General features: G+C 63.6%; 199 protein-coding genes, 9 tRNA genes, 1 other RNA gene and 1 pseudogene (1 of these 210 cut by a window edge). 110 read left to right on the top strand and 100 right to left on the bottom strand.

Annotated elements, in window-relative coordinates; genetic code table 11:
* On the top strand, window positions 1-782 hold the 3' portion of the coding sequence (locus MRBLSP13_RS10240; RefSeq protein WP_363754278.1) for a LysR family transcriptional regulator. The gene continues 115 nt to the left of window position 1, outside the view; 782 of the gene's 897 nt are visible here — the last part of the coding sequence; the start codon falls outside the window, past its left edge; its stop codon occupies window positions 780-782.
* A gap of 53 nt (window positions 783-835) precedes the next feature.
* On the opposite strand, the gene MRBLSP13_RS10235 is transcribed toward MRBLSP13_RS10240, so the two are convergent.
* On the bottom strand, window positions 836-2,251 hold the full coding sequence (locus tag MRBLSP13_RS10235; RefSeq protein ID WP_363734794.1) for a helix-turn-helix domain-containing protein: 1,416 nt from the start codon (window positions 2,249-2,251) through the stop codon (window positions 836-838).
* 121 nt (window positions 2,252-2,372) lie between these two features.
* Between MRBLSP13_RS10235 and MRBLSP13_RS10230 the strand changes: the two genes are divergently transcribed.
* From MRBLSP13_RS10230 to alr, 8 genes are all read left to right on the top strand, one after another.
* The gene (locus tag MRBLSP13_RS10230) at window positions 2,373-3,905 is read left to right on the top strand and encodes an acyl-CoA carboxylase subunit beta (RefSeq protein ID WP_133652036.1); all 1,533 of its coding nucleotides are present in this window, start codon (window positions 2,373-2,375) and stop codon (window positions 3,903-3,905) included.
* A 13-nt stretch (window positions 3,906-3,918) separates the two neighbouring features.
* Window positions 3,919-4,359 carry a methylmalonyl-CoA epimerase gene (gene mce, locus MRBLSP13_RS10225; RefSeq protein ID WP_363734795.1) on the top strand — a complete coding sequence of 147 codons (441 nt, stop codon included), beginning with the start codon at window positions 3,919-3,921 and terminating at the stop codon, window positions 4,357-4,359.
* Between the two features lies 1 nt (window position 4,360).
* Window positions 4,361-6,514 (top strand): methylmalonyl-CoA mutase, encoded by a 2,154-nt coding sequence (gene scpA / locus MRBLSP13_RS10220; protein WP_363754276.1) that lies wholly within the window; start codon window positions 4,361-4,363, stop codon window positions 6,512-6,514.
* Window positions 6,514-7,524 (top strand): biotin synthase BioB, encoded by a 1,011-nt coding sequence (gene bioB / locus MRBLSP13_RS10215; RefSeq protein ID WP_363754273.1) that lies wholly within the window; start codon window positions 6,514-6,516, stop codon window positions 7,522-7,524. The genes scpA and bioB overlap by 1 nt, the downstream gene beginning before the upstream one ends.
* Before the next feature lie 117 nt (window positions 7,525-7,641).
* A complete protein-coding gene (locus MRBLSP13_RS10210) occupies window positions 7,642-9,642 on the top strand; it encodes an acetyl/propionyl/methylcrotonyl-CoA carboxylase subunit alpha (RefSeq protein ID WP_363754271.1) in 2,001 nt (666 codons plus the stop codon).
* Between the two features lie 168 nt (window positions 9,643-9,810).
* Window positions 9,811-10,182: a tRNA-binding protein gene (locus tag MRBLSP13_RS10205; protein WP_133652031.1), complete on the top strand. Its 372-nt coding sequence runs from the start codon at window positions 9,811-9,813 to the stop codon at window positions 10,180-10,182.
* Between the two features lie 115 nt (window positions 10,183-10,297).
* The gene (locus MRBLSP13_RS10200; protein ID WP_363754268.1) at window positions 10,298-11,890 is read left to right on the top strand and encodes an MFS transporter; all 1,593 of its coding nucleotides are present in this window, start codon (window positions 10,298-10,300) and stop codon (window positions 11,888-11,890) included.
* A gap of 40 nt (window positions 11,891-11,930) precedes the next feature.
* A complete protein-coding gene (gene alr, locus MRBLSP13_RS10195) occupies window positions 11,931-12,977 on the top strand; it encodes an alanine racemase (protein ID WP_363754361.1) in 1,047 nt (348 codons plus the stop codon).
* Between the two features lie 61 nt (window positions 12,978-13,038).
* On the opposite strand, the gene MRBLSP13_RS10190 is transcribed toward alr, so the two are convergent.
* Complete coding sequence (locus MRBLSP13_RS10190; protein WP_363754266.1) at window positions 13,039-14,214, bottom strand: acetyl-CoA C-acetyltransferase; 1,176 nt, start codon at window positions 14,212-14,214, stop codon at window positions 13,039-13,041.
* Window positions 14,215-14,264: 50 nt separating this feature from the next.
* Window positions 14,265-15,353, bottom strand: a complete 1,089-nt coding sequence (locus tag MRBLSP13_RS10185) for an alpha/beta hydrolase (RefSeq protein WP_363734801.1) — start codon at window positions 15,351-15,353, stop codon at window positions 14,265-14,267.
* Between MRBLSP13_RS10185 and phaR the strand changes: the two genes are divergently transcribed.
* From phaR to proS, 3 genes are all read left to right on the top strand, one after another.
* Window positions 15,352-15,939 (top strand): polyhydroxyalkanoate synthesis repressor PhaR, encoded by a 588-nt coding sequence (phaR, locus tag MRBLSP13_RS10180; protein ID WP_363734802.1) that lies wholly within the window; start codon window positions 15,352-15,354, stop codon window positions 15,937-15,939. The two genes, MRBLSP13_RS10185 and phaR, sit on opposite strands and share 2 nt — an antisense overlap.
* Window positions 15,940-15,943: 4 nt before the next feature.
* The gene (locus tag MRBLSP13_RS10175) at window positions 15,944-16,285 is read left to right on the top strand and encodes a hypothetical protein (RefSeq protein ID WP_363734803.1); all 342 of its coding nucleotides are present in this window, start codon (window positions 15,944-15,946) and stop codon (window positions 16,283-16,285) included.
* Between the two features lie 123 nt (window positions 16,286-16,408).
* Complete coding sequence (gene proS / locus MRBLSP13_RS10170; protein ID WP_363754358.1) at window positions 16,409-17,935, top strand: proline--tRNA ligase; 1,527 nt, start codon at window positions 16,409-16,411, stop codon at window positions 17,933-17,935.
* A 96-nt stretch (window positions 17,936-18,031) separates the two neighbouring features.
* Here the strand turns inward: proS and hslU are convergent, their stop codons facing one another.
* Together hslU and hslV are read right to left on the bottom strand one after the other, a co-directional pair.
* Window positions 18,032-19,333 (bottom strand): ATP-dependent protease ATPase subunit HslU, encoded by a 1,302-nt coding sequence (hslU, locus tag MRBLSP13_RS10165; RefSeq protein ID WP_363735382.1) that lies wholly within the window; start codon window positions 19,331-19,333, stop codon window positions 18,032-18,034.
* Between the two features lie 120 nt (window positions 19,334-19,453).
* Complete coding sequence (gene hslV / locus MRBLSP13_RS10160; protein WP_414714615.1) at window positions 19,454-20,032, bottom strand: ATP-dependent protease subunit HslV; 579 nt, start codon at window positions 20,030-20,032, stop codon at window positions 19,454-19,456.
* Between the two features lie 171 nt (window positions 20,033-20,203).
* Between hslV and MRBLSP13_RS10155 the strand changes: the two genes are divergently transcribed.
* Window positions 20,204-20,392, top strand: a complete 189-nt coding sequence (locus MRBLSP13_RS10155) for a hypothetical protein (protein WP_363734806.1) — start codon at window positions 20,204-20,206, stop codon at window positions 20,390-20,392.
* 35 nt (window positions 20,393-20,427) lie between these two features.
* Here the strand turns inward: MRBLSP13_RS10155 and MRBLSP13_RS10150 are convergent, their stop codons facing one another.
* Entirely contained in the window at window positions 20,428-20,556 is a 129-nt protein-coding gene (locus tag MRBLSP13_RS10150) for an entericidin A/B family lipoprotein (RefSeq protein ID WP_007685859.1), read from the bottom strand.
* 134 nt (window positions 20,557-20,690) lie between these two features.
* On the opposite strand from MRBLSP13_RS10150, the gene MRBLSP13_RS10145 reads away from it, so the two are divergent.
* The 5 genes from MRBLSP13_RS10145 (at window position 20,691) to MRBLSP13_RS10125 (ending at window position 25,814) form a co-directional block, all read left to right on the top strand.
* A tRNA-Val gene (locus tag MRBLSP13_RS10145) sits at window positions 20,691-20,765 on the top strand.
* 129 nt (window positions 20,766-20,894) lie between these two features.
* Window positions 20,895-23,132 carry a S9 family peptidase gene (locus MRBLSP13_RS10140; protein ID WP_363754263.1) on the top strand — a complete coding sequence of 746 codons (2,238 nt, stop codon included), beginning with the start codon at window positions 20,895-20,897 and terminating at the stop codon, window positions 23,130-23,132.
* Between the two features lie 162 nt (window positions 23,133-23,294).
* Window positions 23,295-24,320 carry an aspartate-semialdehyde dehydrogenase gene (locus MRBLSP13_RS10135; RefSeq protein WP_133652022.1) on the top strand — a complete coding sequence of 342 codons (1,026 nt, stop codon included), beginning with the start codon at window positions 23,295-23,297 and terminating at the stop codon, window positions 24,318-24,320.
* An 8-nt stretch (window positions 24,321-24,328) separates the two neighbouring features.
* Window positions 24,329-25,048, top strand: coding sequence for a DUF2238 domain-containing protein (locus MRBLSP13_RS10130; RefSeq protein WP_363754260.1), 720 nt, complete (start codon window positions 24,329-24,331; stop codon window positions 25,046-25,048).
* A gap of 4 nt (window positions 25,049-25,052) precedes the next feature.
* Window positions 25,053-25,814, top strand: coding sequence for an alpha/beta fold hydrolase (locus MRBLSP13_RS10125; protein WP_363754258.1), 762 nt, complete (start codon window positions 25,053-25,055; stop codon window positions 25,812-25,814).
* Between the two features lie 17 nt (window positions 25,815-25,831).
* Here MRBLSP13_RS10125 and MRBLSP13_RS10120 read toward each other — a convergent pair whose 3' ends face one another.
* Complete coding sequence (locus tag MRBLSP13_RS10120) at window positions 25,832-27,286, bottom strand: AMP nucleosidase (protein ID WP_363734810.1); 1,455 nt, start codon at window positions 27,284-27,286, stop codon at window positions 25,832-25,834.
* Between the two features lie 72 nt (window positions 27,287-27,358).
* Window positions 27,359-27,841 carry a peroxiredoxin gene (locus MRBLSP13_RS10115; protein ID WP_133652018.1) on the bottom strand — a complete coding sequence of 161 codons (483 nt, stop codon included), beginning with the start codon at window positions 27,839-27,841 and terminating at the stop codon, window positions 27,359-27,361.
* 145 nt (window positions 27,842-27,986) lie between these two features.
* On the opposite strand from MRBLSP13_RS10115, the gene MRBLSP13_RS10110 reads away from it, so the two are divergent.
* Together MRBLSP13_RS10110 and ahcY are read left to right on the top strand one after the other, a co-directional pair.
* On the top strand, window positions 27,987-28,547 hold the full coding sequence (locus tag MRBLSP13_RS10110; RefSeq protein WP_363754255.1) for a YqgE/AlgH family protein: 561 nt from the start codon (window positions 27,987-27,989) through the stop codon (window positions 28,545-28,547).
* A 377-nt stretch (window positions 28,548-28,924) separates the two neighbouring features.
* Window positions 28,925-30,334, top strand: coding sequence for an adenosylhomocysteinase (gene ahcY, locus MRBLSP13_RS10105; protein WP_363734812.1), 1,410 nt, complete (start codon window positions 28,925-28,927; stop codon window positions 30,332-30,334).
* Window positions 30,335-30,536: 202 nt separating this feature from the next.
* On the opposite strand, the gene MRBLSP13_RS10100 is transcribed toward ahcY, so the two are convergent.
* The 3 genes from MRBLSP13_RS10100 to MRBLSP13_RS10090 are packed head-to-tail and all read right to left on the bottom strand — an operon-like array spanning window position 30,537 to window position 32,202.
* A complete protein-coding gene (locus MRBLSP13_RS10100) occupies window positions 30,537-30,818 on the bottom strand; it encodes an acylphosphatase (RefSeq protein ID WP_363754252.1) in 282 nt (93 codons plus the stop codon).
* Entirely contained in the window at window positions 30,818-31,552 is a 735-nt protein-coding gene (locus MRBLSP13_RS10095) for an NYN domain-containing protein (protein WP_363754250.1), read from the bottom strand. The genes MRBLSP13_RS10100 and MRBLSP13_RS10095 overlap by 1 nt, the downstream gene beginning before the upstream one ends.
* Window positions 31,552-32,202, bottom strand: a complete 651-nt coding sequence (locus MRBLSP13_RS10090) for a carbonic anhydrase (RefSeq protein WP_363734815.1) — start codon at window positions 32,200-32,202, stop codon at window positions 31,552-31,554. The genes MRBLSP13_RS10095 and MRBLSP13_RS10090 overlap by 1 nt, the downstream gene beginning before the upstream one ends.
* A 20-nt stretch (window positions 32,203-32,222) precedes the next feature.
* Between MRBLSP13_RS10090 and lipA the strand changes: the two genes are divergently transcribed.
* Window positions 32,223-33,206, top strand: coding sequence for a lipoyl synthase (lipA, locus tag MRBLSP13_RS10085; RefSeq protein ID WP_363754247.1), 984 nt, complete (start codon window positions 32,223-32,225; stop codon window positions 33,204-33,206).
* Between the two features lie 4 nt (window positions 33,207-33,210).
* Window positions 33,211-33,687, top strand: a complete 477-nt coding sequence (locus tag MRBLSP13_RS10080; RefSeq protein ID WP_363734816.1) for a type II toxin-antitoxin system RatA family toxin — start codon at window positions 33,211-33,213, stop codon at window positions 33,685-33,687.
* Here the strand turns inward: MRBLSP13_RS10080 and MRBLSP13_RS10075 are convergent.
* On the bottom strand, window positions 33,633-34,151 hold the full coding sequence (locus MRBLSP13_RS10075; RefSeq protein ID WP_363734817.1) for a CinA family protein: 519 nt from the start codon (window positions 34,149-34,151) through the stop codon (window positions 33,633-33,635). The genes MRBLSP13_RS10080 and MRBLSP13_RS10075 overlap by 55 nt on opposite strands.
* 4 nt (window positions 34,152-34,155) lie before the next feature.
* Entirely contained in the window at window positions 34,156-35,322 is a 1,167-nt protein-coding gene (locus MRBLSP13_RS10070; protein ID WP_363754244.1) for a bifunctional 2-C-methyl-D-erythritol 4-phosphate cytidylyltransferase/2-C-methyl-D-erythritol 2,4-cyclodiphosphate synthase, read from the bottom strand.
* A 106-nt stretch (window positions 35,323-35,428) separates the two neighbouring features.
* Here MRBLSP13_RS10070 and dusB point away from each other — a divergent pair, with 106 nt between their 5' ends.
* The 7 genes from dusB to hflX all read left to right on the top strand — a co-directional run bounded on the left by dusB (window position 35,429) and on the right by hflX (window position 44,793).
* Window positions 35,429-36,448: a tRNA dihydrouridine synthase DusB gene (dusB, locus tag MRBLSP13_RS10065; RefSeq protein WP_363734820.1), complete on the top strand. Its 1,020-nt coding sequence runs from the start codon at window positions 35,429-35,431 to the stop codon at window positions 36,446-36,448.
* Entirely contained in the window at window positions 36,445-37,554 is a 1,110-nt protein-coding gene (locus MRBLSP13_RS10060; RefSeq protein ID WP_363734821.1) for a two-component system sensor histidine kinase NtrB, read from the top strand. The genes dusB and MRBLSP13_RS10060 overlap by 4 nt, the downstream gene beginning before the upstream one ends.
* Window positions 37,555-37,567: 13 nt before the next feature.
* Window positions 37,568-39,013, top strand: coding sequence for a nitrogen regulation protein NR(I) (gene ntrC / locus MRBLSP13_RS10055; RefSeq protein WP_363734823.1), 1,446 nt, complete (start codon window positions 37,568-37,570; stop codon window positions 39,011-39,013).
* Window positions 39,014-39,130: 117 nt separating this feature from the next.
* On the top strand, window positions 39,131-41,395 hold the full coding sequence (locus MRBLSP13_RS10050; protein WP_363734825.1) for a sensor histidine kinase: 2,265 nt from the start codon (window positions 39,131-39,133) through the stop codon (window positions 41,393-41,395).
* The gene (locus MRBLSP13_RS10045; protein WP_133652005.1) at window positions 41,385-42,758 is read left to right on the top strand and encodes a sigma-54-dependent transcriptional regulator; all 1,374 of its coding nucleotides are present in this window, start codon (window positions 41,385-41,387) and stop codon (window positions 42,756-42,758) included. The genes MRBLSP13_RS10050 and MRBLSP13_RS10045 overlap by 11 nt, the downstream gene beginning before the upstream one ends.
* A 155-nt stretch (window positions 42,759-42,913) precedes the next feature.
* Window positions 42,914-43,396: an RNA chaperone Hfq gene (hfq, locus tag MRBLSP13_RS10040; RefSeq protein WP_133652004.1), complete on the top strand. Its 483-nt coding sequence runs from the start codon at window positions 42,914-42,916 to the stop codon at window positions 43,394-43,396.
* A 65-nt stretch (window positions 43,397-43,461) separates the two neighbouring features.
* The gene (gene hflX / locus MRBLSP13_RS10035) at window positions 43,462-44,793 is read left to right on the top strand and encodes a GTPase HflX (RefSeq protein WP_363734827.1); all 1,332 of its coding nucleotides are present in this window, start codon (window positions 43,462-43,464) and stop codon (window positions 44,791-44,793) included.
* 36 nt (window positions 44,794-44,829) lie between these two features.
* On the opposite strand, the gene mazG is transcribed toward hflX, so the two are convergent.
* From mazG to MRBLSP13_RS09985, 10 genes are all read right to left on the bottom strand, one after another.
* On the bottom strand, window positions 44,830-45,621 hold the full coding sequence (mazG, locus tag MRBLSP13_RS10030) for a nucleoside triphosphate pyrophosphohydrolase (RefSeq protein ID WP_133652002.1): 792 nt from the start codon (window positions 45,619-45,621) through the stop codon (window positions 44,830-44,832).
* 123 nt (window positions 45,622-45,744) lie between these two features.
* The gene (locus tag MRBLSP13_RS10025) at window positions 45,745-47,040 is read right to left on the bottom strand and encodes an MFS transporter (protein ID WP_363734828.1); all 1,296 of its coding nucleotides are present in this window, start codon (window positions 47,038-47,040) and stop codon (window positions 45,745-45,747) included.
* The gene (locus MRBLSP13_RS10020; RefSeq protein ID WP_363754355.1) at window positions 47,037-47,672 is read right to left on the bottom strand and encodes a retropepsin-like aspartic protease family protein; all 636 of its coding nucleotides are present in this window, start codon (window positions 47,670-47,672) and stop codon (window positions 47,037-47,039) included. The genes MRBLSP13_RS10025 and MRBLSP13_RS10020 overlap by 4 nt, the downstream gene beginning before the upstream one ends.
* 16 nt (window positions 47,673-47,688) lie before the next feature.
* Window positions 47,689-48,468, bottom strand: coding sequence for an MBL fold metallo-hydrolase (locus tag MRBLSP13_RS10015; protein ID WP_363734831.1), 780 nt, complete (start codon window positions 48,466-48,468; stop codon window positions 47,689-47,691).
* Window positions 48,465-49,238, bottom strand: coding sequence for a TatD family hydrolase (locus tag MRBLSP13_RS10010; RefSeq protein WP_363754241.1), 774 nt, complete (start codon window positions 49,236-49,238; stop codon window positions 48,465-48,467). Before MRBLSP13_RS10010 ends, MRBLSP13_RS10015 begins: the two co-directional genes overlap by 4 nt.
* A 4-nt stretch (window positions 49,239-49,242) precedes the next feature.
* Complete coding sequence (gene metG / locus MRBLSP13_RS10005) at window positions 49,243-50,805, bottom strand: methionine--tRNA ligase (protein ID WP_363754238.1); 1,563 nt, start codon at window positions 50,803-50,805, stop codon at window positions 49,243-49,245.
* A gap of 43 nt (window positions 50,806-50,848) precedes the next feature.
* Window positions 50,849-51,811, bottom strand: a complete 963-nt coding sequence (locus MRBLSP13_RS10000; RefSeq protein ID WP_363754235.1) for an AAA family ATPase — start codon at window positions 51,809-51,811, stop codon at window positions 50,849-50,851.
* Window positions 51,808-52,449 (bottom strand): dTMP kinase, encoded by a 642-nt coding sequence (gene tmk, locus MRBLSP13_RS09995; RefSeq protein ID WP_363734836.1) that lies wholly within the window; start codon window positions 52,447-52,449, stop codon window positions 51,808-51,810. Before tmk ends, MRBLSP13_RS10000 begins: the two co-directional genes overlap by 4 nt.
* Window positions 52,446-53,609, bottom strand: coding sequence for a D-alanyl-D-alanine carboxypeptidase family protein (locus tag MRBLSP13_RS09990; RefSeq protein ID WP_363734838.1), 1,164 nt, complete (start codon window positions 53,607-53,609; stop codon window positions 52,446-52,448). The genes tmk and MRBLSP13_RS09990 overlap by 4 nt, the downstream gene beginning before the upstream one ends.
* A gap of 79 nt (window positions 53,610-53,688) precedes the next feature.
* Complete coding sequence (locus MRBLSP13_RS09985) at window positions 53,689-54,726, bottom strand: lytic murein transglycosylase (RefSeq protein ID WP_363754232.1); 1,038 nt, start codon at window positions 54,724-54,726, stop codon at window positions 53,689-53,691.
* 148 nt (window positions 54,727-54,874) lie between these two features.
* Here MRBLSP13_RS09985 and MRBLSP13_RS09980 point away from each other — a divergent pair.
* Window positions 54,875-54,964, top strand: a tRNA-Ser gene (locus tag MRBLSP13_RS09980).
* 73 nt (window positions 54,965-55,037) lie between these two features.
* The gene (locus MRBLSP13_RS09975; protein WP_133654158.1) at window positions 55,038-55,238 is read left to right on the top strand and encodes a hypothetical protein; all 201 of its coding nucleotides are present in this window, start codon (window positions 55,038-55,040) and stop codon (window positions 55,236-55,238) included.
* Window positions 55,239-55,700: 462 nt separating this feature from the next.
* On the opposite strand, the gene secA is transcribed toward MRBLSP13_RS09975, so the two are convergent.
* Window positions 55,701-58,430 carry a preprotein translocase subunit SecA gene (gene secA, locus MRBLSP13_RS09970; protein WP_363754229.1) on the bottom strand — a complete coding sequence of 910 codons (2,730 nt, stop codon included), beginning with the start codon at window positions 58,428-58,430 and terminating at the stop codon, window positions 55,701-55,703.
* Between the two features lie 181 nt (window positions 58,431-58,611).
* Here secA and argJ point away from each other — a divergent pair, with 181 nt between their 5' ends.
* A complete protein-coding gene (gene argJ / locus MRBLSP13_RS09965; RefSeq protein WP_363734868.1) occupies window positions 58,612-59,838 on the top strand; it encodes a bifunctional glutamate N-acetyltransferase/amino-acid acetyltransferase ArgJ in 1,227 nt (408 codons plus the stop codon).
* A gap of 15 nt (window positions 59,839-59,853) precedes the next feature.
* Window positions 59,854-60,651 carry an inositol monophosphatase family protein gene (locus MRBLSP13_RS09960; protein WP_363754226.1) on the top strand — a complete coding sequence of 266 codons (798 nt, stop codon included), beginning with the start codon at window positions 59,854-59,856 and terminating at the stop codon, window positions 60,649-60,651.
* Between the two features lie 114 nt (window positions 60,652-60,765).
* Here the strand turns inward: MRBLSP13_RS09960 and trxA are convergent, their stop codons facing one another.
* The 8 genes from trxA to ettA all read right to left on the bottom strand — a co-directional run bounded on the left by trxA (window position 60,766) and on the right by ettA (window position 74,068).
* Window positions 60,766-61,086 carry a thioredoxin TrxA gene (trxA, locus tag MRBLSP13_RS09955; RefSeq protein WP_363754223.1) on the bottom strand — a complete coding sequence of 107 codons (321 nt, stop codon included), beginning with the start codon at window positions 61,084-61,086 and terminating at the stop codon, window positions 60,766-60,768.
* Between the two features lie 28 nt (window positions 61,087-61,114).
* A complete protein-coding gene (gene addA / locus MRBLSP13_RS09950; protein ID WP_363754220.1) occupies window positions 61,115-64,558 on the bottom strand; it encodes a double-strand break repair helicase AddA in 3,444 nt (1,147 codons plus the stop codon).
* Window positions 64,539-67,538 (bottom strand): double-strand break repair protein AddB, encoded by a 3,000-nt coding sequence (gene addB, locus MRBLSP13_RS09945; protein WP_363754217.1) that lies wholly within the window; start codon window positions 67,536-67,538, stop codon window positions 64,539-64,541. Before addB ends, addA begins: the two co-directional genes overlap by 20 nt.
* The gene (locus tag MRBLSP13_RS09940) at window positions 67,531-68,241 is read right to left on the bottom strand and encodes a nucleotidyltransferase family protein (protein WP_363734874.1); all 711 of its coding nucleotides are present in this window, start codon (window positions 68,239-68,241) and stop codon (window positions 67,531-67,533) included. The genes addB and MRBLSP13_RS09940 overlap by 8 nt, the downstream gene beginning before the upstream one ends.
* A complete protein-coding gene (locus MRBLSP13_RS09935; protein WP_363754353.1) occupies window positions 68,238-69,224 on the bottom strand; it encodes an aminoglycoside phosphotransferase family protein in 987 nt (328 codons plus the stop codon). The genes MRBLSP13_RS09940 and MRBLSP13_RS09935 overlap by 4 nt, the downstream gene beginning before the upstream one ends.
* Window positions 69,221-69,679 (bottom strand): tRNA (adenosine(37)-N6)-threonylcarbamoyltransferase complex ATPase subunit type 1 TsaE, encoded by a 459-nt coding sequence (gene tsaE, locus MRBLSP13_RS09930; protein ID WP_363734876.1) that lies wholly within the window; start codon window positions 69,677-69,679, stop codon window positions 69,221-69,223. Before tsaE ends, MRBLSP13_RS09935 begins: the two co-directional genes overlap by 4 nt.
* The gene (locus MRBLSP13_RS09925) at window positions 69,672-72,017 is read right to left on the bottom strand and encodes a sensor histidine kinase (protein WP_363734878.1); all 2,346 of its coding nucleotides are present in this window, start codon (window positions 72,015-72,017) and stop codon (window positions 69,672-69,674) included. The genes tsaE and MRBLSP13_RS09925 overlap by 8 nt, the downstream gene beginning before the upstream one ends.
* Window positions 72,018-72,382: 365 nt before the next feature.
* Window positions 72,383-74,068 (bottom strand): energy-dependent translational throttle protein EttA, encoded by a 1,686-nt coding sequence (gene ettA, locus MRBLSP13_RS09920; RefSeq protein WP_363734879.1) that lies wholly within the window; start codon window positions 74,066-74,068, stop codon window positions 72,383-72,385.
* Window positions 74,069-74,168: 100 nt separating this feature from the next.
* On the opposite strand from ettA, the gene MRBLSP13_RS09915 reads away from it, so the two are divergent.
* From MRBLSP13_RS09915 to MRBLSP13_RS09905, 3 genes are all read left to right on the top strand, one after another.
* Window positions 74,169-75,539, top strand: coding sequence for a M28 family peptidase (locus tag MRBLSP13_RS09915; RefSeq protein ID WP_363754214.1), 1,371 nt, complete (start codon window positions 74,169-74,171; stop codon window positions 75,537-75,539).
* Between the two features lie 156 nt (window positions 75,540-75,695).
* Window positions 75,696-75,908, top strand: coding sequence for a hypothetical protein (locus MRBLSP13_RS09910; RefSeq protein WP_133654171.1), 213 nt, complete (start codon window positions 75,696-75,698; stop codon window positions 75,906-75,908).
* Window positions 75,909-76,037: 129 nt separating this feature from the next.
* Window positions 76,038-76,114: transfer RNA gene (locus MRBLSP13_RS09905), tRNA-Pro, on the top strand.
* 350 nt (window positions 76,115-76,464) lie between these two features.
* On the opposite strand, the gene MRBLSP13_RS09900 is transcribed toward MRBLSP13_RS09905, so the two are convergent.
* The 5 genes from MRBLSP13_RS09900 to MRBLSP13_RS09880 form a co-directional block, all read right to left on the bottom strand.
* Window positions 76,465-77,742 carry an alginate export family protein gene (locus MRBLSP13_RS09900; protein ID WP_363734881.1) on the bottom strand — a complete coding sequence of 426 codons (1,278 nt, stop codon included), beginning with the start codon at window positions 77,740-77,742 and terminating at the stop codon, window positions 76,465-76,467.
* Between the two features lie 80 nt (window positions 77,743-77,822).
* Complete coding sequence (locus MRBLSP13_RS09895; RefSeq protein WP_363734882.1) at window positions 77,823-78,626, bottom strand: ABC transporter ATP-binding protein; 804 nt, start codon at window positions 78,624-78,626, stop codon at window positions 77,823-77,825.
* Window positions 78,627-78,640: 14 nt separating this feature from the next.
* A complete protein-coding gene (ntrB, locus tag MRBLSP13_RS09890; protein WP_363734883.1) occupies window positions 78,641-79,597 on the bottom strand; it encodes a nitrate ABC transporter permease in 957 nt (318 codons plus the stop codon).
* A 14-nt stretch (window positions 79,598-79,611) separates the two neighbouring features.
* A complete protein-coding gene (locus MRBLSP13_RS09885) occupies window positions 79,612-80,892 on the bottom strand; it encodes a CmpA/NrtA family ABC transporter substrate-binding protein (protein WP_363754211.1) in 1,281 nt (426 codons plus the stop codon).
* A 569-nt stretch (window positions 80,893-81,461) separates the two neighbouring features.
* A complete protein-coding gene (locus tag MRBLSP13_RS09880) occupies window positions 81,462-83,024 on the bottom strand; it encodes a DUF389 domain-containing protein (protein WP_363754208.1) in 1,563 nt (520 codons plus the stop codon).
* 150 nt (window positions 83,025-83,174) lie between these two features.
* Between MRBLSP13_RS09880 and nhaA the strand changes: the two genes are divergently transcribed.
* The 4 genes from nhaA (at window position 83,175) to MRBLSP13_RS09860 (ending at window position 89,295) form a co-directional block, all read left to right on the top strand.
* On the top strand, window positions 83,175-84,377 hold the full coding sequence (gene nhaA / locus MRBLSP13_RS09875; protein WP_414714703.1) for a Na+/H+ antiporter NhaA: 1,203 nt from the start codon (window positions 83,175-83,177) through the stop codon (window positions 84,375-84,377).
* Window positions 84,370-85,668, top strand: coding sequence for a chloride channel protein (locus MRBLSP13_RS09870; RefSeq protein ID WP_363754205.1), 1,299 nt, complete (start codon window positions 84,370-84,372; stop codon window positions 85,666-85,668). The genes nhaA and MRBLSP13_RS09870 overlap by 8 nt, the downstream gene beginning before the upstream one ends.
* 579 nt (window positions 85,669-86,247) lie before the next feature.
* Complete coding sequence (locus MRBLSP13_RS09865; protein ID WP_363754202.1) at window positions 86,248-88,002, top strand: chloride channel protein; 1,755 nt, start codon at window positions 86,248-86,250, stop codon at window positions 88,000-88,002.
* 45 nt (window positions 88,003-88,047) lie between these two features.
* Window positions 88,048-89,295 carry an MgtC/SapB family protein gene (locus MRBLSP13_RS09860; protein ID WP_363754199.1) on the top strand — a complete coding sequence of 416 codons (1,248 nt, stop codon included), beginning with the start codon at window positions 88,048-88,050 and terminating at the stop codon, window positions 89,293-89,295.
* Window positions 89,296-89,389: 94 nt separating this feature from the next.
* Here MRBLSP13_RS09860 and MRBLSP13_RS09855 read toward each other — a convergent pair whose 3' ends face one another.
* Window positions 89,390-89,833 carry a potassium channel family protein gene (locus MRBLSP13_RS09855; RefSeq protein WP_363734894.1) on the bottom strand — a complete coding sequence of 148 codons (444 nt, stop codon included), beginning with the start codon at window positions 89,831-89,833 and terminating at the stop codon, window positions 89,390-89,392.
* Window position 89,834: 1 nt separating this feature from the next.
* On the bottom strand, window positions 89,835-90,344 hold the full coding sequence (locus tag MRBLSP13_RS09850) for an NUDIX domain-containing protein (protein WP_363754196.1): 510 nt from the start codon (window positions 90,342-90,344) through the stop codon (window positions 89,835-89,837).
* Between MRBLSP13_RS09850 and MRBLSP13_RS09845 the strand changes: the two genes are divergently transcribed.
* Window positions 90,270-90,998, top strand: coding sequence for a host attachment family protein (locus tag MRBLSP13_RS09845; protein WP_363754194.1), 729 nt, complete (start codon window positions 90,270-90,272; stop codon window positions 90,996-90,998). The two genes, MRBLSP13_RS09850 and MRBLSP13_RS09845, sit on opposite strands and share 75 nt — an antisense overlap.
* A 113-nt stretch (window positions 90,999-91,111) precedes the next feature.
* Here the strand turns inward: MRBLSP13_RS09845 and MRBLSP13_RS09840 are convergent, their stop codons facing one another.
* The 4 genes from MRBLSP13_RS09840 to MRBLSP13_RS09825 all read right to left on the bottom strand — a co-directional run bounded on the left by MRBLSP13_RS09840 (window position 91,112) and on the right by MRBLSP13_RS09825 (window position 94,322).
* Complete coding sequence (locus MRBLSP13_RS09840; protein ID WP_363754191.1) at window positions 91,112-91,312, bottom strand: hypothetical protein; 201 nt, start codon at window positions 91,310-91,312, stop codon at window positions 91,112-91,114.
* A 127-nt stretch (window positions 91,313-91,439) separates the two neighbouring features.
* A tRNA-Ile gene (locus tag MRBLSP13_RS09835) sits at window positions 91,440-91,515 on the bottom strand.
* A gap of 25 nt (window positions 91,516-91,540) precedes the next feature.
* Window positions 91,541-92,578 (bottom strand): polysaccharide deacetylase family protein, encoded by a 1,038-nt coding sequence (locus MRBLSP13_RS09830; protein WP_363754188.1) that lies wholly within the window; start codon window positions 92,576-92,578, stop codon window positions 91,541-91,543.
* A 52-nt stretch (window positions 92,579-92,630) separates the two neighbouring features.
* Window positions 92,631-94,322 carry a sensor histidine kinase gene (locus MRBLSP13_RS09825; RefSeq protein ID WP_363754186.1) on the bottom strand — a complete coding sequence of 564 codons (1,692 nt, stop codon included), beginning with the start codon at window positions 94,320-94,322 and terminating at the stop codon, window positions 92,631-92,633.
* A gap of 222 nt (window positions 94,323-94,544) precedes the next feature.
* On the opposite strand from MRBLSP13_RS09825, the gene MRBLSP13_RS09820 reads away from it, so the two are divergent.
* Complete coding sequence (locus MRBLSP13_RS09820; protein ID WP_133654704.1) at window positions 94,545-95,018, top strand: Lrp/AsnC family transcriptional regulator; 474 nt, start codon at window positions 94,545-94,547, stop codon at window positions 95,016-95,018.
* Window positions 95,019-95,154: 136 nt separating this feature from the next.
* On the opposite strand, the gene MRBLSP13_RS09815 is transcribed toward MRBLSP13_RS09820, so the two are convergent.
* Window positions 95,155-96,426 carry a hypothetical protein gene (locus MRBLSP13_RS09815; protein ID WP_363754183.1) on the bottom strand — a complete coding sequence of 424 codons (1,272 nt, stop codon included), beginning with the start codon at window positions 96,424-96,426 and terminating at the stop codon, window positions 95,155-95,157.
* Window positions 96,427-96,529: 103 nt separating this feature from the next.
* Window positions 96,530-97,810 (bottom strand): hypothetical protein, encoded by a 1,281-nt coding sequence (locus MRBLSP13_RS09810; RefSeq protein ID WP_363734904.1) that lies wholly within the window; start codon window positions 97,808-97,810, stop codon window positions 96,530-96,532.
* 241 nt (window positions 97,811-98,051) lie between these two features.
* Here MRBLSP13_RS09810 and gyrA point away from each other — a divergent pair, with 241 nt between their 5' ends.
* The 9 genes from gyrA to MRBLSP13_RS09765 all read left to right on the top strand — a co-directional run bounded on the left by gyrA (window position 98,052) and on the right by MRBLSP13_RS09765 (window position 108,026).
* Window positions 98,052-100,787: a DNA gyrase subunit A gene (gene gyrA / locus MRBLSP13_RS09805; protein WP_363734906.1), complete on the top strand. Its 2,736-nt coding sequence runs from the start codon at window positions 98,052-98,054 to the stop codon at window positions 100,785-100,787.
* On the top strand, window positions 100,784-101,131 hold the full coding sequence (locus MRBLSP13_RS09800; protein WP_363754181.1) for a DUF952 domain-containing protein: 348 nt from the start codon (window positions 100,784-100,786) through the stop codon (window positions 101,129-101,131). The genes gyrA and MRBLSP13_RS09800 overlap by 4 nt, the downstream gene beginning before the upstream one ends.
* A gap of 354 nt (window positions 101,132-101,485) precedes the next feature.
* Complete coding sequence (locus tag MRBLSP13_RS09795; RefSeq protein ID WP_363754179.1) at window positions 101,486-102,325, top strand: GGDEF domain-containing protein; 840 nt, start codon at window positions 101,486-101,488, stop codon at window positions 102,323-102,325.
* A 197-nt stretch (window positions 102,326-102,522) separates the two neighbouring features.
* Entirely contained in the window at window positions 102,523-103,167 is a 645-nt protein-coding gene (locus MRBLSP13_RS09790; protein ID WP_363754176.1) for a phosphoribosylanthranilate isomerase, read from the top strand.
* A gap of 89 nt (window positions 103,168-103,256) precedes the next feature.
* Window positions 103,257-104,498 (top strand): tryptophan synthase subunit beta, encoded by a 1,242-nt coding sequence (gene trpB, locus MRBLSP13_RS09785; RefSeq protein ID WP_363735385.1) that lies wholly within the window; start codon window positions 103,257-103,259, stop codon window positions 104,496-104,498.
* Entirely contained in the window at window positions 104,495-105,325 is an 831-nt protein-coding gene (gene trpA, locus MRBLSP13_RS09780) for a tryptophan synthase subunit alpha (RefSeq protein WP_363754174.1), read from the top strand. The genes trpB and trpA overlap by 4 nt, the downstream gene beginning before the upstream one ends.
* Window positions 105,322-106,173 (top strand): acetyl-CoA carboxylase, carboxyltransferase subunit beta, encoded by an 852-nt coding sequence (gene accD / locus MRBLSP13_RS09775; protein ID WP_363734912.1) that lies wholly within the window; start codon window positions 105,322-105,324, stop codon window positions 106,171-106,173. The genes trpA and accD overlap by 4 nt, the downstream gene beginning before the upstream one ends.
* A gap of 21 nt (window positions 106,174-106,194) precedes the next feature.
* The gene (locus MRBLSP13_RS09770) at window positions 106,195-107,517 is read left to right on the top strand and encodes a bifunctional folylpolyglutamate synthase/dihydrofolate synthase (RefSeq protein ID WP_363754172.1); all 1,323 of its coding nucleotides are present in this window, start codon (window positions 106,195-106,197) and stop codon (window positions 107,515-107,517) included.
* Between the two features lie 68 nt (window positions 107,518-107,585).
* Window positions 107,586-108,026: a DUF6628 family protein gene (locus MRBLSP13_RS09765; RefSeq protein WP_363734914.1), complete on the top strand. Its 441-nt coding sequence runs from the start codon at window positions 107,586-107,588 to the stop codon at window positions 108,024-108,026.
* A 58-nt stretch (window positions 108,027-108,084) separates the two neighbouring features.
* On the opposite strand, the gene MRBLSP13_RS09760 is transcribed toward MRBLSP13_RS09765, so the two are convergent.
* Window positions 108,085-109,395, bottom strand: coding sequence for an AmpG family muropeptide MFS transporter (locus tag MRBLSP13_RS09760; RefSeq protein WP_363734916.1), 1,311 nt, complete (start codon window positions 109,393-109,395; stop codon window positions 108,085-108,087).
* Between the two features lie 95 nt (window positions 109,396-109,490).
* The gene (locus MRBLSP13_RS09755) at window positions 109,491-109,949 is read right to left on the bottom strand and encodes a response regulator (RefSeq protein WP_363734917.1); all 459 of its coding nucleotides are present in this window, start codon (window positions 109,947-109,949) and stop codon (window positions 109,491-109,493) included.
* A gap of 161 nt (window positions 109,950-110,110) precedes the next feature.
* Between MRBLSP13_RS09755 and MRBLSP13_RS09750 the strand changes: the two genes are divergently transcribed.
* Both MRBLSP13_RS09750 and rsmD read left to right on the top strand, forming a co-directional pair.
* Window positions 110,111-111,025: a pseudouridine synthase gene (locus MRBLSP13_RS09750; protein WP_363734918.1), complete on the top strand. Its 915-nt coding sequence runs from the start codon at window positions 110,111-110,113 to the stop codon at window positions 111,023-111,025.
* Entirely contained in the window at window positions 111,022-111,570 is a 549-nt protein-coding gene (rsmD, locus tag MRBLSP13_RS09745; RefSeq protein WP_363734919.1) for a 16S rRNA (guanine(966)-N(2))-methyltransferase RsmD, read from the top strand. Before MRBLSP13_RS09750 ends, rsmD begins: the two co-directional genes overlap by 4 nt.
* Window positions 111,571-111,619: 49 nt before the next feature.
* On the opposite strand, the gene MRBLSP13_RS09740 is transcribed toward rsmD, so the two are convergent.
* Complete coding sequence (locus MRBLSP13_RS09740; RefSeq protein WP_363734921.1) at window positions 111,620-112,069, bottom strand: globin domain-containing protein; 450 nt, start codon at window positions 112,067-112,069, stop codon at window positions 111,620-111,622.
* Between the two features lie 109 nt (window positions 112,070-112,178).
* Here MRBLSP13_RS09740 and MRBLSP13_RS09735 point away from each other — a divergent pair, with 109 nt between their 5' ends.
* Window positions 112,179-112,631 carry an RrF2 family transcriptional regulator gene (locus MRBLSP13_RS09735; protein WP_363734922.1) on the top strand — a complete coding sequence of 151 codons (453 nt, stop codon included), beginning with the start codon at window positions 112,179-112,181 and terminating at the stop codon, window positions 112,629-112,631.
* On the opposite strand, the gene MRBLSP13_RS09730 is transcribed toward MRBLSP13_RS09735, so the two are convergent.
* Both MRBLSP13_RS09730 and MRBLSP13_RS09725 read right to left on the bottom strand, forming a co-directional pair.
* Window positions 112,612-113,076, bottom strand: coding sequence for a Fe-S oxidoreductase (locus MRBLSP13_RS09730; RefSeq protein WP_363734924.1), 465 nt, complete (start codon window positions 113,074-113,076; stop codon window positions 112,612-112,614). The genes MRBLSP13_RS09735 and MRBLSP13_RS09730 overlap by 20 nt on opposite strands.
* A gap of 147 nt (window positions 113,077-113,223) precedes the next feature.
* The gene (locus MRBLSP13_RS09725; protein WP_363734925.1) at window positions 113,224-113,619 is read right to left on the bottom strand and encodes a GFA family protein; all 396 of its coding nucleotides are present in this window, start codon (window positions 113,617-113,619) and stop codon (window positions 113,224-113,226) included.
* A gap of 103 nt (window positions 113,620-113,722) precedes the next feature.
* Between MRBLSP13_RS09725 and MRBLSP13_RS09720 the strand changes: the two genes are divergently transcribed.
* The gene (locus MRBLSP13_RS09720) at window positions 113,723-115,999 is read left to right on the top strand and encodes an ATP-dependent helicase (protein ID WP_363734926.1); all 2,277 of its coding nucleotides are present in this window, start codon (window positions 113,723-113,725) and stop codon (window positions 115,997-115,999) included.
* A 3-nt stretch (window positions 116,000-116,002) separates the two neighbouring features.
* On the opposite strand, the gene MRBLSP13_RS09715 is transcribed toward MRBLSP13_RS09720, so the two are convergent.
* The 5 genes from MRBLSP13_RS09715 to MRBLSP13_RS09695 all read right to left on the bottom strand — a co-directional run bounded on the left by MRBLSP13_RS09715 (window position 116,003) and on the right by MRBLSP13_RS09695 (window position 118,469).
* Window positions 116,003-116,581 carry a hypothetical protein gene (locus MRBLSP13_RS09715; protein WP_363734928.1) on the bottom strand — a complete coding sequence of 193 codons (579 nt, stop codon included), beginning with the start codon at window positions 116,579-116,581 and terminating at the stop codon, window positions 116,003-116,005.
* Window positions 116,578-117,135, bottom strand: a complete 558-nt coding sequence (locus MRBLSP13_RS09710) for a hypothetical protein (protein WP_363734929.1) — start codon at window positions 117,133-117,135, stop codon at window positions 116,578-116,580. Before MRBLSP13_RS09710 ends, MRBLSP13_RS09715 begins: the two co-directional genes overlap by 4 nt.
* 559 nt (window positions 117,136-117,694) lie before the next feature.
* Window positions 117,695-117,770: transfer RNA gene (locus tag MRBLSP13_RS09705), tRNA-Ala, on the bottom strand.
* Between the two features lie 198 nt (window positions 117,771-117,968).
* Window positions 117,969-118,044 (bottom strand) — tRNA-Ala (locus MRBLSP13_RS09700).
* Window positions 118,045-118,133: 89 nt separating this feature from the next.
* Window positions 118,134-118,469: a TIGR02300 family protein gene (locus MRBLSP13_RS09695; protein ID WP_133654682.1), complete on the bottom strand. Its 336-nt coding sequence runs from the start codon at window positions 118,467-118,469 to the stop codon at window positions 118,134-118,136.
* A 149-nt stretch (window positions 118,470-118,618) separates the two neighbouring features.
* On the opposite strand from MRBLSP13_RS09695, the gene aroA reads away from it, so the two are divergent.
* The 7 genes from aroA (at window position 118,619) to MRBLSP13_RS09660 (ending at window position 125,486) form a co-directional block, all read left to right on the top strand.
* Entirely contained in the window at window positions 118,619-119,959 is a 1,341-nt protein-coding gene (gene aroA / locus MRBLSP13_RS09690) for a 3-phosphoshikimate 1-carboxyvinyltransferase (protein ID WP_363734930.1), read from the top strand.
* Window positions 119,956-120,207, top strand: coding sequence for a CBU_0592 family membrane protein (locus tag MRBLSP13_RS09685; protein WP_133654680.1), 252 nt, complete (start codon window positions 119,956-119,958; stop codon window positions 120,205-120,207). The genes aroA and MRBLSP13_RS09685 overlap by 4 nt, the downstream gene beginning before the upstream one ends.
* On the top strand, window positions 120,204-120,839 hold the full coding sequence (gene cmk / locus MRBLSP13_RS09680) for a (d)CMP kinase (RefSeq protein ID WP_363734932.1): 636 nt from the start codon (window positions 120,204-120,206) through the stop codon (window positions 120,837-120,839). The genes MRBLSP13_RS09685 and cmk overlap by 4 nt, the downstream gene beginning before the upstream one ends.
* A 171-nt stretch (window positions 120,840-121,010) precedes the next feature.
* Complete coding sequence (gene rpsA, locus MRBLSP13_RS09675; protein ID WP_133654678.1) at window positions 121,011-122,723, top strand: 30S ribosomal protein S1; 1,713 nt, start codon at window positions 121,011-121,013, stop codon at window positions 122,721-122,723.
* A 168-nt stretch (window positions 122,724-122,891) separates the two neighbouring features.
* Window positions 122,892-123,182 carry an integration host factor subunit beta gene (locus MRBLSP13_RS09670; protein ID WP_133654677.1) on the top strand — a complete coding sequence of 97 codons (291 nt, stop codon included), beginning with the start codon at window positions 122,892-122,894 and terminating at the stop codon, window positions 123,180-123,182.
* Window positions 123,183-123,236: 54 nt separating this feature from the next.
* Window positions 123,237-123,322: transfer RNA gene (locus MRBLSP13_RS09665), tRNA-Leu, on the top strand.
* 379 nt (window positions 123,323-123,701) lie between these two features.
* Window positions 123,702-125,486, top strand: a complete 1,785-nt coding sequence (locus MRBLSP13_RS09660) for a cation:proton antiporter (RefSeq protein WP_363734933.1) — start codon at window positions 123,702-123,704, stop codon at window positions 125,484-125,486.
* Here MRBLSP13_RS09660 and MRBLSP13_RS09655 read toward each other — a convergent pair.
* From MRBLSP13_RS09655 to MRBLSP13_RS09645, 3 genes are all read right to left on the bottom strand, one after another.
* Complete coding sequence (locus tag MRBLSP13_RS09655; RefSeq protein ID WP_363734935.1) at window positions 125,483-126,421, bottom strand: glutaminase; 939 nt, start codon at window positions 126,419-126,421, stop codon at window positions 125,483-125,485. The two genes, MRBLSP13_RS09660 and MRBLSP13_RS09655, sit on opposite strands and share 4 nt — an antisense overlap.
* Window positions 126,422-126,639: 218 nt before the next feature.
* The gene (alaS, locus tag MRBLSP13_RS09650; protein ID WP_363754169.1) at window positions 126,640-129,306 is read right to left on the bottom strand and encodes an alanine--tRNA ligase; all 2,667 of its coding nucleotides are present in this window, start codon (window positions 129,304-129,306) and stop codon (window positions 126,640-126,642) included.
* Between the two features lie 221 nt (window positions 129,307-129,527).
* Entirely contained in the window at window positions 129,528-131,621 is a 2,094-nt protein-coding gene (locus tag MRBLSP13_RS09645) for a malate synthase G (RefSeq protein ID WP_363754167.1), read from the bottom strand.
* Between the two features lie 94 nt (window positions 131,622-131,715).
* Here MRBLSP13_RS09645 and MRBLSP13_RS09640 point away from each other — a divergent pair, with 94 nt between their 5' ends.
* From MRBLSP13_RS09640 to MRBLSP13_RS09625, 4 genes are all read left to right on the top strand, one after another.
* A complete protein-coding gene (locus tag MRBLSP13_RS09640) occupies window positions 131,716-132,639 on the top strand; it encodes a LysR family transcriptional regulator (protein ID WP_363754165.1) in 924 nt (307 codons plus the stop codon).
* A gap of 10 nt (window positions 132,640-132,649) precedes the next feature.
* A complete protein-coding gene (locus MRBLSP13_RS09635; RefSeq protein ID WP_363734942.1) occupies window positions 132,650-134,917 on the top strand; it encodes an NADP-dependent malic enzyme in 2,268 nt (755 codons plus the stop codon).
* A 148-nt stretch (window positions 134,918-135,065) separates the two neighbouring features.
* Window positions 135,066-135,740, top strand: a complete 675-nt coding sequence (locus MRBLSP13_RS09630) for a L,D-transpeptidase family protein (RefSeq protein WP_363734943.1) — start codon at window positions 135,066-135,068, stop codon at window positions 135,738-135,740.
* 117 nt (window positions 135,741-135,857) lie between these two features.
* Window positions 135,858-137,069, top strand: a complete 1,212-nt coding sequence (locus tag MRBLSP13_RS09625) for an MFS transporter (RefSeq protein WP_363734944.1) — start codon at window positions 135,858-135,860, stop codon at window positions 137,067-137,069.
* Between the two features lie 32 nt (window positions 137,070-137,101).
* On the opposite strand, the gene MRBLSP13_RS09620 is transcribed toward MRBLSP13_RS09625, so the two are convergent.
* The 12 genes from MRBLSP13_RS09620 to MRBLSP13_RS09565 form a co-directional block, all read right to left on the bottom strand.
* Window positions 137,102-137,635 (bottom strand): hypothetical protein, encoded by a 534-nt coding sequence (locus MRBLSP13_RS09620; RefSeq protein ID WP_363734945.1) that lies wholly within the window; start codon window positions 137,633-137,635, stop codon window positions 137,102-137,104.
* Complete coding sequence (hisI, locus tag MRBLSP13_RS09615; RefSeq protein ID WP_363734947.1) at window positions 137,622-137,993, bottom strand: phosphoribosyl-AMP cyclohydrolase; 372 nt, start codon at window positions 137,991-137,993, stop codon at window positions 137,622-137,624. The genes MRBLSP13_RS09620 and hisI overlap by 14 nt, the downstream gene beginning before the upstream one ends.
* 134 nt (window positions 137,994-138,127) lie before the next feature.
* A tRNA-His gene (locus tag MRBLSP13_RS09610) sits at window positions 138,128-138,204 on the bottom strand.
* Window positions 138,205-138,484: 280 nt separating this feature from the next.
* Window positions 138,485-138,757, bottom strand: coding sequence for an HU family DNA-binding protein (locus tag MRBLSP13_RS09605; protein WP_007688799.1), 273 nt, complete (start codon window positions 138,755-138,757; stop codon window positions 138,485-138,487).
* Between the two features lie 176 nt (window positions 138,758-138,933).
* Window positions 138,934-141,330, bottom strand: coding sequence for an endopeptidase La (gene lon, locus MRBLSP13_RS09600; protein WP_363734948.1), 2,397 nt, complete (start codon window positions 141,328-141,330; stop codon window positions 138,934-138,936).
* Window positions 141,331-141,460: 130 nt separating this feature from the next.
* On the bottom strand, window positions 141,461-141,784 hold the full coding sequence (locus MRBLSP13_RS09595; RefSeq protein ID WP_363734949.1) for a YbaB/EbfC family nucleoid-associated protein: 324 nt from the start codon (window positions 141,782-141,784) through the stop codon (window positions 141,461-141,463).
* Entirely contained in the window at window positions 141,781-143,391 is a 1,611-nt protein-coding gene (locus MRBLSP13_RS09590) for a DNA polymerase III subunit gamma/tau (RefSeq protein WP_363734951.1), read from the bottom strand. The genes MRBLSP13_RS09595 and MRBLSP13_RS09590 overlap by 4 nt, the downstream gene beginning before the upstream one ends.
* Window positions 143,392-143,496: 105 nt before the next feature.
* Window positions 143,497-143,594, bottom strand: an RNA gene (gene ffs, locus MRBLSP13_RS09585) — signal recognition particle sRNA small type.
* A gap of 132 nt (window positions 143,595-143,726) precedes the next feature.
* On the bottom strand, window positions 143,727-144,644 hold the full coding sequence (gene blaSGM, locus MRBLSP13_RS09580) for an SGM family class A beta-lactamase (RefSeq protein ID WP_363735386.1): 918 nt from the start codon (window positions 144,642-144,644) through the stop codon (window positions 143,727-143,729).
* Between the two features lie 14 nt (window positions 144,645-144,658).
* Window positions 144,659-144,994, bottom strand: coding sequence for a 2Fe-2S iron-sulfur cluster-binding protein (locus MRBLSP13_RS09575; RefSeq protein ID WP_133654664.1), 336 nt, complete (start codon window positions 144,992-144,994; stop codon window positions 144,659-144,661).
* 68 nt (window positions 144,995-145,062) lie between these two features.
* On the bottom strand, window positions 145,063-146,151 hold the full coding sequence (locus MRBLSP13_RS09570; protein ID WP_363754162.1) for a cysteine desulfurase family protein: 1,089 nt from the start codon (window positions 146,149-146,151) through the stop codon (window positions 145,063-145,065).
* Window positions 146,148-147,191: a cysteine desulfurase family protein gene (locus MRBLSP13_RS09565; RefSeq protein ID WP_363754160.1), complete on the bottom strand. Its 1,044-nt coding sequence runs from the start codon at window positions 147,189-147,191 to the stop codon at window positions 146,148-146,150. Before MRBLSP13_RS09565 ends, MRBLSP13_RS09570 begins: the two co-directional genes overlap by 4 nt.
* A gap of 147 nt (window positions 147,192-147,338) precedes the next feature.
* Here MRBLSP13_RS09565 and MRBLSP13_RS09560 point away from each other — a divergent pair, with 147 nt between their 5' ends.
* Complete coding sequence (locus MRBLSP13_RS09560; RefSeq protein ID WP_133654661.1) at window positions 147,339-147,995, top strand: alpha/beta hydrolase; 657 nt, start codon at window positions 147,339-147,341, stop codon at window positions 147,993-147,995.
* Window positions 147,996-148,178: 183 nt separating this feature from the next.
* Window positions 148,179-149,264: an HPP family protein gene (locus tag MRBLSP13_RS09555; protein WP_363754158.1), complete on the top strand. Its 1,086-nt coding sequence runs from the start codon at window positions 148,179-148,181 to the stop codon at window positions 149,262-149,264.
* Here the strand turns inward: MRBLSP13_RS09555 and MRBLSP13_RS09550 are convergent.
* Complete coding sequence (locus MRBLSP13_RS09550) at window positions 149,261-149,455, bottom strand: hypothetical protein (RefSeq protein WP_363754156.1); 195 nt, start codon at window positions 149,453-149,455, stop codon at window positions 149,261-149,263. The genes MRBLSP13_RS09555 and MRBLSP13_RS09550 overlap by 4 nt on opposite strands.
* Window positions 149,456-149,557: 102 nt before the next feature.
* Between MRBLSP13_RS09550 and rpiB the strand changes: the two genes are divergently transcribed.
* The 4 genes and pseudogenes from rpiB to MRBLSP13_RS09530 all read left to right on the top strand — a co-directional run.
* Window positions 149,558-149,995 (top strand): ribose 5-phosphate isomerase B, encoded by a 438-nt coding sequence (rpiB, locus tag MRBLSP13_RS09545; protein WP_363734958.1) that lies wholly within the window; start codon window positions 149,558-149,560, stop codon window positions 149,993-149,995.
* Between the two features lie 12 nt (window positions 149,996-150,007).
* Entirely contained in the window at window positions 150,008-151,327 is a 1,320-nt protein-coding gene (glyA, locus tag MRBLSP13_RS09540) for a serine hydroxymethyltransferase (RefSeq protein ID WP_363754154.1), read from the top strand.
* Window positions 151,328-151,333: 6 nt separating this feature from the next.
* A complete protein-coding gene (gene nrdR / locus MRBLSP13_RS09535) occupies window positions 151,334-151,795 on the top strand; it encodes a transcriptional regulator NrdR (protein WP_133654656.1) in 462 nt (153 codons plus the stop codon).
* 16 nt (window positions 151,796-151,811) lie between these two features.
* Window positions 151,812-152,525: pseudogene (locus MRBLSP13_RS09530) on the top strand (RNA methyltransferase); the annotation flags it as partial.
* A 14-nt stretch (window positions 152,526-152,539) separates the two neighbouring features.
* Here MRBLSP13_RS09530 and MRBLSP13_RS09525 read toward each other — a convergent pair.
* The gene (locus tag MRBLSP13_RS09525; RefSeq protein WP_363734960.1) at window positions 152,540-152,836 is read right to left on the bottom strand and encodes a chorismate mutase; all 297 of its coding nucleotides are present in this window, start codon (window positions 152,834-152,836) and stop codon (window positions 152,540-152,542) included.
* 180 nt (window positions 152,837-153,016) lie between these two features.
* Here MRBLSP13_RS09525 and rpsD point away from each other — a divergent pair, with 180 nt between their 5' ends.
* The 6 genes from rpsD to aguB all read left to right on the top strand — a co-directional run bounded on the left by rpsD (window position 153,017) and on the right by aguB (window position 158,926).
* Complete coding sequence (gene rpsD, locus MRBLSP13_RS09520) at window positions 153,017-153,631, top strand: 30S ribosomal protein S4 (protein ID WP_363734962.1); 615 nt, start codon at window positions 153,017-153,019, stop codon at window positions 153,629-153,631.
* Window positions 153,632-153,817: 186 nt separating this feature from the next.
* Complete coding sequence (locus MRBLSP13_RS09515; RefSeq protein WP_363754152.1) at window positions 153,818-155,464, top strand: M28 family peptidase; 1,647 nt, start codon at window positions 153,818-153,820, stop codon at window positions 155,462-155,464.
* Between the two features lie 562 nt (window positions 155,465-156,026).
* Window positions 156,027-156,434 carry a DoxX family protein gene (locus MRBLSP13_RS09510; protein ID WP_363754150.1) on the top strand — a complete coding sequence of 136 codons (408 nt, stop codon included), beginning with the start codon at window positions 156,027-156,029 and terminating at the stop codon, window positions 156,432-156,434.
* Between the two features lie 295 nt (window positions 156,435-156,729).
* Window positions 156,730-157,713, top strand: a complete 984-nt coding sequence (locus MRBLSP13_RS09505; RefSeq protein ID WP_363754148.1) for an agmatine deiminase family protein — start codon at window positions 156,730-156,732, stop codon at window positions 157,711-157,713.
* On the top strand, window positions 157,714-158,067 hold the full coding sequence (locus MRBLSP13_RS09500; protein WP_363734966.1) for a DUF3147 family protein: 354 nt from the start codon (window positions 157,714-157,716) through the stop codon (window positions 158,065-158,067).
* Between the two features lie 10 nt (window positions 158,068-158,077).
* A complete protein-coding gene (aguB, locus tag MRBLSP13_RS09495; protein ID WP_363754146.1) occupies window positions 158,078-158,926 on the top strand; it encodes an N-carbamoylputrescine amidase in 849 nt (282 codons plus the stop codon).
* Between the two features lie 60 nt (window positions 158,927-158,986).
* On the opposite strand, the gene MRBLSP13_RS09490 is transcribed toward aguB, so the two are convergent.
* Window positions 158,987-159,643, bottom strand: a complete 657-nt coding sequence (locus tag MRBLSP13_RS09490; RefSeq protein ID WP_363735387.1) for a uracil-DNA glycosylase — start codon at window positions 159,641-159,643, stop codon at window positions 158,987-158,989.
* A 23-nt stretch (window positions 159,644-159,666) separates the two neighbouring features.
* Here MRBLSP13_RS09490 and folK point away from each other — a divergent pair, with 23 nt between their 5' ends.
* Window positions 159,667-160,167, top strand: a complete 501-nt coding sequence (gene folK, locus MRBLSP13_RS09485) for a 2-amino-4-hydroxy-6-hydroxymethyldihydropteridine diphosphokinase (RefSeq protein ID WP_363734968.1) — start codon at window positions 159,667-159,669, stop codon at window positions 160,165-160,167.
* A gap of 45 nt (window positions 160,168-160,212) precedes the next feature.
* Window positions 160,213-160,288: transfer RNA gene (locus MRBLSP13_RS09480), tRNA-Lys, on the top strand.
* 248 nt (window positions 160,289-160,536) lie between these two features.
* Here MRBLSP13_RS09480 and glgX read toward each other — a convergent pair.
* From glgX to MRBLSP13_RS09450, 6 genes are all read right to left on the bottom strand, one after another.
* A complete protein-coding gene (glgX, locus tag MRBLSP13_RS09475) occupies window positions 160,537-162,444 on the bottom strand; it encodes a glycogen debranching protein GlgX (protein ID WP_363754144.1) in 1,908 nt (635 codons plus the stop codon).
* On the bottom strand, window positions 162,441-163,883 hold the full coding sequence (glgA, locus tag MRBLSP13_RS09470; RefSeq protein WP_363754141.1) for a glycogen synthase GlgA: 1,443 nt from the start codon (window positions 163,881-163,883) through the stop codon (window positions 162,441-162,443). Before glgA ends, glgX begins: the two co-directional genes overlap by 4 nt.
* 35 nt (window positions 163,884-163,918) lie before the next feature.
* Window positions 163,919-165,178, bottom strand: coding sequence for a glucose-1-phosphate adenylyltransferase (glgC, locus tag MRBLSP13_RS09465; protein WP_363734971.1), 1,260 nt, complete (start codon window positions 165,176-165,178; stop codon window positions 163,919-163,921).
* Window positions 165,179-165,228: 50 nt separating this feature from the next.
* Window positions 165,229-167,391 carry a 1,4-alpha-glucan branching protein GlgB gene (gene glgB, locus MRBLSP13_RS09460; RefSeq protein ID WP_363754139.1) on the bottom strand — a complete coding sequence of 721 codons (2,163 nt, stop codon included), beginning with the start codon at window positions 167,389-167,391 and terminating at the stop codon, window positions 165,229-165,231.
* Window positions 167,392-167,409: 18 nt separating this feature from the next.
* Window positions 167,410-169,896 carry a glycogen/starch/alpha-glucan phosphorylase gene (locus MRBLSP13_RS09455; protein ID WP_363734973.1) on the bottom strand — a complete coding sequence of 829 codons (2,487 nt, stop codon included), beginning with the start codon at window positions 169,894-169,896 and terminating at the stop codon, window positions 167,410-167,412.
* Between the two features lie 87 nt (window positions 169,897-169,983).
* The gene (locus tag MRBLSP13_RS09450; protein WP_363754137.1) at window positions 169,984-171,189 is read right to left on the bottom strand and encodes a serine hydrolase domain-containing protein; all 1,206 of its coding nucleotides are present in this window, start codon (window positions 171,187-171,189) and stop codon (window positions 169,984-169,986) included.
* A gap of 283 nt (window positions 171,190-171,472) precedes the next feature.
* Here MRBLSP13_RS09450 and MRBLSP13_RS09445 point away from each other — a divergent pair, with 283 nt between their 5' ends.
* The 4 genes from MRBLSP13_RS09445 to MRBLSP13_RS09430 all read left to right on the top strand — a co-directional run bounded on the left by MRBLSP13_RS09445 (window position 171,473) and on the right by MRBLSP13_RS09430 (window position 178,713).
* Window positions 171,473-171,985, top strand: a complete 513-nt coding sequence (locus MRBLSP13_RS09445) for an RNA polymerase sigma factor (protein ID WP_133651998.1) — start codon at window positions 171,473-171,475, stop codon at window positions 171,983-171,985.
* A 55-nt stretch (window positions 171,986-172,040) separates the two neighbouring features.
* Window positions 172,041-172,973 (top strand): FecR family protein, encoded by a 933-nt coding sequence (locus MRBLSP13_RS09440; RefSeq protein ID WP_363754350.1) that lies wholly within the window; start codon window positions 172,041-172,043, stop codon window positions 172,971-172,973.
* Window positions 172,957-175,401 carry a TonB-dependent receptor domain-containing protein gene (locus MRBLSP13_RS09435; RefSeq protein ID WP_363754135.1) on the top strand — a complete coding sequence of 815 codons (2,445 nt, stop codon included), beginning with the start codon at window positions 172,957-172,959 and terminating at the stop codon, window positions 175,399-175,401. The genes MRBLSP13_RS09440 and MRBLSP13_RS09435 overlap by 17 nt, the downstream gene beginning before the upstream one ends.
* Window positions 175,402-175,503: 102 nt before the next feature.
* Window positions 175,504-178,713 carry an autotransporter domain-containing protein gene (locus MRBLSP13_RS09430; protein WP_363754133.1) on the top strand — a complete coding sequence of 1,070 codons (3,210 nt, stop codon included), beginning with the start codon at window positions 175,504-175,506 and terminating at the stop codon, window positions 178,711-178,713.
* A gap of 149 nt (window positions 178,714-178,862) precedes the next feature.
* On the opposite strand, the gene MRBLSP13_RS09425 is transcribed toward MRBLSP13_RS09430, so the two are convergent.
* The 4 genes from MRBLSP13_RS09425 to gatC all read right to left on the bottom strand — a co-directional run bounded on the left by MRBLSP13_RS09425 (window position 178,863) and on the right by gatC (window position 183,318).
* On the bottom strand, window positions 178,863-179,747 hold the full coding sequence (locus MRBLSP13_RS09425) for a hypothetical protein (RefSeq protein ID WP_363754131.1): 885 nt from the start codon (window positions 179,745-179,747) through the stop codon (window positions 178,863-178,865).
* A 50-nt stretch (window positions 179,748-179,797) separates the two neighbouring features.
* Window positions 179,798-181,300, bottom strand: coding sequence for an Asp-tRNA(Asn)/Glu-tRNA(Gln) amidotransferase subunit GatB (gatB, locus tag MRBLSP13_RS09420; RefSeq protein WP_363734978.1), 1,503 nt, complete (start codon window positions 181,298-181,300; stop codon window positions 179,798-179,800).
* Between the two features lie 228 nt (window positions 181,301-181,528).
* Complete coding sequence (gene gatA / locus MRBLSP13_RS09415; protein ID WP_363734980.1) at window positions 181,529-183,031, bottom strand: Asp-tRNA(Asn)/Glu-tRNA(Gln) amidotransferase subunit GatA; 1,503 nt, start codon at window positions 183,029-183,031, stop codon at window positions 181,529-181,531.
* Window positions 183,031-183,318 (bottom strand): Asp-tRNA(Asn)/Glu-tRNA(Gln) amidotransferase subunit GatC, encoded by a 288-nt coding sequence (gene gatC, locus MRBLSP13_RS09410; RefSeq protein ID WP_133651941.1) that lies wholly within the window; start codon window positions 183,316-183,318, stop codon window positions 183,031-183,033. The genes gatA and gatC overlap by 1 nt, the downstream gene beginning before the upstream one ends.
* A 106-nt stretch (window positions 183,319-183,424) precedes the next feature.
* Here gatC and MRBLSP13_RS09405 point away from each other — a divergent pair, with 106 nt between their 5' ends.
* Window positions 183,425-184,543 carry a DUF3089 domain-containing protein gene (locus tag MRBLSP13_RS09405; protein WP_363754129.1) on the top strand — a complete coding sequence of 373 codons (1,119 nt, stop codon included), beginning with the start codon at window positions 183,425-183,427 and terminating at the stop codon, window positions 184,541-184,543.
* Window positions 184,544-184,545: 2 nt separating this feature from the next.
* Window positions 184,546-185,016, top strand: a complete 471-nt coding sequence (gene ruvX / locus MRBLSP13_RS09400; protein WP_133651939.1) for a Holliday junction resolvase RuvX — start codon at window positions 184,546-184,548, stop codon at window positions 185,014-185,016.
* Between the two features lie 24 nt (window positions 185,017-185,040).
* On the opposite strand, the gene MRBLSP13_RS09395 is transcribed toward ruvX, so the two are convergent.
* Window positions 185,041-185,442 carry a MerR family transcriptional regulator gene (locus MRBLSP13_RS09395; RefSeq protein ID WP_363734984.1) on the bottom strand — a complete coding sequence of 134 codons (402 nt, stop codon included), beginning with the start codon at window positions 185,440-185,442 and terminating at the stop codon, window positions 185,041-185,043.
* A 70-nt stretch (window positions 185,443-185,512) separates the two neighbouring features.
* Here MRBLSP13_RS09395 and MRBLSP13_RS09390 point away from each other — a divergent pair, with 70 nt between their 5' ends.
* Entirely contained in the window at window positions 185,513-186,268 is a 756-nt protein-coding gene (locus MRBLSP13_RS09390; protein ID WP_363754126.1) for a glutaredoxin, read from the top strand.
* 208 nt (window positions 186,269-186,476) lie between these two features.
* On the opposite strand, the gene serB is transcribed toward MRBLSP13_RS09390, so the two are convergent.
* Complete coding sequence (gene serB / locus MRBLSP13_RS09385; RefSeq protein WP_363754124.1) at window positions 186,477-187,355, bottom strand: phosphoserine phosphatase SerB; 879 nt, start codon at window positions 187,353-187,355, stop codon at window positions 186,477-186,479.
* On the opposite strand from serB, the gene miaA reads away from it, so the two are divergent.
* From miaA to leuA, 7 genes are all read left to right on the top strand, one after another.
* Window positions 187,354-188,298 carry a tRNA (adenosine(37)-N6)-dimethylallyltransferase MiaA gene (miaA, locus tag MRBLSP13_RS09380; RefSeq protein WP_363754122.1) on the top strand — a complete coding sequence of 315 codons (945 nt, stop codon included), beginning with the start codon at window positions 187,354-187,356 and terminating at the stop codon, window positions 188,296-188,298. The genes serB and miaA overlap by 2 nt on opposite strands.
* Before the next feature lie 100 nt (window positions 188,299-188,398).
* Window positions 188,399-190,147: an acetolactate synthase 3 large subunit gene (locus tag MRBLSP13_RS09375; protein ID WP_363754120.1), complete on the top strand. Its 1,749-nt coding sequence runs from the start codon at window positions 188,399-188,401 to the stop codon at window positions 190,145-190,147.
* Between the two features lie 10 nt (window positions 190,148-190,157).
* Window positions 190,158-190,502, top strand: coding sequence for a hypothetical protein (locus MRBLSP13_RS09370; RefSeq protein ID WP_133651933.1), 345 nt, complete (start codon window positions 190,158-190,160; stop codon window positions 190,500-190,502).
* Entirely contained in the window at window positions 190,502-191,017 is a 516-nt protein-coding gene (ilvN, locus tag MRBLSP13_RS09365; RefSeq protein ID WP_133651932.1) for an acetolactate synthase small subunit, read from the top strand. Before MRBLSP13_RS09370 ends, ilvN begins: the two co-directional genes overlap by 1 nt.
* Window positions 191,018-191,268: 251 nt before the next feature.
* Window positions 191,269-192,288 (top strand): ketol-acid reductoisomerase, encoded by a 1,020-nt coding sequence (ilvC, locus tag MRBLSP13_RS09360; protein WP_133651931.1) that lies wholly within the window; start codon window positions 191,269-191,271, stop codon window positions 192,286-192,288.
* Between the two features lie 241 nt (window positions 192,289-192,529).
* Window positions 192,530-193,153 (top strand): YceI family protein, encoded by a 624-nt coding sequence (locus MRBLSP13_RS09355; protein WP_363734991.1) that lies wholly within the window; start codon window positions 192,530-192,532, stop codon window positions 193,151-193,153.
* Between the two features lie 292 nt (window positions 193,154-193,445).
* Window positions 193,446-195,119: a 2-isopropylmalate synthase gene (gene leuA / locus MRBLSP13_RS09350; protein ID WP_363734992.1), complete on the top strand. Its 1,674-nt coding sequence runs from the start codon at window positions 193,446-193,448 to the stop codon at window positions 195,117-195,119.
* Window positions 195,120-195,273: 154 nt separating this feature from the next.
* On the opposite strand, the gene MRBLSP13_RS09345 is transcribed toward leuA, so the two are convergent.
* Window positions 195,274-196,650, bottom strand: a complete 1,377-nt coding sequence (locus tag MRBLSP13_RS09345; protein WP_414714702.1) for a M20/M25/M40 family metallo-hydrolase — start codon at window positions 196,648-196,650, stop codon at window positions 195,274-195,276.
* Between the two features lie 185 nt (window positions 196,651-196,835).
* On the opposite strand from MRBLSP13_RS09345, the gene MRBLSP13_RS09340 reads away from it, so the two are divergent.
* Together MRBLSP13_RS09340 and trmFO are read left to right on the top strand one after the other, a co-directional pair.
* Complete coding sequence (locus MRBLSP13_RS09340) at window positions 196,836-198,155, top strand: dicarboxylate/amino acid:cation symporter (RefSeq protein ID WP_363754117.1); 1,320 nt, start codon at window positions 196,836-196,838, stop codon at window positions 198,153-198,155.
* 91 nt (window positions 198,156-198,246) lie between these two features.
* Window positions 198,247-199,590: a methylenetetrahydrofolate--tRNA-(uracil(54)-C(5))-methyltransferase (FADH(2)-oxidizing) TrmFO gene (gene trmFO, locus MRBLSP13_RS09335; protein ID WP_363754114.1), complete on the top strand. Its 1,344-nt coding sequence runs from the start codon at window positions 198,247-198,249 to the stop codon at window positions 199,588-199,590.
* Between the two features lie 22 nt (window positions 199,591-199,612).
* Here the strand turns inward: trmFO and MRBLSP13_RS09330 are convergent, their stop codons facing one another.
* The 6 genes from MRBLSP13_RS09330 to eno all read right to left on the bottom strand — a co-directional run bounded on the left by MRBLSP13_RS09330 (window position 199,613) and on the right by eno (window position 205,089).
* Complete coding sequence (locus MRBLSP13_RS09330; protein WP_133651925.1) at window positions 199,613-200,077, bottom strand: EF-hand domain-containing protein; 465 nt, start codon at window positions 200,075-200,077, stop codon at window positions 199,613-199,615.
* Between the two features lie 9 nt (window positions 200,078-200,086).
* Entirely contained in the window at window positions 200,087-200,728 is a 642-nt protein-coding gene (locus tag MRBLSP13_RS09325; protein WP_363754112.1) for a hypothetical protein, read from the bottom strand.
* A 145-nt stretch (window positions 200,729-200,873) separates the two neighbouring features.
* Entirely contained in the window at window positions 200,874-202,226 is a 1,353-nt protein-coding gene (locus MRBLSP13_RS09320) for a pyruvate dehydrogenase complex E1 component subunit beta (RefSeq protein ID WP_363734999.1), read from the bottom strand.
* Window positions 202,226-203,302, bottom strand: a complete 1,077-nt coding sequence (gene pdhA, locus MRBLSP13_RS09315; protein WP_133651922.1) for a pyruvate dehydrogenase (acetyl-transferring) E1 component subunit alpha — start codon at window positions 203,300-203,302, stop codon at window positions 202,226-202,228. Before pdhA ends, MRBLSP13_RS09320 begins: the two co-directional genes overlap by 1 nt.
* Before the next feature lie 124 nt (window positions 203,303-203,426).
* Window positions 203,427-203,738 carry an FtsB family cell division protein gene (locus MRBLSP13_RS09310; RefSeq protein ID WP_133651921.1) on the bottom strand — a complete coding sequence of 104 codons (312 nt, stop codon included), beginning with the start codon at window positions 203,736-203,738 and terminating at the stop codon, window positions 203,427-203,429.
* 76 nt (window positions 203,739-203,814) lie between these two features.
* The gene (gene eno, locus MRBLSP13_RS09305) at window positions 203,815-205,089 is read right to left on the bottom strand and encodes a phosphopyruvate hydratase (protein WP_363735002.1); all 1,275 of its coding nucleotides are present in this window, start codon (window positions 205,087-205,089) and stop codon (window positions 203,815-203,817) included.
* A 223-nt stretch (window positions 205,090-205,312) separates the two neighbouring features.
* Between eno and MRBLSP13_RS09300 the strand changes: the two genes are divergently transcribed.
* The 5 genes from MRBLSP13_RS09300 (at window position 205,313) to MRBLSP13_RS09280 (ending at window position 207,573) form a co-directional block, all read left to right on the top strand.
* Window positions 205,313-205,930, top strand: coding sequence for a hypothetical protein (locus MRBLSP13_RS09300; protein ID WP_363735003.1), 618 nt, complete (start codon window positions 205,313-205,315; stop codon window positions 205,928-205,930).
* 53 nt (window positions 205,931-205,983) lie between these two features.
* On the top strand, window positions 205,984-206,343 hold the full coding sequence (locus MRBLSP13_RS09295; RefSeq protein WP_363735004.1) for a phage holin family protein: 360 nt from the start codon (window positions 205,984-205,986) through the stop codon (window positions 206,341-206,343).
* Window positions 206,340-206,663 carry a hypothetical protein gene (locus tag MRBLSP13_RS09290; protein WP_363735006.1) on the top strand — a complete coding sequence of 108 codons (324 nt, stop codon included), beginning with the start codon at window positions 206,340-206,342 and terminating at the stop codon, window positions 206,661-206,663. The genes MRBLSP13_RS09295 and MRBLSP13_RS09290 overlap by 4 nt, the downstream gene beginning before the upstream one ends.
* Window positions 206,656-207,243: a hypothetical protein gene (locus MRBLSP13_RS09285; protein ID WP_363735007.1), complete on the top strand. Its 588-nt coding sequence runs from the start codon at window positions 206,656-206,658 to the stop codon at window positions 207,241-207,243. The genes MRBLSP13_RS09290 and MRBLSP13_RS09285 overlap by 8 nt, the downstream gene beginning before the upstream one ends.
* A gap of 108 nt (window positions 207,244-207,351) precedes the next feature.
* Window positions 207,352-207,573, top strand: a complete 222-nt coding sequence (locus tag MRBLSP13_RS09280) for a DUF4170 domain-containing protein (RefSeq protein WP_133651916.1) — start codon at window positions 207,352-207,354, stop codon at window positions 207,571-207,573.
* 3 nt (window positions 207,574-207,576) lie between these two features.
* Here MRBLSP13_RS09280 and MRBLSP13_RS09275 read toward each other — a convergent pair whose 3' ends face one another.
* From MRBLSP13_RS09275 to carA, 6 genes are all read right to left on the bottom strand, one after another.
* Window positions 207,577-208,215, bottom strand: coding sequence for a rhomboid family intramembrane serine protease (locus MRBLSP13_RS09275; RefSeq protein ID WP_363735391.1), 639 nt, complete (start codon window positions 208,213-208,215; stop codon window positions 207,577-207,579).
* A 28-nt stretch (window positions 208,216-208,243) separates the two neighbouring features.
* The gene (greA, locus tag MRBLSP13_RS09270) at window positions 208,244-208,720 is read right to left on the bottom strand and encodes a transcription elongation factor GreA (RefSeq protein ID WP_133651914.1); all 477 of its coding nucleotides are present in this window, start codon (window positions 208,718-208,720) and stop codon (window positions 208,244-208,246) included.
* An 81-nt stretch (window positions 208,721-208,801) separates the two neighbouring features.
* A complete protein-coding gene (gene carB, locus MRBLSP13_RS09265; protein WP_363754110.1) occupies window positions 208,802-212,149 on the bottom strand; it encodes a carbamoyl-phosphate synthase large subunit in 3,348 nt (1,115 codons plus the stop codon).
* A 5-nt stretch (window positions 212,150-212,154) separates the two neighbouring features.
* The gene (locus MRBLSP13_RS09260; RefSeq protein ID WP_363754108.1) at window positions 212,155-212,772 is read right to left on the bottom strand and encodes a hypothetical protein; all 618 of its coding nucleotides are present in this window, start codon (window positions 212,770-212,772) and stop codon (window positions 212,155-212,157) included.
* Window positions 212,769-213,137, bottom strand: a complete 369-nt coding sequence (locus MRBLSP13_RS09255) for a ribonuclease E inhibitor RraB (protein ID WP_363754105.1) — start codon at window positions 213,135-213,137, stop codon at window positions 212,769-212,771. Before MRBLSP13_RS09255 ends, MRBLSP13_RS09260 begins: the two co-directional genes overlap by 4 nt.
* A complete protein-coding gene (gene carA, locus MRBLSP13_RS09250; protein ID WP_363754102.1) occupies window positions 213,134-214,297 on the bottom strand; it encodes a glutamine-hydrolyzing carbamoyl-phosphate synthase small subunit in 1,164 nt (387 codons plus the stop codon). The genes MRBLSP13_RS09255 and carA overlap by 4 nt, the downstream gene beginning before the upstream one ends.
* A 154-nt stretch (window positions 214,298-214,451) precedes the next feature.
* On the opposite strand from carA, the gene MRBLSP13_RS09245 reads away from it, so the two are divergent.
* From MRBLSP13_RS09245 to MRBLSP13_RS09215, 7 genes are all read left to right on the top strand, one after another.
* Window positions 214,452-214,904: a GatB/YqeY domain-containing protein gene (locus MRBLSP13_RS09245; RefSeq protein WP_363735015.1), complete on the top strand. Its 453-nt coding sequence runs from the start codon at window positions 214,452-214,454 to the stop codon at window positions 214,902-214,904.
* Window positions 214,905-214,989: 85 nt separating this feature from the next.
* Window positions 214,990-216,888: a DNA primase gene (gene dnaG / locus MRBLSP13_RS09240; protein WP_363754100.1), complete on the top strand. Its 1,899-nt coding sequence runs from the start codon at window positions 214,990-214,992 to the stop codon at window positions 216,886-216,888.
* A gap of 45 nt (window positions 216,889-216,933) precedes the next feature.
* On the top strand, window positions 216,934-218,979 hold the full coding sequence (gene rpoD, locus MRBLSP13_RS09235) for an RNA polymerase sigma factor RpoD (protein WP_363735019.1): 2,046 nt from the start codon (window positions 216,934-216,936) through the stop codon (window positions 218,977-218,979).
* A 159-nt stretch (window positions 218,980-219,138) separates the two neighbouring features.
* Complete coding sequence (locus MRBLSP13_RS09230) at window positions 219,139-219,837, top strand: DUF6975 family protein (protein WP_363735392.1); 699 nt, start codon at window positions 219,139-219,141, stop codon at window positions 219,835-219,837.
* Between the two features lie 66 nt (window positions 219,838-219,903).
* Entirely contained in the window at window positions 219,904-220,749 is an 846-nt protein-coding gene (locus MRBLSP13_RS09225; RefSeq protein ID WP_363754097.1) for an AAA family ATPase, read from the top strand.
* Window positions 220,750-220,781: 32 nt separating this feature from the next.
* Entirely contained in the window at window positions 220,782-221,195 is a 414-nt protein-coding gene (locus MRBLSP13_RS09220) for a GFA family protein (protein ID WP_363735022.1), read from the top strand.
* A 92-nt stretch (window positions 221,196-221,287) separates the two neighbouring features.
* On the top strand, window positions 221,288-222,316 hold the full coding sequence (locus MRBLSP13_RS09215) for a hypothetical protein (RefSeq protein WP_363735023.1): 1,029 nt from the start codon (window positions 221,288-221,290) through the stop codon (window positions 222,314-222,316).
* Between the two features lie 50 nt (window positions 222,317-222,366).
* On the opposite strand, the gene MRBLSP13_RS09210 is transcribed toward MRBLSP13_RS09215, so the two are convergent.
* Entirely contained in the window at window positions 222,367-223,731 is a 1,365-nt protein-coding gene (locus tag MRBLSP13_RS09210; protein ID WP_363754095.1) for a methyl-accepting chemotaxis protein, read from the bottom strand.
* Window positions 223,732-223,869: 138 nt separating this feature from the next.
* On the opposite strand from MRBLSP13_RS09210, the gene MRBLSP13_RS09205 reads away from it, so the two are divergent.
* Complete coding sequence (locus tag MRBLSP13_RS09205; RefSeq protein ID WP_363735025.1) at window positions 223,870-225,045, top strand: vWA domain-containing protein; 1,176 nt, start codon at window positions 223,870-223,872, stop codon at window positions 225,043-225,045.
* A gap of 57 nt (window positions 225,046-225,102) precedes the next feature.
* Here the strand turns inward: MRBLSP13_RS09205 and MRBLSP13_RS09200 are convergent, their stop codons facing one another.
* Window positions 225,103-226,191 carry an anhydro-N-acetylmuramic acid kinase gene (locus MRBLSP13_RS09200; protein WP_363754093.1) on the bottom strand — a complete coding sequence of 363 codons (1,089 nt, stop codon included), beginning with the start codon at window positions 226,189-226,191 and terminating at the stop codon, window positions 225,103-225,105.
* Between the two features lie 52 nt (window positions 226,192-226,243).
* On the opposite strand from MRBLSP13_RS09200, the gene tyrS reads away from it, so the two are divergent.
* A complete protein-coding gene (gene tyrS, locus MRBLSP13_RS09195) occupies window positions 226,244-227,461 on the top strand; it encodes a tyrosine--tRNA ligase (protein WP_363735027.1) in 1,218 nt (405 codons plus the stop codon).
* Window positions 227,462-227,481 lie beyond the last annotated feature (20 nt).

Genomic DNA, 227,481 nt, shown 5'->3' with positions numbered 1-227,481 from the left:
CGCGGCTGGAGCAGCGTCTTGGCGTCACCTTGCTGCGGCGGACAACGCGATCCCTGGCGCTGACCATGGAAGGCGCGGCCTATCGGGACCGGATGACCGCCCTGATGGCGGAAATGACCGATGTCGAAAGCAGGCTGGGGCAGGAGGACCAGGGACCGCGAGGGCTGTTGCGGGTGAATGCCTCCGTATCCTTCGGCATCCACTGCCTCTTGCCGATCCTGCCCCGGTTTCTGGCGCGGCATCCGGCGGTGACGGTCGATCTGGCGCTATCCGACGCGGTGGTGGACCTGGTGGAGGAGAGGGCCGACATCGCCATCCGGATCGGACCGTTGCGCGACACGCGGTTGCGGGCGAAGAAGCTGGGGCACAGCCGCATGGTGCTGGTCGCCAGTCCCGCCTATCTGGCTGAGCGGGGCACGCCGCGCACGCCCGACGATCTTGAAGGGCATGACTGCCTGCAATTCAGCTTTCGCAGGTCGGTGGACAGCTGGGCGTTCCGGATCGGGGGGCGCACGGTGATGCGGCCGGTACAGGGGCGCTTCTTCGGCAATTCCGGCGAGGTCGTTCGGCAGATGGCGATCGCGGGCGGCGGCATAGCGCGGCACGGGCGGTTCCACGTCGCCGCCGACCTGCGGGAAGGTCGGCTGGTCGAGGTGCTGGGCGATTTCAGCACGGGCGACGGCGAGGATATTCACGCCCTCTATTCCGCTCAGGACCGGCTGGCGGCGCGGCTGAGGGCCTTTCTGGACTTTCTGGAGGAAGAGCTGGAACTGCCGGTTTAGGGCGGGTTTCGATCGGGATTCCCTTTCTTAAGCAGCGATGCCTGGAAATCGCTCTAGCCAATCCAGTAGGGCACGATCTGGCGGTTGTCGGGATCTACGCGGATTGGTCGGTCGGCCGGTGGGAAGGCACGCTGGTCGCAGCTTTGGCGGGGGCAGAGGCGGCAGGTAACGCCTATGGGGGTCGCCGCGCCCTCCACCTCCAGCTGCAGGCCGTCGGCATAGACGAAATTGGCGGCGTGCGCGATTTCGCAGCCCAGCACGACGGCGAAGCGGCGCGGCGTGCGGCTGTAGCTGCCGGAGGGTTTCACCAGCCCCTTCGCCATGGACACATAGCGCACCCCGTCGGGCGTTTCGCCGAGCTGCACGTTGATCCGGTCGGGGACCGCCACCGCTTCATGGACGTTCCAGAGCGGACAGGCGCCGCCGAAGCGGGCGAACTGCAACCGGGTGGCGCTATGGCGCTTGGTGATATTGCCGGCCATGTCGACACGGCAGAAGAAGAAGGGGATGCCCCGCAGGCCGGGCCGTTGCAGCGTCGAGAGGCGATGGCAGGCCTGTTCGAAGCTGACGCCGAAGCGGCGGGCGAGGCGGTCTATGTCATGGCGCACTTCGCGAGCGGCTTCGCGGAAGGGCGCATAGGGCATCAGCAGCGCCCCCGCGGCATAGTTGGCAAGGCCGATGGCGAGCAGGCGGTCCGCGCCGGGGACGGGCAATGCCGCCTTGTTGACGACGTCGGCGATCACGGCCTGCCCCTCCAGCATCGTCAATTGATGGGCGAGCATGAACTTGCGGCTCTCGGTCGGGAGGGCGGCGTTCACGAACAGCCGCTTTTCGCTGCTGGTATAGGAGCGGAGAGCGGAATCCGGCGTTTCCGCGATCAGCGTTTCAATGCCGTGGCGACGGGCGAGCGCCTCCACCAGCATGCCTTCGTCGAGCGTCTGGCCGGCGGTGAAGCTGGCAGCCATGTCCTCCGCCAGGCAGTCCAGGACATGGACGTAATTGCCCGCTTCGTGGAACCAGTCGCGCGCCGCCTCCCAGGGGAGGCGGGCCTGCACCGCATGGTCGTTGGCGATCGCCTCCTCGATCATGTTGATGCGTTCATTGGCGCGCATATGGGCATTGTACAGGTCGACATAGCGCGCCGCGAATTCGGGGAATTGCAGGTGCAGCTTCTCGATCCGTTCAGGCTCCATTGGGACGCCGGGCAGTTCGGGATGGGCAAGGGCGAAGGTGAAGGCGCCAAGAAGCTGCTCCTCCTCCCGGCTGTCGAAGCTGGCCCAGTCAGTGGGAAAGGCGCTGGCGACGGCCGCCTTGACCTTCGCCGTCAGGGGGCGGTCGTCATTCTCAAGCTGACTGAGATAGGATACCGATATGCCGAGCGCATGCGCCATGGTCGACTGGTCCATGCGATGGTCCAGGCGGAGCTGGCGCAGGCGCGGACCTGCGAAGATTCGATTGCCACGAGCCATGGATCGTCCATAATTTGCAAAATCGCGATTTGCAAATTGGCAAAATTGCATTTGCGAAAATGCGGAAAGATTGAAATGGGGCGGACATAGACGTCCGCGACACGCCGGAGAAAAGCCAGATATGTCGAAGCTCGCCATTATCGAACAGCTCGAAGCCAAGCGGGAGGCCGCCCGTCTGGGTGGCGGACAGCGCCGCATCGACGCGCAACATGCCAAGGGCAAGCTGACCGCGCGAGAACGGCTGGACGTGCTGCTGGACGAGGACAGCTTCGAAGAGCTGGACATGTATGTCGAGCATAACTGCATCGACTTCGGCATGGATGGGCAGCATATCCCCGGCGATGGCGTCGTCACCGGATCGGGCACGATCAACGGCCGGCTGGTTTACGTCTTTTCGCAGGATTTCACCGTCTATGGCGGCGCGGTGTCGGAACGGCACGCGATGAAGATCTGCAAGATCATGGACATGGCGCTGAAGGTCGGTGCCCCTGTCATTGGCCTGAATGACTCGGGCGGCGCGCGCATCCAGGAAGGCGTGGCATCGCTGGCGGGCTATGCGGAGATTTTCCAGCGCAACGTGCTGGCTTCGGGCGTAGTGCCGCAGATCAGCGTGATCATGGGGCCGTGCGCGGGCGGTGCGGTCTATTCGCCTGCCATGACGGACTTCATCTTCATGGTGAAAGACAGCAGCTTCATGTTCGTGACTGGCCCGGACGTGGTCAAGACCGTCACCAACGAGGTGGTGACGCAGGAGGAACTGGGCGGCGCGGTGACGCATACGACCAAGTCCGGCGTGGCGGACGTGGCGTTCGAAAATGACATCGAGGCGTTGCTGGCGGTGCGCGACTTCGTCGATTTCCTGCCGGCGTCCAACAAGGAACCCGTGCCGGAACGGCCGAGTGCGGACCCGTGGGACCGGATCGAGGAAAGCCTGGACACGCTGATCCCGGCCAATGCGAACCAGCCCTATGACATGCATGAGCTGATCCGCAAGGTGGTGGACGAGGGCGATTTCTTCGAGGTGCAGCCAGCGCATGCAGGCAACATCCTCTGCGGCTTCGGGCGGATCGAGGGCAAGACGGTCGGCATCATCGCCAACCAACCGATGGTGCTGGCGGGTGTGCTGGACATCAACTCGTCCAAGAAGGCCGGGCGGTTCGTGCGCTTCTGCGACGCGTTCGAGATTCCGATCGTCACCTTTGTCGATGTGCCGGGCTTCCTGCCGGGAACGGCGCAGGAGCATAGCGGCATCATCAAGCATGGCGCGAAGCTGCTGTTCGCCTATGCCGAGGCGACCGTGCCGAAGATCACCGTCATCACGCGCAAGGCCTATGGTGGCGCCTATGACGTCATGTCCTCCAAGCATCTGCGCGGCGACCTCAACTATGCCTGGCCGACCGCCGAGATCGCGGTGATGGGCGCGAAGGGCGCGGTGGAGATCATCTTCCGCGGCAAGACGCCGGAAGAGATTGCCGAGAAGACGAAGGAATATGAGGACCGCTTCGCCAATCCCTTCGTGGCGGCGAGCAAGGGCTTCATCGACGAGGTGATCCAGCCGCACTCCACCCGCAAGCGGATCGCTCTGGGCCTGCGCAAGCTGCGCAACAAGAGCCTCGAAAACCCGTGGAAGAAGCACGACAATATTCCGCTCTGAGGAGAGGGCAGTCATGAAACTCGGTCGCTTGAACCATATCGGCGTTGCCACCCCCTCGCTGGAAGCGTCGCTGGCCTATTATCGCGACGTCATGGGCGCGACGCTGACGCACGAGCCGTTCGACCTGCCCGCCCAGGGCGTGAAGGTGTGCTTCGTCGATACGCCGGGCGAAAATGGCACGGCGGGCACGCAGATCGAGCTGATCGAGCCTTTGGGCGAGAACAGCCCGATCCACGGCTTCATCGCCAAGAACCCGGCCGGTGGGCAGCATCATATGTGCTATGAAGTGCCCGACATTCATGAAGCCAAGGCCTGGTTCGAAAAGCTGGGCAAGAAGGTGCTCGGCGAGCCGCGCATCGGCGCGCATGGGACGCTGATCTTCTTCGTCCACCCCAAGGATATGAACGGGGTGCTCACTGAAATCATGGAAACGCCGAAAGAGGGCGCGCATTGATATGACCGAGAAGCCGACGCTGGACCAGTGGGCCGCCGCCGCCGCCAAGGAGGTGAAGGGCAAGGATCTGAACTGGCATACCCCGGAAGGTATCACGGTGAAGCCGCTCTACACGGCCGAGGACGTGACCGTCGATCCGGGCCTGCCCGGCTTCGCACCGTTCACGCGCGGGGTGCGCGCGTCCATGTATGCGGGGCGCCCCTGGACCATCCGGCAATATGCGGGCTTCTCGACGGCAGAGGAATCCAATGCCTTCTATCGCCGCAATCTGGCGGCGGGGCAGAAGGGGCTCAGCGTCGCCTTCGACCTTGCCACCCATCGCGGTTATGACAGCGACCATCCCCGCGTCGTCGGCGACGTCGGCAAGGCTGGCGTGGCGATCGACACGATCGAGGACATGAAGATCCTGTTCGACGGCATTCCGCTCGACCAGATGTCGGTTTCCATGACGATGAACGGCGCGGTGATCCCGATCCTCGCCTTCTTCATCGTCGCGGGCGAGGAGCAGGGGGTCGAGCGCAAGTTGCTCGACGGGACCATCCAGAACGACATCCTCAAGGAGTTCATGGTCCGCAACACCTATATCTACCCGCCTGAACCGAGCATGCGTATCATTTCGGACATTTTCGGCTATACCAGCCGCGAGATGCCCAAGTTCAACAGCATCTCCATCTCCGGCTATCATATGCAGGAAGCTGGGGCGACGCAGGTGCAGGAACTGGCCTTCACCATCGCGGATGGTGCGGAATATGTGCGCTATGGCGTGGCTTCGGGCCTCGATATCGACAAGTTCGCGGGGCGGCTGAGCTTCTTCTTCGCCATCGGCATGAACTTCTTCATGGAGATCGCCAAGCTGCGCGCTGCCCGCGTGCTGTGGCATCGGGTCATGACGAAGCTGGGCGCGAAGGACGAGCGCAGCAAGATGCTGCGCACCCATTGCCAGACGTCGGGCGTGTCGCTGACCGAGCAGGACCCCTATAACAACGTCATGCGCACCACCATCGAGGCGATGGCGGCGATGCTGGGCGGCACCCAGTCGCTGCATACCAATGCGCTGGACGAGGCGATCGCGCTGCCGACCGACTTTTCGGCCCGCATCGCGCGCAACACGCAGATCGTGATCCAGGAAGAGACCGGCATGTGCAATGTCGTCGATCCGCTGGGCGGCAGCTATTATATCGAGAGCCTGACCCAGCAACTGGTCGACGCGGCGCAGGAGATCATCGACCGCGTCGAGGCCGAGGGCGGCATGGCGAAGGCCGTGGGCGCCGGCTGGCCCAAGGCGATGATCGAGACCGCCGCCGCCGCCCGTCAGGCGCGGGTCGACCGGGGTGAGGACGTCATCGTCGGCGTCAACAAATATCGCCTGGCGAACGAGGACCTGCTGGAAACGCTGGAGGTCGACAATACCAAGGTTCGCGAGGCGCAGATCGCCCGCATCAACCGGGTGAAGGCAGAGCGCGACGAGGCTGCGTGTCAGGCCGCGCTGGATGCGCTGCGTGCAGCGGCGGCGGGGCCGCAGTCGATCGAGAACAACCTCCTTGCCCATGCGGTCGAAGCGGCGCGGGCGCGGGCCACGCTGGGCGAAATCTCCTCCGCCATGGAGGACAGCTTCAACCGTTACGGCACGGTGCCGACGCCGGTGAAGGGCGTCTATGCCGAGCCTTATGCGCAGGACAGCCGCTGGAAACAGGTACTTGACGGGGTGCAGGCCGTCGAGCGGCGCCTCGGTCGCAAGCCGAAGATCCTTATCGCCAAGATGGGGCAGGACGGCCATGACCGGGGCGCCAACGTGATCGCGTCCGCCTTTGGGGACATGGGTTTCGACATCGTGTCGGGTCCGCTGTTCCAGACGCCGGAGGAAACGGTGGTGCTGGCGCTCGACAGCGGCGTCGATGTGGTGGGGGCTTCGTCGCTGGCCGCGGGGCACAAGACGCTGATCCCCGAACTCATCCGGCAGCTTCGGGAAAAGGGCCGGAACGACATCAAAGTGATCGCGGGCGGGGTCATTCCGCCGCAGGATTATGACTTCCTCCGTGACGCGGGCGTTCAGGGGATTTATGGACCGGGCTCCAACGTCGTGGAATGCGCCGCAGATGTGCTGCGCCTCCTCGGCCACAACATGCCCCCGGCGGGGCTGGAGGAAGCCGCATAATGACACCCACTGCCAAAGTCCTTGGCCGCACTGACTGGACCCGCGACGAGATCGCCGCGCTGTTCGACCTGCCCTTCAACGACCTGATGTTCGAGGCGCAGTCGATCCACCGGGCGAATTTTCCGCGCAATGAAGTGCAGTTGTCGACCCTGCTGTCGATCAAGACGGGCGGCTGCCCGGAGGATTGCGGCTATTGCAGCCAGTCGACCGAGGCGGAAAGCGGCCTCAAGGCCACCAAGCTGATGGACGTGCAGGCCGTGCTCCAGGCGGCGGCGCAGGCCAAGGACCATGGTTCGGGCCGTTTCTGCATGGGCGCTGCGTGGCGCAATCCCAAGGAACGGGACATGCCCAAGCTCATCGAAATGGTGAAGGGCGTTCGCCAGATGGGCATGGAAACCTGCATGACGCTGGGCATGCTGTCGTCGACCCAGGCGAAGCAGCTCGCGGATGCGGGGCTGGATTATTATAATCACAATATTGACACTTCGCCGGAAAATTACGCCAACGTCATCACCACCCGGACCTTCGAGGATCGGATCGAGACGCTGGAAAATGTGCGCGATGCAGGCATCAATGTGTGCTGCGGCGGGATCGTCGGCATGGGCGAGACGCGGAGCGACCGGATCGGCTTCCTGCATGCCCTGGCCACCATGCCCCACCCTGAGAGCGTGCCGATCAATGCGCTGGTTCCCGTCGAGGGTACGGTGTTGGGCGACATGCTGAAGGACACGCCGCTCGCGAAGATCGACGAGGTGGAGTTCGTCCGCACCGTCGCCGTGGCGCGTATCGTCATGCCGCAGTCGATGGTGCGGCTCTCGGCAGGTCGCGAAAGCATGAGCGAGGCGTGTCAGGCGCTGTGCTTCATGGCGGGCGCGAACAGCATCTTCACCGGCGACAAGCTGCTGACGGCGGCGAACGCTGGCGACGACAAGGATAGTGCGCTGCTTTCCAAGCTTGGGCTGACACCGATGATGGCGCAGCCGCATGGGCATTTGGAAGCGGCGGAGTGAGAAAGGGGCTGCCGCTGTTAATCGGCGGCTTCTTCATCTTCATCCTTGTCCTTTGGACTATCCAGACAATCGTTTTCCTTAGAGATCATACATAAAGAGCGGAAGCCGAGGACATAGATGGCAATCACCAAGATCCTGATCGCGAACCGTGGCGAAATTGCGTGCCGCGTCATCCGCACGGCGCGGAAGATGGGCATCAAGACCGTGGCGGTCTATTCGGATGCGGACGCGCGCAGTCCCCATGTGCTGATGGCGGATGAGGCGGTGCATCTCGGCCCGCCGCCTGCTGCCCAGTCCTATCTGCTGGCCGACAAGATTATCGAAGCCTGCAAGGCGACCGGCGCGGACGCGGTGCATCCGGGCTATGGCTTCCTTTCCGAGCGTGAGAGCTTCCGCAAGGCGCTCGACGCTGAGGGCATCATCTTCGTGGGGCCGCCCGCCAATGCCATCGCCGCCATGGGCGACAAGATCGAGTCCAAGAAACTCGCCAAGGCCGCGGGCGTCAATGTGGTTCCGGGCTATGTCGGCGTGATCGAGGATACGGAGCATGCCGTCCGCATCTCCAACGAGATCGGCTATCCGGTGATGATGAAGGCTTCGGCCGGCGGCGGCGGCAAGGGCATGCGCCTTGCCTATAGCGAGCAGGACGTGCGCGAGGGCTTTGAGGCGACCAAGCGTGAAGGTCTCAACAGCTTTGGCGACGACCGCGTCTTCATCGAGAAGTTCATCGAAAGCCCGCGCCATATCGAAATCCAGATACTGGGCGATCAGCACGGCAACATCGTCTACCTCAACGAACGCGAATGTTCGATCCAGCGTCGCCACCAGAAGGTGGTGGAGGAAGCGCCTTCGCCCTTCGTATCCCCTGAAATGCGCAGGAAGATGGGCGAGCAGTGCGTCGCCCTGGCCGGCGCGGTCGGCTATTTCAGCGCGGGTACGGTCGAACTGATCGTGTCAGGCGCGGACAAGACCGGCGACGGATTCTACTTCCTGGAGATGAACACCCGCCTGCAGGTGGAGCATCCGGTCACGGAAGAAATCACCGGCCTTGACCTGGTCGAGCAGATGATCCGCGTCGCCAATGGCGAGGAACTGTCCTTCCGCCAGGAGGATGTGAAGATCAACGGCTGGGCGATCGAGAACCGCGTCTATGCGGAGGATCCCTATCGTGGCTTCCTGCCTTCGACCGGCCGCCTGATCCGCTACAATCCGCCTGAAACGGGTGCGGACGAAACGGGCGCGCTGGTGCGCGTGGATGACGGCGTGGTCGAAGGCGGCGAGGTCAGCATGTTCTACGACCCGATGATCGCCAAGCTGATCACCTGGGCGCCGACCCGTCTGGAGGCCATCGACAAGCAGATCGCGGCGCTGGACCTGTTCGAGATCGAGGGGCCGGGGCACAATATCGACTTCGTCTCCGCGCTGATGCAGCATGAACGCTTCCGTTCGGGCAACATCACCACCGGCTTCATCGCGGAGGAATATCCGGAGGGGTTCACCGGCGCGCCGGCTTCCGAAACGCTGCTGAAGCGCCTGTCGGCCATCGGCGCCTTCGCCGCCATGGCGCAGGCGGACCGGGCGCGGCGGATCGACGGGCAGTTGGGCAAGCGCCTGTCTCCGCCGACCGATTGGCAGGTGAAGATCGGTGACGCGATCCACGATGTCGTGATCAACGGCGATGACGTCACGGTCGACGGCGAAGCCATGGAACTGGCGCTGGAATATACGCCCGGCGACCGGCTGATCGAGGCGGAGTTCGGCGAGGAGCAACTGGCGGTGAAGATCGCGCCGGTGCGGTCGGGCTTTGTGCTGACCGTCCATGGCGCCAGCCACAAGCTGCGCATCCTGCCCGCCCATGCGGCGGTGCATGCCCGGCACATGATCGAGAAGATCCCGCCAGACCTGTCGCGTTTCCTGATCTGTCCGATGCCCGGCCTTCTGGTCGCGCTGAACGTCCGGGAAGGGGACAAGGTCGAGGCTGGCCAGCCGCTTGCCGTGATCGAGGCGATGAAGATGGAGAATATCCTGCGCGCGCAGAAGGCGGGCGTGATCAAGAGCGTGTCCGCCGCGCAGGGCGAAAGCCTGCCGGTGGATGCGATCATCCTGGAACTGGAATAATCGGGCGGCGCCAAGGGAAAGTCGGGATGCGCCTCTCGACTTTTCCGCCGCCGGCATTGCGAGCGATCGGTTCCGATCGCCTGGAAATCGCTCTGGATTTCTTGCTTTCCGCGATTTCTTAACCAGCGATCGGTTCCGATCGCTTGGAAATCGCTCTAGCATGACCGCATGCATGTGAACCACGATTCCGGGGCGGTCGCCGCCGACCCCATCGGCTTCGACGATTTCCTGAAGGTGGACATCCGCGTCGGCACCATCGTTTCGGCAGAAGCTTATCCGGAGGCGCGCAAGCCCGCCTACAAGCTGCTGATAGATTTCGGGGCTGCCATCGGGCTGAAGAAATCAAGCGCGCAGATTACCGAAAATTATGCGGTCGAGGAACTGGCGGGCCGGCAGGTCGCGGCGGTCGTCAATTTTCCGCCGCGGCAGATCGGGAAATTCATGTCCGAGGTGCTGACTTTGGGTTTCGCGGATGAGGCGGGAGCGGTGATGCTGTTCGCGCCCGACCGGGTGGTGCCGAACGGGTCTCGCCTGTTCTGATCGGTAGGGCATAACCGGCCGGGGCAGATGCGCTGCCGATGCCGATCGCGCTTGCAGGGGTTCGGTGCGGCGGTAGAACGGGCTCAGGGAAATCGTGCAGTCGAACGGGGGTGGAATGAGGGACGATGCGGCCGACGCTGACTATGTGATGGACGCAAGGCGCGACCGGCTGGTAATCACCGCGTCGGCGCTCGGCACATTATTCGAATGGTATGATTTCTACATCTACGGCGTGTTGGCTCCGATCATCGGCAGGACATTCTTCCCGACCGACAATCCGACCGTCGAACTGCTCTATTCTCTCGCGGGGTTCGCCGTCGGCTTCGGCTTCAGGCCGCTGGGCGCCGTGTTGTTCGGCTATCTGGGCGACAGACTGGGGCGGAAATATACCTTCCTGGCGACGATCATGCTGATGGGGGCAGCAACGGCGGGGGTCGGGCTGACGCCTTCGGCCGCAAGCATCGGCATTGCCGCGCCGATCATCCTCATCACGCTGCGCATTGCGCAGGGACTGGCGCTTGGCGGCGAATATGGCGGCGCCGCCATCTATGTCGCCGAACATGCGCCCCCGCGCCGGCGCGGCTTTTACACCAGCTTCATCCAGGCCGGCGTGATCGGCGGCTTCATCCTTTCCCTGATCGTCGTGATCGGCACGCAATGGATCGTCGGCAAGGCGGTATGGGACGATTGGGGATGGCGGCTGCCCTTCATCTTCTCGCTGGCGTTGCTGGCGATTTCGCTCTGGATGCGGCTGATGCTGCGCGAAAGCCCGGTGTTCGTGGCGATGAAGGCGGGGGGCGCGCAATCCCGCAACCCGCTGAAGGAAGCCTTCACCTATCCCGGCAACAAGCGGCGGATGCTGGTGGCGATGATCGGGATCGCGGCGGGCTTTACCGTCATCGCCTATACGGTGATGTTCCAGGCGCTCTATTTTCTTCAGAACGGGCTGCATGTTGCGCCTGGCATGGCGCAGCTCCTCGTTGGCGGCAGTGCTTTTGCGGGCGTGGCGGCCTTCATCTTCTTCGGCTGGCTGTCCGACCGGGTGGGCCGGAAAAAGCCCATCGTCATCGGCTATGCGCTGGTCCTGCTGCTGCTGATGCCGCTTTATCAATTCATGGGCAGCATGGCCAATCCCGCCCTCTATCAGGCGGCGCAGCGCGCGCCGGTGGTCGTGAGCGGGCCTGATTGCCGCTTCGACCCCTTCGCCAAGGTTCAGCCAACCGCCTGCGGCAAGTTGCTCGATCATTTTTCCAAGCGCGGCATTCCTTATGAAAAGCGCGAGGCCGCGGTGTCCTCCGTCAGCATTGGTGCGGCGAGCGTCGCCGATATCAGCGCGCAAGGGCTGGATGCCGCGCTGCATGACGCGGGCTATGCCTCCGCGCCCGTGACGCCGGACTGGCCCCGCGCCATGCTGCTTTTCATGGCCCTGTTGCTGCTCTGGACGCTGTCGGGGGCGACCTATGGGCCGGTGGCGGCGTTGCTGTCGGAATATTTTCCGGCGCGGATACGCTATAGCTCGCTGTCGATCCCCTATCATATCGGGACCGGCTATTTCGGCGGGTTCCTGCCGCTGGTCAGCCAGTATATCGTGGCGCGGACGGGGGATCCCTATGCCGGGCTGTGGTATACGATGGCTGTGGTGGCGGCGGCGCTGCTGACCTGCATCATCGCCCTGCCGGAAACGCGCGGGGCACGGATGGATGCCTGATCCCTCGACGCTGGCGTCGTGCAGCGCTATCGGACAGGCGATGGCTGATTTTTCCGCACCGCTGCGCCTGCGCCTGGATGGCGACGCCCTGCTTGCCAATTGGCGCTGGTTGAAGCGGCTGGGCGGTGCGGCGGCATGCGGGGCCGCGATCAAGGCCAATGGATATGGGCTGGGCAGCACGGCGGTCATGCGGCGCCTGCTGGAAGTGGGGTGCCGGGATTTCTTCGTATCCAACTGGGCCGAGGCGGCCGTGCTGGAGCCGTTGGTCGGCGAGGGCGTGTCGCTTTCCGTGCTGCATGGCGTGCGGGAGGAGGACATGACCGTTGCGCTGGCCTCCCGCGCCAGGCCGGTGCTGTGCACGGAAGGGCAGATTGCCCGATGGAGAGCGGCGGACGGCGGGCCGTGCGACGTCATGGTCGACACGGGCATGAACCGGCTGGGGCTGGATTGGCGGGGCGATGTGTCAGCGCTAGTTGCGCGGTTGGACATTGTGACGCTGCACAGCCATCTGGCCTCCGCCGACGAGGATACGCCGCTCAGCCAGGACCAGCTCGAACGGTTTTCAGCGCTGCGGAGCCAGGTGAGGGCGGCGCGCTACAGCCTGGCGAACAGCGCGGGGATCTGCCTGGGCGCGGCCTATGCCTTTGATATGACGCGGCCGGGAATAGCGCTCTATGGCGGAGTGCCGCGCGAGGAGGTCGCCGGACATATCAGGCAGGTGGTCTTTCCCGAGGCCCAGGTGCTGCAACGCCGCCGCGTCCGGGCTGGCGATACGATCGGCTATAATGCGACCCATCGGGCAGCGGCGGAGATGGAGATCGCGGTGGTGAACCTGGGCTATGCGGACGGATATCTGCGCGGATTTTCCGGGCGGGGTTCCATGACCGTGGGCGACAAAAGCCTGCCGGTGGTGGGGCGGGTGTCGATGGACTTGACCGCTGTCGACGTGTCGGCATTGTCCGACATTACGGAGGGGGATTGGCTGGGCGTCGATTATGCGCTGGTGGAGGCGGCGGCGGTTTCCGGCTTGTCGCAATATGAGTTGCTGACCGGTCTTGGCGCGCGCTTCGATCGGATCTGGCGCTGACATGAAAAGGGCCGCCGATCCGCAAGGGGGTCGGCGGCCCAGCCATTATTCCATCACTGGCTCAGGGCCGTTCGACGCACATGGCGACGCCCATGCCGCCGCCGATGCAGAGGGTCGCAAGGCCCTTCTTCGCGTCGCGCTTCTGCATCTCGTAGAGCAGGGTGGTGAGGACGCGGGCGCCGGACGCGCCGATCGGGTGGCCGATGGCGATCGCACCGCCGTTCACATTGACCTTTTCCGGGTCCCAGCCCAGTTCCTGGCCGACGGCCAGCGCCTGCGCGGCGAAGGCTTCGTTGGCTTCGATGAGGTCGAGATCCGCGAGCGACCAGCCAGCCTTGGCCAGCGCCTGGCGGCTTGCCGGGGCCGGGCCGATGCCCATGATCGAGGGATCGACGCCGCAGGTCGCGAAACCGGCGATGCGCGCCAGAACCTGCGCGTTGCGCCGGGACGCTTCGTCGGCGCTCATCAGCACGAGGGCGGCGGCGCCGTCGTTGATGCCGCTGGCATTGGCGGCGGTGACGGTGCCGTCCTTCTTGAATGCGGGGCGCAGGGCCTGCATCGCATCCAGCGTGGCACCGGCGCGGATATATTCGTCGGCGTCGACGATGGTGTCGCCCTTGCGTCCCTTGACGGTCACTGCGGCAATCTCATCCCGGAAGCGGCCCGATGCGCGGGCGGCCTCCGCCTTGTTCTGGCTGCTGACGGCGAATGCGTCCTGCGCTTCGCGGCTGATCTGATATTTTTCGGCCAGGTTTTCGGCCGTGATGCCCATATGATAATTGTTGAAGGCGTCGGTCAGGCCGTCATGCGTCATCGTGTCGATGAAGGAGATCGGTCCCATTTTCGCGCCGGCGCGCAGATATTGGGCGTGCGGCGCGAGGGACATGCTTTCCTGGCCGCCCGCGACCATGATGCGCGCATCGCCCGCCCGGATCGCCTGTGCCGCCAGGGCAACGGCGCGCAGGCCCGAACCGCAAAGCTGGTTGAGGCCGATGGCGGTCCGCTCGACCGGGATGCCGGCGTTGACGGCGGCCTGACGGGCGGGGTTCTGGCCCTGGCCGGCGGTCAGCACCTGGCCCAGGATGACTTCGTCCACTTCCTCCGGCGCGACGCCGGCCTGTGCAAGTGCCGCGACGATGGCGGTGCGGCCCAGTTCATGCGCAGGAGTCGATCCGAACGCGCCCATGAAGCTGCCGACGGCGGTACGCTTGGCAGCGGTGATGACGATGTCTGACAAAGTCTGATCCTCAATTCCAGGGGGTGATGTTTTCGCGGCTGCACATATCATCATCCGCCATGGCTGGAAAGCCATTGGGACAGCGGCTCCCACAGCATTGCCCGGGCCGCGCCGCCCACGATCATGCCGACATGGCCAAGCATCAAGCTTATGTTCTCTGCCATCTGTGGCGCGGCGGCGGCGGGGACGATGCGGTCGGTTGTGGAACGGATCGAAAGCGTGGGACAGGAGAGCCGGCCGGGATCGATCGCCAGTCCGTCGACATGCCATTCGCCCCGCCCGCTCGCATTCGCAGCGTAGAACCCCTCGAAAAGATCACGACCCGCAGCAAAGCTGAGCGGCGGGCCGCCATTGGCCCAGTCCTCCACCGCGAGAAAGGCCTGTTCTTCATGAGAATGGGGCGCCATGTCGGCGAAGGCGGCATATTTGCGAATCGTCCGGCCAGGATCCATCGCCCAGAAGCCGGATTGCAGCACCTCCATCGGTACATAGCCCAGTCGCTCGCACATCGGCCTGGAGCCTTGCCAGAGCGACCCGATCTCCTGAAGGTCGGCGGCCGGGAAGCCGTCGAAATTCCAGGGGGCCGCGATCGTCGCCAGCGCCCGTGCCGGTTGCAATGCCGCCGCCGCGATCGCCAGATTTCCGCCAAGGCAATATCCGACGATGATCGGTGTCCGCTGCAGGCTGCCCAGCATCGGCAGCAGGCGCTCCGTCACGTGCCGGTCGAGGCCCAGCGCGCCATCGTCCGCGGCCGGCGTGCCCCAGTCGACCAGATAGGCATCATGTCCTGCTGCACCCATGTGGCGCAGCATGGAGCGGCTGGCCGAGAGGTCCAGCACCTGCGGCGGGTTGATCAGCGAAGGCACGAACACCACCGGATGGCGCCCGTTTTCCGTCCCATATCGAAGCAGCCTGGCGCTGCCCGCGCGGGCGACGACGGGGACCGGAGCGGGCGGGGCAGGGCGGTCAGCCTCCTGATATCTCCGCAAGCCCTGGAAAGCCCGTTTGCGCAGTTCGGCATCGCTCTCCGTTTCGCGCCATAAAATATTGAGAAAAAGGGGTAAGGGCCGCGGTCCATGTTGCGGCGCGGCATTCGCTTGTGCTATTGCGGAAAATACAGGTGTGGGAGAGGTATCCATGGCCAAATCTAAGACCGCGAACGAATCCGAACCGGTCGTTATCAAGAAGTACGCTAACAGGCGGCTCTATAACACAGAAACGTCGAGCTACATCACGCTGGATCTTTTGTCGCAGATGACTCGTGAGGGGCGCGAGTTCGTTGTCGTCGATGCGAAGACCGGAGAGGACATCACGCATAATGTCCTGACGCAGATCATCATGGAGGAGGAGCAGAGGGGCAAGAACATGCTGCCCGTCAACTTCCTGCGCCAGTTGATCGCCATGTACGGCGATTCCATGCAATCCATGGTGCCGCAATATCTGGAAGCGTCGATGGACGCGTTCCGCAAGAACCAGCAGCAATTTCAGGAAGCCATGAAGGGCGCCTTCGGAGGAGGCCCGCTGGCCGAGATCGCCAAGCGCAACATGCAGATGTTCGAAGCGGCGGCGAGCGCCTTTGGCACCGGCATGCCGGGGATGCCCGGAATGCCGGGCATGACGGCGCCTGCGCCGGCAACGGCTGCCGATGAGAGCAAGGATGACGAGATTGCCCAGCTCAAGGCGCAACTGGCGGCGCTGAATGCGAAGATCGACAAGCTGAGTTGAGATCTTGGCAAAGGCCGACAGACTTGAGCGACTGGACGTCCGTCGCGAGGAAATGGAAGCGGAGTATCGTGACGCGCTGATCGCGGCGCTCCGCGAGACGGCAAGCGGCCGCTGGGGCTTGTTCGGCCATAATGACGATCGCTGGGCGCGGGCAAATGCCCAGCCGGCGATCGATCGCCTGGAAGAGCTGGCCGACGACATCGACCGGCTTCGCAGCCAATTGAGCCTCGACGTCTTCGCACTGCACCGGGAATTTCTGGCTGCTCGGGGCAAGCCCGCTGCCGATGCCGTCGGCGAACCCAAACAAGCGAAGGCCTGGCTGGAACAATTGGGCGCGGGCGCCTGATCCGGCATTGCTTGCTCGCCTGACGTCCGCCTCTTCTGCGGGTCGCCCTGCTCTTCTGGGGGTCGACATTGGCGGCGCGGTTCGCCTATGGCGCGCCATCCACTCGAATTTAAGGTCGATCCCGTGAAGCACGCCCTTTCCGTTACCCGCGATCAGGATTTCGCCGCCTGGTATCAGGCCGTCATTTCCGAAGCCGACATGGCCGAGGAAAGCGGCGTGCGCGGGTGCATGGTCATCCGGCCATGGGGTTATGGCATATGGGAACGGATGCAGAAGCTGCTGGACGAGCGCATCAAGGCGACCGGCCACGAAAACTGCTATTTTCCGCTGTTCATCCCGCTTTCCTATTTCGAGAAGGAGGCGGAGCATGTCGACGGCTTTGCCAAGGAAATGGCGGTCGTCACGCATCACCGGCTGATCCAGAAGGACGGGAAGATGATCCCGGACCCCGAAGCCAGGCTGGAGGAGCCGCTGGTGGTTCGCCCGACTTCGGAGACGGTGATCGGCGCGGCATTTTCCCGCTGGGTGCAGAGCTGGCGCGATTTGCCGGTGCTGATCAACCAATGGGCCAATGTCGTCCGCTGGGAAATGCGCACCCGCATGTTCCTGCGCACCGCCGAATTCCTCTGGCAGGAGGGGCATACGGCGCATGCCACCGTCGATGAGGCGATGGAAGAGACGCTCAAGATGCTGGAAGTCTATCGCAGCTTTGCCGAAGAATGCGTCGCCTTGCCGGTGATCGCGGGCGAGAAGCCCGAAAATGAGCGCTTTCCCGGTGCCGTGGCGACCTATTCCATCGAGGCGATGATGCAGGACGGCAAGGCGTTGCAGGCGGGAACGTCGCATTTCCTGGGTACGACCTTCTCATGGGCGCAGAACATCAAGTTCCAGAATGCCGAGGGGCAGCAGGAACTGGCGCAGACGACAAGCTGGGGCGTTTCCACGCGGATGATCGGCGGGCTGATCATGGTGCATGGCGACGATGACGGGCTGCGCGTGCCGCCGCGGGTGGCGCCCTATCAGATCGTCGTCGTGCCCATGCTGCGCGATACGGACGAGGATGCGGCGATCCTGGAATATTGCGGCAATCTGGTGACGGAACTCAACAAGCAGGATGTGTTCCGCGAGCCGGTGCGCGCGCTGCTGGACCGGCGGCCCGCCAAGGCCGCGAACAAGCGTTGGAGCTGGGTCAAGAAGGGCGCGCCGATCGTGATCGAGGTCGGCGGGCGTGACATGGCGGGTGGCAATGTGTCCGTCATTCGGCGTGATCGGCTCTATCGTGAGGATGGGAAGCTCGATAGCCAGGTCGTGGCCAAGGATGATTTCCTGGGCAGTGTGGCCGGGATGATCGAGGAGATCCAGCAGGCGCTGTTCGCGGACGCGCAGGCGCGGCTGCTGGGGAATATCGACAAGTCGGTGACGTCGCTCGATGGGCTCAAGGCCTATTTCGGGGCGAGCAAGAAGCCGGGTTGGGCGCTGGTGCAGTGGGCCAAGCCGACCGGGGCTGCGCTCGACAAGGTGGTTGAGTGGTTGAAGGGCGAGAAGCTGACGCTGCGCAATATTCCCTCTGATGCGGAAGCGGCCGACGGCGTTTGCGTGTTTACCGGCGAGAAGGCGGTGGAGCGGGTGCTGGTGGGGCGCAGCTACTGACTTTTAATCGGTAGGTGAAGTCGGGACCGGTCCCGACTTCACGTGATTGACAGAGGCGTCTGAATAACATGGTGTCAGTAAGGGGCAGGTTCGCCCTTACAGCACATATTTGCTGAGGTCGGTGTTGCGCGCGATCGCGCGCAACTGCTTTTCCACATAGGCGGCGTCGACCAGCAGCGTTTCGCCCTGGCGGTCCTCCGCGTCGAAGCTCACATCCTCCAGCAGTTTTTCCATCACCGTCTGGAGGCGGCGGGCGCCGATATTCTCTACCTCGCTGTTCACTTCGGCGGCGATTTTCGCCACGGCGCGGATGCCGTCGGGCGTCAGGTCGATGGTGACGCCTTCGGTTGCCAGCAATGCGCGATATTGCGCAACAAGGCTGGCCTTGGTGTCGGACAGGATCGACACGAAATCATCCTCGGTCAGGCCCTTCAACTCCACCCGGATCGGCAGGCGGCCCTGCAGTTCCGGCAGCAGGTCGCTGGGCTTTGCGACATGGAAGGCGCCGCTGGCGATGAACAATATATGGTCAGTCTTGAGCGGACCATATTTGGTCGAGACCGTCGTGCCCTCGATCAGCGGGAGCAGGTCGCGCTGCACGCCCTCGCGGCTGACGGAGCCGCCGCGCACGTCGCTGACGGCGATCTTGTCGATCTCGTCGATGAAGACGATGCCGTTCTGCTCCGCGCTGGTGATGGCGACGCGGGCGACATCGTCCTGGTCCAGGCGCTTGTCCTGCTCCTCCTCGACCAGCTTGTCCCAGGCGTCCACCACGCGCAGCTTGCGCCGCTTCTTCTGCTGCTGCCCGAAGGCCTTGGACATCATGTCGCTGAGGTTGATCATGCCGATCTGGCCGCCCATGCCGGGGATTTCCATGGGCATGGAGGGGCTGTCGGCGACTTCCACCTCGACCTCGACATCGTTCATCTGGTTGTTCTCGATCCGCTGGCGAAAGGAGAGGCGCGTGGCCTCGCTCGCTTCCTTGCCGGTGAGCGCGTCGAGCAGGCGAGACATGGCGGCTTCGGACGCGGCTTCGCGCACCGCTTCGCGACGGCGATCCTTTTCCAGACGCACGGCTTCCTCGACCAGGTCGCGCACGATCTGTTCGACGTCGCGGCCGACATAACCCACTTCGGTGAACTTGGTGGCCTCCACCTTGACGAAGGGCGCGTCGGCGAGCTTGGCGAGGCGCCGGCTGATCTCCGTCTTGCCGCAGCCGGTGGGCCCGATCATCAGGATGTTCTTGGGCGTCACCTCTTCGCGCAGGTCGGCGGGAAGGCGCTGGCGACGCCAACGGTTGCGCAGCGCGACCGCAACGGCGCGCTTGGCGTCGGCCTGGCCGATGATATGCGCGTCGAGGGCGGAAACAATGGCTTTGGGGGTCAGGTTGTCGTTCATCTTCATCTCACTCCCCTTCCGCATGCGGGAGGGGCCGGGGGTGGGGGCGACTGCCTCAGCAATCGCGTGCAGCGGTTCGGGACAGGCTGGAGGCTCGTCTTGCCCGCGGGAGGCGCGCCATTATGTGGCAGATGCCAGTTCTTCGACCACAAGCTGGTCGTTGGTGTAGACGCAGATTTCCGCCGCCACCTGCATCGCCTTGCGCGCAAGTGTTTCGGCGTCTTCCTCATATTCCACCAGCGCACGCGCTGCCGCGAGAGCGAAATTGCCGCCCGAACCGATGGCTGCCACGGTGCCCTTGGGATGGGACACCGGTTCCAGCACATCGCCATTGCCCGTCAGGATCAGCGTCACGTCCTTGTCAGCGACGATCATCATCGCCTCCAGGTTGCGGAGATATTTGTCGGTTCGCCAATCCTTCGCCAGTTCGACGGCGGCGCGCATCAACTGTCCGTTGTGACGCTCCAGCTTGGCCTCTAGCCGCTCGAACAGGGTGAAGGCGTCCGCCGTGGCACCGGCGAACCCGCCGATCACCGAGCCGTCGTGAAGACGACGGACCTTGCGGGCATTGGGCTTCATCACCGTCTGGCCCATGGAAACCTGGCCGTCGCCGGCCACGATCACCTTTCCGTTCTTGCGTACCGACATGATCGTCGTGCCATGCCAGACCGGCATGGATTGGGAGCGTTGGTCGTTCATGGCCGGCATATGGGAGCGATGGCGACGACGCGCAAGCATCGCCTGCACAAGCGCTGAATCGTGTCATTTTCTGGACAGATTTATTTCAATTCGTTCAGGAACCAACCTGGCGCAATTGACATTGTGCAACGCAGCAACAATCATTCAGCCATGTTGCAGAGAGGCAAGACCATGACCCTCCGGGCCAGAGCGCAGGAAAAGGTCGAGCGGGCGGGAATATCCAACTATTCCTTCGATCAGGATGTGCTGGTGATGTGCGGCGTGCGCTACACCATCGCGGCCTGCGACTGCGGTGAGCCGGAATGCGACGGCGTCCGGCTGGAGAAGGATGCGGCCGTCGCCAGCCGCATCCTCCAGTAAATGGGCCGGCTTCGGTAAACGAGCCGGTTGCCCGATCAATTAATGGCTTTTTCCCCGGCGCGACCGACGGATTCGATGTCGCGACCCGCACCCTTGACGGTGTTGCAAGCGGCCAGCGAGGTAAGAAGCAGCCCGGCAATGACGAGGGCGACGGTTTGACGCATGAACATGCACTCCTTTTGAAAGCGTATCGACTATAACGCGGATGGCGTGAATAAGTCCATTTTCGGAAAATTGCTTGTTGCACTGCTTGACAGGCGGCGCGGTGGATGCCAATGGCCGCCTCCTCCTTGAAAGGGGGCGCGTAGCTCAGCGGTAGAGCACACCCTTCACACGGGTGGGGTCACAGGTTCAATCCCTGTCGCGCCCACCATGACCTGCCTGGGAGCGGTCATGGTTTTTCCAGGAAATATTATTTCCCAACATTGATCTTTTCATCCGCTTGACGCTAATTTCGCGCCCATGTGCTGCTGCTTCGTCGCGGCTCAAGCAAGGGATGAAAATGTCGCCATATCTGAAATGCGGCGCGACTGTCGGCGTGCTGCTGCTCTCCGTGATATCCGCCCAGGCGCAGGAAAAGCTGACGCTGGAGCGGGTGTTTGCCAGTCCCGACCTGTCCGGTCCACAGCCTAGAGCGCTGAAGCTGTCCCCTGACGGCAGGCTGGTGACGCTGTTGAAACCCCGGCCCGATGAAAAGGAGCGGCTTGATCTCTGGGCGGTGGACAGCTCCACGGGTGCGGAGCGGATGCTGGTCGATTCCAGGAAGACCGGCAGCGGCGCGGAGCTTTCGGAGGCGGAGAAGATGCAGCGGGAGCGGGATCGCTCCGTCGCGGGCAGCACCGGCATCGTCAGCTATGACTGGTCGCCGGACAGCAAGTCCATCCTCGTGCCGGTCGACGGGGACCTCTATCTGGCGGCGCTGGACGGGAAGGTGACCCGGCTCACCGACACGCCGGATGGCGAGTTGAACGCGGTGGTCAGTCCAAAGGGCGGCTATGTCTCCTTCGTGCGTGGCGGCAATTTCTTCGTCCAGCCGATGGGCGGGACGGAAAGGCAGTTGACGCAGGGCGCCAGCGGCGCGGTAAGCTGGGGCGTGGCCGAGTTTGTCGCGCAGGAGGAAATGGACCGGCGCACAGGCTATTGGTGGTCGCCGGACGACAGGTTGATCGCGGTCGCGCGCGTGGATGAAGGGCCCGTCGGCGTGGTCACCCGTACCGCCATCGGCGGCGAGGGCACCAAAGTATATGAGCAGCGCTATCCGGCAGCCGGAACGCCCAATGCATTGGTCGACCTCTATGTGATGAAGCCGGAGGGCGGCACGCCGGTGAAGGTCGATCTCGGCGCGGAAAAGGACATTTATCTCGCCCGCGTCGATTGGTCGAAGGACGGCAAGACGCTTTACGTCCAGCGCGAGAGCCGGGACCAGAAGACGCTGGACCTGCTGGCGGTCGATCCGGCGACGGGAAAGGCGCGGGTGATCCTGACCGAAAGGGCGAAGAGCTGGGTCAACCTCAGCAATAATTTCACGCCGCTGCGGGACGGCAGCTTCCTGTGGTGGTCGGAAAAGACCGGCCACGGGCATCTCTACCATGTGCGGGGCAGCCAGTGGACGGCGCTCACCAGCGGCAATTGGGAGGTGCGCGACGTGGTGAGCGTGGATGAGGGCGCGAAGGGGGGCGGGGGCACCGTCTATTTCACCGGCAACAGAGAGACGCCGCTGGAACAGCAGCTCTATGCCGCGCCGATCGCCAAGGCGGGACCGTTGCGGCAATTGACCTCGGCCGGGTGGTGGAACGACGCCGTGATGGATGGCGCGGCCAGCCGGATCGTGGTTTCCCGAAGCAATACCGATCAACCGCGCCAGGTCTATCTCGCCGATAATTCGGGCAAGAGGCTGCAATGGCTGTCGGAAAATGCGATCAAGGGCGACCATCCCTATGCGCCCTATCTTGCCAGCCATGTGAAGACGAAATTCGGGACCATCAGGGCTGCCGACGGATCGACGCTCTACACCCGGATCATGACGCCGCCCCTGGAGGCCGGAAAGCGCTATCCGGTCTTCATGCTGCATTATGGCGGGCCTGGCACCGGGCGGCAGGTCACCAATTCCTGGGGTTCGCCCATCTACCAATATCTGGTGGACCAGGGCTGGATCGTCTTCGTTCTGGACAATCGCGGCACGCCCGACCGCGGCAAGGCGTTCGAGGACCAGATCTACCACGCCATGGGAACGGTCGAGGTGGAGGACCAGCTTGCGGGCGTGAACTGGCTCAAGAGCCAGCCCTATGTCGATCCCAGGCGGATCGCGACCTATGGCTGGTCCTATGGCGGCTATATGTCGCTCAAGCTGCTGGAAAAGGCGCCTGGGGTCTTCTCGGCGGCGGTGGCGGGCGCGCCGGTCACGAAATGGGAGCTGTACGACACCCATTATACCGAGCGCTATCTCGGCCAGCCGCAGGAGAAGCCCAGCGCCTATCCCGGCTCCGGCGCGGTGGAGGAGGCGGTCAAGATCAGCGATCCACTATTGCTGATCCACGGCATGTCGGACGATAATGTGGCGTTCGACAATTCGACCGCCTTGATGGCCAGGATGCAGGGGGCGGCCGTGCCGTTCGAGATGATGGTCTATCCGGGCCAGACACATCGTGTGGGCGGGCCGGGGATCAGCGTCCATCTGTGGCGGACGATCGAGAATTTTCTCGCCCGGCATGGGGTGGGGCCGGAAACGCCTGGCAAATAACTGTTTCCTGTTCCTGCCTTTGCAGGAGCACGGAACCTCAATAGGATGCGTAGTGCCAAGAAGCCCGGCTTTGACGCAATAAACGGCTTGTCACTGGACAAATGGTGCAATGCCGCTATGGCGCGCACTCCGCAATGCAAGCATCGAGTGGAGTGTCAAGTCATGGGTTACAAGGTCGTCGTCGTGGGAGCCACCGGAAATGTGGGCCGCGAGATGCTGACCATTCTCGCCGAGCGCGAGTTCCCGATTGACGAGATCGCGGCGGTAGCCTCGCCCCGGTCGCAGGGCGCCGAAATTGATTTCGGTGACACCGGCAAGACGCTCAAATGCAAGAATATCGAGCATTTCGATTTCACCGGCTGGGATATCGCCCTGTTCGCCGCGGGTTCCGGCCCGACGGCCGAATATGCGCCCAAGGCGGCGGCCGCAGGATGCGTGGTGATCGACAATTCGTCGCTCTACCGCATGGACCCGGACGTGCCGCTGATCGTGCCCGAGGTGAATCCGGATGCGATCGATGGCTATAAGCGTAAGAACATCATCGCGAACCCGAACTGCTCGACCGCGCAGATGGTCGTGGCATTGAAGCCCCTGCATGACGCCGCGACGATCAAGCGCGTGGTCGTCGCCACCTACCAGTCGGTTTCCGGCGCGGGCAAGGCGGGCATGGACGAACTGTTCGAACAGTCGCGCAACATCTTCGTGGGCGATCCGGCCGAGCCGAAGAAGTTCACCAAGCAGATCGCCTTCAACGTGATCCCGCACATCGACGTCTTCCTGGACGATGGTTCGACCAAGGAAGAATGGAAGATGGTCGCGGAGACGAAGAAGATCCTTGATCCCAAGGTGAAGGTCACGGCGACCTGCGTGCGCGTGCCCGTGTTCGTCGGCCATAGCGAGGCGCTGAACATCGAGTTCGAGAAGGAAATCTCGGCCAAGGAAGCGCAGGACATCCTGCGCGAGGCGCCCGGCGTGATGCTCGTCGACAAGCGCGAGGATGGCGGTTACGTCACCCCTGTCGAATGCGTGGGCGACTATGCAACCTTCATCAGCCGCGTGCGCGAGGATTCGACCATCGAAAACGGTCTGAACCTCTGGTGCGTCAGCGACAATCTGCGCAAGGGCGCCGCGCTCAACGCGGTGCAGATTGCGGAACTGCTGGGCCGCCGGCACCTGAAGAAGGGCTGAGGCGCCCGATGATCTCCGGCGCTGTGGGGGTCTGGAAATCCGTTCCAGTCCAGCAGCGCCGGATGATCATGGTGCTGGTCGCGGCCATTCTGGCCGCGAATGTCGACCAGCCCTATCCCGAACTCGCGCCGCTCCAGCATGGCCCGACCATGTTGCTGGCTCTCGCCGCGCCATGGCTGCTGCATCGCTGGCCCCTGTCGAACGGGTCGGCGGGATGCGTCCTGCTGTTCCTGCTGCTGCACACGCTGGGCGGACGCTATATCTATTCCTATGTGCCCTATGATGCCTGGGCGCGGGCGATCAGCGGGCATGATGTTTCAGACACATTCGGGTTGGCGCGCAACGGTTATGACCGGCTGGTCCATTTCGCATTCGGCGCCCTGCTGACCGTGCCTTTCGCGGAGCTGGCGCGGCGTCATGGCGCGATGCGGCCGGGTTGGAGCCTGGTATTCGCCTTTGCCTTTGTGGGGTTCGTAGGCGCCATTTACGAGATTTTCGAATGGTTGCTGAGCGTGTTCGCTGCCGGGCAGACCGCGGACTGGTATAATGGCCAGCAAGGCGACATATGGGACCCGCAGAAGGACATGGGAGCCGCGCAGATCGGCAGCGCGTTGGCGCTTCTCTGGCTTTGCGCCACTCGACAAGGGTGGGGCGAGGCCATATCGCCGGACCCGCATTCATCCCCGGACCCGCATTCATCCCCGGACCCGCATTCATCCAAGGAGTAGCCCAGTGTCCGACCTGCCCGTCGAAAAGTTGGAAATCAAAGGCCTGGGTGGGCTTCCCCTTGCCGTGCACATGGTGGGGGCGGGCCGTGACCTGATGCTTATCCACGGCTATTTCTCCAATGCCTACACCAACTGGATACGCTACGGCCATGCCGCGAAGCTGGTGGAAGCGGGCTTTCGCCTCATCATGCCCGACCTGCGCGGCCATGGCGAAAGCGGCAAGCCGCATGATCCCGCCGCCTATCCGCCGGACGCATTGACGGAGGACGGGCTGGCGCTGATCGAGCAACTCGGGCTGACCGACTATGATCTGGGCGGCTATTCGCTGGGCGCCCGGACGACGGTGCGGATGCTGGCGCGGGGGGCGACGCCGCGCAAGGTGATCCTGGCCGGCATGGGGCTGCGTGGCCTGGTGCAGACGCTGGACAATGGCGGCTATTATCGCAACGTCCTGACCAATTTGGGTAGCTTTGAGCGCGGCACGTCGGAATGGATGACGGAGGCCTTCCTCAAGACCACCAAGGGCGATCCGGTCGCGATGCTGAACATCCTCAACACCTTCGTCGATACGCCGAGGGAGGTCATCGCCGGGTTCCAGCAGCCCGTCGAGGTGATTTGCGGGGCCGACGACCGAGACAATGGCGTCGCGCAGGAACTGGCGAAACTGCTGCCCAACGGGCGCTATGTCGAGGTTCCGGGGAACCACATGAATGCGGTGACCCGGAAGGAACTGGGGCAGGCGATGGTGGATTTCCTGACGGCCTGAAGCGCAGGAGCCGGTGCTTACCGAAAGGGCGGCTCGTTGAAGGCGCGCAGCTTGCGGCTGTGCAGCTTCGGCCCCTCCTGCCGCAGCAGTTCGCAGGTCATCAGGCCCACCCGCAAATGGCCCGCAATGGCTTCCTCATAGAAGCGGTTGGCCTGCCCCGGCAATTTCAGTTCGCCATGGATCGGCTTGTCCGAAACGCAGAGCAGCGTTCCATAGGGCACTCGAAACCGATAGCCCTGCGCGGCGATCGTCGCCGACTCCATGTCTATGCCGACCGCACGCGACAGGCTGAAGCGCAGCGCCGAACTGGAGTAGCGCAGTTCCCAGTTGCGGTCGTCGGTCGTGACGACCGTGCCCGTGCGCAGGCGACGCTTGAAATCCTCCCGGTCGTCACCGCCCAGCACGGCTTCGGCCGCCTTCGCCAGCGCCACCTGGACCTCCGCAATGGCGGGAACAGGGATTTCCGGCGGCAGCATCTCATCCAGCACATGATCATCGCGCAGATAGGCGTGCGCCAGCACATAGTCGCCGATCCGCTGGCTGGGGCGCAGGCCGCCGCAATGGCCGATCATCAGCCAGGCTTCCGGACGCACCACGGCCAGATGATCGCAGATGGTCTTTGCATTGGACGGGCCGACGCCGATATTGACCAGCGTGATCCCGCTGCGATCGGGCGCGATCAGGTGATAGGCGGGCATCTGGTGCCGGCGCCATGCGCTGTCCGCGATCATCCGGGCGGGATCGGCGGTTTCCGGCGTCACATAGACTCCGCCCGCCCCGGACAGCGCGGTGTAGCGGTTTCCCTCCCGCTGCAATTCGGCACAGGCCCAGGCCACGAATTCGTCCACATAGCGATGATAGTTGGTGAACAGGATGTAGCGCTGCACATGCTCCGCCGGCGTGCCGGTATAATGTTTGAGCCGCGCCAGCGAGAAATCAGTGCGCAGTCCATCGAACAGGGCAAGCGGCCTTTCGCCCGCGCTGTCCTGCATGAACAGGCCGTCGGCGATCTCATCCCCGATTTCCGCCAGTTCGGTGGCCGGGAAGTGGCGCGCGAGTTCGGTCGGCGGCGTGCCATCCAGCGCGCTCATGTCCAGGCCGTCCAGGACATAGGGAAAGGGAATCTGCTGCTCGCTGATCCCCGTTTCGACCGTCACGCCATAATCGCGGACGAGAAGGTCGATCTGTTCGGCCAGATAATCGCCGAACATGGCGGGACGGGTGACGGTCGTCACATAGCGGCCAGGCCTGGACAGCCGCGCGAAGGAACGGCCGGGGGGCGGCGCGTCCGACTCGCCATGATGGGTGATCCGCAATTCCGGATAGCAGAAACGTCCATCCGTCCGGGCTTCGGGAACCGGAACGCTGCCGTCGCTGGCGTAGGCACGCATGGCCTGGCGGAGATTTTCGATGGAATTCCGATAGATTTCGTCGAGCTCAGCGACGATCGCACTGCCGATGCTTTTTGTCATCGAACCTTGGTAACGCACTAATGTGACCGAAGAAAGATGCGCGCCCGATCAGAGGCGCGCATCCTGCAAGATTCAGATCTGATCGAGCATATATTCGGCCGACGAGACCTTGTAGTCGCCCGGCGCCTCGACATTCAGTTCCGCAACGACGCCGTCCTTGACGATCATGGAGAAACGCTGACCGCGCGTGCCCATGCCGAACTTGCTGCCGTCCATGGTAAGGCCGACTGCCTGTGCGAAATCCGCATTGCCGTCCGCCAGCATCGTCACCTTGCCATCGGCGTTGGCGGACTTGCCCCAGGCGCCCATGACGAAAGCGTCGTTGACGGCGGTGCAGGCGATCTCATCGACGCCCTTGCCCTTCAGTTCTTCCGCCTTCTCTACGAAGCCGGGCAGATGCCGCGCGGAACAGGTGGGCGTGAAGGCTCCCGGCACGGAAAAAAGCGCGACGGTGCGGCCGGCGAAGAAATCGTCCGAAGCGACCTGCTCGGGGCCGTTTTCGGTCATCTTGACGAAAGTGGTGCTGGGGACGCGTTCGCCCTTCGAAATGGTCATCGTCTGCCTCCTGGCCTTGTTTGGGTCGGCGGCACGTTGGGCTTGGAGGCCGGTCTGTCAAGGGGTTGCGCGGAATATGGCGCACTGCCCCTTCCAAGCGATGGCTCGCCATTGGCAAAGGCGGCAAGGCGCGTATATTTGACGGATGACCCCAACACGCTCCTATGCCGGTCAATTCCTGCTCGCCCTGCCGGGGATGGAGGACATGCGGTTCGATCATTCCGTCATCGCCATGTGCGTGCATGACGAGGGCGGATCGCTGGGCATTGCCGTCAGCGACGAGATTGACGGCGTCAGCCTGCATGACCTGCTGGAGAGCTTTGACATCGAGCCGCGCAATGTCCCGGATGTACCCGTGCTGCGCGGCGGGCCAGTGGAACCCCGGCGCGGCTTCGTCCTGCATTCGCTCGACTGGGGTGGGCATGACATGGTGGCCGTGGGCGAGGGATGGGGCCTGTCCGGCTCGCTCGAAATCCTGAAGGCGATTGCGGAAGGGAAGGGGCCGAGTCGCTATCTGGTCGCCCTGGGCTATGCTGGCTGGGGCGCGGGACAACTGGACGAGGAAATGAACGGCGAAAGCTGGTTTCCGACCAGCTGCACCGCCGAGCTTCTGTTCGACGTCCCTGCGGCGCGGAAATGGTCCGCCGCCTATGCCTCTGCCGGAGTCGACGCCTCCCATCTGGTCAGCGGTGCGGGATCGGCCTGACCCGCAGGTCGGATCGCGGCCGTAAGCATGGCGGCTGCGATGGCTTGTTTCTCCATCGTAGCTGAACCCTTTGTGGTGAAATTCAGCTAAGCTTCGTCGTTGATGGTCCGTCAAGGACGGGTGCAGCCTTGTCCTCTGCCGCTACGATCGGCCCGCATCGGTCGGACATGCCTTGGGACATCGCCACCGCATTGGCGGCAGATGATTCTTTGTCGAAGGAGCCGGTGAAGGTCGCGTTGCGCGGCCCGGCGGAATAGACATAAAGAAAACTTTATATTGAGTTGCCATGGAGGGCGGCGATTGGTAAAGCCCAGCCCATCGCCGCCGTTCGTTCATTCGGGCGGCGGCCTCAATCTTAACGATATGGAGACAGGCTCGTGGCCACCGCACCCGCCACCCAGGCGCAGGATTATGTGATCCGCGACATCAGCCTTGCCGCTTTCGGCCGCAAGGAAATCGAAATCGCGGAAACCGAAATGCCGGGCCTGATGGCCCTGCGCGCCGAATTCGGCGCCGCCAAGCCGCTGAAGGGCGCGCGCATCACGGGGTCGCTGCACATGACGATCCAGACCGCCGTGCTGATCGAGACGCTGGCGGAACTGGGCGCTGAAATCCGCTGGGCATCGTGCAACATCTTCTCCACCCAGGATCATGCCGCCGCCGCCATCGCGGCGCGGGGCATCCCGGTGTTCGCCGTGAAGGGCGAGACGTTGGAGGAATATTGGGACTATGTCATCCGCATCTTCGATTGGGGTGACACGGTCTGCAACATGATCCTGGACGATGGCGGGGACGCCACCATGTTCGCGCTGTGGGGCGCCCGCGTCGAGGCCGGGGAAGAGCTGTTCACCCCCGGCAACGAAGAAGAGGAAATTTTCGTCGCCACGCTGAAGCGCTTCCTGGCGGAGCGTCCGGGTTATCTGACGGAGACGGTCAAGGCCATCAAGGGCGTGTCGGAAGAGACCACCACGGGCGTCCACCGCCTTTATGAGCTGGCGAAGAAGGGCAAGCTGCCTTTCCCGGCGATCAACGTCAACGACAGCGTCACCAAGTCGAAGTTCGACAATCTCTATGGTTGCAAGGAATCGCTGGTCGACGCGATCCGCCGCGCCACCGACGTCATGCTGGCCGGCAAGGTTGCCGTGGTCGCCGGTTTCGGCGACGTGGGCAAGGGTTCCGCCGCTTCGCTCCGCAACGGCGGCGCGCGCGTGCTGGTCACCGAAATCGATCCGATCTGCGCATTGCAGGCGGCGATGGAGGGCTATGAAGTCGTCACGATGGAAGAGGCGGCCAGCCGCGCGGACATTTTCGTCACCGCGACCGGCAATGAGGACGTCATCACCGTCGATCACATGCGCGCGATGAAGAACATGGCGATCGTCTGCAACATCGGCCATTTCGACAGCGAGATCCAGATCGCGGGCCTCAACAACATGAAGTGGACCGAGATCAAGCCGCAGGTCGACGAGGTGGAGTTTGCCGACGGGAAGAAGATCATCGTCCTGGCCAAGGGACGGCTGGTGAACCTGGGCTGCGCCACCGGCCATCCGAGCTTCGTCATGTCCTCTTCCTTCACCAACCAGGTGTTGGCGCAGATCGAGCTTTGGACCAAGTCGGGCGAATATAAGAACGAAGTCTATGTGCTGCCCAAGCATCTGGACGAAAAGGTCGCGGCGCTTCACCTGGAGAAGCTGGGCGTGAAGCTGTCGAAGCTGACGCCCAAGCAGGCCGCCTATATCGGCGTGACGCAGGAAGGTCCGTTCAAGCCGGATCATTACCGCTACTGATCCAGAGCATTTTTCAACTTGGCCGTTTTCGGCCAGTTCGAAAGCGCTTTGCGGGGACGGGAAGGGGAGGCGTTGACCTCCCCTTTTTTGCGAGCGGTCTCGGCCTCAGTACAGCGACGAAGGGGACGAAAAATGCCTTTCTGTCGTACCGCTGTCGTCCTTCGGTTTGTGGATCAGCGGCATTCCGCCTGATGCAGATCGCTCAAGCGGTTGGATGTTGCTCGAATTTCAGATGTCCTTCCGCCGCCACTTCGGTCGCATCTATCCGCGCGACACGGGCTGCCGGCGGACCTTGGCCGGCCAGGGCAATGAACCGCTCGACCGCATCATCCTGCCCTTCGATCAACGCCTCGACGCTGCCGTCGATACGATTGCGGACCCATCCCGCAAGGCCGAGCCGACGGGCGGCCTCGACCGCCCAACCGCGGTAGAATACGCCCTGCACCTTTCCATGGATCGTCAGGTGCCGGGCGACGGTTCCCATCAATGCACCCGCTTGATCCAGGTCTGGCCGTCGCGGCTTTCGACCTTGAAATTCTTGATCGAGCGGACGAGGTCGGACAGCCGCTTGAACCCATAGTTGCGGGTGTCGAAGCTGGAGCGGTTGCCCGCAAGCTGGCCGACTTCGCTGAGGCGGGCAAAACCCTGATCGTCGCGTTTGACGGCGTTATAGGCATCGATCAGCAGCTTGACGAGATCGGGCGCGACCTCGGTGGCGTCGGGGGAGGCGGGTTCCTCCATCGATTCCTCCAGCTCAACGGGCGTTTCTCTTGTGCTGGTAAGCGCGCCGACATCGATGAAGCGGGTGCAGGCGCTGCGGAACGCCTGCGGCGTCTTGTCAGTGCCGAAGCCGTAGACCGGCAGGCCTTCCTGCCGGATGCGCGTGACCAGCGGCGTGAAATCGCTGTCGCTCGACATCAGGCCGAAGCCCGTGACGCGACCCGACGCAATGAGATCCATGGCGTCGATCGTCATCTTCATGTCCGTCGCATTCTTGCCCCTGGTCAGGTCGAACTGCTGCTGCGTTTCGATCGCCTGCGTCACGGCCTGCTGCGCCCAACCCTTCAGCGCGGGTTTGCTCCAGTTGCCGTAGGCGCGCCTTATGTTGACCGTGCCCAGTTCCGCCAGAACGGTCAGCACCGGATCGAAATGATCGGCAGAGACATTGTCTGCATCGATCAGCAGGGCGATATTGCCGCTGGGGATCGATGCGACCATCAGCCTTCCAGCGCCGCCGGGCTGAACTGTCCGCTCGCTTCGTCCAGCAGGTGAAGCTGGCCGTCGGCAATGGCGAAGAAGGCACCGACCAGCCTGATCTCGCCGGTCCGTTCCTTGGCGCGGACGCAGGGAAAGCTGCGCAGGTTGGCCAGGCTGACCTTGACGCCTTCCTGTTCCATGGCCCGTTCCGCGTCGCGGCTGCGGTCATCGCCGAAGCGTTCCACCACCTTCTCCCGCGCTTCGTCGAGCAGTTCGATCCAATTGTGGATGAAGCCGCCCTCGCCGGGGGGCGCATCTTTCAGCGAATGGCTGAGAGCCGCCTTGCAACCGCCGCATTTGCCATGGCCCATGACGACGATCTCTCCGACCTTCAGCACCTGAACGGCGAATTCCAGCGCCGCGGACACGCCGTGGCGGCCGGGGTTGGTTTCGAAGGGCGGGACCAGCGCAGCCACGTTGCGGACCACGAAAATCTCTCCAGGGCTGGTGTCGAATATCTGCGCGGGATCGACTCGGCTGTCGGAACAGGCGATCACCATGACGCGCGGGCTTTGTCCTTCGTTGAGTTCGTCCCATCGTCCCCGCTGCATCGTCCAGCCCGTATTCCGGAAACGGCGATAGCCGGCGAGCATATCAGCAAAATCGGTCATGCGCCGGTCTGTGCCGAACAATGATGGGGCTGGCAAGAGCGCTCTCGCATCGCTATCTGGGGCGCATGACCGATATCGTCCCGATCCCCGCGCCCGCCGCGCGGCCCGAACGCACCCGCAAGCCCGACTGGATTCGCGTCAAGGCGCCGACCAGCCCCGGCTATAACGAGACGCGCAAGCTGATGCGGGAAAAGGGACTTGCGACGGTGTGCGAGGAAGCAGCCTGCCCGAACATCGGGGAATGCTGGACCAAGAAGCATGCGACCGTGATGATCCTGGGCGATGTGTGCACGCGGGCCTGCGCCTTCTGCAACGTCAAGACCGGCATGCCGCGCAAGGTGGATCCCAACGAGCCGCAGAACCTGGCCGACGCCTGCGCGGAAATGGGGCTGGAACATATCGTCATCACCTCCGTCGATCGCGACGACCTGCCCGATGGCGGCGCGTCGCAGTTCGTGAAGGTGATCGAGGCGTTGCGCCGCACGACGCCGGACACGACCATTGAAATCCTCACCCCTGATTTCCGCAACAAGCATGAACGCGCGGTCGAGATGATCGTGGCTGCGCGGCCCGACGTCTACAACCATAATCTGGAGACTGTGCCGCGTTTGTACCCCACCATCCGGCCCGGCGCGCGCTATTATGCGTCCTTGCGGTTGCTGGAGACGGTGAAGAAGCTCGATCCGTCAATCTTCACCAAATCCGGCATCATGCTGGGGCTGGGGGAGGAACGGCTGGAAGTCCACCAGGTGATGGACGACATGCGATCGGCCGATATCGATTTCCTCACCATGGGCCAGTATCTCCAGCCCACGCCCAAGCATGCCAAGGTGATGGAGTTCGTCACCCCCGCGGCGTTCAACGCCTATGCGGCGATTGCGCGGGCCAAGGGCTTCCTGCAGGTGGCATCCAGCCCGCTTACGCGATCCAGCTATCATGCGGGCAAGGATTTTGCCGAGATGCGCGCGGCCAGAGAGGCCCAACTGGCGAAGGCAGCCCGATAAGCCGATGCCCAAGCATAACGAAACGAGGCCGCTTCCCTATACGCCTGAACAGATGTTCGACCTGGTGGCGAATGTCGAGGCCTATCCCGAATTCCTGCCCTGGGTCAGCGCGATCCGGGTCCGGTCCGATAGCGATTCGGAAATGGTCGCGGACATGATCGTCGGCTTCAAGGGGATCAAGGAAAGCTTCACGTCCCGCGTGCACAAGCACCGGCCAGACCATGTGCGGGTCGATTATCTCGACGGGCCGCTCAAGCATCTCCACAATGAATGGAACTTCCGCGATGACGGCAAGGGCGGGGTGCTGGTGGATTTCGAGGTCGAGTTCGAATTCAAGAACAGGCTGTTCGAGATGCTGGCAGGGCAGATGTTCGACAAGGCGCTGCGCAAGATGATCGGTGCGTTCGAGACCCGCGCGGCGGAGCTTTACGGCGCCGGCGAGTCGGGCAGCAATAGTTCGAGCGCGCAGAGCGCCGCCTGAAGGCGGACGCCGCCCCGGCCCGTATCCCCGAAATAATGCATGTCGGCGACGATCTTGTCGGGGCTGGCGCCGCGCTCGGCGCGGGCGAAAACGACGGTACCGACGGGTTTCTGTTCCGATCCGCCGCCGGGACCCGCTATGCCCGTGATCGCGACGGCGACATTGGCGTGGCTCTTGTTGAGCGCGCCCTGAGCCATCGCCCAGGCAGTGGCGATGGAAACGGCGCCGAAAGTTTCAATGACATCTTGAGAAACCTTGAGCAGTTCGCTTTTCATATCATTGGAATAAGTGATAAATCCAGCTTCGAACACTTCTGACGAGCCGGCTATCTCGGTCAGCGCGGCGGACACCAGTCCGCCCGTGCAGCTTTCCGCCACGGCAATGGTACGACCGGCGCGCCGGTTGGCGCTGATGACGCGCTCGGCCAGGTCGACCAGCTGCGCGGGAAGGATGTTATCGGGCATGGAGTCAGATTAGCGCGGGGAGGGAGAGGGTGGCAACAGCCTGTGCGGCGATACCTTCCCGGCGTCCGGCAAAGCCCAGCCGTTCCGTGGTGGTCGCCTTCACGCTGACCCGATCCAGGGTAATGCCCAGGATTTCGGCGATCCGGTTGCGCATGGCGTCACGGTGGGGGCCGATTTTCGGCGCCTCGCAGATCAGCGTCAGGTCGACATGCTCGATAAAGCCGTCCCGTTTTGCGACGCGTCCCGCCGCATATTCCAGGAAGCGGGACGAGGCCGCGCCGCGCCATTGAGGGTCGGAAGGCGGAAAATGGCTGCCTATGTCGCCCTCCGCCAGGGCGCCGAGCAGGGCATCGACAAGGGCGTGGATCGCCACATCCGCGTCGCTGTGCCCCGCCAGGCCGCGATCGTGCGGAATGCGTATGCCGCACAGCCAAAGCTCCTCTTCGGGCGCAAGTCGGTGGACGTCATAGCCCATGCCCGTCCGCACGCTTCGAGCAGCGCCCAGTCGGGCTTCGGCGCGCGCAAAATCTTCAGCATAGGTCAATTTTTCCAGCCTTTCATCGCCCGCGACCAGCATGACGTCATGACCCGATTGCTGCACCATCTGGGCATCATCGGTTGCTTCCTGTGTACTGTCCCATAGCCGGTGCGCAGCCAGCAAGGCGTCGAAGCGAAAGGCCTGGGGCGTCTGGACACGGAACAGGCCATTGCGGTCGACGACCTCAGCGGCATTGTCCTGCTCGCTCCTGACCAATGTGTCTGCGACCGGCAAAACAGGGATCGCACCGATTGCCCCTTCCAAAGCGGCAAGCAGCCGATCGATCACCGGCGCAGGAAGAAAGGGGCGGGCCGCGTCATGAACGAATATGCGCGCCGCGCCGCCGGCGGAGGCGATATGCTCCAGGCCGGCACGCACCGACCCACGACGGCTGTCGGCGCCCTGAACGATTGCGGCGACGGGGCGATTTCCCAGCATGGCCCGCACATCGTCTTCCTGCCCCGCACCCACGACCAGCACGATGGAATCGATAGCCGGATGGCGTGCCAGCGCGTCGACGGCATGGATGAAAACCGGCTTGCCGCCGATGGGCCGGAATTGCTTGGGGATGTCGCCGCCCGCGCGGCTGCCCTGTCCTGCTGCGACCAGCAGGGCGACGGTTCGGTCTGTCATGGTCGCGCCTGTACCGCAGTGCCCGAGCGACCGCCAGCCCCGCTTCGCTTGCCGAGGATGCGGATTTCCGCTAAGGGCTGCCTGTTTTTTAGGCAGTGACGGAACGATGCAGAGGCTTTCCCCGATTTCCATAGGTCCGGTGACGATTGACATGCCGGTCGTGCTGGCGCCCATGACGGGCGTGACGGACATGCCGTTCCGCACGCTGGTGCGCCGCTATGGCTCCGGCCTGAACGTGACGGAGATGATCGCCACGGCCGCCATGATCCGCGAGACCCGCCAGTCGCTGCAGAAGGCGGCATGGCATCCGCTGGAGGAACCCGTTTCCATGCAGCTTGCCGGCTGCTCGCCCACGGAAATGGCGGAAGCGGCGAAGCTCAACGCCGATCGCGGCGCCGCGATCATCGATATCAACATGGGCTGCCCGGTGAAAAAGGTGGTGAACGGCGATGCCGGCAGCGCCCTGATGCGTGATCTGCCGCTCGCCGCTTCGCTGATCGACGCCACCGTCAAGGCTGTCGACGTGCCCGTCACGGTCAAGATGCGCATGGGTTGGGACCATGTCAGCCTCAACGCGCCCGAACTGGCCCGGATCGCAGAGGATCTGGGTGCGAAGCTGATCACGGTCCACGGCCGTACGCGCTGCCAGATGTACAAGGGGTCGGCGGACTGGGCCTTTGTCCGCAGCGTGAAGGAAGCGGTGTCGCTGCCCGTCATCGTCAATGGGGACATCTGCTCCATCGACGATGCCGAGACAGCGCTGGAGCAGAGCGGCGCCGATGGCGTGATGATCGGGCGGGGCGCCTATGGCCGACCCTGGCTGATCGGTCAGGTGATGCATTGGTTCCGCACGGGCGAGCGCTTGGCCGATCCCTTGCTGGACGAGCAATATCGCGTGATTACGGAACATTATCGCGCGATGTTGGAGCATTATGACAGTCACACTGGCGTGAACATGGCCCGCAAGCATATCGGCTGGTACACCAAGGGGCTGCCGGGCTCTGCCGAGTTCCGCAACGCAGTGAACCAGGAGCCGGACGGTGATGTCGTGCTGGACATGCTTGCGCGCTTCTACGAACCGCTGATTGCCGACGAGGGTCTGGTAGAGACACGCAAGGCGGCATGACGGCGGACATGACCACCATCCCATCGCTTCGACCGCAGCGGGATGGGCCATCGCTTTCCGAACTCATGACTGCGCTGCCGGTCGCAACTTTGGTGGTGCGGCCGGACAACAGCATCGCCGACGCCAATGTCCGCGCCGAAACGCTGCTCAACATGGCGCGTTCAGCCATAGTCGGAAGCGATATAGCGCGGACCATCCGCATGGCGGAGATGGGGGCGCGCTTCGACATCTGGCATAGCAACAAGCCGATCGCGGCCTATGACATTCGCGTGCATGCCGGACGCACGGCGGAGATGGAAGTCGACCTGATGATCGCGCCTATTGTCGATCATGAAGGCTGGCGCGTGGTATCGGTCCACACCCAGAGCCAGGCGCGCAAGATCGGCCATCGCGGCACGGCGGGAGGCGCGCGCTCGGCCATCGGCGCAGCGGCGATCCTGGCCCATGAGATCAAGAATCCCCTGTCGGGCATAAGGGGCGCGGCTCAATTGCTGGAATCGGGCAATGGCGGGCGCGACGCCGCTTTGACGCAACTCATCTGCAATGAGGTGGATCGGATAGCCGCGTTGATCGACCGGATGCAGGATTTCACCACCGACCGGACCCTGGAATGCCGCAGCGGCAACATCTACCCGCTGATCGACCGGGCGGCGAATATCGCCGCCGCCGGATTTGCAAGAAATATAAAGATCATAAAGAGTTATGATCCATCCCTGCCATTTGCCAATATCAACGAGGACGCGCTGGTGCAGGTGATGATCAACCTGCTCAAAAATGCTGCGGAAGCGCTGGAGCATTGCAAGAAGCCGCGCATTCGCGTGGAAACGGCGTTTCGCCACGGTGTGTCGGTGGTTGTCGGCAAGGGGAAGGGCAGCGCGGTGCTGCCCATCGAAATCCTGGTCGTCGACAATGGTCCCGGGGTGCCGGAGCATATATTGGACCACCTGTTCAATCCCTTCATCACCGGCAGGCGGGACGGGACGGGACTGGGGCTGGCGCTGGTGGACAAGCTGGTGCGCGACATGAGCGGGTTCGTGCAATATTCGCGCGATCATCAGGCAGGGGAATCGACCTTCCGAATCCTGCTGCCGATGGGGACTGGATGAAGACGGCAGGGTGATGGCGGTGACAGGCTCGATCTTGATGGTGGATGACGATCCGGCGATCTGCCTCGTCGTCGGTGAGGCCCTGCGGCGGCAGGGATACAGGGTGAAGACGGCGGCATCGATCCGAGAGCGCAGCGTCCTGCTGGAAAGCTTTTCGCCTGATGTCCTGATCACGGACGTCATGTTGCCGGACGGTGACGGGCTGGACGGCATTGCGGACATATTGGAGCGGCGCCCCGCGCTGAGCATCATCATCCTGTCGGCGCAGAACACGCTGAACACGGCGATCCGCGCCACGGAAAAGGGCGCGTTCGAATATCTGCCCAAGCCCTTCGATCTGAACGAGCTCACGCGCGCGGTGTCCGATGCGATCGGATCGGGCAAGGGAGCTGCCGAGGAAGCGACCGATAGCGGGTTGCCGCATGACGGACTGCCGCTGGTGGGGCGCTCCCCGGCGATGCAGGAGGTCTATCGGACCATCGCCCGAGTCCTGTCGAACGACCTCAGCATATTGGTGCTGGGGGAATCCGGCACGGGCAAGGAACTGGTGGCCGAGGCGATCCACAGCCTGGGTCAGCGGCGGACACGACCCTTTGTGGCGATCAACATGGCCGCCATTCCGCGCGAATTGATCGAGGCGGAACTGTTTGGTTATGAAAAGGGCGCCTTCACCGGAGCCCATGCCCGCACCGCCGGCAAATTCGAGCAGGCGCAGGGCGGCACGCTGTTCCTGGACGAGATCGGCGACATGCCGATGGAGGCGCAGACGCGGCTGCTACGCGTTTTGCAGTCGGGCGAAGTCACGACCGTGGGCGGCTCCAAACCGGTGAAGGTGAATGTTCGCATCATCGCAGCCACCAACAAGGACCTGCCCAGGCTGATCGAGGAGAATCGCTTCCGGCAGGATCTCTATTATCGGCTGAACGTGGTTCCCATCGCGTTGCCGGCACTGCGCGAGCGGCGGGAAGATGTGATCCTGCTTGCTCGCCACTTCCTTGATCGCGCGGCGCAGGAGGGGCTGCCGCGCAAGGCGCTGTCCGACGATGCCGCGCAATTGCTGATGGCCTATCATTGGCCCGGAAATGTGCGGGAGCTGCAGAATATCATGCAGCGGCTGGCGGTGTTGAGCCGCGAGAATGTGATCACGGCCGACCTGCTGCGCAACAGCCTGCCGCTGGATGCCGTTCCGGCCGATTATGCCGCGCCCGGCGATCTGCTGGGCCAGGCGGTGCGGGAATGGGCAAAGCGGCAACTGGGCATCGGCCTCACCCAGCCGAACCGAAGCCTGCATGATGACCTGCTGGCCGTGGTGGAGCCAATCCTGTTCCAGGAAACGCTGGCCAGCGTCGATGGAAACCAGATCCGCGCCGCCGGGCTGCTCGGCATCAACCGGAACACGCTGCGCAAGAAGCTGACCGATTATGGCCTCGATCCCTTGCAGCTTCGGATCGCCGATTAAGGCATCGGCCGACGGTCCGGTCGCCGGCGACGAAGCGAAAGCGCTTTTCGACCGGAAGCCATATGTTCATCAATTACTGTGTTTGATCGGGCACATTAATGTTGTAACCAAGCCACTATGGAAGGCGCAGTAACTCTTCCGGCGCGGGGCCGGGCATGGAAAAGGCGTTTTCCGCTTTTCCTGCGCCGTCGGCTTGCCGCGGTGGTGGAGGCTGTGACGCTCGTCCTGTTTCTGGGCATGGCGGGGATCACCTATTTCCTGCTGAGCGGGCAGGGGCAGTCATACACATTGCTGACGCCGCCCATAGTGGCGCTGCTGCTGGTGGCGAACCTGGTGCCAGCCATTGCGCTGCTCGTGCTGCTGGGGCGGCGGGTGGCGAAGCGGCGCGCGGCTCAGTCAGCGATCGGCAGCGACGGTCAGTTGCACGTTCGGCTGGTGGCGATCTTCTCCATCGTCGCCAGCGTGCCGATGCTGCTGGTCGTGATCTTCGCCTCCCTGCTCTTTCAATATGGCGTGCAATTCTGGTTTTCCGACAGTGCACGGGGCATGTTGCAGAACGCCAGCGATCTGGCGCGGGGCTATTATGAGCAGAACCTGCGCGACGTGCGCGACGAAACCGTCACCATGGCGAGCGACCTGCGCGATTATCTGGCTCAGTCGAAGGTTTCCAGTCCACGCTTTGCGGAAGGCTATATCTACCAGGTAGTCACGCGGAAGCTGAACCGCTCGGCGATCATCGAGATCGGGAAGGATGGCGTGGCGCGCACGGCGGCTACGGTCGATCCGGAAAGCCGGCCGGTTTCGGAAATGCTGACCCCCGATGTGGTGAAGCGGCTGGCCTCCGGCGAGGATGTGGTGGTTGCGGCGAAACCCAACCAGATCGAAGCGGTGACGCTGCTCTACCCCAATGCGAAAATCTATCTCTACGCCACCCGCGATTCCGGATCGACGGCCTTCAGCAATGTGGAACGGGCGCAGAAGGTGTTGTCGGATTACGACATATTTGCCGCACAGTCCCGCGCGCTGCAGTTGCGGTTCAACATATTGCTGTTCGTGGGGTCGCTGCTGCTGGTCGGCGTGGCTGTGTATATCGCGCTCAAGGTCGCAGACTGGATGGTGCGGCCGGTGAACGAACTGGTGATGGCGGCACGGCGAATCACGGCGGGCGACCTGTCGGCCCGCGTGACCAGTCCCCAGAGCCGGGACGAGATCGGCACGCTGGCCGCGGCCTTCAACCGCATGACCCAGCGCCTGGAGGCGCAGACCGGGGCGCTGGTGGCGGCGAACAGCCAGCTTGACGAGCGGCGCGCCTTTATCGAGGCGATCCTGTCGGGCGTGTCGGCCGGCGTGTTGTCGGTGGATCGCGAAGGTATCATCCTGCTGCTCAACAGCTCGGCGGCGGCCCTGCTGGTGAGGGAGGGGGACGATCCGGTAGGGCGGCCGCTGACCGAAATTTCCCCCGAACTGGCCTCGCTCATCACGTCCGAGGACGGCGCCGGCATCGTTCAGATCCGCGCCCATGGCGATGTACGGACGCTGGCGGTCAAGGTGTCGGAGGACGCATCGCGCCACATTCTGACATTCGACGATATCACCCAGCAGCTTTCCGATCAGCGCCGCGCCGCCTGGTCCGACGTGGCGCGGCGCATCGCGCATGAGATCAAGAATCCGCTCACCCCGATCCAGCTCGCCGCTGAACGGTTGCAGCGCCGCTATGCCGAGGAAGTGACGAGCGACAGGGCCACCTTCACCCGCCTGACCGGCACGATCGTGCGCCAGGTCGGTGACCTGCGCCGTATCGTGGATGAATTCTCCTCCTTCGCGCGCATGCCAAAGCCGGTGTTCCGGCGCGAGCGGATCGACGATATCGCTCGCCATGCGCTGTTCCTGCATGAAGTCGCCCATCCCGACATTCGCTTCCAATATCATTCGACGGACAGCGATGCGGAATTGGTATGCGATCGCCGGCAACTGGGGCAGGCGCTCACCAATATCGTCAAAAATGCCGTTGAGGCGATCGAGCCCAAGACCGTCTCGGACGGCGATGACTGGCGTGGCCAGGTCTCCATGAGTGTGGAGTATGATGGCGGCAATCTGCTGATTGCGGTGCAGGATAATGGCATTGGCCTGCCCCCGGAACGCGAACGCATTTTAGAGCCATATATGACGACCCGGACCAAGGGCACGGGCCTGGGCCTGGCGATCGTGAAGAAGATTGTCGAGGAACATATGGGTGAAATCCGCTTCGACGATGCCGACGGTGGGGGCGCTCGTGTGGCCCTGCGCTTTCCGGTGGCGGCGCTCGAAAAATTGGAAGAGGGGCAGGTCATTGCCTTGTCCCATGGCAAAACGACTGGAAAAGTGACGGCCAATGGCGCTTGATATTCTGATAGTCGACGATGAAGAGGACATTCGCGATCTGGTGGCGGGTGTCCTGGAGGATGAGGGTTTCGCCACGCGCACGGCCGCGAACAGCGACAGCGCGATCGAGGCGCTGGATGCGCGGCGCCCTTCGCTGGTGCTGCTGGACGTCTGGTTGCAGGGTTCCAGGCTCGATGGCCTGGAACTGCTGGACGAGATAAAGCGGCGGGATGCGACCATTCCGGTGCTGATGATCTCCGGCCACGGCAATATCGACACCGCCGTCGCCGCCATTCGCAAGGGGGCAGCGGATTTCATCGAAAAGCCTTTCGAGGCGGACCGGCTTCTGCATCTCGTATCGCGGGCAACCGAAACCGAACGGCTGCGGCGCGAGAACCAGGTGCTGCGGGCGCGCTTCGGGCAGGATGATGAGCTTACCGGCACATCGGCGGCGATCAATGCCGTTCGCGCCACCATCAAGAAAGTCGCGGGTACGGGCAGCAGGGTGCTGATTTCCGGACCCGCCGGGGTGGGCAAGGAAGTCGCCGCACGCATGCTGCACAGCTGGAGCGGACGGGCCGATGCCCCCTTCATCATCGTCGCCGCGGCGCGGATGGACCCGGATCGCGTCGAGGAAGAACTGTTCGGCGTCGAAGATCCGAGCGGACTGGTGCGTCCGGGCTATCTGGAGCAGGCGCATGGCGGTACGCTCTACCTGGACGAGATCGCGGACATGCCGCTCACGACGCAGGCGAAGATCCTGCGCGTGCTGACCGACCAGAGCTTCACCCGCGTCAGCGGCCAGCGGCAGGTCAAGGTGGACGTGCGCGTCATTTCCTCGACCGCGCTCAACCTGGCGAGCGAGATCGAGGAGCGGCGTTTCCGCGAGGACCTCTTCTATCGGCTCAACGTCGTGCCGCTGGTCATTCCGCCTCTGGCCGAGCGGCGGGACGATATTCCTCCGCTGGTCGAACATTATCTCGCGCGTTTCGCGGCGGAACGCCGGGTTCCGTCGCCGGAAATCGCCAGCGACGCCATGGCCGCGCTCCAGGCCAATGAATGGCCCGGCAATGTCCGCCAGCTTCGCAATGTCATCGAACGCACCATGATCCTGGCTCCGGGCGAGCGGATCGGACGGATCGAACTGGACATGCTGCCACCCGAACTCACCAGCAATGGTGGTTCGGAAGGCATGGGTCAGTCCGCGATCATGGGCGCGCCCCTTCGGGAGGCGCGGGAAAGTTTCGAGCGCGAATATCTGCGCATCCAGATCCGGCGCTTTTCGGGCAATATTTCCCGCACCGCAACCTTCATCGGCATGGAACGTTCGGCGCTTCACCGGAAGTTGAAGCTGCTGGGTATTACGGATGGGAAGGACGGTTGAGGCAAAGAGAGGCCTCTTCAGCCAAACTGGGCATGGACGGCTCTTCGCAATTGCGGTAGACTTGCCTCGCTTCCGACAGGCGGGGGCGAGCAAGACATCCTGCTTAAGGGTGCGAGCGCGGGTAACGTCCCGCCAATAAAGGACTGGTGAAGACCATGGCCGACAAAGTGAACAACCTTCAAGACATCTTCCTGAACAGCCTGCGCAAGAGCAAGACGCCGGTGACCATGTTCCTGGTCAAGGGCGTTAAATTGCAGGGCATCATTACCTGGTTCGACAATTTTTCCGTCCTGCTGCGGCGCGACGGGCAGTCGCAACTGGTATACAAGCATGCGATATCGACCGTCATGCCTGCCCAATCCATGGACCTTACCGATCTGCGCAAGGCGAGTGACGGCAACGGCAAGTCGAAGCTGCTACAGGAAATCTTCCTGAGCGCGGTGCGCAAGTCGGGCAGCCCGGTGACCATGTTCCTGGTGAACGGCGTCATGTTGCAGGGCGAAATCGCCGCCTTCGATCTTTTCTGCATGCTGCTGGAACGGGACGGCATGGTCCAGCTCGTTTACAAGCATGCCATTTCCACCGTGCAGCCGCTGCACGCGCTCGACCTCACCGGCGAGGGTGAGGGCGAGGATTGAACGCTTTTTCTTGTCTCTGCCGGGTTTCCCGTGAAGCCGGCAGAGGCGGGAAGCGTTAAGCCGTCATGGCCGTTTTCAACCGAGATTCAGCTGACGAAGTATCGCGTGGTGCACGCGCCATTGTTGTGCGCGCCGATGTCCATGGTCCGGAACGGCGTGACAGCGATGCGCGGCTGGACGAGGCGAGGGGGCTTGCCCTGGCTATCGGCATCGACGTGCGCGCAGCGCAGGCCTTCCGTGTGCGCGATCGAAAGCCGGCGACCCTGTTTGGTAGCGGACAGGTGGATCAGATCGCGACGCTGGCGCGGGCGGAAGATGCCGAACTGGTCATTGTCGACAATGCGCTCAGCCCCGTGCAGCAGAGCAATCTGGAAAAGGCGACCGAAACGAAGGTCATCGACCGGACCGGCCTGATCCTGGAAATTTTCGGTGAGCGTGCGGCGACCAATGAGGGGCGTCTGCAGGTCGAACTGGCGCATCTGGACTATCAGGCAGGACGGCTGGTGCGCAGTTGGACCCACCTGGAGCGGCAGCGGGGCGGTTTCGGCTTTCTTGGCGGTCCCGGTGAAACGCAGATCGAAGCGGACCGTCGGATGATCCGCGATCGCATGGCGAAGATCAGGCGCGAACTGGATCAGGTGACGAAGACGCGCGGCCTGCATCGGGCACGGCGGCAACGTGCGCCCTGGCCCGTGATCGCGCTGGTGGGTTATACCAATGCGGGCAAGTCAACGCTGTTCAACCGCCTGACCGGGGCTGACGTCATGGCGGAGGATTTGCTGTTCGCGACGCTTGACCCCACCATGCGTCAGATTGCCCTGCCGGGACTGGACAAGGCCATTCTTTCCGACACTGTGGGGTTCGTTTCTGACCTGCCGACGCAGTTGATCGCCGCATTTCGCGCCACGCTGGAAGAGGTGCTGTCGGCCGATCTGATCATCCATGTCCGCGATATTGCACATCCCGACAGCGAAGCGCAGCGCGACGACGTGATGGACGTACTGGCCGAGCTTGGCGTCGCGGGGGAAGGGGCGCTTGACGCGAGCGAGGGTGGTGATCCGCCGCCCATTATCGAAGCGTGGAACAAGCTGGACCTGCTGGACGAAGAGGCTGCGCTACTGGCGCGCGAGACCGCTGCGCGGCGGGACGATGTGGTGATCCTGTCCGCTTTGACCGGGGAGGGGGTCGACGACCTTCAGCGGGCCATCAGCAGCCGGCTGACCGCCGGTGCGCGAGTGCACCAGTTGCATGTGCCTCTTTCTGACGGCGCGGCCATGGCGTGGTTGCACGAACATGGCGAAGTGATTGGAAGCAAGGCCGATGGCGCGGACATGCTGGTGGATGTCCGCCTGTCCGATTCCGCATTGGCGCGGTTCCTCAAGCGTCTTGGGAAATAGCCTTTCGGGTTACCGGCCTGTCGCCGGGAAACCACTCTATTTCGCCTGTCGTAACCGCTCCTTTGCCTGCAGCCACAAGCCTTCCTTCTCATCGAGGGAAAGGGCGACGAAATCGTCGCCGGCCAAGGCTTCCATGATGCGGAAGCGCTTGTCGAACTTGCCGCTCGCCGCGCGCAGGGCAACCTCCGGATCAACCTTCAGATGGCGGGCGAGGTTGACCACGGCAAAGAGAAGATCGCCCACTTCCTCCTCTCGTTCGGATTGGGAAGTCGCCTCCCGCACTTCGTCCAGTTCTTCCTCGATCTTGGCCATGACACCGCCAAGATCGGGCCAGTCGAACCCTGTTCGAGCGGCGCGGTTCTGGAGCTTTTCAGCGCGGAGCAGGGCTGGAAGGGCTGTGGCGACGCCCGCCAGCGCGCTCGGATCAGATTCCTTTTCGGCACGCTCGGCCGCCTTGATGGCTTCCCATTGGGCGTGGCCGTCCTTCCTGTCTGTTCCTTCGCCGAAGACATGGGGATGGCGGCGGATCATCTTTTCCGTGATACCGTCGATGACCTCCTGCAATGTGAAATGACCCGCCTGTTCCGCCATGCGGCTGTGGAACGCCACCTGCAGCAGCAGATCGCCAAGTTCATCGCGCAGGGCCGCCATGTCGTCACGTTCTATGGCGTCGGCGACTTCGTAAGCTTCCTCGATCGTATAGGGCGCGATGCTGGCAAAATCCTGTTCGATATCCCAGGGGCAACCCGTTTCCGGATCGCGCAAACGCGCCATGACATTGGCGAGCGGCATGATGTCGGCGGGATTCGCCTTGCTGTTGGATGACATGCGGTACTCTGGATTGAGGAGATCTATGGCAGGGATAGATTGTCGGGACGCAGAAGGCCAGCTTGTCGAGCAGCTATCAAAGTCCGATAATAAGGATTATGTTAAATTTAACAGGCTGGACACTCAGTCTTCCAATATCAGGCTGTGCCGCTGCGTGTCGCGCATGCGTATGTAAACGATCAGCGAAATACCGATCATCACCGTCACATAGATGTAGAAGGCCTGCTCCACACCGAGCTTCTTGAACCAGAGCGCGACTAATTCCGCCGTGCCGCCGAACATGGTATTGGCCAGCGCATAAGGCAGCGCCACGCCCAGTGCCCGGATATGCGCTGGAAACAGTTCCGCCTTCACGACGGCGTTGATCGAGGTGTAGCCGGTTACGATCACCAGCCCGGCCATCACCAGCAGCCCGGCCATCCATGGGTCCTTGGTCACGGCCAGCGTCGCGAAGATGGGATAAGTGCAGGTGACGCCCAGCAGACCAAAGCCGATCATGAGCGGCTTGCGCCCGATGCGGTCGGAAAGAGCGCCGCCGAGAGGCTGGATCAGCATGAAAACAAAGAGCGTTATCCCATTGATCTGGGATGCTGCTTCACGGCTGATGCCGCTGGTGTTGACGAGGAATTTCTGCATGTAGATGGAATAGGCGTAGAAGGCGATCGTGCCGCCCGCGGTCAGCAACATGACTGTCAGCGTCTCTTTCGGATGCCGGGTTACCAGTTCCACGAAACCCGATCTGGGCGCACCCTCTGCCTGGGCTTTGGCGAAGCTCTGCGTTTCGGCCAGGCCGCGCCGCAGCCAGAAGACGATGATCGCCAACGCCCCGCCAATCAGGAAAGGAATGCGCCAGCCCCACGCATCCAGTTCAGCCTCGGTCAGCATGGCCTGGAGCGCCAACAGGACGCAGATGGCGACAAGCTGGCCGGCTATCAGCGTGACATATTGAAAGCTGGAGAAAAAGCCGCGGTGATTGCGCCCCGCCATTTCGGACAAATAGGTCGCGCTGGCGCCATATTCACCGCCGATCGACAATCCCTGCATCAGACGCGCCAGCACAAGCAGTAGCGGCGCGCCAACCCCGATACTGTCATAGGATGGCGTGACCGCGATCAGCAGCGAACCGGCGCACATCAGCGCCACGGACAAGGTCAGGCCGCTCTTGCGACCATGGCGATCGGCATAGACGCCCATCAGCCAGGCGCCGATGGGGCGCATCAGGAAGCCGACCGCGAAAATGCCGGCGGCGCTCAGCAACTGCGCGGTGCGGTCTTCGCTGGGGAAGAAATGCTGGGCGAAATAGAGGGTGAAGGCCGAATAGGCATACCAGTCATACCATTCCACCAGATTGCCCGTGGAACCGCCGATCACGGCTTTCAGGCGCTGTCGCTGATCGGGCGCGGCCATGTATGACGTCATGGTGTCAGCACCATCTCTCCATTCTGGACGGACCAGCTTTTCAGCCGTGACAGCATGTTCATCCCGATCACATTGACATCGCCAAAAGCCGAGGAAACGACAATGTCGAGATCGCTGGCGCGGATTGGGCCGACGACCAGCGTGGCGATTGTCGAGCGCTTGGCGTCGATCTTGCCGTTGGCGGTCATCATGCTGACGCCGGACGCATTCAGGTCGAAATTGAGGCCGGCGGCGCGCGCCGCCTCCACTGACAATGCGGTCACGCTGGCCCCGCTGTCGATCAGAAAGCGTGTCGGGTTCCCGTTGACCATTCCCTCGACCCAATAATGGCCGTCGGGCGCAACGGGTATTCGCAGTGCCTGCCCCTCCATGCGCGCGGTGGGCAAGGCTGTCGGCATATCATTGGTCGCCAGTGCGGGAGATCCGCCCCCTTCCCCCTTGATACGGCTGGCAAACAGGCCGTATTTCTCGCCAGCCTTGAACAGTCCAAGCAGCGCCGCGAAGATGACGATCCATAGCATGGCCATACGCAAGAGGCCGCCCATCGGCGCCCGCCGCGCGAGCAAGGCTGATCCGACCAGGACCAACGCCAGCACGTACCAGAGACTGGACATTGCCTGATCGCCACCCATTTCCCTGCCCTGCCCCTTATGATGCGCCCAGTTCGGCCACCAGCCCGTCATAACCCGGTTCGACGCCCGCCGGGAGTGTTCGGCAAAGCGACGCATAATCCATGCTCTGGTCCATATGGATCAATATGGCGCGGCGCGGTCGCACGGCCTGTACGGCATCCAGGGTAAGCGCCAGATGCGCGTGGGTTGGATGCGGCCGTTCCCGCAAGGCGTCGACCACCCATATGTCCAGCGCATCGTACAGTGCCATCATATCAGTCGTTATATCATGAAAATCAGTAGCATAGCCAATGGAATGGCCATCATACGTGAAACGGAATCCGGTGGAGAATATCTCGCCATGGGGCTGGTCGGTGCAGGCGATGCTGATGTCCCCGATGCGCAGGCCATCCGGCAGCGGATGCGGTTCGATCGTCGGATGATAGCCATGACGCCCTTCGAAGGCATAACCGAAGCGCTCCCGGAGCAAGCGAAGCGTCTGCGGACGCGCATAGCCGGGGACAGGCGTGCCGCGATGGTGGTAAAGCTGACGGACATCGTCCAGGCCGTGGCTGTGGTCGGCATGGTCGTGCGTCCACAGGATGGCGTCGATATGGATCACGTCGGCCGCGAGCAACTGCGCACGCATGTCCGGTGATGTGTCGATCAACAACCGGGTCGTGGGGCTTTCGATCAGGATCGATGCCCGGGTGCGGCGGTTCCTGGGCTCCTGCGGATCACAGGCGCCCCAATCATTGCCGATGCGGGGCACGCCCGAGGAGGTGCCGCTTCCCAGGATGGTGAGCTTGAGGCTCATGCCGCCTTGCTGAAAAGTGTACGGAAATTGGCTGCTGTTGCCTCAGCCAGTTGCTCGACGCTTTCGCCCCGTAAATTCGCCAGAAAACGGGCAGTGTCGGCCACGAAGGCGGGTTCGCACGGCTTGCCGCGATGGGGCACGGGCGCGAGGAAAGGAGCGTCGGTTTCGATCAGCAGCCTTTCGAGCGGCAGACGGGCAGCCGTTTCCTGAAGATCCCTGGCGTTCTTGAAGGTCACGATACCCGAAATGCTGATGTAGAAACCCAGTTCCATCGCTGCATCGGCAAAGGCGCCGCTGGCGGTAAAACAATGGATGACCCCGCCATAGGTCCCCTTCCCCATTTCATCGCGCATGATGGCCAGCGTGTCCTCCTCCGCATCGCGGGTGTGGACGATCAGCGGCAGGCCCGTTTCGCGAGAGGCGGCGATATGGGACCGGAAGCTGCGTTGCTGCCGCTCGCGATCGCTATGGTCGTAATAATAATCCAGGCCGGTCTCGCCTATGCCGACGATGCGTGGATGGGCTGCCCGTTCGACCAGCTTCGCGGTGTCGACATGGGGATGCTCGTCCGCTTCATGGGGGTGAATGCCGACGGTCGCCCACACATCCGTTTCGCGCAAGGCCGTTGCCAGCACATCGTCCCATTCGCTTTCGCGCGTGGCAATGTTGAGCATCAGGTCGACTCCAGCGCCCCTCGCCCGTTCGAGCACATTATGCTGATCGTCGATCAACCCCTTGTAATTCAAGTGACAATGGCTGTCTATGAACATGACGTCACGCCTCTTCAGCGGGCAGTTCGAGGCGCGGGAAGAGCGGCTTGGGCGTGCTCAGGGTAAAGCCGGACGCACGAAGCTGCGTATACCAGTCGCTGCCGATGGCAGAATAGTTCCTGCCATTCTCGGCTGTCCCCATCTGATCGAGCAGGGCGGAGGCGCTTGCGGGAATGATCGGCTGGACGATGATGGCAAGGTCGGCGATCGCTTCGTAAAGGGTGGCGAGCACCGCCTCCATCCTGGCAGGATCGGTCTTGCGGAGCGTCCAGGGCGCCTGGGCATCGATATAGGCGTTGCAGGCAAACACCGCGCGCATCCACGCTTCGATGGCTGTCGAGGGCCCAAGGTCTGCCATAGCGGCCTGGAAGGTCCGGGCCGCTTCCCCGACCGTTGCAAGAAGATCGCGATCGACCTCCTGCGCTGCGGGTTCGGGCAGGCGGCCCTCCAGATTCTTGGCAATGAAGCTCAGCGTTCGCTGGGCGAGATTGCCGAAGCTGTTGGCGAGGTCGCTGTTCGAACGGGCGACGATCGCCTCCGCACTGTAGCTGCCGTCATTGCCGAAGGTGACTTCCGACAGCAGGAAATAGCGGAGCTGATCCACGCCGAAGCGTTCGGCCAATTCCATCGGATCGGCCACATTGCCGAGCGACTTCGACATCTTCTCTCCCCGGTTGAGGAGGAAGCCGTGACCGAAGACCTGCCTGGGCAAGGGCAGCCGCGCACTCATCAGGAAGGCTGGCCAGTAAACGGTATGAAAACGCACGATATCCTTGCCGATGACATGCGTGATATCGCCACCTTCCGACCAGTAGTGGGCCATGCGGTCCGCATCATCGGGATAGCCGCAGCCCGTAAGATAGTTGGTGAGTGCGTCCACCCACACATACATGACATGGCCGTCGCTGCCGGGCACCTTGACACCCCAGTCGAAGCTGGTGCGCGACACGCTGAGGTCGGACAGGCCGCCCTCCACGAAGCGCATTATCTCATTGCGGCGGCTGTCAGGCTGGATGAAATCCGGCCGGCTGGTGTAAAGGTCCAGCAATTTCTGCTGATAGGCGGACAGGCGGAAGAACCAGCTTTCCTCCACCGTCCATTCGACAGGCGTGCCCTGGGGCGAGAGCTTCTGCCCGCCCTCTCCTTCGACCAGTTCCTTTTCGTCGTAAAAGGCTTCATCGCGGACGGAATACCAGCCTTCATAGCGGCCAAGATAGAGATCGCCGTTGGCCTCCATCGCCTGCCAGATCGCCTGGCTTGCGCGGTGATGATCCGGCTCGCTGGTGCGAATGAAACGATCATAGCTGATGTTGAGACCATCATTCATAGCCTTGAAATGTCCTGACATTTCGTCAGCAAGCGCGCGCGGCTCCATGTCCCTGTTGCGCGCGGTCTGGGCCATTTTCAGGCCATGTTCGTCCGTTCCGGTCTGAAAGAAGACGTCGCGGCCCATCATACGCTGGAAACGGGCGATCGCATCCGTTGCGATCACTTCATAGGCATGGCCGATATGCGGGCGGCCATTGGGGTAGCTGATGGCTGTCGTGATGGTATAGGGCTTGGACATGCGCTCTCCCTAGCGGGTGTTAGTCCCGGCGCAAAGCCGCTTTTCAGCGGGCAAGGGCGGCGACATGACCGGCAAGTTCGAAAACCACGGCCCCCGGTTCGAGCGACAGGATGACGGCTCCCCCGGCAAGCTGGCGTGCTGCTTCCCAATGGTCCAGCGCCTTGCCGAGATCGCTCCCCTTGCGTTGGCGCGCCGCCGCCGCGATGAAGGCCGGCGCCCGCTCAAGAAACGCCTCATAACGGGGCCGGGCGCTCTTTGACGCCAGCATCCGGGCCAGGATCAGTCGCTGGCGGTTGCCAGGGTCGCCGTCAGCGGCAATGGCGGCCAACGAATTTTCGATGTCCGCTATGTTGAGGCCCGCATAGCGTAGCGCCTTGCCGGGAGACCCCTCACCTGCCTGGATCAGCGCGGTCAGTTCATCCGGAGAAAGACTGTCGTCCGTCGCGCGCAAAATGCTGCGCATGGCCTCTTCGTTCAACATGTCGAAGCGCAGGGTACGGCAGCGGGAGCGGATAGTCGGAAGCAGCCGGCCGGGCGCATGACTGACCAGCAGGAACAACATATCGGCCGGCGGCTCTTCCAGATTCTTGAGCAGCGCATTTGCCGCGCCGCGCTCCAGATCGTCGGCACTGTCGATGACCACGATCCGCCGTGACGACATGGAGGGCGCCGACTGGATCAGGCGCTGGAGGCTCCGGATCTGATCGACCGTGATGTTGCGGGCGGTGCCGCTTTCCTTTTCCAGGCAGAAGAGCTCGGCATAGTCGGGATGGGCATCCGCCTCGAACAGGCGGCGGGTCGGATGATCCTGCGGCACGTCCAGCCCATCAGCCGTGATGGGCGGCCCTGCCGCCTCCGCCAGCAGGCGCAGCGCCATGGCGCGGGCGAAGCTTGCCTTGCCAATGCCCCACGGGCCAGCAAGGATCCAGCCGTGGTGCAGACGACCGCTCCGCGCGGCATCGAGCAGCGTGCGGGCCTGCGCGTCATGGCCGATGAGTGACGTCATGGCAGCAGGTCCTGCAACGCCTGAAGCAGCCGTGCCGTCACTGCCCCAGCGTCTCCCGAAGCGTCGACGGCAAGGAAGCGCGCCGGTTCCTGTTGGGCGAACCGATGAAAGGCTGTTGCCACGGCGAGATGAAAATCCCGGTCGCGTCCCCCGATCCTGTCGGCCGCATCTCCATCGCGAGAACGGGCACGCGCGCTCGCTTCCTCCTCCGGCAAGGTGAGGAAGAGGGTCCGGTCGGGCAGGAAACCGTTGCTGCCAATCCGGTGAAGCGCCAATATATCCGCATCCGTCAGCTCGCTTGCGCCCTGATAGGCGCGGCTGCTGTCCAGAAAGCGGTCGGAAAGCACCCATGCGCCCCGCTCCAGCGCCGGACGGATCGTCTTTTCCACATGATCGGCACGGGCAGCAGCGAACAACAGCGCTTCGGCGCGGGGGCTCCAGCGGTCGGCTCCCCCGGTCAGCAACAGGGCGCGAATGGCCTCCGCCCCTTCGCTGCCGCCCGGCTCGCGCGTTTCCACGACTTCCACGCCGCGCGCGCGCAGGGCGGCGGCAAGCGCCCGCAACTGGGTCGACTTGCCTGCACCTTCCCCGCCTTCCAGCGAGATGAAGCGGCCCCGCGTCGTCCCTGCGGCCGTCACCCGAAGAAGGACTTCAGCCCGTTCCACAGTCGACCGAAAATGCCGGCTTCAGCGACATCCTCACCCGCGACCAGTGGCAGGATCTGGGGCGGCGTGTCAGGCGTGGAGACGATCAGCTGCGCAATCCTCTGCCCCTTGGTGATGGGCGCCTTGATCGGGCCGGTATAGGCGACCTTGACCGAGATGTTGGACGAAGCGGCGCGCGGCAATGTCACCGCCATATCCTGCGCCGCGACCAATGGAACGCTGGTTGCGCTGCCGAGCTGCACCTCGGCGGTTTCGACGGTCTGCCCCTTCTTGAACAGCGGCTGCGCCTTCCATGCGCGGAAGCCCCAGTCCATGAAGCGCACCGACTCCTCGATCCGCTGGTTGTAGGTGCCCAGCCCTGCCACGACCATGACCAGGCGGCGTCCCTCCTGTTCCGCCGATCCAGTGAAGCCGAAGCCGGCTTCTTCGGTGTGTCCGGTCTTGAGACCATCAGCTCCGGCAACCTTGCCCAATATGGGATTGCGATTGCCCTGCTCGATATCCGCGCCGTCCATCGTCTTGCCCCAGGTGAAGCTGCGCGTGGCGTAGAATTTCTTGTAGAGGTTGGGCGTTTCCTCGATCGTCGCTTCGGCCAGCGCCGCAAGGTCGGCCGCGGTCACATAAGTCACACCTTCGTCCGGCCAGCCATTGCTCGTGCCGAAATTGCTGTTCTTGAGGCCGAGGCGCTTGGCTTCCTGGTTCATCAGGGCGACGAAGGCCTGCTCTGTCCCGGCAATGCCCTCCGCCAGCACGACGCAGGCATCATTGCCCGAAAGCGTGACGATGCCGTGGAGAAGATTTTCCACCGACACCTGCTCGCCCGGCGACAGGAACATGGTCGATCCCGCCTGCGGGCCATGCCATCGCTGCCAGGTTTCCGGACGGACGGTGAATTTCTGGTCGAGTTTCAGATCGCCCTTCTGGATCAGGCGAAAAGCGACATGGGCCGTCATCATCTTCGCCATGGAGGCGGGCGGCATCCGCGTCTCGCCCCCCTTGTCGTAAAGCACGGCGCCCGACGAGAGATCCTTCATATAGGCGATCGGCGCCTCGCTGCTATAGGGTGGCGCGGCGGCGGTCAGCGGCGTGGACAGCAACCCGACGAACAGGAGGGCGGCGATGGACTTCTTCATGCGGGATGCCTTTGGACTGGTGGATTCTTCGAATGCCTAGCGCATTCAATAGCCATGGCAGAACCAATATCAAGGCGCTCTATTGCTTCACCGCATCGGCCAGCAGGCCAACGGACAAGGCATAGAAATTCGAACAGTTATAGTCGAGGATCGCCCGGTAGTTGCTGGTCAGAAGATAGGCGGTCTTGCCCGGACCATCGGGCTCCAGCAATGTCGCCATCACCCGGTCGGCGGGCCAGCCGGCGCCGCTGGGCACGATTCCCATGCGCCGCCATTCGGCCATGCTGAGCCAGCGGCTATGGCGGCTGAAGACGCGGGGGCAACGGACCGCCGTGGTGCGCGCGGCGAGGCCGGAACGGTCCAATCCGACCGGAACGGACACGGCAATGCCCCAAGGCTCGCCGCGTCGCCATCCGGCGTGGACGAAATAATTGGCGATGGATGCCAGGGCGTCGGCTTCGCTGTTCCAGATATCGACCCGGCCATCACCATCGCCATCCTTGCCCAGCCGCAGATAGACGCTCGGCAGGAATTGGGGATAGCCGGTCGCGCCAGCCCAACTGCCCACCAGGCGGCTGCGCGGCACGCCATCATCGAGCATCTTCAGCGTCGCCAGCAGTTCCGGTTCAAACAATGTCCGGCGACGCCCCTCATAGGACAGGGTCGCAAGCGAGCGGATCAGATCGAAATCGCCGGTATAGGCGCCGTAATTGGTTTCGTGGCCGTAGATGGCGACCATGATCTCTTCCGGCACACCGGTTTCCGCTTCTATCCGGGCAAGGCGGGCGCGATTGGCCAGATATGCGGTCCGGCCCCGGCTGATGCGTGCCGCATCGACATGCTGGCGGCGATAGGGCTCGAAATTCGGGATCGGGGCATAGGTGCCGCCGCCGGGTTGATTTTGGTCGAGCTGGACTACGCGCGGATTGGGCGTCAGCCCCGGAAAGACACTGTCCAGGGTTGAGTCCCGGATGCCCATCGCTCGGGTCTTGGGGCGCAGGGATTCAAGATAGGCGCGAAAGCCGACATCCTCCTGCGCGCTGACGCTGTCCGCCGTCAGACCGCCCGCCACGACGGCAGAAAGTCCCAGCAACAGCGACAGGATCGACGAACGCATTGAAGAATCTCCTTAAGCTCTTTTGTTGCACAGGGATGACGCGGCGTGAATCCCCTTATTGGCACTTGACGACATCGGCAGGATCAAACCGCCTTCACGCCATTTTACGCTTGGCAAGGCTGTCGGGTTCGCTAGGAAGCGTGACGACGGACAGGTGGCCGAGTGGTTTAAGGCAGCGGTCTTGAAAACCGCCGTGGGTTTACGCTCACCGTGGGTTCGAATCCCACCCTGTCCGCCATCCAGTTTGATCCGCGTTAAGGCGACGCGATTTTCTTCATGCTAGAAGCGGCCGATAATCATCGGAGGTGACAATGTCTGCCGATACCGACGCACGTTATCTGTTTCGGCGTGCAAGAGAGGAAGCCGCGAAAGCCGATGCCGCTGCAAAGCGGAGTGCGGCATCGCAGGAAATTGCCGCCCATCGTGAACTCGCGCTGCGCTATCGGGTACGGGCGCTTGCCATGTCCTGTGCCGATCAGGTTCTCCATGATGCGCTGGGGCGGGAACCCTGATCATCGGTTTTTGCTGGTTGATGACGGTCAGCTTGCGGCTGCCTGATCCTCCGGACGTTTCGCGTTCCGGGATGCGGAATAAAAATGCGCCCCCGGGCAAGGGAATGCCGGGAGCGCGATCTGTTTGCTGTCGGGCATCCAAATCCATTTCCGCTTAGCAAGAATGGACGTTCATCGCAATCTATCCAAAGGTAGATCGTCACCTTTCCGTAACGTCAATCGGCGGTCACGGGTGGGCAATCCTTCGAGCCGAAAGGCGGCCTGAACCATGCAAATGGCGATAGCACCGCACCTTCGTCATCAGGCTGAAAATGTGCGCGAGCCAATGTGATGACCCGGCGCGGGACGCTGCCAAGGCGCGCGTGGAACCATTCACCAGCGATCGGGACCGATCGCGGCAGGTGATTCCCGAAAAACCATAAGGCCAGGAGGGTGACCTGACCCAGTCAGGTCAGAACCCTTCTAGTTGAGCGCACCGTGGCAATGCTTGTATTTCTGGCCCGATCCGCAGGGGCATGGCGCGTTGCGGCTGATGTCCAGATTGGCGAACTCGCCAGCCGGTCCTCCTGCGGCGGGACGAGAGAGGGTCGTCGTGATGCCGCTGATCTGACCGCCGTCGAAGTCTCCGCTATTATCCTCGCCCGAAAACGGGTCGATATGCGTCGTGATGAAGTCGGGCAGTATCGGCAGGTCGAATTCCGGCAGCGCCTCCTCCATGCGGAACTGGACGCGGGCGATGGAGCCGGTCACATCCTCGCGGATATTGCCGAGCATGCGTTCAAACAGGGCGAAGGCTTCCTGCTTATATTCATTGATCGGCGTTTTCTGGGCATAAGCGCGCAAATGGACAACCTGGCGCAGCGCGTCGAGGGTCGACAGATGCTCCTTCCAATGATGGTCCAGACTTTGCAGCAGGATCGACTTTTCGATCATATGCCAGCTCTCGGGATCAAGTTCCCTGACCTTCTCGGCCACGGCCGCGTCGGCCAACGTCCTGAGCCGTTCCTCGATCATCTCCGGATCGACATGGTCCTCGGCCAGCCAGGCGTCGAAATCGGGTTCGAGGTTCAGCACCTCGGCCGATCGAACCTTCAGCCGATCGATATCCCATTGTTCGGGATAGGTACCCTGCGGGCATGATGCGCCGACAAGATCATTGACCGTTTCATGCCGCATGTCGGCAACGACATCATCAACCGTATCCGCATCCATGATGTCGCTGCGCTGTTCGTAAATGACCTTGCGCTGATCGTTCATCACATCGTCATATTCGACGACCTGCTTGCGGATGTCGTAGTTGCGGGCTTCCACCTTCTTCTGGGCAGTCTCGATCGCCTTGCTGAGCCATTTGGACGGGGGCAGCGCCTCGCCATCCTCCAGGTTGGAGCGGATCATCTTGGCGAACATCGTGTCCGGGCCGAAGATGCGCATCAGGTCGTCGTCGAGGCTCAGATAGAAGCGCGAAAGGCCGGGGTCACCCTGACGGCCCGAACGGCCGCGAAGCTGGTTGTCGATGCGGCGGCTTTCATGCCGTTCCGTGCCCAGCACGAAAAGGCCGCCAGCCGCGAGAACTTCCTGCTTTTCGGCCTCGATCTCTGCATCGATCCGCGCGATGGCGGCTTCCCGCTCCGGCCCTTCGGGCATGTCGCGCAGTTCGTCCTCGACGCGGAATTCAAGGTTGCCGCCCAATTTGATGTCGGTACCGCGACCGGCCATGTTGGTGGCGATGGTGACGGCGCCCTTGCGGCCTGCCTGCGCCACGATATGCGCTTCGCTTTCATGGAAGCGGGCGTTGAGGACGGCGTGCTTCACGCCTTCCTGCGTCAGGAATTCGGAGAGCATTTCCGATTTTTCGATCGAAACCGTGCCGACAAGGACAGGCTGGCCCTGCTCCGCATGGACCTTGATGGTCTTGGCGATTCCGCGGAACTTGTCTTCCAGATTCTTGTAGAAGCTGTCTTCCTCGTCGACACGTTGCACCGGCCGGTTGGTCGGGATGGTGACGACGTTCATCTTGTAGATTTCGTAGAATTCGGTGGCTTCGGTCGCGGCCGTGCCGGTCATGCCGCCCAGTTTCGGGTACATGCGGAAATAATTCTGGAAGGTGATGGAGGCGAGTGTCTGGTTTTCCGGCTCGATATTCACCGCTTCCTTGGCTTCCACCGCCTGGTGCAGACCGTCCGACCAGCGGCGGCCATCCATCATGCGGCCGGTGAACTCGTCGATGATGATGACCTTGCCATCCTTGACGATGTAATCGATGTCGCGGCGGAACATCACGTTCGCACGCAGCGCCTGATTGACATGGTGGACGACGGCGGTGTTTTCGAAATCATAGAGGTTGGCACCTTGCAGCAGCCCAGCCCCTTCCAGCATGCGCTCGATCTTCTCGGTCCCGTCCTCGGTCAGCGTGACGGTGCGCTGCTTCTCGTCCTTCTCATAATCGCTCTCGTCCAGCTGCTTCACGATGGCATCGACGGAGACATAGAGCTCCGACTTGTCATCGGTCGGGCCGGATATGATCAGCGGCGTGCGCGCTTCGTCGATGAGGATCGAGTCCACCTCGTCGACGATGGCGAAGTTGAAAGGCCGCTGCACCATCGACGCGCGGTCATATTTCATGTTGTCGCGCAGGTAATCGAAGCCGAGCTCGTTATTCGTCGCATAGGTAATGTCGGCACTGTACGCCTCGCGGCGCTGGTCCTCCGACAGGTTCGGCACGATGACGCCGGTGGTAAGGCCCAGGAAGCGATAGACCTGTCCCATCCATTCGCAGTCGCGGCTGGCCAGATAGTCGTTCACGGTGACGACGTGGACGCCCTTCCCTTCCAGCGCGTTCAGATAGGTGGCGAGCGTCGCGACCAGCGTCTTGCCCTCGCCCGTGCGCATTTCGGCGATCTCGCCGCGATGAAGCACGATTCCGCCCACCATCTGCACGTCATAATGGCGCTGGCCCAAGGTCCGCTTGGCGGCTTCCCGCACCGTGGCGAAGGCTTCGGGCAGCAGGCCGTCAAGCGTTTCACCCTGTGCCAGCCGCTCCCGGAACCGCACGGTCTGCGCCGCCAGTTCCTCGTCACTCATGGCCGAAATGGTGGGTTCGAAAGAGGCGATCTGTTCGACGGTCTTGCCCAGCGACTTCACATAGCGGTCGTTGGAGGAGCCGAAAATAGACTTGGCGAGTGCGCCGAACATGCAAATTCCTGACAAAAGGGGACGCGCACGCCTTTTGGGGCGATGCACGCGGACATGCGCGGCGATTTAGGACGCGCACAGGCGTTAGTCAATCAGAGCGGGCATGCCGGATAGCATCGGAAAGCTCCATGTCCGCCCATCTCTCCGTTGACGGACGGGCATATTGCGCTAAGCGACGGGCATGACAGAACGTTCGCCCCTTGCCCCCGCTGCCTTTCCTGAACTTCCGCCCATTGCGGGCGTCACCGCGCGCGTCGCCAGGGCGCGATACAAGAATTGGGACAGGTGCGACCTCACCTATGTAGAGCTGAGCGAAGGCACGGCCGTGGCGGGCGTCACGACGCAGAGCAAATGCCCCTCTCCTGAAGTCGAATGGTGCCGGGACGCCATTCCACTGGGTTCCGCGCGAGCCCTGGTGGTGAATGCGGGCAATGCCAATGCCTTTACCGGCCACCGGGGCCGTGCAGCGGTGGAGGCGATCGCCGCCAAGGTCGCGAACCATCTGGATTGCCAGCCTTCCAGCGTCTTCATCTCCTCGACCGGGGTAATCGGTGTTCCTTTGCCGGTGGACAAGGCGGAGGCAGGGCTGGAGGCCGCCTTTGTCGCCGCGCCCTGCGGCTGGGAAGAGGCAGCGACCACCATCGGCACGACCGACACCTATGCCAAGGGCGCCCGCGCCTCTGCCATGATTGGCGGCACGCGGGTCGAACTGGTCGGGATTATCAAGGGTTCGGGGATGATCGCTCCCGACATGGCGACGATGCTGGGCTATATCTTCACGGACGCCGCCATCGACGCCAAATTGCTGCAGCAGATTCTGTCCGCCGCCAACCGGAAGAGCTTTTCCTGCATCACGGTCGACAGCGACACGTCCACCAGCGATACGGTGCTGGCCTTCGCAACGGGCAAGGCGGGCAACCCGCCGCTCCTCTCGATGGAGGATGGCGGGGCGGACGCCTTTGCCGCGGCGCTCGACGATCTTTGCCGCCAACTTGCGCATCTGGTGGTGCGCGACGGCGAAGGCGCGACGAAATTCGTTCAGATCACCGTCGAGGGCGCGGAAAGCGACGCGAGCGCCCACCGCATCGCGCTTTCCATCGCCAACTCGCCGCTCGTGAAGACCGCCATCGCGGGCGAGGACGCCAATTGGGGTCGCGTGGTCATGGCGATCGGCAAGGCGGGCGAGCCGGCCGATCGGGACAAGCTCTCCATCCGCTTCGGCGCGACGCAGGTCGCATCGGGCGGACTGGCGGTGGAGGGCTATGACGAGGCGCCGGTGACGGCCCATCTGAAGGGGCAGGACATAGTGATCGGCGTCGACCTGGGGCTGGGCGATGGTCGGGCCACGGTTTGGACCTGTGACCTGACTCACGGCTATATCTCGATCAATGCGGATTATCGCAGTTGAAAAAGGACGGGCCTGATGCCCACGGAATTGCATGAACCCGTCGTCGCGCTGATGCGCGAGGTGGCTCGTGACGTGGTGATGCCGCGCTACCAGAATCTCGCCAGCCACGAAGTGGCCGAGAAAGCGGCCGATGACTTCGTCACCATCGCCGACAAGGAAAGCGAACTCCGGCTGGCGGAGGGGCTTTCCGCCATCCTGCCCGAAGCAGGCGTCATCGGGGAAGAAGCATGCGCCGCCGATCCCGCCATGCTGGACCGCGCGGGCGAAGGGCTCAACTGGATCATAGACCCCATTGACGGGACCGGGAACTTCGCCGCGGGAAAGCCGCCCTTCGGCATCATGGTCGCACTGGCGGATGCAGGCACGATTTTGGCGGGTTGGATATTGGACCCGCTGACCGGACGCATGTGCCACGCCATATTGGGCGCTGGCAGCCATATCGACGGTCAGCAGGTCCATGCACGCGAAAGCGGCGAAGCGCTGCCGATTGCTGCGCTTGCCGTCTATTTCATGACGGAGGAGGAGCGCGCCGACGTCAGGCGCCGGTCGGAAGCGATCTTCCAGCTGGTGGACATTCCCCGTTGCGCTGCCGAGCAATATCCGCGCCTTGTGCTGGGGCAGAATGACGTATCGGTCTTTGCCCGCACCTTGCCCTGGGATCATGCGGCCGGGACGCTGTTCGTGAATGAAGCGGGCGGGCTGTGCCAGCGGCTGGACGGTTCACCCTATGTCGTGGGTGATCTGCGACGCGGGCTGCTTGGGGCTTCATCCCCTCGCCTCTGGGATCTGGCGGCAGACCGGCTGTTCCGTTGATGGAGTGAGGCGCGGGGAGCGCGATCGCGGAACGCCAGCTTCCAGAACGAAAAATGCTCCCGCAAATGCGGGAGCACCAAAGGGAAAGGCCGTTTCAGGCCTTTCCGGACATCATCAAAGGACGCTTTCGATCCAGCCCTTGAGCGCGCTCTTGGGCGCCGCGCCCACCTTGGTGGCGGCGGCTTCGCCATTTTTGAAGAGGATCATCGTCGGAATGCCCCGCACGCCATAGCGGCCGGGTGCATCGGGGTTTTCGTCGATATTGATCTTCGCGATGGTGACCTTGTCAGACAGTTCGTCCGAAATTTCTTCCAGCGCCGGGCCGATCATCTTGCACGGGCCGCACCATTCCGCCCAGAAATCGACAAGCACGGGCTTGTCCGCATTGATGACGTCCTCCTGGAAGCTGAGGTCGGTGACTGCCTTGGTAGCCATTTAGATATCTCCTTCGATTGCGGAATATTTAGGATGATGACGCATCCGTCTCAACGGTCGGAAGCGGCAAATTCTCCTGCGTGGGCGGAAAGCCCGGCTTGTGCCGTTCCAGGAGCTCAGGCGGCAGCGTGATGAGCCTTGGCGCAGAAGTGTATAGCAGGCCGGCCTCTATCCTGCGGCCGGGAAATATCACCTGAAGCGCAGCGGAATAGGCCGCCATCTGCCGGATATGGGCCAATGGCACCTCTTCGATCCCCAGGGGTGATATGCGGCCGGTCTTGAAATCGACCAGCTGCACGACATCGTCACTGATGCGCAGCCTGTCCACGGTCCCGGCGATCACCGCTTCCCCCACCACGGCGGCGATCGGGGCCTCAGCCAGCGCATCGGCATGGAACAGCGGCGCGAATCGCGGATCTTCAATGATCCGCATGGCCTGTTCGATGACGTCATGCCGCTGCGCCGGATCGCCAAGGCCCTGCTGCGCCAGCCAGTTGCCGGCACGTGCACGGCGGCTGTCCGGCGGCACGTCGGCCAGCCGTTCGAACAGCCGGTGCAGCCAGCGCCCTCGTTCGGCTGCGTCCCGCATGGCCGGGGTCGGCGGCGGATAGGGCACATCATCCTCGATGGCGGCGGAGGGCGCCAAGGGACGTGGCGGCCGGGCCTCCACAGGCGCGCGGCGGCGAAGCCAGTCCGGTTCGACATGCGCTGTCCGGCTTTCGGGAACGCGTTGCTCCGCCGCCTTTGGAGGGAGCATTTCCCTGCCACGCCAGCGGCGGCGCGCGCCCCACAGCGGATCGGCCTCCCACTCCGCCTCCAGCGAAATCAGCGCGCCTTCGACGGCGGCGTACCAGCTTTCGGGCTTGACCTCGCCCTTGGCGCGCGGACCGAGCGAACCGGCGACCACCAGCTTTTCCTCCGCCCGTGTGAGGGCAACGTAGAGCAGACGCCAATGTTCGGCGCGCTCGACGGCACTGGCTTCCTCGGCCAGTTGGCCGATCGCTCCCTGCCGCTCCCCCTTCCGCGGGGCGATGATGGGCAGGCCGTTCCACTCCAGCGAATCGGCCCGGTTGCCCGCGTCCGGATCAAGGCAGGCGTCGGCAAGAATGACGATGGGCGCCTGCAATCCCTTCGCCCCATGAACCGTGAGCAGGCGGAGCGAATCCCCCTGCGCGGCCGCGTCGCGCACGATCTCCACCTCTCCCCTGTCGAACCAGTCGATGAAGCGCTGAAGCGAGGGGTGATCATCATTCTCGAAGGCGAGCGCGGCGTTCAGCAATTCCTCTATCGGATCGGCCGCCTCCGAACCCAGTCTTTCGATCAGGCGACGACGGCCATCCATCGGGCCGGACAAGACCTCCTCCAGATAGCGATAAGGGGTGGTGAAGTCCGCCTGCGCCAGCAACTGCCGCAAGGGGTGCAGCAGTGTGTCGTCCAGCGTTCCCGTCAGATGCTGCCACAGTCCGACGCGGCGGCCGACAAGGCGACCCATCAGTTCGTCCTGCGTCCAGCCGACCAGCGGCGATACCAGCAGCGCCGCGAGGTTCAGGTCATCCTCCGGCTGAACCGCGAAGCGCAACGCGGCGAGCAGGTCACGCACGGCAAGCGGCTGGTTCAGGCGAAGGCGGTCAATGCCTGCAACCGCCACCTTCTCTTCATAGAGCCGCGCCACGATCAACCGCGCCAGTTCGGAGCGGCGGCGGACCAGGATCATGATGTCGCCCGCCGTTACCGGGCGGCCCCGGCTCTCCAGCATCAGCCCGTCATCGATCCACTGCCTGATCTGGCGGGCGATGCTCTGGGCCAGCACCCGTTCCTGGTCGGCGGCCCAATCCTCCTCCCCCTCCGCCTCGTCGGACAGCCCGGCGATGACAGGTTTCCAGAGCAGTACTTCGCCGGGAAAGCGGTTGGCGCTGATGTGCTGGACCTCGCCCGGCTCCAGGCCGAAGCGCTCGGCCCGCAGGGTCGCTATGGTGCGGTCGACCACATCCAATATAGCGGGTGTCGAGCGGAAGCTGTGCTGAAGCGAGAGGTCGTGGAACATCTGGCTTGCATCTTCCGCATGGCGTTGGAAGACGATCTGCGCGGCGCGGAAGGCTTCGGGACTGGTGCCTTGAAATCCGAAGATCGCCTGCTTGAAATCACCCACCGTGAAGAGGGTGCGAACCCTGTCGCCCTTCGCGCCTTCGCCCGCGAAAAATTCCGCCGCCAATGCGCCGACAATCTGCCATTGGCTGATATTGGTATCCTGCGCCTCGTCCACCAATATGTGATCGATCCGCTGGTCCAGCTTGTAGCGAATCCAGTCGGCGATGCCGGGCTGGGACAGAAGGCGGGCCGCATTGGCGATCAGGTCGTCGAAATCGACGGCGCCGGCAAGGCGCTTGGCTTCGGCATAGGCTCTTGCGTAGACGCGCCCCGCATGCAACGCCCTGGAGAGCAGCGCGGCATAGGCCGCCCGAACGCGCAGGCCCAGCAGTTCGGAACAGCATTCATGCATCCGCGCAATCGCATCGCCATAACCATCCACTGACGGCGCCCAACCCTTGGCGGTTGAAAGCAGATCGCCATCGGCCTTCGCCCAGACCGCGTGGAGATCGACCAGCCCGGTGGCGCGCGCCGTCGGATCGAGAGCCCGCCAGCGCGCTATCCTGTCGCAGCGTTCGAGCGCGCGTCCCGTGCCCCAATCCGCATTGGCCTGAGCGATCCAGCCGAGCGTCCGCATGTCGAACAGATCGTCCGCGCATCGTTCGGCAATGTGGGCTTCAATGTCTCCTTCAGGCAGGTTCAGTTCCCGCAGCAGCCATGGCGCGATATATTCCGGTAGGGCTTCGAGCGCATCCAGCCGGGCCGCGCAGCGCAGCAGGAAATTTTCCGCGCCGCCCTCCCCCATGCGTAGGCTCAGCGCCTGCAACGCTTCCATCAGGATGTCGTCGCCCTGCTCCTGCGCCACCACCACCATATCGGCCAGGGTCTGGCGCGCCAGCATCGCCTGCTCGCGCTGGTCGAGCGGGCGGAAACCGGGGGGCAGGTCGGCCTCCAGCGGGAAGGTGGTGAGCAATTGTTGGCAGAAGCCGTGGATCGTCTGGATGCGGAGGCCGCCGCCGGTCGATTCCAATACTTCGGCGAACAGGCGGCGGGCGCGGTCGCGGGCTTCCGGTCCCGACTCTTCGCCCAGCGCCTCCAGGTCATGAAAAAGGTCGGCCTCGTCCATGAGCACCCAGGCGGCGAGGCGATCATGGATGCGATCCGCCATTTCCGCGGCACCCGCCTTGGTGAAGGTGAGGCACAGGATATTTTCCGGCCGCACGCCCTGGAGCAGCAGACGGAAAACGCGGGCGGTCAGCACATGGGTCTTGCCCGTGCCGGCCGAAGCGGACAACCACACATGCGCATCAGGTGCGGCGGCCTGCGCCTGCGCACCAGCCAGCGGTTGCAGTGCCCCAGGCTTTCTAGCCATCGTCCCGGCCATACCATTCCTCCAGCCGCATGAGCTGGTCATAATCACCATAGCTGGCGACTTCCGGATTTACCTGGGCGTCGAAGGGCGCCGATCCGTTGAGCCAGGCGGCGGCGATGCCCTCGAACTGGGCATGCACCCCGGACGTGAAGTCGGCGGTGATGATCTTGTCCCGCTTGCCCAGCGGATCGACCGGGCTTTCCCGATAGCCGAAGGCCTCTCCCTTCCTGGCCAGCGACCAATATTCGAAACTCCCGACGACAGGCGCGGCGTCGGTGCCGGGAAAGCCGCCATGTTCCGCGATCAGGCCCAGCAGGCCGAGTTGCAGCGCATAGCCCGCCTTCACCTGCCGCGCGCTGGGCGGCTTGCCGGTCTTGTAGTCCACAATGCCCAGCTTGCCGTCCGGCAGCAGGTCGATCCGGTCGGCCTTGCCGGTCAGCATCACGCCGGCAATCTCCGCCCGGCCTTCCGTCTCGACCGAGAGGATCCTGCGCCCGGCGGCAAGGTCGCTCGCGACTTCAGCGGCGATCCATCTTATGGCTTCGATAAGGCGCGGTTGCCAGAGAGCCCTGAGCAAGGGATGGACATCGGGCCGGTCGAACATCGCCCGGGCCCGCGCCTCCAGATCGGACAGCTTGCCGTTGCCCTCCTCCGCCCATCGCTGAAGGATCTCATGGACGGCTGTCCCGCGCCAGGCGGGGCCGGCATCGGCATCCACCGGGTCGAGCCGCGCCAGGCGCAGGATGCGCTTGGCATAGAAGGCGTAGGGATCAGCCTTCAACCGATCGACATCGGTGACGGGAATGACCTTCGGTCGCACGGACAAAGGCGGCACAGGCGCGGGGCGCGCGGCGGGCCTGTGTTCCTCTGCCCGGTCGATCGCCTGCGCCAATGCGGCATAGCGGCCGGTATTCTTCCATTGCGGCCCGGCCATGGCCTTCAGCCGCAGCCAGAAGCGGGAGGCGACCGCCGGACCGCCCGCCCCGCGACGGGCGCGCGTGATCAGCACCTGCGGCGCGCCCAGGGCGCTGGCGAAGTCATGGGCGGCTAGGCCGATGCGGTTTTCGAGGCCCGGCAGTCCTATTTCCCGACGGATGCGCGGCGCGAGCCATGGATCGGGCGCGGGCAGGCCCGGCCAGGTACCCTCGTTGAGACCGGCCAATATCATGAGGTCGGTCTGCACCAGCCGCGCTTCGATGAGACCGAGGATGCTGATCCGGGGATGGCCACCCTGCGGCGGGCGAACCGACAGGCCGCCCAGAAGATGGTCGAACAGGGCAGGCAGCCCCCGTATGTCGGCCTGACGCGGCCCTTCGCTCGCCGCCTCCTCCATTTCCGCAAAGAGATCGGCGGCGGTGTGCCCCTGATGCCCGGCCCAGACCGTATCATGGGAGAGACGACCGGCATGCTCGCGAATTGCCGCCAATTGGCCCGCAAGGTCCGGCGCGGCCATGAAGGCCTGCTCCAGCGGTTCGAGCAGTTCTCGGGCTTCTGCCCACCATAGCCGCGTACGGTCGCGCAAGGCCCGCTGCCGGTCTTCGCCCTCCCGTTCGGCCAGCAACAGGTCGAGCCCATGAATGCCCGCCTGCGGCCTTGGCCCGCGCAGCAACAGGTCAAGCCCGCGCACGCCCTCCAGCCAGGCAAGCCGCCCCTCCCCCCGCATGACGAGCGGATGTTTGAGCAGGGTCAGCAGCGCAACAGGAGCAAAGCGCTCCGCCAGCGCCTCCGCCATCGCGATCAGCAGTGTTCCGGGCGGCAGGCGCGCGAGCGGCTGCCCGGCGGAATCGTCCGCCTCTATGCCCCAGCGGCGCAAATGGGCGGACACGCGGGTCGCCAATTGCCGGTCGGGCGTCACCAGCGCCGCCGTGCGTCGCGGCGTCTCGACCGCCTCGCGCAAGGCAATGGCGATGGCCTGCGCCTCTTCGCCCGGCGTTGCGACCTCCAGCGTCTCGACGCCGGCGAGCAGGCGGTCAGCGGTCCTGAGGTCTCGCCAGCGGCTGGTCAGCCGGGGCGGCAGCATGGCGTTTGAGATGTTGCGTCCCCGGACAGCGCGGGCGTCATGCTCGCTGCCCCAGCGCCAGAGCGCCACGTCATCGCGCGTGGCACTCATCCGGTCGAGCAGGCGTTTCAGCGCATATTGCGGATGGCTCTCAAGCCCACCAGGCCCGATACCGGTTGCGCTGCCGGCCGTGCTGCCGGTCGGGGTATCGGCATCCGATGGACCAATGGCGTTCCAGGCGTCGGCGTCCATCTCCTGATCCAGCCCGGCAAAGACAACCGCCCCCTTGGGCAGCATGGCAATCCGCCGGAGCAGCATGGCCACTGCAGGCGCCGTGGTGGACATTCCCGCCGCAATGACGAAGCCATCGGGCGGCGCCTTGGCCCAGCGCGCCGTCATGCGGTCCAGCAGGCGATTGCGTCGATCCGCGAGGTCGATGCACCCCAATCGCGCCAGTTCCTGCGGCCATTGCGCCAGCAATATGCCGAACAACCTGAGCGATGTCTGCCAATGCTGCGACAGGTCGTCCGACAGGCCAAGCTCTGCCAGCGCGCGCACGGGGACGCGCTCCACCTGCATCTGGTCGAGGACCGCGCCAAGCGCCTGGGCCAGCTTCAATGCCTGCCCCGCATCGATCGGGTGTGCCGATGCCTGCTGCACCATGCGCGCCAGGATCATCTGGCGGCGCATCGGCGCTATGGCGGGAGGGATCGGGTCATCCTCCCCCAACGGATCGAGCGCGCCACCCACCTGCTCGCCCAGATCGGGATCGCCCAGCGCGACGAGACGCGGCAACAACAGCCCGCCCCCCGATTTACGGACAAAGGCATCGCTCACCGACCGGATGGCGCGATTGTTGGGCAGCAGGATCATCCCCTGCGCCAACCGCACCAGATCATTGCCGTGCCGGGCCAGGATGCCCGTGACCAACGCGTCGGAAAAGGCGCGATGCGCGGGGATATTGAACAATGCGGGGCGGGTGCGTTCACCCATGGGCCAGCATCGACTCCACGATGGGAATGGCCTGCGGCGTGCCGACGTCGAACCAGAGCCCCTGGTGCGAGACACCGTAGAGGCGGCCCGACTCTATCGCCCGGTTCCAGAAGACATTGGTGGAAAAGACATCGGACGGCGGATCTACCAGCAGCGTGGGAGACATGATCTGGACGCCGGTGAAGACAAAGGGCGCGACATGGGCAGTCTTGCGCCGCGTCAGTCGCCCGTTCGCGTCCATGTGAAAATCGCCCGGTCCCCGATGGCAATGGGCGCGGGCGAGCGGCACCAGCAGCAGCAGCGCGTCCATTCGATCCGGGTTCCAGATCCTGCGCATCATGCCCAGCGTTTCCTGCGGCCCATCGATCCACAGATTGTCGCTGTTGGCACAGAAAAATGGCGCGTCGCCCAACTGCGCCTTCGCGTGGATCAGCCCGCCGCCCGTCTCCAGCAGCTTCCCGCGTTCGTCCGAAATGGCGATCTGCATGCCTTCATTATGCGCCGCCAGATGCGCTTCGACCGTATCGGCCAGATAATGGACATTGACTACGAGCTTCCGGATGCCGCCAGCCGCCAGCCGGTCCAGTGCATGGTCCATCAGCGGCTTGCCGGCCACCCTGACCAGCGGCTTGGGGCGGGTCGCCGTCAACGGCCGCATGCGCTTGCCCAGTCCGGCCGCCATCAGCATCGCGGTGTCGATCATGCCGGGACATGGTCCTCTAGCGCATGGTGGCGCTTGTCGGGGGGGACGTTCGCGGCGAACCATTCCGCCACGGGCGCCAGCGCCGGATGGGCAAGGTCGCGTTCCAGCAAGTCCCACATGCGCGGCAGATAGGACAGGTAACGCGGCTTCCCATCGCGCTTCCACAGCCGGGTGAATATGCCGATGATCTTCGCGTTGCGCTGCGCGCCCAGCACGGCATAGGCGGTGTCAAAGTCAGCCGGCGGATTGGCGATGGCGCGATAATGGTCCAGCATCGCCGCCTCCAGTGTGGGCGGCACGTCGCGCCGCGCATCCTGCAGCAGCGAGACGAGATCATAGGCCGGGTGCCCCGCAAGGGCATCCTGAAAGTCGAGCAGGCCCAACCCGTGCGATGCCGTCCCGTCGATCAGCATGATATTTTCGGCATGGTAATCACGCAGCACCGTGACCACCGGGCTGGACGATTGCTCGACGATCGGAAGGACCATGTCCCATGCCCGGACATAGCCCTCCTCATCCACCGGCAGGCCGACGGCGGGACAATAATATTGGGTGAGCAACCCGGCCTCCCGTTGATAGACGGCACGGTCATAGGGCGGCACGTCAGCGGCAGGCAGTCGATGAAGCGCGGCGAGCAGGTCCACGGCCCGGCGATACACATCCCGTTCCGCCTCCGGCTGATCCTCGACATGTTCCTTCACGCGCAGATCGCCGAAATCCTCGATCAGGACCAGACCTTCCTCCAGGTCGCGCGCCAGTATCCGGGGCGCTGCGAAGCCATTTTCCGTCAGATGTTCGGCTATCGCGATGAAGGGGCGCGGATCCTCATGCGGCGGCGGCGCATCCATCAGCACGGCGCGGCGCGCGCCGTCGATCACCCGAAAATACCGCCGGAAGGAGGCATCGCCGGCGAGGGGAACGACGGCGGCCTGACCCCACCCCACCTGCGCGAGGAAGGCGGGAGCGGCAACGGGCGGGATCATATCTGTGACCATCGCTCCGTCCAAGCGTCCGGCACGTCCGCTGTCAAGCGCCGAGCGCCGTCGGGTTCCGTGCCGATGTGGAAACGCAGCGCGCCGGGCCAGGCCCCGATGCCCATCCGTTCCGGCCATTCGACGATCAGCAGGCTGTCCATCAGATAGTCGTCAAGCGCCAGTTCCTGCGCCTCCTCCGGCCCGTCCAGCCGGTAGAGATCGACATGGGCGACAGGCAGCCTCACATCGGGAATATCATAGGGCTGGACAATGGCGAAGCTGGGGCTCGGCGCTTCCTCTTCCAACCCCAGTCCTTCCAAAATCCCGCGGGCGAGCGTTGTCTTGCCCGCGCCCAATCCGCCTTCCAGCGCAATGACATCCCCAATGCGGACCAGCGCTGCCAGCCGATGCCCGAACGCCAGCATGTCGGCCTCCGTGGCCAGCAGGATACCGGCTTCAGCCACGGGGCAGCTCGATCACGACCATCGTTCCCTGCCCCGGCTCCGACACCAGTTGCAACGTGCCGCCATGGGCCTCTGCCAATTGTTTGGCGAGCGGAAGGCCGATCCCCGCCTTGCCGCCGTTGCGCGCCTGTTCGGTCCGGGAAGACGCGTCGAAGATCGTTGCCTGCCGCTTGATGCTGATGCCCGGACCATTGTCGGATACGACAAGGCGCGCCTTGTCATTGCCGCCATCGCCGTGCAGCAGCACGCGCCCCCCCCGGGCGCAATAACGCACTGCATTTTCCAGAAGATGATCCAGCACCTGGCCGATCCTTCGCTTGTCGCCCTGCACGGTGCCCAGGCTGGACTGGAGCGACGTGGCAAGGTCGATCCCCTTGGCCGTCGCATCGCCCTTGATCCGCGCGACAGCGTCGCGCGCTTCCGCCGCAAGATCCACCGTCGCCTTTTCGATGGGCAGCATCCCCGCCTCGCCCTGCGTCAGGTCAAGCACATTGTCGATCAGCATGGAGAGGCGACTGGTGCTTTGCAGGATGCCATCGACATAGTCCTTGGCGGAATCGCTCAGTTCGCCCGCATAGCCCGCACTCATCATCTCCGCGAAACCAGCGATGGTGGTGAGCGGCGTGCGCAATTCATAGCTCATATTGGTGACGAAGGCTGTCTTTACCTTGTCCGCCTGCTCCAGCGCGTCATTGCGGTCGCGGAGCACCTGTTCCACCCGGCGGCTGTCGGTGACGTCGAGCATGGTGAACAGGGCATTGCCGTCGGGCAGCGGGATCGCCGCGAATTCGAAGATGCGCCCATCCGCAAAACCGACATGGCCGACGCGCTGCTTGCGCTCCACCGTGGCGGCGCGCACCAGTTCGCGGACGAGGTTCGCCTGCTGCGGCTTGGCTAGGCGCGACTGGACGGCGCGCATCAGTTCGTCGATCCGGGGATGTTTGGCCAGCAAATCCTCCGGCACCTCCCAGATCGACCGGAAACGACTGTTCCAAAGGTGCAGTCGTCCGTCCGAGGAAAAGACCCCGATCGATTCGAACAGATTGTCGAAAGTCGCTGTACGGACGCGCAGCAGGGTGTCGCGGGCGCTCGACAACTGAACCTGCTCTGTCCGATCCTCGAATATCAGCAGCAGACCGCCATCGGGCAAAGGCTGCCCATAGACGCGCAAATGGGTGCCGTCCGCCAGCAGCCAGTTTTCCTCTCGCGGATCGGGGGAGAGGAACCAGTCGCGCCGTTCCGCGCGCCAGGCCGGAAAATCCCTGTTCTCGGGCAGCCGCCGTGCTTCCCGCATCTGGTCCAGTACCCGCTCGAACGGCGGATTGTCGGCCAGCCGTTCCTGATCCAGTCCGAACAGACTCATGAAGGGCTGGTTCCAGAAGCGCAGCGCACGATCGGACCCGAAGCGCGCCACCCCTGCGGACAGCCGGTCCAGCAGGTCGCGCTGCGCCGCCTCCAGCCGCCGATGTTCGACGCGGGCCTGCTCCAGCTCATTCTGGTCCATGGCAAAGCCCGCGACGCCCGCCGCGCCGAGCGGAACGTCGACCACCCGCATCGTCCGCCTTTCGCCGTCGATAGTCGCGGGGACCAGACGTTCGACCGGCGCGCCGTCGGCCAGGGTCTGCGCCGCGGCAGCCTGCGGCGTGACGCCGCCCACCGTCTCCACCAGTTCAGTGCCATTGGCGATGACCTCCCGCGCGCTTTCACCGTCCACTGCCCGGACATAGGCCGTGTTGACCAGGCTGAGCCGCATGTCGGCGGCGCGATGCCACATGGGAAAGGGCGCCGCCTCGACCAGCCCCGCCAGCGCCTCCAGCGCCTCGCGAAGCTGCTCCACCTTGCCCTTCAGCGCCTGGATCTCCGCCTGGCTATCGGTCGCGTCGAAGATCCACAGGACGACGCCGCCGCTCTCGGCCAGCACCGGCCCTGCAGGCGCACCACGGACCAGCAGCAGGCGCGACGAATCGGCGCCCTTCACCGGCAGTGCAAAGCTGCGCCCGGCACGCTGGGCCGCAGCGATCTCCTGCGCCAGGGCGGCCGCATCACCCGGTTCCAGGCCGCCGTCCGGCGCGGTGAATTCGGAAACGAAAGTGGGCACCCTGTCCTTGCCCAGCCATTTGGCGAGCCGGTCGGCCGCCTCCAGCCGCCCATCCGGGTGGATGACGATGGGCGCGGCCGGCGCCGAAGCGAGCAGGACAGACAGCCTGTCGAGCTTTCCCTGCGCCTGCATGCCTTCGCGGCGCCGACGCTGACCACTGGACAGAGCCCAGACCGCAGCACCCAGCCACAAGGCCAGCACGACGCCCAGGATCACGCCGGAAAGAGGGGTCAACGCCATTAGACCTGCTTCACCCTCATTGCCTGATATCTGCCCTGTCCATTGTTCTGAGGGGACTAACCCAAGTCCGATGCAGCGTGAAGCACCGAGATGGAAAGAATCGCGCTTTGCAACGCGCCGCGACCACAAGCCCGACGGAAGCGCCGGCACCCGGCCCGCAACACGCCGCCCAACGCTGCTGAAGCACGTCGCCGGGCACGAAAAAAAGGCCGATCCAAAAAGGACCGGCCGGAAAGTTTTAGGAGAGGATGCCTGAAAGGCCTTTCCTATGTGCAGTGCAGCACATTATTTTGCAAGTGCGAAAATGAAGCCCGTCATTGCAATGATTGCAATCCCTTGATCATCTCCGCACCGCATGGCGAAAATCAGCGCGTCAGCTTCTTATATGCGAGGCGCGTGGGACGATCCGCCGCATCGCCCAGACGGCGGCGCTTGTCCTCTTCATACATTTCGAAATTGCCCTCGAACCATTCAACATGGCTGTCGCCTTCGAAGGCCAGGATATGAGTCGCCAGGCGGTCCAGGAAGAAGCGATCGTGGCTGATCACTACGGCGCATCCCGCGAAATTCTCGATGGCTTCCTCCAGCGCCGCCAGCGTTTCCACGTCAAGGTCGTTGGTCGGTTCGTCGAGCAGCAGCACGTTGCCGCCCTTTTTCAGCATCTTGGCGATGTGCACGCGATTGCGCTCACCGCCGGATAGCTTGCCGACATTCTTTTGCTGGTCCTGCCCCTTGAAGTTGAAGGCGCCGACATAGGCGCGCGTCGACATGTCGTGGCCGTTCACCTTCACATAATCGAGCCCGTCCGACACTTCCTCCCAGACATTTTTCGACGCATCGAGGTGATCGCGGCTCTGGTCGACATAGCCCAGGCGCACGGTCGAACCGATGTCGATTTCGCCCGAATCGGGCTGTTCCTGTCCGGTAATCAGCTTGAACAGGGTCGACTTGCCCGCACCGTTCGGCCCGATCACGCCGACAATGCCGCCCGGCGGCAGCATGAAGGAGAGGTTTTCGAACAGCAGCTTGTCGCCATAAGCCTTGCTGATGTTCTTCGCCTCGATCACCTTGCCGCCCAGGCGCTCCGGCACCTGGATGACGATCTGGGCCTTGCCGGGGGTACGGTTCTCCTGGCTGGCGACCAGTTCCTCGAACTTCTTGATACGCGCCTTGGACTTGGTCTGGCGCCCCTTGGTGCCGGCCCTGATCCATTCCAGTTCGTCGTTGATCGCCTTCTGGCGACCTGTCGCTTCCCGGTCTTCCTGTTCCAGACGCTTGGACTTCTTCTCCAGATAGGTGGAGTAGTTGCCTTCGTAGGGGAAATATTTGCCGCGATCGAGCTCGAGGATCCAGCCGACCACATTGTCCAGGAAGTAGCGGTCGTGGGTGATCATCAGCACCGCGCCGGCATATTCCTTCAGGTGATTTTCCAGCCATTCGACGCTCTCGGCATCAAGGTGGTTGGTCGGTTCGTCGAGCAGCAGGATGTCCGGCTTCTGGATCAGCAGGCGGGTCAGCGCGATGCGGCGCTTTTCACCGCCCGACAGGCTGTCGACCGGCCAGTCCGAAGGCGGGCAGCGCAGCGCTTCCATCGCGATCTCCAACTGGTTGTCGAGCGTCCAGCCGTCGACCGCGTCGATCTGTTCCTGCAACGTGCCCATTTCCTCCATCAGCGCGTCGAAATCGACGTCCTCCGGCGGATCGGCCATGATCATGCTGATCTCGTTGAAACGGTCCAGCTTGTCGGCGACTTCCCGCGCGCCGTCCTTGACGTTTTCCAGCACCGTCTTGCTGGGGTCGAGCTGCGGCTCCTGCGGCAGGTAACCGACAGTGATATTCTCGCCAGGCCAAGCCTCGCCGCTGAAATCAGTGTCGATGCCGGCCATGATCTTCATCAGCGTCGACTTGCCCGCGCCGTTGGGGCCGACGATGCCGATCTTCGCCCCGCGATAGAATTGCAGGTTGATCTGGTTGAGCACCGGCTTGGCGGCGCCGGGAAAGCTCTTGGTCATGCTCTTCATGACGAAGGCGTATTGGGAGGAGGCAGACATGGCTTGAAGCAGCTCCGAAGGAATTATGTGAAAATTTGCGGCGGAGTTAGCGGAGGCAGAACGCGTTGGCAAATGGGGGATGCCTCGCTAAGCCTGATCCATGCATAAAATCCGATCGGGCACGCTGGCCGCCCTTATCCTGGGCGGCATCCTTACACCCTCCCCGCTCCTTGCCGCCTCCGGTGCCGATGCGATTCGAACCGCTGCCCTGGCGGACGAGATCGCGATGGACTTCACCGAAGGCCTGACCACGGAGGTCGGCCCCCGCCCCGCCGGTACGCCCCAGGAGGCGCGGGCGCGCGATTGGGCCGTGGCGAAGCTTAAAAGCCTGGGCTTCTCGAACGTCCGCGCAGAGCCCTACACCATGCCGGTATGGCTGCGTGGACATGACGAAGCCCGCGTGATCGCGCCCTTCCCCCAAGCCCTGGTCCTCGCCGCCCTGGGCAACAGCGCGTCGACCCCGGACAAGGGGATTGAGGGCGACATCGCCTATTTCCCGACGCTCGCCGATCTGGAGGCGGTTCCTGACGGCAGCCTCAAAGGCAAGATCGCCTTTGTCAGTCATGCGATGCATGCGACGCAGGACGGCAGTTCCTATGGCTATTTCGGTGCAACCCGTCGGCAGGGCCCCAGCGTCGCCTCCAAAAAGGGCGCCATCGCCATCCTGATCCGATCGATCGGCACCGACAATCACCGCCAGCCGCATAGCGGCGTCCAGATGTGGGCGGACGGCGTAAAGCCCATCCCCGCCGCCGCGCTAAGCGTGCCGGATGCGGACCAACTCGTCCGGATCGTCTCGCGGGGACAGGCCGTGCGGCTTCATCTCACGCTCACCTCGAAGATGCTCAAGGACCAGCCCTCGGGCAATGTCCTCGCTGAAATTCCCGGCAGCGAGCCAAAGGCCGGCATCGTCGTCGCCGCATGTCATCTCGACAGCTGGGACCAGGGAACGGGGGCAATCGACGATGGCGCGGGCTGCGGCATCGTCGCGGCCGCCGCGCTCCAGGCGCGCAATACAGGACCGCTCCGCCGCACCATCCGCGTGCTGATGGCCGGCGCAGAGGAAGTGGGCGGAAATGGCGGGCGCGCCTATTTCGACGCGCATGGCAAGGAAGCGCATGCCATGGCGATGGAATCGGATTTCGGCGCGGATCGCGTGTGGCGCGTGGATTTCAAGCTGCCGCAGGGTCAGGACGCTCTTGCCCGCCGTGTCATCGCCGGACTGGCTCCGCTCGGCATCGGCGCCAGCCGGTTGCCCGCTGGCGGCGGCTCCGACATCGAACCGCTGGTGAAGGCGGGCGTTCCCGTGATCGACCTCCAGCAGGACGGCACCCGCTATTTCGACATCCATCACACACCGGACGACACGTTGGACAAGATCGACCCGGCGCAGCTTCGGCAGAATGTCGCGGCATGGGCAGTTGCACTTTTCGAAATCGCAAATGCGCCGGAATCGCTAGGAAGTAACTGAACTTTTATTGTAGACAACACCCTGTCGCGTGATTCTGTCGCTTCACCGACGCAGAAAAGCATTGATTTGTGCAGCGCACACGTTAATGCGGGTCGCTCGCGTAGGTCACGTTTTTTGGCGTGACGACGCGGCAAAATGCTATGGGAGCCGTACACAATGAAGAAGATCGCTGTTGTTTTCGCTTCGGCCGGCCTGATGGCCCTCGCCGCTTGCGGTGAGAAGCCGGCCAACGAGACCGCGAACGCTTCGAACGCTGTTGTTGAGAACGTTGTCGAAAACGCCACCAACGCTGCTGACAACGCCGCGAATGCCGCTGACAACGCCGCCAACGCTGCGAACGTCGCTGGCAACGCCGCCAACGCCAAATAATCTTCGCTTCCGCGAGATTTTCGAAAGGGCGGATCGTCTTGGCGATCCGCCCTTTTTCTATGCCAACGGAAATGAAGACAAAAGCGCGATTGACGGGCGGCCTGCTTCACCGCTAAGGCCCGCGGGCGCCGGGGAGTAGCGCAGTCTGGTAGCGCGCCTGCTTTGGGAGCAGGATGTCGCAGGTTCGAATCCTGTCTCCCCGACCATTACCCGAATATATTGTGGATGCCGGTCATGCCGGTTGTTCAGTTCAATGGAACAGAAGCCACAGGACGATGATGACGGGAATGGGCACGCCCAGCAGCCACAGCAGAATGCCCTTGCCCATATAGTCGGTCCTCCGTCGTCTGGCTTTGCATGCTGAACGACAGGGGAAGCTCCGAGGTTCCCGTTCCTGGAGGCACGCCCTTCTGGCGTCGCCCCGGCTTATCCTTGTGCCCGGTGCCGGAACAGCCGACCGCCCGGAACAGCCGCCTGCGAAGCAAAAACCATCACTGCCAACCCTGGGTCGGCAGCGATGGCTCATGATACCGGCATTCACGCCGGACAGGCGATATCAGAGCGCGTAGTCGATCTGCGCCCAGAACTTCCTGGTGTCGGCATCGCCGGCATAGCTGGCGATCCCCTTGCGATCATATTCGGCATATTTGACGAGCGCGCTCAAATGCTTGTTCAGCTTCAGCGTTATCTGCGCATTATATTCGTCGCCATAATGGATCGACAGCCGGTCGCTGCTGAAATGATGGTAGATGAAGGAGGCGACGAGCGGCCCGGCCTTGCCGACCTTCGGCACGGTATAGGCAATGCCGGCATAATAATCCTGAAGGCCGGTGCCGGGTGTCGCCAGGAACTTGTCGGCCCAGCCGTTGAACTTGTGCAGCGTCGCGAAGGGCGTCTGAAAGGCAAAGCCGCCCGCGATACCGGTCGCGCCCGCATCCGACCCCAACAGTTCATAGCCGGCCGTCAGTTTGAACGCCGCAACATCCAACCCCAGTTCCGCCGTGGCATAGTCCGCCGAATAGTCGACCGGATTGGTCGCATAGTTGCTCTGCCGTGCATAGCTGGCGAGGTAGCTGAGCTTCACCTTCTTCGTCAGCGGCTGCGCGCCCATGAAGCGGACGCCATATGTCTGGCTGCTGTTGCGCCTCAGCGCGGCCACGGCCTCATCCTCGTCCACCAGATAGGCAAAGCCGGTCAGCGTCCCCAGCTTGGTCTTGTAGGAGATGTTCGCGAAAATATCGTCGCCGTCGATCTGCGTCGGCCGGTTGACGGAGCCGAACTTGCCCCCGTCAATGCCCCAGATGGTGCGCGCCGAAATGGCGTAGCTCAGGTCGATCTTCAGGTTTTTCACGCCCATATATTCGACGCGCACGGCATCGAATGTCTGCTCATTCTGCCGCCATGCGACGGAGCCGACGAAACGCTGGTCGTCCAGGTTGATCCGCTGGCGCCCCACGGTCACGATCAGCGGCTTGGTGCGATACTGGATCTGCACCCGGTTGGCCTCGACATTTTCCGGATCGGGGACGATGGGGTAGAGCGTCTTGCCGTTGACGCCGCTGTTATAATCCTCATCGATCGCCAGCGTGCCTTCCCCTTCGACCAGCAGCGCCCAGGGGCCCTTCGAAATCTCGCCCCCCGCACGCAGTCGCATTGTCACGGCATTGGCATCCCGGCTGCTGCTGAGCGGCGCCGGGCCGGCCTGATCGACCGTCTCATAGCGCAGGCGCGCTTCCACGATCGGTTTGAACACGACCTCCTGCGCCTGCGCAGCGGCCGCGGACAGACCGATTATCGGTGCCGACGCCGACAACAGGAAATAAACCTTCTTCATAAATCCCCCTTCATTTGCTCCCGATGGCTATTCTGGGCCTTTTCAGGGCAGCCTCTCCAAACCCGATTGTTCCTTTGATTTCAGGCCGCGAGCGTCGCCGGATTGCGATAGCGCTCATGCAGGAAGTGGATCACCGCCGAACGCGCTTCGGCATATTCGACGGTATCTATGGCCTCCAGCCGGTTCCGGGGACGCGCCAGCGACACCGTGAGATCCTCACCGATGCGGGCGGCCGGGCCGTTGGTCATCATGACGACCCTGTCCGCCAGCAAGACCGCCTCATCGACATCATGGGTGATCATCAACACGGTATTGTTCAGCCGTGCCTGCAAATTCATCACCACATCCTGCAACGCCGCCCGCGTCAGCGCGTCCAGCGCGCCGAACGGTTCGTCCATCAGCAGCACGCGGGGGTTCATTGCGATAGCGCGGGCGATGCCGACGCGCTGCTTCATGCCGCCGGACAGTTCGCCGGGCCGCTTGCCCGCCGCGTGGGCCATCTGGACCAGTTCCAGATTATGGATCACCCAATCCTTGCGCTCGGCCTTGCTCTTGCCGCCCGCCGTCTTGTCGACCGCCAGGCGCACATTCTCCTCGACCGTGAGCCACGGCAGCAGGCTGTGGTCCTGGAAGACCACCGCGCGATCCGGCCCGGGCACATCGACCAGTTCGCCGTCGAGGAAGATCGCGCCTCGCGTTGGTTTGACCAGCCCCGCCACGGCGTTGAGCAAGGTCGACTTGCCGCAGCCCGAATGGCCGATCAGGGCGACGAACTGTCCCTTGTCCACCTCCAGGTCGATCCCGTCGAGCGCACAAAAGCGCCCCGCCCTGGTCGGAAATTCGACGCTGATGCCCTCTAGTGCGAGATAACTGCGCTGTTTCATGCCAATCCCCCTTTTCAGCCGGCGCGGCCGATGATGCGGCCCGCAAGCGCGACCATCCGGTCGAGCGCGAAGCCCACCATGCCGATCCAGATCAGCGCGACGATGGTGTCGGTGAGGAGCGAGCTGTTGTAGCTGTCCCAGATGAAGAAGCCCACGCCAGTGCCGCCCTGCACCATTTCCGCAGCAACGATGGCGAGCCAGCTCATGCCGACGCCGATCCGCAGGCCGGTGAACATGTGCGGCACGGTGGCGGGCAGCATGATGCGGGCGAAATATTCGACCGGATTGAGCGCCAGTACCTTGGCCACGTTGCGATAGGCCGCCGGAATGGTCTGCACCCCCACCGCCGTGTTCAGGATGATCGGCCAGATCGCGGTGATGAAGATCAGGAAGATCGCGGACGGCTGCGCCTGCTGGAAAATGGCAAGGCTGATCGGCAGCCAGGCCAGCGGCGGCACGGTGCGCAGCACCTGGAACAGCGGGTCGAGCGCTCGGAAGGCAAACACGCTCTGTCCGATCAATATGCCCAGCGCTACGCCGATCACCGCCGCGATGCTGTAGCCGATCAGCACGCGGCCGAGGCTGGTCAGCACATGGCCGGCAATGCCGACATCGCCGCCGTCCTGGATGCTGAGATGGGTAAGGCCGATCTCCACGCCCTTGAACGGGTGAACGATGACGTCATGGCTCTCCTGCCAGACCTTGAGCGGACTGGGAAAAGTCGCATCCAGCGATCCGCAGAGCAATTGCCAGAAGGCCAGCAGGGCACCGACCATCAGCAGCGTCGGCGTGACGTTTGCGGCGACTGACCTGAGGCTGCGGATCAATGGATGAACCGGCGCCGCAACAGGTTCGAAGCTCCGGCGCGCAATGGCTTCCTCAGGATAGGGCAGGATGACCCCCAATTCGGTGGCGGACCCGCCGGTCGAAGCCGACGGTCCATTGGTCTTGCCGGGCGATGGCGATGCCATGCTGATCTCCTTCATCAGGCGCGCTTGATCGCCAGGCTGGCGAGGTAGGCCTTGGGGTTGGCGGGGTCGAAGGTCTTGCCGTCGAAGAACTTCTCGACGCCGCGGCTGTCGCTGGCGGGGCCCTTGCCGCCCAGCATGGCCGCTGCCTTCCGCCAGATGTCGGATCGGTTGACCTTTCCGATTACCCCCTTGGTGTCGAGGGACACGGGCAGCTTCCCCCAGCGCTGGTTTTCGGTGAGGAACCACAGATCGTGGCTCTTGTACGGGAAGGAGGCATAGCCCGCGAAGAACTTCATCTTGAAGGCCGCGTTCGGGAATTTGCGTCCATCCCCCATGTTGAAATTGCCCTGCAGGCGGTCGGCAATGTCGGTGATCGGGCACTTCAGATAATCGCGCCCGGCAATCGTTCCGGCAAGGCGCGTGATGTTGCCGGGATTGTCCGCCCAACGCTGCGCCTCGATGATCGCCGCCGTGATCGCGACGGCGGCCTTGGGATATTTCGCGACCCAGTCGGACCGCATGGCGAAGCTCTTTTCCGGGTGGTTCATCCACATCTGCCCGGTCGAAACCGCCGTGTAGCCCAGTTGCTGCGCGACGAGCTGGTCGTTCCACGGCTCACCCACGCAGAAGGCGTCCATCGTGTCTGCCTTCATGTTAGCGACCATCTGCGGCGGCGGCACGGTGATCAGCTCGACATCCTTGTCAGGATCGATCCCCCCGGCCGCCAGCCAATAGCGCAGCCACAGGTCATGTGTCCCGCCGGGGAAGGTCATGGCCATGGTGATCTTCTTTCCCGCCGCCTTGCGCTGCGCGATCACGCCCTTCATCTTGCCGGCGTTCTGGTCCGCCTTGGCGGCCAGATATTCCTTGGAAACGGAAATCGCCTGGCCGTTGACGTTGAGGCGGGCGAGGATGCTCATCGGCGTCGCCTTGCCGATCGCGCCCAGCGTCAACAGATAGGGCATGGGCGTCAGGATATGCGCCCCGTCGATACCGCCGGCGGCGGAACCCAGAACCAGATTGTCGCGCGTCGCGCCCCAACTCGCCTGCTTCGCCACCTGCACGTCAGGCATGCCATATTTGGCGAAGAAGCCCAGCTCCTTGGCGATGATCAGCGGCGCAGCATCGGTCAGCGCGATGAAGCCCAGCTTGGCGCCGGTGACTTCCGGTCCCGCACCTGCGGCGAATGCCCCTGATGGAAAGGCCTGCTGCACAGCAGCAAGCACCGCCGCCGTTCCGCTGGTCTTCAGCAGCCCACGGCGACTGACGCCATCCTGATTATCCCCCTCTGCCATTCCCCAATGTCCTTTCCTTGTTGATCGTGATCGCTGGAGGCGGCATGCGACTGGTCATCGCCGGAAACGATCCAGCGCACGAAAATCGATGTCGAAAGCCGCCCTGCAGCACCTATGCCGCCGGTGAAAAACCAATAAAAAAGCCGCCGGAACGAAGGTCATCGGACCTTGTCCAGGCGGCATCATTGCCATGTCGGTTTTTCAGAAACCGGGCCGACCCCCAGCCGTCATCGGTGGGTTCAGCTTGAATGCCGAAGCGCCCCTGCCTCGACCGTTATGAAGCTGTCACTGATTCGCCTGAGTCGCAAGCAAAATTTTGCATTGCACAAATTGCAACTTCTTCGCAGCCTTCTGCATCGGGCACCATGTCCCGTCAACGCGGCGAGATTAGTCCGGTCGCGGCTTCGACAGGCATCGCGGAGCAAACACCGGCGCGACATCCTTTGCGATCTTCACAACGTCCTGCGAAGCCGCTCATCCGAGCACCGCGTCGCCCAGATGGGCGTGGAAATGAGAGCGGCACCGCACTGACTGTCACCATGACGGCGGGGCGAAGACCCGCCTGGGTGTCAAGGAAGGTCCTCTGTCCGCGAGGGGAGCAGACGGAATGCCTGTCCTGCGGGCGCGCGAGATACGGCCTTGACGCCATTTTCCCGCAGTAACCCACCGATTGCCAGCGCGCGCCGTTCCGAAAGATTGGGTTTGTCGGTATCCGTTTCAGGCAGCGCCGGAACGGAGAGCGCCTGCATATTCCACCGCCGCGCGGCCCATGCCGACGTCAGCACCGCCTGTCGGGCCACGCTGTCGAGCGTGTCGCTATTATCCGCAAAGCTTATGATCGGCAGGTCAGCCTGCGGCGGGATGATCGCCAACTCCCAACCTTCGACCTGTGCCGAAGCACGCGCCTCCAGCGCTCGATAGGTCGCAAGCGTCGCACCAGGGAGCGGAGCCGCCGCTACGCTGGCCCGGTGGTGATCGCGATCCACGGTCACCTGATCGGTCGAGACGCCCGCGGACAGGGCGAGCGACTGGATGACCATATTGACGCGTGTGGTTTCCAGAGCCGCCGCCTCGCTGGCCTGGCGCAATTCTTCGCGCTGGGCATCGACGGCGCCCGCGCCAGGTTCCAGCAGGACCCGATCCAGCCGCAGCCGGACCGGTCTTCCCAGGCGCTGCTCCAGCTCGGATTGCAGGACGTCATTGGTCTTCGCCTGATTGCGCGGCGTGATCACCACGGCTCGCACCAGGAGCGGATGGGCATCAAAGTCCAGATCAAGCTGTGTGATGCGCGCGTTCGAACCGAAGCGATCCGAAAGATAGGAGCGCGCCTGATTGGTCGTCACGGCTTCGGTCGCGATCCGTTTCAGGGAAATGCCCAAGGGGATCGCCATGGCCGCAAAGACGAACAGCAATATGATGGTCTGCGTCCAGCTCTGCTGACTGGATAGATGGTGACCAAAGCCATAATAGCGGGCCATCACGGTGGCCGACAGAGCGATCGTGACGAAGTTGGTGACGAACAACGCGACGGCGCCGCCCAGAACCGGCATATTCCAGGTAGCAAGGCCATAGCCGACCACGGCCAGGGGCGGCATCAGGGCGGTTGCAATGGCAACCCCGACAATCGTGTCCCCGCGACCGCGGATGATCGCGAAGGTGCCCGCGAGCGCTGCAAAAAGGGCGACGGCAAGATCGAAAAGATTGGGACGGGTGCGCGCGATGATTTCGGCGGTCGGCGCCTGAAGCGGCGAAAGCGCGACGATCAGCGCCGTGAAGAGCACAGCCGCGATGCTTCCTACGGCGAGCGCGATGAGCGAGCGGCGCATCTCCCCAAAGTCGAACAGTGCAAGGCTGAAACCCAGCCCCAATATGGGGCTCATCAGCGGCGAGATCAGCATGGCGCCTATGACAACCGCCGGCGACGACAGAAGCAATCCGAGAACCGCAATCCCGGCCGACATCATTGTCATGAAGGCATAGCGGGGCGACCACGCGCTATCGCCGAAAATCCGTTCCAGCACCCGCTCATGCTCGACCCGCCCTACGACCGCACGACGCCACCAACGATAAAGAGCGACCCGTTCCAGCCGCTCATCGGCAAATTGTGCAAGGCCTTGCAATTGCGCTGTCATGAAGTCCCCTTACGCGCCGTTTCCGGCATGGAGCAACTATAACGTCCGCCGCATTCAAAACCAGCTTCAGACCCAGAGTTGCTATTTTTCTCACTGTATGGCCCGGTTTTCTTGGACATTTCATGGCAAGGGCCGTTATCGGGTTTCACCATGCTGATGCTTGATGCCTTCGACCGCCCCCGCTCGGCGCTGCGCGAATTTCTCAGGACCGAGGCGGCCGGGGGTATCCTTCTGATCCTCGCGGCGCTGCTCGGGATGATCCTTGCCAACAGCAGATGGGCAGAGGTCTATTTCGAAAGTCTGCACGTCCATCTGGGCCCGCTGTCGTTGCTCCATTGGATCAATGACGCATTGATGGCGCTGTTCTTCCTGCTCGTCGGCCTGGAGATCAAGCGGGAGTTCATAGATGGAAGCCTGTCGAACTGGAGCGACCGCTGGCTGCCCGTAATCGCGGCGGCGGCAGGAATGGCGATCCCTGCCATAACCTATTTGCTGATTGCCGGTCGTACGCCGGGGCTCGCCAACGGATGGGCGATCCCGGCCGCGACCGACATCGCCTTTGCCATTGGTGTGCTCGCCCTGCTTGGCAAGCGCGCGCCAACGTCGCTCAAGCTGCTGCTGACCACCGTTGCCATCGTCGACGACATGGGCGCGGTTCTGATTATCGCGCTTGCCTACACCAAGGGGATCAGCGGGTTGGCGTTGCTGGTCGGCGCGCTTCTTTTCTGTGCGATGCTGATCCTCAACCGGTCGGGCGTGAAGAAGCTCTGGCCCTATATGGTGCTGGCCGTGGCCTTGTGGCTGGCGGTATTCTTGTCGGGGGTCCATGCGACGATAGCCGGGGTTCTGGCGGCGCTGGCCATTCCCATCCGCACGTCGCCAGGGGCTCCGGACGACGCAGAATCGCCGCTTCATCGCCTTGAGCACCGGCTGCACCCCTGGGTCGCATTTGCGATCGTGCCCCTGTTCGGCTTCGCCAATGCCGGCGTATCGCTGGCCGGCGTCGGCATGGAGCAGATCATGGGGCCACTGCCACTCGGCATCGGTGCCGGACTGTTTCTGGGTAAGCAGATCGGAATATTCGCCAGCATCCGGGGGGCGGTAGCCCTGGGAATAGCAGACCGGCCGGCAGGCGCTACCTGGCTGCAGGTCTATGGCCTCGCCCTCATCTGCGGCATCGGCTTCACGATGAGCCTCTTCATCGGCGGCCTTGCATTCAGCGATCCGCTTCTGTCCGACGAGGTCAAGATTGGGGTTCTGGGCGGATCGGTACTTTCTGCGGTCGCCGGTTTTCTGCTCCTGCGGCTCGCGCCCGGATCGCCGCGCAAAGAAGGCAGCATGGCCGATGCGTAATTCCTTGCGCCTGCGCGCCCGCCTGCGCCTCTACGGCCTGCGGCCGACCGTCTGGCGCAGGCGAGCAGCCTTCTTGGGCGGGGCAATATTGATCGGCCTTGTCGCGCTGACATTCGCGCGTCTGGCCGACGAGGCCAATCATGTCTTCCTGTCCGTCGTGGCGCGCTGGTGGTGGGCGCCGCTGCTGATCACGCCGGCGGGCTTTGCCGGGCTGGTCTGGGCGACGAGGCGGTTCGCACCGGCCGCCACCGGTTCCGGCATACCCCAGACGATCGCAGCGACCCGCAATCCGGAGCGGGGCATGGATCGGCTGGTTTCCGCGCGAACCGCGATCGCCAAATTCATTCTCACGATCTGCACTTTGCTGCTGGGCGCGTCGGTAGGCCGAGAGGGGCCGACGGTGCAGATCGCAGCTTCCATCATGGGATATGCGCACCGTTTCCTGGCGATCCCGGTACGGGCTTCGGTCTATATCGCCGGCGGCGCGGCGGGCGTCGCTGCGGCGTTCAACACACCTTTGGCGGGCGTCGCCTTCGCCATCGAGGAACTGGCCGCAGCCTATGAGCAGAGGATGACCCTCCTGGTGATGGCGGCAGTGCTGATCGCCGGCATGGTCAGCCTGGGCCTTGCGGGGGATTATGTCTACTTCGGTGCCATGCAGCAGACGCTGAGCGTTCGTGAAGCATTGGTGGCCGCACCTATTGCCGGTGTGCTCGGCGGCCTGCTCGGTTCGTTTTTTTCCCGCGCCATGCTGGCGGTCGGAAACACGTCCTGGCGGCCGCTGGCATGGATGAGCCGGCGACCCATCATATTCGCCGGATGCTGCGGCTGCATCGTCGCTGTCACCGGCGTCCTGACGGGTCTCACCTGGGGCACTGGTTATTCCACGGCGCACGCGATCATCACCGGTTCGGACGTCCCGATCTGGTTCGGCGCGGCCAAGCTCCTGACGACACTTGCGACGGCGGTATCGGGCCTTCCCGGCGGTATCTTCGCCCCCTCGCTCTCGGTCGGTGCGGGCGTCGGAGATGTGCTTCGAAGCATTTTTCCGACCTATCCACCCGGAGCGATCGTCCTGCTTGGGATGGTGGCCTATTTCACGGGTGTGGTGCGGGCGCCCCTTACGGCTGTCATCATCATTTCGGAAACAACCGCAAGCCGGGGCCTCATGATGCCGCTCCTGGCCTCCGCGCTGGTAGCCGATTTTGTGGCTCCCTTTGTCTGCCGCAAGCGGCTTTACCACCAGATGTCGCTGCGTTTCATTGAGACTGGCGGTGGGGGCACCCGCTGAGGGCTGATGCCCTCGCCGACAGAAGGCAAGTGACGATGGCTTCAGCAACGCCCAAAAAATAGCTGGAAAGCACAACCGCCATGTAAAAGCTGGAAAAGGTGAACCGGTTGGGCGGATCCCACTGACCGAGCCACAGCCGAAAAGCAAGGCTTCCCAGAACCAGCAGCAGAATGATGAGAAGCCGGGGGAAAAAAGATTCCCACGTTAGCCGAAGCATAAGGCGGACCATATTCAATTTCCCGAAGGCATCCCAATGCTCCAACCACCCTCCGAATGCAATATGCGGTTGGCTAGAGCGATTTCCAAACGATCGGAACCGATCGCTGGTTAAGAAATCGCGGAAAACAAGGAATCCAGAGCGGCGAGCTGATTCAATCAGATCGAAACCCGCTCTAGGTTGGCCGAAGATGATCGATCCGCTTTGCCGCGCAGGACAAGAGCTACAGGGCAATCTTGCCTCACCCCCGGTCCGTCAATTGTTCTGCTGACATCTGCTTTTTCCAAGCTTGCGCTGAGCGAGGCATGGGCGCAATGCCCTCGTCGGCCCGGATTGGACCGACCACGGAACCTATGGTGACAATGCGGCGTAACTGGCAAGCACTCTTCAAGTCATTCACCATCAGGCAACGGCGACGCCTGCGCGAAAGCGAGGCGGCCTTCATCCTGTTGGCCGTCGTAGCGGGCACCGCGGCGGGACTGATGACCAATGTGCAGCAATGGCTGGCCCATGGTTTACAGCGCATATTTTATGGCGTGACGGTGAATCGACTGAGCGCGCTGGAAACGATCCACCACCCCTGGCGCTTGCTGGCGCTGCCATTGGGCGGGCTGATGTTGATGGCTTTCGCGCTGCTGTTGAGGGGACGTAAAAGGGAGCCGATCGACGTGGTCGAGGCGAATGCCCTTCACGGCGGACGCATTCCGGCGACCGACAATCTTGTGATCGCCACCCAGACGATCATTTCCAACGGCATGGGCGCGTCGGTGGGGCTGGAGGCAGCCTTTGCCCAGTTGGGCGGCGGCGTTGCATCATTACTGGGTCAATGGCTAAAACTGAGGCGCAATGATCTGCGCACTTTGGTGGGAGCAGGCGCAGGGGCGGCTATCGGGGCTGCGTTCGGCGCTCCGCTGACCGGTGCCTTCTATGCCTTCGAGATCGTCATCGGCCATTATACGCCCTCGGCGATCGCGCCTGTAATCGCGGCCGCTCTGGCGGGCGTTTCCGTGTCACGGGCGATGGGGGTGGAGCCTTGGCTGATCGCAACAACTGCCGACAGGGTGATCTCCACAGCGGATTATATGTTGTTCGCCCTGCTGGGCATATTATGCGCCTTGTTGGGGATCATGATCATGCGGCTCGTCACCTTCGCAGAGGGGCGGGCGCAGGGTTGGCGGAGGCTGGGGCGATGGAGACCTTTGATCGGCGGTCTGCTCCTGATACCTCTCGCTCTGGGCTCGCCGCAAACGCTGTCAGCAGGGCATGGAGCGCTGCATCTGGACCTCATCCTGCAACCTGCACTCGGACTGCTGCTGCTCATATTGGCACTCAAGATCGCCGCATCGGTGATTTCCTTAAGCTTCGGCTTCCGGGGCGGCCTGTTCTTCGCATCGCTTTTCCTGGGCGCCCTTGTAGGGCAGATTTTCGCTGGCGCGGTCAATGCGTCGGCAATTGGGTTCTCGCTCAATCCCCGAGATGCAGCCTTGGTAGGCATGGCGGGGCTGAGCGTGTCGATCGTCGGCGGCCCAATGACCCTGGCCTTGCTGATGCTCGAGACGACCCATGATTTCGGTCTGATGGCTGTCGTGCTGACCGCATCCTTGCTGTCGAGCGCGATGACCCGGGAGTTTTTCGGCTATTCCTTCTCGACCTGGAGACTTCACCTGCGCGGTTCAAGCATTCGCAGTCCGCGCGATATCGGCTGGGTGCGAAACCTGACGGCCGCGCGCATGATGCGTCGCGACTGGATTTCGGTGGACGAGAATTGCACCGTGGCCCAGTTTCGGAGCAGAGTGCCGCTCGGCTCCGCGAGCAAGGCCGTGATTGTAAACCAGGACGGCCAATATTGTGGAATCGTACCGACGCCCTCAGCCTATGCGCCAGAGCTTGAGGAAGATACGCGAATAACCGAGCTTGCAGTGCTGCGCGAGGCCACGCTCGGCCCGGATACCGACATACAGAAGATTTTGCGCCTGTTCGACCAATGGGTGGCTGACGAACTGGCGGTGGTCGATGCGTCCGGCAAGGTCTTGGGCTTATTGACCGAAAAGCATGCAAGACGGCGATATTTCGAGGAAATCGAGACATCGCAACGGGCTCTGTTTGGAGAGATTTGATGTTGCAAGCACGCTCTTGGCACAGCGCTTAGGCTAGCCAAACTCATGTTCAATATCGCTCACCCCTATCTCTCCTTGATCGCATCGATTGCAGTCGGCCTGCTTGTAGGGATGGAGCGCGGCTGGACGCAGCGAGATTTCGGCAAGGGGCGCAGGGTCGCGGGCTTTCGTACCTTCGGGCTGATCGGTTTGCTTGGTGGGCTCGGTGGCCTTTCCCCCGACTTGGTCGCCGCTGCCCTTGCCCTGGGAGTCTCGGCTGTGCTGACGGTCGGCTACAACCGAAGCGCCGATCAGGATCATTTGTCTGCCACGACTACGCTGGCGGGCCTGCTGACCTTTGGAGCGGGCTTTTGCGCGACGCGCCTCTCGCCTGCCCTGGGCTTGGCCATAGGTGCGGCGATCTTTGCGATGCTGAGCGCACGGCAATCGATGCACACTCTGCTCCGGGGAATGGATGAGAGCGAGATCGAGGGCGTGTCCCGCTTCCTGCTGGTATCCCTCATCATTCTGCCGTTGCTGCCGGATGCCTCTTACGGTCCTTACGACGCCTGGAACCCCAGGAAAATCTGGATGGTCGTCGTCTTCGTAATGGGGCTGTCCTTCGCCGGCTATGCCATCTCGAGGCGCTTTGGCCGCGACCGCGGCGTGTTGCTGGTGGCGCTCACCGGGGCCATTGTGTCCTCCACCGCCGTCACCGCAGACTATGCCAGGCGGCTGCGCGACGAACCCGATGGCCGAGGATTATTGACGGCCGGAATTGCGGTGGCATCCATCGTGATGTTCGTCAGGGTGCAGTTGGTGGCACTCGTTCTCGTTCCCCGCGCCTTACCGTCTCTGGCACTGACCATGGCGCCGGCGACGCTTGTAGCCGTCGCCTTCGCCCTGACTGCCTGGCGTGCCCAGGGCAAGGGTGGCAACGGCGTAGCCGTCGCCAATCCCCTGGGATTCACCCCCGCGCTCATGCTGGCCGCCCTTGTCGCGGGATTGTCGCTTGCCGCGCGTTGGGCCTTGGAACATTTCGGCCAAGAGGGCATGGCATTCGTTCTCACCCTTACCGGCGTGTCGGACGTCGATGCAGCCGTGATGACCATGGCCGGGCTCCCCCCGCATGCAATCGACGATCAAACCGCCGGATTCATACTCGGAGGCGCGGTTCTAGCCAACACTCTGGCGAAAGGCGTCATGACGGTGGTCATCGGTTGGGGGCACGGCGGCATGAGGGCCGCGATACCACTATTCGCCGCTCTTGCAGCGGCGGCAGCGAGCCTTGCAGTCTGGATTGTCATCGGCTGACCGTCCACGCCACGCCTATTACAGGAAGGAACGGCCATGCATGGAACGCCGTCGCCACACAGTTGCGTCAACCCGCGGCCTTCAATGCCTCCCCTCAGCCCTTCTCCAGATACCGTTCAAGAAGCTTCAGCCGATCCACAATGGAAAAGAAGAAAGCGGTGGACCAGCCGATCAGAATAATGCCGTTCGCACCCTCTATCACGCTCAGAATTCGGCTACCGACCGGCAAAACAACATCGCCATAGCCGATGGTCACATAGGTCGAGGTGGAAAAATACAGCGAATGCTCCAGATTGGGAAATGCATCCAATAGCAGGTAAAGAGCCGCCCAGAGCCAGATTTCCACGGCATGTAACGCGAAAAGCCCAAATGCAGCGAGCAGGATCGCTATTCCATTCACAAAAGAAGCGATGAGCAACTGCGATGCGTGACGGTGGCGCCGCAGGATCGCCAGCAATCCCGCCAGTCCCACCAAATGAATCAGCACGGTCGTCGCCACCATGGCAGTCGCGATCGCCAATTGCGTCGTCAAACTCATCCTACTTCGATCCCTCTCGGATAGTCCGCGAGGAGCCAGCATCCTCGCCTCGGGAGAGGGCTTGTTCGAGAGCCGTCAGAAACGGCGCCTGGCTCCTGAGTATTTTGACGCGCGCCTCGGCTAGCGAAAACCAAGCGGCGTGATCGATCTCGGGAAAGGAACCTATGATGCCACTTCGGGGCGGCCATTCGACTTCGAACGCATTGCTGGCAAGATCGGCGGGATCAAGGTCACCCTCGACGGCGTAAGCCTCCACCCATTTCCCGCCAGCCTGACGCAGGCGTGCGAGTGGCCACGGATTGCCGGCAGGTCGCGCACCGACTTCCTCCTCGAACTCCCGCAGTGCGGCGTTGTGAAGGGCCTCCCCCGGCAAGGCGCCGCCCTTGGCGATCTGCCATGCCCCCTCATCCTTTCGCTGCCAGTAAGGCCCTCCTGGATGAACGAGAAAAACCTGGAGGGCCCCGCCGTGCCATCGATACGGAAGCAGCCCTGCACTTTCTTGCGCTACCATCATATTCGCTGCTTTCAATGTCCTGTTGCAGGGAGTCGCTCCGCTTCACGTCATCATGGCCGCGGCGTGCCTGGAAGCCATACGGAAAAGCCCCAATATCGCGGCCCAGGTCATTTGCGCGATGCTGTGCGAAAGGTGTGGCGTCGGCCGCCGATTCACGATCGGATATGCGGCCAGCCACCGGCAATCCAAGCCAGGAAAGGCAAAGCCATGAAAATAGCTTCCGGCACAATCCTGTTGATCGTCGACGGCGCGAAGATGCTGTTGCTGAAGAACGAAGGGAGCGCCGTCTGCCCAGAACTGAAGGTTCTGGTGCATCGCACGATCGATAATCCGGCCAATCGCGAGCAGCGCACCGATGCGCCAGGTGTTAGTTATTCGAGTGCGGGCCCGGAGCGCAGTACCTATGAGGAAGCGGATTTACACCAGCAGAAGGAAGATCGGTTCGCGGTGGAAGCCGCCGGCGCTCTCGCCGAATTGGCTGTCAAGGAAGATGGGGACATCATTGTCGTAGCGCCTCCCTCCACCCTGTCCACCCTGCGCCACCATTATGACCGTGCGACACAGGACAAGCTCGTAGCCGAAATCGACAAGAATCTGGCCGGGCATCCAACCTCCCACATTGCCGAACTGGTTGGTGCCTGGACGCCGTAACCGCGCCCCCCATGTCCCATCCATAGGAACGCCCCTGCCCCTTCGATTCGGGGCAGCTAGGCGAGAAGTCCGGCTGCATCACGGTGAATTTATATGACTGAAGACGCTACGCTTCACGCGGTCCATGAGCCGTTGCCGCCCGGATTGATTGGAACCACCTGTACGCTCCGCCGAAAGCATTCGTCGTTCGCATCGGCAATCACAGGGCCATGCCGTTTTTCGCGGGCAGCACGGAGCATATGCACCGGGCGGCTCATGCCGCCCGGCAGAAAGGATGCAATCTGCCGCCTTCTTCTGCCCTTGAGCATATTCATCCAACACGGCCCCCGCTCCAGGCCAGGTCATACCCCACGGCACCGGAATAAACCTGGAAGCGTTCCGTAACGGTGATGATAGTAACATCGACGCGCAAGGCCTTCGCCAAGGCAAGACCATGGTCGTTGGTGGGCCCGGCAGGACTCGAACCCGCAACCTAGCCGTTATGAGCGGCCAGCTCTAACCATTGAGCTACAGGCCCCACCTTGTTGCCCGGATAGGCAGCATCAGGCGACTTGGCAAGCCCGTCCTCGCGCCGGAACAGCCTTCAGAAACGCATCCAGCGTCGCGGGGCGAACATTCCGACGGTCCAGGTGATCCAGCACCGCGTCCCACCAGCGATAAAAGGCCGTCCTGTCCCCCTCGTTCCGGACATAGGGCGTGTGCCCCGGTTCCAGCGTCGGGGAATGAAAACTGAAATTCAGCACTGGCGAACCTTCTTCAATCAGGGCATCGATCGCGGCGATCGCCTCCTGCGCGCTGATGCCTTCAGGCGTCAGCGGAATGCGGCTCAACATTCCCGTTCGCGCCAGGGCGCCGGACAGCGGACCGGCTCCTTGCGCCAGTCGGTACAGCCGCTCGCCTCCGCGCCTCAGCAAGCCGGCAAAGGCGGTGGACAGCGGCAATTCGACCAGGCTCCGGCCCGGCCCGGCCCAATAGGGATATTGTGGTAACCCCTGGAAATCCGGCCCATATTGGCCGCTATAGTCGAACCGGCTGCGCACCGAACTGTCGATCCGGAACCCGGCCTGCTCCAGCAGGCGGGCGCTATGGAGGCCAACGCCATAGCGGCCGGCTCGATAGACGATCGGCCTCGCGCCGAAACGCTCCGCGAGCCGCAAGCACAAGGCTTCCAGCTTCGCCCTTTCCACCGCCTCGGGCAGAAAGCCGACATAGCTGTTGGCCGCCGTCACCTCCTCGATGTGCGGCGGATTGACCCAGGGATGAAGATGCGCCCCCACATCGGCCGCGCCATCGGCCAGCCAGCGTCCCATCATTGCCGCCGCCGCATCGCTGTCGACCACCGGATAGTCGGTCACGTAAATCGGTTTGATCCCGGCCGCCGCAAAATAGGCCTGCCCGCGCTCCATCCCTTCCAACGCCGTCACGCCATGCCCCGTCCGGCGGAAGGGCGCGTTCCAGTCAAACTCCTCCTCCGTGTCGACGAACAGCATGAAGCGCGTGCCGAAAGCCGGATCGAGCGTGATCCTGTCTTCCGGCGCAGGCGCGCGGAGCAGATTGCCGTCATGGGAAAGCGAGGTCATGCCACCACCGCTACCCGGATTTGGTTGCGATAGGGTTTCCCTCAGGCGCGCGTCAGGCGCTGCCGACGGCATCCTCTGTTTCCGCCATGGCCGGCACGGCGAGCAGGAAGCGGCCCGGTTCGATGTCCAGCGCGCCGCCGCATCCCGTCGCCAGACTGCGGATCAGGCGCAGCGAAAAACCAAGGCCCAGCAACGGCCCGTCTGCCCAATTGCCGTCCGGCATATAGCCGGGGTCGAGCAACCGCTCCTCCTCCATACCCTCCAGCGTCGAGGGCCTGTCGATGGCCAGTACCACGCGCCCTTCCGCGCCGCCTGGCTGATGCCAGCATGTGCCGGTCAGCGCTTCCCCGGCTGGCGCCACGGAAATCAGCGTGCGCATCAGATGCTGGATCATGCGCTCGCCCTGCACCGGGTCGATCTGCACCATCGGCAGCCCCCGCGCCATCGCGATGTCAATCCGGGCACCGTCGCCCTGTTCGCGAAAGCGCGTCGAGACCTGCGTCACCAAAAGCGCGGGATCAACGGCGCGCAGCGCCCCATTGCCATCCTCGCCACGCGACACGCGGGCCGCAAGGTCCAGATCGTCAAAGGCGGTCAGCAGATGCCGCGCATCCACCGCGATCTTACCCGCCATATCCCGATATTCAGGACCCGCCGGACCGAACAGTTCCTGCTCGATGATCTCGGCAAAGCCCAATATGGCATTCAGCGGCGTCCTCAGTTCGTGCACCAGTTGCCGGATCGAATCGGCGGACAGGCCGGCGATCGACACCGCCTCTGCACGCGGTTCGGCGGCCACTTCGTGAAGATAGGGGCGCCTCGCCTGTCCACGATAGCCCTGGAAACGCCCTGATCGCGGATCGAAAAAGGGTGCGGCCGACAGCCGCCATTCACCGGCCATCGTGCCGCCCACGATCGTATAGCGGCCGTTCTGAAAACCGCTGCGCCGCATGAAGGCGCCCGCGACATGGCCATCCGGCCCGCTGCCCCCTTCCAGCGCCGTTTCATTGAGCGCAAGGCCGATCAGCGCCGCTCGCGGCCCCTGATCGACCCACATGATCGACCCGGATGCATCCGTTTCGAAGGCGAAGGTGCGCGGCCCGGTCATGGCGGCCCGTTGCGGCGCTTCGTCCAGATCACCTGTGCGCCGTGCATTGGTGAAGCGCGCGATGCGGTCGACCAGATTACGGATCTGGCTGCGGTCCTCCGCCGCCTCCTCGACCGGCTCGGCCTGTGGCTGCTCCTCTACCGGATCGGCAGGGACGATCATCGCCTCGGTCAGCAGCATGTCATCCTGCTCCGCCGCGACATGGCTGGTCAGCACCAGATCGGTCGCGCCGAAAGCCTCAAGTCCCTGCACCGTCGCCGATCCAAGGTCGCGCCGCGACCGCAGCACGCCGCGTGCCGTAGGCGTCAGGCGCGGCAACATCTCCACCCAGGCTGCATCGGGGAGGCGAGCGCGGGACATGGCGGCTGCCGCAATCGCCGGGCGATCATTGGCGAAGAATTCCACCAAGGCGGGTGACCGCAACCGCCCGCCCAATTCCACGACGGTCGCGATGCGCTGCGTTTCCGACAATTTCGGCAGCAGTCCGGTCAACCGCTCCAGCAGTGCCGCCCGCTCCGTGTCGGACATGATCGAACGGTCATGCCGGTCATTTTGCGCCAGCAGATCCACGCATTGCCGCCACAGCGTCACGGCCCCCAGGCCGCTACGCCCTTCCGCGGCGAGAACCGTCTGCATGAGATCGTTGAAGCGCACCCAAATTCCCCAATTCCGGCCCCGGCGCAGCGCTGAAAAAACCTTCCGCCGAGGGTATCGTTACACAGGAATAATGCTTCCCGCTGCAAAGGGGAAGGGCCGCGGAAGGGTTCTTATGCGAACGTTGCATAGTGGGACAATTGCATTGTCCTGAAATATTATTATGGTAACGCGATATTAACAGGCAAGGAAATAAGCGGAATAATGGCCGGCCCCAATATTGACGACATCGATCTCCAGATCCTTGGCGAACTGCAGGACGACGGCAGGATGACCAATGTGGAGCTGGCTCGCAAGGTGGGCCTGACGGCGCCCCCATGCCTCCGTCGCGTGCGGGCGTTGGAGGAAAGTGGCGCCATCAGTTCCTACCATGCCGTGGTGAACCCGTCGATGCTGGGCTACACCATCACCGTCTTCGCAATGGTCAGCCTCAAGAGCCAGGCCGAAGCGGACCTGAAGGCATTCGAGGATCATGTCGCAACCCTGCCCGAGGTCCGCGAATGCTATATGCTCAACGGTGAAATCGACTTCATCCTGAAGGTGGTGGCCAAGGATCTGCAAAGTTTCCAGCAGTTCCTGACGTCGAAACTGACGCCGGCGCCCAATGTCGTGAGCGTGAAGACGTCGCTCACCATCCGCACCTCCAAGAACCTGCCCGGCGTACCGCTTCCGGTTTGACTGGCTGGGGGGAGAAAGCGGGAACCCGGCTTTCGCCCATGATGATGCTACAGAAGCGAGAGCGCGTGACCTGCGTCATCCGACGCAGCGCGCTCCCGGCCCAGGCCCCCGCCCCGACCTCGCCGCGATTTTTCCCTCAGCCCGCCGACGGAACGACGACCGGCTTCGCTGCCGTCTTCCTGCTCTGCTGATCGACCCAGACTGACCAGAAGCCGGCGACATTCGCCCAATTGCCCGTCGTCGCCTGACCAAGCGCCGCCTTTGCGCCCGCCAGATCGCCCGACCTTGCCAGCGCCACGCCAAGCCGCGCATTCGCCTTTGCGGCATCAACGCCCCCCTTGCTCAGGGCGAGCCGATATTGCTCCACCGCCTGCGGAAACTGCGCGAGCGAAAAATAGGTGTCGCCGACCGCCATGGCCGCCGACCCGTCCTTCGCCGCTGCCGCCTTCTTCGCAGCAGCGGGCAGACCGGCTATTTCCTTGGCCGCCTTGGGCGTCGCGCCCTTCAGCAATTGCGCGGTCACCGCCTGTGTCGGAGTCAGCTTGCCGGCCGAGCGACCGGCCTCGATGATCGCCTTGGTCTCCGCGCTATAGCCGGTCTTTTCCGCCAGTTGGGCATAGGCTTGGTAATCGCGCTCGCTGGCCATGGCGCCATTGGCGGCCTGAAGACGGTAAAGGTCGAGTTGCACCTGCGAATCCATGCCGGGCGCCGTCAGGTAATTGGCCAGGGCCGACCGCCACTCGCCCGCCGAATCATAGTGGGTCAGGCGCTCCCGATACAATGCGCCCACCTCGGCCCAGTCCCCGGCCTGATAGGCCATGGAGATCGCCCTGTCATACCAGGCCGCCGGGATCGGCTGGCCCGCCGTCCGCTGCCGCGCCAGGGCCTGCTGCACAAAGCCGCGCGCATCCTTCGCCCTGTTGCGCCGGATCGCAATGTCGGCACGCAGCATGGTGGCGTCGATGGGATCGTAACCCAGCGTCTTGGCGTAATCGAGCTGCGCCGTCGCATCGTCATAATTGCCGACGATATAGGACAGGTAGCCCGCAACATAGCGCAGGCGCGGCATGTCGCCCTTGGGCACCGAGGACGTCTTGAACATGTCGTTCAGCGCCACGCGCTGCGCCTGCCGGTCGACCTTCAGCACCGCAAGCTCGAAGCGCAGGCCGGCCGCGACATAGGCTTCGAAGTCGCTGACCGGCATCAGGCCCGAAATCTGGGCCTGGGCAGTGGAGACATCACCGGCCTTGATCGCACTGTCCGCTGCCTGGGTGGCGGCGCGGAAACTGTCCGACATCTCGATTGCCGGGCCGACATTGGGCTTTTTCGCGATGACAGGCGTGGCCGTCAGCAAGGCGGCTCCCGTGAACATCCCACAGGTCAGAATCGAAAGTCTCGTCACGGCCATGGCAGCCATCCCCCTTGTTGCCTGGCTTCGGCCAGACGATCATGATGTTCGAAGGCGAAAAGGCGCACCACCTGCCGGGCAGTGCGCCTCTGTCAGGCGAGGATCAGGCCTTGGTACCCAGATAGGCCAGCCACAGATCGGCGATCTGCTTGCGCGAACCGGCCTGCACCGACTGGAAAGCGGCCTTGGCCGACGCATTGTCGCCGCTCAGCGCCTTGGCAATGCCCATGCGCGTGTTGATCTCGTCCGCGTCGACGCCGCCCTTCTGCTTGGCGAGTTCGAACATCGCCACCGCCTTGGCATAGTCGCCATAGCCCAGATAGGCGTCGGCCGTGGCTGCCGCGATCTTGCCGTTCGCTGCCTTGCGCGCATCGGCTTCCGCACTGCCCAGCGATCCCTTGTCGCCCGCGATCTTGGCGACGGCCGGCTGATACAGGTCGCCGCCCTGGCTGGCGCTCAGCACACCCTTGCTCCGGCCGGCATCGATGGCGGTCTTCACTTCGCCGTAAATGCCGGTCTTGGACGCCATTTCCGCATATTCCAGATAGTCCTGAGAGACCACCAGACCGCCGGACGTCGCCATCAGACGCATCACGTCCAGATTCTCGCGGTTGGAAATGTTGGGATTGGCCTGCTGGAACAGGCGGATCAGCGTGCGCAGATTCTCACCGCTGGGTGCCGCCTGATAGGCCGACTTCGCCCATTCGGTGACTTCCGGCAGCTTCGCGTTCGCAGCGCGGCTGACCCCGATCTGATACCATTGCGCCGGCACCTGGCCACCGGCGGCCTTGGTGGCGTCCGCTGCCGCCTTCAGCGCGGCGAGGCCCTGCTGGTTGAGGCCGCGCTGCGGCTCGACCGAGGAATTGGCGGTGCCTGCCTTGCCGAAATAGGCCTGCGCCAACGCGACGTTCACCACGTCTGGCTTGTAGCCGGCCTGCAAGGCGGCCCGCGCATGGGTGATGGCAAGGTCGTAATTCTTCATCTGCAACGCCTGATCGGCGGCAATCGCATTGAACTGGCCCACCTGTTCCGGCGGCGTAAGGCCGCTGTCCAGCATCTGCGTCAGCGCCTCGCCCTGCATCGCGGCATCCTTGCTGGCGATGGAGGTGTTCAGCTTGACGGCGCCGATCTGATATTTGTCGTCGTTCGACTTCGCCTTGCTGTCGGCGTCGGCCAGCGCTGCCTTGGCGGCGGCGAAGTCCTGCTTCCCGGCCGCCTGCTGCGCTGCCTGCAAGGCCTTGATCACGTCGGGCGAGACGTTCAGCTTGGGCGCGCCGCCCTTCTTCTCGTCCTTCTTGGCCGCGAATGCCGGGGCCGAAACGGCGCCGCCAGCCAGCGCAAGAGTCAGCGCGAGCGCCACGGGGGTAACAAAACGCATGTTCATCTTCTCCTCTGCGCCCGGGGGACAGGCGGCTTTCGTTTGACGCCGATTAGGGGTCGGCGCGTGAATAACCATTGAACGACCTATATGCACCAGTTAACCGCCTGTCAGCCCCCCGGAAACGATCTGGCGCACCCTGCACGCATCTCATGCCATTGCGCGTGCGCGCGCGAGGGGTGACAGATTTGTTTCGCTCCGCTAGTGATGCGGCAGCACAATTCATCCATCCAAAAAGAGAATCGCTTTGACCGACGAGACTGCCCTCGCCGACCCCTCGGATATCAGCCCCATCTCCATCGTGGAGGAGATGAAGGCAAGCTATCTCGACTATGCCATGTCGGTGATCGTCGCCCGCGCCCTGCCGGACGTGCGCGACGGTCTGAAGCCGGTGCATCGCCGCATTCTCTTCTCGGCCCATGAATCGGGCTTCACCTACAACAAGCCCTATCGCAAGTCGGCGCGCATCGTCGGTGACGTGATCGGTAAATATCACCCCCACGGCGACAGCGCGATCTATGACGCCCTGGCGCGCATGACGCAGGACTGGTCGATGCGCGTGCCGCTGATCGACGGCCAGGGAAACTTCGGTTCCATGGACCCCGATCCACCAGCGGCCATGCGTTATACCGAAGCGCGCCTGGCCAAGGTGACGAACGCCCTGCTCGACGATCTCGACAAGGACACCGTCGATTTCCAGCCCAATTATGACGCCTCGGAAAGCGAACCGCAGGTCCTGCCGGCGCGCTTCCCTAATTTGCTGGTCAATGGCGCGGGCGGCATCGCAGTCGGCATGGCGACCAACATTCCGCCGCACAATCTGGGCGAGGTGATCCGCGCCTGTTTGGCCTATATCGACAATCCCGGCATCACTATCGACGAACTGATCCAGATCGTCCCCGGCCCTGATTTCCCGACTGCCCCGCTGATCCTGGGCCAATCGGGCGCCCGCAGCGCCTATCACACCGGACGCGGCTCGATCATGATGCGCTCGCGCTACAAGATCGAGGAAGGACGCGGCGATCGCCAGTCGATCGTCCTGACCGCAATCCCCTATCAGGTCGGCAAGAACGGTCTTGTGGAAAAAATTGCCGAAGCCGCCAAGGACAAGCGGATCGAAGGCATCAGCGACATTCGCGACGAATCGAACCGCGAAGGCGTCCGCATCGTCATGGACCTGAAGCGCGACGCCACGCCTGAAGTCGTGCTCAACCAGCTCTGGCGCAACACCCCCGCCCAGTCGAGCTTCCCGGCCAATATGCTCGCCATTCGCGGCGGCCGCCCGGAACTGCTCAACATTCGCGACATCATAGAAGCCTTCATCCGCTTCCGCGAAGAAGTCATCACCCGCCGCACCAAGTACGAACTCAACAAGGCCCGCGACCGCGCCCATATCTTGCTGGGCCTGGTCATCGCGGTGACGAACCTCGATGAAGTGGTCCGCATCATCCGCGGTTCGGCCAGCCCTGCGGAAGCCCGCGAAACCCTGCTCGCCCGGGAATGGCCGGTGGCGGAGATCGCGCCTTATCTCAAGCTGGTCGAGGCGATCGAGACCGAAGCATCGGGCGACACCTACCGCCTCAGCGACGTCCAGGTCCGCGCCATCCTCGACCTGCGCCTGCATCGCCTGACCGCGCTCGGACGCGACGAGATCGGCAATGAATTGGCCGAACTCGCCGCCGCCATCGCGGAATATCTCGCCATATTGGGTGACCGGGTGAAGCTCTACGCCGTCATGCGCGAGGAGTTCGAGGCGATCGAACGCGACTTCGCCACCCCGCGCCTGTCGGAAATCACCGCCGCCGCCGACGGCATCGAGGATGAAGACCTGATCGAGCGCGAGGAGATGGTCGTCACCGTCACCGTGCAGGGCTATATCAAGCGGACCCCGCTCGAAAGCTTCCGCGCGCAGGCGCGTGGTGGCAAGGGCCGCTCCGGCATGGCGACCAAGGATGAGGACGCGATCACCGAACTGTTCGTGACCTCCACGCACACGCCGGTCCTCTTCTTCTCCACCGCCGGCAAGGTCTATCGCCTCAAGGTCTGGCGCTTGCCCGAAGGCGGCCCGGCCACGCGTGGCCGTCCAATGGTGAACCTGCTGCCGCTCAGCCCCGGCGAGACGATCCAGACCGTCCTGCCGCTGCCCGAGGATGAGGAAAGCTGGAAGGATCTGCACGTCATGTTCGCCACCGCGAACGGCACGGTCCGCCGCAACAGCATGGACGCCTTCGCCAACGTGCCCAGCAACGGCAAGCTCGCCATGCGCTTCGACGATGACAGCGACGACCGCCTGATCGGCGTCGCCCTGCTGACCGAAGAGGATGACGTCCTCCTCGCCACCCGCCAGGGCAAGGCCATCCGTTTCCAGGCGACCGACGTGCGCGAATTCCAGAGCCGCACCTCCACAGGCGTGCGCGGCATGACGCTCAGGAAGGATGACGAGGTGATCTCGCTTTCCATTCTGCATCGCGCCGGCATCAAGGATCAGGAAGAGCGCGACGATTATCTCCGCTTCGCCCCCTGGAAGCCGGAGAAGGAAGGCGAACCGCAGATGGATGCGGAACGCTTCTCTGAACTCGCCGCGAAGGAACAGTTCATCCTTACGGTCTGCGCCAACGGCTATGGCAAGCTGTCCTCCGCCTATGACTATCGTCGAACCGGACGCGGTGGGCAGGGCATCACCAATATCGACAATATCGGTCGCAACGGTCCCGTCGTCGCCAGCTTCCCCGCGCGCCACGGCGATCACCTGATGCTTGTCACCGATCAGGCGAAGCTGATCCGCATGGGACTGGAAAGCCTGCGCGTCATCGGCCGCAGCTCGGCGGGCGTTCGCCTTTTCAACGTGTCCGACAACGAACATGTCGTCAGCGCGGCGAAGATTGAGGAAAGCGATGAGGAGGCGGAGGTCAGCACCCCGGCCGGCCTCGAGGTCGACCCGCAGGTCAGCCCCGAAACCGACCCGGACCTGACCGAGGAATGACCGACCTCTTCGCATACAAGATCCTGACGAAGGATCAGTATGACCAGCTCAAGGCCGACGGCACGTTCAAGGGCGCGCCCGTCGACCTTGCGGACGGCTATATCCACATGTCCACCCGCCAGCAGGCCGCCGAAACCGCCGCCAAACATTTCGCCGGGCAGGACCATCTGGTGATGGTCATGGTCGATCTCGCTCCCTTCGGCGACACCCTCAAATGGGAGGAATCACGCGGCGGCGCCCTCTTCCCGCACCTCTATGGCGATCTTCCCCTGAACGCCGTGGCGGGTAAGGTGATCCTCCGCCTGGACGAACAGGGCAGGCACCAGTTTCCCGCCGGCTTCTGATCCCCGCCTCCGCGCAACGCAGAAAGGCGCAATCCTTCATCCTGCATCATTCCCGCTTAACAAGGGCGGGAATGACGAAATTGGATGGGCGTTCCCTCGACGGATCACGGCGCGTCATCGGGAAGCAGGCATGCAATTAATGCCGTCGACGGTCATTGCCGCCACCTGTCCGGTAGTTTAGAGGGGCCGCCATCATGACGTACTTGGGGGAGTACAATGGTGCAGAAGCAGACATATGCCGTCGCGAAGGATGTGTTGACGTTCCTTCAACAACAGTGGCTCGTAGCGACACCAAGAAATTACGCATTGGGCTATGCGCTAAAGACCGATACGGATTCAGCTTTGGTGCGAGCCATGAACGCCATTATCGATGGCGGCGTTCGCATGAGTCAGCAGCAGGCGGATGACCTTTTCATTCAGTTCGTGGGCCATGTCGGGGTGGCTAATGCCATCGAGGCCGACAAGGGCCAGGACCTGGCGCGGCATCATGCCATACGCCTGGGCGAGATCGCGCAAAGCGCGGCCGCCGCGACGGGGGAATTCAACCGGGAACTGAGCGCGGGCTACGACAGGCTGGATGGGGAGACATCGGATCTTGCGCCGATCGTCGCGAGCATGATCGAGCGATCCTTGAGGGCTGAGAACGAGCTCGCGGCAGCCGCTCGCGAAGTCGAGGCGCTCCGGCGCGAGCTGGATGTCGCTCGCCACGACGCGACGAAAGACGCGTTGACCGGTCTTCACAACCGAAGAGCGCTCGACATGGAATTGGAGCGTTTGATCGCATCCGAAGGGCCCTATCTCGTCGCGATCTGCGACATCGACCGGTTCAAGTCGGTGAACGATCGTTATGGCCATGCTGTTGGAGATCGCGTCATCAAGACCGTCGCCGCCTCGCTTTCGGAGGGCTGCGCACCACATATGGTCGGTCGATGGGGCGGAGAGGAGTTCCTGGTCATCCTGCCCGATCTGGACCTGGAGGACGGCGTGGCGCTCGTTGACAAGGCGCGTCGAGACCTGGGGCAACGCCCTTTCAATTTGCGCGAGACCGACGAGCCGATGGGCGCCATAACCTTCTCTGCGGGTGTCGCCATGATCGGCAAGGATGAGGCGGATAATGTGGCCGTGCTTGCCCGGGCCGACGCTGCACTCTATCGCGCAAAGGATCAGGGTCGAAATCTGGTGCTTTCTGGCTGACTGGGATCCGATTCCAGTTATTTTGCCCGTTCCATTCGAACGACGCGCCTATCCCTCGTCCAATAGTCATAGCCGTCTCATCTGATCCGTCGCGCCGCCCGCGCCTGGTCGCGCTTCACCACGCCCGCGATGCCGGGAGAAGGGGTGGCGGGATGAAAGCGGTTCTCACACCCTGCCGCACCGGCTAAAGCGCCCTCATGTCCCGACTCGCCATCAAGATTTGCGGCCTTTCGACGCCCGACACGATCGGCGCGGCGATGCGGGCGGGCGCCACCCATCTTGGCTTCGTCCATTTTCCGAAAAGCCCCCGGCATGTCGAAGCGGACCAATTGCGATCGCTGGCCGCGCCCGTCCCGTCCCATATCGGGCGCGTCGCCGTGCTGGTCGATCCAACCGACGAAACACTCTCTGATCTGAGCGCCACCGGCGCCCTCACCGCCTTCCAGCTCCATGGCAAGGAGACGCCCGAACGCGCCGCCGCCATTCGCGCACGCTTCGGCATTCCTGTCTGGAAAGCCATTTCGGTCAAGACCGGCGCGGATATCGCCGCCGCGGGGATTTACGCCGACGCCGTCGATTTCCTCCTGTTCGACGCCAAGACGCCCGATGGTGCTGCGCTGCCCGGCGGCATGGGCCTGCGCTTTGACTGGACATTGCTGCGTGGCGCCTCCCCCTCCCTGCCCTGGGGGCTTTCGGGCGGACTTGGCATCGACAATGTGGCCGAGGCCATCCGCATCACCGGCGCCCCGCTGGTCGACATTTCCTCCGGGGTCGAAAGCGCGCCGGGCATCAAGAGTGTGGACAAGATCATGGCCTTCTGCAATGCGGCATCGGCATGTTGACGCAGACCATAAATTCAGAACGCATCAGCCTTCGATGGCGTTGATCACTTGGCCCAAGTGATCCAACCATGCCCGAAGAGATGGAAATGATGACCGATAATATTACCCTGCCCAACAGCCTGCGTTCACAGCCCGATGCCTCCGGCCATTTCGGCACCTTTGGCGGCCGTTATGTGGCCGAAACCCTCATGCCGCTCATTCTGGAGCTGGAGAAGGTTTATAAGGAAGCGAAGCAGGATCCGGCCTTCGACGCCGAATTCACCGAATTGCTGCGCAGCTATGTCGGCCGCCCGAACCCGCTTTACTATGCGGGACGCCTGACCGAAGCGCTGCGCGCCGATGCCGGCCCCGGCAAGGGCGCGAAAATCTACCTGAAGCGCGAGGAACTCAACCATACCGGCGCGCACAAGATCAACAATTGCATCGGGCAGGCGCTTCTCGCCCGTCGCATGGGCAAGAAGAAGGTCATTGCCGAAACCGGCGCGGGCCAGCACGGCGTCGCCACCGCCACCGTCGCCGCGCTGTTCGGGATGGAATGCAAGATCTTCATGGGCGCAAAGGACGTGGAGCGGCAGAAGCCCAACGTCTTCCGCATGAAACTGCTGGGCGCGGAAGTGATCCCCGTCATTTCCGGATCGCAGACGCTGAAGGATTCGATGAACGATGCCCTGCGTCACTGGGTGTCGAACGTCCACGACACCTTCTATATCATCGGCACGGCGGCCGGGCCGCATCCCTACCCTGAACTGGTGCGCGATTTCCAGTCGATCATCGGCCGGGAAGCACGCGAACAGATATTGGAATTGGAAGGCCGCCTGCCTGATCTGCTGATCGCGCCGGTCGGCGGCGGCTCCAACGCCATCGGCCTTTTTCACCCCTTCCTCGACGATGCGGAGGTCAAGATGATCGGCGTCGAAGCGGCGGGCGAAGGCCTGCATGGGAAGCATGCGGCAAGTCTGGCGGGCGGCAAGTCCGGCATATTGCACGGCAACCGCACCTATCTGCTCCAGGACGAGGACGGGCAGATCACCGAAGCGCACAGCGTGTCCGCCGGTCTCGACTATCCCGGCATCGGACCTGAACATAGCTGGCTGCACGAAATCGGCCGCGTGCAATATATGCCGATCACCGACGACGAGGCACTGGCCAGCTTCCAGAAACTCTCCGCGCTGGAGGGCATCATTCCGGCGCTGGAATCCGCGCACGCCATCGCCAGCGTGGAAAAGGTCGCGCCCACTCTCGACGCGGAGCAGATCATCATCGTCAATCTTTCGGGGCGAGGCGACAAGGACATCTTCACCGTGGCGAGCGCCCTGGGGGTCGAGATATGAGCGCCGATCGTCTCTCCGCCCGCTTCGCCGCATGCAAGTCGCAGGGCCGCGCCGCGCTCGTCACCTTCGTGACCGCGGGCGATCCGACCGTGGCTGACACGCCCGCCATCCTCGACGCCCTGGTGGAAGGGGGCGCGGACATCATCGAACTCGGCATGCCGTTCACGGATCCGATGGCTGACGGGCCGGCGATCGAGCTCGCCAATCTGCGCAGCCTGGGCTCCGGCACGAAGACGAAGGACATCTTCGCCCTAGCCACTGCCTTCCGTGATCGACATCCCGACACGCCGCTGGTCCTGATGGGCTATGCAAATCCGATGCTGGCGCGCGGCGCGGCCTGGTTTGCGGACCAGTGCAAGGCGGCGGGTGTCGACGGCGTCATCTGCGTCGATGTCCCGCCGGAGGAAGATGCCGAAATCGGCCCCGCCCTGCGCGCCCAGGGCATTCACCTGATCCGCCTTGCAACGCCAACGACTGACGCCGCAAGGCTGCCCACCGTGCTGAACGGCGCCAGCGGTTTCCTCTACCACGTCGCCGTCGCGGGCATCACCGGCAAGCAGCAGGCCGCCCAGACCGCGGTCGAACAGGCGGTGGCCAGGCTGAAGGCCGCCACCGACCTGCCCATCGCCGTGGGCTTCGGCGTCCGCTCCGCTGAACAGGCCGCCGCGATCGGGCGGGTTGCCGATGGCGTGGTGGTGGGTTCCGCCATCGTCGACATCATCGGGTCGCATGGTGATGCCGCCGCGCCCTTCGTCAAGGATTTCATCGCCGCCCTTCGCGCCGCGCTGAACGCCAACAGCCCTCATTTCCGGGAGACCGCCGCATGAGCTGGATCAACCGCGTCCGCAACGCCCTGCCCTTCATGGCGAAGAAGGAAACCACCGCCGAAACGCTGTGGCACAAATGCCCCTCCTGCGCCGAGATGATCTTCATCAAGGAATGGGAGGATAATCTCTCCGTCTGCCCGCGCTGCGACCATCATGGCCGCATCGGACCTGCGGAGCGGTTCGAACAGATACTCGATGCCGGCTTCATCCTGCTGCCAACGCCGCAGGTACAGGAAGACCCGCTCAAGTTCCGCGATTCCAAACGCTATCCCGACCGCATAAAGGCCGCCCGCGCCGCGACCGGCGACCAGGACGCGCTGATTAACGCCCGTGGGGCCATTGACGATGTGCCGCTCGTCATGGGGGTTCAGAATTTCGCCTATATGGGCGGCTCCATGGGCATGGGCGTGGGCGCCGCCTTCATCCAGGGCATCAACGAGGCCATCGCCCGCAAATGCCCCTATGTGATCTTCACCGCCGCAGGCGGGGCGCGCATGCAGGAGGGCATCCTCTCGCTCATGCAGATGCCGCGCTCGACCGTGGCCATCCGGAAACTCCACGCCGCGGGCCTGCCCTATATCGTGGTGCTGACCGATCCGACGACCGGCGGCGTCACCGCCAGCTATGCCATGCTGGGCGACATCCAGATAGCGGAACCCAATGCGCTCATCGGCTTCGCGGGCCAGCGCGTCATCGAAAGCACGATCCGCGAAAAGCTGCCCGACGGATTCCAGCGCGCTGAATATCTGCTGGAACACGGCATGCTGGACATGGTCGTCCACCGCAGTGACCTGCGCGACACGCTTGCCCGGGTGATCGGCTACCTCGCCCCCCGCGCCGCTGCCTGACGCTGCCTGAGACCAGAGCCGATGGCCGACCACGCCGTCTCCGACGATCCGGCTGTTCAGGTACAGCTTGACCGCCTGGCCACCCTGTCGCCGGGCGCCGACATATTGGGGCTGGAACGCATCGCCCGCCTGCTGGACCGCATCGGCAACCCGCATCGCGCCCTGCCGCCGGTCTTCCATGTTGCCGGCACCAACGGCAAGGGTTCGACCTGCGCCTTCCTCCGCGCTGCGCTGGAGGCGGACGGCAGGAAGGTCCATGTCTTCACCTCGCCCCATCTGGTCCGCTTCAACGAACGCATCCGCATTGGCGGCAAGCTGATCTCCGACGAAGCGCTGGCCCATTATCTCTCCCGCGTGCTCGACGTGGCGGAAGGGATCGGCGCCAGCTTCTTTGAGGTCACCACCGCCGCAGCCTTCCTCGCCTTTTCCGAACAGCCCGCCGACGCCTGCATCGTGGAAGTGGGCCTTGGCGGCCGCCTTGACGCCACCAATATCATCGAACGACCCGTGATCTGCGGCATCGCGCAGCTCGGCCTCGACCATCAGAGCTTCCTTGGCGCCACGATCAGGGAGATTGCCGTCGAAAAGGCCGGCATCGCCAAGCCCGGTGCGCCGCTGGTGACGCAGCGCTATGCCGACGCGCTCTTCCCCGTGATGCTGGAAGCCGCGGCCCGCAACCGGACCCAATGGTTTGCCATGGGCGAGAGCTGGGACGCGGCGGCCTATCGGGATCGCCTCCATTATCGCGATGATCAGGGACGGCTCGACACCCCCCTGCCGCGCTTGCCCGGCGCGCACCAGATCCACAATGCCGCGCTCGCCTTCGCCATGCTGCGGCACCAGAATGTCATACCCGTAGGCGAGGCCGCCTTGAAGGCAGCGCCGCTCTGGGCGCATTGGCCAGCCCGCCTGCAAAGGCTGGACCATGGTCCGCTGCTCGCTCCCCTGCCCGAAAGCACCGAAGCCTGGCTGGATGGCGGCCACAATGCCAGTGCGGGTGAGGCGATCAGCGCCTTCTTCACCAGCGAAAGGCTTGAGGAGCAGAAGCTCCAGCTGATGATCGGCATGTTGTCGAACAAGGATCTGGAGGCCTACCTCCGTCCTTTTGCCGGTCGGATCGCGCATATCCATGCCCTGCCGGTACCTGGCCATGACCATCATCCACCGGAACGATTCGCCGCCATTGCCGATCGCTGGGGCATTGGCTGCACCGCTCATGCCATGCCGGAAGACGCCATTGCCGCCATTGCCGCTGGACCGGACCACGCCTCAAAATTGCTGATTTCCGGCTCGCTCTACCTCGCCGGTGAAATTTTGCGACTGAACGGGCAATTTCCCGACTGATTTTACTTGCGATTGACTCGCAATAGCGTAACTTTGCCATCTGACGACAAGGCAGAAGGTAGTGACGCATGGTCCATGGAGACTCCCCCTCTCTCGATAATCTCCGGCCGCTTCCCGGTGGCTATGGCAACCGGCTTTTCCTCTACGTGATGCGCCGCATCGCGACGGCCGGCGTCAACGATGCCCATGCCGCCAATGCCATGCTCGGCGCCTTCGGCCGCAGCTATCGTCGGCCGCTGGTGCTGATGCGCGCGATGATGCTCGAATTGGCCCGGACCTCCAGCCGCAAGATATTGATCGCGCCCTGCTGCTGTTCGCGGATGACAAGCGACGAGGCGCTGATGATGCAGGCGATCGGCAGCGCCCTGCGCGATCCCCGATCGGCCTATGACGATGTGGCGGCGCTGCTGGGCAACGACCATGCACTGGGCGCCCTCACCTGCCTTCAGGCCGTGGCGCAGGCGCATCGCGATCTGGGGCGTCCTCTCGGACTTTATGGGGCGGTTTAGAGACTGTCTGGAAATACGCTGCTTCGCGCGTTTTCAAACAGATGCCGAGCGCATCGGTTCAGCCATCCTGCGTGGCCGCCGTGCCGACGCTGGCATCGATCAGTCCCGCGCGCATCATCAGCCAGAACAGGACGATGCCCGGCACCGCCAGGGCGGTGGTCAGCAGGTAGAAGTCGACATAGCCGAACCGTTCGATCATTCCACCCGCGGTCGTCCCGGTCAGGAACCGTCCCACAATGCTCGCCGCCGCCGAAATCAGCGCATATTGCGCGGCCGTGAAGCGCAGGTCACAGAGCGCTGAGAAATAGGCGACCACCGTCACCCCGCCGATCCCGCTCGCAAAATTCTCGAAGCCAATGGCACCGGCCATACCCCAATTGCTCTTGCCCAGCGCCGCCAGCAGCGCGAAGCTGAAATTGGACACGCCCATCAGCAGCAGGCTGACCAGCACAGACCGCTTCATCCCCATGCGCGCATAGAGCACGCCGCCGACGAAGATCCCGATCAGATAGGCCCAGAAGCCGATGCCAACATCGTAAATGGCGATCTCGTCATTGGTGTAGCCCATATCGTCAAACAGCAGGCGAAAGGTCAGATTGGCGAGCGTGTCCCCGATCTTGTGCAGCAGGATGAACAGCAGCACCAGCCAGGCGCCGCGCCGCCGGAAGAATTCCACGAGCGGCCCGGCGATCGACTGCCATATTTCGTCCAGCCCCCGCCGCGCCGTCGGTTCGCGGTGCCGCTCCGGTTCGCCGAGTGCGAGCCCGGTCAGCATGGCGGGTAGCGCGAATATGGCGCAGGCCATATAGGCGCCATGCCAGCCGATCCGCGCCGCCAGCACCAGCGCAAGCGCGCCCGCTGCAACCGATCCGATGCGCCAGCCATATTGCGACATGCCTGACCCCACCCCCAATTGCTCCGGCCGCAATGTCTCGATCCGATAGGCATCGATGACGATGTCGAAGGTGGCACCCGCAACGCCGACCAGGATCGCGGCATAGGCCGTCTGCAGCAGGCCGCTGGCGGGGTCGACCAATGCCAGGTTGATGACTGCCGCCATCACGAGTAATCCCGCGAGCAGCAGCCAGCTCACGCGTTGCCCCAGGCGACCTATGACCGGCAGCCGAACCCCGTCGACGACCCAGGCCCACAGCCATTTGAGATTATAGACGAGGAAAGCGAGGGTGAACGCCGTCACCGCCTTCTTGTCGATGCCGTCCTGCGCCAGCCGGGTGGTCAGCGTGGCGCCGATCATCGCATAGGGAAAGCCCGACGATATACCGAGAAAAAAGGCACCCAAGGGCGCCTTCTGCATATAGGGCTTCACCGCATCCAGCCAGCTTGTCGAGCCCTTCGCCATGTCGGTCATAAATTGATGCGCCCCCGGACGATGATAGTCCGGGCCACCATATGGGCAAATGTCAGTGTGGCAAGCCGTCCGCCCATCTTATATCGGCGATCGGATCAGACAGCATCCCCGAACAGGTGCAGGCCATCGGGCAAGCGAGGCAGAATCTTGCCCCGCAGCAGAGCATCCACGACATTGATCGCCGCCAACAGATCGCGCGGCGCATATGGCTTTGCCAGGCATCCCAGTGCCAAGCCTCGCGCGTCGACAGGGCAGGCGCCCGTCACGAACAGCACCGCAACTCCTCGACCTGCGGCAAAGCGCGCCAGGTCGATGCCGCTCTTCTCGCCATGAAGGGTCACGTCCGCGATCACCAGATCGACGCTTTCCTCCTCCATGACACTGACGGCATGGGCATATTCGTCGACGGTCGCGGCGACGCGATAGCCCGCCATTTCCAGCACATGTTCATTGTCGAAGGCAACCAGCGGTTCATCCTCGACCACCAGCACGCTGCGAATGGCCTTGCGGCGCTCCCGCGCTCCGGCTTCCCCTTTTACCAGCCCGAAAAACATTTGCCGATACGCCCCATTTGCGCCATTCAACCGACCAACGTGCAGCGCCCCGCAGGGGTTTCGCATCGTCCTGGCGCATGGGCGCAAGGACAGCACCATTCGTCAATTTCCTGGCTTCTCCAATATGGGGAGGCCATCCCGTTTTGAAAAGGAACTCTTCTGTGGAACCGCCGAAAAAATCTGGGCCGCCGCGTCGGCCGGGCTCCGGTGGTCCCAGACGTCCGAATGACGCCAAACCGGTGCCAGGGTCCCGCCCGGCTCGCCCGCCCTTCAAGAAGGCCAGGACGGCGCCCGCAAAACCGGCCAATCCCCATCCCGCCCGCGCCGCAGCCGTCGCTAGCGGCAAGAACGAGCCGCAGCGCATCGCCAAATTGCTCGCCCGCGCAGGCATTGCGTCCAGGCGGGAGATTGAGCGGATGATCGAGGAAGGACGGATCACGCTGAACGGGGAGACAGTGTCCACGCCCGCCACGCTCCTGACATCGCTTCACGGCGTCGCCGTCGACGGCAACCCGGTCGCCGCGCCGGCACCCGCGCGCATGTTCCTCTTTCACAAACCATCGGGTTTCCTGACGACAGAGCGCGATCCTCGCGGGCGGCCCACCATTTACGACAAGCTGCCGGCCGACCTTCCCCGCGTCATGCCGATCGGACGGCTCGACATGACGACCGAAGGCCTGCTGTTGCTCACCACCGATGGAGAGTTCAAGCGGCAGATGGAGCTGCCTTCGACCGGCGTGCCGCGCACCTATCGCGCCCGCGCTTTCGGAGAGGTCAGCCAGAACCAGCTTGAGGATCTGTTCGACGGGCTGGAGATCGACGGCATCCGCTATGGCCAGATAGAGGCCAATCTGGAACGCCGCACCGGGCGCAACCAGTGGATCGAAATGACGCTGACCGAAGGCAAGAATCGCGAAGTCCGCCGCGTGCTCGAACATCTGGGGCTTCAGGTGAACCGGCTGATCCGCACCAGCTATGGCCCCTTCCACCTGGGCGAACTCGCATCCGGCGCGGTCGAGGAGGTGCGCCAGCACGACCTGGTCCTGTTCCGCAAGAGCCTGAAGGACGCGAAATGAGGATCGTCGCAGGCCAGTGGCGCGGCCGCCCCCTCGTCGCGCCCCGCGGCGACGCGACGCGACCCACGGCGGATCGCACCCGCGAGACCCTCTTTTCCATGCTGCTGAGCCGGATCGGCTCCTTCGAGGGGTTGAGCGTCGGCGATTTTTTTGCCGGCTCGGGCGCCCTGGGTTTCGAAGCGCTTTCACGCGGCGCGGCAAGCTGCGTCTTTGTGGAACAGGACCGTGCCGCGCTCGATGCGATCCGCGCCAATGGCGACAAGCTTGGCGTCCGTCCCGACATTCGCCAGAGCAGCGTCCTGTCGCTTGGTCCGGCGAGCAAGCCGCTGGACCTTATCTTCATGGACCCGCCTTATCAAAGCGGGGCGGGCATGGTGGCGCTGGACAAGCTCAGCCGCCTGGGCTGGACCGGCCCCGCCACATGGATCAGCATCGAGACCGACCGCCGGGAAGATGTCGAGGTCAAGGGCTTCGCCACCGACGCGGTCCGGGACGTCGGCAAAGCCCGGCTGACGCTGCTACGCGCAACGGACCAGGCGGAATAATCCGCCCCTCCGATCGGCCCCGGTCCTCGCGGAAGCCCTTCACGCCGGATCACGCCGCTTCGGCATCCTCATAAGCCTGTGCCTCCTTGCCGATCAGGATATTGGCCAGGAACCAATAGGCCTGCCCCCAGGCGTCCAGCACGGCATCGGTCGCCACCTCCTCGCCCAGCACATCGCGGATGGCAGGCAGCAGCGCTTCGGCCACCTTGGGGTAATGTTCCGCCTTGACCCCCGTTTCGACATGGCGCTGCACCATCCGCGCGACGGCGCCGTCCAGAGCCTGCAACCTGTCGATATTCTCGGCATAGCCCAGGATCGCCGCAGCCAGCCGCTTGGGCTGCTCCCCGCTTTCCTGCGCCGCCTGATCGAACATATCCCTGATCGACGCATCCATGAACAGACGGGCGTACATGGCCGTCGTGATCTCCACGCCATGCTTGCGCAAGGCAGGGGCAGTCGCTTTCACGATGGCAATGGTGTCGTTGGTCAATTGGGTCATGGATGCACCTTTGTCGAGCAGTTACAAAGGTGCATCTACTATGCATGTTTTAAGATGTAAACAGGATATATGTTCAAGACCCGTCCTATGGCCTATAAGCGTGGATGCCATGCAGTTGACCCGCCACACCGACTATGCCCTGCGCGTTCTCATCCATCTCGCGGTCGCACCAGGCGGCCGCGCCACCATCCCGGAGATCGCTGACGCCTACGGCCTGTCCCGCAACCATCTGATGAAGGTGGTGCATCATCTCGCCCAAGGCAGCTTTCTGAAGACCCAGAGGGGACGTGGCGGAGGCTTCACCCTGGCGCGTCCGGCAGAGACTATCGGCCTGGGCGAAGTCGTCCGCCATAGCGAGCCTGACATGAAAATGGCCGACTGTGAGGGTTGCGCGCTACGTCAGGCCTGTGGCCTGTCGGGCATATTGCGGGCCGCCACCACAGCCTTCCTGTCTGTGCTCGACCAGCATAGCCTTGCCGATGCGGCGCGGGACCGGGCCGGGCTTGCGGCCATCATCGCCGCCCTGCCCGGCCCGAAAGCCGTCAGCGCCGCTTGCGCATAGATTTGGGCGCTTCGCTTCTGTTGATGCAGCTATCCTGCACGGTCTTGCTGCACAGCGGATAATCCTTCTGTTCAGTTGGCGGAGGAGTCATGTTGCCGCCGACCGTAGCGGGGTTGGCAGACGTGCCGACCGGAGCGGAGGGATCATGCGGCACGCCGGCGGGCGCCGGCTGCATGCCCGTCTCAGGAGGCACGGCACCCATCGGCTGGCCAGCATTGGGATCAGCGGCGGGCGGCGGTGTAGCCGGTGTCGCCGGACTGGCGGAAGCCGCTCCGGGGTCGGCCGGCGTGGCGGGTGTGGCAGGCGTCGCGCCCTGTTCGGGCGGAGGCGGCGCACCGGTCGCTGGCGGCTGCGTCGAAGCAGGCATGTCCTGCGCGATCGCCATACCAGTGACGCCAGTGCCAAAGGCCAGCATGGCCGCACCAGCCAACAGGATCGATTTCATCGGGATCATCCTTTCCTTGTTCTCACCCCGTTCTGCCTTCGGGCTGGACAAAGAACCGGATGCATTACGCCTGCGTTCCGGCGATGGCGACGAACCGTTGCGATCGCGCCGTCAGACGATGCCCCAATGACGCTCCCCGGTGGGGCCTCAATGCTCTGGATAGCGTTCGAACTTGGGCAATTCATGCGCACCCGCCATCCACGGCGCAGCCTCGGCGAATTGCACATGGATGGTGGGCGGCAGAACGGACTGGTCGTCCAGCGTTGCCGTCTGGATGTCGACCATCCCCGGAAAGAAAGCAGAGTTGCGATAGAACAACCCCGTGCCGCAGGTTCCGCAAAATTCCCGCGTCACATTTTCGGAGGACTGGTAGCTCACGGCTTTGCCCGTCACAGTCACCATATCTTCGCGAAACAGGGCCCAGCCGACCATCGGCGCTCCGGCGCTTTTCCGGCAATCCGAACAATGGCACAGCGCGCTATGGATTGGTTCCCCCCGCGCTTCATACTGGATAGCCCCACATTGGCATCGCCCAGAGACCATGGCCTTTCTCCTTGCATGATTCGCCTTTTGTTCTCATAGAAGGAACGGCAGCGCAAGGGGCCCGCTCTTGCCGCTTCCCGCCCAGCATCCTAGTTGACAGCTCATGACCCTGCCCGCTCCCTCGCCCGATGATCCCCCCTATCTTCAGGGGCTGAACGAACCCCAGCGGGAAGCCGTGCTCACGACCGAGGGGCCGGTGCTGGTCCTCGCCGGCGCAGGCACGGGCAAGACGGCGGCGCTCACCGCCCGCCTCGCCCATCTGATCGCTACCAGGCGGGCCTATCCGTCCGAAATCCTCGCTGTCACCTTCACCAACAAGGCAGCGCGGGAAATGCGGGAACGGGTCGGTCGCATGATCGGCCCCGCGGTGGAGGGCATGCCGTGGCTCGGCACGTTCCACGCGATCGCCGCAAAGATGCTGCGCCGCCATGCCGAACTGGTCGGCCTGCAATCCAATTTCACCATCCTCGACACGGACGATCAGCTTCGCCTGACGAAGCAACTCATCCAGGCCGAGGGTATCGATGAGAAGCGCTGGCCCGCCCGCCAGCTCGCCGGCCTCATCGACCAGTGGAAGAACAAGGGCCTGACCCCGGAGGAAATCGGCGCCGGCGAGAGCGAGGGCTATGCCAACGGAAAGGGGCAGAAGCTCTACGCCGCCTACCAGGCGCGCCTGCGCGATGTGAATGCCTGCGATTTCGGGGACTTGCTGCTGCATGTTCTCACGATTCTGAAACGCCACCGCGACGTTCTGGAAAGCTATCAGCAGCGTTTCCGCTACATCATGGTGGACGAATATCAGGACACCAACTCCAGCCAATATCTCTGGCTCCGCCTGCTGGCGCAAACGCGCAAGAATATCTGCTGCGTGGGCGATGACGACCAGTCCATCTATTCATGGCGCGGGGCGGAAGTCGCCAATATCCTTCGGTTCGAAAGGGATTTTCCGGGCGCGAAGATCGTCAGGCTGGAACAGAATTACCGATCGACACCCCATATATTGGGCGCTGCCTCAGGGGTCATCGCGGAAAATGGCAATCGCCTGGGAAAGACGCTCTGGACGGACATCGACGTGGGCGAAAAGGTCCGGGTCATCGGCGTATGGGACGGACCGGAGGAAGCGCGGCGCGTAGGCGAAGAAATCGAATCGATAGAGCGCGGAGGCGGGTCGCTGGACGAGGTCGCCATCCTCGTCCGCGCCCAGCACCAGACTCGCGAGTTCGAAGACCGCTTCATACAGATCGGCCTGCCCTATCGCATCGTCGGCGGCTTCCGCTTCTATGAACGCGCCGAGATTCGCGACGCGCTTGCCTATCTTCGCCTGGTCAACCAGCCTGCCGATGATCTGGCGTTCGAACGGATCGTCAACGTTCCCAAACGCGGCCTGGGCGACAAGGCGGTGGAAAAGCTGCATCGGCTTGCCCGCGCAGAGGGCATAGCGCTCGCCCTCGCCGCTGCGCGGATACTCGACACGGATGAGATGACGCCGCAGGCCCGGCGCAGCCTGGGCGCCTTCATCGGCGATCTCGCGCGCTGGCGCGACCGCGCGGCGCAACTGCCCCATGCCGAGCTGGCGCGGCAGATACTGGACGAAAGCGGCTACACCGCCATGCTCCAGGCCGAACGCACCGCCGAAAGCGCGGGACGACTGGAAAATCTGAGCGAACTGACCCGCGCCATGGAGGAATATGAGACGCTGGGCGCCTTCCTTGAGCATGTCAGCCTCGTCATGGACAATGAGGCGCAGCAGGACGAGCGCAAGGTCACGATCATGACCATCCACGCCGCCAAGGGGCTGGAGTTCGATACGGTCTTCCTGGCAGGGTGGGAGGAGGGAATTTTCCCCTCCCAGCGCGCGCTAGACGAAGGCGGCCTCAACAGTCTGGAGGAGGAGCGTCGCCTCGCCTATGTCGCGATCACGCGGGCGCGGAAATCCTGCATCATTCTCCACGCCGCCAACCGCCGCATCTATGGCCAGTGGACCAGCTCCATCCCTTCGCGCTTCGTCGGGGAACTGCCTCCCGAACATGTGGATGAGGAGAGCAGCATGGCTGGCGGCGCCTCGCTCTGGCGCGCCAACTGGTCCGAACGTGCAGATCCCTTCGCCAATGTTCAGCGGGGCTCCGGCCGCGGTCCGGGCTGGCAGCGCGCCCAGCAGGGCGGGCAATTCACCACCGAACCCATCCGGATCGTGGAAGCGCGCACATCAGCCGTCTCGCTCGGCAACAAGGGTCGCGACGACATGATCATCGGCCTGCGCGTCTTCCACCAGAAATTCGGCTATGGCACCGTGGCGCAGATCGAAGGCAACAAGCTGGAGATCGACTTCGAGACGGCCGGACGCAAGCGGGTGATGGACAGCTTCGTCCAGCCGGCTTGATTTTCAACATGCGTTTCCGGAATGGTTCAAAACAATGGGCATCAAATGCTCCGGCTCTCGCACCCCCCCGACAATATAGCCGGACATAAGATCACCGGTCCGTAACCCTGCATTTTTGCCTTTCAAAAGAAATCCGTATATTCCAATAAGATATACGGCAACAGCAACCGAGTCCGCGCCAGAGGCTCCGACGGCTTCCTGATCTCCGCGCAACGAAACTGGCCCCCAGGCGGTTTCAACTTCGCGCAGATGCCAGCTTAACCGTCCTCGTGTTCCGCCGGCGCTACTGCGAAAGGAAGATAGTACTTCTCCCCAGGCCGTTGCCCCGACAGGGATCGCCAACCTCCCGTCAACGCAGACAGGTGCTTCCACTCGAAGCCTGAACCTGTCCCCCGGCTTCGCCCCTCTGCTGCCTACGGCATCCACCACCGAAAGTTGCACAATGGTGCCGTCGATCCAGCGGGGAGCATCGGCTCTGTTCTGCGACACGCCTGGCAAAGGCGAAGCGAGGATCTGTGCATCTACTGCCGAGACCATGCAACTCGCGCTGAGCCATGCGCTCAAGACGAAACGCATCTTCATTGTGGCACCCCGTTGCGGAACTCCGTCTCGCCCCCGTCGGACATGGGTTGTTGCGTCGTTGCCAATGCCGATTGCGCCAACATGTCGCCGGCCGGCGCGCCCATGATGAACGGAAGATCCTCATCCAGAATGGCGGTGAACGCAGTTCCGCGAGGGATGCGGGCGCTTGTGCCGGTCATGATGAAACCCAATGGCCAGGAAGTCATGACAGCGCCTACGACTACCGCCGTACCCGTTACTCCCTTGTCGTTGATTCCGCCCGTCAAACGGACGCGGCGTCCGCTCATATTAAGGTGGACGGCGCGAACTTCGACGAAGCCCGACTTGCCCCACATGCCTTTGTTGCGAGCTTCAATGATCTCTCCTTCGCCGCGCGTTCCAGCGGGAATGACCACCAGCGGACCAATCATTACAGGAGCGACTGTTTCAATCGGAAATCTTTGACCGGAATAGGATTGCTTCTTCTTGGTGGTCAGGTCGGCCAAAATGCGAACCGCAAGCTTGGTGCCGACCGGCACATATTGGACGCTGGCGACACCCGCGGAGCTTGTCATCGGGGGCTGTGCCTGCGCCGGGATTACTCCAATCGAAGTCGACCATAAAATCGTAGCGAGTAGTTTCGGCACGTTCTTCCCCCTTCACGAACTGAACTTGCCGCGACACTACTGCCTTGTTTTATTTACGCTTCTTCGCATTTAGCATTAGCTCGAAAAATTCAGCAGCTAATCCAAATGGCTAGCTGACGATGATCGCGAGTCAGCCGGCTCCGCTAAGCTTTGCACTGCATATCGCGACAGGCGGCAGCATCTGCGATGCAGACGACCAAATAAGGCTCAACCGTAACCCAGCAGCAACAGCATCCTCAAAAAGCGTCCTATTTGTCCAACAGGGGATATTTTCGCCTGTCCTATTCCGTCCCGACCGACCTACCAGACGCCGTCTTTGAAATGTCCGGCATATCAGACCCCCGCGGATACGCGCGCCCAGGCACGCGCGCGCATACACTGTGAACTTCGGCGGAAAATCACGGAAATCGGCCGCAATCAGCAGCCTCCCGCCCGACAGGATCAAGCGGCCTGCCGATGGCAAGGCATTTCGGATGATAGGGAAATTTGGTGGAGCCTAGCGGGATCGAACCGCTGACCTCCTGCATGCCATGCAGGCGCTCTCCCAGCTGAGCTAAGGCCCCATCGTTTGCGGCATCATGCCGCATCCCAATGGATCAGACCATGTCCGGCGTCAAAGCCGTCGGCCTTATGTCTGGACGTCCCGTGCCCAAATCACCAGGAGCGTTGATCGAGGTCATTTGCAACCTCGCCAAGCCCCTTGCTTGCGCTCGGAAGTTTTTCGGAAAAATGTCCCAGGGACATTTCATTTCCCGAAAAACTGGTGGAGCCTAGCGGGATCGAACCGCTGACCTCCTGCATGCCATGCAGGCGCTCTCCCAGCTGAGCTAAGGCCCCGTTTCCAGTGTCGGCGCCGTTTGGGTCCGGCGCCTCGGAGGCCGCTGCCATTAGGTGGCAGCGAACTCCTTGGCAAGCACAAAATTCAATTAATTGTCGTCGTCGCCATCGTCCCCGCCGGCATCGACGCCCAGGTCGTCGTCGCCGCCCAGATCGACGTCATTGTCCGGCGAATCGCCGTCATCATCCACGTCCAGATCCAGGTCCAGATCGTCGTCGGCCGTCTCCATTTCACCGTCGGCGGTTTCGATGACCTTCTTGGGCGCTTCCTCATAGGGCAGCGGCTGCTTCGACTTCAGCACGGGTTCCGGTTCCCAGGCGGTGCCGCAGTTGATGCAGGTGACCGGGTCATCCTTGCCCAGGTCGTAGAAGCGCGTGGCGCATTTCGGGCAGGTACGCTTCGTGCCCCATTCAGCCTTGACCATGTCCGGCCTTATCCTTCTCTTGCGAGTGCTCAAAACAGAAATTACGCGGCACGACAGGGTCGCCCGCGAAGAGACGGCGCCTTGCCATAGCGAGGCCGCGCTGTCAAAAGCCGGGCGCATTTTTTCAAGTTTTGCAGACGGATTGACCCGTGACCGCTTTTTCCGACCAGCCGACCCCGATGACCTTCACCGCCTCCCCCGCCCTTTCCGGTTCGATCCACGTGCCGGGCGACAAGAGCATTTCGCACCGATCGCTGATGCTTTCGGCGCTGGCCGTGGGCGAAAGCCGGGTCGAAGGACTGCTGGAGGGAGAGGATGTGCTGGCCACCGCGGCCGCCATGCGGGCCATGGGTGCGGACATCAGCAAGGATGCGGACGGCATCTGGCATATCCACGGCGTCGGCGTCGGCGGCCTGCTTCAACCGGACGGCCCGCTCGACATGGGCAATAGCGGCACCTCCACCCGCCTGTTGATGGGTCTTGTCGCCAGCCACGCCATCACCGCGACCTTCGTGGGCGACGCCTCGCTCAGCAAGCGCCCCATGGCGCGCGTCACCGATCCGCTGTCCCGCATGGGCGCGAGTTTCACAAGCAGCCCCGGCGACCGCCTGCCGCTCACGATGCGCGGCGCCTGCCCGGCCGTACCGCTCGACTACCGCCTCCCCGTCGCGTCGGCGCAGGTGAAGTCGGCCATCCTGCTTGCCGGGCTCAACACGCCCGGCATCACCCGCATCGTGGAGCCGGTCCCTACCCGCGATCATAGCGAGAAAATGCTCAAGGGCTTCGGCGCAGACCTTGAGGTCGAGGTGGAAGCGGACGGCACGCGCATCATCACGCTCAGGGGCGAAGCGGAACTTCTTCCGCAATCGATCACCGTTCCCGGCGATCCTTCCTCGGCCGCCTTCCCGATGGTCGCCGCGCTTCTTGTGCCGGGATCGAAGGCCACGATCGCCAATGTCGGCCTCAACGCAACCCGCGCAGGCCTTGTCGATCTGCTGCGGGAAATGGGCGGCGACATCATTGTCGAAAATCCGCGCCAGGTCGGCGGGGAGCCGGTGGGCGACCTCGTGATCACCGCCTCGGCACTCAAGGGGGTGGAGCCGGATCCGGCGCGGGCGCCGTCGATGATCGATGAATATCCCGTCGCCTTCATCGCCGCCGCCCTGGCCGAAGGACGCAGCATATTCCGCGGACTGGAGGAACTGCGCGTCAAGGAATCTGACCGTATCGCGACCATGGCGGCGGGGCTGCGTGCCATCGGCGTGCAGGTCGAGGAACTGGAGGACGGCATCGTCATAGAGGGCAGCAATGGCACGCTCCTGCCCGGCGGCGGTCCGATCGCCACGAAGCTGGACCACCGCATCGCCATGAGCTTCGCGATTGCGGGCCTTGTCTCCAGCAATGGTGTAACCATAGACGACATGCGCCCCGTCGCGACCAGCTTCCCGGGTTTCACCACCCTGCTGCAATCGCTCGGCGCGCTGACATGACCTTCGATCTCGCCAGCATCATCGGGTTGATCGGCAGTGGCATGATGGTCTTTGCCTATGCCTACAGCAACATGGCGAAGACGCTGAACTTCATCCTGTTCAACCTGCTGAACCTGGTCGGCGCACTGCTGCTGATCTATTCGCTGACCATCCATTTCAACATCGCGTCCTTGGCGCTGGAGATCGTGTGGTCCATCATCGCGCTCATCGGCCTTGCCAAGGCATGGCGGAAAGGCAAAGCATCATGATCATCGCCGTCGACGGTCCAGCCGCTTCCGGCAAGGGCACCATCGCCAAGGCGCTCGGCCGTCATTATGGCCTGCCCGTCCTTGACACCGGCCTGCTCTATCGCGCTGTCGGGCTCGCCGTCTTGAAGCGGAGCGGTGATCCCGATCACGAAGCGGACGCTCTCGCTGCCTGCGATTTCGACGACGCCATGCTGAACGATCCTGCTCTGCGCAGCGAGGCCGTCGGTTCGCTCGCCTCCCGCGTCTCGATCCATCAGAGCGTGCGCCAGGCCCTCGTCAATCGACAGCGCGAATTCGCGACCCAACCCGGCGGCGCGATCCTGGATGGCCGGGATATCGCCACCGTCATCGCGCCCGATGCCGAAGCCAAGATCTTCGTCACCGCCAGCGTCCATGTTCGCGCCCAGCGGCGCTATCAGGACGCGCTCGACCATGGCGGCCATCCCGACATGGATAGCCTGATCGCGGACATCCAGGCGCGCGACACCCGCGACATGAGCCGCGACCATGCGCCGCTCCGTATGGCCGATGGAGCGGACTTGCTCGACACCAGCAATTTGACTATAGACGCCGCCGTCCGGCAGGCCATTGCACTGGTGGACGCCCAGTTGGAACGTCGGCGACAGGCCTGACGCGATGCCGGGTGCCGGGAGTTCCCAGGCGCCCTTTTCGCTTATCCACCGGGCGTCGACTCGTCAGGTCTTACGGATGTTCGCGCGGGTATTCGGCCCCGCGGACGATTTGGCCTGAAAGACCACCGGATACAACCGGTAGGCCAGCAATGAAGAATGAAGGAAACTACCATGGCCTCTACGGCATTCCCCTCGCGCGACGATTTCGCCGCGCTTCTCAATGATTCTCTCGGTGGCGAGGACGGCGGCTTCGAAGGTCGCGTCGTCAAGGGCACCGTTACCGGCATCGAAAACGACATGGCTCTGATCGACGTCGGCCTGAAGTCGGAAGGCCGCGTGCCGCTGCGCGAATTCGCCGCGCCAGGCCAGAAGGCTGACCTGAAGGTCGGCGACGAGGTCGAAGTCTATGTCGACCGCGTCGAAAACGCCCATGGCGAAGCCATGCTGTCGCGCGACCGCGCACGCCGCGAAGCCGCCTGGGACAAGCTCGAAGCCGAGTTCACCGAAAATGCTCGGGTCGAAGGCGTCATCTTTGGCCGCGTCAAGGGCGGCTTCACCGTCGACCTCGACGGCGCCGTGGCGTTCCTTCCCGGTTCGCAGGTCGATATTCGCCCCGTGCGCGACGTCACCCCGCTGATGGATATTCCGCAGCCCTTCCAGATCCTGAAGATGGACCGCCGCCGCGGCAATATCGTCGTGTCGCGCCGCGCCATTCTGGAAGAAACCCGCGCCGAACAGCGCAGCGGCCTCATCCAGACGCTGGCCGAAGGTCAGATCATCGAGGGCGTCGTCAAGAACATCACCGATTATGGTGCGTTCGTTGACCTGGGCGGCATCGACGGCCTGCTGCACGTCACCGACCTGTCGTACAAGCGCATCAACCACCCGAACGAGATGATCAACATCGGCGATACCGTCCGCGTGCAGATCATCCGCATCAACCGCGACACCCAGCGCATCAGCCTTGGCATGAAGCAGTTGGAAAGCGATCCCTGGGAAGGCGCTGCCGCCAAATATCCGGTGGGCGCCAAGCTGTCGGGCCGGGTCACGAACATCACCGAATATGGTGCGTTCGTCGAACTGGAAGCTGGCATCGAAGGTCTGGTCCACGTTTCGGAAATGTCCTGGACCAAGAAGAACGTCCACCCCGGCAAGATCGTTTCGACCAGCCAGGAAGTCGAAGTTCTGGTCCTCGAAGTCGATCCCGAAAAGCGCCGTATCTCGCTCGGCCTCAAGCAGGCCCAGAACAACCCCTGGGACAGCTTTGCCGAACGTCACCCGATCGGTTCGACCGTCGAGGGCGAAGTCAAGAACGCGACCGAATTCGGTCTGTTCATTGGGCTGGACGGCGACGTGGACGGCATGGTCCACATGTCGGACATCGCCTGGGGCATTTCGGGTGAAGACGCCCTGGCTCTGCACCGCAAGGGCGAGACGGTTCAGGCCGTCGTTCTCGACATCGACGTCGAGAAGGAGCGTATCAGCCTTGGCATGAAGCAGCTTGAGCGTGGCGGCCCGGCTGCCGGCGGCACGACCGCCGCTGCCGCTGGTCTCAACAAGAACCAGACGATCACCGTCACGGTTCTGGAAGTCCGCGACGGCGGCCTGGAAGTCCAGGCGGGCGAGGACGGCGCGACCGGCTTCATCAAGCGCAGCGACCTGGGTCGCGATCGCGACGAGCAACGTTCGGAACGCTTCCAGATCGGCCAGAAGTTCGATGCGATGGTCACTGGTTTCGACCGTGCGAAGAAGCCGACCTTCTCCGTCAAGGCCCTTCAGATCGCAGAAGAGAAGCAGGCCGTGGCGCAGTACGGCTCGTCCGACAGCGGCGCGTCGCTGGGCGACATTCTGGGCGAAGCGCTGAAGGCCAAGAGCGAAGGCTAAGCGCACATTCGATATGTAACTTAAGTAATATGGCCCGCCGGAACTTAACTCCGGCGGGCTTTTTATTTTCCCAAAATGAGATTGACATACCGATATTGGCCGATTGTCAGAAGGTCGCGGATTCATTATAAATAAACCGGGAACCAGAAGGGGGAGTCTGGAGGACCAATGATACGCTCGGAACTCATTCAGAAATTGGCTGAGGAAAATCCAAACCTCAACCTCCAGGAAGTGGAAAGGATCGTCGATCTTTTCTTCAAGGAAATAGTCGATCGCCTGTCCAGCGGAGGGCGAGTGGAACTTCGTGGTTTCGGCGCCTTCACGACCAGAGCGCGCGACGCACGGACCGGCCGCAATCCGCGGACCGGCGAACAGGTGCCGGTAGATGCCAAACGCGTTCCCTATTTCAAACCTGGAAAAGAGATGCGGGAGCGCCTGAACGGCAAAGCTGCTCTCTGACCAAACCATGTCCTTGACCTGCGCGCCGTTAGCCTTCAGGGGTGGCGGCCTCAAGCGGACGTGGCGAAATCGGTAGACGCAGCGGACTTAAAATCCGCCTCCCCCTGGGAATGCGGGTTCAAGTCCCGCCGTCCGCACCAGCACTGATTTTGCTGGCTTTTTCGAAGGCTGGCGTTCACCTTTTTGCGTCACGTTCCGACAGCATTCCGACAAGGCTGCGTGCGCTCACGAACCGTTCTGGCCAAGAGTAGCGGCAATCCAGGCATCCACGGCCTCCGCCACAATGGGCCCGTCGAGGCCCATCCCGCCGGCTTCGATGGCGACATCATGTCCCGGCCGTCATGATATTTCGTGGTCAGCAGTTCCACTCGAGCGCTGGATCGATAGCCTTCCCGGTCAGTAAATCCATCGATACTTCCTGCGTCAGGCAGACCATGTCCCGCCTGTCATCATTCGGCATTTTTCCGGCTTGCGGTGCTTAGCGCTGGATATCCGCGGCATTTGTCGCGATGATCCGCCATGGCCGGCGCGATCAATCCTCAGAGTTTCAGCGATTCCCTTGTCATCCTGGGCGCTGCGGGGGTCGTGATCCCCGGCTTTGCTCGGCTTCGGATCAGTCCCGTCATAGGCTTCATCCTTGTCGGGCTCGCGGTCGGACCGTCTGGGCTGGGTGCATTGGTCGGCCAATATCCCTGGCTTTACCATGTCACGATTTCGAACAGGGCAGCGATTGAGCCCTTTGCCGAACTGGGCGTCATCCTGCTGCTTTTTTCCATTGGGCTGGAACTTAGTTTCCGTCGCCTTTGGACCATGCGCACGCAAGTGTTCGGCGTGGGCGCGGCAGAATTGATCGGCGGCGGCACGCTGATCGCACTTGGCCTTTATCTCCTTGGGCAGGCGCCAGCAGGCGCCTTTGGCCTTGGCCTTGCGCTCGCGCTGTCATCCACGGCCGTCGTTCTGCCGATGGTCGGCACCCAAAGCGCGGTTGGACGCGCGGCTTTTTCCATGCTCCTCTTCGAGGATCTGGCCCTCGTCCCCATCATCTTCATGTTGGGCGCCCTGGCTCCCTCCGTAGCTGCCAGTCCGGATGGCCCGTGGACCGAACTGGCGGACACGCTGCTCAAAAGCGGTATCACCATCGCCGTCATGCTGGTTCTGGGACGGCTCTGCCTTCCGCACATCTTCAGCCAGGCCGCCCGTACGAAAAGCCCGGAAGTGTTCCTGGCCGCCAGCCTGCTGGTCGTCATCGTCTCCAGCATGGCCACGTCCATCGCTGGCCTCTCGCCGATCGTCGGCGCGCTGCTTGCCGGGCTGCTGATCGCGGAAACCGATTATCACGGCGAAGTCGAGGTCATGACGGCGCCGTTCAAAGGACTGGCGCTCGGCGTATTCCTGATTACCGTCGGCATGGGCCTGGACGTACGCGTCATCCTCGCCAACTGGCCTACGCTCATTCTGGCGGTGATCGGCGTCGTCCTCGCCAAAACGATCGTAACTGCTGCCCTGCTCTACCTCTCCGGCGCAAGAAAAGGCGTCGCGCTGGAAGTCGGCGTGCTGATGTCCAGCCCGTCGGAAACCACATTGATCGTGCTGTCCGCCGCCGCCGCGGCGCAGTTGATCCTCCCGTCTACCGCCGCCTTCTGGCAGATCGTGACCGCGATCGGGCTGACCATAACGCCGCTGCTTGCGCGGCTCGGGCACGATGTTGCCCGACGGTTGGAGATGGCGCTGGGCGAAGAAACGCCGGAATTCACCGAAGACCATATCCAGGCGGCGGCGGTCGTGATCGGCTTTGGACGCGTGGGACGCATGGTCTGCGACCTCCTCAACCTGCACAAGCAGCGCTTCATTGTCGTGGAATCCGACCCGGATGTCGTCGCGGAGGCGCGTCGCGGCGGATATCCCATATTGTTCGGCGACGTATCGCGCGCCGAAATGCTCGACAAGCTTCGTCTCGGCCATGCGCGGGCGCTGATCCTGACGATGGACGACCCTGTCCTTTCCGTGCGCGTTACAAAGCGCGTCAGGGGATGGGTGCCCGACCTACCGATCATCGCGCGGGCGCGGGATACCGATCATGCAGCGCAGCTTTATCGCGCCGGGGCGAGCGATGCCGTTCCGGAAACGCTCGAAAGCTCTCTTCAGCTAGCGGAAACCGCGCTGGTTGACCTGGGCGTCGCAATGGGGCCAGTCATCGCATCGATCCACCAGACCAGGGAGGATCTGCGCATGGGTATCAAGGATGCGGCCCAGCTCGAAACCGCGCCCAAGCTGCGCAGGCTGAGGGCAGATGAAGTGCCCTAATCCGGCGCCGGGGGTGGACTGAAGACGGACCAGCCTGTTTGCCTGGCCAGTTCTTCGAGCGCCAGCGTGCCAAGCTTGCTGTTCCCATTGTCGTTCAGGCCGGGCGACCACACTGCTATGGAGGCGCGACCGGGCACGATCGCCAATATGCCGCCGCCCACGCCTGACTTGCCCGGAATGCCGACGCGGAAAGCGAAATCGCCCGAAGCGTCATAATGGCCGCAGGTCAACATCAGGGCGTTGATCCGTTTTGCCCTGTTCGACGAGACAACCCGGCCGCCTTCGGGGTGCCGACCATCAAGCATCAGGTAACGACCGGCGAGCGCAAGCTGGCGACAGCTCATCTCGATCGCGCATTGATGAAAATAGGTGCCGAGTACCAGATCGACCGGATGACGGATATTGCCGAAGGCGCGCATGTAATTCGCCAGCGCCATGTTGCGAAAACCCGTCGCTGTCTCCGACGCGGCAACGGTCTCATTGATCGCGATGCTGTCGTCATTTGCCAGAAAGCGAACGAAGCGCAGCATTTCGCCAATGGCCACGCGAGGTTGATGGCCGCCCAGATTGACGTCCGCGACGACCACAGCGCCAGCGTTGATGAAGGGGTTTCGGGGAATGCCTTGTTCCTGCTCCAGTTGAACGATCGAATTGAAGGCATTGCCGGACGGTTCCCGTCCGACCCGCTGCCAGAGCTGATCGCCTATTTTGCCAAGCGCCAGGGTCAAGGCGAACACTTTTGAGATGGACTGGATCGAAAAGGCGGTTTCGGAATCGCCACCTTCGATCAGTCGGCCGTCCGCCGTCGCAACCGCTATGCCGAACTGGCCGGGATCGATTTTGGCAAGTTCCGGGATATAGCTGGCAACGACGCCGTGGTCTTCCTGCTCCGCCATATGGGCAACGATGTCGGCCAGGATCGCGGGTAGGTCCATGAGGAAAGCGGCGTCCATTTGCTACGGGGCTCGGCGGAACAGATTACACAATGACGAGCAAGAGCATGCCATTTTTCGGCATGCTGCCGTGGCGCATGAAAAGACAATGCGCGTCGCCATCTTCCATAAAGGACAAAACCGCACTGCTTTCTGCGAAGGAGCACGGTTCGCCAGGAATTGTCCGCCTTTCGCTTGTGAGGACCGGACCTGTCGGTTGGTTACGCCGGCACGCTGGCCAGCGCCGCCTTGACGGATTCTATCGCCGTCTGCGCCTTGTCCCCGTCCGGCCCGCCGCCCTGGGCCATGTCGGGACGACCGCCGCCGCCCTTTCCGCCAAGCGCTTCAACACCGGCGCGAACCAGGTCCACGGCGCTTATCGTGGCCGTGAGATCGTCCGTGACGCCCACGGCGATGCTGGCGCGCCCATCGACCACTGCCAGCACCGCGGAAACTCCGCTGCCCAGCGCCGCCTTGTTCTGATCCACCAATCCGCGCAATTCCTTGGGGTCCAGCCCTTCGATCACCTGACCGATGAAATTGATCGCGCCGACCTTTTCAGGACCAGCCGCCTGGGCACCCGCCCCGCCAGCTCCTGCCCCGCCGAGCGCCAGCGCCTTCTTCGCTTCGGCCAGTTCGCGTTCGAGCCTGCGGCTCTGTTCGACCAGCGCAGTGATGCGGGCGGGGACTTCCTCGGGTGTGGTTCTGAGCGTGGCGGCGGACTGGCGCAAGCGATCCTCGCGGTCGGACAGCCAGAGGCGCGCAGCCTCCCCCGTCAGAGCCTCGATACGGCGAACACCGCTGGACACGGCCGATTCCGAGATGATCTTGAAGATCGCGATGTCGCCCGTTGCGCGGACGTGCGTGCCGCCGCAAAGTTCGACCGAATAGCTGTTCGCGTCCCCCCTGCCCATGGAAAGCACGCGGACTTCGTCCCCATATTTTTCCCCGAACAGCGCCATCGCGCCGGCCGCAATGGCATCGTCCGGGGTCATCAGACGTGTGGTCACCGCTTCATTGCGGCGGATTTGCTCATTCACCTGGGATTCGATCGTCGCGATCTGGCCATGGGTCAAAGCCTCTGGGTGCGAGAAGTCGAAGCGGAGGCGATCCGGCGCAACCAGGCTACCCTTTTGCGTGACATGCGCGCCAAGCTGGTTGCGCAATGCCGCATGCAGCAGGTGGGTGGCGCTGTGATTGGCGCGAATCCGGTCGCGACGGCTGACGTCGACGCTGAGATGCACCGTATCGCCCAGCTTGACGCTGCCCGCGCCGATCTTCGCACGGTGGGCATGGAGCCGGCCAAGCGGCTTGGCGGTGTCCTCGACATCCGCGACGAGTCCGGATTGCGAACTGATCGTGCCCGCATCGCCCATCTGGCCGCCGCTTTCGCCGTAAAATGGCGTCTGGTTGGTGATGATCGTCACCGTCTCACCCGCGGTCGCGCTGTCGAAGTTCACACCGTCCTTGACGATGGCAAGCACCTCGCCCTCGCCCTCGGTCGAGCTGTAGCCGATGAACTCGGTATTGCCCGCCTTTTCGGCTATGTCGAACCAGATTTCGTCCGATGCCTTTTCGCCCGAGCCCTTCCATGCCGCGCGCGCGGCGGCCTTCTGCTCGGCCATGGCAGCGTCGAAGCCGGCGCGGTCGACGGTCAGGCCGCGCGAGCGCAGCGCGTCTTCCGTCAGGTCATAGGGGAAGCCATAGGTGTCATAGAGCTTGAACGCGGTTTCACCGGGCAAGGTGTCGCCTTCGGCCAGATCGCCGGTTGCTTCATCGAGCAGTTTCAGGCCCTTTTCCAGCGTCTGGCGGAATCGGGTCTCCTCACGCAGCAGCGTTTCCTCGATCAGTGGCTGCGCGCGGACCAGTTCCTGATAGGCGCCGCCCATTTCGGAGACGAGGCTGCCGACGAGCCGGTGCATCAACGGCTCCTTCGCGCCGATGATGTGGGCATGGCGCATGGCGCGGCGCATGATGCGGCGCAGGACGTAGCCGCGGCCCTCATTGGCGGGCAGCACGCCGTCCGCGATCAGGAAGCTGGTCGAACGAAGGTGATCGGCGATGACGCGATGGCTGGCCTTGAACGCACCATCGGTGGCGGTCTTCGTCAGCGCGCCCGATTCCTCGATCAGTGCCCGGAACGTGTCGGTGTCATAATTGTCATGGACGCCCTGCAGCACCGCCGCGATACGTTCCAGACCCATGCCGGTGTCGATGCTGGGCTTGGGCAGTTCGCTGACGATCTCGTTCGCTTCCTGCTCATATTGCATGAAGACGAGGTTCCAGATTTCGACGAAGCGGTCGCCATCTTCTTCGGGCGATCCGGGCGGGCCGCCCCAGATATGGTCGCCATGGTCGTAGAAGATTTCCGAGCAGGGACCGCAGGGGCCGCTGTCGCCCATTGCCCAGAAATTATCCTTGGTGGGGATACGGATGATCCGCTCCTCCGGCAGGCCGGCGATCTTCTTCCAGAGGTCAAAGGCCTCGTCGTCGGTATGATAGACGGTCGCCGTCAGCCTTTCCGGCGACAGGCCCCATTCCTTCGTCAGCAGGGTCCAGGCATGGGTGATCGCCTGTTCCTTGAAATAATCGCCGAAGCTGAAATTCCCCAGCATTTCGAAGAAGGTGTGGTGGCGCGCGGTGTAGCCGACATTGTCGAGGTCATTATGCTTGCCGCCGGCACGGACCGACTTCTGACTGGATGTTGCGGTCGAATAAGGCCGCGATTCCAGGCCTGTGAAGACATTCTTGAACGGCACCATGCCCGCATTGACGAACATCAGCGTCGGGTCGTTGTGCGGCACCAGAGGCGCGGACGGAACGATGGTGTGGCCGTTGGCCCCGAAATAGTCGAGGAAGGAGCGGCGAATGTCGTTGGTCGAAGTCATTCGGGCGATTTAGTGGGAAGCGCTCCAACGCACAAGCGGGGCTTTTCGTCGTTTATGGGAATATCGCTTGATGGGGCGGGGATTGGGATGGGCGGCAGCACCGCACGTCCCGCCCCTCAGCACGAGACATGCTCCCAGCGCGAGGCTTGGGAGGCAGGCAGTCGAAGGCTGATGGGGGAATGAGCGGACGTCGCACATTCCCCCATCAGACGATTGCAGGATTACTGCGCCTTGACCAGGGCGCGGTATTTGTGGAGCAGCGGCTCGGTATAGCCGTTGGGCTGGGCGACGCCCTCGAAGACCAGTGCGCGGGCGGCTTGCCAGGCGAGGCTTTCCGGATTGCCGCTCATCGGGCTGTAAAGCGGGTCGCCAGCATTCTGGGCATCGACCTTGGCAGCCATGCGCGTGAACGCCGCATCGACCTGTTCGGCCGTGCAGACGCCATGGAGCAGCCAGTTCGCCATATGTTGCGACGAGATGCGCAGCGTCGCGCGGTCTTCCATCAGGCCGATGTCGTGGATGTCGGGAACCTTCGAGCAGCCGACCCCCTGATCGACCCAGCGGACGACATAGCCGAGAATGCCCTGGGCGTTATTGTCCAGTTCCTGGGCAACCTCCTCCTCCGACCAGTTGCGGCCCGGCTGCGCGACCGGGATGGTCAGCAGCTTGTCAAGGGCGGCGACCGGTTCGGCCGCACGTTCCGCCTGGCGGGCGTAGACGTCAATCCGGTGATAATGGGTCGCGTGCAGCGTCGCCGCCGTGGGCGACGGCACCCAGGCGGTGTTGGCGCCGCTCTTGGGATGGCCGACCTTCTGCTCCAGCATGTCGGCCATGCGGTCCGGCGCGGCCCACATGCCCTTGCCGATCTGGGCGCGGCCCGAAAGACCGCAGGCGAGGCCGATCTGGACATTGCGATCCTCATAGGCCGTGATCCAATCGCTGGTCTTCATCTCGCCCTTGCGGATCATGGGACCGGCGCGCATCGACGTATGCATCTCGTCGCCGGTACGGTCGAGGAAGCCGGTATTGATGAAGACGATGCGGTCCTTCACCGCCTCTATGCAAGCGGCCAGATTGGCGGAGGTACGGCGTTCCTCGTCCATGACGCCGACCTTCAGCGTGTGGCGGCCGAGACCCAGAAGGTCTTCGATCGCATCGAACAGGCGGTTGGTGAAGCCGACCTCCTCCGGACCGTGCATCTTGGGCTTGACGATATAGACGCTGCCCGTGCGGCTGTTGCCGCCCTCCTTGCTGAGGTCGTGCATGGCGATCAGCGTGGTGACGATGCCGTCGAGAATGCCTTCAGGCGCTTCCTGGCCATTGGACAGCAAGACGGCGGGCGTCGTCATCAGATGGCCGACATTGCGCACGAAGAGCAGGCTGCGGCCCGGCAGGGTGAAGGTGCTGCCGTCGGGCGCGGTGTAGCTGCGGTCCAGGTTGAGGGCGCGGGTCATCTGCGCGCCGTTCTTCTCGAACGTCTCGACAAGGTCGCCCTGCATCAGGCCAAGCCAGTTGGAATAGGCGGCGACCTTGTCCTCCGCATCGACGGCGGCGACCGAGTCTTCGAGATCGCAGATGGTCGTCAGCGCGGACTCCAGGATGACGTCCGCTATGCCCGCAGGATCGGTCTGGCCGATGGGGTGCGCCCGGTCGAAGACGACTTCGATGTGCAGGCCATTATGGCGGAAGAGACGGCCCTTCTCACTGCGGCCGAGATATTGGCCGGGGTCGGCCAGATTGATGTCTTCGCTGGCAAGGTCCGCCCAGGAGCCGGAGGCGAGCGGCACGGCTTCGTCCAGGAAGGCCTTCGCCCAGGCGATGACCTGCGCGCCGCGCGCGGCGTCATAGCCCTTGCCCGCGGCTGCGCCGGGAATGGCATCCGTGCCGTAGAGCGCGTCATAGAGGCTGCCCCAGCGCGCATTGGCGGCATTCAGCAGGAAACGGGCATTGAGGATCGGGACGACGAGCTGAGGCCCGGCCAGGCGCGCAACCTCGTCATCGACATTCTCGCTGCCGATCTGGAACGGCGCGGGTTCGGGGACGAGATAGCCGATCTCGCGCAGGAAGCCCTGATAGGCGGCGGCATCGATGGGCTGGCCCGCCCTTTCCTGATGCCATGCATCGATCTGGGCCTGGATCGAGTCGCGTTTGGCCAGCAGGGCGGCATTTTCCGGAGCGAATTGCGCGAAGATCGCGGCAACGCCACGCCAGAAGGCGTCGGCGTCGATCCCGGTGTTGGGGAGCGCGCGTTCCTCGATGAAGCTGGCAAGTGCTTGCGCGACCTGGAGGCCTGCGCGATCGGTCATGCTGGTCATGGAATGATCTCCTTTTGACGCGGGAACATAGACGCGTCGCATTATGTTCGGTAGACGATATTATTCGAATTCAGATTTTCCTCTGGTGAAACAAATGATGGACCCCGATTACGACCTTTTCGCGACCATCGTCGAGGAAGGCGGCATGGCATCGGCGGGAAGAAGGCTGAATATCTCGCCCGCCATGGTGTCGAAGCGGCTGGTCCGGCTGGAGGAGAGGCTGGGGACGCGGCTGATCCATCGAACGACGCGGCGGCTGGCGCTGACCCCGGCGGGCGAGCGGCTGCACGAGGATCTCCGGGCGATCATGGCCGCGCTCGACGAGGCGGAACGACGCGTATCCGGCGCTTCGGCGGAGGCGGCTGGGACATTGCGCGTGTCGGCGCCCACATCCTTCGGGCGGATGCATGTCGCGCCCTATCTGGGCCGGTTTCTGGAAGCCCATCCCAAGGTGCGCATGCAGATCGATCTGTCGGACGATTATGCCGACCTGGTGGCGACGCGCGCCGACGTGGCCATCCGCATCACGGCGGATCCGGGGTCCGGCCTTGCCGCCCGGCGACTGGCGACCAACAGGCGCGTGCTGTGCGCGGCGCCGCGCTATCTGGACCGTTTCGGCGTGCCCGAGACTGCGGCCGACCTGCGCCGGCATCGCCTCTTGGCGGCGGAAGGGCAATTGCCCTGGCGGCTGCTGGGCCCCAGGGGGCCGGTCTCGATCGAAGGGACCAGCCATGTGCGCACCAACAGCAGCGAAATGGTGCGGGAACTGGCGCTTTCGGGCGTGGGCATCGCGTTGCGTTCGCTCTGGGACGTCAGCGACGCGCTGGAGCATGGGGATATTCGACAGATCATGCCGGATCATGAGGGATCTGTGGACGTCGGCCTTTATGCCGTTCATCTGCCGCAGAATAATCCACCGCTCGCCATCGCGGCCTTCGTAGATTTCCTGGTCGGGCTCTATGCTCCCAGCCCGCCATGGGAACGGTCGGGCATTGCTCCGGCTGAAAACCGGCTTTAAGGGGCCTTTCATGGATGAAAACACCCGGCGCGCCGCCTTAGACTATCACCGCTATCCTCAACCCGGAAAGCTGAGGATCGAACCGACCAAGCGCATGGTCAACCAGCGCGACCTGGCGCTGGCCTATTCGCCCGGCGTCGCCGCGCCCTGCGTCGACATTGCCGAAGATCCCGACAAGGCGATGGACTACACCGCGCGGGGCAATCTGGTCGCGGTGATCTCCAACGGCACGGCGGTGCTCGGCCTGGGTTCCATCGGCGCACTGGCATCCAAGCCGGTGATGGAGGGCAAGGCGGTCCTCTTCAAGAAATTCGCCGATATCGACGTGTTCGACATAGAGGTCGACACCACGGACCCGGAGAAGTTCGTCGAGGCCGTCGCCCTGCTGGAGCCGACCTTCGGCGGCATCAACCTGGAGGATATCAAGGCGCCCGAATGTTTCGCCATCGAGGCGGAACTGAAGAAGCGGATGAAGATCCCGGTCTTCCACGATGACCAGCATGGCACGGCCATCGTGGTTGCGGCGGCCGTCCGCAACGCGCTGGTATTGCAGGGCAAGACGCTGGCCGATGCCAAGCTGGTGACGTCCGGCGCGGGCGCGGCGGCGCTGGCCTGCGTCGACCTGCTGGTGTCCATGGGCCTGCCAATCGAGAATGTGACGCTGACCGACAAGGACGGCGTGATCCATTCGGGGCGCGAGGGCATGTTGCCGAACATGGCCCGCTATGCCCGCACCACTAATGCGCGGACGTTGCCCGACGTGCTGCCTGGCGCGAACCTGTTCCTGGGCCTGTCGGCGCCGGGCGTGCTGAAGCCCGAATGGTTGCCGTTGATGGCGCCTAATCCGCTGATCTTCGCGCTCGCCAATCCGGAGCCGGAAATCCGCCCGGAAGTGGCACGGGAGGCACGGCCTGACGCCATTATCGCCACGGGACGGTCGGACTATCCCAACCAGGTCAACAACGTCCTCTGCTTCCCCTACATCTTCCGGGGCGCGCTGGATGCGCGGGCGACAGAGATCAACGAGGCGATGAAGGTCGCCGCCGCCGACGCCATCGCCAACCTCGCCCGGATGCCCGCCCATGACAGCGTCGCCCAGGCCTATGGCGGACGCAAGCTGGTCTTCGGTCCTGATTACATCATCCCCACCCCCTTCGACCCACGCCTGATCGCGGAGATCGCCTGCGCCGTCGCGAAGGCAGCGATGGACAGCGGCGTCGCCAAGAAGCAGCTCGACCTGGAAGCCTATAAGCGCCAGCTCATGCAGCAGAATACGCGCTCGGCCCAGCTGATGCTGCCGGTGTTCGAGGCGGCGCGGGGAACGCAGCGGCGCATCGCCTATGGCGAGGGCGAGGATGAGCGCGTGCTGCGCGCCATTCAGGATGCACTGGAAGAAGGCATCGTACGCCCGGTCATCGTCGCGCGCAGGCGGATATTGAACCAGAAACTGCCGAACCTTGAACTGAGCTTCGAACTGGACCGGGATGTCGAGGTGGTCGATCCCGAAACCGACCATCTGCTGATGGGCGAACTGGTGGAGGCCTATCGCGCCGTCGCGGCGCGTCGCGGTGTTTCGTCGGCAGAGGTGGTCCGCCATGTCTATCGCCGGCCCAGCGTGACGGCGGCCATGCTGCTGCGCACCGGGCGGGTGGATGCCGCTCTGGTGGGCGGCAACAGCGAATATTGGGGCGAGGTCGAGCATGTGCTGCGCATCATCGATCGCACGCCCGGCAACAGCCGGGTCTATGCGCTGTCGGGGCTGATCCTGGACGCGGGCGCGCTGTTCATCACCGACACCCATATGGTGCCCGATCCAACGCCCGAGCAGATCGCGGAAATGGCGCTGCTCGGCGCGACGGAACTCAGGCATTTCGGCCTGACGCCGCGGGTGGCGCTGTTGTCCCACTCCAATTTCGGCGCATCCCATTCGCCCAGTGCGCGCAAGATGCGCGAAGCGATCAAGCTGGTGAAGAAGGCCGCGCCCGACCTGATGGTCGACGGAGAGATGCATGCCGATGCAGCGCTCAGCCAGGGACTGCGCGAGCGGCTGATCCCGGATTCGCGGTTCGAGGGGCCAGCCAACCTGCTAGTCATGCCCAATCTCGACGCGGCGAACATCACATTGACGGCGCTGTCGGCTTCGTCCAGTTCGCCCACGGTAGGCCCGATGCTGGTGGGGCTGAAGCAGCCTATCCATGTATTGACCCCCGGCGTGACGGCGCGCGGCATATTGAACCTGACCGCCATCGCGGCGGCGGAGGTCGAGCGGGAAGGCTGAAGCCTTAACCTTTTCCTGCCATGGCTTGGCCGGCAATGGACCGGTACCGCCCCAAGGGTGGAGCCGGTTCCCGTCGATCCCTGCCGGAAACGGTCGGGAGAATGCGCCCTTCCGGGCGGGATGACGATGATCGGGTAGTGGCAGGTTCATGGCGGGACAGGTTTCGACTGGAGTCAAGCTGGCGATCGGGGGCGGCGCAGCGGCGGTAATGCTGGTGCTGGGGCTTTCCCTCGGCCGCGGGCGCGACCTGCCTCCGCCTGAAACTGAAAGCGCTCCCACAAAAGAGCCAAAGCCAGTCAAGGCGGCCAAGGCGGCCGAACGCACCCGTGCCCAGCCCGTAGCGGTCGATCCCCAGGCGCTCATGGTCAAACGGGTGCTGGCCATAGACGGCCCCTTCCGCCACGGCGATTATGTCTGGAACGAAAGCGGCGCGCCCGCGACGGGACGGATCATCATCACCGTCGATCTCAAGGCGCAGACCTTGTCGGTCTTCCGCGCAGGCTATGAGATCGGATCGGCGGTCATCCTTTATGGCGCGGATGACAAGCCCAGTCCGCTGGGCGCGTTTCCTGTCATCGAAAAGGACGCCGATCATTATTCGCGAACCTACAACAATGCGCCCATGCCCTACACGCTGCGGTTGACCAGCGACGGCGTCGCGATCCATGGCAGCGACGTTCGTTGGGGCTATGCCACCCATGGCTGCATCGGCGTACCCAAGCCCTTTGCGAAAAGGCTGTTCGGCGTGACGAAGCTGGGCGACCTGGTCGTCATCACCAATGGCAGGATGCTGGATACCAGCCATGCCAAACCCGCCGCCTGAGTTGCGCGGGCCATCATTGCACCTGCAATAAAGTCACGCTCCATGCGGCTTGATTTTCGCAGATAACGTTATCATGTGCGGGCCTCATTCCCATCGCATCGCAACATGGAGCAGCCAATGGCGCAGGCCAGCCGTCCCCCTTCTTCCGGCTCCGTTCACCCCGCGCTCGTCATTCTTGCGCTCTCCATGGGTGCCTTCGCCATTGGCACGACCGAATTTGCAGCGATGAGCCTGCTGCCCTTCTTTGCGAGCGATCTGCGCATCAGCGAACCAATGGCCGGCCATGCGATCAGCGCCTACGCGCTGGGCGTGGTGGTCGGCGCGCCGGTGATCGCAGTGCTGGGCGCAAGGCTGCCACGGCGAACACTGCTGATCGGGCTGATGGCGCTGTTCGCCATCGGCAATGGATTGAGCGCCCTGTCGCCTGATTATGCCACCATGCTGCTGTTCCGCTTCCTGAGCGGCCTGCCCCATGGCGCATATTTCGGCGTGGCGGCGCTGGTGGCGGCGTCGCTGGTGCCGAGCGACCGGCGTGCATTGGCGGTGGCGCGCGTGATGACCGGGCTGACCGTCGCGACCGTGATCGGCGTGCCGGTTGCAAACTGGATGGGACAGGCGCTTGGATGGCGTTGGGGTTTCGGCATCGTGGCGGTGCTGGCAATGATCACCATGTCGCTGGTCGCATTATATGCGCCGCGCGACGCGGGCGATCCGCAAGCCAGTCCGATGCGGGAGTTGGGCGCCCTCAGGAAGCCCCAGGTGCTACTGACGCTGCTGACCGGCGCCATCGGCTTTGGCGGGCTGTTCGCTGTCTATACCTATTTGGCCTCCACCATGATTTCGGTGACCCATGTGTCGGAGCGGTTCGTGCCGATCGTGCTGGCGGTCTTTGGCATCGGCATGACGATCGGCAATCTGGGGGCGGCGTGGGCAGCGGACCGGGCGCAGGGCAGAACCGGGATCATCGTGCTGCTGTGGAGTGCGGCGTCCCTTGCCCTTTTCCCGCTGATGGCTGGAAATATCTGGAGCCTGACGCTGGTGATCTTCATGATCGGCTGCGGCGGGGGATTGGGCAGCGTGCTGCAGACGCGGCTGATGGATGTGGCGGACGATGCGCAGACGCTGGCGGCGGCAGCGCATCACAGCGCCTTCAACATCGCCAATGCGCTGGGACCATGGCTGGGCGGGCTGGCGATATCGGCAGGCTATGGCCTGACCTCGACCGGGTGGATCGGTGCGGGCCTCTCCCTGGGTGGCCTTGCGATCTTCCTTCTGGCGCTTGACCTGCGCCGGAGGTCTTTGTCCTTGGTGGCCGTGGCCTGCGAGTGAGCCGAGCCGGCTTCTACTTTTCCGGGGACGCTTTAATCAGCTTCGCATAGCTGCCCGCCACGGCTGTCACGCGCGTTGAGGGCCGAGGCGGCATCGCTCGCCACGCGGGGGAAGCTGACGCCTTCCAGCGAGCCGCGTCCCCTGCAGAGTTCCGTGCATTTCATGTCGACCACGCCGGGCAATGACAGCTGATCGCCGTCATATTGGGCGACCACGATGCAATGATCGCTGCGGGAAAAGCTGAGTATCAGCTTGTCGCCTGCCCTTCGCGCCGTGCCTGCGCCCGCGCAACTCTGGTCCTCCCCGAAGGTCGCTTCCAGGCCGAAGCGATAATCGCCATTCTTTGCCGGGATTACGCAGAGCGCATCGCGTCCAGATTCATGTTTTCGCTGGTAGAGGCCGACGGGCGGCACTTTGGCGGCGTCCGCGATTACGCCGGTTTCGATGGCGGCGCGCTCCAGGCCCGAACTGGTCTGAATTCCAGTATCCCGCGGCCCCGGCGCGGAGCCCGCCTGACGCTGGCACGCCGCGAGCAGAAGCAACAGGGCAAGACTAGTTCGGCGCATCGACAGGTGCCAGGCCTTTCGGACCGATGCGGCGGAAGAAACAGGAACGCGCGCCGGTGTGGCAGGTGGGACCGGCAGGCGCGGCCTTTACCCAGACGGCGTCCTGATCGCAATCGATGCGGAGATCGCGCACCTGGAGCATATGGCCGGACGTCTCGCCCTTTTTCCACAGCGCCTGGCGGCTGCGCGACCAGAAATGCGCGAGGCCGGTATCGCGGGTGAGTTGCAGCGCTTCGGCATTCATATGCGCGACCATCAGCAGCTCGCCACTTTCCACATCGGTCACGACGGCAGTGATCAGGCCGTCCCTGTCATATTTCGGATTGAGGGTCAGGCCCTTGTCGCGCGCTTCGTCCATGAGCGGGCTATAGAGGGCTGCAACGCCCGTGCGAAGCCCTGAATGATGGAGAGGCGGGAGACGAACAACTCTTCGACCAGCCCGACGCAAATGGAAGAAGCCGTGCCTGCCCAATAGGGCTTCCAAGAGGAAAATGGGGCGATCGACGGGATCCGAACCCGCGACCTCCGGTACCACAAACCGGCGCTCTAACCAACTGAGCTACGATCGCCACAGGGGCTGTGCCCCTTGAGAGAAGGCCACATATGCGGCCCATCCCGCGCCGTCAAGCGACCTCATGGCGAAAAATCAGCGACACCGAAATAAAAAGAAAAAGGGGCGAAGAGCCTGACGCTCTCCACCCCTTTTCATGCCCGGAAAATCAGCGCGCATGGGAACCGTCGCCCCTGCTGCGTTCAATCCGGCAATCTCTCCAACAGAAACTTCCGCCAACCGCGATGCCGGCTTGGAATCAAAATGGGACGCCCACGAGGAAGCGCCCCTTGAGCCCTTTAGTTTACCGAATCCTTCAGGCCCTTGCCGGCCTTGAACTTCGGCTGGGCCGAAGCCTTGATCGTCATCGTCTCGCCCGTGCGCGGGTTACGGCCGGTCGAGGCCTTGCGCTGAGAAACGGAGAAAGTGCCGAAACCGACAAGGCGGACTTCGTCCCCCTTCTTCAGGGCTCCGGTGATGGCGTCGAAAACGCCCTCGACAGCCTTGCTTGCGTCGCTTTTTGAAAGGCCGCTGCTTTCAGCGACTGCGCTGATAAGATCCTGCTTGTTCATGCCTTGGGAACCCCCTTCTAGCTGTTTGGATAGTTTAGGAATCGCGGCGTAGGCGGCGCAATAAGGCCCAGCTTTCGGGCCTTGTCAAAGGGAAAGCGGCGTCAGCAGCCAGTCTGGCGAGATTTTATGGTAAATCCCCGCCGATCAGCCCGCCCAGGCCGCTTTCCTGATCCATATCAATGCCGAATGGAGGCTTCCCCATCCCGCCCCTGCGCCGGACTCGGCTGGGCGGCGAGATCATCCTCCTCGGTCCAGGCGATCGCCTCCGGCTTGCTCATCAGGGCGCGGGCCAGCACCTCGTCCACATGGGATACGGGGACGATCTCCAGCCCTTCCTTGATATTGGCGGGAATCTCCGCAAGATCCTTCTCGTTCTCCGCCGGGATGAGCACCGTCTTGATGCCGCCGCGCAACGCCGCCAGGAGCTTTTCCTTGAGGCCGCCAATGGGCAGTACCCGGCCACGCAGGGTCACTTCGCCGGTCATCGCCACATCCTTGTGCACCGGAATGCCCGTCAGCGTCGACACGATGGCCGTCACCATGCCGATGCCGGCCGATGGGCCATCCTTGGGCACGGCCCCTTCGGGAAGGTGGATGTGGATGTCCTTGCGCGTGAAGATGCTGGGCTTGATCCCATAACCGGGCGAACGCGCCTTCACATAGGAGAAGGCGGCCTGAACCGACTCGTTCATGACCTCGCCCAGCTTGCCTGTGGTCTTGATCGCGCCCTTGCCCGGCACGGTCACGGCTTCGATGGTCAGCAGTTCGCCGCCCACCTCCGTCCAGGCGAGGCCGGTCACGGCGCCGATCTGATGCTCTTCCTCGCCCACGCCGTGGCGGAACTTCCGCACGCCGGCATAATCAGCGAGATTCTCCGGCGTGATCGTCACCTTGTCATAGACGCCTTCAAGGATCTTGCGCAGTGCCTTGCGGGCGAGACGTGCCACTTCCCGTTCCAGGGTGCGGACGCCGGCTTCGCGCGTGTAATAGCGGATGAGGTCGCGCACCGCCTCTTCACTGACGTCCAGTTCGCCTTCCTTGAGGCCGTGGGCGTCGATCTGCTTGGGCAGCAGGTGCCGCTGCGCGATCTCTACCTTCTCATCCTCGGTATAGCCCTCGAGGCGGATGATCTCCATGCGATCGAGCAAAGGTTGCGGCAAATTCAAGGAGTTGGCCGTCGTCACGAACATCACGTCCGAAAGATCGACGTCGATTTCCAGATAATGATCCTGGAACTTGCTGTTCTGTTCGGGGTCGAGCACCTCCAGCAGAGCAGAAGCCGGATCGCCGCGGAAATCCTGTCCCAGCTTGTCGATCTCGTCCAGCAGGAAGAGCGGGTTCATCGTCCCGGCCTTCTTGAGGTTGGTTACGATCTTGCCCGGCAGCGAGCCGATATAGGTGCGGCGGTGACCCCGGATTTCCGCCTCGTCACGCACGCCGCCCAGCGACTGGCGCACGAATTCGCGGCCAGTGGCCTTGGCGATGCTGCGGCCGAGCGAGGTCTTGCCGACACCCGGAGGACCAACGAGGCAGAGGATCGGCCCTTTCAGCTTGTTCGTGCGCGCCTGCACGGCGAGATATTCGATGATCCGGTCCTTGACCTTCTCCAGCGCGAAATGATCCTCGTCCAGGATCGCCTGCGCCTTTTTGAGGTCGGTCTTGACCTTCCCCTTCTTGCCCCAAGGCAGGCCCAGCAGCACGTCGAGATAATTGCGCACGACCGTCGCTTCGGCCGACATGGGCTGCATGCCCTTCAGCTTCTTGAGCTCCGCCGTTGCCTTCGTCCGGGCTTCCTTGCTGAGCTTGGCCTTGGCGATCTTCTCGGTCAGTTCGGCGAGTTCGTCGCCCTCCTCGCCATCGCCATTGCCCAGTTCGCGCTGGATCGCCTTCAACTGTTCGTTGAGATAATATTCGCGCTGGGTCTTCTCCATCTGCCGCTTCACGCGGCCGCGGATCTTCTTCTCGACCTGAAGCACGCCCAGTTCGCCCTCCATGAAGGCGAAGACCATTTCGAGGCGCTTGACCGGGTCGGCCTCGACCAGCAGCGACTGCTTGTCGGCGACCTTGACGTTGATGTTGGCGGCAACGGCGTCGGCCAGACGACCCGCATCCTCGATCTCACGAAGTTGCACGGGCGTTTCCGCCGGCAGCTTCTTGTTGAGCTTGGCATAGTTTTCGAACTGTTCGGCGACTGACCGCATCAGCGCTGCGGCTTCCGGACCTTCGGCGGCGATTTCTTCAACCGCGGTCACGCCGGCGATCAAATGGCCACCGGCCTGCGCCATGCCGTCCAGGCGGGCACGCTGCTTGCCCTCCACCAGCACGCGGACCGTACCGTCGGGCAGCTTCAGCAATTGCAGCACCACGGCGATGACGCCGGTGTCGTAGAGCGAATCCTGCCCCGGATCATCCTCCGCCGGGTCGAGCTGGGACACGAGGAAGATTTCCTTGTCGCCTTCCATCGCGGATTCGAGCGCGGCCACGCTCTTGTCGCGGCCCACGAACAGCGGCACGATCATCTGCGGGAAGACGACGATGTCACGCAGGGGAAGCAGGGGATATTGCGTAGTCATTCACTCTCCGGGGTGAGAATCCACCCAGTCATGCGGTTCATCGCCTTTATGGGGACGATCACCGCATGGTTCAATCACGCGTTATGGGATCGCAATCATGAATAAAGGCTGATCCCCGGCATCGCTGCGATCAGAAAGGCAGTTTGAAGCCGGGCGGCAGAGGCAGGCCGGCGGTCATCTTGCCCATTTCGGCGCTGGAGACTTCGTCCGCCTTCTTGCGCGCATCGTTGAACGCGGCGGTGATGAGATCTTCCAGCATCTGCTTTTCCGATACGGCAAGCAGGCTGTCGTCGATGGCGACGCCCAATATGCGCCCCTTGGCCGAAGCGCGGACCTTCACCAGCCCGCCGCCGGCGCTGCCCTCGACTTCCAGCTTGTCGAGATTTTCCTGGGCGCGTTGCAGTTCCTCCTGCACGCGGTTCGCCATGCCCAATATTTCGTTCAGATCCTTCATCGCTCTGCGCTCCATTGTTCGAGCTCATTGCCAAGCTCGGCATCGGGGAAAGCGGCGAGCGCCGCCTTGACCACCGGGGTTTCCATGATTTCCGCGCGGGCGTCCGCCGCCTTGCGCATGTCCTGTTCCTGCAGCGTCGGCGCGGCGGGACCGTCGACCGCACTGACGCGCCAGGCCGTGCCGGTCACCTCGCGCAGCGCCGGGTTCAGGCGGGCGAGGAAATCGGACGGCAGCGAGGGCGTCGGGACGTAATCCAGTTCCGGCGCGGCATAACGGACAAGGCCGATGCAATCGTGCAGTTCCTGCGCCAATTGCCCCTTGCCCCGTTGCCAGAAGGCCTCGATCAGATCCTCAAAACTGCCTGGCAGCTTCGCGGCGGGCGAGCCGACAGGGCCGGCAACCGGCGCCTGACCCGGATCAGCAGCAGCGGACGCGCCAGTGCGGAGCAGGCGTGCGATCTCTCCCGGATCGGGCATGGTTGCGGCATGCATCACCCGCAGCAGCGCCATTTCACAGCTTTCGATCGGCAGGGTGGCGCTGGCGACCTCGTCATGGCCCTTCAGCAGCAACTGCCAGAGGCGGTGAAGCTGCGCGAAGCCGAGTTGCGACGCCCAATCGGCCAAAGCCTCGCGCTCCTCCGCCGACTGGCCCGGACTGGCGATGTCGCGGCCAGCCTTCACCAGCGTAACCGCATGAACCAGTTCCAGCAGGCCGCGCATCAGCGAAAGCGGCTCGACCCCCAGCGCATATTGGTCACGCACCGCGCCCAGCAGCGCGCCGGTGTCCCCCTCCAGCAGCAGGCCCAGGAGACGGCGCGTGGCCCCCCGGTCCGAAAGACCCAGCATGTCGCGGACCTGCAGGGCTGTGACGAGCGGGGCGCCGTCACCCATTTCGGCATGGGCGATGGCCTGATCCAGGATCGACAGGCCATCCCGCGCGGAACCCTCGGCAGCCTGGGCGATCAGCGCCAGCGCATCGGGTTCGGCGGCGACCGATTCCGCCTCCACCACATGGGCGAAATGGGCGGCCAGCAGTTCGGCGGGGATACGGCGCAGGTCGAAACGCTGGCATCGTGACAGCACCGTCACCGGCACCTTGTTCACCTCCGTCGTGGCGAAGAGGAATTTCACATGCGCCGGCGGCTCCTCCAGCGTCTTCAGAAGCGCGTTGAAGGCGTTCTTCGAGAGCATGTGGACTTCGTCGATGATGTAGATCTTGTAGCGGGCCGAGACCGCGGCGTAGCGCACAGCCTCTATGATCTCCCGCACATCGTCGACGCCGGTATGGCTGGCGGCGTCCATTTCGACCACGTCGATATGGCGACCTTCCGCAATCGCCCTGCATGGCTCACAGACGCCGCAGGGATCGATGGTGGGGCCGCCCTGCCCGTCGGGGCCGATGCAGTTCAGCGCCTTGGCAATCAGGCGCGCGGTCGAGGTTTTCCCCACGCCGCGCACCCCGGTCATCAGGAAGGCGTGGGCCAGGCGTCCACGCCGGATCGCGTTGCCCAGCGTTTGCACCATCGCGTCCTGCCCGATCAGTTCCCGGAAATTGCGCGGGCGGTATTTGCGCGCGAGCACGCGATAGGGCTGGGGGGAATCGGACATTTCGATGTTCTAACCGTTCGCGCCGGGCTTGTCGAAGCGCTGTCCTGACTTCGTGGAAAGAAAAGAACAGGGCTTTGACAAGCCCGGGCCCAACGGAATTTGGATGGAGGTGGGAGCCGGAACGACCCGCAGCGAAATCACTGTGGCTGCTTCCGTCAGGACCTGACCAGGTTCGCGACGACTACGCCCGCCCGACTCCCGGCGCGGCATATGGCGAAAGGTGGAAGGGATGGCAAGGGGTGGCGCAATCGTTGCGGCTTCCAAATGAGACATGTTCCTGCCTTCGCAGGAGCAGGATGGTTCCTGAAACGATGGTCGCGCGCCTTCTCGCCGGCTTATTCCAATCCCGTCTTCTGCGCCTTCCCCACAAAATCAAGCGCGGCGCGCGCCGTTTCGGCGATGGCGGCTTCGGCGGCCTTCGCATCCACCGTCGGGCGATCGAGATAGATGGCGAGGACATATTCCTCGCCCGACGGCGCCTTCACCAGCGCCACGTCATTATAGGCGGTGCCACAGCTTCCGGTCTTGCTGCCCGAGGTCCAGCCCTTGGGCAGGCCTGCCTTGATCCGATTGGCCCCGGTTGTGCTGGCATCGAGCCAGCCGCGCAGCTTTTCGGCACTGCCCGGCGCGAGGTCGCGAAAGATCAGGCGGCCCATCAGGCCGGCCATGGCGGCCGGACTGGTCGTATCGCGCTCGTCGCCCTCGACATTCTGATTGAGCGAAGGCTCGTTACGATCGAGCCGGGTCACCATGTCGCCATGGGCGCGGATGAAACGGGTCAGGCCTTCCGGCCCGCCGACCATGGGCAGCAACAGGTTGGCCGCGCTGTTGTCACTGACCTCGACCGCTGCCGCCGCCAGTTCCTCCATCGACATGCGGCCGCGCTTGAGGTTCGCCTTCACGACAGGGGCATAATCCAGAAGATCGGCCTTGCTGAAGCTGATCTGTCCCTCCAGCCCGAACTTGCCGCCTTCCGCGCCGGTCAGCACGGCAGCGGCGAGCGGTGCCTTGAAGGTCGAACACATGGCGAAGCGCTCGTGCGGGTTGAAGCCCAGCATCAACGCGCCCTTGCTGTCCACCAGCGCCACGCCCAGCCGGCCGCCGGTCGCGCTCTCAATCTCCTTGGGATTGCGGACAGACGCCAGCGCGGATTCGCTTATTATATAGCGAGGGGCGGGCGGCAGGAGCGATGGTCGCGGGGTTTCCTGCTGCGCGGACGCCGGCGCGGCGAGCAGCAGAACCGCAGGGATCAAGCGTTTTGGCAAGCTCACATTCCCTGCATATTGTAGGATTCGCCCGGAATGCGGACCGTCAGACTGTCGAGCTTTTCGTCCAGTACGATCTGGCAGGACAGCCGGCTGGTGCGGGTAGCGGCGGCGGCAAGGTCCAGCATGTCTTCCTCATCCTCGCTCGCCCGCTTGAGCTTCGGAAAATCTGCGGCGTCGACGATGACATGGCATGTCGAGCAGGCCATCTGCCCCTCGCAAGTGCCTTCGAGCGGCTGGCCTGCGGCCTGCGCGACCTCCAGCAGCACGGCGCCCGTCGGCGCTTCGACCTCCTGCTTATGCTCTCCATCGGCGCTGACGAAGACGACCCTGGTCATTATATGCGTTCCCCGCTTTATGGTGTCACATGGGGCGCAAACGGTTTTCCGCTTTTCCGCACCATGCCTCAAGGCGCCCATATTTGGGCTGCCCTGTTCATTGTTTCCGCAGCATCCTCCAATTCGGTCAGCGTCGTGTACCGGCCAAAGCCGATCCGCACCGATCCGCGCGCCTCCGCATCTGAAAGGCCGAGTGCGCGCAGAACATGGCTAGGCCGCCCGGACCCACTTGCGCAAGCGCTGCCGAGCGAAAAAGCGACATCACGGCATTCCGACAACAGCCGCGCACCGTCGACTCCTGAACGACGGAGGTTCAGATTGCCATAATAGCGCAAATTTTCGCTGCCGTTGAGCGTCCATTGGGAGAAGAGATCGCGAGCAGCGGTCCAGAGCGCTTCCACATGAAGGCGGTCGCTTTCCGCCCGTTCACGCATCAGCCGCGCAGCGACGCCGAAGCCGGCGCACAGGGCCGGCGAAAGGGTACCCGAACGCAGGCCACCCTCCTGCCCGCCGCCGTGGATGATGGGCGCCAGGGCCACGTCGTCGCGCAGCCAGAGCGCACCGACGCCCTTGGGCCCATGGATCTTGTGGGCGCTGATCGCGATCATGTCGCATCGGGATGGGACAGGCACCCGGCCATAGCCCTGAACGGCGTCGCAGAGAAACAGCGCGCCAGCCGTGCGCGCAAGGTCCGCGAGTTCCGCGACAGGCTGGATAACGCCGATCTCGTTATTGACCAGCATGGCCGCGACGAGCGCCGTGCCGGGCCGGATCGCCCTGGCTGCCTCTTCAAGGTCGACGATGCCGTCATGGCGAACCGGCAGGATCGTGACGTCCCGCCCGGTCCTGCGCAGCGCGTCGACCGTGTCGAGGACAGCGGCATGTTCGGTCGCGATGGTGACGATGCCGCCCGCCGGTGCGCCCTGAATGCCCAGGTTTAGCGCTTCCGTCGCGCCGGAGGTGAAGATCAGGCGCCCGCCCTCCGGCAGCAGCCTCAGGATTTCCGAGCGGGCCAGCTCCACCTGCGCGGTGGCCGCCCGGCCCAGCCGGTGGGGGCTGTGCGGATTGGCGAACTGGCCGCGGAGCAGCGGAACCATCGCGTCGAAAGCTTCGGGCGCGAGAGGCGTCGTCGCCTGATAATCGAGATAGATCGTCATCGCGCCCGCGCCGCCATCGATGTCCAGGCCGCGGCGAAGCGATCCACCTCCGCCTCGCCGGTATCCGGGCCGAAGCTGACGCGGACGACTTCGCCCGCCTGCGCATCGTCCCATCCCATGGCGTGGAGGACATGGCTGGTCTTGAGCGAGCCTGAAGAACAGGCGCTGCCCGCCGAAACGGAAATGCCCGCAAGGTCGAACTGGATGAGTTGGGCGCGAGCGGACAGGCCGGGCATGCGGTAGCTGGCGATGGAAGGGATGCGCGGGGCGTCGCGAGCGACGATCTCGCCGCCGGATGCCTCGATGGCGGCGTCCAGCCTGGCGCGAAGGGTCGCCGCTTTGGGCAGCCAGTCCTCGCGCGCCTCCAGCGCCGCCGCCATGGCGAGGATGGCGGGCAGGTTTTCGGTGCCGGGGCGATAGCCCTGTTCCTGGCCGCCGCTGGGATGGATCAGGGCAAGATCCTTGATCAGCAGCGCGCCTATGCCCGGAGGGCCGCCGAATTTATGCGCGCTGATCGCGATCATGTCGGCATCGGGGAGGGGAAGCTTGCCCGCGCTCTGGGCGCAGTCCGCGAAGAGGAGCGCGCCTTCACGGTCGAGCGCATCGAGAGGCTGGATGACGCCGGTCTCATTGTTGACGTGCTGGATGGCGAGGATGGTCTTACGCCCTTCATCCCCGTGCCGATGGGAAAGACGAAGAAGCCCATTCGCGTCCACCTGCAACCGTTCGGCATGCGGGGTGACGCGCAGGACCGAATCATGCTCCACCGGCGAGGTCAGGACTCGGTCCGCCTTGACGCGGCCGAGCGCGATGGCGATCGCTTCGCTCGCGCCGGAGGTGAAGATGATGTGCCCGCCCCATCCCAGCGCGGCACCGATGCGCCGCCGCGCATCCTCCAGCGCGGCACGGGCGGCGCGGCCATCGCCATGCGGGCTGGATGGATTGGACCAGTTCGCCAGCGCCTCGACCATCACTGCCCTCGCCTGGGGCAGGATCGGCGTGGTGGCGGCATGATCCAGATAGAGACGGTTGGAAGCCACGGATCTGGGAAGACTCATTGATTGCGGAAATGGTGGCGACTTCTATATAGGCGGTCTGTCGCACAGCGCCAGCGCTGGCTGCTGCGCCCCCTCCATTCGCGGCCCGCCCTGTTTTGGGTCGGGCAGCCCAGAACCATAACAGGTGCCATGCCCGACGTTATTTTCCCCGGACCCGAAGGCCGTCTCGAAGGCCGCTTCAGCCCCCCGCCCCGCCCCCGCGCGCCGGTCGCGATGATCCTTCATCCGCATCCCCAGGGTGGCGGCACGATGAACGACCGCATCACCCAGGCGCTCTACAAGACCTTTGTGCGGCGCGGCTTCGCGACGTTGCGCTTCAACTTCCGGGGCGTGGGACGCAGCCAGGGCACGTTCGACAACGGCATTGGCGAATTGTCGGATGCCGCCGCCGCGCTCGACTGGGTGCAGAGCTTCCATCCGGAGGCCCAGACCACCTGGATCGCCGGATTTTCCTTCGGCGCGTGGATCGGCATGCAACTGTTGATGCGCCGTCCGGAAATTCGGGGCTTCATCTCGGTCGCGCCGCCGGCCAACATGTATGACTTCTCCTTCCTGGCGCCCTGCCCCTCCTCCGGCATCATCGTGCAGGGGACGGCGGACGAGGTCGTGACGGCAAGCGCGGTGCAGAAGCTGGTCGACAAGCTGCGCACGCAGAAGGGCATCACCATCCATCATGACGAAATCCGTGGCGCAAACCACTTTTTCGAGCATGAGCTGGAGCAGCTCATGAAGTCGGTCGACAACTATCTCGACATGCGCCTATCGCCCGATTCGCCCATTCGGTGAGCCCGGCCCGATGCTGAAGTTTCAGGGGCTGCTCCGGCGGCCCCTTTTCTTTTCGCGCCTTGGGTCAGGCCCTGCAACGGTTCCGCATGCGAGAGGGAAGCTGTCGCTGAGAAGTTGGGGTTGAGGTGGCAGAGGAATTTTGCGCTTGGCCTGATGATCTGTTCTATCTAGCCGCCAAGCGCGATGAGTGAGCAGAAGAACGAATCCCGGCTGATCTGGAGCCGTTATTACAGCGCCTTCGTTCCCGCTCCGGCGGGGCCGGGTTTTCTGGACCGGTTGAAGGCGGCGAGCGGCGCCATTGGCGGCATCGCCATTACCGGCCTGCTGTGCGGGCTGATGCTGGGTAACGGGATCGCCCACCCGCTGCTGGTTGCGCCCATGGGCGCCTCGGCCGTGCTGCTCTTTGCCGTGCCGGCCAGTCCGCTGGCCCAGCCATGGTCGGTCTTTGGCGGCAATGTGGTGTCGGCCCTGGCCGGGATCACCGTGGCGAAACTGATCCCCGATCCCACCATCGCCGCCGCATTGGCCGTGGGTTGCGCAATTGGTGCGATGTCGCTCTTCCGGTGCCTTCATCCTCCGGGTGGAGCGGTAGCACTGTCGACGGTGCTGGGCGCCACCCATGGGGCGCCCGGCTATATGTTCGCTTTTGTGCCAGTGGCGGTGAACACCGCGTTGCTGGTGATGGTGGCGATCATCTTCCATCGGATAGCCGGACATAATTATCCGCATATCGTGGCGAAGGCGTCCAGCGCCCATGGCACCAGCGATCCTGCGCCGGTCCTGCGCACGCCGTCGGAACAGGACGTCGAGGAGGCGTTGCACGCCTATGGCGAGACATTGGACGTGGATGCGGCCGATTTGCAGATGGTTCTGCATGACGCGGAAATGCGCGCCGCCGAACGGGCGCATGGCCGGCTGACATGCGGCGAGATCATGTCGCGGGACGTCATCTCCGTCCAAGAAGACCGGCCGGTGGCCGAGGCGCGGGAACTGCTCCACCTGAGGCAGCTATTGTCCTTGCCGGTGCTGGACAGATCCGGGCGCGTGCAGGGCGTGGTCGGCCCCCTGGACCTGGCGCGCCAGGGGGAGCGGGTGCGCGACATCGCCTCTGCGCCCTATGTGGTGCATGCCGATACGCCGGTGGCGGCGCTGCTGCGGCCCCTGACCGGCGGAGCGCGGCGCGAGGCGATCGTGGTGGACGACGACCGGATGCTGTGCGGCCTGATTACCCAGACTGATTTGCTGACCGCGGTGGCACTTCGCGCCTAGCGGCCATGTCCCGGCAGCGACAGGTCCGGCCCCGGAATGGCGGAAATGGCGACATTGGCGAACATCACCAGCCCGGCCAGGATCATCAGCGTGCCACGCTTGCGGTCGCCCCGCTTCGCGATGGCGTATATGCCGCCGCCGGTCAGCGCCATGCCCGCGAGCATCAATATCGATAAAATCGTGCCAGCCATGAAGCAGGCCATAGGTGGGCGGGTGGACTGTGGCAATATCGCGGATCAGCCCCTATGAGGCGCGGGAACGAATCACCTTTTGCGTGACAGGACGAATTTGCCGTGAAAATCGCTATCGCCTCCGACCATGCCGCCGTCGATCTGAAGGCGGAACTTGCCGATTGGCTGCGCGCTGAAGGGCATGAGGTCGACGATCTGGGTCCGGCGACTGCGGACCGGGTGGATTATCCCGACTTTGGTTACAAGCTCGCGACGGCGGTGGCTTCGGGTGCTGCCGAACGCGGCATCGCGCTGTGCGGATCGGGCATCGGCATTTCCATTGCCGTGAATCGCAACCCTGCCTGTCGCTGCGCGCTGGTGTCGGAGCCGCTGTCGGCCGCGCTCAGCCGCGAGCATAATGACGCCAACGTCCTGGCCATGGGCGCGCGCCTGACCGGCGTGGACATGGCCAAGGCCTGCGTCTCCGCCTTTCTTTCCACCGATTTCGGCGGTGGCCGCCATGCCGGCCGTGTCGAGAAACTCTCCCAGCCCGCGCTTTAAGGAGCCTGCCCTATGAGCACCGCCACCCTCACCCAGCCCGCCCTGTCGGACATTCGTTCCGAAGGCTATTTCACGCGCAGCCTGGCCGAAGCCGATCCGGCGGTCTTCGCGGGCGTCACCAGGGAACTGAAGCGCGAGCAGAACCAGATCGAGCTGATCGCTTCGGAAAATATCGTGTCCAGGGCGGTGCTGGAGGCGCAGGGCAGCGTCTTCACCAACAAATATGCCGAAGGCTATCCGGGCAAGCGCTATTATCAGGGCTGCGCGCCTTCCGATGAAGTCGAGCAGCTGGCCATCGACCGGGCGAAGGAAATCTTCAATTGCGGCTTCGTCAATGTGCAGCCCCATTCGGGCGCTCAGGCGAACGGCGCGGTGATGCTGGCGCTGACGAAGCCGGGCGACACCATCATGGGCCTGTCGCTGGATGCCGGCGGGCACCTGACCCATGGCGCCAAGCCCGCGCTGTCGGGCAAATGGTACAATGCCGTGCAATATGGCGTGCGCGAGGATACTCACCTCATCGACTATGACGCGCTGGAGGCGCAGGCGATCGAGGCCAAGCCGACGCTGATCATCGCGGGCGGTTCGGCCTATCCCCGCCACCTCGACTTCGCCCGCTTCCGCGCGATCGCGGACAAGGTCGGCGCACTGCTGATGGTGGATATGGCGCATTTTGCAGGCCTGGTGGCCGGCGGTGCGCATCCGACGCCCTTCGGCCACGCCCATGTCGTGACCACCACCACGCACAAGACGCTGCGTGGCCCGCGTGGCGGCATGATCCTGACCGATGACGAGGCCATTGCGAAGAAGATCAATTCGGCGGTGTTCCCCGGCCTTCAGGGCGGGCCGCTGATGCATGTGATCGCGGCGAAGGCGGTCGCCTTCGGCGAAGCGCTGCGGCCTGAATTCAAGACCTACGCCCAGGCGATCGTCACCAATGCGAAGGCGCTGGCCTCAAAGCTGGAGCAGCGCGGCCTGGCGGTCGTTTCCGGCGGCACCGACACGCACCTCGCCCTGATCGACCTGCGCCCCTATGGCATTTCGGGCAAGGATGCGGACGAGGCGCTGGAGCGCAGCTTCATCACCTGCAACAAGAATGGCGTGCCGGGCGACCCGCTGCCGCCGACCAAGACCAGCGGTATACGGGTCGGTTCCCCTGCGGGAACGACGCGCGGGTTCGGCGTTGCGGAGTTCGAGGCGATTGGCGACATGATCGCGGATGTTCTGGAAGGGCTGCGCGATCATGGCGAGCATGGCGATGCCGCCGTGGAAGCCAATGTCCGCGAGCGCGTTTCCGCCCTCTGCGCCCGCTTCCCGATCTACGAAGGGTAAGCGCCCTTGCGTTGCCCCTTCTGCGCCCATGACGACAGCCAGGTGAAGGACAGCCGCCCGACGGAGGATGGCGCCGCCATCCGTCGCCGGCGGCAATGCGAAGCCTGCGGTGCGCGCTTCACCACCTTCGAGCGGATTCAGCTTCGCGATATCTGGGTGGTGAAGAGCGAGGGGCGCAAGGAAGCCTTTGACCGCGACAAGCTGGCGCGCTCCATCGGCATCGCCTCCCGAAAACGGCCGATCGATCCAAGCCGGCTGGAGAAGCTGATTTCCGGCATCCAGCGGCAACTGGAGACTTCGGGCGACGGCGAGGTTCCTGCACGCGCCATCGGGGAGATGGTGATGGAAGGGCTGAAACGCCTCGACAGCGTCGCCTATATCCGCTTCGCCAGCGTGTACAAGGACTTCACCGATGCGCGGGATTTCGAGGATTTCGCCTCCACGGTGAAGGAGGTGGGGAGTGATTGAGGCTCTAGCCGACTCTCCCCCTCCCCCCGTCATCGTGCTCGTTCGCCCGCAGCTTGGCGAGAATATCGGCAAGGCGGCGCGGGCCATGCTGAATTTCGGGCTGACCGAAATGCGGCTGGTGTCGCCTCGCGACGGTTGGCCCAATCCCGATGCCGGGCCGTCTGCGGCAGGCGCCGATGCGGTGCTGGACAAGGCGGAGGTGTTCGAGACGCTGGCCGACGCCGTGGCCGATTGCGCGCATGTCTATGCGACGACCGTGCGCAAGCGGGGCGTGACCAAGCCTGTTGTGACGCCCGAAGAGGCGGCACGGGAAATCCACGGCGCCACGGGACGTTCCGCTTTCGTCTTTGGGCCTGAGCGATCGGGGCTGGAGACCGAGGATGTGGCACTGGCGCGGAAGATACTGACGGTGCCGATCAATCCGGAATTCGGATCACTCAACCTGGCGCAGGCGGTGATCCTGTGCGCCTATGAGTGGTCGAAACAGGCTTTGCTGGAGCAGCCGACCGTGGTCGATCTGGGCGAGCCGGCGCCGCAGGCGGAGCTGGAGGGGATGATCGCGCAGTTCGAGACGCTGCTGGAAGGGGCCGGCTATTTCTTCCCGCCGGACCGGGCGCCCGCGACCAAGCGAACCCTGCGGAACCTGCTGACCAAGCCCGGCTGGAACCATCTTGAGGTTCGGACCTTGCGCGGCGTCCTGTCCGCACTGGGCCATCCCCGCGCGCGCTGAACTACGTTGCGATTCTAGCTCCTGAGCCGATCGAACTCGTTCATTTCATAAGCGATCGACGCTTCGACCAACATTTCCCACAGCGCCCCGACCACATCGGCGGGGATACCGAGACGCTCTGCTTCGGCCTGTGCATTGGCTATGACCTCCGCCTTGCGCGCTTCGTCACGGACGGCGCCGCGATCCGGCTTGATGCGGGCAGCGGCGCGCATATGAGCGAAACGGCGGGCAAGCAGGGCGACAAGCTGGCGGTCGAGTTCATCCACGCCCGCGCGGACTTCGGCCATGGTCGTGTAGCTTTCGGGGTTCATGGCCCGCTCACCTAAGGCCGGAACGCCAGGCTGTCGAGGGTTGACATGCCCCGCGCCCTTCGCCATAGGCGCCGCTTCGCGATTGGCTCCGCATCCCGGTGAAGCGGTGGCCCTGCCCCTGAAATACGGATCGCAGGCGATACCGGGAACAACGTTGAAGCAATTGTCTAGGACCATATCATGTCGAAGCGTTCAAGCGCCAAGTACAAACTCGACCGCCGCATGGGCGAGAACATCTGGGGCCGCCCGAAGAGCCCGGTCAACAAGCGTGAATATGGCCCCGGCCAGCACGGCCAGCGCCGCAAGGGCAAGATGTCCGACTATGGCATTCAGCTGCGCGCCAAGCAGAAGCTGAAGGGCTATTATGGCGACATCACCGAAAAGCAGTTCAAGAAGAACTACACCGAAGCCGCGCGCATGAAGGGCGACACCGGCCAGAACCTGATCGGCCTGCTGGAGCGCCGTCTGGACGCCGTCGTCTATCGCGCCAAGTTCGCCCCGACCATCTGGTCGTCGCGCCAGCTGGTTTCGCATGGCCACGTCTATGTGAACGGCGTGAAGTGCAACATCGCGTCGCGCCTGGTGAAGCCGGGCGATGAGATCACCCTGGGCAAGAAGGCGCAGGAAATGGCGCTGGTCCTGGAAGCCCAGAGCCTGCCCGAGCGTGACATCCCCGACTATGTCGTCGCGGATGGCGCTGCCAAGGTCACCTATGTCCGCGTGCCGACGCTGGACGAAGTGCCCTATCCGGTGAAGATGGAACCCAATCTGGTCGTCGAATTCTATTCGCGCTGATCCGGTTTCGCTTCCGGCGAGACATTCAGGAAGGCGGTCCTTCGGGGCCGCCTTTTTTATTTGCCCGCCCGGCTTGTTGGAGCGCTCCGTTTGTTTGCCCATCCAGCTTGTTTGCCCTCCCCGCTTGTTTGATGGCCGGCCAACTGGCATCAACGGCGCATTCGCAGTCTTTTCAAAGGCCTTGCCATGCGCGCGCTTTTCCTCCCTTCTCTCTTCGTCCTTGCCAGTGGGGGCGCGGCGATGGCGGCCTCCTCCGTCGGCGGTCCTTCGATCGAGACGATGAAGGAAGTGGTGAAGGAGATATCCTCCGACGCCTATGAAGGCCGCGCGCCGGGAACGGTGGGGGAGGAGAAGACCCTCGCCTATCTGGTGCAGCGTTTCGAGGCCCTGGGGCTGAAGCCCGGCAACAAGGGAAGCTGGTTCCAGGACGTGCCCCTGGTCGAGATCGACGCGAAGAATGTGTCGCCGCTGCGCTTCACCGGCGGCAAGACGGCGGTTTCGGCCAGCTACGGGCCTGAAATGGTGATCGCCACCTACCGCACCGGCCAGCCGCACATCGATGTGAAGGGCAGCCCGGTCGTCTTCGTCGGCTATGGCATCAATGCGCCGGAAAAGAAGTGGAACGATTATGCCGGCGTCAATGTGAAGGGCAAGACGGTCGTCATCCTGGTGAACGATCCCGATTACCAGACCCCGACGCTGCGCGGCCCGTTCAACGGGCGGGCGATGACCTATTATGGCCGCTGGACCTACAAGTTCGAGGAGGCCGCCCGGCAGGGCGCGGCGGCGGCGATCATCGTGCATGATACCGTGCCCGCCGCCTATGGCTGGAATGTCGTGCAGTCGAGCTGGACCGGCGCCCAGCATGTCGCCGACAGCGCCAATGGCAATGCCAACCAGTCGGCCGCCATTGGATGGATCCAGAAGGACAAGGCCGCGGCGCTGATGGCGAGTGCGGGCCTGAACCTCGACACGCTGATGGCGGCGGCGAGGAAGCGTGGCTTCAGGGCGGTTCCGCTCAGGAATGTGAAGGCCAGCGTCTCATTCGACAATGCCATCCGCAAACATAGCTCGAAAAATGTCGTGGCGCTGCTCCCCGGCAAGGCGCGGCCTGGCGAATATGTCCTCTATGCGGCGCATTGGGATCATCTGGGCCATTGCGAGGCAGCACCCGACGGCGACGACATCTGCAACGGCGCCATCGACAATGCGACCGGGACGGCGGCGCTGGTGGCTCTGGCAGAAGCCAATGTGAAGGCCGGACCGACCGACCGCAGCCAGGTTTTCCTGGCCGTGACGGCCGAGGAATCGGGCCTGCTGGGGTCAGCCTATTATGGCGATCATCCCGTGTTTCCGCTCAGCCGGACGGTCGGCGGGGTCAATATGGACGCGCTCAGCATGGCGGGCCTTGCGAAGAATGTCGTGGTGATCGGCAAGGGCAAGTCACAGCTCGATGCCTATCTCGACCGCGCGCTGGCGGCGCAAAAACGGGTGGCCAGCCTGGAGCCGACGCCGGAAAAGGGCTTTTACTATCGCTCCGACCATTTCAGCTTCGCCAAGCATGGCGTGCCGATGCTCTATTTCGAAGGCGGCCAGGATCTGGTGAAGGGCGGCCCCGCGGCGGGCGCCAGGGCCGCGAAGGATTATGAGGAGCATCATTATCACGGCCCCAAGGATGAATATGATCCCAAATGGGATTGGAGCGGGGTGAAGGCGGACCTGAAGCTCTATTATGATGTGGGGCGTGCGCTGGCGAATACGACCGATTGGCCTAATTGGATGCCGGGCGACGAGTTCCGGGCAATCCGCGACAGGAGCCGAGCGGAGAAATAACGGTTTTCCGCCATTTTTTGCAAAATGTGGCGCCGAAGTTCACACCATATGCGCGCGCGTGCCTGCGCGCGCGTATGCGTGACGAAACAATCTGTCGGACGTTTCAAAGAGCGATGCCGCGATAGTCTGGCCGACACCGAGTAGGACAGGTCGGATTACGCTCCGTTGAAAAAATAGGATGTTTTCTGAACCCGTTGTTGCCGATTGGGCACGCATCATGAGCGGGATGTCATGGTTGATCTTCCCGCGGCTGTCGACCAATCTCTGTCACTTCTCTCAGACAATCCGAACAATGATACCTGTCATTCACTTCGATGGCGGGTCGAATAGTGAATGACGAAATCCAGTGGCGAGCCGACATGGAACTTATGCCCGAGTGGTAGGACAATTTGTCCCTTTTCCCAATTAAGCTCTCGCAGCTATGTCGCCGACGCGCGAAAAATGAGTTGCAGGGTGGTGTCTCCTGCGGCCGGCTTAGCCCGGCTTCTTCCTAGCCTCTGCGCCTAACCCTGCGTCGTCGGGGAAAGGCTCTGCACGACGCTATGAAAGGAGACAGGAACATATGCCCATCGCAATCCACCGCATCCTCACATCCCGCCGGTTCAACTTTCTGGCGCGCACGGTCCTGACATTTGTTTTCTGGAGCGCAGGTCTCGCTGGCATCTTCGATTTTTCCGGGAAAGTCATTGAGATGGAAATGGTCGGTCTTGAACCGGCAGCACTGTTCGCGTTGGCGGTTACAATTGTCCAGATCGGCGGCTCGACGCTCATAATCATAGACCGTTTCGCATGGCTCGGTGCTGGAGCGCTAGGGGTGTTTCTGGCACTCACGATACCTATCGCCCATCCCTTCTGGCAGATGTCCGAGCCGAACCGCACCTTCGAGTTCTACGTTGTTCTTGAGCATATCTCCCTGATCGGCGGACTGATGATTGCAGCAGCACTCAGCGGACGCAAGACGATCTCGTGAGGTGATCAGGATGTAGGCCAGCCATAACGGAGCGTCGATTTTGGCGCTCCGAACGGCCCAAATGGGGCGATTGCTGCCGAACGATTTTTATCGCGCAAGGTCAGCTATCGCCGATCATGTCTCCAAAAGCTGACTGACTGACTGACTGAAAACCACCCATTTCCGCAAACGCTGTCGTGTTCCTTCAACGGGTTCCCTTCCCACCCAAATAGGCCGTTCATCATAATGCCTATGGAATGCGCAACGCGATCCTGTAGAGGGCGCGGAGGACAGCTTGCAATCAGGAGCCAGGCCGATGACTTTCCGTATGCCCGCCGAATGGGCGCCGCACGAGTGGAGCTGGATCGGCTTTCCCACCTCTGCCGAGGAATGGCCCGGCGCGTTCGAGGGTGCGCGGCGGCAGATCGCGGATTTTGCCAGCGCGCTGCATGCCGGCGGCAAGGGCGAGGAGGTGCGGTTGGTCTGCGCCAATGAGGGCGATGCGGAGGCCGCTCGCACCCTGGTGGCGCCTGGGGTTGCCGTTGTCGTGCACAGGCTGGGCGATGTGTGGCTTCGCGATACGGCACCCATCGCGGTGATGCGGGGCCGGGAAAGGGCGCTGGTGGACTTCGGCTTCAACGGCTGGGGCGGCAAATATCGGATGCCGGGCGACGAGGATATAGGCGCGCGGCTGGCGGCGACGACGGGATTGCCCACATCGACCCAGAATTGGGTGTTCGAAGGAGGCGCGGTCGACACCGATGGCACGGGCCTGTTCGTGACGACCGAGCAATGCCTGCTCAACCCCAATCGCAACCCCGAACTGGACCGGGGAAAGATCGAAACCCTGCTGGCGGGATCGCTGGGGCTGTCCGACATGCTGTGGCTGGGCGACGGCCTGCTCAACGACCATACCGACGGGCATGTCGACAATCTGGCCCGCTTCGTGGCGCCGGGGGTGCTCGCCCTGCCCGAAGCGAGCACGGAGGATGATCCCAATGCAGCCGTCTATGCCGATGCGTGGGCGCGGGCCAGGGCGTTCGGGGTCGACATCGCCTCCATCCCCTCCCCCGGCCGGGTGATCGTGGATGGGGAGGCCATTCCGGCGAGCTACATGAATTTCTTTGTCGGCAATGCCGCCGTCATCGTGCCCATTTATGGCCAGCCCAATGACCAGGCGGCTCTCGATGCCCTCAAACCCTTCTTCCCTGATCGGGAGATTGTCGGGTTGCCCAGCGATGCGATCCTGTCGGGCGGCGGCAGCTTCCATTGTTGCAGCCAGCAGATGCCGTCGGCCTGAATGAGCGCGATGCTGGCGCTGCGGGCACTCCTTTCCGGGATCATCATCGCCATCGTGTCGGTGGTGTCGCGGCGGTATCCGGGGCTGGGCGCGCTGATCGCGTCGTTGCCGCTGATTTCGGTGCTGGGGATGATATGGCTGTGGAACGACAAGCCGGACGTGGAGAATATGGCCCGCCATGCGGAGGCCACATTCTATTTCGTCATCCCTTCCCTGCCCATGTTCCTGCTGATCCCCATGTTGCTGCGCCGCGGCGTTTCCTTCGCGCCCGCGCTGATCGCGGGTTGCGCGGTCACGATCCTGCTCTATCTCCTGACCGTCGCCATTGCGGCCCGCATGGGCATTCGTCTTTAGGGTGTTACCGATGACCAAGATTACCGTCGCCGCGCTCCAGCTCGCCTTTTCCGACGATCGGGCGGACAATATCGAAATGGTCACGGGCCATGTGGTCAAGGCGGCCGCGCGCGGCGCGAAGATCGTCCTGCCGCCCGAACTGTTCGAAGGCCACTATTTCTGCAAGGTCGAGGAGGAGGAGCTCTTCGCCAGGGCCCTGCCCCTGGACGAGCATCCCGCCGTGCAGGAAATGCGCAAGGTGGCGAAGGCGGAGGGCGTCTATATCCCCGCCAGCTTCTTCGAGCGCGACGGCCATCATCATTACAATTCGCTCGCCATGATCGACGATGAGGGCGAGATCATGGGCGTTTATCGCAAGAGCCACATTCCCGACGGGCCGGGTTATGAGGAGAAATATTATTTCCGCCCCGGCAATAGCGGGTTCAAGGTGTGGAACACGAAATATGGCGTCGTCGGCGTCGGCATCTGCTGGGACCAATGGTATCCGGAAACAGCGCGGGTGATGGCGTTGATGGGGGCGGAGATGCTCTTCTATCCGACGGCCATCGGGTCCGAACCTTATGACGCCGATCTCGACACCAGCCGCATGTGGCGTCGGGCGATGATCGGCCATGCGGTGAGCAACTGCATGCCCGTGATCGCCGCCAATCGCACTGGCGAGGAGGATGGCCAGAAATTCTACGGCCACAGCTTCATCACCGACGAGTGGGGCGATTTTGCCGCGGAAGCCGACGGCAAGGACAATGGCGCGCTGGTGGCGACGCTGGACCTGGCGCAGGCGCGCCAGCATCGTGCCGGCATGGGCTTCTTCCGCGACCGGCGGCCGGAGCTTTATGCGCGGATCGCGCAGGACATATAGGCTGCGGCGGCTGGGGCGATTTCCTGACCGGCGATCGGTTCCGGCCGAATGGAAGTCGGGCTAGCCCGCCGCCAGTTCCACCGCCCTTTCGAACACCGCCTCGAACATGTCGGCGGTCAGGCGGCCGGTGTTCTGATTATATCGCGAACAGTGGTAGCTATCGATGACGATCCTGCCGCTGGGCATGCGATGCTCCGCCAGATGAGCGAAGCGCGCCTTGGGGAGCTTGCCACCCAGCGCCTTCACCACGGACTGGTGCGCGATCTGGCCCAGGGCGACGAAGACCTGCGCATGGGGCAAGGCCGCGACGGCGGGCTTCAGGAAGGCCCGGCAGTTGCGGACTTCATCCGGCAGCGGCTTGTTCTGCGGCGGCAGGCATTTGACGGCATTGAGAATGATGACGTTGCGCAGCGTCAGGCCGTCATCGGGCCGCGCATCATAAACACCCTCGGCAAGCCCGAATTTGCCCAGCGTGGCGAACAGCAGGTCGCCGGCATCATCCCCGGTAAAAGGGCGCCCCGTCCGGTTGGCGCCCATCTTGCCGGGCGCAAGTCCGACGACCGCGATCCGGCCGAGCGGATCGCCGAAGAGCGGGACCGGCGCATTCCACCAGCCTGGATGATCGACGCGATTCTGCTGCCGGAGAGCGGCCAGTCGCGGACAAAGCGGGCAATCATGCGGCGCTTCACTTTGCGGGATAGGACTTTTCAGCGTCATGGCGACGGGATAGGCGCTGCTCCATGGCCAAGACAAGCGCTCGTCATCTTTACGCCCTCGCTTTGGGATCAAACCGGGCCCTTTCGGCGCGGATGACTCCCGCGCGCCTGCTGGACGAGGCGGTTCGCCGGATCGCGGCGTTGGGCCAGGTTCTCGACGTCGCACCCGTCATGCGGACCCCGCCGATCGGTCCGTCGCGGCGGATCTTCGCCAATGGCGCGCTGCTGGTGGAGAGCCGCCTGCCGCCCGAGGAGATGCTGTCGCAATTGCAGGCGATAGAATGCATGCTTGGCCGGCGGCGGTTCAGACGCTGGGGGCCAAGGCGCCTGGACATCGACATCATTCTCTGGTCCGGCGGTCGCTGGAACAGCCGGTCGCTGCACATACCGCATCCAGACTTTCGCAGCCGCGATTTCGTGCTGGAACCGCTGCACGCCATCGTGCCTGGATGGCGCGACCCTGTATCGCGGCTTTCGATCCGCCATTTGCGCTTCCGCTTGCGAAAAGCGATTTCTGGAGGTTGACCAGCCGCACCGCCGCCTCTAGTGCGTGCGGACCTCAGGACATGAGGGCCCTTAGCTCAGTCGGTAGAGCAACTGACTTTTAATCAGTAGGTCGCTGGTTCGAATCCAGCAGGGCTCACCATCCCGCTGATCTTCGATGTCTCGTCAATCGACGGCGTGGATCAGCAGTGCGGCGAAGCACCAGATCTCGATTGAAACCAGCAGGCCGAACAATATGCCGAACATGGCATGCGGCTTTAGCGCATCGTCCATCTGCCTTCTCCCTTTCTTTCTGCAAGATGAACGACTTAACCACCGATCTGGTTCCAGTAACGGATCAGCGCGGCATTGTCTGGTTCCAGCGCGTAATCGATTTCGGCTTTTGCAGCCTCATGCGCTTTGCGTCGGCAGGCTGTTCGGGCCGCTGGGCTGTCCAGCCAGGATGGGCAGTACGGTTCGCGCAGGAACGTGCACGGTGCCGAAGTCGTGGGGCACATCATCGCCATTGATGAAGACGCTGAAGCCCGAACTGCGGAACCGCATCGCCAGACAGCGGCGGTCAGGTTGCTCCCATTGCGAGACGGTCATCGGCTGGCCCTGCTCGTCCAGCCATTCCACGTCGGCTTCGGACAGCCAGTCGGTACGATGCAAATCCGGCGTCGCTGCGCGCAGGGCGGCAAGGGCGAAGGCATGTGCCTCGATCTCCCGGTCCCGTCCCTGCCAGTCGATCCAGCCGATCGCATTATCCTGCGCATAGGCATTGTTGTTGCCATGCTGCGTCCGCCCGAACTCGTCGCCGGCGGTCAGCATGATCGCGCCGCGCGAGCAGAACAGCGTGCCGAGCAGCGCCATGATATCGCGTCGCCGCGCGGCCCGGACGTCCGGATCGGCGCTCTCCCCCTCGGCCCCGTTGTTCCAGCTGAAATTCTCGCCATGGCCGTCGCGATTCTGTTCGCCATTGGCTTCATTGCGGCGATGTTCATAGGCGGTCACATCCGCCAGCGTGAAGCCGTCATGAGCAGCCAGGAAATTGACGGTGCGCGTTGCCGGAGCGGCGTGGAATATGTCGGACGATCCCGCAAGCCGCGTCGCCAGTGCGCCGATCATGCCGTCATCCCCGCGCCAGAAGCGGCGCAGATCGTCCCGATAGCGATCATTCCATTCCAGCCAGTTCTCCCCGAACCGACCGAGTTGATAACCGCCTGGACCGATGTCCCACGGTTCCGCGACAAGGATGCGGTCGGAGAGGAGCGGATCGCCGCGCATCGCCGCCAGCAAGGGCGCGTCGCTGTCGAAACCCGCAGGCAGCCGCCCGAGAGCGGGAGCAAGGTCGAAACGAAAGCCATCGACGCCCGCCACGGTGACGAAATGACGCAGCGAATCCAGGATCAGCCGCTGCGCGACGGGATGGTTGCAGTCGATGCTGTTCCCCGTGCCCGTATCGTTGATCAGGCGGCCGTCCGGTTCGTGCCGGAAATAGCTGCGCGCATCCAGGCCCCTGAGCGACAGGGTAGGCCCCAGACGGTCGCTTTCCCCGTCATGATTATAGACCATGTCCAGGATAACGCCGATCCCCGCGGCATGCAGCACATCCACCGCGCCGCGCAATTCCGCCATGCCGCCGGGTGCCAGCCGGGGATCGAGCGCGAAATAGCTGACCGGATTATAGCCCCAGGCGTTGCGCAGCCCCAGCGGCCCCAGATGCCGCTCGTCGATCCAGGCGTTGATCGGCATCAGTTCGATGGCGGAAACGTGCAGACGGCGCAGATGCTCGACCACTGCGGGGTGGCCAAGGGCGGCTATGGTGCCGCGCTGCGCCTCCGGAACGTCGGGATGCAGCATGGTGAAGCCGCGGACCTGCACTTCATAGATCAGCCCGCCGGGCCGGAAGATCGGCGGTTCTGGAGCGATCCCGGGCAAGGGCGCGGTCACCACCCCCCTGGGCATCAGGACCGCTGTGTCCCGGCCCTCGTGGCGCGGCGCTGCCAGCATCGGGTCATAGGTGAACGGCCGGTCGATGGCGATGGCATAGGGATCGAGCAACAGCTTGGCCGGATCGAACCACAGACCAGTATCGGGATCATAGGGACCATCGGCACGCAGCCCATAGCGCGCGCCGTCCCCCACGCCGGGCGCATCGACGAACCAGCCCCCCGCATCGTCCCTTGCCATGGGCAGGCGTTGCTCGCGATCCCCGGCGTCGAACAGGCACAGCCAGAGCTGGTGCGCATCGGGCGCATGGACGCGGAAACGGGTTCCATGGCCGTGCAGGTCCGGACCCAGCGCCTCAGCGCTCATGCCCTGGTCTGGATCAGTGCGTGGAACAGCGCCGCGTAGCGCGCCGCGCTGCGGGTCCAGGAAAAGTCGGCGTGCATGCCGGCACGCTGCATCGCCTGCCATGTCGGCCGCTGCGCATGGAGCCGGATGGCGCGCGCAATGGCTCCGTGCAGGGCGAGCGGGTCGGACGGGGGGAAGACGATGCCGGTGGCCACTCCCGCGCCGACGGCAGCTTCATTGGCGTCGATCACCGTGTCGGCCAGGCCGCCGACCCGAGCCACCACCGGCACGCAGCCATAGCGAAGGCCGTAAAGCTGGGTCAGGCCACAGGGTTCGAAGCGGGATGGGATCAATATGGCGTCGCCCCCCGCCTGCATCAGGTGCGACATCGGCTCGTCATAGCCAATCCGCGCGCCCACCCGCCCGCGATGCCGGTCCGCCGCCGCCAGGAACGCGCCCTCCAGCACATGATCGCCCGATCCCAGAAGCGCAAGCTTGCCGCCCAGCCCCACCAGATGGTCGATGGCATCCATGACCATGTCCATCCCCTTTTGCCAGGTAAGGCGGCTGACGATGATGAAGATCGGCGCGTCGTCGCGGTCTAGGCCGAACTGCGCTTCCAGGGCCCGTCGGCTGGCGCTGCGCCCGCCCAGGGCCCGCGCGCTGAACGGCCTGGCGATCAGGGGATCGGCGGCGGGATCCCATATGGCGGTATCCACGCCGTTCAATATGCCGTGCAGCCTGTCGGAGCGCCCGTTGATCAGGCCATCCAGTCCCATGCCATGCACCGGGGAGCGGATTTCGTTGGCATAGGTGGGGCTGACGGTGGTGATCGCGTCGGCCGAGACAAGCCCGGCCTTCAGATAGCCGGTGCCGCCATAATATTCGACGCCGTCGACGCCCCATGCTTCGGGCGGCAGGCCGAGCTGCGGAAAGACGTCCGCGCCGAAGCGCCCCTGGAAGGCCAGATTGTGGATTGTCACCACGCTGGGCACCGCATGGGCCGGCCCGAAGCGCATATAGGCTGCGGTCATCGCCCCCTGCCAGTCATGCGCATGGACGAGGTCGGGTCGCCAGCCCTTCACCCCCTCGGCCGCTATGTCCGCCCCTGCGCGGGACAGGGCGGCGAAGCGTTTCCAATTGTCTGGCCATTCGCCCCCGGCCGAATCGCCATAGGGGCCGCCCTCCCGCGCGAAAAAGTCGGGGGCGTCCAGCACCAGCAGGTCCAGTTCGCCCAGCTTCGCCGCCAGTACCGCCGCCGATGCGCCGAACAGCGCGTCATAGCGGCGCAGCGGCTTTGCCTTGCCGAGGCGCGACAGAACAGCCGGATAGCCGGGCACCAACGTCCTGACCTCCACGCCCTGCGCCGCCAGCGCGCCGGGCAATGCGCCGGCCACATCGGCCAATCCGCCGGTCTTCACCAGCGGATAGACTTCGGATGCGACCGAAAGCACCCGCATGGCCCCTGCCCTGCTTTCCCCTGCCTTGCCCAAGATCAGTCCACCAGCCGTTCGATCATATATTGGGTGATCAGCGTCACGCCGCTGTCCGTTCGTCGGAAACGTTGCGCGTCATGTTCGGGATGCTCTCCGACGATCAGGCCCGGCGGGATGATGACGCCCGAATCCAGCACGCATTTGTGCAGCCGCGCACCCCGGCCGATCACGCAATTGGGCATGACGACGCTTTCCGTCACGGACGAGAAACTGTGCGTCCGCACGCCAGTGAAGAGCAGGCTGTGATGCAGCGAGGATCCCGACACGATGCATCCCCCCGCGATCAGGGACGATGTGGCGGAACCGCGCCGCCCCTCTTCATTATGGACGAATTTCGCCGGCGGCGTGACTTCGGAATAGGTCCAGAGCGGCCAGCTATGGTCATAGAGGTCGAGCGAGGGCACCACATCGGTGAGGTCGATATTCGCCTGCCAATAGGCGTCGATCGTTCCGACGTCGCGCCAATAGGGCACGGGTTCGCTTTCCGCGCGGACGCAACTGTTGGAGAAACGATGCGCCACGGCTTTCCCGTGGCGGACGATATGCGGGATGATGTCGCCCCCGAAATCGCGCTTGCTGTCCGGATCGTCCGCGTCGCGTCGCAGTTCCTCGATCAGCAGGGCGGTACGGAAGACATAGATGCCCATGGACGCCAGCGCCATGCCGGGACTGCCGGGAATATGCGGCGGGTTCTTCGGCTTTTCCACAAAGGCGGTGATCACGTCCTGCTCGTCCACATGCATGACGCCGAAGCCGCTGGCTTCCTTCACCGGCACCTCCATGCAACCGACAGTGACGTCCGCGCCGCTGTCGACATGCTGCTGGAGCATCAGTTCATAATCCATCTTGTACACATGGTCGCCCGCCAGGATGACCATATATTCCGGCGCATAGCTTTCGATGATGTCGATATTCTGGAAGACCGCGTCGGCCGTGCCTTCATACCATTGGCTTTCCGACACGCGCTGGCTGGCGGGCAGGATGTCGAAGCTTTCATTGCGTTCCGTGCGAAAGAAGTTCCAGCCGCGCTGGAGATGCCGGATCAGCGAATGCGCCTTGTACTGCGTCGCGACGCCGATGCGCCTGATGCCGCTGTTGAGCGCATTGGACAGGGCGAAATCGATGATCCTGGCCTTGCCGCCGAAATGCACTGCGGGCTTTGCGCGCCGGTCGGTCAGTTCGGCAAGACGACTGCCCCTGCCCCCGGCCAGTACATATGCCATGGCGTCACGGGCGATCGGCTGGTTCCTTGGTTGCATCGCCCTCTTCTCCTTCATGCTCGCGAGCGTTGATATTCCGCCCGTTCGTTTCAATATTCCAGTTCCAGCATCAACGTTGCAAGCGGTGGAATGGTGACATTGGCCCACCCCTCTTCATCAGCGACGACAATTCCCATATTTCCCGCGCCGCTGCCCCCATAGTCGACGGCGTCGCTGTTGACGATTTCCCGCCAGCGGCCGCCGGAGGGAAGGCGCATCCTGTATCCGTGGCGCAATGTGGGCGTGAAGTGGCTGATGACGACGATGGGCGCCACGCCGGGCGCGCGTCGCACCCAGGCGAAGACCGAGTCCGCCGCCGCATCGACCAGGACCCAGTCGAACCCCTCCGGCTCGCAATCGCGGGCATGCAGCGCAGGACGGGAGCGGTAGAGGCGGTTGAGGTCGCTCAGCAGCAACTGCACGCCCCGATGCGGCGCGTGATCGAGCAAATGCCAGTCCAGCGCCCGCGCCTCGCTCCATTCATCGCGCTGGGCGAATTCCTGCCCCATGAACAGCAGCTTCTTGCCCGGATAGCCCCACATCATCGTGTAATAGGCGCGCAGGGTCGCGAATTTCTGCCAGTCGTCCCCCGGCATCTTGTGCAGCAGGGAAGCCTTGCCATGCACCACCTCGTCATGGCTCAGCGCCAGCACGAAATTCTCCGTAAAGGCGTAGAGCAGGCCGAAGGTGATGTCGTCATGGTGATGGGCGCGGTGCACCGGATCACGCGCCAGATAGCGCAGCGTGTCGTGCATGAAGCCCATATTCCATTTGAAGCCGAAGCCCAGGCCCCCTTCATGGACGGGATGCGACACCTTGGGCCAGCTCGTCGATTCCTCGGCGATGGTCATGACACCGCCATGGGTGCCGTAGAGCGCCTTGTTCATCTGCCGCAGGAAATCGACCGCCTCCACATTCTCCCGTCCGCCCTGGCTGTTGGGGATCCATTCCCCTTCCTTGCGGGAATAGTCGAGATAGAGCATCGAGGCGACGGCATCGACCCGCAGCCCGTCGACATGGTAGCGCTCCGCCCAGAAGAGGGCGTTGTTGACCAGATATTGCGCCACCTCCCGCCGGCCGAAATTGTAGATCGCCGTGTTCCAGTCGGGATGGAATCCCTTGCGCGGATCGGCATGTTCATAAAGGGCGGTGCCGTCGAAACGGGCCAGCCCATGGGCGTCGGTGGGGAAATGGGCGGGCACCCAGTCGAGGATGACGCCCACGCCCGCACGATGCGCGCCATCGACGAAACGGGCAAAGCCCTCCGGATCGCCAAAGCGCGCGGTCGGCGCGTATAGCCCGGTGGTCTGGTATCCCCAGCTCGGATCATAGGGAAATTCGCTGATCGGCAGGAATTCGATATGGGTAAAGCCCATGCCGACCACATAGGGGATCAACCGTTGGGCAAGGGCATCCCAGCAAAGGAAATTGCCGTCATCGTCGCGCTGCCAGGAACCGGCGTGCACCTCATAGACGGAAACGGGCTCGCGACGCGGATCGGCCTTTTGCCAATAGTCGCGGTGGCGTTCGTCGCCCCAGTCATGGTCCGGGGCGGCCGCCACGACGGAAGCGGTGGCGGGCCGCAATTCGGAGCGGAAGGCGAAGGGGTCGGCCTTCAGCGGCAGGACATTGCCCTCGGGCCCGACAATCTCATATTTATAGGCGCTGCCGACGCCCAGTTCAGGCAGGAAGATTTCCCATATGCCCGCATCCTGGCGACGCCGCATCGGCGCCCGGCGTCCGTCCCAGCGGTTGAAGTCGCCCACCACCGACACACGCTGCGCATTGGGCGCCCAGACCGCGAAATGCGTGCCCTCCACCCCTTCATGGGTCATGATATGGGCGCCCATCTTGTCGAACAGCCGCGCATGAGACCCTTCGGCAAAATAATAATCGTCCATCGGCCCCAGTACCGGGCCAAAGCTGTAGGGATCGATCAGCGCATGTTCGCCGCCATCGGCATAGGTCGCCCTGTAACGCAGCGGCTGGCGCTTGCGGATGGCGATCCTGCCGAAGAACAGCCCCTCCGGATGGAACCGGTCCAACATGCCGACCGCCTTGCCGTCCAGTCTGCAGGCCTCGACCCGCACCGCGTCCGGCAGGAAGACGCAGGCGGTGAAACCCTTTGCCGCCGGATGGACGCCAAGCGTGGCGAAGGGATCATCCTCCCGCCCCTCCAGCAGGCGGGCGATCTGTTCCGGGTTCGGGCCCACGCTAGATCCGGCCTCGCTTCAAACCGGCACCTTCCAGATGTCCGTCGCATATTCCCTGATCGTACGGTCCGACGAGAACCAGCCCATGCGGGCGACATTGTGGATCGCCCTGCGCGCCCATAGCGCCTGGTCCTGCCATATTCCGTCCACCCGGCGCTGCGCGGCGGAATAGCTGTCGAAGTCGGCCGCGACCATGAACCAGTCATGATCATGGATGCCCTGCACCAGATCCTTGTACCGTCCCGGATCGTCGGGGGAAAAGACGCCGCTCGCGATCGCATCCAGCGCCTGGCCCAGTTCGCGGCTCTGGCCGATCACCTCGCGCGGGTCGTAGCCCTGGGCGCGCCGTTCGTTCACCTGCGCGGCGGTGAGGCCGAAGATCACGATATTCTCCTCCCCCACATGGTCGCGCATTTCGACATTGGCGCCGTCCAGCGTGCCGATGGTGAGCGCGCCGTTGACGGCGAACTTCATGTTGCCGGTGCCCGACGCCTCCATGCCCGCAGTCGAAATCTGTTCGGACAGGTCCGCCGCCGGAATCATCATTTCCGCCAGCGACACATTGTAGTTGGGTACGAACTGCACCTTCAGCAGGCCATTCACCGCCGGGTCGTGATTGACCGCCCGCGCGACATCGCCCGCCAGTTTGATGATCAGCTTGGCATTGTGATAGCTGGGCGCCGCCTTGCCGCCGAACAGCTTGACGCGCGGCACCCAATGCCGCTCCGGGTGCGACCGTATCTGGTCGTAGAGCGACACCGCCTCGATGATGTTGAGCAACTGCCGCTTATATTCATGGATGCGCTTGATCTGGATGTCGAACATGGCCGAAGGATCGATCCGGGCATTGACCCGCTGGCGCAGCAGATCGGCCAGCGCCACCTTGTTGGCGCGCTTGACGCCCAGGAATTTCTCCTGGAACGCGCTGTCGTCGGCGAAGCGGTCCAGCTCGCGCAGCGCTTCGGGATCGTCCATGAAGCGGTCCCCGATCGCTTCCCTGATCAGTTCGAACAGCCCGTGATTGCACTGCATCAGCCAGCGGCGGAAGGTGACGCCATTGGTCTTGTTGTTGATCCGCGTCGGGTAGAGCCGGTGGAAATCGGCAAAAACCGTTTCCTTCATCAATTCGGTATGCAGCGCCGACACGCCGTTGACGCTGTGCGATCCGGCAAAGGCCAGATTGCCCATGCGCACCCGCCGCTCTCCCCCCTCATCGATCAGGGAGATGGTGCCGATGGCCCGGTCGTCGAACTGGCCCGCGCCATCTTCGGCCTTCAGGCGTCGCGCCTCCCCCAGCAGCCGGCTGTTCACTGCATAGACGATCTGCATGTGCCGGGGCAGCAGCCGTTCGAACAGCGGTACCGGCCAGCTTTCCAGCGCTTCGGGCAGCAGCGTGTGATTGGTGTAGCTGAACGTCCGGCGGGTGATGTCCCACGCCTCGTCGAAGTCGAGGCCGTAATCGTCGAGGAGGAGCCGCATCAGTTCCGCGACGGCAACCGCCGGATGGGTGTCGTTCAGCTGGATCGCCGCCTTGTCCGGCAGGGTGCGTATATCGCCGAAATATTGGATATGCCGCCGGACGATGTCCTGCAGGGATGCGGAAGAGAAGAAATATTCCTGCCGCAGCCGCAATTCCTGACCCGCCGGGGAACTGTCGGCCGGGTAGAGCACGCGCGTGAGCGCCTCCGCCCGATTGCTTTCCGTCAGCGCGCCCAGATGGTCGCCAGCGTTGAAACGGTCGAGCAGGATCGGATCGATCGGCTGGGCTTCCCACAGGCGAAGCGTGTTGACCCGCTTGCCCCGCCAGCCCGCGATCGGCGTGTCATAGGGCGTGGCGATGACCCGCTCGGCCGGGCGCCAGCGCATCTGGTGGGGACCGGCATCCTCATTTTCCGACGGATCGACCCGGCCGCCAAAGCCGATCTCATAGCTCGCCTCGCGCCGTTCAAATTCCCAGGGATTGCCATGGGTCAGCCAGGTTTCAGGCAGTTCCACCTGCCAGCCGTCCGAAATTTCCTGCCGGAACATGCCGTTCACATAGCGTATGCCATAGCCATAGGCGGGCACATCCACTGTCGCCATGCTCTCCATGAAGCAGGCCGCAAGTCGGCCAAGGCCGCCATTGCCCAGGGCGGCGTCGGGTTCCAGCGCGGCGATAATGTCGATGTCGACGCCCAGCGACGCCAAGGCCGCCTGCATGTCGTCCAGCATTTCCATGTTGGACGCCGCGTCGCGCATCAGCCGTCCGATCAGGAATTCCAGGCTCAGATAATAGACCCGCCGTCCCTGCTCCTGATAGGTTTTCTCCGTAGAGGCGATCCAGGCGTCGATTACCCGGTCGCGAATGGCGAGGATCACCGCATGCAGCCAGTCATGCGGCTTGGCTGCCGTCGCGTTCTTGCCGATCCGGTAGGTGAGCCGCTCGACGATCTCATGGGCAAGGACCTGTGGGTCGACCTGCCGCGGAGCGGGCTTGGGAAGGGTGGTTTGGCCTTTCAGGTTCATAAATGTGCCCCTTTCGCCTTTGAGTCCAGGCGCGATGATGGCACGCCGTCCCGAGGCGCGCCACCAGCAAATTTTGCAGCGCAGCAATTAATCGGTGCGGCTTTCGGCGATGGCACGGCGAACACCCTGCCTCAACTCGCGACGGACCGGATGGATGCTCGAGGGAAAATGCTGGGTCATGAATATGGCGATCAGCCGCTCGACCGGATCGATGAAGAAGAAGGTGGAGAACACCCCGCCCCAATAATATTCCTGCGTCCGAAGGTCCGTCGCGAAGCCCAGGCCGAAACCGACGCCCGCATAATCCGCTTCGCTGAACATGGAGGAGGACAGGCCGGCCAGGTCGCCGCCGCCGGGCAGATGATTGGCGTGCATCGTCGCGACCGTTTCCGGTTTCAGCAGCCGCACGCCGTCCAGTTCGCCGCCGCGCAGCAGCATCCGCGCGAAGCGGTGGTAATCAGCCACGGAGGATAGGAGGCCGCCGCCGCCCGAACGCAGCCTGAGCGGCCGGCGCCACCCGCTGCGCGCGCCCCGGTCGTAAAGCGAAAGCGTGCCGTCCGGTGCCCACTGCCACGCGTCCGTCATCCGCTCGACCCGGTCCTCCGGCAGTTCGAAGAATGTGTCGGGCATGCCCAGCGGATCGAAGATGCGCTCACGAAAATAGCGCTCCAGGTCAAGGCCGCTCAGCCGTTCGACCACGATGCCCAGCACATCGGTGGAAACCGAATAATTCCATCGGTCACCGGGCGAAAATTCCAGCGGCAGCGCGGCGAGGGTCGCAATGAAGTCGTCGGAACTGCGCTTCTGCTGGAACTCGTCCAGGCCAAGATCGCGATAGCGCGCGTCAATGGCCGTCTGCCGCTGCAATCCATAGGTCAGGCCAGAGGTGTGCCGCAACAGGTCGATCATCAGTATCGGTCGCCGCATCCGCCCGATTCCATCGGCGCCGACGGCGAGGTCGGCAAATTCCGGCAGCACCTTCACCACCGGATCGTCCAGCGCGACCAGCCCCTGTTCCACCAGCATCATGAAGGCGACCGATGTCACCGGCTTGGTCATGGAGGCGATGCGGTAAAGCGCGTCGTCGCCCAGCGGCTCGCCGGTGGCTCGCGCCGCGCCGCTGCGGACGGAGACGATCGGCTGCTCGTCACGCGACACGAGCAACTGCATATGGGGCAGCTTGCCGGGCGCGACATAGCGATCATGGACGAAATCGGCCAGCGCCTGCAATTTTCCGGCATCCATGCCGGCCGCTCGCGCCGCCGCCACGTCCACCTGCCCGATTAGCTGCATCGATCCTCCTGCCGACCTGACCATCCAGGACGGATCGACATTCAGTCCTGGCGGCCTGCAAATGGCGGCTTTCCGTGCTTCCGGTGCTCACCTACTGGAAGCAGGCTGCGCGCCGGGTCACGAAAAACCACCATTTTCGGCTCGTCATCACCTGAATGTCGATCCGTCCTAGAACAGGCATGGCCGCGGGTAAATGGCAAGATCCCATGGACCGCTTGCCCGTTGCAACGCCCTCATCGGCCCTTTATGGCAACCGCCTGATCCCACTGGACGCACGTTCTTCATGGCTACCGGCCTCTCCGCCATCTTCCTGAACAATCGCCCTGCCCTGCTGCGGTTTTTGCGCGCGCGCGGCGCGGGCGATGAGTCCGAGGATCTGTTGCAGGACATGTGGATGAAGCTGGAGGAGAAGGATCTCGGCCCGATCGCCGATCCCCTGCCCTATCTTTACCGCATGGCGAACAACCTGATGCTCGATCGCTATCGGTCCGCCACGCGGCGGGAACGGCGCGAACAGGATTGGGCGGAGGGTGCGGGCGGCGTGATGGCCGATCCGTCGGAGGATATCGCCGTCGATGAAAGGTTGGTCCTGAACGAACGGCTGGAGGAGGCGCGCGCCGTGCTGCGGTCCCTGGGGCCGCGGGTCGAGATGGTGTTCCGTCGCTTCCGTCTGGAGGGCGTGGGACAAAGGCTGATCGCGGAGGAGCTGGGCGTCAGCCTGACCACCGTGGAGAAGGACCTGCAGAAAGCCTATCGCGCGATGATCGCCCTCAAGCAGAAACTGGATACGGAATGAGGATGGCGGTGGCGTCTGGTTCAGATGAGGGGCTGAAATGAACGGGGCTAAGGCCATGATGAACGAGGAGGCGCTCGGATGGGTCATCCGGACGCGCGATCCCGAATTTGCCGATTGGGAAGCCTTCACCGCCTGGCTGGAGGCCGATCCCGCGCATGCGCCTGCCTATGACGCGCTGATGGCGGCGGACGCCGACCTGGTGCGGATCATTCCTGCAGAGCCGGTCGTCATCGCCGCGCCCGCCAATGATGCGGGCACGCGTGGCTGGCGCTGGCCGAGATCGCTGATCGGCGGCGGCGCAGTGGCCGCGGCGCTGGTCGCGACGCTGTCGATCGGCATGTGGAACCACAGCGACATCTACACCGTCACGACCCGGCCCGGCGAAACGCGCACCGTCGCGCTGGATGAAGGCACGCATATCGAACTGAACGGTGGCACCACCATGCGTTTCGATCGCCATGACGCGCGTTTCGCGGCACTCGACAGCGGCGAGGCCGCTTTCACCGTGCGACATGACCCGGCCGACCCCTTCCGCGTCACAGTGGGCAACGCGCTGTTCGAGGATGCAGGCACCGTCTTCAACATCGTCCGGACCGGCACAGCGACGCGCATCGGCGTGTCGGAGGGCGAGGTCATCTACAATCCGAAGGCGGAGGCGATCGCGCTCCCCGCCGGTCGCGCCCTGACCGATGACGAGAACGGCCTGCGCGTCATGGATATCGCGACCGATGCCGTGGCAAGCTGGCGCCAGGGCCGGCTGAGCTATGCCAATGCCCCGGTAACGCAGATCAGCGCCGACATCGCCCGTTCATTGGGCGTCCGGCTTACCGCCACGCCCGGCGCGGGAGCCATGCGCTTCACCGGCACGATCCGCCTGGACCGGGATCCGGCGCGGTTCTTTGGTCAGGCGGCGCCACTGATGGGCCTTAGCGCCGTCAGGGAAGGCGACGGCTGGCTGTTGAAGGAGGGGGATGGCCCGCCACGCTGACGTCCTGATCGTCACCGCCCTCGCCATGATGGCCGCTTCGCCCGCGCGGGCGGCGGATAGACAGCAAATCAGCATCGCCCCCGGACATTTGGGCGAGGCGGCGATAGCGCTCGGCCGTCAGACCGGAGCCAGCATCGGCATGTCCGACCAGTCGCTGGCCGGCATCGCCACGCCGGCCGTGGCAGGCCGCCTCTCGGTCGAAGCTGCGCTGAAGCGGCTGATCAAGGGCAGCGACGCCAGCATCCGGCGGATCGACGCGACCACATGGCGGATCGTGCGGACTGCCACCGCGCGCGAACAGGGCCGCCCCCACATAGCCCGGCCCGTTGCGCAGGCCGCGCCCGAACCTGCCGACATCATCGTCACCGCGTCCAAGCGCGACACCCCGCTGCCCCGCTATGCCGGCATGGTCGATGTGGTGGGCGATGACGCCTTCACCGCCGCCGAGGCGGCCGGGGGCACCGCCAGCCTGATCTTCCGCGTGGCGAGCCTCAGTTCCACCCATGCCGGCGAAGGCCGCAACAAGCTGTTCATCCGCGCCATCGCCGACAGCGGCGTTGCCGGCCCCACGCAGGCGACGTCGGGCCAGTATCTGGGCGACATGCGGCTCAACTATGCGGCGCCCGACCCCGACCTGCGGCTCTATGACATGCAGGGGGTGGAAGTGCTGGAGGGCCCGCAGGGCACGCTCTATGGCGCCGGTTCGCTGGGCGGCATCGTGCGCATGATACCCAATGCACCCGATCTGGTGCGCACCGGCGGGCAGGCTTCCGCCGGCCTCAGCGCCACGCAACATGGCGCGCCCGGCGGGGACCTCTCCGCGACGATCAACCTGCCGATCGTGACGGAGAAGATCGCGCTGCGCGTCGTTGGTTACGGCGTGCAGGATGGCGGCTATATCGACGACGTCCTGCGCAACAGGCATGACGTCAACCGCATCCGCACCTATGGCGGTCGCGCCGCATTGCGTTTCGCGCCGAACGAGGACTGGACCATGGACCTCACCGGCGTTTTCCAGCGTATCAAGGGCGACGATGCCCAATATGCGGAAAAGGATGTCGGCGAACTCGAGCGCGCATCCGCCGTCGCCCAGCCCTATTCGTCCAGCTATGCGCTCGCCAATCTGCGCATCGAAAGGCAGTGGAACGATCTGCGTTTCATCTCGTCCACCGGCTTCGTCCACAACGTCCTGACGGAAAGCTATGACGCGACGCAATATGACCCGTTCGGGGCCGATGCGCCCGCCGCCCTGTTCCGGCAAAGGAACAAGGTCGATATCTTCTCGACCGAAAACCGCATTGTCCGCGATCTGGACAATGGTCTGGGCTGGATATTGGGCGCGTCCTATCTGGAAAGCACGTCGGACATCCATCGTTCGCTGACATCCTACAGCGCGGACATGATGCAGCCGCAGGTCATTCCCGGCGTGCCGATGTACGGGCGCGGCATGCCGGCGACGTCGACCGGCGTGCATAACCGCATCCGCGAGGCGACGCTGTTCGGCGAGGCATCCTTCGAACCCGTGCGCGGCCTGATCGCCACGGTCGGTGGCCGGCTGACCAACAGCCGCCTGACCGGCGAGGCGCTCGATCCCATAGCCCTCCTGTCCCTCGCCGCCATTGCGAGGGCCGAGGCGCAGGCGAACCGGAACGAAACGATCTTCCTCCCCTCCTTCTCGCTGCTGACCGACGCCTGGCGGGGAACCACCATCTACGCCCGTTTCCAGCAGGGATTTCGCCCCGGGGGGCTGGCGGTCGACGACCAGCATATCCAGCGTTTCCGCAACGACCGCGCCTCCACGCTGGAACTGGGCTTTCGCCGGGGCATTCCGGGCGTCGACAGGATCGCGCTGACCGGCAATCTCGCCTATACGAGGTGGAAGGACATCCAGGCCGACGTCACCGATCGCATCGGCATTCCGACCACCGACAATATCGGGGACGGACGCATCTATACGGTGGAGGGGCGCGTCGTCGTCCGCCCCATCCCGCGCCTGACGCTGGACGGCAGCATCATCTTCAACGACAGTCGGCTCAACCGTCCGGCGCAGTTCGTGCGGCTGCTATCTTATGAAGGGCAGTCGCTGAGCCTGCCCAATGTCGCCAATCTGGGCGGGCGCATCGGCGTCGACTACCGCGCGCGCGTGGGAGACGAGATGCAACTCCATCTCAGCGGATCGGCCCGCTATGTCGGCAAGTCGCGCCTGGGCGTCGGACCGATATTGGGACGCGAACAGGGCAATTATGTGGACACGGCGTTCAACGCCGCGCTGACCCGCGGACCCATGCAATGGTCGCTGTCTCTCACCAACCTGTTCGACAGCAGCGGCAACCGCTTCTCGCTGGGCACGCCGTTCGACATCAGCGGCGATTATGTGACGCCCCAGCGTCCCCGGACGATCCGGTTGGGGATGGATTTCGCCTTCTGATCCTGCGTCTCATTATTTTTAGGTGACGGACCGGCCGGTCCGGCGCCGTCTCCCCCGCATGCGCGCTCATCGACAAGAGGCGCGGCACGCAGAGGAGACATCATGCGCAATCTACTGGCCTGTACGGCCATCGCTCCCGTTCTGGCCGCTCTTGCAGTGGCCGATGCGGCGGCGGAAACCACCATAGGTTCCTCCACCACCACGGCGGTCAGGACAGCCACCGCCGCCAACGGCGCGCCCGATGACGTGACGGTCAGTTCCGCAGGATCGGTCACCCTGACCAGCGGCACCGCCATCACCCAGGACAGCAACAACAATGTCAGCAATGCAGGTACGCTGAAGATTTCGAACGCGGACGGCGCGACCGGCATTCTTTCGATCGCGGGCGTGAGCGGCAACATCAGCAACAGCGGCACGATCACCCTGGACGAGGATTATACGGCCACCGACACCGACAATGACGGCGATCTGGACGGCCCCTTCGCCAAGGGTTCGAACCGCTACGGCATCTGGGTCCAGTCCGGCGCGGCGCATATCGGCAATATCGACAGCAGCGGAACCATCACGGTGGAGGGCAACCAGTCGGCCGGGATCCGCATCGATGCGCCGCTGACCGGCAATCTGTCGACCAGCGGCTCCACCAGCGTGCTGGGCGACAATGGTTATGGCGTGCTGGCCAATGCGGTCACGGGCAATGTCACGATCCGCGGAACGACCACGGTCACGGGCGCCAACAGCATTGGCGTGGCCCTGCAGGGGGACGTGAACGGAGCGGTCAAGATCCAGGGCACGATCACCAGCACCGGCTACCGCTACACGACGCGGCCCAGTGACATTTCCAAACTGGACCCCGACGATCTGCTTCAGGGTGGATCGGCGGTGACGATCGCCGGCAATGTGACCGGCGGCGTCATCTTCGACATCCCGCCCACGCTCGACAGCACGAAACCGGACGTCGACAATGACGGGCTGCCCGACGCTACCGAAGGGTCCGCCAATATCATCACCTATGGCTCGGCCGCTGCGGTGCAGATCGGCTCGGCCACGGCGGCCACGACCATCGGCGCGGTGGCAGCCGACAGTTCCGGCTATGGCCTGATCGTCAAGGGAACGATCATCGGGCAAGGCGTCTATGATGGCGTGAACGCCAACGGCCTGGTCATTGGCGGGCTGGGCGGCAATGTCACGCTGACCAAGGGATTGCTGGTGTCGGGATCGGTCGGCGCGGTATCCTATGACAGCAATGCCACGGCCATTCGCCTGGGCAGCGGCACCATGGCGGATACCATCCAGATCGGCGGCACGGTGGGCGCGTCGGGTTCGAAACTTGCCGGCACCTCCGCCCGCGCGCTGGTGATCGATGCAGGCGCGACGAGCCGCGCCATCGTCAACAGCGGCACCATCTCCGCCAGCGCGATCAGCAGCACGGACGGCGCGGCCATCGCCATCCTCGATGCGTCGGGCACGGTGTCCTCCCTGTCCAACAGCGGCGCCATTTCGGCAACGGGGGGCAAGAGCGGATCGAACGTCGCCATCGATATGACCGCCAACAGCAGCGGCGTTACCCTGACGCAGTCGCTTGCCTCGGCGACCGCAACGGCGCCGAAGATCACCGGGGACGTGCGGCTGGGGTCGGGCAATGATGTCATGACCGTGTCGGCAGGCAGCATCGCGGGCAATGTCGACCTGGGCGGAGGCAGCAACAGCCTGGGCCTGTCCGGTTCCTCCACCCTGGCGGGCAATGTGGCCATGGGCGGAAATGGTTCCAGCCTGGCGCTCTCCGGAAGTTCGCAGATCAACGGCGGCGTGGATTTCGGCGGGGGTCCATCGACGCTGACCCTCTCCGGCACCGCTGCCCTGAACGGCGCCATCAGCAACGCCGGCAATACCGCGGTCGTCGTGAACGGCGGCATGCTCAACGCCAGTAACAATGGTCCCGTCGCGCTTGCCTCGCTCTCCGTCGGCGCATCATCCGTCATCGGCGTGACGGTCGACACCGCCAATGGCACCAATACGCTCTACAATGTCGCCGGAGCCGCAAACTTCGCCAGCGGATCGCAGGTGAAGGCGACCCTGACCCGCGTTGCCGGGTCCGAAGGCAATTATGTCATCGTCCGCGCCGGATCGCTGAACGGCACGCCTGCCCTCTCCAGCACGACGCTGATCCCCTATATGTTCAAGGGCGGCATCACCAGCAATGCGGCCACGGGGGAAGTGACCCTGTCGATCGCCGCCAAGACCGTGTCCGATCTGGGCCTGACCGGATCACAGGCGCGCGCCTATGACGCGATCTTCAACGCGCTGGACAAGGACAGCGCCTTTGCCAGCAACTATCTCGCCATTACCGACGGCGACACGCTGAAGGCCAATCTGCAGCAGATGCTGCCCGACCATGCCGGCGGCACGTTCGAGGCGGTGACCGCCGGTTCGCGCGCCACCGCCCGCATCCTGGCCGATCCGGGCGGCATCTATCGCACGGCTGACGGCAATCTGGGTTTCTGGCTGCAACAGGTCGCGTTCGGCAGCTCCAAGAGCGTGGGCGACACGGCGTCCTATGACATCAATGGATGGGGTGCGAGCCTTGGCGCGGAATATCTGACGGGGATCGGCGCGCTGGGCGCATCCATCGCCTATATTCACGGCAGCGATTCGTCCGGCAGCAACGACAATGTGGTCGATTCGGATCAGTTCGAACTGGCGGCACACTGGCGCGGCGATTTCGGGCCGTTCCAGACCTATGCCCGTGTTTCGGCCGCCCATATCGACTTTCGCGGCGGTCGCCACTTTGCATCCGGCGACCTCGTCCGCACGGCGAACGGCGACTGGTCGGGCAAGCTCTATTCGGCGACGTTGGGCGGGTCCTATGAAATGCGCTTCAATCGCTTCACCCTGCGGCCAGCGGCCGGCATCGACTATTACAGGCTGAAAGAAGGCGGCTATAGCGAAACGGGCGGCGGCGACGCGTTCGACCTGATCGTCGACAGCCGCACCAGCGACGAGCTGACCGCCAGCGGCAATGTCACCGTCGGCTACGACTTCGGCAGCCGCAACCGCGAGGATGGCTGGATGCGGTTCGAGCTGGAGGGCGGGCGTCGGCAGATCATCGGCGGATCGCTGGGCGACACGACCGCGCATTATGTCGGCGGCGAGGACTTCACCCTGATCGCGGACAAGCGCACCAGCGGCTGGACCGGGCGCGCGCGCCTGATCGGCGGCACCGAGAGTTTCCGCGTCGGCGGCGAATTCGGAGCGGAACAACAACAAAATCACGTCGCCCTGTCCCTGCGGGCGACGGTTAACTTCATCCTGTGACGTCCTAGCAGTGAATTGGCGGGCCACACCCCACAGACCCTCCGGGCCCGCCGATCCGCCATGACCTAAGCCGTCTTCCCAACGGTGTCATGGCCCTAAAGGAAGGGGCGCTGCCTTCCCCCGGCAGCGCCCCTTTTATTGTCCTGCCTTCAGGGCCGGATCGCGAAATCGAAGATTCGCGCGCCGCCCGTGCCCCCGCCCCACATGCCGGGCCCGGAGCCGGCACTGACGGAATAGAGAAAGCCATATTCGCCCGTGCCCAGATCCACCCTCGGCATGACCTTGAAGACGCCGGGCGCCACCTGCTCATAATCGAAGGCGATGCGGTCCTTGTCCATCACGCCCGATTTGGCGCCGCCCAGATTCATGCTGCCGACGCGGGTTTCGCGACGGTCCTTCTTCACGTCGAACTGGATCAGGCTGAATTCATTGGGCGAGGTGATCGCCGTCGCCGGCCCTGCCAGCCAGAGAGACGGCGCCCCTGCCTGCGACAGGCTGCGATTGGCCTCATCGAAATAGAAGTAGAAGATGGGCCGCGCCTTGCCCGAGACGATGCGGGCGCTGACATTGGGAATGACCGCCTTGATGCTGAGGGAGGCGATGCCGCCGGTGAAGGCGTAGCCCAGGATGCCGCCGGTCTTGCTCTGGTTGGAAATGGTGGGATCGATCCGGGCCATCCGGGCAGGCTGGGCGGCGTCGACCAGCATGTAGATGCCGGAGGGATGCGGCACGAGCGGATCGGGCGAGTCCGCCGACATCGCCGCCTTGGCGGAGGTGATGCCCTGCGATCCCGCCTCGATCATCGCGGCGATGACGGGGCCGGAAACGCCGCTCTTCTTGAGCGCGATCAGGTCATCGGTGGAGAGCCTGTACTGGGCGGGCGAAGCCTTGATCTTCGCGATCACGGCTTCATCCCCCAGGCCCGCCGAAACCAGCGCGACGACACTGTCATTGTTGAGCGTTTCCGCCCGCGCCGCGACGGTCGCGACGCATGCCGCGAGGCACAGCCCCGCGACGAAAATCCCCCTGTTCATATCCACCCCCCATAAAAGGCCGGCATCCCCATGCCGGCCCTAGAAACAGATCAGCCCAATGCCTTCCTGACGAGTTCATTGACGACCTGCGGATTGGCCTTGCCCTGCATGGCCTTCATCGTCTGGCCGACGAAGAAGCCGAACAGCGCCTCCTTGCCCGCCTTATATTGTTCGACCTTGTCGCCATTATCGGCAAGAACCCTGGCCACCGCCGCTTCGATCGCGCCGGTGTCGCTCGTCTGCTTCAGGCCCTTTTCCTCGACGATCTTCGGCGCGCTCTCGCCGGTTTCGAGCATGATCTCGAACACCTGCTTGGCGATGGTGCCGCTGATCGTGCCATCGGCGATGAGGGCGAGCAGTTCCGCGCCCTCTTCCGGGTTGACGGGACTTTCCTCCAGCGTCTTGCCCAGGCGGTTGAGCGCACCGTAAAGTTCCGACAGCAGCCAGTTGGCCGAAGCCTTGGCGACCTCGCCCTCGCTCTTCTTCTGGATGCGCGCGCCCTCTGCCAGCAGCGCCTCGAACCAGCGCGCGGTGTCGGCGTCGGCGGTCAGCGTGGCGGCATTATAGGCGGACAGGCCCAGCGCCTGCTCATAGCGCTGACGCTTGGCGTCGGGCAGTTCCGGCAGCGACTGGCGGCATTCCTCCAGAAAGGCGTCGTCCAGTTCCAGCGGCAACAGGTCCGGATCGGGGAAATAGCGATAGTCATGCGCGTCTTCCTTCGACCGCATGGAGCGCGTCTCATTCCGGTCCGGATCGTAGAGGCGGGTTTCCTGCACCACCTTGCCGCCGGCCTCCAGCACGTCGACCTGACGGCTGGCCTCATGTTCGACGACAGCCATGACGAAACGGACGGAATTGACGTTCTTCGTCTCGGTGCGGGTGCCAAAGGGTTCGCCCGGCTTGCGGACGGACACATTGACGTCGGCGCGCATCGACCCCTGGTCCATATTGCCGTCGCACGACCCGACATAGCGCAGGATCGTCCTGAGCTTCGACAGATAAGCGCCTGCCTCTGCGGGAGACCGCATGTCGGGCTTCGACACGATCTCCATCAGCGCCACGCCGGAACGGTTGAGGTCGACATAGGAGCGCGTCGGATGCTGGTCATGCATCAGCTTGCCGGCGTCCTGCTCGACATGGATGCGCTCGATGCCGATGGTCTTGGTGCTGCTGTCGGGGTTCTTCTCGTCCAGCGTGATCTCGATCTCACCCTCGCCCACCAGCGGGTGGTAGAGCTGGCTGATCTGGTAGCCCTGCGGCAGGTCGGCGTAGAAATAATTCTTGCGATCGAAGCGGGACCATTTGTTGATCTGCGCCCTGATCGCCATGCCGGTGCGCACCGCCTGACGGATGCACTCGCGGTTCGGCACGGGCAGCATGCCGGGCATGGCCGCGTCGACCAGGCTGACCTGCGTGTTCGGCTCCGCGCCGAAGGCCGTGGCCGCGCCGGAAAAGAGCTTCGCCTGGCTCGTCACCTGCGCATGGACTTCCAGGCCGATCACGACCTCCCACTCGCCGGTTGCGCCCTGAATGCGATAGGTTGATTCAGTCATTTCGCTTCTTGCCCATCAATTTCCGTCGGAGCGATCCGATCCCTGCTTCGACGACCCTTGCCCCACAATCTTGTCTTGGGACGATCTACGGTCGCATCCGCCGTTGCAACGCTGATCCTGCGACGCTTGGCCGGACGATCATCGTTACGTTGATATTTCTGCCTCCCTGAACTTGTGAAACAGCTCAGCATATCGACTATGCCCTCCACGAGTTCCGCGAAGTGCATCTTACCACCACTTCTCCGGCCGCGCCGTGAAGCCTGCGCGTTCCTCGATGGCGAGGCCTGCGTTCAGCACGGTCTGCTCGTCCAGCGCCTTGCCAACGATCTGCAAACCCAACGGCAGCCCTTGCGCGTCCAGCCCGCCCGGCACCGCCATGGCAGGCAGACCCGCCAGCGACGCAGGCACGGTGAAGACGTCGTTCAGATACATGGCGAGCGGATCAGCCTGCTTCTCGCCCAGCGCGAAGGAAGCGCTCGGCGCGGTGGGCGTCAGCAGCAGGTCGCACTTTTCGAAAGCCTGTTCGAAATCGCGCGCGATCAACGCCCGGACCTTCTGCGCCTGCGTATAATAGGCGTCGTAGAAGCCCGCCGACAGCACATAGGTGCCGATCATGATGCGGCGCTTGACCTCCGGCCCAAAGCCCAAGGCACGCGTCGCAGCATACATGTCCTGCAGGCCCGCCCCATCGGGCAGGTCGCGCTGGCCATAGCGCACGCCGTCATAGCGGGCGAGGTTCGAAGAAGCCTCGGCGGGCGCAATGATATAATAGGTCGGCAGCGCATATTTGGTATGCGGCAGCGACACCTCCACCACCTCGGCGCCCGCGTCCTTCAGCCATTCGATGCCGCGATCCCACATGGCGGAGATTTCCGCGTTCAGACCGTCAGGGCGATATTCCCTGGGAATGCCGACCTTCTTGCCCTTGAGATCGCTGGACAGATTGGCTTCCCACTGCGGCACAGCCAGATCGAGCGAGGTCGAATCCTTGGGATCGAAGCCCGCCATCGTCTCCAGCAGGATCGCATTGTCGCGCACCGTCCGCGCCATCGGCCCGGCCTGGTCGAGCGAGGAGGCGAAGGCCACGATGCCCCAGCGCGAGCAGCGGCCATAGGTCGGCTTGATGCCGGAAATGCCCGTGAAGGCCGCCGGCTGGCGGATCGAGCCGCCCGTGTCGGTTCCGGTCGCCGCAGGGCAGAGCCGCGCAGAGATCGCGGCGGAGGAGCCGCCCGAGGAACCGCCCGGCGCCAGCGCGGCATTGTCGCCGCCGCCGCGCCGCCAGGGCGAGATCACATTGCCGTAATAGCTTGTCTCGTTCGACGAACCCATGGCGAACTGGTCGAGATTGAGCTTGCCCAGCATGCCCGCGCCCGCGTCCCACAGCTTCTTCGATACGGTGGATTCATAGGTCGGCGTGAAGCCTTCCAGCATGTGGCTGGCAGCGGTCGTCTGCACGCCCTCTGTGCAGAAGAGGTCCTTCATGCCGATCGGCACGCCCGAAAGCGGCTTCAAAGCCTCGCCCGCAGCCTTCGCCCTGTCGGCGGCGTCGGCGGCCTCCAGGGCCTTTTCCGGGGTCTCGACGATGAAGGCATTCAGCGCCTTGGCGGCGGCGACATTGGCGTTGAACGCCTCTGCCACTTCGCGCGCGGAAAAGTCACCGCCACGGAAGCCGTCGCGGATTTCCGCCACCGTCAGATCGGTCAGCGCGCTTTTGTCTGTAGGATTTGACATTATTCGATCACCTTGGGCACCGCGAAGAAGCCATGTTCGGCCTGCGGCGCATTGGCCAGCACCCGGTCGCGGACATTGCCGTCGGTGACGACATCCTCGCGCAGGCGCAGCGTGTTGGGAATGACGGCGGTCATCGGCTCCACGCCGGTCACGTCCACCTCGCCCAGTTGCTCCACCCAGCCAAGGATGTTGTTGAGTTCGGGCACCATCGCCTCGGCTTCGGCATCCGTCACCGAAATGCGCGAAAGGCTGGCGATCTTCTTTACGGTCTGAAGGTCTATCGACATGCGCCGCCGCTACCATCGGCACCTTCATGCTTCAAGTCCTTGCGCGCATGTTGCGCTTGCGCCAGACAGGAAAGCATCTGCACAGCATCCCGATGGAGAGCGCCGATTGGCCCGCAAATTCCTCTATGTCGTAGCCGGCCTGATCGTGCTGGTCATCGCGGCATTGCTGGCCTATCGCATCTGGGGCATGCAGATGATCCGGGCGGTCATGGTCCCGCGGGAGGCCTTTGCGCAGATTCAGCCCCTGCCGGCCAACGCCTATGACGATGCCGGCATGTGGATCGCGCGGCCCGACATCAGGAAGGACAATCCCGCCGCCTGGCTGCCGGAGGGGGTGAAGGACGCGCCCGCCAGCGACAAGGCTGCGGTCTTCTTCATCCACCCGACATCCTACATCACGACGCTGGGCGACGCGCATTGGAACATGCACCTGGACGACCAGGATTCGCTCACGACGGCGCGGCGCTTCGTGCAGAATCAAGCGAGCGCCTTCAACGCGGTGGGCGCCATCTGGGCGCCGCGCTACCGCCAGGCCAATTATGGCGCCTTCCTGACCAACAAGCCCGCGGGCGACCAGTCGCTCGCCGCAGCCTATCGCGACGTCGCCCAGGCCTTTGCCGCCTTTCTCAAGGCCAATCCGCAGGGGCCGCTGATCCTCGCCGCGCATAGCCAGGGTTCGTTCCATCTGCTGAGGCTGCTGCGCGAGCAGGTAGCGGGAAAGCCGGTCGCTGACCGCATCGCCGCCGTCTATGCCGTGGGCTGGCCGATTTCGGTCGAGGCCGACCTGCCGGCGCTTGGCCTTCCCGCATGCGCGCGGCGGCAGCAGTCGCATTGCATCGTGAGTTGGCAAAGCTATGCCGAACCGGCCGATCCATCGGCCGCGATCGAGAGTTTCGAGCGCAAGCCCAGCTTCACCGGTCGGCCGCACAAGGGCACGCATATGCTCTGCACCAACCCGATCACCGGCGCCTTCAACGGCGCGGCCCCCGCCAGCGCCAATCGCGGCACGCTGGATGCGCGGGACGCGGGCAAGCCCACCCGGCTGGTCGCCGGCGTCGTCCCGGCGCGCTGCGACACCAGTGGCGTGCTGATGATCGGGGAACCGGTGGACATGGGCCCGTTCACCTTGCCGGGCAATAATTATCACGTCTATGACTATGCGCTGTTCTGGGCCGATGTGCGCGAGGATGCGAAACAGCGGCTGGCCGCCTTTCTGAAGAAGTAAACATGTCCATTGTCACTGCCGACCGCGCGGTTTTCCGCGAAGCCCTGCCCCATGGCGGCCGCCTGATCGGGCTGGATGTCGGCACCAAGACCATCGGCCTTGCGCTCTGCGATGCGGAATGGTCCATCGCCAGCCCGGCCCATACGGTCAGCCGCGGCAAGTTCACCAAGGACAAGATCGCGCTGGCGGCTTTCATGGAGCAGCAGTTGGTGAGGGGCGTCGTGATCGGCCTGCCGCTCAACCTGGACGGCAGCGAATCCCCGCGCAGTCAGGCCAGCCGTGCCTTTGCCCGCAACATCGCGGACCTGGGCCTGCCGATCCTGCTGTGGGACGAGCGCTGGTCGACGCAGGCGGTGACGCGGACGCTGCTGGAGGCGGATGCCAGCCGTGCGCGGCGGGAGGAATTGGTGGACAAGCTCGCCGCGAGCTATATTTTGCAGGGCGCGATCGACGGGCTGATGTCCGGGTTCTGACGCCCTGCCCTACTCCTCCAAGCCCTACTCTTCGAAGGCGGAGATGATCGGGCAAGGCCCCTCCCGGGAGGCATGGCAGGCGCCGGCCAGCCGCCGCAGACTGTCCCTTGCCGCTTCCAGTTCCGCGATCTTCCTGTCCAGCGCCGCCAGCCGCTCCGCCGCCAGTTCACGCGCCCGTGCGCGATCCTGACCGGCGTCCAGCCGCAGCAACTCACCGATCTGATCCAGGGTGAAGCCGGCCGCCTGTGCCGCGCGGATGAACTTCAAACGCCGCACATCGTCCTCGCCATAGCGTCGCACGCCACCGGCAAGGCCGCCGCCCTCCGGCCGGTCGGGCGTGTCCAGCAGGCCGCGCCGCTGATAAAAGCGTATGGTCTCGACGCCCACGCCGCCCGCGCGCGCCAGACCGGAAATCGTCATCACCATGCTTGACTCCGGACCATGGTACGGACCCCATATGGGATGCGAAGCGAAACTCTCAAGAGAAAGCGATGCGATGACCACAGCCGCCGCCGAAGCTCCGCGCAAAGCAGAGCTTTATCGCATGGTGATGCCCGACCACATCTGCCCCTTCGGCCTCAAGGCCCGCTGGCTGCTGAAGCGAAAAGGCTATGCTGTCGATGATCACTGGCTCACCAGCCGTGCCGAAACCGACGCCTTCAAGGCCGCGCACGATGTCGCGACGACGCCGCAGATCTTCATCGACGGGCAAAGGATCGGCGGCCATGACGACCTTCGCCGTTTTTTCGGCCTGAAGGTCGCCGACCCGCAGGCAAAAAGCTATACGCCCGTCCTCGTCGTCTTCGCGGTGGCGGGCCTGCTCGCGCTCGTGACCAACTGGCTGACCGCCCTGCCCCTGCTCGGCATCATGACTGCGGAACGCTTCATCGCGATCGCCATGATGCTGCTCGCCATGCTGAAATTGCAGGATGTGGATCGCTTTGCGACGATGTTCCTGAACTACGACCTGCTTGCCCGCCGCCTTGTCCCCTATGGATATGTCTATCCGTTCCTTGAACTGGGCGCAGGCACGCTGATGCTGGCGCGAGCGCTCGACTGGCTGTCGATCCCCTTGGCGCTGTTCATCGGCGGGATCGGCGCGGTTTCGGTGTTCAAGGCGGTCTATCTCGAAAAGCGCGAACTCAAATGCGCCTGCGTCGGCGGCAGCAGCAATGTGCCGCTGGGCTTCGTGTCCCTGACGGAAAATGTCATGATGGTAGCCATGGCGCTGTGGATGCTGGCCGCGCATTGAGCAAAAACGAAGAATAGAGCGATTTCCAAGCGATCGGAACCGATCGCTGGTCAAGAAATCGCGAAAAACAAGGAATCTGGAGCGGCGATCTGATTCAATCAGATCGAAACCCGCTCTAGTGCTCGATCGGCGCTCAACCGTGCGGTGGCGGATCAGAGGACTTCTGATGAGGCCCTGCCTCTGCCTTCGCTCCAGGATATCGAGGCGATCAGGCCTCTACCCACTCGGCCGAAGCGATGCCCTGCGCATAGAGCAGCACGGAGAGGTCGCCATGCACGATTTCGGCCGCCGCCGCTTCCCGCGTCCTGGGCTTGGCATGATAGGCGACGCCCAGCCCGGCCCCCTGGATCATCGGTATATCATTGGCGCCGTCGCCCACGGCGAGCGTCAGCGGCCGATCGATCCCGTCGTTGATCGCCGCCTCCAGCTCCATCCGTTTGCGCGCAGCGTCCACGATCGGAAGCGTCACCGTGCCCAGCAGGGCGCCGTTGGCGATCTCCAGCACATTGGCGACGGCGTCGTCGAAGCCAATCTCCTCCGCCACCGGGCCAGTGAAGCGCGTGAACCCGCCCGACACGAGCAGCGTCCTTGCCCCCCTCTGCTTCATCGTGCGCACCAGCGCTTTTGCGCCCGGCATGATCTTCACCCGCTCGGTCCGGCATTGGTCGATGGCCGCGTCCGCCAGTCCCTTGAGCAGGGCGACCCGCTCATGCAGCGCGCCGGCAAAGTCGAGTTCGCCGCGCATTGCCCGCTCCGTAATCTCCGCGATCTGCGCCTTGATCCCGGCATAGTCGGCCAGTTCGTCAATGCATTCGACGGTGATCATGGTGGAGTCCATGTCCGCGATCAGCAGCTTCTTCTCACGCCCCTCGGCGGGCTGGACGATCACGTCCGCCCGCTCGCCAACCCCGGTGAGCGCAGCGCGCGCGGCAATCGGATCAAGGCCGAAGAAGATGTCGGCCGCCTTGCCCTCGTCCAGCCACTTGCTATCGACAGGCGCGCAACCCACCGTGGCGAGCCGGCCGGCCGCCTCGGCAATATCCTCCTGACTCAAGGCACCACTTGCCACTAAGGTCGCAACGAACATGGAAACTCCTGACTCAAGGATGGGCGAATCCCGCCCGCGCGTCGCGCTTATTGCCGGGCCAACCGCCAGCGGCAAGAGTGCGCTCGCGGTTCGGCTGGCCCGGATGGCGAACGGCATCGTCATCAATGCGGACGCGAGCCAGGTCTATGCCGACCTTCGGATCCTTTCGGCCCGGCCGGACGAGGAGGAAATGGCGGGCGTTCCACATCGGCTGTTCGGCCATATCGACGGCGCGGAAGCCTGCACCGCCGCGCGCTGGGCGGCTGAGGCGCGCGACGAGATCGGCAAGGCGCATGCGGCGGGGTGCCTGCCCATATTGGTGGGCGGCACCGGCCTTTATCTGCGCACCCTGCTGGACGGTATCGCCCCGGTGCCGGACATCGATCCTGCCATACGCGCTGCCGTGCGCGCTATGCCGGTCGCCGAGGCGCATGCCGCGCTGGCAAGGGAGGATCCCGAGGCGGCCGCCCGTCTCGCCGCCGCGGACACCACTCGCGTCGGCCGCGCGCTGGAGGTGGTGCGATCGACCGGCAAGCCCCTGTCAGAATGGCAACGGCACAAGAGCGGCGGCATAGGCAGGGACATCGCCCTGGCGCCCATGGTCCTGCTGCCCCCGCGCGACTGGCTGATCGACCGCTGCGACCTGCGGTTCGGGCAGATGGTGGACCATGGCGCCGTCGGGGAGGTGGAGGCGCTGCTGGCGCGCAAGCTTTCGGCCGAGCTTCCCGTCATGCGGGCCATCGGCGTCCCGGAGATCGCGGCCTGGCTGGCGGGGGAAATCGACCGCGAAACCATGGTCGAGCGCGGCCGGATCGCGACGCGACAATATGCGAAGCGGCAATATACCTGGTTTTCCCGCCAGCCTCCCGCCGATTGGCCCCGCATCGCCGCGATCATTGATAATCATTTAATGGATGAATTAGTAATAAAATTACAACAATAACTATTGACTAGCCATTTTATGTCCAATAGACGCAGCCGCCTTGCCATCGCTCCGCTTCTGGAGCAGAGGGCGCAACATTTATCCGACGGAAGGATCTATCGTGGCCGAAAAGAGCGGCGCGGACATATTGGTTGAGTGCCTGATCGACCTGGGGGTCGAAGTCGTGTTCGGTTATCCGGGCGGCGCGGTGCTGCCCATCTATGACGCACTCTACAATCATCCGAAGATCCGCCACGTTCTCGTTCGCCACGAACAGGGCGCAACCCACATGGCGGAGGGTTATGCCCGCTCCACCGGCAAGCCCGGCGTTGTCCTCGTCACCTCCGGCCCCGGCGCGACCAATGCGGTCACCGGCATCACCGATGCGCTGATGGATTCGATCCCGATGGTCGTCATCACCGGCCAGGTTCCGACGCAGCTCATCGGCACGGACGCTTTCCAGGAAGCGGATACGGTCGGCATCACCCGCCACTGCACCAAGCACAATTATCTGGTGAAATCGCCCGGCAAGCTGGCGAGCGTCGTCCATGAGGCGTTCCATATCGCCACCACCGGCCGGCCCGGCCCGGTCGTCATCGACATTCCGAAGAATGTCCAGATCGCGACCGCGCCATACCGGAAGCCGGAGAGTTTCGAACATGCCAGCTATCGCCCGCAGACCAAGGCGGACCCGGTCGCGATCGCGAGCGCGGTGGAGATGCTGGCGGCTGCCGAGCGTCCGATCTTCTACACCGGGGGCGGCGTCGTCAATTCCGGTCCCGAAGCATCGACCCTGCTGCGCGAGATCGCGGCGCTGACCGGCGCGCCCGTCACCTCGACGCTGATGGGCCTGGGCGCCTTCCCCGCTTCGTCCCCGCAATGGCTGGGAATGCTGGGCATGCACGGCACCTATGAAGCCAATTGGGCGATGAACAAGGCGGACCTGATCCTTTGCGTCGGCGCCCGTTTCGACGACCGCGTGACCGGGCGGCTGGACGCGTTCGCGCCGCATTCCAAGAAGATCCATATCGATATCGACCGCAGTTCCATCAACAAGACCGTCGAGGTCGACCTTCCCATCATCGCGGACGTCGGCAGTGCCCTGGCGGACATGATCGCCCTCTGGAAGGAACGCGGGCACAAGGCCGCCGATCTGGGCGAATGGTGGGCACGGATCGACGGCTGGCGCGCCCGCAACAGCCTCGCCTATCCGGAAAGCCGGGAAGAGATCATGCCGCAGGAGGCGATCGCCCAGCTCTACAAGGCTTCGCGGTCGGCGAAGGATGTCATCATCACCACCGAAGTCGGCCAGCATCAGATGTGGGCGGCCCAGCATTTCGGTTTCGACGCGCCGAACAAGTGGCTGACATCCGGCGGCCTGGGCACCATGGGCTACGGCTTCCCGGCCGCCATCGGCGCGCAGGTGGGCAACCCGGACAGTCTGGTCGTCTGTGTTGCCGGCGATGCTTCCATCCAGATGAACATCCAGGAGATGGGGACGGCCAGCCAGTATCGCCTGCCGGTCAAGATATTCATCCTCAACAATGAATATATGGGCATGGTTCGCCAGTGGCAGGAACTGACCTATGAAAGCCGCTATTCCAACAGCTATTCCGACAGCCTGCCCGACTTCGTGAAGCTGGCCGAGGCCTATGGCTGGACCGGCATCCGCATTGAGGGGCCGCAGGAACTGGCGGCGGGCATTGCCCAGATGATCGACACGCCCGGCCCGGTGATCGTGGACTGCCGCGTGGCGAAGCTCAGCAACTGCTTCCCGATGATCCCGTCGGGCGCGGCACATACCGACATGCTGCTCGACCCCAGCCAGGTCGAGGGCATCATGTCGGACGAGGCGAAGGCGCTGGTGTGAGTATGGCGGCGTGACGCAGCATCTGAAGCTCCGCATCCATGTCAGCGAACCCTTCGATTTCGAAAGGATCGCGGGCACGCCGGACCTCACGGGCTGGACGGTGGACCATGCCGATCCGGAAAATGAGGATTGGGAAGTCCATCTGGACGCGGGTTTCGATTTTCATGAGCGCCATATCGGCCGCCTGCTGGTCAGCCCCCGCTATGTGGGCGAGCATCTGGCGCGGATGTTCGACGCGATCGCGGGCTTCCCGGTACGGATGGCCCATCGCGACGATGGCGCATGGCACTACGCCTTCACGGGCATGATTTCAGAGCGCCATGAGCGCGAAGAACCGGATAACGGAAACATCTGATGCACATTCAGGAAGAGATTAGCGAGCGGCATGTCCTGTCGCTGACGGTTTCGAACGAGGCGGGCATATTGGCGCGCATCGCGGGCCTGTTCACCGCGCGTGGCTATAATATCGACAGCCTGACCGTGGCGGACATCACCCCCGATCATGCGATCAGCCGCATCACCATCGTCACCAGCGGCCCGCCCAAGGTGATTGACCAGATCATTGCCCAGCTCGAACGGCTGGTGCCGGTGCACAAGGTGACCGACCTCACCGACAACGGCCCCTTCGTCGAGCGCGAACTGGCGCTGGTCAAGGTCGCCGGCGTGGGAGAGGACCGGATCGAGGCGCTTCGCCTGGCCGATGTCTTCCGTGCCAAGGTGGTCGACACCACCATAGAGAGCTTCATCTTCGAGATCACCGGCACGACCGACAAGATCGACAATTTCATCGGCCTGATGCGGCAGATCGGGCTGGTCGAGGTTGGCCGCACGGGCGTCGTCGGCCTGATCCGTGGCAAGGAGCCAAACTAAAGCATCGTGCGCGGTTTTTTACGCCCAGGGATGCGACAACAGACAACTGGGGCGCGGCGCGCTCCAAATAGATTAGCCCCTCTCCCGCCGGGAGAGGGAGGGGCCCATGCGAAGCATGGGAGGGTGAGGGTGAGATCAGCACATCCCCGCCCGGTGGTTCCCCCTCACCAACTCCGACTGGGGCCATGGGGTCCAAGTCTTCGTATCCTCTCCCTCCAGGGAGAGGGTTAGGATATGAAAAGGAACGTCAAATGAAGGTTTATTACGATCGCGATGCCGATATCGGCCTGGTCAAGGGCAAGAAGGTCGCCATCCTGGGTTATGGCAGCCAGGGCCACGCCCATGCGCAGAACCTGCGCGATTCCGGCGTTGCCGAAATCGCCATCGCGCTGCGCCCCGGTTCGCCCAGCGCGACGAAGGCTGAAGGCGCGGGCTTCAAGGTGCTGCCCAACGCCGAAGCGGCTGCCTGGGCCGACATACTCATGATCCTGGCGCCCGACGAGCATCAGGCCGCCGTCTATGCCGCGGACATCCACGCCAATCTGCGTCCTGGCGCGGCGCTGGCCTTCGCGCACGGCCTCAATGTCCATTTCGGCCTGATCGAGCCGCGCAAGGACGTGGACGTCATCATGATCGCGCCCAAGGGCCCGGGCCACACCGTCCGCGGCGAATATCTGCGCGGCGGCGGCGTGCCCTGCCTGATCGCCGTTCATCAGGACGCGACCGGCAATGCCCATGACATCGCCCTTTCCTATGCCTCGGGCGTTGGCGGCGGCCGTTCCGGCATCATCGAAACCAACTTCCGCGAGGAATGCGAAACCGACCTGTTCGGCGAGCAGGCCGTGCTTTGCGGCGGCACCACCGCGCTGGTCCAGGCCGGTTTCGAAACGCTGGTCGAAGCGGGCTATTCTCCCGAAATGGCTTATTTCGAATGCCTCCACGAACTGAAGCTGATCGTCGACCTGATGTATGAGGGCGGGATCGCCACCATGCGCTACTCGATCTCGAACACCGCCGAATATGGCGACATCAAGACCGGCCCGCGCATCATCACCGAGGAAACGAAGAAGGAAATGAAGCGCGTCCTGGCCGACATCCAGTCGGGCCGCTTCGTCAAGGACTTCGTGCTCGACAACCGCGCCGGCCAGCCCGAACTCAAGATGAGCCGCGTCATCGCGCAGCGCCATCCGATCGAGGAAACCGGCGCCAAGCTGCGCGCCATGATGCCCTGGATCAGCGCCAACAAGCTGGTGGACAAGGACAAGAACTAAGGCATCGTGCGCAAAAGTGGGAACCGATTTTGCGCTTGAAACGATGCTGCAACAGAAAGCTGGAGCGCGCGGCCTGCGTCAGATTTGACGCAGCGCGCTCCAAGCCCCGTCCGCCATTCCGACAGCGGGATGGCAGGTAGACGATCCGGTAACCCTTTGTTTCCGGTTACGGCTCTGGAACAATCGAGGGACGTCGCTTATCGTAGCGGCGTCCCTTGATCGCTTCTGGAGATTGTCCTTCATGCGTAAATATCTGATCCCCGCCGCCGCCCTTCTCGCCGTGGCCGGCGGCAGCGCCGTCATCGCCCAGCAGATGCCGCCCGCCCCCGGCGCGAAGGATGCCACCCGCGTGACCGGCGGCACCTATACGATCGACCCGGGCCACACCCAGATCCTCTTCGCCTATGACCATATGGGCTTCACCAACAATCTGGGCGTCATTGCCGGACCGAGCGGCACGCTGACGCTCGATCCCAAAAATCCCGCAGCGGCCAAGGTTTCGGTCGAAGTTCCGGTGGCGAACCTCAAGACCGGCATCGCTGAACTCGACGCGCATCTGATGAAGCCCGACTTCTTCGATTCCGAAAAATTCGCCAAGGCGACCTTCGTGTCGACCGGGGTAAAGGTGCAGGGCACCTCGGCGGAGATCAGCGGCAACCTGACCATCAAGGGCATCACCAAGCCGGTGACGCTGGACACCGAATTCTACGGCGCGGGCAAGGGGCCGGCGCAGATGGGCGGCAAGGAGAATGTCGGCTTCATCGCCACCACCGCGATCAAGCGCAGTGATTTCGGCATGGGCTATGGCGTGCCGATGGTCGGCGATGCGGTGGAACTGAAGATCGTCGCCGCTTTTCAAAAATAAGCGTTGGCCAGAAATAAACACTGGCCAGCAATAAACATAGTACGCTTGCCCCCTCCCGCCGACGGACGGGGCAAGCGCCTGCCCCTTGCGCTCGCCGGCCGATTCAGGCTATGGCGTGTCCATCATGCAGCGCGCGCTTCTTCCCCTGCTACGACTTACACGCCCTTAGGCGTGGTATTTGTGCTGCTCTTCGCTTGAATGACGCGGCAATCCGCCTAAGGGCATAATCAAGCAGATAGTCGTACCACCGGGCAGGCTGCGGTCGCCCGTATGCAGAGAAGCCATTTTCGTCATGATGCTGACTGATCCCTCGCTGAAATACCGCCCCTTCCCCCAGGTGGACCTGCCCAACCGTCAGTGGCCGGGCGCCGTCATCACCTCGCCCCCGCGCTGGCTGTCGACCGACATGCGCGACGGCAACCAGTCACTGATCGATCCCATGAACGCCGAAAAGAAGCGCCGCTTCTTCGACCTGCTGGTCAAGGTGGGCGTCAAGGAGATCGAGGTCGGCTTCCCCAGCGCAGGCGCGACGGAGTTCGACTTCATATCGGGCCTGGTCCGCGAGGGCGCGATCCCCGATGACGTCTTCCCCCAGGTGCTCACGCAGGCGCGCGAAGACCTGATCGCCACCACCTTCGAATCCCTGCGCGGCGCGAAAAAGGCCATCGTCCACGTCTACAACGCCGTATCCCCGGCCTGGCGCAACATCGTGTTCCAGATGGACCGTCCGCAGATCCGGGAAATCGCGATCAATGCGGCCAAGCTGCTGCGCGACAATGCGGCCAGGCAGCCCGATACCGACTGGCATTTTGAATATTCGCCCGAAACCTTCTCCACGGCCGAACTGGATTTCAGCCTGGAATGTTGCGAGGCCGTGATGGAAATCCTGCGGCCTACGCCCGATCGCCCGCTGATCCTGAACCTGCCCGCCACGGTCGAGGCGGCGACGCCTAATATCTACGCCGACCAGATCGAGTGGATCTGCCGCCATATCAGCAAGCGCGACAGCGTCGTCATTTCACTGCACACCCATAATGACCGGGGCACCGGCGTGGCGGCGGCGGAACTGGGCCTGATGGCGGGCGCCGACCGCGTCGAGGGTTGCCTGTTCGGCAATGGCGAACGTACCGGAAATTGTGACCTGGTGACTGTGGCGCTCAACATGTACACGCAGGGCATCAATCCGGGGCTGGACTTTTCCGATATCGACGAGGTGATCCAGACCGTCGAATATTGCAACCAGCTGCCCGTCCACCCGCGCCATCCCTATGCCGGCGAACTGGTGTTCACCGCCTTTTCCGGCAGTCATCAGGACGCGATCAAAAAGGGTTTCGCCGCGCAGGAAGCGCGCAACGACCAGATCTGGGACGTGCCCTATCTGCCGATCGACCCCAAGGATCTGGGCCGCGATTACGAGGCGGTGATCCGCGTCAATTCGCAGTCGGGCAAGGGCGGCGTCGCATGGGTGCTGCAACAGGACAAGGGGCTGAAGCTGCCCAAGCGGATGCAGGCCGATTTTTCCAAGGTCGTTCAGTCGCTGGCAGACGAAAGCAGCCGCGAATTGAATGCCGGCGACATCTGGGCCGCGTTCGAGGATCATTACCGCCTGTCGGGCGAGCAGCCCTACAGGTTGATCGACTATAATGAGACCGGCCATGCGGGCGACCGCATCTTCACCGGCAAGATCGCGCACAAGGGAGGCGAGCGATCGATTTCCGGGCGCGGCAATGGCCTGATCTCCTCCGTGCTGGCGGCGCTGCGGGACGAATTGGGCGTCGATCTGGAGGTCGCCGACTATAGCGAGCATGCCATCGGCGCCGGTACGGATGTCGCGGCGGCCGCCTATGTCGAATGCCGCACCCCGGACGGCCGGACGATCTTCGGCATCGGCACGGATACCGACGTGGCTACGGCTTCGGTCCAGGCCGTGCTTTCAGCCGCCAACAGCGTTGCGGTGGGGCGCTAAGGGGCCTCACCATCCGCATGGCCAGCGGAAGGGATGGATTAGAGTGATTTCCAAGCGATCGGCACCGATCGCTGGTTAAGAAATCGCGGAAAACAAGGAAGCCAGAGCAGCGATCTGATTCAATCAGATCGAAACCCGCTCTGGTGGAAGGCTGCTATTGGGCGAGGGCCTTCACCATCCGCTCCCACTGATCGAGCGCCTGCGGAATTCCCGCCACCGGCACGCGCTCGTTCAGCCCATGGGCAAAGCCGTCCTCGCCCCGCTGGAACAGGCTGGATACACCATAGCTCGGCACGCCGAGCGCCCGGAAATAGAGGCTGTCCGTCGCTCCCGCCGACATGGAGGGGATGACCGGAATGTGAGGGTAGCGGGCCGACACCGCTGCCTTCACCGCCTTCAGCACATCCTCCCGCAGGGGTGAGGCGTCGCTCGCCTGCGTGTGGTCCAGCGTGGTGATGGTCGCGCCGGGATCATCTATGGCCTGCGTCAGTTCCGCCTTCACGACTTCGACGGCGAGGCCCGGAAAGATGCGGCAGTTCACATCGACCTTCGCACTTTGCGGCAGGGCGTTTCGCGCATGGCCCGCCTGCGCCATGGTGGCGACGCAGGTCGTCCGCACCTGCCCCACAAATTCGGGATAATCGGACAGCAGGTCCGCCGCTTTCGGGTCGCCTGTCTCGGCATAGCGCCGCATCGCCGCGCCAACCGCGCCGCCGATCCTGTCCGCCGAAAGAGCCAATGATGCCCTGGTGAGTTCATTGCGCATCGGCGCGAAGCGATAGGCGGCGATCCGGTCGATCGCCCGCGCTAGGCGATAGATCGGATTGCCGGGCGTGGGCGCGCTGCTGTGACCGCCTGCATCGGTGAAGGCGATCTCGAAATCCGCATAGCTCTTTTCGCCGGCCTGCAACTGGTAGAGCACAGCCTGTCCATCCTCGTCCAGCAACCCGCCGCCGCCGTCCCCGTTCAGCAGCATTTCGGCATGCTTATATTTCTCCGCCAGTGCGCGGCTGGTGCGCATATGGCTTTCCTCGTCGCCAGACAGAAGGAGGGTGACCGTCCGGCGCGGCCGCCACCCGGACTTGCGCAAACCAGCCAGCGTCGCCACCATCATGGCGACGTCATATTTATTGTCCTCCGCGCCCCGTCCGAAAATATAGCCATCCTCCTCGACCGGCACGAAGGGGTCGCGCGCCCAGTCCGCCGGATCGGCGGCCACCACATCCATATGGCCGATCAGCAGCAGGGGGCTGAGCTGAGGATCGCTGCCCCGGATGGTCGCGGCAAGGCTGGCCGTCTCGCCCAGCGGGGTGATCTCCACGTCGCCTGCCACAAAACCCGCCCGCTGCAGCACCGATGCATAATAAGCGGCGAGGCGGGGAACCTGACCCTCCCCCTCCACCGTGCGGAAAGCGATGGACCTGACCAGCATATCCTTGGCCAATGCCGGATCTCCGGCGGCCTGCGCGGCCGGCGGCAGGAACAGGACCGGCGCGGTGAGAGCCGTCAGAACCGCCCACCATTTCCTCAAATCGCATCTCCTGCTGGATCGGGGCTCATTCTGTGGCATAGTGGATCGCGGCGGCCAATCCGTTTGCTGTCCAGTCGCGGAAAGAGGACATCCTTATCCGCGTTCACCCCCATAAAGAATTGTTTGCGCGCATTTGGCAGCGTCGATCACCATATCGCGCGCCGATCGCCCGAAGGAACAAGGCCATGGCCATCAACTATCGCAGTTTCGGATTCCAGGTCATGGCTGGCATGGCCGTCGGCCTGTTGCTGGGCCTCATGGCGCGCGCCATGGGCGCTGGACCGGATGGCGACCTCAACTGGCTGGCCGCAGCACTCAAGACCACGGGGTCGATCTTTATTTCCTTGCTGAAGGCCGTGGTGCCGCCGCTGGTGTTCGCCGCCATTGTCGCCTCCGTGGCCAATCTGCGCGCGCTCGACAATGCAGCGCGGCTGGCGGGGCAGACCCTGCTCTGGTTCGTGATCACGGCACTGATCGCGGTCGTCATCGGCCTTGCCATCGGCTTGATCGTCCGGCCGGGATCGGGACTGCATGGGCAGGCGCTCGCGATCGGCAAGCCCGACTCCATCGGCGGCTGGCTCGATTTCCTCAAGGGGCTGGTGCCCGGCAACAGTTTCGCTCTCTCGGCCAGCACCAAACTGAACGACGAGGGCGCATCCACCGCCCTTTCCTTCAATATCCTCCAATTGCTGGTCCTCTCCATCGCCATCGGCCTCGCCACATTGAAGGTCGGGGAGAAGGCGGAGCCCTTCCTGGCCTTTGTCCGTTCCCTGCTGGCCGTGGTCCGCGCGATCCTGGGCTGGATCATCCGTCTGACGCCGATCGGTTCCGCCGCACTGATCGGCAGCGCCATCGCCACCTATGGCTGGAGCGCCCTTGCCCAGCTCGGTGGTTTTGCCGGGGCCGTCTATCTGGGCCTCGCGCTGGTGCTGCTGGTCGTATATCCGCTGCTGCTGGTGGCAAACGGGCTCAGGCCCTTGCCCTTCTTCGCCAAGGCATGGCCCGCGATCCAGCTCGGCTTCGTCTCGCGATCCTCGGTCGGGACCCTGCCGGTCACCGAAACCGTGACCGAACGCATGGGCGTGGAGAAAGTCTATGCCGCCTTCGCCATTCCGCTGGCATCGACGACCAAGATGGACGGATGCGCCTCCATCTATCCGGCGCTGGCGGCGATCTTCGTGGCGGGCTTCTACGGCATTCCCCTTCATGCGGCGGATTATGCGTTGATCGTCTTCGTCTCCGTCGTCGGATCGGCCGCGACGGCTGGCCTGACCGGCGCGATCGTGATGCTGACGCTGACGCTTTCCACGCTCGGCCTGCCGCTGGAGGGCGCGGGGTTGCTGCTTGCCATCGACCCGATCCTCGACATGGGCCGCACCGCCGTCAATGTCGCGGGACAGGTGCTGGTCGCCACGATCGTCGCCAAGCGGGAGGGGATATTGGACGAAGCCGCTTATTATAGCGACGCTTCATCCGCTCAGGCGCTCGGCTCTTCCATGGCATGAGTACCCACGAGGCCGGTCATTTTGCGCTCCGCTTTTGGCACCGTTTCGCCTAAACGCCCCTCGACTACAGATCGATCGGAACAGAAGCAAAGTGGCAGGACATCAGGTTCACATCATCGGCGGCGGGCTTGCGGGGACGGAGGCGGCGTGGCAACTGGCCCAGGCCGGCGTGAAGGTCCGCCTGTCCGAAATGCGGGGATCGGGCGACATGACGCCCGCGCATCAGACCGATGGCCTTGCCGAACTGGTCTGCTCCAACAGTTTCCGGTCCGACGACGCGGACAGGAACGCCGTGGGCCTGCTGCATCAGGAGATGCGGCGGCTGGGCTCGATCATCATGGCGCAGGCTGAACCGGCCAAGGTTCCCGCCGGGTCGGCTCTGGCGGTGGATCGCCATATCTTTTCCGAAGGCGTCACCCGCACATTGGCTGGGCATCCAAATGTGGAGATCGTGCGCGAGCGCGTCGATACGCTGCCGAGCGAAGGCATGACCATCGTCGCCACCGGACCGCTCACCGCCCCCGCGCTCGCCGCCAGCATCGGGCAGGCGGCGGGCATCGACCATCTCGCCTTTTTCGACGCGATCGCGCCGGTCGTGCATTTCGACAGCATCGACATGGACAAATGCTGGATGGCCAATCGCTGGGACAAGATCGGCCCCGGCGGCGGCGAAGGAAAGGACTATATCAACTGCCCCATGAACAAGGAGCAGTATCAGGCCTTCGTCCAGGGCCTGCTCGACGGCGAGAAGACCGACTTCAAGGAATGGGAAAAGGACACGCCCTATTTCGAGGGCTGCATGCCGATCGAGGTCATGGCGTCGCGTGGCCCGGAAACATTGCGCCACGGACCGATGAAGCCGATGGGCCTTGACGATCCGCGCACCGGCCGCTGGCCCTATGCGGTGGTGCAACTGCGGCAGGACAATGCATCGGGCACGTTGTGGAACATGGTCGGATTCCAGACCAAGCTGAAGCATGGCGCGCAGATCGATCTGTTCCGCACCATCCCCGGCCTGGAAAAGGCGGAGTTTGCCCGTCTTGGCGGGCTTCACCGCAACACCTTCATCCAGAGTCCCAAGCTGCTCGACGCCACATTGCGCCTGAAAAGCGCGCCGCATATCCGCTTTGCGGGGCAGGTCACGGGTTGCGAGGGCTATGTCGAAAGCGCGGCGATCGGGCTGCTCGCCGGACGATTTGCCGCGGCCGAGATATTGGGCCAGCCGCTCCCGCCATTGCCGCCGCAAACCGCGCTGGGCGCGCTGCTCGGTCATGTGACCGGCAACGTCGAGACGGCGGATTATCAGCCGATGAACGTCAATTTCGGCCTCTTCCCGCCGCTGGAAGACGTGAAGAAGAAGCAGCGCAAGGAAGCCATGACCGCCCGCGCCCGCGCCGCGCTGGGCGGCTGGCTGGGCGAACTTCAGCAGGCCTGAGCGTTGCGCGGCGCCTGACGCGTCAGCATTTGCATTTCGGGGTGGCGGTTCGTTTGGGCGCGGTGGTCGCGAATTCCGCCGGCGTCAGCTTGCCGTCACCATTGCCGTCCGCCCCGGCAAAGCGATCCGAGGTCGCCACGGCCCACTCCTCGAAGGAGAGGAGATTGTCATTGTCCCGGTCGAGCGCCTTGAACGCCTTGACGCGGCTGCCCATCATCTCGACGCGGGTGATGACGCCATCGCGATTGCGGTCATAGCGGCCAAATCGCTTCTGCTCGCGGCTTTGCGGCGACGCTTCGCCGGGCATGGGCGGCGCATCGCCCGAAGCGTCCGGATCACCCTCCGGCAGGACATCGACAGCGGGCGGCGGCGGCGATCCGACCAGGAGCTGGGGCACGGGTTCATTGTTCGCCCGCCCCTGCCACCAGAACAGCCCGCCTGCCGTCATCAGCAATGCGGCCATCACGCTCACCAAAACCCGTCCCAACAGATCCCCCTATCGACCGAACAACCCGATGCGCACCAATCGCCAATAGTGCGCAGGGGTCAATCCCGCAGGTGCGCGGCGGCCTTTCTCAATGTCATGGCGGGCAAGGTGATAGGCGATCTGCAGCGGACGCCATTGTTTCGTCCAGGGTAAGCTGCCGCCACTTATATAGGTCCGTGCCAGATCGATCGCCTTGCCGGCGATGTCCGGGTCCGCATGATGTCCGGACAGGTCCCAGAGCGCCCATGCCGCCCCGGCGCGATCGAGCCATGGCGGAATATCCTCCTGCCCCGCCAGTGCGCGAAACAGGCCGCTCCCCCGGCCCTCCGCATAGCCGGAAAGATCAAGCTCTCCGATCAACGCTTCCCAGCCGTCCAGCCATTGCGCCAGTCCGTGGGGCGGCAAGGCGGCCAATTGCCGCATCGCGTCGATCAGCGGTTCACCCTGTCCCTTGACCCCGTTTTCATCCGTCAAGGCGTCGTTCCACCAGGCCAGGCGCATCTGGCCGATGATCGGCTCGCTCGTCGTCGCCACCAGCCGCGCGAAACGAGCGTCCAGTGCCCAGACCAGCCGATGCCGGGCAGCGCCAGGCCCTGCATAGGCGCTCAGCAGCGACGGCAAGGGCGCGAGATCGTCGCTCACGGCATGCATCCGACCAGATCGATGAAAGGGGAATGGGCCGACATCATCAGCCTTTCAGGACCGACGGACGGCGTCGGCATTCATGACCCCGACAAGCGACGACAGAATGCAAGGCGTCGATGGGGAGCGACACACGCCGCTCCCCATCTCCACTTTACCGATAACACACCTTCTTCGCCGCCGCGACGACGCGGGCCGCGTCGATCAGCGCCGCCTTTTCAAGGTTCGCCGCATAGGGCAGCGGCACGTCCTCGTTCGTGACGCGCAGCACCGGGGCGTCCAGATCGTCGAAGCCCTGCTCCATGACCACGGCCGCGATTTCCGAAGAGATCGAACAGACAGGCCAGCCCTCTTCGACCACGACGAGTCGGTTGGTCTTCTTGAGGCTTTCCAGCACGGTCGCCGTGTCGAGCGGACGCAGCGTACGCAGGTCGATGACCTCCGTGTCGATGCCTTCACCTGCCAGCGCTTCGGCAGCTTCCAGAGCGATGCCCACGCCAATCGAATAGCTTACCAGCGTCACGTCGCTGCCCTCGCGGACAATGCGCGCCTTGCCGATCGGCAGGACATAATCGTCCACCTGGGGCACATCGAAGCTGCGGCCGTAGACCAGCTCATTCTCCAGGAACACGACCGGGTCTTCCGAACGGATCGCCGCCTTGAGAAGGCCCTTGGCATCGGCCGAGTCATAGGGCGCGATCACGATCAGGCCGGGCACCGCCGCATACCAGGGAGCATAATTCTGGCTATGCTGCGCGGCGACGCGGCTGGCCGCGCCATTGGGACCACGGAACACGATCGGACAGCGCATCTGGCCACCCGACATGTAATTGGTCTTCGCCGCAGAGTTGATGATGTGATCGATCGCCTGCATCGCGAAGTTGAAGGTCATGAACTCGATAACCGGCTTCAGACCGCCCATGGCCGCGCCCGCGCCAATGCCGGCAAAGCCATATTCGGTGATGGGCGTGTCGATCACCCGCCTGTCGCCAAATTCTTCCAGCAGGCCCTGGGTGACCTTGTAGGCGCCCTGATATTCGGCGACTTCCTCACCCATGACGAAGACGCGCTCGTCACGGCGCATTTCCTCGGCCATGGCGTCGCGCAACGCTTCGCGAACAGTAGTTTTAAGATATTCGGTGCCGTCGGGAAGCGCCGGATCCTTGACGGTGGCCTTCGGTTCGGCAGCGGGCCTGGCCGCGACAGGTGCCGGAGCGGCTTCCGCCTTGGGCGCTTCTGCCCTGGGTGCCGGAGCCGCCTCGCCGCCTTCACCCGCCATCGTCGCGATAACGGTGCCGACCTTCACCCCCTCGGTGCCTTCGGCGATCATGATCTGGCCGATCTTGCCTTCATCGACAGCTTCGAATTCCATCGTGGCCTTGTCGGTTTCGATCTCGGCGAGGATATCGCCGGAACGGACTTCGTCACCTTCCTTCACCAGCCATTTCGCCAGCGTGCCTTCCTCCATGGTCGGCGAAAGCGCCGGCATCTTGATTTCGATACCCATTAATATTGCTCCACCAGCACGTCGGTATAAAGTTCGTGCATTTCCGGTTCGGGAGAGGTTTCAGCGAAGTCCGCAGCGTCGCTGACGATCTTGCGGATGTCCTGATCGATCTTCTTGAGCTCGTCTTCGCCCACGCCGGCTTCGGTGAGATATTTCTTGACGCCCTCGATCGGGTCCGACTTGTCGCGCATCGACTGCACTTCCTCGCGCGACCGATATTTGGCCGGGTCGGACATGGAATGGCCGCGATAGCGATAGGTCTTCATTTCGAGCAGGATCGGCCCGTTGCCGCCCTGGACCCATTTCAGCGCTTCTTCCGTTGCGCCCCGTACCGCGAGCACGTCCATGCCGTTCACCTGGATGCCCGGGATGCGGAAGCTTTCGCCCCGACGGTAGAGCTGGTCTTCCGCCGAGGAGCGGTTGACGCTGGTACCCATGGCATATTGGTTGTTCTCGATCACGAAGATGATCGGCAACTTCCACAATTCGGCCATGTTGAACGATTCATAGACCTGGCCCTGATTGGCAGCGCCGTCGCCGAAATAGGCGACGCAGACGCCACCGTCATTATTGTACTTATGCGCAAAACCCAGGCCGGCGCCCAGCGATACCTGCGCGCCGACGATGCCGTGGCCGCCGTAGAATTTATGCTCGACGCTGAACATGTGCATCGAACCACCCTTGCCGCGCGAAATGCCGGCTTCCCGTCCGGTCAGTTCCGCCATGATGACATTGGGATCGATGCCATAGGCCAGCATGTGGCCATGGTCGCGATAGCCGGTGATAACGCTGTCTTTGCCCGGCTGGAGCGCTGACTGGATGCCTACGGCAACCGCTTCCTGCCCGATATAGAGGTGGCAGAAGCCGCCGATCAGCCCAAGACCGTAAAGCTGGCCCGCCTTTTCCTCGAAACGGCGGATCAGCACCATTTGCCGGTAAAATTCGAGCAACTCCTCCTTGGTGGCTTCATAATCCTGGGGAGCGTCAGGGCGAGGCCGGTTGTGGTCCGCGCCGGCGGCGGGTGCAGCCGCCTTTGCCTTTGCGCGTGAAGGACGCGGCGTCGTTGGTTTCGCCAAGGTTCTTATCCTTTTGCGTGGGTGGGGATGGAAGGAAGGGCGATATAGCGGGAGTCCGCCCCGAATTGCAACGCGGCTTGGCACTCAAAAGCGCGGCAAAGCGATCAATCAGCCGTCCGGACCGTCAGTTGAGCGGAACGATCACTTCATCATGATGAACGACACCCAGCTCCCGCCGGATCAGTTCGTCGGAAAGATCGGGATCGACGCGCCGGGGATCGAGCAGGTCGACCCGGTTCTTCAATTCCTGCCGATGGGCCTGAACCTGCTTCAGTTCACCCTGCGCATGGTTCAATTGTCGCTTGTAATCGCCCCAGGCCAGAACGCCGTTGGAGCCAAGCACCACATAGCCCGCGAAGAAAAGAAGAAGAAGAACCGCAATCGCCGGGCCAAAAGCCGAGAAAAGCAACATGCGGAGTTTCGCGATATGCGCCATGGACCAGTTGAATCACAGGGACGAACCGGCCGCAAGCAAAATCTGCGTTGCTTGCGGCCGGTCGCCGAATTTATATTCAGCGGAAGATCGAACGCCCGGCATAACGCGCAATATCGCCCAGCTCTTCTTCGATCCGGATGAGCTGGTTATATTTGGCAAGCCGGTCGGAACGGGCGAGCGATCCGGTCTTTATCTGGCCGCAATTGGTGGCCACGGCGAGATCGGCGATGGTCGCGTCCTCGGTCTCGCCCGAACGGTGCGACATCACGGCGGTGTAGCGCGCCCGGTGCGCCATGTCGACGGCGGCCAGCGTTTCGGTCAGCGAACCGATCTGGTTCACCTTCACCAGCAGCGAGTTCGCCAGGCCCTTGCCGATACCCATTTCCAGCCGTTTCGGGTTGGTCACGAACAAATCGTCGCCCACCAGCTGCACCTTGTTGCCAATCTTGTCGGTCAGCGCCTTCCAGCCTTCGAAATCATCTTCGCTCATGCCGTCCTCGATCGACTTGATCGGATAGTCGGCGCACAGGGCGGCAAGATAATCCGCCATTTCGACCGGGCTGAGCGACAGGCCCTCGCCCGAAATCTCATATTTGCCGTTCCTGAAGAACTCGGTCGCTGCGCAGTCCAGCGCCAGCACGACATCGTCGCCCGGCTTGTAGCCCGCCTTTTCGACCGACAGCATGATGAAGTCGAGCGCGTCGCGGGTCGAGGCGATGTTGGGGGCGAAACCGCCCTCGTCGCCGACCGAAGTGGCCAGCCCCTTGTCGTGCAGGCCCTTTTTGAGCGTATGGAAGATTTCCGAACCGATCCGCACGGCGTCCGCGATGCTTTCCGCACCGACCGGCATGATCATGAATTCCTGGAAATCGATCGGATTGTCGGCATGTTCGCCGCCGTTGATGATGTTCATCATCGGCACCGGCAGCACATGCGCATTGACGCCGCCGACATAGCGATAGAGCGGCAGGCCGCGCGCGTCGGCGGCGGCCTTCGCCACGGCCAGGCTGACGCCCAATATCGCATTGGCGCCCAGGTTCGATTTGTTCTCCGTCCCGTCGAGCGCGATCATCGCGGCATCGACTTCGGCCTGATCCTCTGCATCCAGGCCGATGATCTGCTCGGCAATCTGGTCATTGACGGCAGCGACAGCGGCGAGCACGCCCTTGCCGAGATATCTGGCGGGGTCGCCATCACGTTTTTCCACCGCTTCATAGGCGCCGGTCGACGCGCCCGACGGCACGGCGGCACGGCCGAAGCTGCCATCCTCCAGCATCACGTCGACCTCGACGGTCGGATTGCCGCGGCTGTCCAGAATCTGGCGGGCATGAATATCGAGAATGGCGGTCATGGTCGCTCCTTGGAGTGGCTCTGGGGACTGGCTCTGGTCGCTTTTCGCGCCCCGCTTAGCCACCACCTCCCCGCTTGGCAATGCGGGGGCTTGCAAGGACTCGAAAAATGCCGATGCTCAAAATAGTAACGGCAACGGAACTGTGGGCGGTGGCGAAGCATTAGAAGCAGAGCCGCCCGCCCGCCTCGCAATCGCGCCGTATTTCAAAGGGAGACACAGGACGATGGCCGACACCCCCGAAACCCCGCCCGCCAAGCGCGTCAAGAAGGCCAGTCCCGCCAAGGCGCCAAAGGCCAAGCCCGCCAAGCCCGCCCTGTCCGGAACGCTGGTGAAGGCCGCGCCCGCAAAGGCCGCCGCCCCGCGCAAGGCCGTAGCAGCCAAGCCGGGCAATGGCACGGCCGCGCATGGCTGGACCGCGCAGATCGCGCCCATAAAGGCCCAGGCCGAAAAGGCCGCAAGGGCCGCCGCCGACAAGCTGAACACCGTCGACTGGAAATCGCATATCGACCCGCTCAAGGACCAGGCGTCGAAGACCGCCAAATCGGCTGCCGGCGTCGCCAAGGACAAGACCGGATCGGCCATGCAGAGCCTGGCCAAGCTGATTTCCGACACGGCGGGCACCGTCGATGCCAAGCTTGGCCCGCAATATGGCGACTATGCCCGCCAGGCGGCCGAATCAGTGGCCGGCGCGGCCAAGACGCTGGACAGCAAAGATGTCGACCAGTTGATGACCGAAGCGCGGGACTTCGTGCGCAAGAGCCCGGCCGTCGCGATCGGCGCGGCGGCGGTGGTCGGATTCGTGCTGATGCGCCTTGCCAAGGGATCGGACGAAGACGCCTGATCGCGTCCTGCCCGATTGACCGACGATAAGGCCCCGGTGCCGGGGCGGAGGATATGTTGACCCAAGAGCCCCTGCAGACCGAGGCACAGGACGAGTCCGTGCGCGACGTCTTCGCGCGCCTGTACAGCGACGGCCGGGCCTATGCGGAGGCGGAGGTCGAACGGCAGAAGCTGCGTGCCGGCATTGCCGGAGCGGGGATTCGCGATGCGCTGATCTTCGCTCTGGTGGGTATCATGCTTGTCTTCGCGGCCATCGTCGCCGGTCTGGTGGGCGTCATATTGGCACTGGCGCCGCTTGTCGGCCCCGGCTGGGCGACAGGCGCCGTATTCAGCGGCGCGCTGGTCATCGCCCTGATATTGCTATTGTTCGCAAAGGGGCGCATCGACCGGATGAGGAAGGCCATCAAGCCATGACGCGCGAAGACGCCTATCGTGATGCAGTCGCGCGTGCCGACGCGCGCCGCGCCGCGCTGGTTTCCAGCGCCCTGGCCGCCAGGGCGCGGATCGCGCCCGCCCGGCTCAAGCAGGATGCAAAGGCCAGGGCGACGGCAACGATGATGGACGGGGCCGCCTATGCCGCCGCCAAGGTTCAGCAACGACCAGCGGCGACGGCTGCCGCGGCCGGCGCCCTTGCCCTCTATTTGCTGCGCCGTCCGCTCGCGGCACTTTTCCGGCGCATATACGTTCGGACAGGCAATCGCACAGAAGAGACTTCGGAGACTGACAATGGCTGACATCCGCGCTCAACTCACCCGCGCCCGCGAAGCGGCGAACGACATCGCCGGGACCGCGTCCGGCCGGTTCCGCGATACGGCGGATCGGGCCAGGGAAAGCGCCGGCGACCTTATCCAGACCAGCCGCGAAAAGGCCGGCGACGCCTATGCGGACGCACGGGACAGATCGCAGCGGATCGCGGCGCGCGCCAATGAGATCGTGCAGGAACATCCCGTCGCCGCCGTCGCGGGCGCCGTCGCGGCAGGTGCCGTCATCGCATGGATGTTTCCCAAGAGCCGGACAGCGATGAAGGCACTGCCCGGCCTGGCCACCAGTGCCGGGGCAAAGGTGCTGGACGCGGCGCTCGCCGCCAGGGCCATGGCCGCTGAAAATGCGGAGACCCTGCGCGCGAGTGCGGGAGATGCGCTGCACAATGCGGCCGAAGGGACAAAGGACGCCGCCTCCTCGGCACGCGACACCATTGCCTCAGCCGAACTGGGCGCAAAGGCATCCCGTCTTGCCGACGATGTGATGGCGCTGGTCGCCGCCAAGGTCGACGCGTTCAGCGAGGCCGTGAAGGCGCGGTTGCCGAAAAGCTGAACGCGCCGCCGCCACCAAAAGCATGCTGATCCGGCCGCCTGCCCCCTTTGACGGGTGCGGGCGGCCTGCTACGGTACAGGTTCCCCGAACAGGAGAACAGAAGATACCATGAGCAAGCTGCACCTTGTGATGGGCGGTCGCGTCAAAGATCCTCAGACGCTGGAATTCGAAGATCTTGGCTCCATCGAGCTGGTCGGCGTGTATCCCGATTATGCCGCCGCCGAAAATGCCTGGCGCGGCGCCGCCCAGCGAACGGTCGATGACGCCGAAATGCGCTATGTGATCGTCCATCTGCACCGGCTGCTGGAGCCGGATCTGCCCAGCGGATAAAATTCAGGACAGGGGCTGGGGACGTTTGCGGAAACGCCAGCGAAGCAGCGGCCGCGTCAGCACCAGCCCCACCAGAAAGCCGCCAATATGCGCGGCAACCGCAATCTGCCCAAGGTCACCGAGCCCCTGCGCCGTGGCGAGGCCGATCATGAGCTGGATCGCGATCCAGCTTGCCGCCAGCCACAGCAGGCGAACCAGATTCGCCGACATCGGCCCCACGCGGCGAACCTTCTGCTGGCTGTAGAGCAATGCATAGGTCGCGATGACCGCTGATATCGCGCCGCTGGCGCCGACCATCGGATTGGTGGAATGCGGATCGATCGCCCATTGCAGCGCCGTCGCGCCATAGGCGCCCGCGACATAGAGCAGCAGCGTCGCGCCCTTGTCCAGAACATGCTCCACCTGTCGTCCGCAAAAGACGAACATGAACAGGTTGAACCCGATATGCAGCCAGTTGGCGTGGACAAGCGTGCAACTGATTGGGGTCAGCCAGACCGGGACGGCCGACATGCCGGCCAGCAGCGCGCCGTCCTCCACCCGGGCCGGGATGAACCCGGCCACGATCGCGGCATTATCGACCTGCCCCGTAAGGTAGATCAGCAGGAACGCGACGAAAGTTATCGCCGCGATCCCGTTCGTCATGCGACCAGCAGGCAGTTTCACGGATGGATCAAATGAAATCGATCTTGTTGACCAGGTAGAATTTGTCGCCGGAGGGCACCGACACTTCGACCTCCTCGCCGATCTGGCGCCCGATCAGCGCACGCCCCAGCGGGCTGTTATAGCTGATCATGCCGAGCTTGGCATCCGCCTCGGCCTGGCCCACGATCTGGTATTTGACCGGCTTGTCATCCTCATCGAGCAGCGTGACGGTCGCGCCGAACACGACCTTGTCTCCCGAAAGCGTCCGGGGATCGATGATCTGGGCGCGCGACAGCTTGTCTTCCAGATCGGCAATGGTGGCTTCGACCTGCCCCTGACGCTCCTTGGCGGCATGATATTCGGCATTTTCCGACAAATCGCCGTGCGCGCGCGCTTCTTCGATGGCGTCCACGATCAACGGCCGCTCGGCCTTCAATTCGCGGAGCTGCTCGTTGAGCTTGTCATAGCCCATCTGCAGCATCGGCATCTTCTCGACGGTCGCCATTCTTGCAAATCCTTCGTCAAAACTTCCCTTTGGCGGCCCCCAACTTGGGGCCACCCGCAGCATGCTTCCTTGTGCAGGGGATCAGGCTTGCGACAGTGGATAATAGGACTGGAGCGAACGCACTTCAAGGGCATGGCCCTGAAGAGCCTCGATCGCATTGGCCGCCGCGACGCTGGCCGCCGCCGTGGTGAAGCTGGCGACCTTGGCGCGCAGGGCGCTGGTGCGGATCGCCTTGCTGTCCTTGAGCGACTGCCAGCCTTCCGTCGTGTTGAAGATCAGGTCGACATCGCCGTCGGTGATCTTGTCTACGATATGGGGACGGCCTTCGGCCACCTTGTTCACTGGCTGCACGGCGATGCCCTGCTCTTCCAGATAGCGGGCGGTGCCGCCGGTCGCGATGATGGTGAAGCCCAGCGCCGCCATTTTCTGCACGGCGGGCAGGATCACCGGCTTGTCGCTGTCCTTGACCGACACGAACACCGTCCCGCTCTTGGGCAGGATGGTCCCCGCGCCGAGCTGCGCCTTGGCGAAGGCGGTCGCGAAATCGCTGTCGATGCCCATGACTTCGCCGGTGCTCTTCATTTCCGGGGAAAGGACGGGATCGACGCCGGGGAAGCGGGCGAAGGGGAAGACAGCTTCCTTGACCGCAATGTGCGAAATCGCGTTGCGGTCGATCTTCGGCAGATCCTTCAGCTTCTCGCCCGCCATCACCCGGCTCGCGATCTTGGCGATGGGCGTGCCGATGGCCTTGGCGACGAAGGGCACAGTCCGGCTGGCGCGGGGGTTGACCTCGATCAGATAGACCGTCTGCCCCTCCGGCCCATCCTTGACCGCGAACTGGATGTTCATCAGGCCACGCACCGACAGCGCGCGGGCGAGGACATCGGCTTGGCGCTCGATCTCCGCGATGATGTCGTCCGACAGGCTGTAGGGCGGCAAGGAGCAGGCGGAGTCACCGGAATGGACGCCTGCTTCCTCGATATGCTGCAGCACGCCGGCAACCACCACGTCATCGCCGTCGCAGAGCGCGTCCACGTCCACCTCTACCGCGTCGCGCAGATATTGGTCGATCAGCACCGGGGAGTCGCCCGACACCTGAACGGCGGTGGCGATATATTCTTCCAGTTGCGCCTGGCCGTCGACGATCTCCATGGCGCGGCCGCCCAGGACATAGGACGGGCGCATCAGGACCGGATATCCGATGCGGTTGGCGACGGCGATGGCTTCTTCCCGGCTGCGGGCGATGCCATTGGCGGGCTGCTTGAGCTTCAGCCTGTCGATCAGCGCGGCGAAGCGCTCGCGGTCTTCGGCCAGGTCGATGGCGTCGGGCGAGGTGCCCAGGATCGGCACGCCCGCATCCTCCAGCGCCTGCGCCAGCTTCAGCGGCGTCTGCCCACCGAACTGGACGATGACGCCGGCCAGCGTGCCGTTCGACATCTCGACGCTCAGTATTTCCAGCACGTCCTCGGCCGTCAGCGGCTCGAAATAGAGGCGGTCGGAGGTGTCATAGTCGGTCGACACCGTTTCCGGGTTGCAGTTGACCATGATCGTTTCATAACCCGCCTCAGCCAGCGCAAAGCAGGCGTGGACGCAGCAATAGTCGAACTCGATGCCCTGGCCGATCCGGTTGGGACCACCGCCCAGGATGACGACCTTCCTGCGATCTGACGGCTGCGCCTCATTCTCCGCCTCGCCAAAGATCGGCGCTTCATAGGTGGAGTACATATAAGGCGTCTTCGCCTCGAACTCGGCGGCGCAGGTGTCGATCCGCTTGAAAACCGGGCGCACGCCCAGCTTGTGACGCAGGGCGCGGACTTCGTCCTCGGTGACGCCACCGGTCATTGCCTTGACCGCGTCATGGATCAGGCCCGAACCGCGAGCGATGCCCCGCTCCATCCCGCGCAGATTGGCGGACTTGAGCGCCAGATAAGCCAAGCGCTTGTCGGAAAAGCCCATGGCCTTGAGGCGGCGCATGCCGTCGGCATCCTGCGGCAGGCCGTTGGACAGGATTTCCGCTTCGGCGTCGATGATTTCCTTGATCCGCTCCAGGAACCAGGGGTCGAACTTCGCGATATTGTGGATTTCGGCGACGGTCAGGCCCTCGCGCAGCGCCTGCGCGGCGACCAGCAGGCGATCGGGCGTCGGCTGGGCCAGCGCCGCAATGATGTCGTCCTTGGGCGCGCCGACCAGATGGTCGACCTCATTGAAGCCGCAAAGCCCGGTTTCCAGGCCGCGCAGCGCCTTCTGCATCGATTCATGGATGTTGCGGCCGATCGCCATCACCTCACCCACCGACTTCATCGCGGTGCCGAGCAGCGGTTCGCTCCCCTTGAACTTTTCAAAGGCGAAGCGCGGGATCTTGGTCACGACATAGTCGATCGTCGGTTCGAAGCTGGCGGGCGTCGCGCCGGTAATGTCGTTCTCGATCTCGTCCAGCGTATAGCCGACGGCGAGCTTGGCCGCGACCTTGGCGATCGGGAAGCCGGTCGCCTTCGACGCCAGCGCCGAGGAGCGCGAGACGCGCGGGTTCATCTCGATGACGATCAGGCGGCCATCCTTCGGATTGACTGCGAACTGTACGTTCGAACCACCTGTTTCAACACCGATTTCACGCAGCACCGCGATACTCGCGTTGCGCATGATCTGATATTCCTTGTCGGTCAGGGTCAGCGCCGGCGCGACCGTGATGGAATCGCCCGTGTGGACGCCCATCGGATCGACATTTTCGATGGAGCAGATGATGATGGCATTGTCGTTCCTGTCACGGACGACCTCCATCTCATATTCCTTCCAGCCGAGCAGCGACTCTTCGATCAGCACTTCGGTGGTCGGGGACGCATCGAGGCCGGCGGCCACGATCTGCTTGAACTCGTCCTTGTTGTAGGCGACGCCGCCGCCCGTGCCGCCAAGCGTGAAGCTGGGCCGGATGATGGATGGAAGCCCCGTAAATTCAAGGGCTTCGAGCGCTTCTTCCATAGTATGTGCGATACGCGACCGGGCGGATTCCAGGCCGATCTTGTCCATCGCATCGCGGAATTTCAGGCGATCCTCGGCCTTGTCGATGGCTTGCGCGTCGGCGCCGATCATCTTGACGCCGAACTTCTCCAGCGTGCCGTCATTGAACAGGGCGAGCGCCGTGTTGAGCGCGGTCTGGCCGCCCATGGTCGGCAGCACCGCGTCGGGGCGTTCCTTCTCGATGATCTTCGCCACGATTTCGGGCGTGATCGGTTCGACATAGGTGGCGTCGGCAAATTCCGGGTCGGTCATGATGGTGGCCGGGTTGGAATTCACCAGGATGATGCGATAGCCCTCTTCCTTGAGCGCCTTCACCGCCTGCGTGCCCGAATAGTCGAACTCGCAAGCCTGGCCGATGATGATCGGGCCAGCGCCGATGATGAGGATGGAGGAGATGTCGGTGCGTTTGGGCATTTAAGTCAGCCAATCCCAAATAATTTAAGCGTCAATTCAATGACGGTCGTTAGATTTATTATTGCCGTGAGAGATGGTGAAGTCAGTAACATCACTACAGCTCGCCATTCCGGCTCAGGTGAATTTATAAGTGACCTGAGGGCTTCCGTAATAGCTTTCGCCCTATCCCTTTCGAAATTGGTCAGGCCCGTCTTTTCAATAAGACTGTCGATCTCAACTATTTTTTGTCGGATTGCATCGACTATAGCGGGATCGGACGCCAATCTCTGTTCGATACCCGTCCAAGCAGAACTATTGAAAACATTCCCATAATTTTCTCGAACGGTCTCGACCGTAATGTTTGAAAGTTGCCCAAAACGTGCAGGGTTGAACGTACTTTCGGCGAGCCGCATACCTTCTGCTGTTAACTCAACATAGGCATTTTCCGGGTCGTCGGAATCGTCAAGAAAATCGGCAAGTCTCCGGTCGGTCCATTCCCGTCTCAAATTATCGACGTAGTGAGGGGGGGCCTCAATACCGTCGTCAGCGAAAATACCGGCCAACGATGCAGGCTTACCGGACGATCGCGCAGCGTAGCCATAAACCGCCTGGAGCACCTGATCGGAAAAAGCAGAATAGCTCAATGCACACCCCCCGTCCGCGCTTCGCAGCCCCAGCCGTCATATTCGACGCCGCAGAGGATTTCGATCTGGAGGCATTTCTTTGTGAGCGCGCGGATCGATTGTTCATCGACGGGCTGCTCGCATTCGAGGAACAGGAAAAGGTCGCCATCCTCATCCTCCTCGCGGTCCAATTCGACGAAGCCGAACTGACTGGCGATGGTGAGGACGCGCTCGAAATCCTTCTCGCTACCCTTGAAGCTGACATCGACCGGGCGCGACAAACGCGCCACGTCGCCGTTCGCAGCGAGGTTGGCGAGGACTTCCTTGTCCGCCTCCCACTCCTGCGCGAGGCGGGCTTCGTCGACGGGGGGCAGGTTGAGGCTCACTTAAGCCCCTCGACGAAGCGCTGGAACAGATAGAAGCTGTCCTGCGGGCCGGGCGAGGCTTCGGGGTGGTACTGGACCGAGAAGGCTTTCTTATCCGTCAGTTCGATGCCGCAATTGCTGCCGTCGAACAGCGACACATGGGTGGCCTTCACATTGACGGGCAGCGTGTCGCTGTCCACCGCGAAGCCGTGGTTCATCGAGGTGATCTCGACCAGGCCGTCCGACAGGCGCTTGACCGGGTGATTGGCGCCGCGATGGCCCTGATGCATCTTGATGGTCTTCGCCCCGGCGGCGAGCGCCAGCATCTGATGGCCAAGGCAGATGCCGAAGACGGGCTTGTCGGCTTCGAGAACTTGTCTGATCACGGGCACGGCATATTCGCCGGTCGCGGCCGGATCGCCGGGACCGTTGGAGAGGAACACGCCGTCGGGTTGCTGCTCCATCACCTGCTCATAGGTGGCGGTCGCGGGCAGCACGGTGACGCGAGCACCCGCCTTCACAAGGTTGCGGAAGATGTTGTTCTTCGCGCCATAATCGAGGGCGACGACATGGGGGCGGTCATCCGCCGCTTCATCCTTGCCATAGCCGAAGCCCAGCTTCCACACGCCGTCCTTCCAGAGGCGGCTTTCCTTGGCGCTGACCTCGATGGCGAGGTCCATGCCTTCAAGGCCCGGCCATGCCGCAGCCTTGGCGGTGAGCGCTTCAAGGTCGAAATTGCCTTCGGGATCATGGGCGATGACGACGTTGGGCGCGCCCTTCACGCGGATCATGCGGGTGAGCGCGCGGGTGTCGACGCCAGCAAGCCCGATGCGGCCCTTTTCCTTCATCCACTGGTCGAAGGGCTCGACATTGCGGAAGTTGCTGGGTTCCGTGACATCCTGCCGCACGACGCAGCCCAGCGCGTGGGGCAGGTCCGCCTCCACATCGTCCAGATTGGTGCCGACATTGCCGATATGCGGGAAGGTGAAAGTGACGATCTGCCCCGCATAGCTGGGGTCGGTCATCACTTCCTGATATCCGGTCATCGCCGTGTTGAAGCAAAGCTCACCCACGGCATCGCCAGTCGCACCGAAGCCGCGACCGAAGACGGCGGAGCCATCGGCGAAAACCAATACCCCTGTCGCTCCTTTGGGCACAATGAGGGTCTTGGCGTCAGCCATGGTCGTATCGTCCTTTATGCTTTTGCTAGGAACCCGTCTTAAGCGGGTTAAACGGCCGGTCACCTATGCGCTGAACCATGGCTGGTCAACCACTGTAAAAAATCTCTTTTGCCGTTATATCTGATCCTTTCCGAAAGAGGCAGGATTCATTCGCATGATTCGCGACACCATCAAGAGCGCTCAGGTCACCGCCATGAAGGCAGGCGAGAAGGATCGGCTGGCCGCCGTGCGCCTGATCCTGGCGAAGCTGAAGGATCGCGACATCGAACTGCGCACCGCGTCCAGCGTGCCGGATGACGACACCATCGTGGTCGAGGTCCTGCAGAAGATGGCGAAGCAACGCCGCGAATCCATCGACATGTTCCGGAGCGGCGGCCGCGACGAGCTGGCCGCGAAGGAGCAGGCGGAACTGGACGTGATCGAGAGCTTCCTGCCGCAGCAACTCGGCGAGGACGAGACAAAGGCCGCGATCGAGGCGATCAAGGCGGAAGTGGGTGCGGCCAGCGTCAAGGACATGGGCAAGGTCATGGCCGTGCTCAAGGAACGGCACGGGTCGGTGATCGACATGAGCAAGGCGAGCGGGCTGGTGAAGGCGGCGCTAGGCTGAGGTCGCATCCCCAGGGTCTTCAAGCCTCCGTTCTGGAAGGCTCCATTCCGGAAGATGGTCTCAAGCGGGAGGATGTAAGTTAAGCATGAGCCTGTCGCCCGCCTTCCTCGACGAATTGCGCGTGCGCACCTCGCTTTCCACCCTGATCGGTCGGACGGTGAAGGTGCAGAAGGCGGGCCGCGAATACAAGGCCTGCTGCCCCTTCCATAATGAGAAGACGCCCAGCTTCACCATCAATGACGAAAAGGGCTTTTATCACTGCTTCGGCTGCGGCGCGCACGGTGATGCGATCCGGTGGATGACCGATCATCGCGGCCTGCCGTTCATGGAGGCGGTGAAGGAACTGGCGCAGACGGCCGGGATGGACGTTCCCGCCCCTGATCCCCGCGCGGCGAAACGGGCAGAGCAGGCGCGGGGACTGCATGACGTCATGGCCGCCGCGCAGGGCTTTTTCGAGGAGCAGCTTGGCGGAATAGAGGGCGCGGAAGCACGATCCTACCTCCAGAAGCGCGGCATAGGCGCAGCGACCGCGAGGACTTTCGGCTTCGGCTTTTCTCCCGACGGACGGGGACGGCTCAAGACAGCGCTCAAGGAATTTGGCGAGCCGCTGCTGATAGAGGCCGGCTTGCTCATCGATCCGGATGGTGCCGAACCGGATGGCGGAAATGCCCGAAAACGCGAAAGCTACGATCGCTTCCGGGGCCGGCTGATGCTGCCGATCCGGGACATTCGCGGCCGGGTGATCGCTTTTGGCGGGCGCATATTGGGCGCGGGCGAGCCCAAATATCTGAACTCCCCCGACACGCCGCTCTTCGACAAGGGGCGCACGCTCTACAATATCGACCGGGCCTCTCCCGCCAGCCGGCATAGCGGCCGGATCATCGTCGTGGAGGGCTATATGGACGTGATCGCCCTCGCCCAGGCCGGCTTTGAGGAATCGGTGGCGCCGCTGGGCACGGCACTGACCGAGCATCAGATCGAGCGCCTGTGGAAGATGGCCGATGTGCCGATCCTCTGTTTCGACGGCGATGCGGCAGGCCAGAAGGCGGCGATCCGGGCAGCGATGCGCGCCCTGCCCCTGCTGCGGCCAGGCATGAGCCTGGCCTTCGCGACGCTTCCCGCCGGTCAGGATCCAGACGACCTCATCCGCGCGGAGGGGCCAGCGGCGATGGAAGCGGTGCTGGCTGCGGCCGAACCGCTGATCGAGCGGTTGTGGACCCATGAACAGGGCGCCGCGCCGCTGGATACGCCGGAACAGCGCGCCGCGCTCAAGCAGCGCCTTTCGGCTATCACCGACGCCATCGCCCACCCCGACGTGCGGGCGCATTATATCCATGCCTTTCGCGAACGGCATGACGCGCTGTTCTTCGCGCGGGCGGCATTCCAGCCCCGCCACCAGCGCGGTGGCAGCGCCCGATCCGGCTGGCAGCGGGACCGTCGGGGCAATTGGAAGCCCCCCCTTCCCCCCGCGGGAAGCGAGGCAAGGGCGATCGGCGCAAGCGGCATGGAACAACGGCTTTTGCGTGCCGTACTGGCCAGCCTGCTGCGGCATCCCGATCAGATTGCGCTACATCGAGAGACGCTTATCGGGCTTCGCGTGGCCGACTCCGCATTGGCGGAATTGCTGAATGCGATGATCACGGCCTCGTTCAGCAAAGAAACAGTTGAAACCGATGGCCTCCTTACCATATTGGGGCAAGGTGAAGTGTATAATATGGCAAAAGGGATGCTCCGGGCCGACACGTTCACATTCACCCCCCATAAAAGCAAGGCCGACTCGGATCGCGCGCGGCGCGACCTGGATGAGGCCATTCGGGTGATGGCGCAGGGACCGGAATTGGAGGCGGCGTTGGCACATGCCACCCGGCGGGCGAGAGAAGACCTCAACGAGGACAGCTTTGCCGAACAGCAAAGGGTCCACAAGTTGAAGCTGGATCATGATCGCCGCCTGGCGGAACTGGCGCAGTCCGAAGATATTATATGATATGGATCGCTCCCTTCACGGGCGCGGCGGAGTTAAGGCGAATAAATGGCGAGCAAGGCGAACGGCAAGGGTGCGGGTGAGGATACGGATACCGGCGATGCGCCGCTGCTGGATCTGAACGAGGCGTCGGTCAAGAAGCTGATCGCCCGCGCGAAGAAGCGTGGCTACATCACCTATGACGAGCTGAACGACGCGCTGCCGCAGGACCAGATGTCCTCCGAGCAGATCGAGGACATCATGTCCGCGCTCAACGAAATGGGCGTGAACATCGTCGAAAATGAGGAAGCCAGCGAGGACGGCGAGGATCAGCGCGACGACAGCGACGATGACAGCGCCGACGACAGCGCCGAAGACGACGGCTCGCCGCGCCCCGTAACGGAAAAGAAGAAGGAAACGGTCGACCGCACCGACGACCCCGTGCGCATGTACCTGCGCGAAATGGGGGCGGTGGAACTGCTCAGCCGCGAGGGCGAGATCGCCATCGCCAAGCGGATCGAGGCGGGTCGCGACACGATGATCCTGGGCCTGTGCGAAAGCCCGACCACCTTCAACGCGATCATCGAATGGTCGACCGCGCTCAACAATGGCGAGATGCAGTTGCGCGAGATCCTCGATCTCGACGCGATGCTGTCCAAGGATCCCGCTCCGGAAAATCTGGAGGAAGGCGCCGAGGACGACGACGGGGAGATCAGCGAGAAGACCGCTGGCCCCAGCTTCAAGGAAGAGGAAGAGCCGGAGGAGGAATCCGCCGATTCCGACGAGGATGAGGACGGCCTGACCGAACGCCGTGCCCGCCGGATGGAGGAGGAGGAAGAGGAGGACAACACCCTCTCCCTCGCCCAGATGGAAGAGACGCTCAAGCCGATGGCGCTGGAGAAATTCGCGACCATCACGGAGATTTTCCGCGCCTTTTCCAAGGCGCAGGAATCGCGCATGGCCGCCATGGCCAGCGGGGAAACGCTCAGCCAGAAGGCGGAGGACGACTATCAGGATCTGCGCGAACAGCTCACCGCCGAGGTCGAGAGCGTCCAGTTCCACCAGCAGAAGATCGAATATCTGGTCGACCAGCTCTATGCCTATAACCGGCGCCTGACCGCGCTGGGCGGGCAGATGCTGCGCCTTGCCGAGCGGCACAAGGTAAGCCGCAAGGATTTCCTCGACCGCTATGTGAACCATGAACTGGACGATGGCTGGCTCGACAAGGTGTCGGGGCTGGACAAGAAATGGGCCGCCTTCGCCGCCGCCGAGGGTCGCGCCGTGGAGCGCATCCGCGTCGAGGTGAGCGAGATCGCCCAGGCGACGGGCATGTCGCTTTCGGAATTCCGCCGCATCGTCAACATGGTGCAGAAGGGCGAACGCGAAGCGCGCATCGCCAAGAAGGAAATGGTCGAGGCGAACCTGCGCCTCGTCATCTCCATCGCCAAGAAATATACGAACCGCGGCCTGCAATTCCTTGATCTTATTCAGGAAGGCAATATCGGCCTGATGAAAGCGGTCGACAAGTTCGAATATCGGCGCGGCTACAAGTTCAGCACCTATGCGACCTGGTGGATCCGTCAGGCGATCACCCGATCGATTGCGGACCAGGCGCGAACCATCCGCATCCCCGTCCACATGATCGAAACGATCAACAAGCTGGTGCGGACCAGCCGCCAGTTCCTGCATGAACAGGGCCGCGAACCCACTCCGGAGGAGATGGCCGAGCGGCTGTCCATGCCGCTGGAGAAGGTGCGCAAGGTGATGAAGATCGCCAAGGAGCCGATCTCGCTGGAAACGCCGATCGGTGATGAGGAAGACAGCCATCTGGGCGATTTCATCGAGGACAAGAATGCGATCATCCCTGTGGATGCCGCCATTCAGGCGAATCTCAAGGAAACCGTCACGCGCGTTCTGGCATCGCTGACCCCGCGCGAGGAACGCGTGCTGCGCATGCGCTTTGGCATCGGCATGAACACCGACCATACGCTGGAAGAGGTCGGACAGCAGTTCAGCGTCACCCGCGAACGCATCCGCCAGATCGAGGCGAAGGCGCTGCGCAAGCTCAAGCACCCGAGCCGCAGCCGCAAGATGCGCAGCTTCCTGGACCAATAGAGGCGCTTCGGCAGGCCGAGGCCGCAGCGCGGCAGGATGATCGAAAAAGGGCGACTTCGGGTCGCCCTTTTTTACTGGCGTAAACTCCTCTTTTACCTCGACTCTCTACCGTCGCGGAATGTGGCTCCGCTGGTTGGCCGGCGTGTGCAGGGGAAGATGATGAGCGAAGCAGCACCGCGCTATCAATTTGGCGATGTATCGCAGATCCTGGATGCCGTGGTCGCCGCCGACGGCACGGCCGGACATGGCTATGCCAGCGGCGCGCGGGCGAGTTTCGGCGCGAATGCCACGATGTCGCTGCCCGACCTGGCCGACGCAGCCTATTATCTCTGCCTGCTCCATGGCCGTCATCCCGGCGTGATCGACCATGCCGCCACCCGATCCGCAGACAATGCGGCGCGCAACTGGCTGATCCAGGCGGCCGACGCCTTTGCACGGGAACGGGCCTATCTGACCCAGGTGACTGTCGCCGTCGGTCCCGCGCCCAGCACGGCGGGACAGAGCGATTGCGAAACCGTCGTCAGCCAGCAGCGCCATGCCCTCGACATGCTGGCCCAGTCGGACCGGCGGGGCTGCGCCATGGGCGCGGCGATCGCGCTGGTGCTCGACTGGCGGGCGGTGCGGCACGTTCTGGACATCGCGGCGATTCGCGTCGGGCTCGAACCCCATGTCTGCGATCTTCCCGATCGGCCGGCGACGCTGGAGGTCGCCAGGGAAATCGGCGGCGACGACGCCGTCGACCGTGCCATCCTGTTCGGAACACGCCAGTTGCTCAACCAGCATCGCGGGCTGTGGGACGTGCTTCAGGCCCGCGCAGGAATACGCGCCGGCAAGGATCAGGCCGTGACTGGCCGATAAAGGCTTTGCGCTCCACCCCTGCTTTGCCATAGTTGGCCCGGCACAAGCAGGGTGAGAAGCAGCAATATGCGGTTTGAAGGCACGCAGGATTATGTCGCCACCGACGATCTGAAGGTCGCCGTCAACGCCGCGGTGCTGCTTCGCCGTCCGCTGTTGGTGAAGGGCGAGCCGGGCACCGGCAAGACCGTGCTGGCGCAGGAAATCGCCAGGGCCCTGGGCGCTCCGCTGATCGAATGGAACGTCAAGTCGACGACCAAGGCGCATCAGGGGCTGTACGAATATGATGCCGTCGCCCGGTTGCGCGATGGCCAGCTCGGCGATCCGCGCGTTCACGACATCGGCAATTATATCCGCAAGGGTAAGCTGTGGGAGGCATTCACCTCCCCTACCCTGCCGGTCCTGCTGATCGACGAGATCGACAAGGCCGACATCGAATTCCCCAACGACCTGCTGCAGGAACTCGATCGCATGGCCTTCCACGTCTACGAGACGGGGGAAACGGTCGCTGCCAAGGAGCGGCCGGTGGTGGTGATCACCTCCAATAATGAGAAGGAACTGCCCGATGCCTTCCTGCGCCGCTGCTTCTTCCACTATATCAAATTCCCGGACCGGGAGACGATGCAGGCGATCATCGACGTCCATTTCCCCGGCATCCAGAAGGTCCTGGTCAAGCGCGCGATGGAAATCTTCTACGAATTGAGGGAAGTCCCCGGTCTCAAGAAGAAGCCATCGACCAGCGAACTGCTCGACTGGCTGAAGCTGATCCTGGCGGAGGACATGCCGCTCGACATATTGCAGGACCGCGATCCCACCAAGGCGATCCCGCCACTCCACGGCGCCCTGCTCAAGAATGAGCAGGACATCATGATGTTCGAACGGCTTGCCTTCATGGCCCGGCGACAGGGCCGGTAAGGATGCCCCCCTTCAACTGAAAGGCCCGACCCATGGCTCATCAAGCTGGATGCCTGTGCGGACAGGTACGGATCGACATCGATGCGGAACCCATGGCGGCGCGCATGTGCTGGTGCCGGCTTTGCCAGTATCTGGGCGCCGGATCGGGAACGGTGAATGTCTGCTTCCCTTCCAACAAGCTGACGGTGACCGGCGAGGTGCGCTGGCATCACAGCGTGGCGGACAGCGGCAATGCCATGCGGCGCGGCTTCTGCCCCGAATGCGGCACGCCGCTGTTCAGCCTGGCCGAATCGCGTCCCCACCTCACCTTCATTCGGGCTGGCGCGCTTGACGATCCTGAGCTTCTGGGACCGCAGGCGGTGATCTGGACCGATGCGGCGCCCGATTGGGCGCATCTGGACCCGGAATTGCCCCATTATCCGGCACAAATGCCGCCCGTGACCTGAAAGGCCGCTTGCGCCGCCGATGCATTTCGGCTCAACTTCCCCCGACGTTCAAAGCCGCGCCAAGACGGCCATGAATCGGAGGAAGGATGCCAATGCCCAAGCGTGCGTGGTCCCTTTTATCGGCGGTGCTGGCCCTGTCAGCGCCCGCATTCGCGCGCGCGGCCGAGGAAAGGGAAGCCTGGACACCCACTGCCACCGCGCTGCGCGCCGATGCAGCGGGGATCAGCATGCCGCAGACAGTCGCCGGGCTGTCCCTCTCCAAGAGCGGGGAGGTTTCCAACGGCGGCAAGGGGATCGACAATTACGCCCAATATCTGTCCGAAGACGGCGCGGTCCAGGCGACGCTCTATGTCTATCTGCCCAGCTATGCCGACGCGTCGCTGGCCGCCTATATGACGGACAAGGCGGTGATGGAGCGCTTTGGCGCAAGGACGCACCGCACCGATTATTCCAGCGTCGCCGTTGCGGGGCGCGCCAATGCCGCCATTCGCGCCATCTATGACGATGCCGCCGACGGTGCGCTCACCACGGCGGCGGCATTCCTGCACGCCGGACGCTGGATCGTGAAGCTGCGCGTCACGGGACCGACCGAACGGCGGAGGGAAGTCCTCGCAGGCCTGGACGGCATGCTGGCGCGTCTCCGCTTCGATGCGCCCGCATCCATCCATGCCACAAAACCGGCGAGGCTGACGGCGTGCCCGGCCGTCGACGCGGCCGAAGCGCGGCTGACCCATCAGACATCTGCCCAACCCGTCGATAATTCCCTGCCCCGCGAAGGGCAGGCAGATCTTTGCGTCCGCGGGAAGGCCGAAACCGCCAATGGCAGCTACGACATCCTGCAACAGGCCGGCATTGCCGACGGCGCGATCATCGTGCCGGTGGACGATTCGGGCACGGTAATGACATTTGATCCCGCCACGACCGGCAGCGGCTATCAGCTTTCGATCCACTCGGTGGGCCAGACCGATCTCTACGGCATTTACGACAAGGTGCCGAGTGCGCGGCAGATTGCCCAGATACTGGATGGAAAGGATCCGCAAACCGCGCAGGCCGGGGCAACCGCAGCCTACACCGCCAGCGGCCAGATGACGGTGCGGACGGCGGACGCAAAGCTGCATTAGGGCGGGCTTCCGGGCGGCCGGGCAGAAATGCGGAGCGGCAGGATAGCCGATCAGATCAGATAGCCGACCTCATAAAGGCCCCAACGCCGGCCGCCGAACATCAGCGGCACAAAGACGCTGCGCAGCGCCCGGTAACGCCCCTCGCCCAGATCCTGGCGATAGGTGAACAGGAAAAAATCCCCTTCTCCATCCAGGGCGCGGCGCGTCTGGCTGTCCATGAAAATCTGCCGGTTGCGCGCATGCTCCATGTTCCATCGCGCCTCGCCGGGCCGCTGCGGCTGGCTGCGCGCGCTGATATGGGTTGGCAGATAACCATTCATGTCGATCAGGCAACAACCGACGATGGCGCTGTCCTGCGCCGTGCGACGATCCAGGACGGGTTGCACGAAGCGGTCGGCAAAGGCGGTGAAGCCATTTTCATATTGCGCCGGTTCTGAACCGGGAGCCGGCCGATAGGCGGTATCGAACAGGCCGGCCATATCCAGCGCGCCTTCCGTCAGCGCCCGTTCGATCAGCGCCTGCACCTCCTCCGCCCCTTCTTCGGCGAACCCGATATAGCGGCTGTTGCGCGTGACGTGCCCGCCATGCGCCGCCGTGTTGAGCATCGCGTTCGCCATGCCCTCCAGGCTCTCCAGATGGCTGCGCGCCGTCGCCACGCGCGTCGCGCTCTCCGTCGCGGACTGGCTGAAACGGGCCAGCCCCTGCCGCAAGGCCGCCACATCGCCATCCGCCTCATCCGTGCAGGTGGCGATCGTGTCGGAACGTTGCCCGAATTGCGTCACCAGCGAAGCGATTTCCGCCATGCTGACGCGCAGAGTATCGATATGCGAACCGACGTCGCGGCCACGCAGGATATTGGCCTCGACCCCGCCGATCAGTCGCCGGGCGTCATGGTCGAGCTGCCCCAGCTTGTCCCCCACGGAAGCGGCGGACTCGCCCGCCTGCCCCGCCAGCCGACGGATTTCGTCCGCCACCACGGCAAAGCCCTGCGTCGCCTCGCCTCCGCGGGCCGCCTCGATCGCTGCGTTCACGCCGAGCAGGCGGGTCTGCCGCGCGATCGCGCCCAGTTGCCCGGAAATATCGCCCACGGTCTCGATAACGCTCAGAAATTGCCGCAAATGCCCTTCAAGGCCAGTCACATTCTCGATCAGCTCCGTGATCTGGCCCAGGGAACGGCCAATCGCCTCATGCCCCTGGGCGATGATCTGCCCTGCGCGACGGGCCGTCAGGCTCAGCTCCTGCGCAGCCAGCACGCTTTCATTCTGGCTGACGGCCAGCGCCTGCATCGTTGATTGCAGTTCGCCCAGATGCGCCGAGTCCTCATGAATGCGGCGGGTTAGCTCCCCCAGAAAGCCTGCCGTTTCGCTGCATTGCAACGCAATGTCGCCCGATCGCTCCCCCAGGTCGGTCAACAAATCTCCGTTTTCCAATGGTCACCGCCCCATTCCACCCAATATGGATACTGCCCTGTTAACGATGCAATGCAACACTTAACATTCCGACAACGTCCGCTGCTTGCATGATCCGCCAAGCTGGCGGACAAGGGCGCCATCATGATGCTCAACTTTCTCGATGCGCTGCGCGCTGCCGGCATTCCCGCCAGCATCAAGGAACATCTGCTGCTGCTGGAGGCGCTGGACCGGGACGTGATCGGACAGCGCCCGGAGGATTTCTATTATCTCGCGCGCGCCACCTATGTGAAGGACGAGGGGCTGATAGACCGCTTCGACCAGGTATTCGCCCGAGTATTCAAAGGCGTGCTGGACAGCGAAGCGGTGGAGGCGGACATCCCGGAGGACTGGCTGCGGCTGGTGGCGGAAAAATTCCTAAGTCCGCAGGAAATGGAGAAGATCAGGTCCCTGGGAAGCTGGGACGAGATCATGGAAACGCTGAAGAAGCGGCTGGAGGAGCAGAAGGGGCGTCACCAGGGCGGCAACAAATGGATCGGCACCGGCGGCACATCCCCCTTCGGCCATGGCGGCTATAATCCCGAGGGCGTGCGGATCGGTGGCGAGGGCCGGCACAAGCGCGCCATCAAGGTCTGGGAAAAACGCGAATTCGCCAATCTGGACAATCAAAGGGAACTGGGCACCCGCAACATCAAGGTTGCGCTGCGGCGGCTGCGCCGCTTCGCGCGGGAGGGCGCGGCCGACGAACTGGACCTGGACGAGACGATCCGGGGAACGGCGCGGCAAGGCTGGCTCGACATCCGCATGCGGCCAGAGCGGCACAATGCAGTGAAACTGCTACTGTTCCTGGACGTGGGCGGATCGATGGACCCGTTCATCATGCTTTGCGAGGAGCTGTTCTCGGCGGCGACGAGCGAATTCAGGAACATGGAGTTCTTCTACTTCCACAACTGCCTTTATGAGGGCGTGTGGAAGGACAACCGCCGCCGCTTTTCCGAACGCACGCCGACCTGGGATATCCTCCACAAATATGGGCATGACTATAAGGTGATCTTCGTCGGCGACGCGGCGATGAGCCCCTATGAGATCAGCCATCCCGGCGGCTCGGTCGAACATATGAACGACGAACCGGGCGCAACCTGGCTGAGCCGCGTGCTGCATACCTATCCGGCGGCCGTTTGGCTGAACCCCGCGCAGGAGGCGCACTGGGGTTATAATCAGTCGACCCGGATGATCCGCGAGATCATGAACGGGCGCATGTATCCGCTGACGATCGAGGGGATAGACGACGCCATGCGGGAACTGACCCGCAAGCGGTGATCCGCCGGCTCGCCCGCTATTGCCGAGGCGACGGAAAACAGCCCTGGGCGGAAGAATTCACGCCGGTTCGAAGAGCACGCCGCCCGTCATCGGCTGCGGCGCGCCGGTCGTGCCGGGGAAGCTGATGGGCAGGCCCTTCATATGGCGTACGGCCATATAGGCGAAACCCTGCGCCTCCAGCGCGTCGCCGTCCCATCCCAGTTCGTCCACGGGCCGCACATCCGCGCCGGTATAGGCCCCCAGCATTCGCATCAGCGTCGCATTGCGGCGTCCTCCGCCAGCGGCATAGATGCGCGTCGGCCGTTCGACGAGATGCTCCATCCCCCGCGCAACGGCTGCGGCGGAAAAGGCCGTCAGGGTCGCCGCGCCATCCGCAAGCGACAGCCCGCGCACCGCGTCGATGGTGAACGCCTCGCGGTCTATGCTCTTGGGCGGAGCGACGGCGAACCACGGGTCGGACAGCATGCGGGCCAGCCGCGCCTCGTCGACCTGGCCGCTGGCCGCGGTCGTGCCATCCTCGTCGAAGCTGCGGTCGCCATGGGTCTGCATCCAATTGTCGATGAGGCCGCTTGCCATGCCGGTGTCGAAGGCAAAAATCTCCCCGTCGGAGGCAATGGCGGTAAGGTTGGCGACCCCGCCCAGGTTCAGCACGGCGAGCGGCTTCGCCAGATCATGGGCCAGCGCACGGTGATATACGGGGAGCAGCGGCGCGCCCTGCCCGCCTGCCGCGACATCGGCGCTGCGCAGGTCCGCGACGACAGGGATGCCGAATGCCCCCGCCAGGGCGGCGCCGTCGCCGATCTGCCAGGTCCAGCGCCATTCGGGACGATGGGCCACGGTATGGCCATGGAAGCCGATGACGGCAATGTCCTGCGTCACATGGCCGCTGCGGGCCAGCAGGTCCGATATCGCCTCGACATGAAGCTCCGTCAGTTCCTCCTCGACCGCGTGGATGAGCGGTTCGAAACCCGGCCTCTCCATCGTCATGGCGCGCTGACAGGCTTCGGCAAGGCGAAGGCGGAAGCCCTCGCCATAGGACATGGCGTGGAAAGCGACGCCCTTGCCGGCGCCCTCGCCATCGGTATCTATCAACGCGGCGTCTATGCCGTCGCGCGATGTTCCCGACATCAGGCCTATTGCGAGCATCGATGATCCTGCCTCTTTTACACTATTCCTCTCAATGCTACAGGGCCGCGCCATGAGCAACTACCAGTCCGATCTGCTCCGCCTGCTCGAAGCGCGCGGCTATATCCACCAGCTGACCGATGCGGAGGGCCTGGACGCCCTGGCCGCCAGACAGATCGTGCCGGGCTATATCGGGTTCGATCCCACGGCGCCCTCGCTGCATGTCGGTCACCTGGTGTCGATCATGATGCTCCGCCAATTGCAGAAGGCCGGGCACAAGCCCATCGTCCTGATGGGCGGGGGCACCGGCAAGATCGGCGATCCCAGCTTCAAGGACGAGGCCCGCAAACTGCTGACCACAGACACGATCGCGCAGAATGTCGGGAGCATCAAAAGCGTGTTCGAACGCTTCCTGACATTCGGCGACGGGCCGACCGACGCGATCATGGCGGACAATGCCGATTGGCTGGACCGCCTGGAATATATCCCGTTCCTGCGCGACATCGGCCAGCATTTCTCGGTCAACCGGATGCTGAGCTTCGATTCGGTGAAGCTGCGGCTGGACCGGGAACAATCGCTGAGTTTCCTGGAGTTCAACTATATGATCCTCCAGGCCTATGATTTTCTGGAACTGTCGCGCCGTTCGGCCTGCCGGTTGCAGATGGGCGGGTCGGATCAGTGGGGCAACATCGTCAACGGCGTCGAACTGGCACGCCGGGTGGACGGTACGCATGTGTTCGGGTTGACCACCCCGCTGCTGACCAATGCCGACGGCACGAAGATGGGCAAGACCGTGGGCGGCGCCGTCTGGCTCAATGAGGACCAGCTTTCGCATTATGATTACTGGCAGTTCTGGCGCAACACGGCCGATGCCGACGTTGCCAGCCGGCTCCGCCTGTTCACCGATCTGCCGATGGACGAAGTGGAGCGGCTGGCCGCCCTGCAGGGAGCCGAAATCAACGAGGCGAAGAAGATCCTGGCGAATGAGGCGACGACCCTTTGCCGCGGTGCCGAAGCCGCCGCCGCGGCCGCGGAGACAGCCCGGCGAACCTTTGAAGAGGGCGCATCGGACGCCAATCTGCCAAGCGTCAGCCTGGGTGCGGACGGGCTGAACATCCTGCAGGGGACGACCGCGCTGGGTTTTGCCGCTTCCAACAAGGAAGTGCGGCGAAAGCTGGCCGAGGGCGCGATTCGCGTCAATGGCGAGGTGGTGAGCGATCCCGCCCTGTCGCTGAAGGCCGGTGACAAGGTCAGCTTCGGCGCGAAACGGCACGGGCTGGTAACCCCCTGAAATCGAAAAAGGCTTTAGGC

The organism is Sphingobium sp. LSP13-1-1.1 (genome assembly GCF_040676415.1).
Lineage (GTDB): Bacteria > Pseudomonadota > Alphaproteobacteria > Sphingomonadales > Sphingomonadaceae > Sphingobium.
Note: the sequence above shows the minus strand (reverse complement) of the source record. Positions and strands in the feature narration are given on the sequence as shown.

What these genes read in the sequence shown, in the direction of transcription:
- MRBLSP13_RS10235 (WP_363734794.1), bottom strand. Translation starts at nt 2,251, where the DNA reads ATGGCTCGTGGCAATCGAATCTTCGCAGGTCCGCGCCTGCGCCAGCTC.
- MRBLSP13_RS10230 (WP_133652036.1), top strand. Translation starts at nt 2,373, where the DNA reads ATGTCGAAGCTCGCCATTATCGAACAGCTCGAAGCCAAGCGGGAGGCC.
- mce (WP_363734795.1), top strand. Translation starts at nt 3,919, where the DNA reads ATGAAACTCGGTCGCTTGAACCATATCGGCGTTGCCACCCCCTCGCTG.
- scpA (WP_363754276.1), top strand. Translation starts at nt 4,361, where the DNA reads ATGACCGAGAAGCCGACGCTGGACCAGTGGGCCGCCGCCGCCGCCAAG.
- bioB (WP_363754273.1), top strand. Translation starts at nt 6,514, where the DNA reads ATGACACCCACTGCCAAAGTCCTTGGCCGCACTGACTGGACCCGCGAC.
- MRBLSP13_RS10210 (WP_363754271.1), top strand. Translation starts at nt 7,642, where the DNA reads ATGGCAATCACCAAGATCCTGATCGCGAACCGTGGCGAAATTGCGTGC.
- MRBLSP13_RS10205 (WP_133652031.1), top strand. Translation starts at nt 9,811, where the DNA reads ATGCATGTGAACCACGATTCCGGGGCGGTCGCCGCCGACCCCATCGGC.
- MRBLSP13_RS10200 (WP_363754268.1), top strand. Translation starts at nt 10,298, where the DNA reads ATGAGGGACGATGCGGCCGACGCTGACTATGTGATGGACGCAAGGCGC.
- alr (WP_363754361.1), top strand. Translation starts at nt 11,931, where the DNA reads ATGGCTGATTTTTCCGCACCGCTGCGCCTGCGCCTGGATGGCGACGCC.
- phaR (WP_363734802.1), top strand. Translation starts at nt 15,352, where the DNA reads ATGGCCAAATCTAAGACCGCGAACGAATCCGAACCGGTCGTTATCAAG.
- MRBLSP13_RS10185 (WP_363734801.1), bottom strand. Translation starts at nt 15,353, where the DNA reads ATGGATACCTCTCCCACACCTGTATTTTCCGCAATAGCACAAGCGAAT.
- hslU (WP_363735382.1), bottom strand. Translation starts at nt 19,333, where the DNA reads ATGAACGACAACCTGACCCCCAAAGCCATTGTTTCCGCCCTCGACGCG.
- hslV (WP_414714615.1), bottom strand. Translation starts at nt 20,032, where the DNA reads ATGAACGACCAACGCTCCCAATCCATGCCGGTCTGGCATGGCACGACG.
- MRBLSP13_RS10155 (WP_363734806.1), top strand. Translation starts at nt 20,204, where the DNA reads ATGACCCTCCGGGCCAGAGCGCAGGAAAAGGTCGAGCGGGCGGGAATA.
- MRBLSP13_RS10150 (WP_007685859.1), bottom strand. Translation starts at nt 20,556, where the DNA reads ATGCGTCAAACCGTCGCCCTCGTCATTGCCGGGCTGCTTCTTACCTCG.
- MRBLSP13_RS10140 (WP_363754263.1), top strand. Translation starts at nt 20,895, where the DNA reads ATGTCGCCATATCTGAAATGCGGCGCGACTGTCGGCGTGCTGCTGCTC.
- MRBLSP13_RS10135 (WP_133652022.1), top strand. Translation starts at nt 23,295, where the DNA reads ATGGGTTACAAGGTCGTCGTCGTGGGAGCCACCGGAAATGTGGGCCGC.
- MRBLSP13_RS10130 (WP_363754260.1), top strand. Translation starts at nt 24,329, where the DNA reads ATGATCTCCGGCGCTGTGGGGGTCTGGAAATCCGTTCCAGTCCAGCAG.
- MRBLSP13_RS10120 (WP_363734810.1), bottom strand. Translation starts at nt 27,286, where the DNA reads ATGACAAAAAGCATCGGCAGTGCGATCGTCGCTGAGCTCGACGAAATC.
- MRBLSP13_RS10115 (WP_133652018.1), bottom strand. Translation starts at nt 27,841, where the DNA reads ATGACCATTTCGAAGGGCGAACGCGTCCCCAGCACCACTTTCGTCAAG.
- MRBLSP13_RS10110 (WP_363754255.1), top strand. Translation starts at nt 27,987, where the DNA reads ATGACCCCAACACGCTCCTATGCCGGTCAATTCCTGCTCGCCCTGCCG.
- MRBLSP13_RS10100 (WP_363754252.1), bottom strand. Translation starts at nt 30,818, where the DNA reads ATGGGAACCGTCGCCCGGCACCTGACGATCCATGGAAAGGTGCAGGGC.
- MRBLSP13_RS10095 (WP_363754250.1), bottom strand. Translation starts at nt 31,552, where the DNA reads ATGGTCGCATCGATCCCCAGCGGCAATATCGCCCTGCTGATCGATGCA.
- MRBLSP13_RS10090 (WP_363734815.1), bottom strand. Translation starts at nt 32,202, where the DNA reads ATGACCGATTTTGCTGATATGCTCGCCGGCTATCGCCGTTTCCGGAAT.
- lipA (WP_363754247.1), top strand. Translation starts at nt 32,223, where the DNA reads ATGATGGGGCTGGCAAGAGCGCTCTCGCATCGCTATCTGGGGCGCATG.
- MRBLSP13_RS10080 (WP_363734816.1), top strand. Translation starts at nt 33,211, where the DNA reads ATGCCCAAGCATAACGAAACGAGGCCGCTTCCCTATACGCCTGAACAG.
- MRBLSP13_RS10075 (WP_363734817.1), bottom strand. Translation starts at nt 34,151, where the DNA reads ATGCCCGATAACATCCTTCCCGCGCAGCTGGTCGACCTGGCCGAGCGC.
- MRBLSP13_RS10070 (WP_363754244.1), bottom strand. Translation starts at nt 35,322, where the DNA reads ATGACAGACCGAACCGTCGCCCTGCTGGTCGCAGCAGGACAGGGCAGC.
- dusB (WP_363734820.1), top strand. Translation starts at nt 35,429, where the DNA reads ATGCAGAGGCTTTCCCCGATTTCCATAGGTCCGGTGACGATTGACATG.
- MRBLSP13_RS10060 (WP_363734821.1), top strand. Translation starts at nt 36,445, where the DNA reads ATGACGGCGGACATGACCACCATCCCATCGCTTCGACCGCAGCGGGAT.
- ntrC (WP_363734823.1), top strand. Translation starts at nt 37,568, where the DNA reads ATGGCGGTGACAGGCTCGATCTTGATGGTGGATGACGATCCGGCGATC.
- MRBLSP13_RS10050 (WP_363734825.1), top strand. Translation starts at nt 39,131, where the DNA reads ATGGAAGGCGCAGTAACTCTTCCGGCGCGGGGCCGGGCATGGAAAAGG.
- MRBLSP13_RS10045 (WP_133652005.1), top strand. Translation starts at nt 41,385, where the DNA reads ATGGCGCTTGATATTCTGATAGTCGACGATGAAGAGGACATTCGCGAT.
- hfq (WP_133652004.1), top strand. Translation starts at nt 42,914, where the DNA reads ATGGCCGACAAAGTGAACAACCTTCAAGACATCTTCCTGAACAGCCTG.
- hflX (WP_363734827.1), top strand. Translation starts at nt 43,462, where the DNA reads ATGGCCGTTTTCAACCGAGATTCAGCTGACGAAGTATCGCGTGGTGCA.
- mazG (WP_133652002.1), bottom strand. Translation starts at nt 45,621, where the DNA reads ATGTCATCCAACAGCAAGGCGAATCCCGCCGACATCATGCCGCTCGCC.
- MRBLSP13_RS10025 (WP_363734828.1), bottom strand. Translation starts at nt 47,040, where the DNA reads ATGACGTCATACATGGCCGCGCCCGATCAGCGACAGCGCCTGAAAGCC.
- MRBLSP13_RS10020 (WP_363754355.1), bottom strand. Translation starts at nt 47,672, where the DNA reads ATGGGTGGCGATCAGGCAATGTCCAGTCTCTGGTACGTGCTGGCGTTG.
- MRBLSP13_RS10015 (WP_363734831.1), bottom strand. Translation starts at nt 48,468, where the DNA reads ATGAGCCTCAAGCTCACCATCCTGGGAAGCGGCACCTCCTCGGGCGTG.
- MRBLSP13_RS10010 (WP_363754241.1), bottom strand. Translation starts at nt 49,238, where the DNA reads ATGTTCATAGACAGCCATTGTCACTTGAATTACAAGGGGTTGATCGAC.
- metG (WP_363754238.1), bottom strand. Translation starts at nt 50,805, where the DNA reads ATGTCCAAGCCCTATACCATCACGACAGCCATCAGCTACCCCAATGGC.
- MRBLSP13_RS10000 (WP_363754235.1), bottom strand. Translation starts at nt 51,811, where the DNA reads ATGACGTCACTCATCGGCCATGACGCGCAGGCCCGCACGCTGCTCGAT.
- MRBLSP13_RS09990 (WP_363734838.1), bottom strand. Translation starts at nt 53,609, where the DNA reads ATGAAGAAGTCCATCGCCGCCCTCCTGTTCGTCGGGTTGCTGTCCACG.
- MRBLSP13_RS09985 (WP_363754232.1), bottom strand. Translation starts at nt 54,726, where the DNA reads ATGCGTTCGTCGATCCTGTCGCTGTTGCTGGGACTTTCTGCCGTCGTG.
- MRBLSP13_RS09975 (WP_133654158.1), top strand. Translation starts at nt 55,038, where the DNA reads ATGTCTGCCGATACCGACGCACGTTATCTGTTTCGGCGTGCAAGAGAG.
- secA (WP_363754229.1), bottom strand. Translation starts at nt 58,430, where the DNA reads ATGTTCGGCGCACTCGCCAAGTCTATTTTCGGCTCCTCCAACGACCGC.
- argJ (WP_363734868.1), top strand. Translation starts at nt 58,612, where the DNA reads ATGACAGAACGTTCGCCCCTTGCCCCCGCTGCCTTTCCTGAACTTCCG.
- MRBLSP13_RS09960 (WP_363754226.1), top strand. Translation starts at nt 59,854, where the DNA reads ATGCCCACGGAATTGCATGAACCCGTCGTCGCGCTGATGCGCGAGGTG.
- trxA (WP_363754223.1), bottom strand. Translation starts at nt 61,086, where the DNA reads ATGGCTACCAAGGCAGTCACCGACCTCAGCTTCCAGGAGGACGTCATC.
- addA (WP_363754220.1), bottom strand. Translation starts at nt 64,558, where the DNA reads ATGGCCGGGACGATGGCTAGAAAGCCTGGGGCACTGCAACCGCTGGCT.
- addB (WP_363754217.1), bottom strand. Translation starts at nt 67,538, where the DNA reads ATGGGTGAACGCACCCGCCCCGCATTGTTCAATATCCCCGCGCATCGC.
- MRBLSP13_RS09940 (WP_363734874.1), bottom strand. Translation starts at nt 68,241, where the DNA reads ATGATCGACACCGCGATGCTGATGGCGGCCGGACTGGGCAAGCGCATG.
- MRBLSP13_RS09935 (WP_363754353.1), bottom strand. Translation starts at nt 69,224, where the DNA reads ATGATCCCGCCCGTTGCCGCTCCCGCCTTCCTCGCGCAGGTGGGGTGG.
- MRBLSP13_RS09925 (WP_363734878.1), bottom strand. Translation starts at nt 72,017, where the DNA reads ATGGCGTTGACCCCTCTTTCCGGCGTGATCCTGGGCGTCGTGCTGGCC.
- ettA (WP_363734879.1), bottom strand. Translation starts at nt 74,068, where the DNA reads ATGTCTGCCTCCTCCCAATACGCCTTCGTCATGAAGAGCATGACCAAG.
- MRBLSP13_RS09915 (WP_363754214.1), top strand. Translation starts at nt 74,169, where the DNA reads ATGCATAAAATCCGATCGGGCACGCTGGCCGCCCTTATCCTGGGCGGC.
- MRBLSP13_RS09910 (WP_133654171.1), top strand. Translation starts at nt 75,696, where the DNA reads ATGAAGAAGATCGCTGTTGTTTTCGCTTCGGCCGGCCTGATGGCCCTC.
- MRBLSP13_RS09900 (WP_363734881.1), bottom strand. Translation starts at nt 77,742, where the DNA reads ATGAAGAAGGTTTATTTCCTGTTGTCGGCGTCGGCACCGATAATCGGT.
- MRBLSP13_RS09895 (WP_363734882.1), bottom strand. Translation starts at nt 78,626, where the DNA reads ATGAAACAGCGCAGTTATCTCGCACTAGAGGGCATCAGCGTCGAATTT.
- ntrB (WP_363734883.1), bottom strand. Translation starts at nt 79,597, where the DNA reads ATGGCATCGCCATCGCCCGGCAAGACCAATGGACCGTCGGCTTCGACC.
- MRBLSP13_RS09885 (WP_363754211.1), bottom strand. Translation starts at nt 80,892, where the DNA reads ATGGCAGAGGGGGATAATCAGGATGGCGTCAGTCGCCGTGGGCTGCTG.
- MRBLSP13_RS09880 (WP_363754208.1), bottom strand. Translation starts at nt 83,024, where the DNA reads ATGACAGCGCAATTGCAAGGCCTTGCACAATTTGCCGATGAGCGGCTG.
- nhaA (WP_414714703.1), top strand. Translation starts at nt 83,175, where the DNA reads ATGCTGATGCTTGATGCCTTCGACCGCCCCCGCTCGGCGCTGCGCGAA.
- MRBLSP13_RS09870 (WP_363754205.1), top strand. Translation starts at nt 84,370, where the DNA reads ATGCGTAATTCCTTGCGCCTGCGCGCCCGCCTGCGCCTCTACGGCCTG.
- MRBLSP13_RS09865 (WP_363754202.1), top strand. Translation starts at nt 86,248, where the DNA reads ATGCGGCGTAACTGGCAAGCACTCTTCAAGTCATTCACCATCAGGCAA.
- MRBLSP13_RS09860 (WP_363754199.1), top strand. Translation starts at nt 88,048, where the DNA reads ATGTTCAATATCGCTCACCCCTATCTCTCCTTGATCGCATCGATTGCA.
- MRBLSP13_RS09855 (WP_363734894.1), bottom strand. Translation starts at nt 89,833, where the DNA reads ATGAGTTTGACGACGCAATTGGCGATCGCGACTGCCATGGTGGCGACG.
- MRBLSP13_RS09845 (WP_363754194.1), top strand. Translation starts at nt 90,270, where the DNA reads ATGAACGAGAAAAACCTGGAGGGCCCCGCCGTGCCATCGATACGGAAG.
- MRBLSP13_RS09850 (WP_363754196.1), bottom strand. Translation starts at nt 90,344, where the DNA reads ATGGTAGCGCAAGAAAGTGCAGGGCTGCTTCCGTATCGATGGCACGGC.
- MRBLSP13_RS09840 (WP_363754191.1), bottom strand. Translation starts at nt 91,312, where the DNA reads ATGAATATGCTCAAGGGCAGAAGAAGGCGGCAGATTGCATCCTTTCTG.
- MRBLSP13_RS09830 (WP_363754188.1), bottom strand. Translation starts at nt 92,578, where the DNA reads ATGACCTCGCTTTCCCATGACGGCAATCTGCTCCGCGCGCCTGCGCCG.
- MRBLSP13_RS09825 (WP_363754186.1), bottom strand. Translation starts at nt 94,322, where the DNA reads ATGCAGACGGTTCTCGCCGCGGAAGGGCGTAGCGGCCTGGGGGCCGTG.
- MRBLSP13_RS09820 (WP_133654704.1), top strand. Translation starts at nt 94,545, where the DNA reads ATGGCCGGCCCCAATATTGACGACATCGATCTCCAGATCCTTGGCGAA.
- MRBLSP13_RS09815 (WP_363754183.1), bottom strand. Translation starts at nt 96,426, where the DNA reads ATGGCCGTGACGAGACTTTCGATTCTGACCTGTGGGATGTTCACGGGA.
- MRBLSP13_RS09810 (WP_363734904.1), bottom strand. Translation starts at nt 97,810, where the DNA reads ATGAACATGCGTTTTGTTACCCCCGTGGCGCTCGCGCTGACTCTTGCG.
- MRBLSP13_RS09800 (WP_363754181.1), top strand. Translation starts at nt 100,784, where the DNA reads ATGACCGACCTCTTCGCATACAAGATCCTGACGAAGGATCAGTATGAC.
- MRBLSP13_RS09795 (WP_363754179.1), top strand. Translation starts at nt 101,486, where the DNA reads ATGAACGCCATTATCGATGGCGGCGTTCGCATGAGTCAGCAGCAGGCG.
- MRBLSP13_RS09790 (WP_363754176.1), top strand. Translation starts at nt 102,523, where the DNA reads ATGTCCCGACTCGCCATCAAGATTTGCGGCCTTTCGACGCCCGACACG.
- trpB (WP_363735385.1), top strand. Translation starts at nt 103,257, where the DNA reads ATGACCGATAATATTACCCTGCCCAACAGCCTGCGTTCACAGCCCGAT.
- trpA (WP_363754174.1), top strand. Translation starts at nt 104,495, where the DNA reads ATGAGCGCCGATCGTCTCTCCGCCCGCTTCGCCGCATGCAAGTCGCAG.
- accD (WP_363734912.1), top strand. Translation starts at nt 105,322, where the DNA reads ATGAGCTGGATCAACCGCGTCCGCAACGCCCTGCCCTTCATGGCGAAG.
- MRBLSP13_RS09770 (WP_363754172.1), top strand. Translation starts at nt 106,195, where the DNA reads ATGGCCGACCACGCCGTCTCCGACGATCCGGCTGTTCAGGTACAGCTT.
- MRBLSP13_RS09765 (WP_363734914.1), top strand. Translation starts at nt 107,586, where the DNA reads ATGGTCCATGGAGACTCCCCCTCTCTCGATAATCTCCGGCCGCTTCCC.
- MRBLSP13_RS09760 (WP_363734916.1), bottom strand. Translation starts at nt 109,395, where the DNA reads ATGACCGACATGGCGAAGGGCTCGACAAGCTGGCTGGATGCGGTGAAG.
- MRBLSP13_RS09755 (WP_363734917.1), bottom strand. Translation starts at nt 109,949, where the DNA reads ATGTTTTTCGGGCTGGTAAAAGGGGAAGCCGGAGCGCGGGAGCGCCGC.
- rsmD (WP_363734919.1), top strand. Translation starts at nt 111,022, where the DNA reads ATGAGGATCGTCGCAGGCCAGTGGCGCGGCCGCCCCCTCGTCGCGCCC.
- MRBLSP13_RS09740 (WP_363734921.1), bottom strand. Translation starts at nt 112,069, where the DNA reads ATGACCCAATTGACCAACGACACCATTGCCATCGTGAAAGCGACTGCC.
- MRBLSP13_RS09735 (WP_363734922.1), top strand. Translation starts at nt 112,179, where the DNA reads ATGCAGTTGACCCGCCACACCGACTATGCCCTGCGCGTTCTCATCCAT.
- MRBLSP13_RS09730 (WP_363734924.1), bottom strand. Translation starts at nt 113,076, where the DNA reads ATGAAATCGATCCTGTTGGCTGGTGCGGCCATGCTGGCCTTTGGCACT.
- MRBLSP13_RS09725 (WP_363734925.1), bottom strand. Translation starts at nt 113,619, where the DNA reads ATGGTCTCTGGGCGATGCCAATGTGGGGCTATCCAGTATGAAGCGCGG.
- MRBLSP13_RS09720 (WP_363734926.1), top strand. Translation starts at nt 113,723, where the DNA reads ATGACCCTGCCCGCTCCCTCGCCCGATGATCCCCCCTATCTTCAGGGG.
- MRBLSP13_RS09715 (WP_363734928.1), bottom strand. Translation starts at nt 116,581, where the DNA reads ATGAAGATGCGTTTCGTCTTGAGCGCATGGCTCAGCGCGAGTTGCATG.
- MRBLSP13_RS09710 (WP_363734929.1), bottom strand. Translation starts at nt 117,135, where the DNA reads ATGACAAGCTCCGCGGGTGTCGCCAGCGTCCAATATGTGCCGGTCGGC.
- MRBLSP13_RS09695 (WP_133654682.1), bottom strand. Translation starts at nt 118,469, where the DNA reads ATGGTCAAGGCTGAATGGGGCACGAAGCGTACCTGCCCGAAATGCGCC.
- MRBLSP13_RS09685 (WP_133654680.1), top strand. Translation starts at nt 119,956, where the DNA reads ATGACCTTCGATCTCGCCAGCATCATCGGGTTGATCGGCAGTGGCATG.
- cmk (WP_363734932.1), top strand. Translation starts at nt 120,204, where the DNA reads ATGATCATCGCCGTCGACGGTCCAGCCGCTTCCGGCAAGGGCACCATC.
- rpsA (WP_133654678.1), top strand. Translation starts at nt 121,011, where the DNA reads ATGGCCTCTACGGCATTCCCCTCGCGCGACGATTTCGCCGCGCTTCTC.
- MRBLSP13_RS09670 (WP_133654677.1), top strand. Translation starts at nt 122,892, where the DNA reads ATGATACGCTCGGAACTCATTCAGAAATTGGCTGAGGAAAATCCAAAC.
- MRBLSP13_RS09660 (WP_363734933.1), top strand. Translation starts at nt 123,702, where the DNA reads ATGGCCGGCGCGATCAATCCTCAGAGTTTCAGCGATTCCCTTGTCATC.
- MRBLSP13_RS09655 (WP_363734935.1), bottom strand. Translation starts at nt 126,421, where the DNA reads ATGGACCTACCCGCGATCCTGGCCGACATCGTTGCCCATATGGCGGAG.
- alaS (WP_363754169.1), bottom strand. Translation starts at nt 129,306, where the DNA reads ATGACTTCGACCAACGACATTCGCCGCTCCTTCCTCGACTATTTCGGG.
- MRBLSP13_RS09645 (WP_363754167.1), bottom strand. Translation starts at nt 131,621, where the DNA reads ATGACCAGCATGACCGATCGCGCAGGCCTCCAGGTCGCGCAAGCACTT.
- MRBLSP13_RS09640 (WP_363754165.1), top strand. Translation starts at nt 131,716, where the DNA reads ATGATGGACCCCGATTACGACCTTTTCGCGACCATCGTCGAGGAAGGC.
- MRBLSP13_RS09635 (WP_363734942.1), top strand. Translation starts at nt 132,650, where the DNA reads ATGGATGAAAACACCCGGCGCGCCGCCTTAGACTATCACCGCTATCCT.
- MRBLSP13_RS09630 (WP_363734943.1), top strand. Translation starts at nt 135,066, where the DNA reads ATGGCGGGACAGGTTTCGACTGGAGTCAAGCTGGCGATCGGGGGCGGC.
- MRBLSP13_RS09625 (WP_363734944.1), top strand. Translation starts at nt 135,858, where the DNA reads ATGGCGCAGGCCAGCCGTCCCCCTTCTTCCGGCTCCGTTCACCCCGCG.
- MRBLSP13_RS09620 (WP_363734945.1), bottom strand. Translation starts at nt 137,635, where the DNA reads ATGCGCCGAACTAGTCTTGCCCTGTTGCTTCTGCTCGCGGCGTGCCAG.
- hisI (WP_363734947.1), bottom strand. Translation starts at nt 137,993, where the DNA reads ATGGACGAAGCGCGCGACAAGGGCCTGACCCTCAATCCGAAATATGAC.
- MRBLSP13_RS09605 (WP_007688799.1), bottom strand. Translation starts at nt 138,757, where the DNA reads ATGAACAAGCAGGATCTTATCAGCGCAGTCGCTGAAAGCAGCGGCCTT.
- lon (WP_363734948.1), bottom strand. Translation starts at nt 141,330, where the DNA reads ATGACTACGCAATATCCCCTGCTTCCCCTGCGTGACATCGTCGTCTTC.
- MRBLSP13_RS09595 (WP_363734949.1), bottom strand. Translation starts at nt 141,784, where the DNA reads ATGAAGGATCTGAACGAAATATTGGGCATGGCGAACCGCGTGCAGGAG.
- MRBLSP13_RS09590 (WP_363734951.1), bottom strand. Translation starts at nt 143,391, where the DNA reads ATGTCCGATTCCCCCCAGCCCTATCGCGTGCTCGCGCGCAAATACCGC.
- MRBLSP13_RS09575 (WP_133654664.1), bottom strand. Translation starts at nt 144,994, where the DNA reads ATGACCAGGGTCGTCTTCGTCAGCGCCGATGGAGAGCATAAGCAGGAG.
- MRBLSP13_RS09570 (WP_363754162.1), bottom strand. Translation starts at nt 146,151, where the DNA reads ATGACGATCTATCTCGATTATCAGGCGACGACGCCTCTCGCGCCCGAA.
- MRBLSP13_RS09560 (WP_133654661.1), top strand. Translation starts at nt 147,339, where the DNA reads ATGCCCGACGTTATTTTCCCCGGACCCGAAGGCCGTCTCGAAGGCCGC.
- MRBLSP13_RS09555 (WP_363754158.1), top strand. Translation starts at nt 148,179, where the DNA reads ATGAGTGAGCAGAAGAACGAATCCCGGCTGATCTGGAGCCGTTATTAC.
- MRBLSP13_RS09550 (WP_363754156.1), bottom strand. Translation starts at nt 149,455, where the DNA reads ATGGCTGGCACGATTTTATCGATATTGATGCTCGCGGGCATGGCGCTG.
- glyA (WP_363754154.1), top strand. Translation starts at nt 150,008, where the DNA reads ATGAGCACCGCCACCCTCACCCAGCCCGCCCTGTCGGACATTCGTTCC.
- MRBLSP13_RS09525 (WP_363734960.1), bottom strand. Translation starts at nt 152,836, where the DNA reads ATGAACCCCGAAAGCTACACGACCATGGCCGAAGTCCGCGCGGGCGTG.
- rpsD (WP_363734962.1), top strand. Translation starts at nt 153,017, where the DNA reads ATGTCGAAGCGTTCAAGCGCCAAGTACAAACTCGACCGCCGCATGGGC.
- MRBLSP13_RS09515 (WP_363754152.1), top strand. Translation starts at nt 153,818, where the DNA reads ATGCGCGCGCTTTTCCTCCCTTCTCTCTTCGTCCTTGCCAGTGGGGGC.
- MRBLSP13_RS09510 (WP_363754150.1), top strand. Translation starts at nt 156,027, where the DNA reads ATGCCCATCGCAATCCACCGCATCCTCACATCCCGCCGGTTCAACTTT.
- MRBLSP13_RS09505 (WP_363754148.1), top strand. Translation starts at nt 156,730, where the DNA reads ATGACTTTCCGTATGCCCGCCGAATGGGCGCCGCACGAGTGGAGCTGG.
- MRBLSP13_RS09500 (WP_363734966.1), top strand. Translation starts at nt 157,714, where the DNA reads ATGAGCGCGATGCTGGCGCTGCGGGCACTCCTTTCCGGGATCATCATC.
- aguB (WP_363754146.1), top strand. Translation starts at nt 158,078, where the DNA reads ATGACCAAGATTACCGTCGCCGCGCTCCAGCTCGCCTTTTCCGACGAT.
- MRBLSP13_RS09490 (WP_363735387.1), bottom strand. Translation starts at nt 159,643, where the DNA reads ATGACGCTGAAAAGTCCTATCCCGCAAAGTGAAGCGCCGCATGATTGC.
- folK (WP_363734968.1), top strand. Translation starts at nt 159,667, where the DNA reads ATGGCCAAGACAAGCGCTCGTCATCTTTACGCCCTCGCTTTGGGATCA.
- glgX (WP_363754144.1), bottom strand. Translation starts at nt 162,444, where the DNA reads ATGAGCGCTGAGGCGCTGGGTCCGGACCTGCACGGCCATGGAACCCGT.
- glgA (WP_363754141.1), bottom strand. Translation starts at nt 163,883, where the DNA reads ATGCGGGTGCTTTCGGTCGCATCCGAAGTCTATCCGCTGGTGAAGACC.
- glgC (WP_363734971.1), bottom strand. Translation starts at nt 165,178, where the DNA reads ATGCAACCAAGGAACCAGCCGATCGCCCGTGACGCCATGGCATATGTA.
- MRBLSP13_RS09455 (WP_363734973.1), bottom strand. Translation starts at nt 169,896, where the DNA reads ATGAACCTGAAAGGCCAAACCACCCTTCCCAAGCCCGCTCCGCGGCAG.
- MRBLSP13_RS09450 (WP_363754137.1), bottom strand. Translation starts at nt 171,189, where the DNA reads ATGCAGCTAATCGGGCAGGTGGACGTGGCGGCGGCGCGAGCGGCCGGC.
- MRBLSP13_RS09445 (WP_133651998.1), top strand. Translation starts at nt 171,473, where the DNA reads ATGGCTACCGGCCTCTCCGCCATCTTCCTGAACAATCGCCCTGCCCTG.
- MRBLSP13_RS09440 (WP_363754350.1), top strand. Translation starts at nt 172,041, where the DNA reads ATGATGAACGAGGAGGCGCTCGGATGGGTCATCCGGACGCGCGATCCC.
- MRBLSP13_RS09435 (WP_363754135.1), top strand. Translation starts at nt 172,957, where the DNA reads ATGGCCCGCCACGCTGACGTCCTGATCGTCACCGCCCTCGCCATGATG.
- MRBLSP13_RS09430 (WP_363754133.1), top strand. Translation starts at nt 175,504, where the DNA reads ATGCGCAATCTACTGGCCTGTACGGCCATCGCTCCCGTTCTGGCCGCT.
- MRBLSP13_RS09425 (WP_363754131.1), bottom strand. Translation starts at nt 179,747, where the DNA reads ATGAACAGGGGGATTTTCGTCGCGGGGCTGTGCCTCGCGGCATGCGTC.
- gatB (WP_363734978.1), bottom strand. Translation starts at nt 181,300, where the DNA reads ATGACTGAATCAACCTATCGCATTCAGGGCGCAACCGGCGAGTGGGAG.
- gatA (WP_363734980.1), bottom strand. Translation starts at nt 183,031, where the DNA reads ATGTCAAATCCTACAGACAAAAGCGCGCTGACCGATCTGACGGTGGCG.
- gatC (WP_133651941.1), bottom strand. Translation starts at nt 183,318, where the DNA reads ATGTCGATAGACCTTCAGACCGTAAAGAAGATCGCCAGCCTTTCGCGC.
- ruvX (WP_133651939.1), top strand. Translation starts at nt 184,546, where the DNA reads ATGTCCATTGTCACTGCCGACCGCGCGGTTTTCCGCGAAGCCCTGCCC.
- MRBLSP13_RS09395 (WP_363734984.1), bottom strand. Translation starts at nt 185,442, where the DNA reads ATGGTGATGACGATTTCCGGTCTGGCGCGCGCGGGCGGCGTGGGCGTC.
- MRBLSP13_RS09390 (WP_363754126.1), top strand. Translation starts at nt 185,513, where the DNA reads ATGACCACAGCCGCCGCCGAAGCTCCGCGCAAAGCAGAGCTTTATCGC.
- miaA (WP_363754122.1), top strand. Translation starts at nt 187,354, where the DNA reads ATGGAAACTCCTGACTCAAGGATGGGCGAATCCCGCCCGCGCGTCGCG.
- serB (WP_363754124.1), bottom strand. Translation starts at nt 187,355, where the DNA reads ATGTTCGTTGCGACCTTAGTGGCAAGTGGTGCCTTGAGTCAGGAGGAT.
- ilvN (WP_133651932.1), top strand. Translation starts at nt 190,502, where the DNA reads ATGCACATTCAGGAAGAGATTAGCGAGCGGCATGTCCTGTCGCTGACG.
- ilvC (WP_133651931.1), top strand. Translation starts at nt 191,269, where the DNA reads ATGAAGGTTTATTACGATCGCGATGCCGATATCGGCCTGGTCAAGGGC.
- MRBLSP13_RS09355 (WP_363734991.1), top strand. Translation starts at nt 192,530, where the DNA reads ATGCGTAAATATCTGATCCCCGCCGCCGCCCTTCTCGCCGTGGCCGGC.
- leuA (WP_363734992.1), top strand. Translation starts at nt 193,446, where the DNA reads ATGATGCTGACTGATCCCTCGCTGAAATACCGCCCCTTCCCCCAGGTG.
- MRBLSP13_RS09340 (WP_363754117.1), top strand. Translation starts at nt 196,836, where the DNA reads ATGGCCATCAACTATCGCAGTTTCGGATTCCAGGTCATGGCTGGCATG.
- MRBLSP13_RS09325 (WP_363754112.1), bottom strand. Translation starts at nt 200,728, where the DNA reads ATGCATGCCGTGAGCGACGATCTCGCGCCCTTGCCGTCGCTGCTGAGC.
- MRBLSP13_RS09320 (WP_363734999.1), bottom strand. Translation starts at nt 202,226, where the DNA reads ATGGGTATCGAAATCAAGATGCCGGCGCTTTCGCCGACCATGGAGGAA.
- MRBLSP13_RS09310 (WP_133651921.1), bottom strand. Translation starts at nt 203,738, where the DNA reads ATGGCGCATATCGCGAAACTCCGCATGTTGCTTTTCTCGGCTTTTGGC.
- eno (WP_363735002.1), bottom strand. Translation starts at nt 205,089, where the DNA reads ATGACCGCCATTCTCGATATTCATGCCCGCCAGATTCTGGACAGCCGC.
- MRBLSP13_RS09300 (WP_363735003.1), top strand. Translation starts at nt 205,313, where the DNA reads ATGGCCGACACCCCCGAAACCCCGCCCGCCAAGCGCGTCAAGAAGGCC.
- MRBLSP13_RS09295 (WP_363735004.1), top strand. Translation starts at nt 205,984, where the DNA reads ATGTTGACCCAAGAGCCCCTGCAGACCGAGGCACAGGACGAGTCCGTG.
- MRBLSP13_RS09290 (WP_363735006.1), top strand. Translation starts at nt 206,340, where the DNA reads ATGACGCGCGAAGACGCCTATCGTGATGCAGTCGCGCGTGCCGACGCG.
- MRBLSP13_RS09285 (WP_363735007.1), top strand. Translation starts at nt 206,656, where the DNA reads ATGGCTGACATCCGCGCTCAACTCACCCGCGCCCGCGAAGCGGCGAAC.
- MRBLSP13_RS09280 (WP_133651916.1), top strand. Translation starts at nt 207,352, where the DNA reads ATGAGCAAGCTGCACCTTGTGATGGGCGGTCGCGTCAAAGATCCTCAG.
- MRBLSP13_RS09275 (WP_363735391.1), bottom strand. Translation starts at nt 208,215, where the DNA reads ATGACGAACGGGATCGCGGCGATAACTTTCGTCGCGTTCCTGCTGATC.
- greA (WP_133651914.1), bottom strand. Translation starts at nt 208,720, where the DNA reads ATGGCGACCGTCGAGAAGATGCCGATGCTGCAGATGGGCTATGACAAG.
- carB (WP_363754110.1), bottom strand. Translation starts at nt 212,149, where the DNA reads ATGCCCAAACGCACCGACATCTCCTCCATCCTCATCATCGGCGCTGGC.
- carA (WP_363754102.1), bottom strand. Translation starts at nt 214,297, where the DNA reads ATGGCTGACGCCAAGACCCTCATTGTGCCCAAAGGAGCGACAGGGGTA.
- MRBLSP13_RS09245 (WP_363735015.1), top strand. Translation starts at nt 214,452, where the DNA reads ATGATTCGCGACACCATCAAGAGCGCTCAGGTCACCGCCATGAAGGCA.
- dnaG (WP_363754100.1), top strand. Translation starts at nt 214,990, where the DNA reads ATGAGCCTGTCGCCCGCCTTCCTCGACGAATTGCGCGTGCGCACCTCG.
- rpoD (WP_363735019.1), top strand. Translation starts at nt 216,934, where the DNA reads ATGGCGAGCAAGGCGAACGGCAAGGGTGCGGGTGAGGATACGGATACC.
- MRBLSP13_RS09230 (WP_363735392.1), top strand. Translation starts at nt 219,139, where the DNA reads ATGAGCGAAGCAGCACCGCGCTATCAATTTGGCGATGTATCGCAGATC.
- MRBLSP13_RS09225 (WP_363754097.1), top strand. Translation starts at nt 219,904, where the DNA reads ATGCGGTTTGAAGGCACGCAGGATTATGTCGCCACCGACGATCTGAAG.
- MRBLSP13_RS09220 (WP_363735022.1), top strand. Translation starts at nt 220,782, where the DNA reads ATGGCTCATCAAGCTGGATGCCTGTGCGGACAGGTACGGATCGACATC.
- MRBLSP13_RS09215 (WP_363735023.1), top strand. Translation starts at nt 221,288, where the DNA reads ATGCCCAAGCGTGCGTGGTCCCTTTTATCGGCGGTGCTGGCCCTGTCA.
- MRBLSP13_RS09205 (WP_363735025.1), top strand. Translation starts at nt 223,870, where the DNA reads ATGATGCTCAACTTTCTCGATGCGCTGCGCGCTGCCGGCATTCCCGCC.
- MRBLSP13_RS09200 (WP_363754093.1), bottom strand. Translation starts at nt 226,191, where the DNA reads ATGCTCGCAATAGGCCTGATGTCGGGAACATCGCGCGACGGCATAGAC.
- tyrS (WP_363735027.1), top strand. Translation starts at nt 226,244, where the DNA reads ATGAGCAACTACCAGTCCGATCTGCTCCGCCTGCTCGAAGCGCGCGGC.